The sequence below is a fragment of the Acinetobacter sp. JADD-222 genome, from assembly GCF_049310645.1.
The window spans coordinates 115,343-346,028 of sequence record NZ_JBMOWI010000002.1; the positions used below are offsets into that span (position 1 = coordinate 115,343).

At 39.4% G+C, this 230,686-nt stretch carries 209 protein-coding genes, 2 tRNA genes, 4 pseudogenes and 1 riboswitch (2 of these 216 cut by a window edge); of the genes and pseudogenes, 120 read left to right on the top strand and 95 right to left on the bottom strand.

The features are described 5' to 3' along the window. On the top strand, positions 1–352 hold the end of the coding sequence (hemH, locus tag ACO6UW_RS02525; RefSeq protein ID WP_005065964.1) for a ferrochelatase. 665 nt of this gene lie to the left of the window's left edge; the window shows 352 of its 1,017 coding nt (coding positions 666–1,017); its start codon lies off the left edge, out of view; the stop codon is at positions 350–352. A gap of 23 nt (positions 353–375) precedes the next feature. After that, positions 376–1,020, top strand: coding sequence for an MBL fold metallo-hydrolase (locus tag ACO6UW_RS02530; protein WP_017385667.1), 645 nt, complete (start codon positions 376–378; stop codon positions 1,018–1,020). On the opposite strand, the gene ACO6UW_RS02535 is transcribed toward ACO6UW_RS02530, so the two are convergent. Beyond that, positions 1,017–1,211, bottom strand: coding sequence for a DNA gyrase inhibitor YacG (locus ACO6UW_RS02535; RefSeq protein WP_002114956.1), 195 nt, complete (start codon positions 1,209–1,211; stop codon positions 1,017–1,019). The two genes, ACO6UW_RS02530 and ACO6UW_RS02535, sit on opposite strands and share 4 nt — an antisense overlap. 87 nt (positions 1,212–1,298) lie before the next feature. Here ACO6UW_RS02535 and ACO6UW_RS02540 point away from each other — a divergent pair, with 87 nt between their 5' ends. The 4 genes from ACO6UW_RS02540 (at position 1,299) to crcB (ending at position 4,239) form a co-directional block, all read left to right on the top strand. After that, on the top strand, positions 1,299–1,937 hold the full coding sequence (locus ACO6UW_RS02540) for an SAM-dependent methyltransferase (RefSeq protein ID WP_078210121.1): 639 nt from the start codon (positions 1,299–1,301) through the stop codon (positions 1,935–1,937). Then, complete coding sequence (locus ACO6UW_RS02545) at positions 1,927–3,132, top strand: TIGR03862 family flavoprotein (RefSeq protein ID WP_057077266.1); 1,206 nt, start codon at positions 1,927–1,929, stop codon at positions 3,130–3,132. The genes ACO6UW_RS02540 and ACO6UW_RS02545 overlap by 11 nt, the downstream gene beginning before the upstream one ends. A 78-nt stretch (positions 3,133–3,210) precedes the next feature. After that, the gene (locus ACO6UW_RS02550; protein WP_057077265.1) at positions 3,211–3,621 is read left to right on the top strand and encodes a GFA family protein; all 411 of its coding nucleotides are present in this window, start codon (positions 3,211–3,213) and stop codon (positions 3,619–3,621) included. Positions 3,622–3,666: 45 nt separating this feature from the next. Further along, positions 3,667–3,733, top strand: a riboswitch (Fluoride riboswitch). A 125-nt stretch (positions 3,734–3,858) separates the two neighbouring features. Next, positions 3,859–4,239, top strand: coding sequence for a fluoride efflux transporter CrcB (gene crcB / locus ACO6UW_RS02555; protein ID WP_032056270.1), 381 nt, complete (start codon positions 3,859–3,861; stop codon positions 4,237–4,239). Between the two features lie 418 nt (positions 4,240–4,657). Here the strand turns inward: crcB and ACO6UW_RS02560 are convergent, their stop codons facing one another. The 3 genes from ACO6UW_RS02560 to ACO6UW_RS02570 all read right to left on the bottom strand — a co-directional run bounded on the left by ACO6UW_RS02560 (position 4,658) and on the right by ACO6UW_RS02570 (position 6,897). Next, the gene (locus ACO6UW_RS02560; RefSeq protein WP_057077264.1) at positions 4,658–4,993 is read right to left on the bottom strand and encodes a HopJ type III effector protein; all 336 of its coding nucleotides are present in this window, start codon (positions 4,991–4,993) and stop codon (positions 4,658–4,660) included. Positions 4,994–5,242: 249 nt separating this feature from the next. Further along, complete coding sequence (locus tag ACO6UW_RS02565; protein ID WP_002114896.1) at positions 5,243–5,497, bottom strand: type B 50S ribosomal protein L31; 255 nt, start codon at positions 5,495–5,497, stop codon at positions 5,243–5,245. A 101-nt stretch (positions 5,498–5,598) separates the two neighbouring features. Then, complete coding sequence (locus ACO6UW_RS02570; protein ID WP_002115159.1) at positions 5,599–6,897, bottom strand: ABC1 kinase family protein; 1,299 nt, start codon at positions 6,895–6,897, stop codon at positions 5,599–5,601. Positions 6,898–7,153: 256 nt separating this feature from the next. On the opposite strand from ACO6UW_RS02570, the gene ACO6UW_RS02575 reads away from it, so the two are divergent. Further along, positions 7,154–8,401 carry an SfnB family sulfur acquisition oxidoreductase gene (locus ACO6UW_RS02575; RefSeq protein WP_250733714.1) on the top strand — a complete coding sequence of 416 codons (1,248 nt, stop codon included), beginning with the start codon at positions 7,154–7,156 and terminating at the stop codon, positions 8,399–8,401. Positions 8,402–8,433: 32 nt separating this feature from the next. Further along, on the top strand, positions 8,434–9,684 hold the full coding sequence (locus tag ACO6UW_RS02580) for an acyl-CoA dehydrogenase family protein (protein ID WP_005301987.1): 1,251 nt from the start codon (positions 8,434–8,436) through the stop codon (positions 9,682–9,684). 30 nt (positions 9,685–9,714) lie between these two features. Here ACO6UW_RS02580 and abeM read toward each other — a convergent pair whose 3' ends face one another. Further along, positions 9,715–11,061, bottom strand: a complete 1,347-nt coding sequence (gene abeM, locus ACO6UW_RS02585; protein ID WP_039763408.1) for a multidrug efflux MATE transporter AbeM — start codon at positions 11,059–11,061, stop codon at positions 9,715–9,717. Positions 11,062–11,093: 32 nt separating this feature from the next. Next, complete coding sequence (locus tag ACO6UW_RS02590; RefSeq protein ID WP_031945662.1) at positions 11,094–11,555, bottom strand: DMT family transporter; 462 nt, start codon at positions 11,553–11,555, stop codon at positions 11,094–11,096. A 116-nt stretch (positions 11,556–11,671) separates the two neighbouring features. Here ACO6UW_RS02590 and hemW point away from each other — a divergent pair, with 116 nt between their 5' ends. Beyond that, entirely contained in the window at positions 11,672–12,826 is a 1,155-nt protein-coding gene (gene hemW, locus ACO6UW_RS02595; protein WP_250733716.1) for a radical SAM family heme chaperone HemW, read from the top strand. A 45-nt stretch (positions 12,827–12,871) separates the two neighbouring features. On the opposite strand, the gene ACO6UW_RS02600 is transcribed toward hemW, so the two are convergent. After that, a complete protein-coding gene (locus ACO6UW_RS02600; protein WP_005079248.1) occupies positions 12,872–13,627 on the bottom strand; it encodes an SDR family oxidoreductase in 756 nt (251 codons plus the stop codon). A 112-nt stretch (positions 13,628–13,739) separates the two neighbouring features. On the opposite strand from ACO6UW_RS02600, the gene ACO6UW_RS02605 reads away from it, so the two are divergent. Then, complete coding sequence (locus ACO6UW_RS02605; protein WP_005079244.1) at positions 13,740–14,636, top strand: LysR family transcriptional regulator; 897 nt, start codon at positions 13,740–13,742, stop codon at positions 14,634–14,636. A gap of 63 nt (positions 14,637–14,699) precedes the next feature. Here ACO6UW_RS02605 and ACO6UW_RS02610 read toward each other — a convergent pair. The 4 genes from ACO6UW_RS02610 to ACO6UW_RS02625 form a co-directional block, all read right to left on the bottom strand. After that, positions 14,700–14,775 (bottom strand) — tRNA-Lys (locus ACO6UW_RS02610). A gap of 22 nt (positions 14,776–14,797) precedes the next feature. Then, positions 14,798–14,873: transfer RNA gene (locus ACO6UW_RS02615), tRNA-Lys, on the bottom strand. A gap of 120 nt (positions 14,874–14,993) precedes the next feature. Then, the gene (locus ACO6UW_RS02620) at positions 14,994–16,835 is read right to left on the bottom strand and encodes a long-chain-acyl-CoA synthetase (RefSeq protein WP_250733718.1); all 1,842 of its coding nucleotides are present in this window, start codon (positions 16,833–16,835) and stop codon (positions 14,994–14,996) included. Positions 16,836–17,026: 191 nt separating this feature from the next. Beyond that, complete coding sequence (locus ACO6UW_RS02625) at positions 17,027–20,350, bottom strand: Rne/Rng family ribonuclease (protein ID WP_057077259.1); 3,324 nt, start codon at positions 20,348–20,350, stop codon at positions 17,027–17,029. A gap of 721 nt (positions 20,351–21,071) precedes the next feature. Between ACO6UW_RS02625 and ACO6UW_RS02630 the strand changes: the two genes are divergently transcribed. The 4 genes from ACO6UW_RS02630 to ACO6UW_RS02645 all read left to right on the top strand — a co-directional run bounded on the left by ACO6UW_RS02630 (position 21,072) and on the right by ACO6UW_RS02645 (position 24,100). Continuing rightward, a complete protein-coding gene (locus ACO6UW_RS02630; RefSeq protein WP_005066005.1) occupies positions 21,072–22,004 on the top strand; it encodes an RluA family pseudouridine synthase in 933 nt (310 codons plus the stop codon). Further along, positions 22,001–22,675 carry an HAD-IA family hydrolase gene (locus ACO6UW_RS02635; protein ID WP_057077258.1) on the top strand — a complete coding sequence of 225 codons (675 nt, stop codon included), beginning with the start codon at positions 22,001–22,003 and terminating at the stop codon, positions 22,673–22,675. The genes ACO6UW_RS02630 and ACO6UW_RS02635 overlap by 4 nt, the downstream gene beginning before the upstream one ends. Positions 22,676–22,749: 74 nt before the next feature. Then, entirely contained in the window at positions 22,750–23,445 is a 696-nt protein-coding gene (locus ACO6UW_RS02640) for a helix-turn-helix transcriptional regulator (RefSeq protein ID WP_002114898.1), read from the top strand. A gap of 49 nt (positions 23,446–23,494) precedes the next feature. Next, positions 23,495–24,100, top strand: coding sequence for a glutathione S-transferase family protein (locus tag ACO6UW_RS02645; RefSeq protein ID WP_005079230.1), 606 nt, complete (start codon positions 23,495–23,497; stop codon positions 24,098–24,100). 58 nt (positions 24,101–24,158) lie between these two features. On the opposite strand, the gene ACO6UW_RS02650 is transcribed toward ACO6UW_RS02645, so the two are convergent. Together ACO6UW_RS02650 and hcaR are read right to left on the bottom strand one after the other, a co-directional pair. After that, entirely contained in the window at positions 24,159–24,836 is a 678-nt protein-coding gene (locus tag ACO6UW_RS02650; RefSeq protein WP_002115060.1) for a DUF1345 domain-containing protein, read from the bottom strand. A gap of 265 nt (positions 24,837–25,101) precedes the next feature. Further along, the gene (gene hcaR, locus ACO6UW_RS02655; protein WP_005066014.1) at positions 25,102–26,007 is read right to left on the bottom strand and encodes a DNA-binding transcriptional regulator HcaR; all 906 of its coding nucleotides are present in this window, start codon (positions 26,005–26,007) and stop codon (positions 25,102–25,104) included. A 653-nt stretch (positions 26,008–26,660) separates the two neighbouring features. On the opposite strand from hcaR, the gene ACO6UW_RS02660 reads away from it, so the two are divergent. Continuing rightward, entirely contained in the window at positions 26,661–27,713 is a 1,053-nt protein-coding gene (locus ACO6UW_RS02660) for an MBL fold metallo-hydrolase (protein ID WP_005066015.1), read from the top strand. A gap of 66 nt (positions 27,714–27,779) precedes the next feature. Here the strand turns inward: ACO6UW_RS02660 and katG are convergent, their stop codons facing one another. The 3 genes from katG to ACO6UW_RS02675 all read right to left on the bottom strand — a co-directional run bounded on the left by katG (position 27,780) and on the right by ACO6UW_RS02675 (position 33,326). Continuing rightward, complete coding sequence (katG, locus tag ACO6UW_RS02665; protein WP_057076917.1) at positions 27,780–29,936, bottom strand: catalase/peroxidase HPI; 2,157 nt, start codon at positions 29,934–29,936, stop codon at positions 27,780–27,782. Positions 29,937–30,460: 524 nt separating this feature from the next. Beyond that, positions 30,461–32,755, bottom strand: a complete 2,295-nt coding sequence (ptsP, locus tag ACO6UW_RS02670) for a phosphoenolpyruvate--protein phosphotransferase (RefSeq protein WP_005066019.1) — start codon at positions 32,753–32,755, stop codon at positions 30,461–30,463. An 85-nt stretch (positions 32,756–32,840) separates the two neighbouring features. After that, positions 32,841–33,326 (bottom strand): RNA pyrophosphohydrolase, encoded by a 486-nt coding sequence (locus tag ACO6UW_RS02675; RefSeq protein WP_000567255.1) that lies wholly within the window; start codon positions 33,324–33,326, stop codon positions 32,841–32,843. A 182-nt stretch (positions 33,327–33,508) separates the two neighbouring features. Here ACO6UW_RS02675 and ACO6UW_RS02680 point away from each other — a divergent pair, with 182 nt between their 5' ends. The 3 genes from ACO6UW_RS02680 (at position 33,509) to ACO6UW_RS02690 (ending at position 36,601) form a co-directional block, all read left to right on the top strand. Next, positions 33,509–34,159, top strand: coding sequence for an HAD family hydrolase (locus ACO6UW_RS02680; RefSeq protein WP_002115098.1), 651 nt, complete (start codon positions 33,509–33,511; stop codon positions 34,157–34,159). A 201-nt stretch (positions 34,160–34,360) separates the two neighbouring features. Beyond that, a complete protein-coding gene (locus ACO6UW_RS02685; protein WP_284108807.1) occupies positions 34,361–35,800 on the top strand; it encodes a DUF2252 domain-containing protein in 1,440 nt (479 codons plus the stop codon). A 54-nt stretch (positions 35,801–35,854) separates the two neighbouring features. Then, complete coding sequence (locus ACO6UW_RS02690) at positions 35,855–36,601, top strand: sporulation protein (RefSeq protein WP_250734120.1); 747 nt, start codon at positions 35,855–35,857, stop codon at positions 36,599–36,601. Positions 36,602–36,635: 34 nt separating this feature from the next. On the opposite strand, the gene ACO6UW_RS02695 is transcribed toward ACO6UW_RS02690, so the two are convergent. Next, entirely contained in the window at positions 36,636–37,499 is an 864-nt protein-coding gene (locus tag ACO6UW_RS02695) for a LysR family transcriptional regulator (protein WP_250734118.1), read from the bottom strand. 115 nt (positions 37,500–37,614) lie between these two features. After that, positions 37,615–37,869 carry a DUF2061 domain-containing protein gene (locus ACO6UW_RS02700; RefSeq protein WP_250734116.1) on the bottom strand — a complete coding sequence of 85 codons (255 nt, stop codon included), beginning with the start codon at positions 37,867–37,869 and terminating at the stop codon, positions 37,615–37,617. Positions 37,870–38,106: 237 nt separating this feature from the next. Between ACO6UW_RS02700 and leuC the strand changes: the two genes are divergently transcribed. The 4 genes from leuC to leuB all read left to right on the top strand — a co-directional run bounded on the left by leuC (position 38,107) and on the right by leuB (position 42,007). Then, complete coding sequence (leuC, locus tag ACO6UW_RS02705) at positions 38,107–39,525, top strand: 3-isopropylmalate dehydratase large subunit (protein WP_017482005.1); 1,419 nt, start codon at positions 38,107–38,109, stop codon at positions 39,523–39,525. Positions 39,526–39,543: 18 nt separating this feature from the next. Beyond that, on the top strand, positions 39,544–40,191 hold the full coding sequence (gene leuD, locus ACO6UW_RS02710; protein ID WP_002114814.1) for a 3-isopropylmalate dehydratase small subunit: 648 nt from the start codon (positions 39,544–39,546) through the stop codon (positions 40,189–40,191). Between the two features lie 112 nt (positions 40,192–40,303). Further along, positions 40,304–40,888 (top strand): hypothetical protein, encoded by a 585-nt coding sequence (locus ACO6UW_RS02715; RefSeq protein ID WP_348891790.1) that lies wholly within the window; start codon positions 40,304–40,306, stop codon positions 40,886–40,888. Positions 40,889–40,927: 39 nt separating this feature from the next. Beyond that, complete coding sequence (leuB, locus tag ACO6UW_RS02720; protein ID WP_002114882.1) at positions 40,928–42,007, top strand: 3-isopropylmalate dehydrogenase; 1,080 nt, start codon at positions 40,928–40,930, stop codon at positions 42,005–42,007. Positions 42,008–42,060: 53 nt separating this feature from the next. Here the strand turns inward: leuB and ACO6UW_RS02725 are convergent, their stop codons facing one another. Continuing rightward, positions 42,061–42,468, bottom strand: a complete 408-nt coding sequence (locus ACO6UW_RS02725) for a hypothetical protein (RefSeq protein ID WP_284108808.1) — start codon at positions 42,466–42,468, stop codon at positions 42,061–42,063. A 175-nt stretch (positions 42,469–42,643) separates the two neighbouring features. On the opposite strand from ACO6UW_RS02725, the gene ACO6UW_RS02730 reads away from it, so the two are divergent. Continuing rightward, a complete protein-coding gene (locus tag ACO6UW_RS02730; protein ID WP_057076914.1) occupies positions 42,644–43,015 on the top strand; it encodes a lysozyme inhibitor LprI family protein in 372 nt (123 codons plus the stop codon). A gap of 51 nt (positions 43,016–43,066) precedes the next feature. On the opposite strand, the gene infA is transcribed toward ACO6UW_RS02730, so the two are convergent. Next, on the bottom strand, positions 43,067–43,288 hold the full coding sequence (gene infA / locus ACO6UW_RS02735) for a translation initiation factor IF-1 (RefSeq protein ID WP_001284370.1): 222 nt from the start codon (positions 43,286–43,288) through the stop codon (positions 43,067–43,069). Positions 43,289–43,551: 263 nt separating this feature from the next. On the opposite strand from infA, the gene ACO6UW_RS02740 reads away from it, so the two are divergent. Next, the gene (locus tag ACO6UW_RS02740) at positions 43,552–44,562 is read left to right on the top strand and encodes an AraC family transcriptional regulator (protein ID WP_005066032.1); all 1,011 of its coding nucleotides are present in this window, start codon (positions 43,552–43,554) and stop codon (positions 44,560–44,562) included. A gap of 242 nt (positions 44,563–44,804) precedes the next feature. On the opposite strand, the gene truA is transcribed toward ACO6UW_RS02740, so the two are convergent. The 5 genes from truA to asd all read right to left on the bottom strand — a co-directional run bounded on the left by truA (position 44,805) and on the right by asd (position 50,597). Beyond that, positions 44,805–45,602, bottom strand: coding sequence for a tRNA pseudouridine(38-40) synthase TruA (gene truA, locus ACO6UW_RS02745; protein WP_017385691.1), 798 nt, complete (start codon positions 45,600–45,602; stop codon positions 44,805–44,807). Positions 45,603–45,622: 20 nt separating this feature from the next. Beyond that, a complete protein-coding gene (locus ACO6UW_RS02750; RefSeq protein ID WP_032042089.1) occupies positions 45,623–46,588 on the bottom strand; it encodes an asparaginase in 966 nt (321 codons plus the stop codon). Positions 46,589–46,646: 58 nt separating this feature from the next. Further along, on the bottom strand, positions 46,647–47,909 hold the full coding sequence (locus ACO6UW_RS02755; protein WP_057076913.1) for a hypothetical protein: 1,263 nt from the start codon (positions 47,907–47,909) through the stop codon (positions 46,647–46,649). 59 nt (positions 47,910–47,968) lie between these two features. Then, positions 47,969–49,330 (bottom strand): type IV pilus assembly protein FimV, encoded by a 1,362-nt coding sequence (locus ACO6UW_RS02760; RefSeq protein WP_057076912.1) that lies wholly within the window; start codon positions 49,328–49,330, stop codon positions 47,969–47,971. Between the two features lie 148 nt (positions 49,331–49,478). Beyond that, positions 49,479–50,597, bottom strand: coding sequence for an aspartate-semialdehyde dehydrogenase (gene asd, locus ACO6UW_RS02765; RefSeq protein WP_057076911.1), 1,119 nt, complete (start codon positions 50,595–50,597; stop codon positions 49,479–49,481). A gap of 187 nt (positions 50,598–50,784) precedes the next feature. Here asd and ACO6UW_RS02770 point away from each other — a divergent pair, with 187 nt between their 5' ends. After that, positions 50,785–51,894: an endonuclease/exonuclease/phosphatase family protein gene (locus tag ACO6UW_RS02770; protein WP_250734112.1), complete on the top strand. Its 1,110-nt coding sequence runs from the start codon at positions 50,785–50,787 to the stop codon at positions 51,892–51,894. A gap of 698 nt (positions 51,895–52,592) precedes the next feature. Then, complete coding sequence (gltP, locus tag ACO6UW_RS02775) at positions 52,593–53,879, top strand: glutamate/aspartate:proton symporter GltP (protein ID WP_017385696.1); 1,287 nt, start codon at positions 52,593–52,595, stop codon at positions 53,877–53,879. A gap of 56 nt (positions 53,880–53,935) precedes the next feature. On the opposite strand, the gene ACO6UW_RS02780 is transcribed toward gltP, so the two are convergent. The 4 genes from ACO6UW_RS02780 to abc-f form a co-directional block, all read right to left on the bottom strand. After that, positions 53,936–55,036, bottom strand: a complete 1,101-nt coding sequence (locus ACO6UW_RS02780) for a glycosyltransferase family 4 protein (protein WP_284108751.1) — start codon at positions 55,034–55,036, stop codon at positions 53,936–53,938. 231 nt (positions 55,037–55,267) lie between these two features. After that, a complete protein-coding gene (lpxL, locus tag ACO6UW_RS02785; protein ID WP_284108750.1) occupies positions 55,268–56,203 on the bottom strand; it encodes an LpxL/LpxP family Kdo(2)-lipid IV(A) lauroyl/palmitoleoyl acyltransferase in 936 nt (311 codons plus the stop codon). Between the two features lie 110 nt (positions 56,204–56,313). Continuing rightward, positions 56,314–56,946 (bottom strand): LysE family translocator, encoded by a 633-nt coding sequence (locus tag ACO6UW_RS02790; RefSeq protein ID WP_057070037.1) that lies wholly within the window; start codon positions 56,944–56,946, stop codon positions 56,314–56,316. Between the two features lie 225 nt (positions 56,947–57,171). Beyond that, on the bottom strand, positions 57,172–59,082 hold the full coding sequence (gene abc-f, locus ACO6UW_RS02795) for a ribosomal protection-like ABC-F family protein (RefSeq protein ID WP_284108749.1): 1,911 nt from the start codon (positions 59,080–59,082) through the stop codon (positions 57,172–57,174). Positions 59,083–59,114: 32 nt separating this feature from the next. Here abc-f and ACO6UW_RS02800 point away from each other — a divergent pair, with 32 nt between their 5' ends. Continuing rightward, on the top strand, positions 59,115–59,360 hold the full coding sequence (locus ACO6UW_RS02800; RefSeq protein WP_002115104.1) for a SlyX family protein: 246 nt from the start codon (positions 59,115–59,117) through the stop codon (positions 59,358–59,360). A 54-nt stretch (positions 59,361–59,414) separates the two neighbouring features. Here ACO6UW_RS02800 and ACO6UW_RS02805 read toward each other — a convergent pair whose 3' ends face one another. Next, positions 59,415–60,425, bottom strand: a complete 1,011-nt coding sequence (locus ACO6UW_RS02805; RefSeq protein ID WP_284108748.1) for a zinc-binding alcohol dehydrogenase family protein — start codon at positions 60,423–60,425, stop codon at positions 59,415–59,417. Positions 60,426–60,524: 99 nt separating this feature from the next. On the opposite strand from ACO6UW_RS02805, the gene ACO6UW_RS02810 reads away from it, so the two are divergent. The 10 genes from ACO6UW_RS02810 to ACO6UW_RS02855 all read left to right on the top strand — a co-directional run bounded on the left by ACO6UW_RS02810 (position 60,525) and on the right by ACO6UW_RS02855 (position 69,481). Next, a complete protein-coding gene (locus tag ACO6UW_RS02810; RefSeq protein ID WP_032035382.1) occupies positions 60,525–60,902 on the top strand; it encodes a winged helix-turn-helix transcriptional regulator in 378 nt (125 codons plus the stop codon). Positions 60,903–61,050: 148 nt separating this feature from the next. Next, complete coding sequence (locus ACO6UW_RS02815) at positions 61,051–61,500, top strand: ammonium transporter (protein WP_284108747.1); 450 nt, start codon at positions 61,051–61,053, stop codon at positions 61,498–61,500. A 35-nt stretch (positions 61,501–61,535) separates the two neighbouring features. Then, on the top strand, positions 61,536–64,172 hold the full coding sequence (gene topA, locus ACO6UW_RS02820; protein WP_284108746.1) for a type I DNA topoisomerase: 2,637 nt from the start codon (positions 61,536–61,538) through the stop codon (positions 64,170–64,172). Between the two features lie 88 nt (positions 64,173–64,260). Further along, entirely contained in the window at positions 64,261–65,019 is a 759-nt protein-coding gene (locus tag ACO6UW_RS02825; RefSeq protein WP_284108745.1) for a hypothetical protein, read from the top strand. 126 nt (positions 65,020–65,145) lie between these two features. Continuing rightward, a complete protein-coding gene (locus ACO6UW_RS02830; RefSeq protein ID WP_014208303.1) occupies positions 65,146–65,727 on the top strand; it encodes an HdeD family acid-resistance protein in 582 nt (193 codons plus the stop codon). A 114-nt stretch (positions 65,728–65,841) separates the two neighbouring features. Continuing rightward, entirely contained in the window at positions 65,842–67,821 is a 1,980-nt protein-coding gene (locus ACO6UW_RS02835) for an ATP-dependent helicase (RefSeq protein ID WP_060465244.1), read from the top strand. A gap of 73 nt (positions 67,822–67,894) precedes the next feature. Then, positions 67,895–68,134 (top strand): RNA recognition motif domain-containing protein, encoded by a 240-nt coding sequence (locus tag ACO6UW_RS02840; protein WP_002115113.1) that lies wholly within the window; start codon positions 67,895–67,897, stop codon positions 68,132–68,134. A 9-nt stretch (positions 68,135–68,143) separates the two neighbouring features. Further along, the gene (locus ACO6UW_RS02845) at positions 68,144–68,506 is read left to right on the top strand and encodes an ASCH domain-containing protein (RefSeq protein ID WP_057076903.1); all 363 of its coding nucleotides are present in this window, start codon (positions 68,144–68,146) and stop codon (positions 68,504–68,506) included. An 80-nt stretch (positions 68,507–68,586) separates the two neighbouring features. Next, complete coding sequence (locus ACO6UW_RS02850; RefSeq protein WP_005066079.1) at positions 68,587–69,090, top strand: DUF6586 family protein; 504 nt, start codon at positions 68,587–68,589, stop codon at positions 69,088–69,090. A 112-nt stretch (positions 69,091–69,202) separates the two neighbouring features. Beyond that, positions 69,203–69,481 carry a hypothetical protein gene (locus ACO6UW_RS02855; protein ID WP_002114792.1) on the top strand — a complete coding sequence of 93 codons (279 nt, stop codon included), beginning with the start codon at positions 69,203–69,205 and terminating at the stop codon, positions 69,479–69,481. A 35-nt stretch (positions 69,482–69,516) separates the two neighbouring features. Here the strand turns inward: ACO6UW_RS02855 and ACO6UW_RS02860 are convergent, their stop codons facing one another. The 4 genes from ACO6UW_RS02860 to ACO6UW_RS02875 form a co-directional block, all read right to left on the bottom strand. After that, positions 69,517–71,226: a cation:proton antiporter gene (locus ACO6UW_RS02860; RefSeq protein WP_057076901.1), complete on the bottom strand. Its 1,710-nt coding sequence runs from the start codon at positions 71,224–71,226 to the stop codon at positions 69,517–69,519. Positions 71,227–71,374: 148 nt separating this feature from the next. Continuing rightward, on the bottom strand, positions 71,375–71,530 hold the full coding sequence (gene rpmG / locus ACO6UW_RS02865) for a 50S ribosomal protein L33 (RefSeq protein ID WP_001205031.1): 156 nt from the start codon (positions 71,528–71,530) through the stop codon (positions 71,375–71,377). A 12-nt stretch (positions 71,531–71,542) separates the two neighbouring features. After that, positions 71,543–71,779, bottom strand: coding sequence for a 50S ribosomal protein L28 (gene rpmB / locus ACO6UW_RS02870; protein ID WP_000048256.1), 237 nt, complete (start codon positions 71,777–71,779; stop codon positions 71,543–71,545). Positions 71,780–71,946: 167 nt separating this feature from the next. Next, on the bottom strand, positions 71,947–73,395 hold the full coding sequence (locus tag ACO6UW_RS02875) for a coniferyl aldehyde dehydrogenase (RefSeq protein ID WP_002115149.1): 1,449 nt from the start codon (positions 73,393–73,395) through the stop codon (positions 71,947–71,949). A gap of 112 nt (positions 73,396–73,507) precedes the next feature. Here ACO6UW_RS02875 and ACO6UW_RS02880 point away from each other — a divergent pair, with 112 nt between their 5' ends. From ACO6UW_RS02880 to ACO6UW_RS02900, 5 genes are all read left to right on the top strand, one after another. Then, positions 73,508–74,200: a TetR/AcrR family transcriptional regulator gene (locus ACO6UW_RS02880; protein ID WP_057076900.1), complete on the top strand. Its 693-nt coding sequence runs from the start codon at positions 73,508–73,510 to the stop codon at positions 74,198–74,200. A gap of 74 nt (positions 74,201–74,274) precedes the next feature. After that, entirely contained in the window at positions 74,275–75,138 is an 864-nt protein-coding gene (purU, locus tag ACO6UW_RS02885) for a formyltetrahydrofolate deformylase (protein WP_005066088.1), read from the top strand. 380 nt (positions 75,139–75,518) lie between these two features. Then, the gene (locus ACO6UW_RS02890; RefSeq protein WP_005079167.1) at positions 75,519–76,268 is read left to right on the top strand and encodes an energy transducer TonB; all 750 of its coding nucleotides are present in this window, start codon (positions 75,519–75,521) and stop codon (positions 76,266–76,268) included. A 43-nt stretch (positions 76,269–76,311) separates the two neighbouring features. Continuing rightward, a complete protein-coding gene (locus tag ACO6UW_RS02895; protein WP_001011664.1) occupies positions 76,312–76,932 on the top strand; it encodes a MotA/TolQ/ExbB proton channel family protein in 621 nt (206 codons plus the stop codon). Beyond that, complete coding sequence (locus tag ACO6UW_RS02900; protein WP_000885432.1) at positions 76,932–77,336, top strand: ExbD/TolR family protein; 405 nt, start codon at positions 76,932–76,934, stop codon at positions 77,334–77,336. The genes ACO6UW_RS02895 and ACO6UW_RS02900 overlap by 1 nt, the downstream gene beginning before the upstream one ends. A 57-nt stretch (positions 77,337–77,393) precedes the next feature. Here the strand turns inward: ACO6UW_RS02900 and msrA are convergent, their stop codons facing one another. The 7 genes and pseudogenes from msrA to lgt all read right to left on the bottom strand — a co-directional run bounded on the left by msrA (position 77,394) and on the right by lgt (position 82,237). Next, the gene (gene msrA, locus ACO6UW_RS02905; RefSeq protein WP_057076898.1) at positions 77,394–77,918 is read right to left on the bottom strand and encodes a peptide-methionine (S)-S-oxide reductase MsrA; all 525 of its coding nucleotides are present in this window, start codon (positions 77,916–77,918) and stop codon (positions 77,394–77,396) included. A 100-nt stretch (positions 77,919–78,018) separates the two neighbouring features. Continuing rightward, complete coding sequence (locus ACO6UW_RS02910) at positions 78,019–79,074, bottom strand: DUF4105 domain-containing protein (protein ID WP_057076897.1); 1,056 nt, start codon at positions 79,072–79,074, stop codon at positions 78,019–78,021. 14 nt (positions 79,075–79,088) lie between these two features. Further along, the gene (locus ACO6UW_RS02915) at positions 79,089–79,598 is read right to left on the bottom strand and encodes a dihydrofolate reductase (RefSeq protein ID WP_032035374.1); all 510 of its coding nucleotides are present in this window, start codon (positions 79,596–79,598) and stop codon (positions 79,089–79,091) included. Positions 79,599–79,642: 44 nt separating this feature from the next. Next, complete coding sequence (gene thyA / locus ACO6UW_RS02920) at positions 79,643–80,485, bottom strand: thymidylate synthase (protein WP_250734103.1); 843 nt, start codon at positions 80,483–80,485, stop codon at positions 79,643–79,645. A gap of 18 nt (positions 80,486–80,503) precedes the next feature. After that, a pseudogene (locus ACO6UW_RS02925) lies at positions 80,504–80,969 on the bottom strand (hypothetical protein). A gap of 9 nt (positions 80,970–80,978) precedes the next feature. After that, entirely contained in the window at positions 80,979–81,338 is a 360-nt protein-coding gene (locus tag ACO6UW_RS02930) for a hypothetical protein (RefSeq protein WP_167564142.1), read from the bottom strand. A gap of 80 nt (positions 81,339–81,418) precedes the next feature. Then, positions 81,419–82,237, bottom strand: coding sequence for a prolipoprotein diacylglyceryl transferase (gene lgt / locus ACO6UW_RS02935; RefSeq protein WP_005066098.1), 819 nt, complete (start codon positions 82,235–82,237; stop codon positions 81,419–81,421). A 93-nt stretch (positions 82,238–82,330) separates the two neighbouring features. Between lgt and ACO6UW_RS02940 the strand changes: the two genes are divergently transcribed. Further along, positions 82,331–83,110: an NRDE family protein gene (locus ACO6UW_RS02940; protein ID WP_002114777.1), complete on the top strand. Its 780-nt coding sequence runs from the start codon at positions 82,331–82,333 to the stop codon at positions 83,108–83,110. 47 nt (positions 83,111–83,157) lie between these two features. Here the strand turns inward: ACO6UW_RS02940 and ACO6UW_RS02945 are convergent, their stop codons facing one another. The 5 genes from ACO6UW_RS02945 to ACO6UW_RS02965 all read right to left on the bottom strand — a co-directional run bounded on the left by ACO6UW_RS02945 (position 83,158) and on the right by ACO6UW_RS02965 (position 89,260). Then, positions 83,158–85,491, bottom strand: coding sequence for a PhoX family phosphatase (locus ACO6UW_RS02945; protein ID WP_348891788.1), 2,334 nt, complete (start codon positions 85,489–85,491; stop codon positions 83,158–83,160). Between the two features lie 205 nt (positions 85,492–85,696). Beyond that, positions 85,697–87,649: a PhoX family protein gene (locus ACO6UW_RS02950; RefSeq protein ID WP_032005166.1), complete on the bottom strand. Its 1,953-nt coding sequence runs from the start codon at positions 87,647–87,649 to the stop codon at positions 85,697–85,699. Between the two features lie 175 nt (positions 87,650–87,824). After that, entirely contained in the window at positions 87,825–88,595 is a 771-nt protein-coding gene (tatC, locus tag ACO6UW_RS02955) for a twin-arginine translocase subunit TatC (RefSeq protein WP_033849475.1), read from the bottom strand. Continuing rightward, entirely contained in the window at positions 88,592–89,029 is a 438-nt protein-coding gene (tatB, locus tag ACO6UW_RS02960) for a Sec-independent protein translocase protein TatB (RefSeq protein WP_002114889.1), read from the bottom strand. Before tatB ends, tatC begins: the two co-directional genes overlap by 4 nt. A 12-nt stretch (positions 89,030–89,041) precedes the next feature. After that, positions 89,042–89,260 carry a Sec-independent protein translocase subunit TatA gene (locus ACO6UW_RS02965; protein WP_002114991.1) on the bottom strand — a complete coding sequence of 73 codons (219 nt, stop codon included), beginning with the start codon at positions 89,258–89,260 and terminating at the stop codon, positions 89,042–89,044. 252 nt (positions 89,261–89,512) lie between these two features. On the opposite strand from ACO6UW_RS02965, the gene ACO6UW_RS02970 reads away from it, so the two are divergent. Further along, on the top strand, positions 89,513–90,388 hold the full coding sequence (locus tag ACO6UW_RS02970) for an AEC family transporter (RefSeq protein WP_057076892.1): 876 nt from the start codon (positions 89,513–89,515) through the stop codon (positions 90,386–90,388). A 192-nt stretch (positions 90,389–90,580) separates the two neighbouring features. On the opposite strand, the gene rdgB is transcribed toward ACO6UW_RS02970, so the two are convergent. From rdgB to ACO6UW_RS03005, 7 genes are all read right to left on the bottom strand, one after another. Continuing rightward, entirely contained in the window at positions 90,581–91,207 is a 627-nt protein-coding gene (gene rdgB, locus ACO6UW_RS02975; RefSeq protein ID WP_032005168.1) for an RdgB/HAM1 family non-canonical purine NTP pyrophosphatase, read from the bottom strand. A gap of 174 nt (positions 91,208–91,381) precedes the next feature. Further along, the gene (locus tag ACO6UW_RS02980) at positions 91,382–91,969 is read right to left on the bottom strand and encodes a tetratricopeptide repeat protein (protein ID WP_005804213.1); all 588 of its coding nucleotides are present in this window, start codon (positions 91,967–91,969) and stop codon (positions 91,382–91,384) included. Then, the gene (metW, locus tag ACO6UW_RS02985; RefSeq protein WP_001217230.1) at positions 91,966–92,559 is read right to left on the bottom strand and encodes a methionine biosynthesis protein MetW; all 594 of its coding nucleotides are present in this window, start codon (positions 92,557–92,559) and stop codon (positions 91,966–91,968) included. The genes ACO6UW_RS02980 and metW overlap by 4 nt, the downstream gene beginning before the upstream one ends. Continuing rightward, on the bottom strand, positions 92,559–93,719 hold the full coding sequence (metX, locus tag ACO6UW_RS02990) for a homoserine O-succinyltransferase MetX (RefSeq protein WP_002114709.1): 1,161 nt from the start codon (positions 93,717–93,719) through the stop codon (positions 92,559–92,561). The genes metW and metX overlap by 1 nt, the downstream gene beginning before the upstream one ends. 82 nt (positions 93,720–93,801) lie before the next feature. After that, positions 93,802–95,499 (bottom strand): 2-isopropylmalate synthase, encoded by a 1,698-nt coding sequence (gene leuA / locus ACO6UW_RS02995; RefSeq protein ID WP_005066113.1) that lies wholly within the window; start codon positions 95,497–95,499, stop codon positions 93,802–93,804. 458 nt (positions 95,500–95,957) lie between these two features. After that, positions 95,958–96,641 carry a Fe2+-dependent dioxygenase gene (locus tag ACO6UW_RS03000; RefSeq protein WP_017385720.1) on the bottom strand — a complete coding sequence of 228 codons (684 nt, stop codon included), beginning with the start codon at positions 96,639–96,641 and terminating at the stop codon, positions 95,958–95,960. Positions 96,642–96,746: 105 nt separating this feature from the next. Next, positions 96,747–99,035, bottom strand: a complete 2,289-nt coding sequence (locus tag ACO6UW_RS03005) for a TonB-dependent receptor (protein WP_057076890.1) — start codon at positions 99,033–99,035, stop codon at positions 96,747–96,749. Positions 99,036–99,450: 415 nt separating this feature from the next. On the opposite strand from ACO6UW_RS03005, the gene tig reads away from it, so the two are divergent. From tig to ACO6UW_RS03025, 4 genes are all read left to right on the top strand, one after another. Further along, positions 99,451–100,785: a trigger factor gene (gene tig / locus ACO6UW_RS03010; protein ID WP_002114878.1), complete on the top strand. Its 1,335-nt coding sequence runs from the start codon at positions 99,451–99,453 to the stop codon at positions 100,783–100,785. Between the two features lie 193 nt (positions 100,786–100,978). Then, the gene (gene clpP / locus ACO6UW_RS03015; RefSeq protein ID WP_002114870.1) at positions 100,979–101,584 is read left to right on the top strand and encodes an ATP-dependent Clp endopeptidase proteolytic subunit ClpP; all 606 of its coding nucleotides are present in this window, start codon (positions 100,979–100,981) and stop codon (positions 101,582–101,584) included. 105 nt (positions 101,585–101,689) lie between these two features. Next, a complete protein-coding gene (gene clpX / locus ACO6UW_RS03020; protein WP_002114726.1) occupies positions 101,690–103,003 on the top strand; it encodes an ATP-dependent Clp protease ATP-binding subunit ClpX in 1,314 nt (437 codons plus the stop codon). A 152-nt stretch (positions 103,004–103,155) separates the two neighbouring features. Continuing rightward, positions 103,156–103,872 (top strand): DUF2846 domain-containing protein, encoded by a 717-nt coding sequence (locus ACO6UW_RS03025; protein WP_057076889.1) that lies wholly within the window; start codon positions 103,156–103,158, stop codon positions 103,870–103,872. A gap of 24 nt (positions 103,873–103,896) precedes the next feature. On the opposite strand, the gene ACO6UW_RS03030 is transcribed toward ACO6UW_RS03025, so the two are convergent. The 5 genes from ACO6UW_RS03030 to ACO6UW_RS03050 all read right to left on the bottom strand — a co-directional run bounded on the left by ACO6UW_RS03030 (position 103,897) and on the right by ACO6UW_RS03050 (position 109,842). Next, positions 103,897–104,451: a DUF2059 domain-containing protein gene (locus tag ACO6UW_RS03030; protein ID WP_004794750.1), complete on the bottom strand. Its 555-nt coding sequence runs from the start codon at positions 104,449–104,451 to the stop codon at positions 103,897–103,899. A 141-nt stretch (positions 104,452–104,592) separates the two neighbouring features. Further along, positions 104,593–106,119 (bottom strand): fumarate hydratase, encoded by a 1,527-nt coding sequence (locus ACO6UW_RS03035; RefSeq protein WP_002115045.1) that lies wholly within the window; start codon positions 106,117–106,119, stop codon positions 104,593–104,595. Positions 106,120–106,348: 229 nt separating this feature from the next. Next, positions 106,349–108,493 (bottom strand): phosphate acetyltransferase, encoded by a 2,145-nt coding sequence (pta, locus tag ACO6UW_RS03040; RefSeq protein ID WP_057076888.1) that lies wholly within the window; start codon positions 108,491–108,493, stop codon positions 106,349–106,351. A 45-nt stretch (positions 108,494–108,538) separates the two neighbouring features. After that, complete coding sequence (locus tag ACO6UW_RS03045) at positions 108,539–109,741, bottom strand: acetate/propionate family kinase (protein ID WP_005066132.1); 1,203 nt, start codon at positions 109,739–109,741, stop codon at positions 108,539–108,541. Then, a complete protein-coding gene (locus ACO6UW_RS03050) occupies positions 109,723–109,842 on the bottom strand; it encodes a hypothetical protein (protein ID WP_014208326.1) in 120 nt (39 codons plus the stop codon). The genes ACO6UW_RS03045 and ACO6UW_RS03050 overlap by 19 nt, the downstream gene beginning before the upstream one ends. Positions 109,843–110,501: 659 nt before the next feature. Between ACO6UW_RS03050 and edd the strand changes: the two genes are divergently transcribed. The 5 genes from edd to ACO6UW_RS03075 all read left to right on the top strand — a co-directional run bounded on the left by edd (position 110,502) and on the right by ACO6UW_RS03075 (position 116,875). Next, complete coding sequence (gene edd, locus ACO6UW_RS03055; RefSeq protein ID WP_017398805.1) at positions 110,502–112,355, top strand: phosphogluconate dehydratase; 1,854 nt, start codon at positions 110,502–110,504, stop codon at positions 112,353–112,355. A gap of 20 nt (positions 112,356–112,375) precedes the next feature. Continuing rightward, a complete protein-coding gene (eda, locus tag ACO6UW_RS03060) occupies positions 112,376–113,005 on the top strand; it encodes a bifunctional 4-hydroxy-2-oxoglutarate aldolase/2-dehydro-3-deoxy-phosphogluconate aldolase (protein ID WP_126645017.1) in 630 nt (209 codons plus the stop codon). 185 nt (positions 113,006–113,190) lie between these two features. Then, positions 113,191–114,549: a gluconate:H+ symporter gene (locus tag ACO6UW_RS03065; RefSeq protein ID WP_002115035.1), complete on the top strand. Its 1,359-nt coding sequence runs from the start codon at positions 113,191–113,193 to the stop codon at positions 114,547–114,549. Between the two features lie 17 nt (positions 114,550–114,566). Then, positions 114,567–115,079 (top strand): gluconokinase, encoded by a 513-nt coding sequence (locus ACO6UW_RS03070; RefSeq protein ID WP_014208329.1) that lies wholly within the window; start codon positions 114,567–114,569, stop codon positions 115,077–115,079. A gap of 167 nt (positions 115,080–115,246) precedes the next feature. Beyond that, a complete protein-coding gene (locus tag ACO6UW_RS03075; RefSeq protein ID WP_057077310.1) occupies positions 115,247–116,875 on the top strand; it encodes an NADP-dependent glyceraldehyde-3-phosphate dehydrogenase in 1,629 nt (542 codons plus the stop codon). 67 nt (positions 116,876–116,942) lie between these two features. On the opposite strand, the gene ACO6UW_RS03080 is transcribed toward ACO6UW_RS03075, so the two are convergent. Further along, positions 116,943–118,208 (bottom strand): glutamate-5-semialdehyde dehydrogenase, encoded by a 1,266-nt coding sequence (locus ACO6UW_RS03080; RefSeq protein WP_044101247.1) that lies wholly within the window; start codon positions 118,206–118,208, stop codon positions 116,943–116,945. A gap of 299 nt (positions 118,209–118,507) precedes the next feature. On the opposite strand from ACO6UW_RS03080, the gene ACO6UW_RS03085 reads away from it, so the two are divergent. Further along, positions 118,508–119,821: an alpha/beta fold hydrolase gene (locus ACO6UW_RS03085; RefSeq protein ID WP_057077311.1), complete on the top strand. Its 1,314-nt coding sequence runs from the start codon at positions 118,508–118,510 to the stop codon at positions 119,819–119,821. A 52-nt stretch (positions 119,822–119,873) separates the two neighbouring features. Here ACO6UW_RS03085 and ACO6UW_RS03090 read toward each other — a convergent pair whose 3' ends face one another. Both ACO6UW_RS03090 and nagZ read right to left on the bottom strand, forming a co-directional pair. Beyond that, complete coding sequence (locus ACO6UW_RS03090) at positions 119,874–120,716, bottom strand: class I SAM-dependent methyltransferase (protein ID WP_057077312.1); 843 nt, start codon at positions 120,714–120,716, stop codon at positions 119,874–119,876. A 373-nt stretch (positions 120,717–121,089) separates the two neighbouring features. Further along, positions 121,090–122,109, bottom strand: a complete 1,020-nt coding sequence (gene nagZ, locus ACO6UW_RS03095) for a beta-N-acetylhexosaminidase (protein WP_068550959.1) — start codon at positions 122,107–122,109, stop codon at positions 121,090–121,092. Between the two features lie 192 nt (positions 122,110–122,301). Between nagZ and ACO6UW_RS03100 the strand changes: the two genes are divergently transcribed. The 14 genes from ACO6UW_RS03100 to ACO6UW_RS03165 all read left to right on the top strand — a co-directional run bounded on the left by ACO6UW_RS03100 (position 122,302) and on the right by ACO6UW_RS03165 (position 136,958). Then, a complete protein-coding gene (locus tag ACO6UW_RS03100; RefSeq protein WP_153567604.1) occupies positions 122,302–124,485 on the top strand; it encodes a carboxy terminal-processing peptidase in 2,184 nt (727 codons plus the stop codon). Positions 124,486–124,623: 138 nt separating this feature from the next. Next, positions 124,624–125,913 (top strand): glycosyltransferase family 4 protein, encoded by a 1,290-nt coding sequence (locus ACO6UW_RS03105; RefSeq protein WP_081038253.1) that lies wholly within the window; start codon positions 124,624–124,626, stop codon positions 125,911–125,913. 24 nt (positions 125,914–125,937) lie between these two features. Further along, complete coding sequence (locus ACO6UW_RS03110; protein ID WP_057077315.1) at positions 125,938–126,489, top strand: phosphatase PAP2 family protein; 552 nt, start codon at positions 125,938–125,940, stop codon at positions 126,487–126,489. Between the two features lie 99 nt (positions 126,490–126,588). Next, a complete protein-coding gene (gene iscX / locus ACO6UW_RS03115; RefSeq protein ID WP_004698764.1) occupies positions 126,589–126,789 on the top strand; it encodes a Fe-S cluster assembly protein IscX in 201 nt (66 codons plus the stop codon). Between the two features lie 113 nt (positions 126,790–126,902). Continuing rightward, positions 126,903–127,334, top strand: coding sequence for a nucleoside-diphosphate kinase (gene ndk, locus ACO6UW_RS03120; RefSeq protein ID WP_000963851.1), 432 nt, complete (start codon positions 126,903–126,905; stop codon positions 127,332–127,334). Between the two features lie 123 nt (positions 127,335–127,457). Then, the gene (gene rlmN, locus ACO6UW_RS03125; RefSeq protein WP_002115097.1) at positions 127,458–128,693 is read left to right on the top strand and encodes a 23S rRNA (adenine(2503)-C(2))-methyltransferase RlmN; all 1,236 of its coding nucleotides are present in this window, start codon (positions 127,458–127,460) and stop codon (positions 128,691–128,693) included. Between the two features lie 14 nt (positions 128,694–128,707). After that, entirely contained in the window at positions 128,708–129,508 is an 801-nt protein-coding gene (gene pilW, locus ACO6UW_RS03130) for a type IV pilus biogenesis/stability protein PilW (RefSeq protein ID WP_212808517.1), read from the top strand. After that, positions 129,499–130,290: a helix-turn-helix domain-containing protein gene (locus ACO6UW_RS03135; RefSeq protein ID WP_002114935.1), complete on the top strand. Its 792-nt coding sequence runs from the start codon at positions 129,499–129,501 to the stop codon at positions 130,288–130,290. Before pilW ends, ACO6UW_RS03135 begins: the two co-directional genes overlap by 10 nt. A gap of 21 nt (positions 130,291–130,311) precedes the next feature. After that, positions 130,312–131,427, top strand: coding sequence for a flavodoxin-dependent (E)-4-hydroxy-3-methylbut-2-enyl-diphosphate synthase (gene ispG / locus ACO6UW_RS03140; protein WP_002115078.1), 1,116 nt, complete (start codon positions 130,312–130,314; stop codon positions 131,425–131,427). Beyond that, complete coding sequence (gene hisS / locus ACO6UW_RS03145) at positions 131,424–132,716, top strand: histidine--tRNA ligase (protein WP_057077317.1); 1,293 nt, start codon at positions 131,424–131,426, stop codon at positions 132,714–132,716. Before ispG ends, hisS begins: the two co-directional genes overlap by 4 nt. Positions 132,717–132,744: 28 nt before the next feature. After that, the gene (locus tag ACO6UW_RS03150; protein ID WP_057077318.1) at positions 132,745–133,443 is read left to right on the top strand and encodes a YfgM family protein; all 699 of its coding nucleotides are present in this window, start codon (positions 132,745–132,747) and stop codon (positions 133,441–133,443) included. Next, a complete protein-coding gene (gene bamB, locus ACO6UW_RS03155) occupies positions 133,443–134,588 on the top strand; it encodes an outer membrane protein assembly factor BamB (protein ID WP_057077319.1) in 1,146 nt (381 codons plus the stop codon). The genes ACO6UW_RS03150 and bamB overlap by 1 nt, the downstream gene beginning before the upstream one ends. Positions 134,589–134,777: 189 nt before the next feature. Then, positions 134,778–136,187, top strand: coding sequence for a ribosome biogenesis GTPase Der (gene der, locus ACO6UW_RS03160; RefSeq protein ID WP_005066184.1), 1,410 nt, complete (start codon positions 134,778–134,780; stop codon positions 136,185–136,187). A 114-nt stretch (positions 136,188–136,301) separates the two neighbouring features. Then, the gene (locus ACO6UW_RS03165; RefSeq protein ID WP_057077320.1) at positions 136,302–136,958 is read left to right on the top strand and encodes a 4'-phosphopantetheinyl transferase family protein; all 657 of its coding nucleotides are present in this window, start codon (positions 136,302–136,304) and stop codon (positions 136,956–136,958) included. A gap of 70 nt (positions 136,959–137,028) precedes the next feature. Here the strand turns inward: ACO6UW_RS03165 and secB are convergent, their stop codons facing one another. From secB to rsgA, 4 genes are all read right to left on the bottom strand, one after another. Continuing rightward, the gene (secB, locus tag ACO6UW_RS03170) at positions 137,029–137,487 is read right to left on the bottom strand and encodes a protein-export chaperone SecB (protein WP_002115005.1); all 459 of its coding nucleotides are present in this window, start codon (positions 137,485–137,487) and stop codon (positions 137,029–137,031) included. 27 nt (positions 137,488–137,514) lie between these two features. Continuing rightward, complete coding sequence (gene grxC / locus ACO6UW_RS03175; protein ID WP_002114715.1) at positions 137,515–137,772, bottom strand: glutaredoxin 3; 258 nt, start codon at positions 137,770–137,772, stop codon at positions 137,515–137,517. Positions 137,773–137,783: 11 nt separating this feature from the next. Further along, positions 137,784–138,200 (bottom strand): rhodanese-like domain-containing protein, encoded by a 417-nt coding sequence (locus ACO6UW_RS03180; RefSeq protein ID WP_000443006.1) that lies wholly within the window; start codon positions 138,198–138,200, stop codon positions 137,784–137,786. A gap of 98 nt (positions 138,201–138,298) precedes the next feature. Then, on the bottom strand, positions 138,299–139,360 hold the full coding sequence (rsgA, locus tag ACO6UW_RS03185) for a ribosome small subunit-dependent GTPase A (protein ID WP_005066188.1): 1,062 nt from the start codon (positions 139,358–139,360) through the stop codon (positions 138,299–138,301). Between the two features lie 125 nt (positions 139,361–139,485). On the opposite strand from rsgA, the gene orn reads away from it, so the two are divergent. The 3 genes from orn to ACO6UW_RS03200 all read left to right on the top strand — a co-directional run bounded on the left by orn (position 139,486) and on the right by ACO6UW_RS03200 (position 141,879). Next, on the top strand, positions 139,486–140,052 hold the full coding sequence (gene orn, locus ACO6UW_RS03190; protein WP_000099436.1) for an oligoribonuclease: 567 nt from the start codon (positions 139,486–139,488) through the stop codon (positions 140,050–140,052). 154 nt (positions 140,053–140,206) lie between these two features. Beyond that, positions 140,207–140,938, top strand: a complete 732-nt coding sequence (locus ACO6UW_RS03195) for a Bax inhibitor-1/YccA family protein (protein ID WP_065388066.1) — start codon at positions 140,207–140,209, stop codon at positions 140,936–140,938. A 137-nt stretch (positions 140,939–141,075) separates the two neighbouring features. Next, positions 141,076–141,879, top strand: coding sequence for an enoyl-ACP reductase FabI (locus tag ACO6UW_RS03200; RefSeq protein WP_023274323.1), 804 nt, complete (start codon positions 141,076–141,078; stop codon positions 141,877–141,879). Between the two features lie 68 nt (positions 141,880–141,947). Here ACO6UW_RS03200 and ACO6UW_RS03205 read toward each other — a convergent pair whose 3' ends face one another. From ACO6UW_RS03205 to leuS, 6 genes are all read right to left on the bottom strand, one after another. Continuing rightward, on the bottom strand, positions 141,948–143,342 hold the full coding sequence (locus ACO6UW_RS03205) for an efflux transporter outer membrane subunit (protein WP_080612982.1): 1,395 nt from the start codon (positions 143,340–143,342) through the stop codon (positions 141,948–141,950). A 22-nt stretch (positions 143,343–143,364) separates the two neighbouring features. Then, complete coding sequence (locus ACO6UW_RS03210; protein ID WP_017385757.1) at positions 143,365–145,359, bottom strand: MacB family efflux pump subunit; 1,995 nt, start codon at positions 145,357–145,359, stop codon at positions 143,365–143,367. 2 nt (positions 145,360–145,361) lie between these two features. After that, positions 145,362–146,702, bottom strand: a complete 1,341-nt coding sequence (locus ACO6UW_RS03215; RefSeq protein ID WP_017482042.1) for a MacA family efflux pump subunit — start codon at positions 146,700–146,702, stop codon at positions 145,362–145,364. 107 nt (positions 146,703–146,809) lie between these two features. Next, entirely contained in the window at positions 146,810–147,799 is a 990-nt protein-coding gene (gene holA / locus ACO6UW_RS03220; RefSeq protein ID WP_017398822.1) for a DNA polymerase III subunit delta, read from the bottom strand. 18 nt (positions 147,800–147,817) lie between these two features. Beyond that, complete coding sequence (lptE, locus tag ACO6UW_RS03225) at positions 147,818–148,327, bottom strand: LPS assembly lipoprotein LptE (RefSeq protein WP_002115142.1); 510 nt, start codon at positions 148,325–148,327, stop codon at positions 147,818–147,820. Positions 148,328–148,354: 27 nt separating this feature from the next. After that, on the bottom strand, positions 148,355–150,979 hold the full coding sequence (gene leuS / locus ACO6UW_RS03230; protein WP_065388065.1) for a leucine--tRNA ligase: 2,625 nt from the start codon (positions 150,977–150,979) through the stop codon (positions 148,355–148,357). A gap of 534 nt (positions 150,980–151,513) precedes the next feature. Between leuS and ACO6UW_RS03235 the strand changes: the two genes are divergently transcribed. The 4 genes from ACO6UW_RS03235 to ACO6UW_RS03250 all read left to right on the top strand — a co-directional run bounded on the left by ACO6UW_RS03235 (position 151,514) and on the right by ACO6UW_RS03250 (position 157,159). Then, positions 151,514–153,238 carry an acetolactate synthase 3 large subunit gene (locus ACO6UW_RS03235; RefSeq protein ID WP_017482044.1) on the top strand — a complete coding sequence of 575 codons (1,725 nt, stop codon included), beginning with the start codon at positions 151,514–151,516 and terminating at the stop codon, positions 153,236–153,238. After that, positions 153,238–153,729: an acetolactate synthase small subunit gene (gene ilvN, locus ACO6UW_RS03240; protein ID WP_002114824.1), complete on the top strand. Its 492-nt coding sequence runs from the start codon at positions 153,238–153,240 to the stop codon at positions 153,727–153,729. Before ACO6UW_RS03235 ends, ilvN begins: the two co-directional genes overlap by 1 nt. A gap of 32 nt (positions 153,730–153,761) precedes the next feature. Next, a complete protein-coding gene (gene ilvC / locus ACO6UW_RS03245) occupies positions 153,762–154,778 on the top strand; it encodes a ketol-acid reductoisomerase (protein ID WP_002115094.1) in 1,017 nt (338 codons plus the stop codon). 326 nt (positions 154,779–155,104) lie between these two features. Further along, positions 155,105–157,159, top strand: coding sequence for a bifunctional diguanylate cyclase/phosphodiesterase (locus ACO6UW_RS03250; RefSeq protein ID WP_005066201.1), 2,055 nt, complete (start codon positions 155,105–155,107; stop codon positions 157,157–157,159). 416 nt (positions 157,160–157,575) lie between these two features. Here the strand turns inward: ACO6UW_RS03250 and ACO6UW_RS03255 are convergent, their stop codons facing one another. Continuing rightward, complete coding sequence (locus tag ACO6UW_RS03255; protein WP_057076970.1) at positions 157,576–158,148, bottom strand: TetR/AcrR family transcriptional regulator; 573 nt, start codon at positions 158,146–158,148, stop codon at positions 157,576–157,578. A 326-nt stretch (positions 158,149–158,474) separates the two neighbouring features. Here ACO6UW_RS03255 and ACO6UW_RS03260 point away from each other — a divergent pair, with 326 nt between their 5' ends. From ACO6UW_RS03260 to ACO6UW_RS03270, 3 genes and pseudogenes are all read left to right on the top strand, one after another. Then, positions 158,475–159,338 (top strand): hypothetical protein, encoded by an 864-nt coding sequence (locus tag ACO6UW_RS03260; protein ID WP_057076969.1) that lies wholly within the window; start codon positions 158,475–158,477, stop codon positions 159,336–159,338. Positions 159,339–159,565: 227 nt separating this feature from the next. Then, a pseudogene (locus ACO6UW_RS03265) lies at positions 159,566–159,637 on the top strand (hypothetical protein); the annotation flags it as partial. A gap of 220 nt (positions 159,638–159,857) precedes the next feature. Further along, a complete protein-coding gene (locus ACO6UW_RS03270) occupies positions 159,858–161,057 on the top strand; it encodes a tyrosine-type recombinase/integrase (protein ID WP_002053261.1) in 1,200 nt (399 codons plus the stop codon). On the opposite strand, the gene ACO6UW_RS03275 is transcribed toward ACO6UW_RS03270, so the two are convergent. Next, positions 161,050–161,271, bottom strand: a complete 222-nt coding sequence (locus tag ACO6UW_RS03275; protein WP_000541019.1) for a hypothetical protein — start codon at positions 161,269–161,271, stop codon at positions 161,050–161,052. The two genes, ACO6UW_RS03270 and ACO6UW_RS03275, sit on opposite strands and share 8 nt — an antisense overlap. A gap of 221 nt (positions 161,272–161,492) precedes the next feature. On the opposite strand from ACO6UW_RS03275, the gene ACO6UW_RS03280 reads away from it, so the two are divergent. After that, a complete protein-coding gene (locus ACO6UW_RS03280) occupies positions 161,493–162,389 on the top strand; it encodes a hypothetical protein (protein ID WP_042075174.1) in 897 nt (298 codons plus the stop codon). Between the two features lie 2 nt (positions 162,390–162,391). Here the strand turns inward: ACO6UW_RS03280 and ACO6UW_RS03285 are convergent, their stop codons facing one another. Further along, entirely contained in the window at positions 162,392–163,318 is a 927-nt protein-coding gene (locus tag ACO6UW_RS03285) for a hypothetical protein (protein ID WP_002053248.1), read from the bottom strand. A gap of 165 nt (positions 163,319–163,483) precedes the next feature. Here ACO6UW_RS03285 and ACO6UW_RS03290 point away from each other — a divergent pair, with 165 nt between their 5' ends. Next, the gene (locus ACO6UW_RS03290) at positions 163,484–165,121 is read left to right on the top strand and encodes a hypothetical protein (RefSeq protein WP_042075172.1); all 1,638 of its coding nucleotides are present in this window, start codon (positions 163,484–163,486) and stop codon (positions 165,119–165,121) included. Positions 165,122–165,527: 406 nt separating this feature from the next. After that, entirely contained in the window at positions 165,528–166,463 is a 936-nt protein-coding gene (locus ACO6UW_RS03295) for a YagK/YfjJ domain-containing protein (RefSeq protein ID WP_002053470.1), read from the top strand. Between the two features lie 67 nt (positions 166,464–166,530). Here ACO6UW_RS03295 and ACO6UW_RS03300 read toward each other — a convergent pair whose 3' ends face one another. Genes ACO6UW_RS03300 through ACO6UW_RS03315 form a run of 4 tightly spaced genes read right to left on the bottom strand, consistent with a single transcriptional unit; the run spans position 166,531 to position 167,809 of the window. Then, on the bottom strand, positions 166,531–167,184 hold the full coding sequence (locus ACO6UW_RS03300) for a hypothetical protein (protein ID WP_002053358.1): 654 nt from the start codon (positions 167,182–167,184) through the stop codon (positions 166,531–166,533). A 14-nt stretch (positions 167,185–167,198) separates the two neighbouring features. After that, entirely contained in the window at positions 167,199–167,423 is a 225-nt protein-coding gene (locus ACO6UW_RS03305; protein ID WP_002053356.1) for a hypothetical protein, read from the bottom strand. Then, positions 167,424–167,552: a hypothetical protein gene (locus ACO6UW_RS03310; RefSeq protein ID WP_002053253.1), complete on the bottom strand. Its 129-nt coding sequence runs from the start codon at positions 167,550–167,552 to the stop codon at positions 167,424–167,426. A gap of 2 nt (positions 167,553–167,554) precedes the next feature. Beyond that, on the bottom strand, positions 167,555–167,809 hold the full coding sequence (locus tag ACO6UW_RS03315) for a hypothetical protein (protein WP_002053455.1): 255 nt from the start codon (positions 167,807–167,809) through the stop codon (positions 167,555–167,557). Between the two features lie 517 nt (positions 167,810–168,326). On the opposite strand from ACO6UW_RS03315, the gene ACO6UW_RS03320 reads away from it, so the two are divergent. After that, positions 168,327–169,259 carry an IS5 family transposase gene (locus ACO6UW_RS03320; RefSeq protein ID WP_002122868.1) on the top strand — a complete coding sequence of 311 codons (933 nt, stop codon included), beginning with the start codon at positions 168,327–168,329 and terminating at the stop codon, positions 169,257–169,259. 317 nt (positions 169,260–169,576) lie between these two features. On the opposite strand, the gene ACO6UW_RS03325 is transcribed toward ACO6UW_RS03320, so the two are convergent. After that, the gene (locus ACO6UW_RS03325; protein WP_002053467.1) at positions 169,577–170,338 is read right to left on the bottom strand and encodes a hypothetical protein; all 762 of its coding nucleotides are present in this window, start codon (positions 170,336–170,338) and stop codon (positions 169,577–169,579) included. A gap of 401 nt (positions 170,339–170,739) precedes the next feature. On the opposite strand from ACO6UW_RS03325, the gene ACO6UW_RS03330 reads away from it, so the two are divergent. The 17 genes and pseudogenes from ACO6UW_RS03330 (at position 170,740) to acnA (ending at position 194,298) form a co-directional block, all read left to right on the top strand. Further along, entirely contained in the window at positions 170,740–171,027 is a 288-nt protein-coding gene (locus tag ACO6UW_RS03330; RefSeq protein WP_042077257.1) for a hypothetical protein, read from the top strand. A gap of 57 nt (positions 171,028–171,084) precedes the next feature. Continuing rightward, positions 171,085–172,128, top strand: coding sequence for a DUF932 domain-containing protein (locus ACO6UW_RS03335; protein WP_042077256.1), 1,044 nt, complete (start codon positions 171,085–171,087; stop codon positions 172,126–172,128). Between the two features lie 168 nt (positions 172,129–172,296). Then, a complete protein-coding gene (locus tag ACO6UW_RS03340) occupies positions 172,297–173,337 on the top strand; it encodes a YqaJ viral recombinase family protein (protein ID WP_042077255.1) in 1,041 nt (346 codons plus the stop codon). Positions 173,338–173,517: 180 nt separating this feature from the next. Continuing rightward, positions 173,518–174,459, top strand: a complete 942-nt coding sequence (locus ACO6UW_RS03345) for a hydrolase or metal-binding protein (RefSeq protein ID WP_348891885.1) — start codon at positions 173,518–173,520, stop codon at positions 174,457–174,459. A 132-nt stretch (positions 174,460–174,591) separates the two neighbouring features. Further along, positions 174,592–176,532 (top strand): DUF262 domain-containing protein, encoded by a 1,941-nt coding sequence (locus ACO6UW_RS03350; protein WP_097355196.1) that lies wholly within the window; start codon positions 174,592–174,594, stop codon positions 176,530–176,532. A gap of 238 nt (positions 176,533–176,770) precedes the next feature. After that, positions 176,771–177,364 carry a restriction endonuclease subunit S gene (locus ACO6UW_RS03355; RefSeq protein WP_002050981.1) on the top strand — a complete coding sequence of 198 codons (594 nt, stop codon included), beginning with the start codon at positions 176,771–176,773 and terminating at the stop codon, positions 177,362–177,364. A gap of 27 nt (positions 177,365–177,391) precedes the next feature. Further along, positions 177,392–179,629 (top strand): type I restriction-modification system subunit M, encoded by a 2,238-nt coding sequence (locus ACO6UW_RS03360; RefSeq protein ID WP_002050996.1) that lies wholly within the window; start codon positions 177,392–177,394, stop codon positions 179,627–179,629. After that, positions 179,626–180,966 carry a restriction endonuclease subunit S gene (locus tag ACO6UW_RS03365; protein ID WP_042077254.1) on the top strand — a complete coding sequence of 447 codons (1,341 nt, stop codon included), beginning with the start codon at positions 179,626–179,628 and terminating at the stop codon, positions 180,964–180,966. The genes ACO6UW_RS03360 and ACO6UW_RS03365 overlap by 4 nt, the downstream gene beginning before the upstream one ends. 35 nt (positions 180,967–181,001) lie before the next feature. Next, positions 181,002–184,055, top strand: a complete 3,054-nt coding sequence (locus ACO6UW_RS03370; RefSeq protein ID WP_097355198.1) for a type I restriction endonuclease subunit R — start codon at positions 181,002–181,004, stop codon at positions 184,053–184,055. Between the two features lie 120 nt (positions 184,056–184,175). Beyond that, positions 184,176–185,282, top strand: coding sequence for an ImmA/IrrE family metallo-endopeptidase (locus ACO6UW_RS03375; RefSeq protein ID WP_002050997.1), 1,107 nt, complete (start codon positions 184,176–184,178; stop codon positions 185,280–185,282). After that, the gene (locus tag ACO6UW_RS03380; RefSeq protein WP_002050938.1) at positions 185,275–185,781 is read left to right on the top strand and encodes a DUF4411 family protein; all 507 of its coding nucleotides are present in this window, start codon (positions 185,275–185,277) and stop codon (positions 185,779–185,781) included. The genes ACO6UW_RS03375 and ACO6UW_RS03380 overlap by 8 nt, the downstream gene beginning before the upstream one ends. 104 nt (positions 185,782–185,885) lie before the next feature. Continuing rightward, a pseudogene (locus ACO6UW_RS03385) lies at positions 185,886–186,890 on the top strand (Fic family protein). Between the two features lie 181 nt (positions 186,891–187,071). Then, positions 187,072–188,661, top strand: coding sequence for a peptide chain release factor 3 (locus ACO6UW_RS03390; RefSeq protein WP_348891886.1), 1,590 nt, complete (start codon positions 187,072–187,074; stop codon positions 188,659–188,661). Positions 188,662–188,730: 69 nt separating this feature from the next. Continuing rightward, positions 188,731–189,573 carry a hypothetical protein gene (locus tag ACO6UW_RS03395; protein WP_057077005.1) on the top strand — a complete coding sequence of 281 codons (843 nt, stop codon included), beginning with the start codon at positions 188,731–188,733 and terminating at the stop codon, positions 189,571–189,573. Positions 189,574–189,663: 90 nt separating this feature from the next. Beyond that, complete coding sequence (locus ACO6UW_RS03400) at positions 189,664–190,605, top strand: RsiV family protein (RefSeq protein ID WP_057077006.1); 942 nt, start codon at positions 189,664–189,666, stop codon at positions 190,603–190,605. Beyond that, a complete protein-coding gene (locus ACO6UW_RS03405; protein WP_065388176.1) occupies positions 190,605–191,417 on the top strand; it encodes a TatD family hydrolase in 813 nt (270 codons plus the stop codon). The genes ACO6UW_RS03400 and ACO6UW_RS03405 overlap by 1 nt, the downstream gene beginning before the upstream one ends. A gap of 124 nt (positions 191,418–191,541) precedes the next feature. After that, positions 191,542–194,298, top strand: a complete 2,757-nt coding sequence (acnA, locus tag ACO6UW_RS03410) for an aconitate hydratase AcnA (RefSeq protein WP_065388175.1) — start codon at positions 191,542–191,544, stop codon at positions 194,296–194,298. 46 nt (positions 194,299–194,344) lie between these two features. Here the strand turns inward: acnA and ACO6UW_RS03415 are convergent, their stop codons facing one another. Then, positions 194,345–195,100, bottom strand: coding sequence for a DUF4261 domain-containing protein (locus ACO6UW_RS03415; RefSeq protein ID WP_017399906.1), 756 nt, complete (start codon positions 195,098–195,100; stop codon positions 194,345–194,347). 110 nt (positions 195,101–195,210) lie between these two features. Between ACO6UW_RS03415 and ACO6UW_RS03420 the strand changes: the two genes are divergently transcribed. Continuing rightward, positions 195,211–195,972, top strand: a complete 762-nt coding sequence (locus tag ACO6UW_RS03420) for a tRNA threonylcarbamoyladenosine dehydratase (RefSeq protein ID WP_039764299.1) — start codon at positions 195,211–195,213, stop codon at positions 195,970–195,972. Positions 195,973–196,035: 63 nt separating this feature from the next. Here ACO6UW_RS03420 and ACO6UW_RS03425 read toward each other — a convergent pair whose 3' ends face one another. Continuing rightward, complete coding sequence (locus ACO6UW_RS03425; protein ID WP_080749933.1) at positions 196,036–196,158, bottom strand: hypothetical protein; 123 nt, start codon at positions 196,156–196,158, stop codon at positions 196,036–196,038. 96 nt (positions 196,159–196,254) lie between these two features. On the opposite strand from ACO6UW_RS03425, the gene ACO6UW_RS03430 reads away from it, so the two are divergent. Beyond that, a complete protein-coding gene (locus ACO6UW_RS03430; RefSeq protein WP_081293447.1) occupies positions 196,255–197,154 on the top strand; it encodes a LysR family transcriptional regulator in 900 nt (299 codons plus the stop codon). 10 nt (positions 197,155–197,164) lie between these two features. Here the strand turns inward: ACO6UW_RS03430 and ACO6UW_RS03435 are convergent, their stop codons facing one another. From ACO6UW_RS03435 to ACO6UW_RS03460, 6 genes and pseudogenes are all read right to left on the bottom strand, one after another. Then, positions 197,165–197,560: a hypothetical protein gene (locus tag ACO6UW_RS03435; protein ID WP_081293449.1), complete on the bottom strand. Its 396-nt coding sequence runs from the start codon at positions 197,558–197,560 to the stop codon at positions 197,165–197,167. Positions 197,561–197,738: 178 nt separating this feature from the next. Next, positions 197,739–198,248: a hypothetical protein gene (locus tag ACO6UW_RS03440; protein ID WP_014208378.1), complete on the bottom strand. Its 510-nt coding sequence runs from the start codon at positions 198,246–198,248 to the stop codon at positions 197,739–197,741. 335 nt (positions 198,249–198,583) lie between these two features. Further along, entirely contained in the window at positions 198,584–199,588 is a 1,005-nt protein-coding gene (dusA, locus tag ACO6UW_RS03445) for a tRNA dihydrouridine(20/20a) synthase DusA (protein WP_348891887.1), read from the bottom strand. Positions 199,589–199,730: 142 nt separating this feature from the next. Next, positions 199,731–200,921: an MFS transporter gene (locus ACO6UW_RS03450; protein WP_065388020.1), complete on the bottom strand. Its 1,191-nt coding sequence runs from the start codon at positions 200,919–200,921 to the stop codon at positions 199,731–199,733. 15 nt (positions 200,922–200,936) lie between these two features. Continuing rightward, positions 200,937–201,347 carry a RidA family protein gene (locus ACO6UW_RS03455; RefSeq protein ID WP_017399913.1) on the bottom strand — a complete coding sequence of 137 codons (411 nt, stop codon included), beginning with the start codon at positions 201,345–201,347 and terminating at the stop codon, positions 200,937–200,939. Positions 201,348–201,415: 68 nt separating this feature from the next. Further along, positions 201,416–202,341 (bottom strand): annotated as a pseudogene (locus ACO6UW_RS03460) (DMT family transporter). 238 nt (positions 202,342–202,579) lie between these two features. Between ACO6UW_RS03460 and ACO6UW_RS03465 the strand changes: the two are divergent. The 3 genes from ACO6UW_RS03465 to ACO6UW_RS03475 are packed head-to-tail and all read left to right on the top strand — an operon-like array spanning position 202,580 to position 205,500. Beyond that, entirely contained in the window at positions 202,580–203,707 is a 1,128-nt protein-coding gene (locus ACO6UW_RS03465; protein ID WP_002117245.1) for a Re/Si-specific NAD(P)(+) transhydrogenase subunit alpha, read from the top strand. 11 nt (positions 203,708–203,718) lie between these two features. Further along, complete coding sequence (locus ACO6UW_RS03470; protein WP_000230434.1) at positions 203,719–204,033, top strand: proton-translocating transhydrogenase family protein; 315 nt, start codon at positions 203,719–203,721, stop codon at positions 204,031–204,033. A 12-nt stretch (positions 204,034–204,045) separates the two neighbouring features. Beyond that, on the top strand, positions 204,046–205,500 hold the full coding sequence (locus ACO6UW_RS03475) for an NAD(P)(+) transhydrogenase (Re/Si-specific) subunit beta (protein ID WP_065388021.1): 1,455 nt from the start codon (positions 204,046–204,048) through the stop codon (positions 205,498–205,500). 55 nt (positions 205,501–205,555) lie between these two features. On the opposite strand, the gene ACO6UW_RS03480 is transcribed toward ACO6UW_RS03475, so the two are convergent. From ACO6UW_RS03480 to ACO6UW_RS03505, 6 genes are all read right to left on the bottom strand, one after another. Beyond that, complete coding sequence (locus ACO6UW_RS03480) at positions 205,556–206,377, bottom strand: SDR family NAD(P)-dependent oxidoreductase (protein ID WP_065388022.1); 822 nt, start codon at positions 206,375–206,377, stop codon at positions 205,556–205,558. 215 nt (positions 206,378–206,592) lie between these two features. After that, on the bottom strand, positions 206,593–206,994 hold the full coding sequence (gene rsfS / locus ACO6UW_RS03485) for a ribosome silencing factor (RefSeq protein ID WP_004794586.1): 402 nt from the start codon (positions 206,992–206,994) through the stop codon (positions 206,593–206,595). Between the two features lie 81 nt (positions 206,995–207,075). Further along, complete coding sequence (locus tag ACO6UW_RS03490) at positions 207,076–207,870, bottom strand: hydroxypyruvate isomerase family protein (RefSeq protein ID WP_017387608.1); 795 nt, start codon at positions 207,868–207,870, stop codon at positions 207,076–207,078. A 13-nt stretch (positions 207,871–207,883) separates the two neighbouring features. Beyond that, positions 207,884–208,753, bottom strand: a complete 870-nt coding sequence (locus ACO6UW_RS03495) for an NAD(P)-dependent oxidoreductase (RefSeq protein ID WP_065388023.1) — start codon at positions 208,751–208,753, stop codon at positions 207,884–207,886. Positions 208,754–208,765: 12 nt separating this feature from the next. Beyond that, entirely contained in the window at positions 208,766–209,554 is a 789-nt protein-coding gene (locus tag ACO6UW_RS03500) for a crotonase/enoyl-CoA hydratase family protein (protein ID WP_005066251.1), read from the bottom strand. Positions 209,555–209,648: 94 nt separating this feature from the next. Continuing rightward, a complete protein-coding gene (locus ACO6UW_RS03505; protein WP_065388024.1) occupies positions 209,649–212,456 on the bottom strand; it encodes a GacS-like sensor histidine kinase in 2,808 nt (935 codons plus the stop codon). A 172-nt stretch (positions 212,457–212,628) separates the two neighbouring features. Between ACO6UW_RS03505 and cysM the strand changes: the two genes are divergently transcribed. The 4 genes from cysM to ACO6UW_RS03525 are packed head-to-tail and all read left to right on the top strand — an operon-like array spanning position 212,629 to position 218,130. After that, positions 212,629–213,561: a cysteine synthase CysM gene (gene cysM / locus ACO6UW_RS03510; protein WP_057077550.1), complete on the top strand. Its 933-nt coding sequence runs from the start codon at positions 212,629–212,631 to the stop codon at positions 213,559–213,561. A 12-nt stretch (positions 213,562–213,573) separates the two neighbouring features. After that, positions 213,574–214,392: a 3'-5' exonuclease gene (locus ACO6UW_RS03515; RefSeq protein WP_005066255.1), complete on the top strand. Its 819-nt coding sequence runs from the start codon at positions 213,574–213,576 to the stop codon at positions 214,390–214,392. A 9-nt stretch (positions 214,393–214,401) separates the two neighbouring features. Next, positions 214,402–215,793 carry a 23S rRNA (uracil(1939)-C(5))-methyltransferase RlmD gene (rlmD, locus tag ACO6UW_RS03520; protein WP_057077549.1) on the top strand — a complete coding sequence of 464 codons (1,392 nt, stop codon included), beginning with the start codon at positions 214,402–214,404 and terminating at the stop codon, positions 215,791–215,793. A 30-nt stretch (positions 215,794–215,823) separates the two neighbouring features. Continuing rightward, the gene (locus ACO6UW_RS03525) at positions 215,824–218,130 is read left to right on the top strand and encodes a RelA/SpoT family protein (protein ID WP_002117181.1); all 2,307 of its coding nucleotides are present in this window, start codon (positions 215,824–215,826) and stop codon (positions 218,128–218,130) included. 46 nt (positions 218,131–218,176) lie between these two features. On the opposite strand, the gene ACO6UW_RS03530 is transcribed toward ACO6UW_RS03525, so the two are convergent. Then, positions 218,177–218,950, bottom strand: a complete 774-nt coding sequence (locus tag ACO6UW_RS03530; protein WP_057077548.1) for an SDR family oxidoreductase — start codon at positions 218,948–218,950, stop codon at positions 218,177–218,179. Positions 218,951–219,062: 112 nt separating this feature from the next. Between ACO6UW_RS03530 and mazG the strand changes: the two genes are divergently transcribed. The 9 genes from mazG to yjgA all read left to right on the top strand — a co-directional run bounded on the left by mazG (position 219,063) and on the right by yjgA (position 225,697). Next, positions 219,063–219,869 carry a nucleoside triphosphate pyrophosphohydrolase gene (gene mazG / locus ACO6UW_RS03535; RefSeq protein ID WP_065388025.1) on the top strand — a complete coding sequence of 269 codons (807 nt, stop codon included), beginning with the start codon at positions 219,063–219,065 and terminating at the stop codon, positions 219,867–219,869. Beyond that, complete coding sequence (locus ACO6UW_RS03540; RefSeq protein ID WP_019767972.1) at positions 219,838–220,242, top strand: ComEA family DNA-binding protein; 405 nt, start codon at positions 219,838–219,840, stop codon at positions 220,240–220,242. Before mazG ends, ACO6UW_RS03540 begins: the two co-directional genes overlap by 32 nt. A 125-nt stretch (positions 220,243–220,367) precedes the next feature. After that, entirely contained in the window at positions 220,368–221,831 is a 1,464-nt protein-coding gene (pcnB, locus tag ACO6UW_RS03545) for a polynucleotide adenylyltransferase PcnB (protein ID WP_002117192.1), read from the top strand. Next, positions 221,828–222,310 carry a 2-amino-4-hydroxy-6-hydroxymethyldihydropteridine diphosphokinase gene (folK, locus tag ACO6UW_RS03550; RefSeq protein WP_014208398.1) on the top strand — a complete coding sequence of 161 codons (483 nt, stop codon included), beginning with the start codon at positions 221,828–221,830 and terminating at the stop codon, positions 222,308–222,310. The genes pcnB and folK overlap by 4 nt, the downstream gene beginning before the upstream one ends. Before the next feature lie 45 nt (positions 222,311–222,355). Next, positions 222,356–223,165, top strand: coding sequence for a 3-methyl-2-oxobutanoate hydroxymethyltransferase (gene panB, locus ACO6UW_RS03555; protein WP_002117298.1), 810 nt, complete (start codon positions 222,356–222,358; stop codon positions 223,163–223,165). A gap of 3 nt (positions 223,166–223,168) precedes the next feature. After that, positions 223,169–224,017: a pantoate--beta-alanine ligase gene (gene panC, locus ACO6UW_RS03560; protein ID WP_002117191.1), complete on the top strand. Its 849-nt coding sequence runs from the start codon at positions 223,169–223,171 to the stop codon at positions 224,015–224,017. A gap of 23 nt (positions 224,018–224,040) precedes the next feature. Then, on the top strand, positions 224,041–224,892 hold the full coding sequence (gene rapZ, locus ACO6UW_RS03565; protein WP_002117179.1) for an RNase adapter RapZ: 852 nt from the start codon (positions 224,041–224,043) through the stop codon (positions 224,890–224,892). After that, on the top strand, positions 224,889–225,158 hold the full coding sequence (locus ACO6UW_RS03570; protein WP_000567533.1) for an HPr family phosphocarrier protein: 270 nt from the start codon (positions 224,889–224,891) through the stop codon (positions 225,156–225,158). Before rapZ ends, ACO6UW_RS03570 begins: the two co-directional genes overlap by 4 nt. Positions 225,159–225,160: 2 nt before the next feature. After that, positions 225,161–225,697 carry a ribosome biogenesis factor YjgA gene (yjgA, locus tag ACO6UW_RS03575; RefSeq protein ID WP_032035266.1) on the top strand — a complete coding sequence of 179 codons (537 nt, stop codon included), beginning with the start codon at positions 225,161–225,163 and terminating at the stop codon, positions 225,695–225,697. Between the two features lie 46 nt (positions 225,698–225,743). Here yjgA and ACO6UW_RS03580 read toward each other — a convergent pair whose 3' ends face one another. Then, on the bottom strand, positions 225,744–227,381 hold the full coding sequence (locus tag ACO6UW_RS03580) for an acyl-CoA synthetase (RefSeq protein ID WP_057077544.1): 1,638 nt from the start codon (positions 227,379–227,381) through the stop codon (positions 225,744–225,746). A 391-nt stretch (positions 227,382–227,772) separates the two neighbouring features. Here ACO6UW_RS03580 and thrS point away from each other — a divergent pair, with 391 nt between their 5' ends. From thrS to ACO6UW_RS03595, 3 genes are all read left to right on the top strand, one after another. Further along, entirely contained in the window at positions 227,773–229,695 is a 1,923-nt protein-coding gene (thrS, locus tag ACO6UW_RS03585; RefSeq protein ID WP_002117224.1) for a threonine--tRNA ligase, read from the top strand. 5 nt (positions 229,696–229,700) lie between these two features. Further along, entirely contained in the window at positions 229,701–230,252 is a 552-nt protein-coding gene (gene infC / locus ACO6UW_RS03590) for a translation initiation factor IF-3 (RefSeq protein ID WP_075383312.1), read from the top strand. Positions 230,253–230,481: 229 nt separating this feature from the next. Next, positions 230,482–230,686 carry the 5' portion of a glutathione S-transferase N-terminal domain-containing protein gene (locus tag ACO6UW_RS03595; RefSeq protein ID WP_002117212.1) on the top strand. 416 nt of this gene lie beyond the right edge of the window, so only the first 205 of its 621 coding nucleotides appear in the window; the start codon lies at positions 230,482–230,484; its stop codon lies beyond the right edge, outside the window.

Here is a 230,686-nt window from a genome sequence, read left to right on the forward strand (position 1 = left end):
AGCAAAGTTAGTCGCTGAAGCCTTACATTTGAAAGATGATGAATGGGCGATTAGCTTTCAGTCACGTTTTGGAAAACAAGAGTGGGTTAAACCTTATACAGATCAGCTTTTACAAGATTGGGCGAAGCAAGGTGTTAAGTCAGTACAGGTATTAAGCCCAGCTTTTTCTGCTGATTGCTTGGAAACACTTGAAGAGTTAGCCATTCAAAATGCAGAGTTGTTTCAAGAGGCGGGTGGTGGTAGCTATGCTTATATTCCTGCTTTAAATAGCGATCAAGCTCATATTGATTTGCTTGCAGGGTTAGTTCAGGCTAATCTTGATGCCCTTACTTATACCTTAGCCCACCGTTAATTGCGTTTTAGCCAGAGGTTCTTATGCTGCAAGTCAAAATTGTTCCAGTTACTGCATTTGCCCAAAATTGTTCTCTTGTTTGGGACAGTGAAACCAAAGAAGCAGTTTTGATTGATGCGGGTGGTGACGCTTCGGTTTTGAAAAAAGAAGTAGAAGCCTTAGGTTTAAAAGTGAAAGCTCTTTGGCTCACTCACGGACATTTAGACCATGCTGGAGCGGTGGGTGAACTTGCCAAAGAATGGAGCGTTCCAGTTATTGGTCCCCATAAAGAAGATCAGTTCTGGCTAGATATGATTCAGGAAGTTTCAGCACGTTATGGCTTTCCAATTCCACAGCCTGTTAAAGTCGATCAATGGCTTGAAGGCGGTGAAGTGCTAAAACTGGGTGAAGATGAGTTTGAGGTGCGTTTTGCGCCGGGTCATACACCCGGACATGTTATTTTCTATAATAAAAATCATGGCTTGCTTTGGACTGGTGATGTCTTGTTTAAAGGTTCGATTGGAAGAACAGACTTTCCGCGTGGAAACCATGATCAGTTGATTGAATCGATTAAACGAGAGTGTTTTAGTTTGCCAGATGATACTCAGTTTATTTCGGGACATGGTCCGATGAGTACCATTGGCTATGAAAAACAATTTAACCCGTTTGTCGCGGGTAAAGCAGGTTAATCCTCGTAATCATCTTCATTTTGACTACCCTTGTTATGCTGAGGCGCATCTTGGGTAGGCAGTCTATATTCATCATTTGCCCAAGCACCTAAATCAATTAATTTACAGCGTTCAGAGCAAAATGGACGAAATTCGTTACCTTCCCAAACACTTGGTTCACCACAACGTGGGCAGGGGAATGTACGTGGCATAAAGCGATATCCTCAAAGTGAAGAGAAATAGATTAGGCAAAAGTCAGGTGACTTGTTAGACTTATGCCGATTTTTATTTAGTTTGATGTGATTATGCAGATTCGTCAATTTCAAGCACAACGTATGCAAGCGCCTCGCGATTTTACCCCAATTGAAAATACCCCGATTTGTGTAGAAATTGGAGCGGGCAAGGGTAAACATGCTTTGCTTTTTAGCGGGCAACAGCCGCAGCACACATTGTATGCAATTGAACGAACCCGAGAAAAATTCTTGGCAATGCAAAAACAGCACGGTCTGGAACCAAGAGATAATTTAATTCCTGTACATGCAGATGCTTTGCCGTGGGTGGTACATGCACTACATCCTGCTCAAGTTGAACATTTCTTTATTCTCTATCCAAACCCAGAACCCCATAATCCAGCACAGCGCTGGTTGAATATGCCATTTTTTGAGTTCTTATTGTCACGCCTACACACGGGTGGAACCATTACTTTGGCAAGTAATATTCCTGAATATATTGAAGAAGCAGAACAACAGTTAATTAATGTCTGGAAACTGCCTTATCAAAAAGAAAAAATTGCTCAAACATCTGCACGTACTCATTTTGAAATTAAGTATTTGGAACGTGGAGAACTTTGCCAACAGCTTGTGATCACTAAACCTGAAGGTTACAGCACACGTTTTGATGAGTTTGCCCCATTACAAGGTCAAGTGCATGGCGAATAAGCGGGTTGCCATTATTGGTGCAGGTCCGGCTGGTTTAATGGCAGCTGAGGTACTGAGCCAATATGCTTATGATATTGATGTATACGAGCAAAAGCCTTCAGCTGCGCGTAAGTTTCTCATGGCAGGTAAAACGGGGTTAAATATCTCGCATGCCGAACCTTTAGTTCAGTTTATTGAGCGCTATGACCATGCAGAATGGCTTAAACCATGGGTTGAAAAATGGGATGCAGTCTGGATTCAAAACTGGATGAAAAGTCTGGGAATTGAATCTTATGTGGGTACTTCAGGTCGTATTTTTCCTGTCGAAATGAAAGCGGCACCTTTACTGCGTGCTTGGCTAAAACGTTTAGCAGAACAGCAGGTTAAATTCTTTTATCGTCATCGTTGTATTAATTTGCAAGGCACAACGGTAACTTTAGAAAACCAAAATAATCAAAGCACTGAAACCTTTACCCAGCAATACGATGCAGTAGTATTGGCTTGTGGTGCTGTGTCTTGGTCACAATTAGGTAGTGATGGTGCTTGGCAGCAATGGATGGATCAATCCAATATTGAACCTTTCCAGCCAAGTAATGCAGGTGTACTTCACACTTGGTCAGTTTTTATGGAAAGCTGTTTTGGTGAACCTTTAAAACGTATCAATGCATGGGTTGAACCCAGCCAAGTTACTCATGGTGATATTGTGATTACTCACTATGGGTTAGAAAGTGGTGTTATTTATAAACTCGGACGTGCTTTACGAGAACAACAAAAACAAGGGCAAAGCTTAAATTTGTTTTTAGATTTATTGCCTGATGTAGAGTTGTCACAGTTAGTTAAAAAATTACAGGCTAGCAAAAAACAATCGCTCACCAATATCTGGCGTAAAGCAGGCTTAGACACAGCCAAGATTAACTTAATTCGAGAAGTGGTCGATAAAGCACTATGGAACCAACCAGAGGCTATGGCTCAGCGAATAAAAGCGCTTCAAATTAAGCTAGAAGGGTTTAGACCCATTGAAGAAGCGATTAGCTGTGCTGGTGGTGTTAAGCAGAATGCACTAACTGAAAGCTTAGAGCTTAAACAAACTTCAGGTGTTTTTTGCTGTGGTGAAATGCTAGATTGGGATGCTCCTACAGGCGGATATTTACTTACAGCATGCTTTGCTACAGGGCGAACGGCTGGTGAAGGCGTGCATTCATTCTTAGAGAAATAACAGGATAATTTGGTGCTATGTTTGATATGTGAAAAGTGTTATTTTTGAGCGATCAATAATAATAGGATTTACGAGAACATGTCTCAAGCATCACCAGTTTATGAAGGAAGTTGTTTATGTCAGGGTATTCGCTATGAAATTAAGGGCGATATCGGAGATATTATTCAATGTCACTGTCAACGCTGCCGAAAAGCCAATGGAACAGCATTTGCAACAAATGCTCCTGTTAAAAGTACAGATTTTAAAATTACCCAAGGTGAAGATCTCGTCAAAAAATTTGCTGTGAACGGTGTGTACCGTTGGTTTTGTAGCGAATGTGGTTCACCGCTTATTAGCTCGCGTGATGCTCAGCCTGAACTGTATCGTTTAAGAATTGGGACCCTTGATACACCACTAGACCAAAAGCCGACAATGCATATTTTTGCTGCTTCTAAGGCAGAATGGGAAAGTATTTGTGACGATTTACCACAATTTGCTGAACGCCCATGATTTTAAAAAGTATGTTTAAATCAAATTCAAGATGATCTAATATACTTAAAACAGGGAGATGGCATTCCTCCTTTGAAAAACCGCCATATTGGCTAATGATGCCTACGTTACCCTCATGTATTTATATCGCTGGGTACGTAGGTTATTGCGTACTCTACTTATTTTTTGGAGTACGCTGTGTCATATTTCCCTTCATTATTTTTTGCTCTTTTAGCGTCTATCTAAAGGGGTTGTCCTATGTATTACTCTCTACTTTCAATTGCTTTAGGCTCAGTTCTAGGGGCATGGTTGCGTTGGTTTTTAGGTCTAAAACTCAACCCGATTTACCCGCAAATTCCACTTGGTACAGTGACTGTTAATTTAGTGGGCGGCTTTATTATTGGTTTTGCAATTGCCTATTTTGCTCAAAGTGATTTAAGTCCAAACTATAAGCTCTTTGTGATTACCGGTTTTTGTGGTGCTTTAACTACCTTTTCAACGTTCTCGATTGAGATTGTGACTTTATTGCAAAGTGGTAAGTTGGGAATGGCGATGTTGGGGATTTCCATCCATTTAATTGGATCGTTAATTTTTACGTGTTTGGGTTTGGCGGCTTATCATTGGGTAGCGGGACATTGAGTATTTGTTCTGGCTGAAATGTTTACTGCGGAGTCTTTTCAATAAAGTTTTATGTCTGGATTAGCCGTCGGCTCGACCTACTTTTGTTTTGGCAAAAGTAGGCAAAACCATTTTCATCAACAGAACCTGTTATCTGTTTACAATTATCCAATATGTCGCAAAAACATTATATTGCTGATTTGAGTCAGGCTGTTGATGATTTTCCGAGTATCCAATATAAGAGATAGATCAAATAATTTAATTAATAATTAGTCATTTACTATCGTGACAGACGGCATGGATGCCGTCGTTTCGCTGTGCTACATGGATGTAGCATCAGCGCAACAAAGGGTTTTGTCACTTTTGCCCTCAAAAGTGAGGTGTTGTCTATTAATAGGCTTTAGAAAATCTCATAATTTGAGGCTGTGCTAAAAAATGATTAAGCTTTTTCAGTTAAAGCCTGACCTTCAAACTTCACACCATCCCAACCATTTTGCATAAACTGACGAATATTTTGATGATCAGTTCCTTCTGGTGTAGCTAATACAGATGCGTAGTGTTCTGCAAATAAACTTAAAGTTTGTGCTTGGTCTAAACCTTGTAACTTGGCAAAAGAGAAAACTTTTGCACTGCCTTGATTTTCAGTAGCAGCGTTATGCTGTGCACCATTTTGAAAAGCCGTTGGAGTATGTTGGTAACGTGCTTCAATATGAGCTAAAACGTCTGAAAATTTTGCTGTGCCTGCTTGTAATTGGGCAAGTAACTCTTGTGCCATAATCTTAACTTCCTATCAAATGGGGCTTAAGCATAGCATTGAATACATGCTTTGAAAGCTTAGCAATTATAAAAATTGAGGAGTTATTGAAAAAAAGCAGAAGAGTTTTTAGACAAATTGTGGATAAGTTTTCTTTTATACACAGTTTAGAAAAGACCGAAAAACATACATAAAAAAAGAAGCCTAAGTGGAGGAGATAGTCTTAGGCTTCCAATGATTTAAGTGTATTGATCAAATCTTAACGCAAGATTAACTCTTACGATTAAAGCGAGCGAAGCGTTTATTGAAGCTTGCCACACGGCCTTCGTTACTTGCTTGACGTACTTCACCTGTGTAGAAAGGGTGTGAGGCACTTGAAATATCAAGAGTCACATAAGGATAAACTTTCCCTTGATATTCTTTGGTTTGTTTAGACTGAAGAGTACTACCAATTAAGAAGTACACGTCTGCATTGGTGTCATGAAATAACACTTGTTGATAAGCAGGATGAATATCTTTACGCATGAGAGATTGTCCTAAATTATTTTTGATTAAAGAAATGTTATAACATAACAATTAAAAAGTCAATGTAACCCATAAAAGGCTACACTGATCAGTAAATTAAGTTAGTTAGAAGGTGGAACAAGCTCTTCAAATAGATCGTTTAGATTGTCATGAACTTTTAAGTGAATCAGGTTCCAGTAATGTCCTGAAATGGTTCTGTTGACCATTAAAGTATCTGGTGATGGTTTAAAGACATCCCAATACTTCAAAGATTTTTTCACAAGTAACATGCCATCATGATGTGATGAGTTCTCTGCAAAATTATAAGTGGTGGTAAGCGGACGTAACAATACTTCAATCCAGAGTTTATATAGATCACTCGGGAATTTGCCTTTTTCAGCAAGTGAATGTAGTTCAAATAATTCTGTTTCGATCAAATCGATATTTTCATGGCGAGCTGCATTTACTAAGCGTTTAAAGTGCTGCACGATTTCATTTGAAAGCGTTTTAACACTGCCATAGTCATAAATAATGACACTGCCATCTTGGCGGAAAGCAAAGTTACCCGGATGAGGGTCACAGTGAAAACGTTTTAAAAAGAACATTTCCTGACCTAAAGCACGAATCAAGCGGCGTCCAATGGTATTTCGAATTTCGATAGGCCAAGCGCTGGCAGTTTCAATGCTGTCACCTTGTTCGAGACTCAAGGTTAAAATACGTCTTGAAGAGTAATCTTTATAAACAGTCGGGATGATAATTTTGTCATCTAATTGGCTATGAAATGTTTTGAAAACTTCAAGGTTTTGAGCCTCGATTTCATAGTTAAGCTCTGCTGACAGACTATCTTGAATCTCTGCAAAAAGCTGATCTTGTAGCTTTTTATCAATTTTAAGCACACCCATTAAACGAAGTGCCAAACGTACTTGTTTTAAGTCACTTTCACAGGCTTCATCAACACCCGGATATTGCACTTTAACAACAACTTGCTCGCCACTTGGCAAGACAGCTTTGTGAACTTGTCCAATTGAAGCAGCTGCAAAAGGTTCTTGATCAAAAGATTTAAAGGCAACATTCAGCGGCTTTCCAAGCTCACGTTCAACTTGTTGTTGAATAGCAGCAAAGGGCATAGGTGGAGCTTGGCGCTGTAACTTAGAAATTGCTTTAGCGACCTCGGGTGGGAAAATATCTTTATATTGTGATGCAATTTGGCCGACCTTCATGACGGCACCTTTCATTTCGCCTAAGGTGTCGGCAATTTGCAAACCAATATCCTGAAATAACTTGGTTTTTGAAGCCAGCTTTTGTTCTTCATCTGCGGTCAAGTTTCGAATCGAGTTAGAAACGGTTTTCGTTGCAATGCTCGCGGTCATTCCTGCAAGTTTCATAAATCGTTTGCCGGGTGAACTTGCATTCTTTGCCATATCTTCGATACCTCATTGACTACAACATAATATTGCCTAGTTTTGATCATAGGTGACAAAGCTTAAAAAGCCTATATGAAATTGTTTATCTCATGTAAGAAATTTTTCGAAAAACAAAATGTTATTTTTATAGTAAAAAATATGAAAAGCTTGTGAAAATCCATTTCATAAACAAAGCTTTAATATCTATAAAGTGCCTGTTTTTTTGGTGGTAATGTGAATGACAGGTTAAATAAAAATAGAGATAACAAAAGTTATGACAAGTTTAAGTTCGGCTCATGGGCGGTCTCAGGCGGTTCCTTTATCTGTGTTTGAGCAGTCAAAAGATGCGCATATTATTCGTTCTGATGAAGAGGCAATTGAGCTTGCCAAACAACTTGCTCAAGAGTTTGCACAAGAAGCATCTGAGCGAGACAAAGAGCGCCGTTTACCTCTAAACGAAATTCAACAGTTCTCACAAAGTGGCTTATGGGCTATTACGGTTCCCAAGCAATTTGGTGGTGCCCAAGTTAAATATCGAACCTTGGCTGAGGTCATCAAAACAATTGCGAGTGTTGACCCATCTCTTGCACAGCTTCCTCAAAATCACTTGGCTTTTATTGAACATTTACGCCTTGATGCAGGCCCAGAACAACAACAATTTTTCTTTAACTTAGTGTTGAGAGGGATTCGTTTTGGCAATGCCTTTTCAGAAAAACATAGCAAAACGGTGGCTGACCTCACTACCACATTACGAAAGACCGAGCACGGTTATGAAATTAATGGCAAGAAGTTTTTTGCAACAGGTGCATTGCTTGCGCATTGGGTTCCTATTGTCGCTGTAAATGAAGAGGGGCAACCTTATGCGGCGCTAGTTCCTCGGGAAACTTCAGGGGTGAATATTATTAATGACTGGTCTGGCTTTGGACAACGAACTACGGCCAGTGGTACCGTTGAACTTAATCAAGTTCCAGTACGTGAAGAATATCTAATTCCGATTTATCAGGCTTTCGAACGTCCTACTCCAGCAGGTGCAATTTCACAATTTATTCAAGCTGCTGTCGATGCTGGTATTGCACGTGGCGCAATTGAAGAAACAATTCACTATGTCAAAAATTATAGCCGCGCATGGGTCGACTCAGGTTTGGAAAAAGCGAGTGATGATCCATATACGATTGCAAATATTGGTGATTTAAAAATTAAGCTGCGTGCAGCAGAAGCGGTATTAGATTTAGCAGGAGATGCGATCGATCAAGCAATTGCTGACACGACAGAAGAGCATGTAAACCAAGCGACATTACTGGTTGCTGAAGCAAAAGTACTCACTACAGAAGTTGCAATTTTAGCAGCGAATAAGCTTTTTGAATTGTCGGGAACACGATCGACCTTGTCTGAGCTTAATTTGGACCGTCATTGGCGTAATGCTCGCACTCACACTTTGCATGATCCAGTGCGTTGGAAATATCACATTGTCGGTAATTACTACCTCAATGGCATCCATCCACCTCGTCATGCATGGAGCTAAAGTGAATAAAAAATAAGATTAGGAGAAAAAAGATGACGATTACCCAAATTGAATTAGAAGAACTGTCTGTAGGCGCCGATTATGAAAAGGTCGCAAGTAGATTTCGCCCAGTTTTTGAAAAAATTGCCCAAGGTGCAATTCAGCGAGAAAAAGAACGAATCTTGCCTTTTGAACCGATTCAGTGGTTAAAAGAACTCAAGTTAGGTGCGGTACGTGTTCCGGTTAAATATGGTGGAGATGGGGTGTCATTACCGCAACTTTTCCAACTTTTAGCAGAATTGGCACAAGCAGACTCGAATATTGTGCAAGCTTTGCGTGGACACTTCGCTTTTGTCGAAGACCGCTTAGTTGCCCATAAAGAGCACTCACAAGAGGTCTGGTTTCAGCGTTTTGTGCAGGGTGATTTAGTCGGGAATGCATGGACCGAAGTTGGAAATGTACAGATTGGTGATGTCGTTACACGAGTAACCAAAGATGCTTCGGGTAACTTGGTGGTAAATGGAGAAAAGTACTATTCAACCGGAAGTATCTTTGCCGACTGGATAGATTTATTTGCTTATGATGAAGTAAATGACCGCCACGTGATTGCTGCTATTTATCGCCATGAAACGGGCGTGAGTGTGATTGATGATTGGGATGGCTTTGGTCAAAAGACAACGGGTAGCGGTACTTTAAAAGTGCATCAGGTTCATTTACCAGCTTCGCATCTCATTCCATTTGACCAGCGTTTTAAATATCAAACCGCTTTTTATCAAGTCGTCCATCTTGCAACTTTAACGGGTATTGCACATGCGGCAGTAGAAACTTTTAGTCAGGAGATTCGTGAGCGAAAACGTATTTTTAGTCATGGTAATGGCGACCTTGTTCGTCACGATCCACAAGTTTTACAGGTGGTGGGTAAAGCCTCTGCTCAAGCTTATGGAAGTCTAGCAATTACGATTAAAACAGCTGAAGCATTGCAGAAGGCTTATGAAAGTCACTTTAGTGAGTTAGAGGTAAAAGAACATCAGTTTAACGTAGATGCAGAGCTTGAGTCGGCGCAAGGACAGGTGGTGATTTCTAATTTGGTACTGGATTTAACCAGCCAATTATTTAATGCTTTAGGCGCATCGGCAAGTAGTCAAGTGAAACAACTCGACCGTTTCTGGCGTAATGCTCGGACGGTGTCTTCACATAATCCACTCATCTATAAAGAAAAGGTGATTGGAGATTGGGAAGTTAACCGTACAGATTTGCCCTTTGTCTGGCAAATTGGAGCAAGCCCGCGGGCCAAGTCTGCATAAAATAAAAGCCGATATTTATCGGCTTTTTTATTAGGTTTTGCTTAAACGTTTGGTATTTAAATAAAGCCTTGAAAGTAATAAAACACAAGCAATGCTTAAACCAATAATTAAGCCTAACCAAACGCCAGCTACACCCCAATGGGTATAACGTGCTAAATAAAGTCCGATAGGAAAAGCAATCACCCAATATGCCATGAGTGTAATCCACATCGGTGCTTGAGTATCTTGCATACCTCTTAAACAGCCTGCGGCACTCACTTGCAATGCATCCATCAGCTGATAACCCATTGCAAACCAGAGTAAATACATGGCAACAGGAACTACGTCTATGTCTTGAGTATAAACTGAGACAATTTGTTCACGACCTAGAGCAATAAAAGACATGGTCAATAAAGCAAAAAATATTGCTGTGCTCAGACCAATTTTTTGTACTTGGTACATGGAAGCCCAGTTCTTTTCACCATAATAGGTTCCCACACGAATGGTCAGGGCAATCGCAAGTGAAAGCGGGATCATAAACAGCACAGAGGTAACTGAAATTGCAACTTGATGCGCTGCAATAAAGACTTCACCTAGTGGGCTAAGTACCAATGCACCTGTACTAAAAATACTGACTTCAAAGAACACGGCTAAACCGATGGGTAGGCCAAGCTGTAAGATTCTTTTTACCCAAGTCAGGTTAATTTTATCGAATCTGCTAAAAATAGACGTGTTTCTATAAGCCGAAGCTTTATAAATATAGCCAGCTAAAGTAATTAGCATGAGCCACTGTAAAATGGAGGTTGCAAAACCACAGCCTGCGCTACCTAATGCAGGTATTGGCCCTAATCCATGCATAAAAATCATATTAAGAGGAATCAAAACCACTAAGGCCAATAAGCTAATGACCGTTACAGGACGTGGATGGCCTAAAGCCTCTGAATAACCGCGTAGGGCTGCGTACATGGTCACAGCAGGCATACCTAAACCAATCGCATGTAAGAACAAACTTGCTTTAGGCTGTAAGCTTTCTGGTACGCCAAACACATGCAAGAAAAACGGCATGAGCTGCAAAATGAGCATAGCCATTACGCCTAAAATGATGGCGACCCATAAGGATTGACGGACAATGACAGGAATTTGTTCTGTATTTCTTGCACCTTTTGCTTCAGCGACCAAAGGTGTAGTTGCAATCATAATGCCACTGAACAGGAGCATGACTGGGATCCATAAGCCCACACCTACCGCAATTGCTGCTAAATCGGTTGCAGACAAATGCCCAGCCATAATAGTGTCAATTAACCCAAATCCCGCTTGAGCAAACTGGGTAATTAAAATCGGTAGCATTAAGTGGAAGAGTTGTTTTAATTCAGACCGAAAAGATGTGACATTCGACACAAAAGGTACTCTTTTTAAATATAAAAATGAAGCTAACGTTGCAAAGTGAGTAATACACCGACAAAGATGATCACGCCACCCAGAAACCGTTGCCATGTAACAGGTGTCTTTTCTGTACCTAACCAACCAAAATGGTCAAGCAACATTGAAATGAGCAATTGCCCAAAAACGACTAGCCCTGTAAAGGTTAAAAAACCAAGTTTAGGTGCAGTATAAATGCTCATGCTAATTGCATAAACCCCAAGGAATCCTCCTGTCCAAAGAAGCCATGGAATATTTGATATTTCACTTAAAGTGGGCTTCTCGGCACTTTGAAAGAAAACCATAACGGCTAAAACAATAGTACCTATGAAAAATGATAATAAAGCTGCCTGCAAGGGTGAGTGTAGTTGCTCGCGCAGTTGAGCATTGATTGCAGTCTGAAAAGCCATGGCAACACCGATTCCCATAGCTAGAGGTAAGATCAGGAAAAGTTGACTAGAGAATTTCATCATTTTTATCAATATTTAAGTATGTTTAAAAACAGTCTAAAGCAATTAAGGTATGTTTTCATAAGCCCATTGATGCAGTCATGTTAAAATAGAAATATTGTGTAAATTGGACCTGCTCCTTGGCCGTATTAAATCCTGCTTCTGTTCCTTTATCTTTATATATCCATATGCCTTGGTGCGTGCGTAAATGTCCATATTGTGACTTTAACTCGCATGCCGTACCAGATGGAGCGCTTTCGGCAGAACTCGAGCAAACCTATTTAAAAGCATTGGTGGCCGACTTTGAGACTCAAGTTGAGATGGCTCAGGGACGTTCAATTCATAGTGTATTTATTGGTGGCGGAACGCCTTCACTTATTTCTGCTAAAGGCTATGCCTGGCTGTTTGAACAGCTTAAGTCATTGCTCAAATTTGAAGATGGCTGTGAAATCACCCTAGAGGCAAATCCCGGAACACTAGAACATGACCCGTTTGCAGGCTATTTAGACGCAGGTATTAACCGTTTATCGATTGGTGTGCAGACTTTTAATACAGAGCACTTGCAAAAACTGGGGCGTATTCATTCAGCCAACAATGCTATGGATGCAATTGAGCAGGCACGACAAGCAGGCTTTAAGCGAGTTAATGTCGATTTAATGCATGGCCTACCTGAGCAAACCCTAGAACAAGCGCTTTATGATTTAAAGGTCGCTGTAGAGCATGGTGCGACACATATCAGTTGGTATCAACTTACTATTGAGCCAAATACCGTATTTTTCCGAACTCAGCCTGTTTTACCTCAAGATGACGTGTTAGAAGATATTCAAGAGCAAGGCGAAGCATATTTAAAAGCAAATGGCTTTGTAAACTATGAAGTGTCGGCTTGGCGTAAAGAACAACCTTCAGCCCATAATTTAAATTACTGGGAATTTGGTGATTACCTTGCAATTGGTGCAGGAGCACATGGCAAAGTAACCCGACCAGATGGCGTGTATCGTTTCCAAAAGACTCGTTTACCGAAAGACTATTTGGCTAAGGTTCCAGCCGAACATTTGCAAATGAAAAAGATTGAAGTAGAAGAGCTACCTTTTGAATTTATGATGAATGCTTTACGTCTAAATGACGGGGTAAAAGCTGAATTATATGAACAGCGTACAGGCTTAAGCTTAGATCATTTAAATGAGGTACTCACTTCACTTCGAGCTAGAAAGCTACTGGTAGAGGATAGTTCTCGTTTGGCTTGTACAGAGCAGGGGCATATTTTCTTGAACTCAGTACTAGAAGAGTTCTTGTGATAAAGCAAAGTCAAAGCCGCATTATCAAATGCGGCTTTTTTGATTTTAGCGAGTGGTGTAGCCACCATTTGCAAAAATTGTTTGACCGGTAATCCACCAACCATCGGTCACTAAAAATCGAACTAGAGGTTCAATATCTTCAATTTTGGTAAGCCCACCTAAAGCTGAGGCTGATTTGTGGTAAGCCACTGCCTCGGCAGATTCCTGCCCATAAAAGAATGGTGTATCCATTGGTCCGGGTGCAACAGCAGTCACAGAAATCTGACGATCACCAAATTCTTTTGATGCAGCGCGAGTGTAATGCTCAACAGGTGCTTTTAAGCCTTCATAAGTTGAATAGAGTCCAGTGTAGGCTGCAAGAAGAGAAGTCACGATTGAACAAATCTTGCCGCCGTCATTTAAATGACGACCTGCCGATTGAATAAAGAAATAGGCAATTTTTGAGTTGATATCGCTCATGCTATCAAACTCTTGTTCTGTGGTATCTAAAAAAGATTTCTTTAAAACCTTTCCAACTGTATTAATGGCAATATCAATTCCGCCAAAATGCTGCTTAGTGTCTAAGAATAGCTTTTCGATATTATCAATATCCGTTAGGTCTGCCTGAATTAAAACGGCATCTACACCGAATGCTGTTACATCTGCAAGTGTCTGTTCTGCATCTGCTTGAGTTTCAGCGCTATTGTAGTGAATTGCAATTTTTGCGCCTTGTTCTGCAAACCTGCGGCTAATCAGTCCACCTAAGTTTTTTGCACCGCCCGTAATCAGTACAACTTTATCTTTCAGAGTATGAGTTGTCATGATGGTTGTTTCTATGATGACTTGTTTTAATGTGTTTTTAGTCTAGATTGGCGGTAATTTTTGATCAATTATGCTAGTTTGGTTTAACTATTCAAAAAATACGAACAATTAAATGGATCGGTTGCAGCAATTTTTTATTTTTACAGAAGTCGCTAAACGACAAAGCTTTAGTGAAGTGGCAAATCAGCTTGATTTACCTCGCTCGACAGTAACGAGTGCTATTCAACAGTTAGAAACTCACTATGGAGTACGCTTATTTCATCGTACTACGCGTAAAGTAAGTCTCACTCAAGATGGACAACGAATATTACCTGAGTGTCAAAATCTATTATTTGATTATGAACAGCTCGAACAGCTTATACAGGCACAAAAGCAGCATTACCGTGGCACGCTAAAAATTTCAATGCCCAGCCGAATCGTACACCAAGTGATTATTCCTGAACTTCCCGATTTTTATAGTCGCTATCCAGATATCCATTTACAACTTCATAGCTCTGATGACATCACTGACTTAATCGAGAAAGGAATCGATTGTGTTGTTCGGGTGGGGCAGCTAGATAATAGTAGTTTAATTGCGAAGTTCGTTGGTAACTTGATTATGGTGAACTGTGCAAGTGCTGACTATTTAGAACAGTACGGTATTCCTGAACAATTAGAAGATCTATCTCAACACAAACTCATTAACTATGCGGGAGCCGTAGGAGAAAAACAGGGCGTATTTTCATATCAAGATGGAGCTGTGATGATGGATAGTGCTTTAAGCGTGAATAATACGGAAGCCTATATTGCAGCGGCTATTGCAGGTTTGGGAATTATTCAACTTCCATACTACGATGTTCAGGATAAAATCGAGCAGGGAACTTTAGTTGAAGTACTAAGCGCCTATACTGCTCAATCGCTTCCACTTAATATTTTATATCCGAACCGGAGTTATATTCCTAAACGTTTGGAAATCTTTATGGAATGGGCTAGGGATGTTCTATATAAGAAGTGCATCGTCATCTTTTAGTCATAAAACTAAAATACATTAACAATAAAAAAAGCCTCTCGAACTGAGAGGCTTTTTAGAATTTGGTGGGTCGTCCGCGACTCGAACGCGGGACCAACGGATTAAAAGTCCGCTGCTCTACCAACTGAGCTAACGACCCAAATAGGTTCAAAACAGATAAGTGGTGGGTCGTCCGCGACTCGAACGCGGGACCAACGGATTAAAAGTCCGCTGCTCTACCAACTGAGCTAACGACCCGTATCGTTTTGATGTCGCGTATTTTAGCAAGTTATTCAACTAACACAAGAGGAAATTTAAAAACATTTGCATGATTGCCTATAAAAAGCACGATTTCCTCTTGTTTAGCTAAAAAATGAACTAAAAACGGTATTTATATGCCTGAATGTTGTCAAAAATTTCAGTTGTGATGTCACAGTAACTGCTTTCACCAGGCAATAAAGCGAGTAAACGTTCAGAAGTTTTGCTTGGATTAAACGCATCTTCCTTCAATTTATTCTTTTGGTACTTAAAAGTACCTGTAGTTTCAACTTTAGCTTGTATACGTAAAAACACTGGTACCGCATAAGCAGGTAAGCATTTTTTAAATACAGTCACCATTTCTGTTAAATCAGCGTCATTTAACTCGGCACCATCAGCAAGTGTGATTGCTGCCATACCTGCACGACCATTGGTATTTGGAATTTCTACACCATAAACGACAGCTTCAGCGATCTTGTCATATTCACACACCATGTTTTCAACTTCGGTGGTAGATACATTTTCGCCTTTCCAGCGGAAGGTATCACCTAAGCGGTCAACAAACTGAGCGTGACGGAAACCAATATTACGAACAAGATCACCTGTGTTGAAATATGAATCACCTTTTTTGAAGACATCTTGCATAATCACAGATTTATTCTTTTCTGGGTCAGTATAGCCATCAAATGGAGAGCGAGTGGTAATTTTACCTACCAATAAACCGACTTCACCCGCTTTAACTTTTTTACACCAGCCATTTTTATCGCGTATCGGTTCGTTTTTCTCTTTATCAAATTCAATAATTGCGTATGGCGTAGGGGAGAAGCCTACTGTGTTGTCAAAGTTGAAAATATTACTAAAGCCGACATTGCCTTCACTTGAGGCATAAAGCTCTAGAACTTCTTGCACACCAAAACGCTGTTTGAATTTATCCCAGATGTTTGGACGCATGCCGTTACCAATCATTTTGGTTACACGGTGAGCACGGTCAAGCTCTGTAGTTGGAGCATCCATTAAGTAACGGCAAAGTTCACCTACATAACCGATTGCAGACGCATTAAACTTCTGAACATCTTTCCAGAAAGCACTGGTTGAATATTTACGTCGAATGGCAAGCGTAGAGCTTCCTGCAATCACTCCACACCAGCACACCACCACACCTGTTGCATGGTACAGCGGTAAAGTGACATACATCACATCATTTGGGCCAAGGTTTAAAATGTGGCCGTAAGTGCCGTAGGCAAGTGTCCAGCGGCTATGTTTAAAAATAACTGCTTTTGGTAAGCCCGTTGTACCCGAAGTATAAATATAAAACAGGCCGTCATTTCCATGAACGGAATGTGTGGTTGATGGATTGAATTTCGGGAATTGATCAATTTCTATTGCAAGATTGGCATAACCTTGAGGTGCTGTTCCTGCATCTTGACGAGTAGCCTGATCTGCAAACCAGTGGAAACGGTCTTTAGGAACGTTTAAGTCTTGACGAATTTCATCAATTGCAGCACGAACTTCTTCACCCGCAATGACTGCAATTGGTTTTACAAGATTGATACTATGAGCGAGAACTTTACCGACTTGAGATGTATTTACAAGCGCAATCGTTACCCCAATTTTAGCTAAGCCCACAATAGTGGCAATAAGCTCAGAACGGTTCTCAACCATTACGGCAATCACATCACCTTTACGTGCGCCGAGAGATAAATAATAGTGAGAAATCTGGTTAGCCCATTCATTTAAAGCTTCATATGAGTAACTTTGATCTTCAAATAATAAAGCAATACCTTTCGGATTTCGCTTAACAGCTTTCTCAAAAGCTACACCTAATCCAGTTGGTGTATTTGCTGTTCTTAAATAAGCCTGTTTAAGACCATTCAGGATATGGGGTACTTTGGGAATGAAGCTAGGAAGTCTAGTGGCAACATCCCCAAGCGTAATGATATCGGTCTGTGTTGTCTGGCTCATATCAATCCTATTTATTTTTCGATCAATCCAAAAAAGGTTGCGTTGGCAAAAGTACAGTATTTTTCATGGTTCACCATGCTTTTAAAACTTTTCTTCTAGTGCAATCAACCTAATTGGTTAAAAATAACAAAAAAAACCTAGTCATCGAAATGACTAGGTTTGTTTAAATTAGCTGCAATTGAGCAAATGATTTACTCAGCTACAGGATTTGCTTTCTTTGGTGGACGGCCGCGAGGGCGACGAGGACGACTTGGTTTGTCCTTATCAGCTTTAGAATCTTCTGATTCACTCTCGGCAGAAGCTTCAGTTGGCTCTACAGCTTGTTCTGTAACTGCTTTGGCTTTTGCAGCTGCTTTTGGCTGTTTTGCAACCGGAGCTTCTACTACAGGTTCAGCTGGTGTCTCTTCTACATTAGCTACTACTTCAACTTGCTGATCAAGCTCAAGCGGTTGTTGTTTTGATTCAACAGGTGCTTGTGTTTCAGCAGTAGGAGCAACAACGGCTTCTTCTACAGTCTCAGCTACAGGGGCAGCTTCTTCTGGTGCAGAATGTTGTTGTTTAACTTGCTCAAAAGCTTGTTCAGCTGCAAGTTTCGCTAAACGACGGCGTTCACGCGGATCATTAGCAACACGTGGTGTCGCTTCTTTCGGTGGCGTCAACGGAAGTACTGGCGCAGGTTCTGCTTCTTGTGAAGGCTTATTACTTGGAAGCTCAGCATCACGAGTAACAGGCTTTTTGTCTTCAGCTTCAGCTGCGACTTCAGTCACTAGCGTACTTGCGTATTGCTCTGCAAATTTCTGCAATGCACGATTGAATGTTGGAACTAAACCAAACTGTTCAATCAGTACTGTGCAGTCTTCACCGTAAACATGACGGATCAAGCTGCCAATTGTATATTGCGCCAACGTTGGAATTTGCGATGGGGCAATTGATGGTGCAGCAGCTTTAGCACGTTTTGCATTGCGTTGTTCACGGCGACGCATACGAGGATCATTACTTGCACGTTGAACTTGCGGTTGAGTTTTCTCAGCTTTTGGTTGAGGAGCTTCTGCTTCAGCAGTTACAGTCTCTTCCACTGCCACAACTGGTACTGGAGCTGATTCTTGAGTAGCTTCAACAACAGGTGCTTTTTCAGTGCGTTCAACAGGTTGCTCAGGCGTTAAAGCAATAATTTCGCTTTGTGCTTGATCAACATTGATGACTAAGGCTGTATTCATGACTTCATGCTGTGGAGCATCAATCAAATCAACCTTAATTTGTTTTTCATCAACAACTGCTGGTGCTGGCGTATTTTGATTTTCATTTAATACGCTTGGATCGCGGTGGCGATTCGGGCGGTTTGGACGTTGTTGATTATTACGGTCACGACGCGGTACAGCATGTTCAGCTTGTTGCCCATCATTTTGATGTTGCGCATGCGGCTGATCTTGTTGTTGACGCTTTTGTTGACGTTTTAATTCACGTTGCTCTTGGCGTGATAACTGTACAACCTCTTCATGAACCTGTTGTTGCTGTGGTTCTTGATTGTGGTGGTGCTGATGTTGTTCACGTTGCTCTTTGTGCTTACGTTTTTTGTTGTTTGGACGTTGCTGTTGTACTTTATCGTCTTTTTCAACATTCTCACGTGCTTCCTGCTTAACAGGAGATTGAGAAATATAAGCATTGTTAGATGGAGCTGAAGTAACTTCAGCAACAGCTGGTGCTACAACTTGTCCAAACTGCCCACGGCTAACAGCGCCTGTATTCACCATTTGTTCAATTGCGGCAGCAGCATTTTGTGCTGAGCGAGATTGATCAACTGTTTGAGCTTGTTTTTGCACAAAAAGGTTTTCTAACCATGCACAAGGGCTTGCTGCTTTTTGAGCGCTTGCCTGAGCAGCAGGTTGAGCTGCTTGATTTGCTTTCTTTTGGTTGGCTGCGTTATTGGCAGCAGGGGCTGCATGAGTATGGCCATGATCAGCTTCTTCTAAATGCCATTCAGAAGATTCATAACCTAACTCTTTTTCACTTGAACGAGTTGCTTCAGTACGTTCGTAGCTAGATGGGGCAAATCCATCTGGATTGTACTGAATTTCGTAGTGAGGTGTTTCTAAGTGCGGGTGAGGCAAAACAGTCACACGAACACTAGAAGTTTGTTCTAAATAAACAAGACTATGACGTTTTTCATTGAGCAAGAATGCTGCAATTTCAACAGGTACTTCTACTTGTACTTCACCATGACGTTCACGAAGCGCGATCTCTTCTACTTTACGCATAATTGAAAGCGAAAGTGAGCGTAAGTCACGAACCATGCCTGTACCATGACAGCGTGGGCACACATAACCTGTTGCTTCTTCAAGAGATGGACGTAAGCGTTGACGGCTCATTTCCATTAAGCCAAAACGAGAAAGTTGGCCAAACTGAATACGTGCGCGATCGCTTTGAGTTGCTTCACGAAGTTTTGCCTCAACCATGCGTTGGTTGCGCTCTTTAGTCATATCGATGAAGTCGATTACAACTAAACCACCAATGTCACGAAGACGAAGTTGGCGAGCAATTTCTTCTGCTGCTTCTAAATTAGTATTAAGCGCAGTTTCTTCAACGTCATGTCCACGAGTCGATTTCGCAGAGTTAATATCGATTGAAACTAAAGCTTCGGTCTGGTCAATCACGATTGAACCGCCAGAAGGAAGTTTTACTTCACGTTCATAAGCAGTTTGAATTTGGCTTTCAATACCAAAATGAGCAAATAATGGCTCGTTTAAAGTATAAGTTTTGAGCTTGTCTAATTGACGAGGCATCACTGCTTTAACAAAGTTGTAAGCTTCGTTATAAGCCTGTTCGCTATCAATTAAAATTTCTGCAACATCATCACGTAAATAATCGCGGATAGCACGAGTAACAACACCAGCTTCTTGATGAACTAGCATTGGAGAAGGGCCAGAGCTCGCTGTGCCTTGGATTTGAGCCCAAAGGTCAAGCAAATGCTGTAAGTCTAACTGTAATTCTTCTTGGGTACGGCCAATACCAGCGGTACGTACAATAACGCTCATACCACGTGGTAAATTTAAAGAAGCTAAAATTTCTTTTAATTCTTCACGTACAGAACCTGAAATTTGACGACTAATACCGCCACCTTTCGGATTGTTTGGCATAAGAACCAAATAACGTCCTGCAAGTGAAATAAATGTAGAAAGGGCTGCACCTTTATTGCCACGTTCTTCTTTTTCGACTTGAACAAGTAATTCAGTACCTTCGGTGATAAGTTCACGAATGTTTGAAGTTTGTCGTGGGTCTGCTTGGAAATAACTGTTAGCAATTTCGCGCATAGACAAGAAGCCTTGACGGCCTGCGCCGTATTCAACAAAAACAGCTTCTAAAGAGGGTTCTACGCGGGTTACATGGCCTTTATAGATATTGGATTTTTTCTGTTCTCGGGTACGATTCTCTAAATCAAAATCGTAAAGACGATTACCAGTGATAAGTGCAACGCGGACTTCTTCTGCGTGAGTTGCATTAATCAACATACGTTTCATGGGTGTGACACCTAATAGTGACCCACACAAACATATCGCACAAACTTAAAGGTTCTGAACGAACATCGAACATGACGGATCATTTCCCAGATCTCAAAATATTTGTGGTCTGAGTCATCTGTTACCGGCTACATTTAGCCTTAGCTTCGATTCTCGTCTGTGATGTAGGCAATACTGCTTCAACCTTTAAATCGGACTTCCTTAGTGCTTCACTGGCGGGTGAGCGGTGCATTGGTTAATGACTTTCACTGTCATTGGGCGCGAAGTGACTTCTTTTTGGAAGTTTGATACGGAATGCTCATCGTATCGGTGCTTTCGGCAGTTCCAATGCATCAACGCTTTAGCCTGAAGGCAACATTAAGGAGCGATTTGTCTGATGTGTATCAGTTTACGTTCCATAACCAACTAGAGTTGGTAACATATTTTTTTGAACAAACTGAATTAAACGCAACAGTTTGTCATTTTGCCGATATAATAAGCCTTCGGCGTCGGCATAATTCTTTAGGACCAATCCGAGCTGGTGATGAAAGCATCATTTTGATTGAGGTTTCAATCAGGGAAATTCCCTATTAGATGTTCACTTACGGCGGTATCCGTGCGCTGACTATATCAAACCTTGCAGCATCTGCCTATGGGCTAAGCTTAGATTTCTTGTGAAAAAACTAAGCTAATCGGTCATTTATTAATCAAATTTAGCAAAATTTCAGGTTTAAATATTAGTATGAATTCTACACAGCAATGGCAAAGTGTCACTTGGTTTGAGGTGGATGAACATCAAGCAGGACAGCGAATTGATAATTTCCTGTTTTCGCGTTTAAAGGGTGTACCTAAGAGTCGTATTTATCGTTTGATTCGTGAAGGTCAGGTTCGAGTAAACAAAAAACGTATTAAAGCTGAGACCAAATTAGAGATTGGAGATCAGATTCGTGTTGCACCTATTCGCTATGAACAAAAGGATGAAACCGCTGCTCCTGTGAGTGATAGTGTAGCACAGAGCCTACTCAGCCGTGTGGTTTATGAAGATGAAGGCTTATTAGTCATTAATAAACCATCAGGTATTGCTGTACATGGCGGTAGTGGTGTGGCGTATGGTTTGATTGAGGCTTTACGCGCAGCGACAGGTAAAAAATATTTAGAACTGATTCACCGCATTGACCGTGATACCTCTGGTCTGGTCATGATTAGCAAAAAACGTAGTACTTTAAAGCTGCTACAAGATATGTTGCGTGAGCACAAAATTCGTAAGACTTATGCGGCAATTGTAAAAGGTCAGGTGAGTCTCGATAAACAACTCATTGATGCCCCTTTATTTCGTTATGAGTTAGCCAATGGCGAGCGTCGTGTACGTGTGTCTAAAGAAGGTAAACCGAGTAAAACCGAATGGGTTGTTGCAGAGCGTTTTAAAAATGCCACTTTGGTTCATGCATCGCCGTTATCAGGTCGTACCCATCAAATTCGTGTACATGGTTTAAGTATTGGACATCCGTTGTTGGGTGATGATAAATATGGACATACCACTGAGTACGCAGGTCCGCAGGCACGACGTTTATGTTTACACGCGATGCGTTTAGATATTCCGGGTTATCCACCGATTGAAGCGCCGTTACCGGAAGACATGACCCAGTTATTAAAGGCTTTGAGAGTAGCAAAATGAGTCTGAAAACCGAATTAGTAATTTTTGACTGGGACGGAACTTTATATAACTCTGTTGGCCAGATTGTTGCGAGCCTACAACATGCAGCAGAGCAACATGAACTGCCTCTAAGCGATGAAGCCGCAAAAAGTATTATTGGGTTAGGCTTGCCTGAGGTGATGCAGACCTTATTTCCAGAAGCGCCAGAATTGCATGACTCGATCTTAAAGGCATATGGCGATCACTATATTGCGAACTCGACTAGTGATGCATGGTTTGAGGGTATTTCTGAACTACTCCATGATTTAAAAGCCCAAGGTTTAAAACTTGCAGTTGCGACGGGTAAAAATCGCCGTGGGTTAGACCGTGTAATCGCAAAAACACAAAGTACTCATCTTTTTGATGTGACTCGGGCAGCCAACGAAACACGTTCAAAACCAGATCCGCTCATGCTGCAAGAAATCTTAACAGCCACTGGAGTGAGTGTTGAGCAAGCAGTCATGATTGGTGACAGCAGCTATGATCTTGAGATGGCACAGCGTTTAGGGATGCCGCGTATTGGAGTAGGCTATGGCGTACATTCGGTTGAAGTTCTGCAAAAGTTTCAACCTTTAACGATTGCTAAAAATGTACAAGAGCTTCACAGCTTTTTGAGAGGGTATGCTCAGTTATCTACTGTAGATGTCGCTTAAATTGAAATAGTATTAAAGAGGGAATACGTTCCCTCTTTCTTTAAGCTGAATAACAAAACAATAAGAAGAGAAAAATGAGCCGTTCAATTCGTCTATTAAATCTTTTACAACAGCTCCGTGAAGCCCGTTACCCAATCACAGCACAAGTCTTAGCTGAAAGCTTAAACATTAGTGTTCGAAGTGTCTATCGAGATATTGATAGCTTACGTGAGCAAGGTGTAAGAATTGATGCCTCAGCAGGCTTAGGTTTTCAGCTTAAAGAAGACATTTTATTACCACCGGTTACTTTTAATGAGAATGAAGCCGAAGCTCTATTTTTAGCTTTAGAGTGGTTGAAAGACGTTCCAGATCAGGCAATGAAATCGGCAGCCGTTTCAATCTATTCTAAACTTTATGCAGTTCTACCTGAGCACCGGAAATATTTGATCGATGACATGACGCTAGGCGTTACACATTACTGGCATCCGGTTGATGAAGCTTTAGTAGAACAAGTACGTTTAGCGATTCGTAAACAAGTAAAAATAAAAGTCGATTATTGCGATGAACAAAAACGGTTAAGTGAACGTTCACTTTGGCCTTTTGCTTTAGGATATTTACATGACAAAGTTGTACTTGCTGCTTGGTGTGAATTACGGCAGGCATTTCGCCATTTTCGGATAGATCGTATCCATGACTTGCAAATGAGTGAGGAAATATATCCTGAATTTAAAAAACATCTGTTTCAAAGATGGTGGAAACAAGAAATGCAAAGGACTACTGACAAAAACTGACAAAAGTTATTTGTAAACTAGGAACTACGATAAACAAGGAGCAATAAGAATGAGCCTTAAACTTTATACTAACAAAGAGTCGCGTGGTGTAGTTATTGACTGGCTTTTGGTCGAGTTAGGTGTTGAATGTGAACGAATTGAAGTCGCATATAAGACTGAAATGAAGTCACCTGAATATCTAAAACTTAATCCTTTTGGAAAAGTACCGGTATTGGTAGATGGCGATGTGGTTATTTATGAGTTGGGTGCAATCTGTGCTTATTTGGCTGATAAGTTTAGTGATAAAGGTTTGGCACCAGCCTTGAATGATCCGAAACGTGGTTTGTACTATCGTTGGTTATTTGTGATGGCGGGCCCTTGGGAAGCTGCGGGTGTTGATAAAGCTTTAGGCATAGAAGTATCACCTGAGCAAAAAATGTTTGTTGGCTATGGCGATTACAACGATGCTTATCAAGCTTTAGTTCAGGGATTGAGTGAAGCGAATCCGTATGTATGTGGTGAGCAATTTACCGCAGCAGATGTAAGTGTCGGAGCAATGCTTTTATGGCAGTTAAAAATGAATGCGATTGAATCACATCCTGCTATTACCCGTTATGTTGAAACGATCAAACAGCGTGAAGGCTTAAAACAAAGTACTATGGGGCAACTGCTGTAAACCTAATATTCTTAAAAGTCACCCAAAAGGGTGGCTTTTTTGTTTTCAAATAAAGGTTTTAATTGGTAAGAAAGCCAGCAGCAACGTTAATGCAGATCGCTAAAATGGTGGTATTAAATCCAAAAGACAACACCGCGTGAAATAAGTTTAAAAGACGCATGTGCTTGGTGGTAATTGACACATCCGCAGTTTGAGCAGAAGTACCAATAATATAACTAAAATATAGAAAATCAGGATAAGTTGGCTGTTTTGTGCCAGGGAAATCTAACCCTCCATTTTCCTCATTTCTAGATAAAGCCATATAAAAATCATGGGCATAATGTAGAGCAAAAACGGTATGCATAAAAAGCCATGCAGAAACAATGGTGAGTAAAGCTAAAGCCACATGGCCTAACTTTGCAGAACTATCAGAAGGAAGCTGTGACAGTTGAATTAGAATAGCAACCAGACACATGATTAATGCCAATAAAACAATTAGCATAATGACCCATTTGCTTTCATCTTGTTTTTTAGCTTGCTGTTGCATTTGTGAATGGTCGGCACTTTTCATGAGTTGCCAAACATGTAGTAAATATATGCTAACGGAAGCATTCCAGCTGACTAATAAAATAGTTGACCACTTCCATGATGTTAACCATGTCAAAATACCGGCTGTGACAATACCTATGAATAAAGCAATAAAGAAATGTGGGCGGTTTTGTACACTACGTCCTAGATGTTGAAATACGCCAACCATTTTCCTAGTCTCCTTTATTACACGGGAAATATATTATTTTTTATTAAATGGTGAAAATAATATATGGTTTTATATAGATTTTATTTCAATTCTTTTCATTTATATTCATGAGATATTTAATTTTACCTATTAGGTAAAATAGGACATTACCGTGGATTAAACTGTTTATAAAAAGTATAAAATAAATAAAAGGAATATTTATTTATACTTTTTATAAAGATGATCTTATTAATCATGCGCTTAATAATAAAATTATTCGTAATAATTAAGCGTGGTTTAAGTTTTTATCTAAATGAAATACTTTAGTGAGCTGGTCAATGAATTTTTGAACGCCTAAAGACTGTGAGTTTTTACGGTAATTTACGAATAAATCAAGTGTTGGTAAGTCGACATCAAGTGGACGAACTATCGTGTTTTTGATGCCTAAAGGCGCAACATAGGCAGGTAAAATTGTACAGCCTAATCCAGAACCAAGAGAGTTAATATTGAATAATATGCTGTCTGCTTTTTGAACAATATTCAGTTCGATGTTATGAGTTTTAGCGAAATCTAAAATGGTGTTATGTAAGGTTTGTGATTGTTCGGCTGCTGGGATAATAAAGTCAATACCTTGTAAAGCATGGACTGGGATTCGATCATATTGAGCAAGTGGATGATTTTTAGGAAGTAAGAAAATCAGGGGTTCAGTTAAAACAAATTGGCTTTGTATTTCATCACTATCTGTATTTTCACGGGTAAACGTAATGTCCAGCTCTCCTTTTTTTAAGGCTTTAAGCTGTTCAGTATTGTTTAAATTAGATAATTCAATGGTGAGGTCGGGGTGTTGTAGTCGAAGATTAGGAAGTACATAAGGGAAAATTTTCATTTCTGCGATGGGAACGAAACCGATACGTAACAATTGCTGTTTAGCCTTAGAAACTTGTCGTGCCATAGCGACCGCTTTTTCAGCCTGAGCGAGAGTGAGTCGAGCATGTTCTAAAAATACTTCGCCTTCTTCTGTTAACTCAACTTTGCGTTTTGTGCGGTTTAAAAGTCGTACACCAACGTCTTCTTCTAAATCTTTAATTTGTTGGCTAAGAGAGGGCTGTGCGGTAAAAAGTTTAAGAGCGGCTTTACTAAAATTTAATTCTTCAGCAACGGTGATGAAATATCGGAGATGGCGTAGTTCCATAAGACTAATCCAAAAAATGTCTTACTATGATTTAAGTGAAGTATAAAGCATAAATAGATATAGCGTGAAGGTGATTTAGGTATTTATAAAATAAATGGAATTTTAATTTTCATTAAAGATTTAATATGGGAATATAAGCTCAAATAATTCATAAAATATATTAATAATTAAATAATAAATACATTATTTTTAATTAATCAAAGAATTTTCTAAAGGATTTAAATATTCATTTAAGAAATTCTCATATTATGCAAAAACTAGAATAATAAAATAAATTTATAACTTATAGGTCATTAAGATCTACCCAAATGTAATTGTTACTAAATATATTGTTTTCATTGCACAGAAGAATCTTAAGTTAAAAATTACGGGTGACAAAGATGAAATAGACAGGTTCTATGGCGGCTTTCGGCATCTTCTAATTGTTATGTTATACAAGAAGTCTTAGTAAGAATGGTAATTACTGACGCATAAACTCAACACATCTAAGTGTTTTTTATGGCACTCTAATTTAACTTAGGTTGGCTATGACCACGATAAAATGGATATTTATATGATAAATAAGTGTAAGTGCCATAGCTTAATTTGTTTTAATCGTTAAGATAGAAACCTGATCACATCCATTCTGCTGATGCTAAAACATAGAAAAGCCCATGAAAGACAAGCCGACATTAACATATCAATTGCCGACTCAGTCCTGTTGGACGCATACATGGATAAAACCTCCTTTTTGTCATCCCGAGTCTGGGCATGAAACGGATACACGTTTTTATAATCAACAGCCTAAGTCACCTGCTCGTGGCTCAAAAGAGTTATTGCGTTGGTTGGTTACGCGTGAGTCTTTTACATGGAAAGTGGATATTCAAAATGAATATGAAACTCGTGTAAATACGGCTGTAGCTTTGCCGCAAAATCGACCTCAGGCAGATCTGGATGATTGGCAAGTCTGGTTCGTTGGGCATGCAACGGTATTGGTTCAGATTGGCCCTTATAACTTTATTACCGACCCAGTGTGGTGTGATTATGCAAGTCCTTCACAAGGGCGTGGCCCACGCCGTGTATGCCCGGCAGGTTTTGCACTAGAACAATTACCGACGATTCATGGAGTTTTGCTCAGCCATAATCATTATGATCATATGGACTTGGCGACACTTGAATGGCTACATAAAAAATTCGCAATGCCAATTTACACTGGACTCGGGAATGGTTTTTATCTACCTAAAGAGTTTCATGTCATTGAGATGGATTGGTGGCAAGAAATTCCCTATCACGAATTAAGAATAATCTATACACCTGCACAGCATGGTTCAGGTCGTGGTTTACGCGACCAGAATAAGGCACTTTGGGGCGGCTTTTCGGTCGTGGCTAAAACAGGTCATTGTTTCTTTGCGGGTGATACCGGTTATGCGGGTCATTTTAAGCAAATACATGCCCGTTATGGCGCACCGCGAGTTGCCTTACTTCCAATAGGTGCGTATGAGCCACGTGAACTGATGAGCTATGTTCATATGAACCCGCAAGATGCGCTACATGCGCACTTCGATTTACAAGCTCATCGTTCTATTGCGATTCATTATCGAACTTTCCAGTTGACTGATGAAGACCGAGAAGACCCAGAGCATGCTCTAGCGCAGGCAATTAAAGCTTCTTCAAAGCTTGCAAATCCTTTTTATTGCATTCGGGAAGGACACAAACTGACTGTTTAAAAAACGATGTTTGATATTAAAAAAGCCAGTTCAAATTGAACTGGCTTTTTACTATTTTGACTTAAATTAAGCTAAGTCAAAACGGTCAAGATTCATGACTTTAGTCCATGCAGCAACAAAGTCTTGAACAAATTTTTCTTTACCATCTACCTGAGCATAAACTTCGGCTAATGCACGTAAGATTGAGTTTGAACCGAAGACTAAATCATTACGTGTTGCGGTAAATTTTACTGCGCCTGTTTTACGATCTTTACCTTCAAATACTTCGCTTGTTGAGTCAACAGGTGCCCATACAGTAGACATGTCGAGTAAGTTCGTAAAGAAGTCTGTGCTAAGTACACCAACTTGCTGAGTAAATACACCGTGTTGTGAGCCATCCCAGTTGGTGCCCAGTACACGTAAGCCACCAATCAATGCAGTTAACTCTGGTGCAGTCAAAGTCAGTTGTTGTGCTTTATCAATTAATAATGCCTCAGTTGTTGCGCTGACACCCTCTTTTTTCCAGTTTCTAAAACCATCGGCAAGGCCAAGGAGTAATTGGAAAGATTCGACATCAGTTTGACTTTGTAATGCATCAACACGACCAGGAGCAAATGGAACGCTAATATTGAAACCAGCCGCTTGAGCAGCTTGCTCTACACCAACGTTACCTGCAAGCACGATTAAATCAGCTAATGATAAGTGAGTAGAAGCTTTGAGTTCTTCAATTTTAGTTAAAGTCTCAACTGCTTTTTTATTTACGTCCCATTCACGTTGTGGTGATAAAGCAATACGTGCTCCGTTTGCACCGCCACGCTTGTCTCCACCACGGAACGTGGATGCCGAAGCCCAACCAAGGGAAACTAGCTCACCAGCAGATAATCCCAATGCAACAATTTTTGCTTTTGCATCATCTATGCTAGCAGCAGATGGTATAGCGCTGGCAGCAGGTAATGGGTCTTGCCAGATTAAATCTTCAGCCGGAACCTCAGGACCTAAGTAACGTGCTTTAGGCCCCATATCACGGTGAGTTAATTTGAACCAAGCTCGAGCAAAAGCATTGGCAAATGCTTGTGGATCGTTAAGGAAACGACGAGAGATCTTTTCAAAATCAGGATCAAAACGTAAGGTCAAATCTGTAGTAAGCATTGTTGGCTTACGTTTAACTGATGGGTCGAATGGATCTGGAATGATCGCCTCAGCATCTGCTGCTACCCATTGAATTGCACCAGCAGGTGAGCGCTCTTGTACCCACTCGTATTTGAAGAGGTTTTCAAAGAAGTAGTTGCTCCATTGTGTTGGTGTTTGTGACCAAATCACTTCTAAACCTGAAGTGATCGCATCTTTACCAACACCAGTGCCAAAACTGTTTGACCAGCCAAAGCCCATTTGTTCAATTGAAGCTCCCTCAGGATCAGCCTGAACATGGTCAGCAGAGGCAGCGCCGTGAGTTTTACCTAAAGTATGACCGCCTGCGATTAAGGCAACAATTTCTTCATCATCCATTGCCATATTGCCGAAAGTCGCGCGAATAAATGGTGCAGCCGATTTTGGATCACCGCTGGCTTGCGGGCCTTCAGGGTTTACATAAATTAGACCCATTTCGGTTGCAGCTAGATTGCTGCCTTCCAATGCTTCAGAGTTGCGATGAGCTAACCATTCTTTTTCATCGCCCCAGTTTACATCGTTGTCTGGTTCCCAAACATCTTCACGACCTGCACCAAAACCGAAGGTGCGGAAACCTGAAGATTCAAGTGCGATGTTTCCAGCAAGAATAAATAAATCTGCCCAAGATATTTTTTGACCGTATTTTTGTTTAACTGGCCATAATAAGCGGCGCGCTTTATCTAAGCTTGCATTGTCAGGCCAACTATTTAATGGCGCAAAACGTTGCTGACCACGACCAGCACCACCACGGCCATCGCCCATGCGATATGTACCGGCAGCATGCCATGCTAATCGAATAAATAAGCCTGTATAATTTCCCCAATCGGCTGGCCACCAATCTTGAGAATCGGTTAATACATTTTTGATATCAGCTTTGAGGGTGTAGTAGTCGAGTTTTTTAAATTCTTGACGGTAATTAAATTCTTTACCGAGTGGATTAGAGCGTTCTGAATGTTGGTTGAGTAGGTCGACGCGTAGTTGTTTTGGCCACCAGTGTAAACTAGGCGTGCCACCACCGACCGTTACCTCTGATTTTGATTTATGGCCTGAAAAAGGGCATTTTGATTCGTCTGACATGGTTATATTCTCTCTGGGTAATAATTATTGAGCTCTTCGTAAAATGTTAGGGCTCATTTTCCTGGACTTCTGGTTTAAAAACTCATGTTTACTAAATAAAGAAATGGGAGAACAAATGGTGAGAGAAACCGTTTAAAAGTCTTTTCACTGAGATGTCGGCCATTATTTTTTATTTAATAATGCATCAGATTCGTTTAGTTGTTATTCCTCCAATTTACTGCATGAAGGTTAAAAAACAAGAGGAAAAATAAGATGAAACTTGTAAATAACGATGCATAGAATTACCTCTTCAATTGTTGGAACAACGTAAGATCTTTTAATAACGCTCTGTAAATATACTAGGAGTAGGAGTCTTATTTTTCAAATGGATTAAACTGTCAATATTGATTTAAAAAACCGATTATATGTTTATTTAATAGATTAAGATGGCGGCAATAGTGAGATGAAATTTTTTATATTGAGTTGTAGTAGAAGCGATCTCAAATGAATAAAGGAGAGCATTGCTCTCCTTTATTGTTTATATATTAAACATTTACGATTCGATTCGATTTCACCATATCAGCTAAACCGTGAGTTTTAAAATAGTACTCAAGCCAACTTTTCACGATGAGTGGATTATTCATTTTCATGACATCATCCAGCAATTTTTGTGCATCTGTCATAGGGACATGACAAATTGCTTTTCTTACTCGCAAAATGTTACTCGAACTCATCGAAAGGGTATTGAAGCCCATCGCCATGAGCAGAATTGCTGATAATGGATCACCTGCCATCTCACCACAAATACTGATAGGTTTTTTGTATTCATGACATTCTTTAACCAAGCGGGTTAGCGCACGTAGAATGGATGGGTGAAAGTGTGAGTAAACGTTTGCCACATGTGGATTATTACGGTCAACTGCAAGTAAATACTGGGTTAAGTCATTTGAACCGACCGAGAAGAAATCGACGAGTTCGGCAAACTCATCAATTTGTAGCAGTACGCTCGGCACCTCAACCATAATCCCAATTTTTGGTTTGGTAATTTTAACTTGCTCTTCTTCTTGCACTGCAATCCAGTCACGCTCAAGTAAATAAAGTACTTCTTCTACTTCACTGACTGTAGTGACCATTGGCAATAAAATATGCAAATTATTTAAACCAATACTGGCTTTGAGCATGGCGCGAATTTGCGAAGAAAAAATCTCGGGATGATCAAGCGTGAAACGAATGCCACGCCAGCCTAATGCCGAGTTTTCTTCTTCAATACTGAAATACGGCAAGTCTTTATCGGCACCAATATCCAGAGTTCGCATCACCACAGGTTTGTTGGCGAAATGGCTCAACTGTTGACGGTAGATTGCGCGTTGTTCTTCTTCACCCGGGAAACGTTCCCGTAACATGAATGGAATTTCACTTCGGTATAGACCGACACCTTGAGCGCCACGTTGTACTCCGCGTACTACGTCAATCATGAGGCCCGTATTCACATAGAGCTGAACAGACACACCATCTGGAGTAATCGCTTCTTTGGTCTCGTATTGTTTGAGATCTTTTGCGATTTGTTCATCTTCTTTTTGGATTTCTTTATAGCGTTGACGTAAACGACGTGGAGGGTTTACAAAAACACGGCCTTGATAGGCATCCACAATCATTTCTGCATCATCAAGTGTGTTAACTGGCAGTTCAGTTACACCAACTACAGTGGGAATACCTAATGCACGAGCCACAATTACCATATGTGAGTTGGCTGCACCTTCGGATGTCACAATCGCTGCAATATTGTCTACTGGCAACTCAACGAGAGCAGCAGTACTAATTTCTTCACCAATTAAAATACTGTCTGGACTCAGGTCACGATGGCTAGAGTCTTCTTCTTGCAAAGAAGCTAAAATACGTCGCCCTAAATCTTTAAGATCAGAAACTCGCTCACGAAGATAGTCGTCTTCCATTTGTGCAAAAAGGGCAGTGTGTTTTTCAATGACACGACGTACTGCACCTTGTGCCCAATGTCCATCACGAATGAGTTCTTTAATTTCTGCTGGCAATGCATTTTCATCTAGCATTCTTAAGAAAACACTAAATAAAGCGCGCTCTTCGGCCATGAGTGAATCATGCATTTTTTCATCCAGAGAACGAATCTCTGAACGTACTGATGAAATGGCTTGATCTAAAATTCGAAGTTCATCGCTAATATCTTCTGCTTCACGATCAGGCACAGAACCCAAATCGGCAGGTGGATATAAAATAATAGCGCGACCTAAGGCAACACCGCCTGCACCTGAAGCGCCTTGAAAGGTTTTGTAGGCAGGTCCATTACTCGGCTTACGGAATACGTCAATATTACCTACTGCATGAGCATGAGCAATAACGCCAGAAAGCTGAGCACACAGTGTAACTAAAAAGGACTCGGCAGCTTCACTAAAATCTTGAGGAAGTTTGTTTTGGACAACCAAAACACCCATAACCTTACGACGATACATGACCGGTACGCCGAGGAAAGAGTTATAAATTTCTTCGCCTGTTTCAGGTAAATACAAGAAACGCTCATGTTTTGGCGCATTGTCAAGGTTAACGATTTCTTCACGTTGCCCGACCAGACCAACCAAGCCTTCACCGAGTTGCAAAGAAACATGGCCTACAGATTCTGGATTTAAGCCTTTAGAGGCCATCAATACATAGCGCTGATTGCGTTCGTCGAGTAAATAAATAGAGCAAACATCCACTTTCATGGCCTCAGCAACCTGATTAACCATGATGTCTAATGATTCATGCAAACTGACGGACGCATTAACCTCTTGGACAATGCGCCGTAGAGTGTCGAGTTGCATGTTTGACATGGATGTATACTCCAGTATTTTTTTAGACTATGAATGTATTTATAACAGCACTTTTAATAAAAATCATTTGCTAGATAAATGATTTTTAGGGTAATTGTTGCATCGGCAACTGTGTACACAACTCCACCATGGCTTTACGATAAACATCACGCTTGAAGTTCACCACTTGTCCAAGAGGATACCAATAGCTAACCCACTGCCATTCATCGAATTCGGGCGGGTCGGAGAGGTTTAACTGAATATTTTTTGCAGGCGCAGTTAACTTCAGTAAAAACCATTTTTGTTTCTGTCCGATACATACGGGGTCAGAGTCTGACCGAATGTACCGATGTGGCAAACGATAACGCAGCCATCCTTTGGTTTGCGCAATAATCTGGACATGTTCGGGCAATAAGCCGATTTCTTCTCTCAGTTCTCGAAAAAGTGCCTGTTCAGGGGTTTCTCCAAACTGGATGCCTCCTTGTGGAAATTGCCAAGCATTGTGACCAATGCGCTTTGCCCATAAAACCTGTCCATCATCGTTTGCCAAAATGATCCCGACATTCGGTCGGAAACCTTCTGAATCGATCATTTGGCTACCTAAATATTGTCTATATCGTTGACTTTAATCGCGGGGACAAACACTTTTTTATGTCCAGCTCGAAAAGATCAAAGTAAAATGTTTAAATTGCTACGATCTTAACGAATTTCTATCGACTAGCGGAGATAGATTTACATTTTTTTTCTTAAATTTCAGTTTAAACGAGAATTTTCATGAAACTGGCGTTGTTTGATTTAGACCATACCTTGTTAAATACCGATTCAGACCATTCTTGGGGTGAATTTTTAGTCAATGAGGGTTTGGTTGATCCGGTTCATCATCGTCAGATGAATGATAAATTTTATGAAGATTACAAAGCAGGGCAACTTGACCCATATGCTTATAATGAATTTGTTTTTGGATTTTTAACGCAGCATGACAACGACTACTTAACTGAGCTCCACCAATTGTTCATGCAAAAAGTCATTCGTCCGCAAATGCGTCCAAAAGGTTTTGATGCAATCAAAAAACATCAAGATTTAGGCCATACTATTGTGGGTATTACGGCAACGAGTGATTTTATTACTGCGCCCATTTTCCGTGAATTTGGGATTACCGAAATTTTAGCAACCAATGCTGAAGTGGCTGACGGAAAATATACGGGTAAAGTTGCTGGTTTAGCGTGTTATCAAAAAGGCAAACTTGCACGTCTAGATGCATGGTTGGAAGGCCGTAACGTGTCTGAGTCTTGGGCGTATTCCGATTCAATTAATGACCGTTTTTTACTTGAATATGCAACGCATGCAATTGCAGTAAACCCTGATGATCGTCTTGAAAAACTGGCTCAAGAACATAACTGGGACATTCAGGACTGGTCGATTTAAAATTGTGGAGTTGGAAGAACAGTTTAAAACAGTTTAAAAAGTTTTGAGGTCTTCCAACTCTTAACTATATTTAAAATAATTTTTTAATATTTCTTATAAATCTTAGCTAAAAAAACAGATATTGCTATGATTAATAAAATAAATTCTATCTTGGCAAAGATTTCAGAATATAAAAAAATTTAATTTAAAAATGAGGAAATAATGTCAAAAACAGCACAAATTAAATTACCAAAACAACTTTGGAATGATGAAAGTATTGATTTAACACGTCATAGCTATGAGGGGAAACTACTAAATAAAAGCGAAGGCTTCAAATTAGGTAAGGCTCAACGTAAAAAAGTTCCACGTGAACACCTATCAAAACTTTCTGAACGACCAAAAGGTACAACTGCTTTAACGATCTATGATTGGAGTAACCAAGGTCGTTTAGAAAAACTCAAACCGATTCGTGCAAAACGGATGAGTGTTTCTCCATTTACATTTTATCGTGGCATGCCTTCTTTGATGCTATTTGATCAAGCGTGGGAGCCGGTAAACTCAGGCTTATTTCAACAGATTTGTGGGGATTGTCATTTAAGTAATTTTGGCGGTTTTGCAAGTCCCGAACGTAACCTGTTATTTGGAATTAATGATTTTGACGAAACTTTAGTTGCCCCATTTGAATGGGATGTAAAGCGCTTAGCAACCAGTTTTGTAATCGCGGCACGTGATATTCATCTTGCAGAGAAAGTCGGGTTAAAAGCAATTAAAATAATGCTGAATAGTTATCGTCAGCACTTATTAGAAATTACAGAACTTTCACCACTCCAAGTTTGGTATGAAAAAGTTGATGCCAGTACGTTATTAGAAAATACTGAGTGTCGAAAACTAAAAAAGAAACGCGAGAAGCATCTTGATTCAGCACAGAAAAGAACGGCGTACTCTGTTTTGCCGAAGCTTACGCAGCAAGATCAAGATACAGGATTTCGTCATTTTGTGGATGATGCGCCGTTATTATGGCATCCAAGTGCAAATGAGCCATTTGGTAAAGATGTTGATGTATTCTTTCAACAATACCGTGATTCTTTAAAATATGATCGCCAAGTACTTTTTGATCGTTATCAACGTACAGATGTAGCTTTGAAAGTGGTGGGTGTCGGAAGTGTTGGTACACGATCAGCGATTGCATTATTTCAGGATGCAGATCGGGAACCGTTAATTTTACAAATGAAAGAAGCGAATCCATCAATTCTTAGCCCGTTATTTGTAGACAAGGTAAATCACGAAGGTGAGCGCGTAGTGCATGGTCAGCAGCTTATGCAGGCCGCAAGTGATATATTTCTTGGATTCTCTTCAATATCAAATCAACATTTTCATGTACGTCAGTTACGTGATATGAAAATCTCGGTTGATCTTAGTGACATGGATGATGAGTATTTCTATGAGTATGCCGAAAGTTGTGGTTTAGCCTTAGCTCATGCCCACGCTAAATCTGGAAATGCAGATGTACTTATGGGATATCTTGGCGAAGGTAATACGATAGTAGAAATATTACAAACGTATGCAGAAGAATATGCAGAACGTAATCTAAATGACTATGACCAATTTATGAATGAAGTTGCAGATGGTAAGATTCAACTCGCTGGAGATGAAGCACTTTAATAATAAGTATGCTGCTACAGATGACAGGAAATAATTCGAAAGGTTAGAGAAAAAATGTTTAGTAAAATTATGTCTGGTTTGGGCCTTCAAGGTGTGACGGTAGAAACTGTTTTACAGAACTCAAGCTTGCAAGCAGGCAGCACATTGCATGGGGAAATTAGCTTTAAAGGTGGATCGTCTGATAAAGAGATTAATGGTCTTTATTTGCAATTGGTGACGATGGCAGAAGTCGAATCTGGTGATCATGAGTTTAACCAACCTTTAGTTTTACAAGAGTGGTTAGTGAACTCTCGATTCCTCTTGCCGGCACATCAAGCGCATTCTTTCCCTTTTAGTATTCAACTACCATTTGAGACACCGATTACAGAGGTTGCATGTCGACGAAATGGTGCACGTGTTTGGATTCAAACCCATATGGATGTTGATTGGGGGCTAGATGCAACTGATCGTGATTATCTAAAGGTTCTGCCAACTCCAGCCATGCAAATATTTCTACAGGCTATGCAGCGATGTGGCTTCGTTTTATCGACAGTAGATGTAGAAAAAGGGCAGCTGACTGCGCGAAATTTTAGATCAACCATTGGTTGTTACCAAGAGCTTGAATTTGTCTCTTCACATATGTTTAGCGGATTTAATGAGGTTGAAGTTTCTTTCGTTGCTGAACCTAACCAAACTCACGTTATGCTTGAAGTAGACCGCCATTTTCGATCAGATCAGCTATTAACGATGACGATTCCACATCATATACTTGATGAAAACCAAATGGTGCAACAAATTCGAAGCCTCTTAAAGCTTGGATAAATTAAATTAGAGTAGATGCTTAAATAAGAGCCTTTTATGCATCCTGCATCATTTTAATTAACTCCTGCATGGCTCTAGATTGAGTACGTGCAGGATGCCATACCATGCCTAATTGACGATTCATCTCAACATTTAAATCAAGCTGCTGCATATCCTGATTCAACAGAGTTTTTGGTAAAACTGACCAACCCAAACCAATTGACACCAACATACGAATAGACTCAAGAGGGTTATTGCTCATGGTGATTTTTGGTTTAAGTCCTTGTTTTTCAAACTCAGCTAAAGTGATTTGAGCAGTATAAGTTTGTGCAGCGGGTAATAAGCTTGGATATTCAATTAAATCTTGTAAGGTGAGATTCTTTTTTTGCGCCAACGGATGAAAAGGGGCAGCAACAAAAACTAAAGGATCATTCCAAATTGTAATGTAGTTAAGACGCTCATCTCCTAAAGGAGGAAGCGTTAAAAATGCGAGTTCTAGATCACCAGCCAATACTTGTTCATGGGCTTGCTCTGAGTCAACAAAATGCACATCTAAGGTGACTTGAGGAAATTGCTGAACAAAATGCTTAAGTGGTGCGGGTAAATGATGTAAACCAATATGGTGACTCGTACCGATTTTTAAGCGGCCTTGTACCTGAGTTTGTTCATGGCTCAGCGTATGGTGAATATCACCTAGCTCATTTAACCAGTTTTTAACTTTAGGAAGTAAGGAATGTGCAGCATGAGTTGCCTGAACACCTCGACCTGCAGATTCGAATAGTTTTACGCCAAAATATTCTTCTAAGCTGTGAATTCGTTTGGTAACAGCAGGTTGAGTAATAAATAACTGATCTGCTGCCACAGAGATAGACCCTGTTTCCATAACTTTTACAAAAGCTTCAAAGGCTGCAAGATTCATAATACAACTCAACTTGGAATAAAAAAATCGAGGGGCTAAAGTTGCCGAGCCAAAATCGTATCATGCTTGCAGCAAAACGAGTGAGAAAGTTGTGAATTACCGCACTAATCTTAGCCTAAGCCGTTGTTTCATTTTCAGCTAAGGCTGATATGCGGCGATCTTTAGCAGCCCAAACTTTTTCATGGAAGAAAAAAGCAAAAGCTTGTACGGTTGGTTCAAGCATACTTAATGTTAAAGCCATCCAGATATTACCTGTTACAAAGTATGCGACTAGCATTGCGACAGTAATATGCATAATGTAATAGCTTAAGGTTTTCTTTAAGGTACGTTGATTATTTATAACGAATTTTTGAATGTTAGCCATGATCATTCTCTTTAGCCACTTTAGATATTTTTAGTATAGGCATTAGAGTATAAGATTAAAAATTGATTATGCAAATGATAATCATTAACAAAAACGATTTATTAAATTTGATGTACCTTGCGGAAATCACAATTTATTCCAAAAAGTTTTCTAATTTATAAAAATGATAAATTAGATTTATGCGAAACTCTGGCTATAATCGAAGAAAGATCAGAATTACCCAGTCCAATGGAGCAAGACGACATGGCAGGCAAAACTTTATATGACAAATTGTGGGATGACCACGTTGTTTCACAGCGTGATGATGGCTCATGTTTACTATACATTGACCGTCATTTATTGCATGAAGTGACAAGTCCACAAGCATTTGAAGGGTTGCAACTTGCGGATCGTCAACCATGGCGTTTAAGTGCAAACGTTGCTACACCGGACCACAATGTTCCAACGTCTAAAAAGGAACGTGACCAAGGCATCGCTGGTATTGAAGATGATACGTCTCGTATTCAAGTTCAAACCTTAGATGACAACTGTAAAGCCTTTAATATTGTTGAATTTAGTATTAATGATATCCGTCAGGGTATTGTGCATGTGGTTGGACCTGAACAAGGTTTAACTTTGCCGGGCATGACGGTCGTATGTGGTGATTCACATACAGCGACTCACGGTGCTTTTGGCTGCTTGGCGCATGGTATTGGGACATCTGAAGTTGAACATGTGTTAGCAACACAATGCTTGATTCAGAAAAAATCTAAAAATATGTTAGTTCGTGTAGATGGCGTATTGGGTAAAGGCGTAACACCAAAAGATGTGGTGTTGGCGATTATCGGTAAAATTGGTACCGCTGGCGGTACGGGCTATGCAATCGAGTTCGGTGGTCAAGTTTTCCGTGATATGTCGATTGAAGGGCGTATGACGGTATGTAACATGGCGATTGAAGCCGGTGCTCGTGTCGGTATGGTTGCTGTTGATGACAAAACTATTGAATACGTGAAAGGCCGTAGCTACGCACCAAAAGGCGAGCAATGGGATCAAGCAGTTGCTTACTGGAACACCTTGCATTCAGACGAAGATGCTGTGTTTGATGCTGTAGTTGAGTTAAATGGCGCAGAAATCGAACCACAAGTATCTTGGGGAACTTCACCTGAGATGGTTATTCCTGTTACTGAAGCTGTGCCAACTTTAGAACAAGCGAAAGATGACGTTCAACGCAATGACTGGACACGTGCTTATCAATATATGGGTTTAAATGCAGGTCAAGCATTAGCTGATATTCAGCTTGATCGTGTGTTTATTGGCTCTTGTACGAATTCCCGTATTGAAGATATTCGTGCTGCTGCTGAGGTGGTTAAGGGTCGTAAAGTGGCATCTACCATTAAACAAGCCATGATTGTTCCGGGTTCTGGTTTAGTTAAGCAACAGGCTGAAAAAGAAGGCTTGGATAAAATCTTCTTGGAAGCTGGCTTTGAATGGCGTGAGCCGGGTTGTTCAATGTGTTTAGCAATGAATGCTGATAAGTTACAACCAGGTGAACACTGTGCATCGACGTCTAATCGTAACTTTGAAGGCCGTCAAGGCAATGGTGGTCGTACTCACTTGGTGAGCCCAGCAATGGCGGCAGCGGCTGCAATCGCTGGTCACTTCGTTGATGTTCGTTCATTTTAATTCGGTCTGGAGCAAACCATGAAAGCTTATACAGTTGAACAAGGTATCGTTGCACCATTAGATCGTGCCAATGTTGATACAGATTTAATTATTCCAAAACAGTTTTTAAAGTCGATTAAGCGCACTGGTTTTGGCGACAACTTATTTGATGAACTTCGTTATTTAGATGAAGGTTATCCGGGGCAAGACAATTCAGTACGTCCAAAAAATCCGGACTTTGTTTTAAACCAGCCTCGTTATCAAGGAGCAACTGTTTTAATTGCTCGTACTAACTTTGGTTGTGGTTCAAGTCGTGAGCATGCGCCTTGGGCATTAAATGAATATGGATTCCGTACCGTTATTGCACCAAGCTTTGCTGATATTTTCTTTAATAACTGTTTTAAAAATGGCATGTTACCTGTCATTTTGCCAGAAGAAACAGTTGAGCAGTTATTTAAAGAATGTGCTGCTAATGAGGGATATCAATTAACAATTGATTTAGCAGCTCAAGAAGTACGTACGCCAACAGGTGAAGCGTTTAAATTTGAAGTTGATCCGTTTCGTAAGCACTGCTTGTTAAATGGATTGGATGATATTGGTTTAACTCTTCAAAATGCGGACGCAATTCGCGCTTATGAAGAAAAAACTAAACAAGTTCGTCCTTGGGTATTCCAAGAGTTGAATTAACCTTTCGGTACATTTTAAACATAGCCATGGCGTAGCGTTCAAACTCTTGCTAACATGCTAAAGCATAAAAACACCTTAGAATTATGCACTAGATGAGGATTGGGCTTGAACAATGAAGAGGAACGTTACTCATAGCTTTTTGTTGAGCCTGTGCGCAATAACACTCAGTGCTTGTCAAAGCACTTACAATGTAGTGGATACTGTCCGCATTAAGCAGGCTGAACAAGAAAATTTGGGGCAGAATGCAGCAATATATTGTTCGGGCGCGAAGAGTTGTGAATTTGAACGACTAAATGATATTACTGTAGTGGATGCGCAAACACGAAGAATTAGTAATCAGGCAATTCATCAAGGGATTGTGAGATTACAAGGTTCAGTGCTTAGCCAAACTAACAGCTTATATTTATCTGTGCCTGCTAAACAATATGAAATGGTGATCCGTTTCTATCCGATCTCTCCGGATCGTGCAGAAACATTTCATGTGATTCACCAGTTTAATGCTAACCATCGTTATACATTTAAAATGTACCGAGACAAATCTAACCGTTCGGGTAGTTTGCTGAATGTTTCTGTACCAGATCCATTATGTGTCGATTTAGAACAAGATGGGCATGTCATTCGCCGTTTTTGTCGACCATTTGATGTTACAACAGGACTAGGTGAATTCCTTGAGCAGAAAAAACTAACACCGCGGTAGTTGTAGCACTGCTTGTCTTTGGAAAATGGAAAAAAGTTCATGTCTAAACAGATTTTAATTTTAGCTGGTGATGGTATTGGTCCTGAAATTGTTGGGGCAGCAGAAAAAGTATTAAATACAGTAAATGAAAAATTTAATTTATCGTTAACTTGGGAACATGGTTTATTAGGCGGTGCGGCAATTGATGCGCATGGTGAACCGTACCCAGCAGTAACAAGTGAACAAGCAAAAAAAGCTGATGCAATTTTATTAGGTGCGGTAGGCGGACCAAAATGGGACACTATTGAGCGCTCTATTCGCCCTGAACGTGGTCTTTTAAAAATTCGTAGTGAACTTAACTTGTTTGCTAACTTGCGCCCAGCGATTTTATATCCGCAATTAGCAGATGCTTCTAGCTTAAAACCTGAAATTGTTGCTGGCTTAGATATTTTAATTGTTCGTGAATTGACTGGCGGTATCTATTTCGGTCAGCCACGTGGTATCCGTGAACTTGAAAACGGTGAAAAACAAGGTTATAACACCGACGTTTACTCTGAAAGCGAAATTAAGCGTATTGCAAAAGTAGCTTTTGAACTTGCAGGCTTACGTGGTGGAAAGGTTTGTTCCGTAGATAAAGCTAACGTTTTGGAAGTTACAGAACTTTGGAAGCAAACAGTTACTGATTTACAGCAAGCAAATTATTCAAATATTCAGCTTTCACATATGTATGTTGATAACGCTGCAATGCAACTTGTACGTGCACCGAAACAGTTTGACGTGATCGTAACGGGTAACTTGTTTGGCGACATCTTATCTGATGAAGCAGCAATGCTTACAGGTTCAATCGGCATGTTGCCATCGGCTTCGTTAGATGAAAATGGCAAAGGTATGTATGAGCCTTGCCATGGTTCTGCACCTGATATCGCGGGTCAAAATGTGGCAAACCCATTAGCAACTATTCTTTCAGTTGCAATGATGCTTCGCTACACATTCCGTGAAGAAGCTGCTGCAAAAGCAATTGAAGATGCAGTAGGTCAAGTGCTTGATCAAGGTTTGCGTACAGCAGATATTATGTCTGAAGGTATGACAAAAGTAGGTACGGCTGAAATGGGTGAGGCTGTTGTAGCTGCTCTTGCTTAAAAGCTTATTATAAAAAAACGCAGCGTTGAGCTGCGTTTTTTTATGCCTATGTTTTAACAGGCTTTACCTTCATATTGAATTGACTCGGCAATGTCATTTTTAAGCTGGAAAATCACTTTGCAATTGAAATTAATATCATAAGAATTGCCGCTCAGATTTCCTGATTGGACAGGAATAGAGCTTCCTCTCATATCAACATTACTCACCATCGGAATAGGAATGCTTAAAGGACGCAAAATCGTATAGATGAGCTGATTGGGTGTTTTTTGCGGTGTATCGGCGACTTGAAAACCAAGACTACGTAGATTTATATCTTGTTGAATGGTCGCCGATGATTTTCCTAAAAAGCCTTTTAAATATTCCTGTAAATCTACGGATTGACGTGGGTGGCTAGCACAACCGTTAAGACAAATAATGGTGAAAGATAATAAGCCAATTTGGCAGCGGGTATATATGTTCATTTTTCTCACTATATGAAATTATATTTATTATTAAAGAACAATAGGTTGTATTTACAAGCTTGTAAAGTAAAAAAGGAGGATTATGATAAATAGAAGGTTAATTTGTCTTTCGATTTATCAATTACATTCGAATCACTTTAATAATAATTTCATAGAAAACTTAAGGAAGAATAGTATGAGAAAAATAGTTTTTGCTTTTTTATGCAGCTTTGGCATGACTGTAGTGTATGCAGATAACTGTGATAGTGCCCGCAATACTTACGATGATATTTACTGTACAAATAAAATTTATGCGAGTGCTGATGCTGATCTGAATAAGAATTATCAAGCACTGCGAGTAAAGTTAAACACCGCGCAGAAAAATATTCTTAAGAAGTCTCAGCTTGCATGGATACGTCAACGTGATGCCGAGTGTACAGATTCAAATAGGAATAGTGTAGACGTGCAATGTCGTTTACAGACAACGCAAGAAAGAAACCATTGGCTGCAAGAAAGATTGCGTGAATGCCAAACGGTGGGATGTAAAACCAGTCGCTTAAGTGAATAAATAACGCAATAAAAAAGCCACATCATAAAGTGGCTTTTTTGCATTCACTAATTAGCGAGCACGGTACGTAATACGACCTTTAGTTAAGTCATATGGAGTCATTTCGACTTTTACACTGTCGCCAGTAAGAATACGAATATAGTGTTTACGCATTTTACCAGAAATGTGTGCAATAACTTCGTGACCGTTTTCAAGACGTACACGGAACATCGTATTAGGAAGCGTTTCGGTGACAACGCCTTCGAACTCAATGAGTTCCTCTTTATTGGCCATAGCCTACCTGATGATCAAATTGGAAAGGCGCAAATTATAGTCAATTTTTTTAAAAAAAACAAGATAGACACACTTCTGCTAAAGCATCTGGTTAAAGTATGACTAATCAAAAAAGATGTAATTTTTTTCACAAAAGAAGTGTAATTCTGTTGTCAGTTTGGTCAATCAACGCTAATCTAAAATCATAGTTATTAGGGACTGTTAATTGCATAAAGGTCAACAGCCCTAAATATCAATGAAGTATCTACATGGAAGGGCACTGCGTGGGTCAGCTAACAGATGCATCAGTTGTATTACGCTTTGGCTACCAAGCGATTCGTCGTGCGGGTTTGCCAACAGAAGAAATATTAACCAAAGCGGGAGTTGCTTTAAATCAGGTCGATACCAATGCACGTACACCGTTAAGTGCACAATACGCCTTTTGGACTGCCGCTCAGGAAGTCAGTAAAGATCCAGACATCGGTCTGCATTTAGGTGAACATTTGCCTTTATATCGAGGGCAAGTGATTGAACATCTATTTATTAGTAGTGAAACCTTTGGTGAAGGCTTAAAACGAGCCTTAGCTTATCAACGACTGATTAGTGATGCATTTGATGCAAAACTAGTTGTTGAAGAAGGACGTTGTTATTTAACCAATGGCGAACAGATTGGTGCTGACAATCTCGTCAATCGTCATTTCTCTGAATGTGCGATTTCGGGCGTGCTTAGATTTTTTAAGTTCATTACTGAAGGACAATTTCATCCTATCTTCATCGATTTTAATTTTAGCGAAGGAGCTTCTGAGGATGAATATTTCCGTGTATTTGGCTGTCCAGTTAGCTTAGGTCAGAAAGAGACACGTTTATATTTTGACCCAGCTATTTTAGATTTCCAGCTTTGGCAAGCAGAGCCTGAGTTATTGCAATTGCATGAGCAGCTCGCAATTGAAAAATTGCAGGAACTGGCCCGTTATGATTTGGTGGGTGAGGTTCGTCGTGCGATTGGTTCGACACTTGAAAGTGGAGAAACAACTTTAGAGACGGTTGCTGCTCAGTTGAATATTACGCCGCGTCGTTTACGTACTCAGCTCAGTGAGGCAAATACCAGTTTTCAACAAATACTTTCTGACTATCGTTGCCGTTTGGCTAAAAAGCTTTTGGCAAATACCAACGAGAGTGTTGAGCGTATTGTATATTTAACTGGTTTCTCTGAACCAAGTACGTTCTATCGTGCATTTAAGCGTTGGACGAATGAAACACCTGTGGAGTACCGTAAGCGTAAACAACACCGTTAATTTATTCTATGTCATGACGGAGTCGTGCCATTGAGGCTTTAATAATTGGATTGGCTTTCAGCTAGAGTTACTTTTCTTTCGGGAAAAGTAACCAAAACCATTGTCATACGCAAAACCTGTTAGATAATTATCAATATCTAATGCATCGCAAAAACATATAATTATATATTTAGGGCAGGTTGCGTATGACTTTGTCGCGTATCTTATTTAATGCTTAATTTTGATACTGAGTTTTAAATATTTTAATCTGGTAAGTTTAGCCAATGTGGTCCAAGTGGTGGCTGCGGCAAATCAAACTGCTCAGGATAATTACACTGAATGAAATAAAGTCCATCGGGTGGGGCGGTTACCCCAGCTGCCTTACGATCCTGCGCCGCAAACATTGCATCGATATGATCAATCTCATACATACCTTGACCAATTTCGAGTAAGCAACCGACAATATTACGCACCATATGGTGTAAAAAACCATCTGCTTGAATATCTAAAACTAAATAGCGTCCATGTTCAAATAAACGGCAATGTTTTACATGTCGAACAGGCTGGTTTGATTGGCATGCTGCTGCGCGGAAAGTTTCAAAGTTATGCGTTCCTTCGAACTTACTAGCAGCTTTAATCATCTTTTGTACGTCTAGCTTTTGGTAAATGTGCGTAACTTGCTTGTGTAATAGTGCTGGGCGATGCGGTGCGTTATAGATGATATAGCGGTAACGTCGAGCAGTCGCTTTAAAGCGGGCATGAAAATTTTCATCCATCAGTTTAATCCACTGAATGGAAATATCTTTAGGTAGTTGACTATTTGCCCCTCTTAACCACCCCGTTTCTGGACGAATAGCATTCGTGTCGAAGTGCGCCACCATATTCGTTGCATGTACTCCCGCATCAGTACGACCCGCACCGTGAAGTGCAATGGGCTCATCTGCAATTTTACTCAGTACACGCTCGATCGTTTCCTGAACGCTGGCAACGCCTGGCTGTTGTGTTTGCCAACCTCGGTATTGAACTCCGCTAAATTCAATACCGACTGCATAACGTTGCATAGCTTCACCTCTATTTAATGCTAATTTTCATTCCAATGGCTGAGCCATTGTTCTGGGGTTGGGTATTTTAAATAGATTTGAAGGGCTTTTGCATAGAGATCTGCATGGCTATGAGCATCACTGATGACAATTTTTGCAGTTTTGGTCCAGGCACTAATCGCATAACGTTGATCAATACCACCGAATGTCACCTGAGTGGTAAGAATTGGAACACAGCCACGTGCGTAAAGCTCATCTAATGTTGCGAGTAATTCTTGGTTTACTGCAATATTGCCAGTACCAAAACCTTGTAACACTAAAAAGTGTGGTGGGGCTGAAAGTAAGTGACGTAATTGTTGTACTAAGTGCTGTGTCGCAATGGGTTGCATCATCCAGTTTAAAATCTGGAAGGAAGCAGCTCGTTCAATTTGGGCATCTTGTACGATCAATTCATTTTGCTGAGGCGTAAACTCAGCTTCACTACTTAGCCCTGAGAATGCATCGAGTTCAGTCGTATGCGTTTTTAATGCAGTTTGCGCATGGCATACTTGATGGTGGAATGCGAGATAAGCACCCACAGGTAAAGCAATCACTTGTTCTAATGCAAGATATAAGTTTTCAATTGCATCAGTAAATTCACGGGTATTATCGCCTTGAATATTGAGTAATGGGTATTGGCTACCAGTAATCACAATATGACAGCTTTGGCCCAAAAAGCGGGCTAGGGTCGCAGCCGCATAACTGAGTGTGTCTGTACCATGAATAACAACGAAATGCTGATAACCTTCAAGTTGTAGTTGTTGTATACGTTGAATCAGGCGTAACCAGTCAGGTGCCGTGCATGCACTGCTATCAACAATATTGGGTGCAGCAAAGCAGTCAACTGTTAAATGTGGGGGAATCACTTTTTCAAGTTGAGGCAAGAATTGCTCATAAGGCATAGGAGCTAGAGGTTCACCAATGCAACCAAAAGTACCACCCATATAAAATAAGGCTATTTTTTTCATATTTTTGCAGGCATAAAAAAGCAGTCATCTCTGACTGCTTATGGTAAATCGAACAGTTCTAAGAAGCTATGCGATTAAGTAAGTTTTTCGCGCGTTGTTGTTGTTCTGTGTTGAATTTTTGCTCATTGCTTGCCAATAAGGCTTGAGCTGCTGGGTAAGCTCCTAACTTGATGTATTGCTCAGCTAGTTTTAAATCAAGTTCATTTTCATCTAACTGTTTTAATTCTGGAAAAGCTTCTACAAGGGGATCTTTAGTTTGATCTGGGGTAGTTTCTTCGCCTACTAGGTCTACAAGGTTCTGAGTTTCAATCTCTGGTGCTATAACTAATGTAGGTTCGTCTAGCGAAAACTCAAGAGGTGCTATTGAATTCGACTCTAATGGAACTTGTTCTAAGAGTTGAAGCTCATCTAATGATGAGATCTGTTCATTAGGTTTTACTTCTGGATTTTCATGGGTTAATTCAAGATTAAAATCCAAAGCATTGGTGTTCTCTTGAGCTGCTGGTGCCGCTATTGTCTGGTTTTTTTCCTCAGATTCATGCAGAGGTGCCAAGTCAAAAGAAAACTCTAGGTCAGCTAGCTCATTTGTTTCTTGAGATGGCGATAACTCTGATTTCTGTGTTGGTTGGCTGGTACTTTCGGTAGTCGTAGTTTGCTCAAATGAAAAGTTAAACTCTAAAGGTTCAACTTCAACAGCAGGTTCTTGCTTTACAGGGGTATAGTCTTGCTGCAATTCATCAAAAGAAGTTTCAGAAGAACTTGTTGTTAATTGGTCAAACTGAGCTGTTGCATCAGATGTATTTTTTGGCTCTTGGTATGTTTGAGCTTGAGGAAAATCGATCGCATCTGGTTGTCTTGATGACTCATATTCTTTTTGTCTGGCTTCTGCTTGAATGGCTATTTCATTGAGCGCTAAGCTACGAATATGGCTAATCAGTTGAGTTATTGCAAACTCATCTTTTTGTGCAATATGAATCTCAAGTAGCAATAAATAAAGTTCATGTTGCGTATTATCTTTTTTGAGCGCCTGATTGACTTGAGCTTCAGCGGCTGAGAATTGTTTTTCTTGAATAAGTAGCTGAATCTTCTGACGAACAGCCTCTGGAACAGGACTGCTTTGTGGAGTAGAGGGAATAGATTCTTCAACTACATTTACTTTAGTTTTTTCACGCGAGTTTTTACTTGATTTAGAGTTCGCTTTTTTATTGGTTTTTCTATTTATTGTTTTAGGGGAATTCGACTCTTGCTTTTGGCTATTTTCGCGTTTTTTTAAAATGACAGCGACCACGAGCAATATGATGAATGGAATCACATATAACATTACTTTCCCCTTAAAAAATAAATATTTGCAATATAAAGCGAGCTGACTCTGGTTTTAACTTAATGCTTTTGCTTATGAGTCTGTTGCTGTGCTTGTAACTGCTGTTGTAACTCTGCCAAACGTGCATTCAGAAGTTGAATACGTTGGTCTTTTAAACGTAAAGTTTGATTTAGTTTGGTTACATTCCTTTGTAATGTAACGGTTTTTTCTCTTGTTGTCATAACTTTTACTGCTAACTCAGTATTGTTTTGACTTTGTTGTGTGCTCTTTTTAGCACTTCCATGCGTAGAATTTTGACTGTTTTCAGCCACAATACTCATTTCGGCTTGTTGTAAACGGTATTTTGCTTTGCCAGAAGTTGATTTTGCAGTATGTGCGATATCTGTTTTTGACTTGTTTTGCTGAGGTTTAGCTGCAGGAGAGTGAGCTAGGTTAAGTGCGATTCCCTGACGCAAACGATTTACATCACCTTGAATAAAAGCATGTCGGTTTTGTGTTTGAATATCATGCATGACTTTCGCAACAGGTTGTTTTGTTTCCGCGGCAATACGATTAGCAATGCTCCATAAAGACTCATTTCGCTGTACCACATATTTACCTGATGATGCTGGTCCTTTGTAGGAACTTAACGATTGTTTCTTTGCAGGATTTTGGTTGAGCATTTTTTGAGGTGCAGATTTCTTTTGCGCTGTTAGTTTGTTGACCATGTTTTTTGGTGAACTGTTTGTGGCTGTTTTGACACTGCTTGGTTTACTTTGATTTTTTGCTGCTACCTGATCAGAAGTAGCACTAGCTGCAACTTGTTGAGCAACCTGACTAGAAGAGCTTTCGCTAGATGTATTGGGTGAGTTTGTGTTTATAGCAGGAGCATTTCCAGAGCTAATATTAATGCTATGTTCACCATTCGAATCAGTTGGAGTTGAGGCGGAAGTTGGTGATACATATCGAGTACTTTCTGGCAGATTTAGAGCAATGTCTTTTTCATTGACAATAAACTGAGGTGACAAAGTACTTTCGTTATTTTCAGTCTTTTTTATAGAAGAAGGCTTAATTACGGTTTTGATATGCTGCAAACGTGTAGCAGAACCTTCACTAATTTTTACTACAATATTTAGTTCAGGATCAATCACAGGGCGAGATGAGGTAATCACAATAACCCCTGAGCCTTGACCGTTTTGGCGTGTATAAAAATTAAGATTTCCGGGCGGCTGATGAGTTACGCCTAACGCGCTTAAATCTTCAGGAGTCGCTAGACTGACTTGTAGGGTAGCGTTGGGGTCAGCTTGTTGAAAATTCATTTCGGCATATAACAAATCGCCAGGTGCGGACTGAATTTGTATAGGGTCTAATGTAATCGCATAAATAGAAGGCGAAGACATAATGGTGAAAATGGCAATTTTTAATTTGTTATAAACAGTCATCTCAATCCATGACCTAATAAGTCGTAAAGTCATTCAAAATTATACAATAATGAAATGTAAATAAATTGTAAAATTTTCACAAACCAGTTACGAAAAAGCCGATCTAATGTGATCGGCTTTTTATTTTGACTGAATAATTCAAATCAAATTATGAGCTTTTGTATTCAACTAAAATACGTAACATACGACGTAAAGGCTCAGCAGCACCCCAGAGTAACTGGTCACCCACTGTAAATGCACCTAGATATTCTTTACCCATGTTGAGTTTACGTAGACGACCTACAGGCACAGTTAAGGTACCAGTTACAGCAACAGGTGTAAGGTCAGTCATAGACGCTTCACGAGTGTTTGGTACAACTTTCGCCCATTGGCTTGAAGTACGAATCATATCTTCGATTTCATCAAGCGGTACATCTTTTTTCAACTTGATTGTAAGTGCTTGTGAGTGGCAACGCATTGCACCAATACGGACACAGTGACCGTCAATAGGAACAATTTGTGAGTTACCCAAGATCTTGTTGGTTTCAACTTGACCTTTCCACTCTTCTTTTGATTGACCGTTTTCAAGTTGCTTATCAATGTAAGGAATTAATGAACCCGCTAATGGCACACCAAAGTTAGCAGATGGGAAACCTTCACCACGTTGTAACTCAGCAACTTGACGATCAATATCCAAAATTGCAGATTTAGGATCATCTAACAATATTTTGGTATTGTTATATAAGTAGCCCATACCAGTAATTAGCTCACGCATGTTTTGTGCGCCAGCACCTGATGCTGCTTGATAAGTCATAGCAGTCATCCACTCCACCAAATTATTTTGGAAAAGTGAACCTACACCCATCAACATAAGTGATACTGTACAGTTACCACCTACGAAAGTTTTGGTGCCGTTAACCAATCCGTCTTTGATGACGTTAAGGTTTACTGGGTCAAGAACGATGATTGCATCATCTGACATACGTAAAGTTGAAGCTGCGTCAATCCAGTAGCCATCCCAACCAGTCGCTTTTAACTGTGGGAAAACTTCAGACGTATAGTCACCACCTTGACAGGTAATAATGACATCCATTTGCTTCAGACTATTAATGTCTGTAGCTTCCATAAGTGCTGGGGCAGTCTTACCACCAAATGAAGGAGCTTCACCACCTGCATTACTGGTAGAGAAATAAAATGGCTCAATATGAGCAAAATCATTCTCTTCAACCATACGTTGCATAAGGACGGAACCGACCATCCCGCGCCAACCGACCAGACCTACTTTCATGTCATTTTGCCTCGGTGCGTTAAAATTGTTAGGGGGAGTTGAGTGTATCAAAAGTGTCCACAACTGCAAGCGTTACAGAAACAAAACACCATCTTTATTGAGTAGAATATCTTGTTTATGTTACATACAAAATTGATAAAGATGACAAAAACTTTAAAAAACAAATCATCTTAAAAGAGAAAATTCAATGATTTATATCGAAGTTCTAGCTGGTCTGGTGATTTGGTTAAGTTTCTGGTCACTTATTCCTCGTGATGAGTGGTGGTTTCGTGGTGCCGATTTCCCTCGGTTGCAGATTCTATTTGTTGGTCTTTTAGCCTTTATAGGAATACTGTTTTGGCCCAACGAATGGAATCTCTGGCGTGAAGTCGTGTTGGCTGCGCTCATTGCTGCCATTGCCTATCAGCTTAAAATGATTTTGCCTTATACCTTGTTTTGGAAAAAACAGGTTAAACAGGTGAAGACATCTCAATTAGATCCACAAAAGCAGATTTCATTAATCGTATCGAATGTCCTTACTCCTAATGATAAGTATCATTTATTGCTTGAACAGATCAGGACATTAAAACCAGATTTACTACTTACATTAGAAAGCGATACGACATGGGAAAATGCTTTAAGGGAGATCGAAGGTGACTATCCTTATCGTGTTCCTGTACCTTTAGATAATCTCTACGGCATGCATTTATATAGCCGTCTACCTTTATCAAATACTGAAGTTAAATTTATTCTCAGTGATGAAATTCCCTCTATTCATACCACTGTGACTTTACGGTCTGGTATGCCAGTTCAACTCTATTGTTTGCATCCTAAGCCCCCTAGTCCAACTGAGGCGAAGGATTCGACTTTACGCGATGCTGAACTTTTAATTGTGGGCGACCAAATTAAAGATCTAGATGAAAGCTGTATTGTGATGGGTGATTTAAACGATGTAGCGTGGTCACGTACTACACGGTTATTTCAACGGATTAGTGGATTGCTTGACCCGCGTGTTGGGCGACATTTCATTAATACTTTTCATGCAGATTATCCATTGTTGCGTTGGTCTTTAGACCATATTTTCCATAGTACCGATTTCGGTTTGGTGAAGATGCAGCGTTTACCTCATGTTGGATCTGATCATTTTCCTGTCTATGTGGTTTTGCAGACTGGTCGAATATTTGAGCATATTCAAGAGGAATTGGAACAAACTCAAGATGATGAAGAAGAGGCACAAAGAGCTATCCAAGAAGGAATTGCAAAGGCTGAAGCCGAAGAAAAAGTGGTGACTGATAAAATTGCACAGCCTTATAAATAAAAAGAATATAAAAAGTGATGTAAGCAATATCGTACAAAGATTTGAGTCTAGGGCGAATAGGCAGAGGGTTATAAAAACCTTATTCTACATTCATCGGCACACGGAACCGGGAATGGATAGTCCCAAGTAAGGATACACAACGCTGATATGGAATAGCATCACGGATCAGATGTTGGAACGGAAACGATAAAAATAATTATTAACCTGAAAGCACAACCTCATTTACCCGAGTTTTGCAGGACGCAGAACTCGGGTTGATATTTTTATATACCTTATAAAACTTATTGCAAATCACATAAATATTTCCAAGATTATCTTATTTTTAAAATCTATTTAATTCGCGTTAAGCCTCCATACGTTTTCATATACATCTGCGCAATTTTTAGTGAAAAAAGATATAAAAATTTTTTTATCTAAGTTTTTGTTTTTATAGATTATTAAGGGATAAATATAGGCTTTGATTTATTTAAAGATAAATTGGGGTTGTTTAATTAATAAATCTCAATAGAATGTGCCGATCGTTGACATGTTGGATCGTCAACAGGCATTGTTTTTTACTTCGCCGGATCGGCGGGTTGTGATTTGTTTGTACATTTAAATTTCTGTTTGGGAATTAGTGTGCATGTTGAGGTTTCACTCTTAGTTAGTGGTCTTCTCCCTCTCATATTTGATACTTTGCGGTGCATAAGGATTGTCTTATGAAGAATTTTAAATTTAGCCTTGCTTGGCAAATTTTAATTGCTTTAATCCTAGGGATAGTTGTCGGGGCTGTTTTACATAACCAGCCTGAAATCAGAGACAGTATTGTGAATAATGTTCTTGCCCCACTCGGTAAGATCTTTATTAGCCTGATTAAAATGATTGTTATTCCAATCGTTTTCTCTACCTTGATTTTAGGTATTGCAGGTGTTGGCAGTACGAAAAGTTTAGGGCGACTTGGTTTTAAAACCATTCTCTATTTTGAAATTATTACGACTATCGCTATTTTAGTTGGTTTGTTTGCAGCAAATATCTTCCATCCAGGCTCAGGCATTGATATGTCTCAGCTGGTTCAAACAGATATTTCTCAATATAAGCATACAACTGAAGAAGTTCAGTCTCAGTCACATGGTTTAATTCAAACAATATTATCGCTTATTCCAACGAACATTATTAGTTCAATGGCTCATGGCGAAATGTTACCTGTGATTTTCTTTGCTGTACTATTTGGTATTGGTTTATCTTCTTTACCAGCAACCACTAAAGACCCATTGTTAAATGTATTTCATGCAGTTTCAGAAACGATGTTCCGCGTAACGCATATCATCATGAAATATGCACCAGTGGGTGTATTTGGTTTAATCGCTGTAACTGTTGCAAACTTCGGTTTTGCTTCACTCATTCCATTAGGTAAATTAGTTGTATTAGTTTACGGTGCAATCTTCTTCTTTGCATTTGTTGTGCTTGGTTTGACTGCAAAAATGTTTGGAATCAATATTTTTATCTTATTTAAGATTTTAAAAGATGAATTGATTTTGGCATTTTCAACGGCAAGCTCGGAAACAGTATTACCGCGTATTATGCAAAAAATGGAAGCTTACGGTGCGCCAAAAGCAATTTCCAGCTTTGTGATTCCAACTGGTTATTCATTTAACCTTGATGGTTCTACGCTTTACCAAAGTATCGCGGCAATCTTTATTGCACAGCTTTACGGTATTGAAATGTCAATCAGCCAACAAGTTATTTTGGTTGTAACATTAATGATTACTTCTAAGGGTATTGCTGGTGTTCCTGGTGTATCATTTGTTGTGTTGTTAGCGACATTAGGTAGTGTTGGTATTCCTGTAGAAGGCTTAGCATTTATTGCTGGTGTTGACCGTATTATGGATATGGCTCGTACTGCGTTGAACGTTGTTGGTAACGCACTTGCTGTACTTGTAATCAGTAAATGGGAAAAACAATACGACTCTGAAAAAGCTGCTGCTTATGAAGCAACATTTAAATAAGATGGCTTTCTTTTAGTTGTAAAAAACCCGCGAATATTGCGGGTTTTTTATTGGGGTTATTTCAAAACGCGTTGGTATAGTTCTAGTGTTTGATCACACATATCTTTTAAGCTAAACATAGTGACAGGAGCAACGATTTGAGGTTGTTCAATATGATTTTTTACAGTCTCGATTAAGGCTTTTTCATTTTCTGCTTCAACAAGACCTTGTGGGTATACATTCGATAAAATCTCGGCAACACCGCCACGGTTCCAGCCAATGACTGGTGTACTCACTGAAAGCGCTTCTAAGGCTGTTCTACCGAATGTTTCGGCTTGATTGGATAGGGAGAGCACAATATCGCTAAAAGCGAGCCATTCCCGAATATCTGAGCGATGACCTACGAAGGTAATTTTATTTGCGAGCCCTTTGCTTTGAATAGTACTTTGCAATTCACTTAAGTAGGCTTGCTTTTTGGCATCAGCACCGCCGACAACAACCACATGTAGCTGAGGATATTGCGTCTGAAGTTGCTGCATCAGTTCAATTAAACTTTCATGCCCCTTTAAGCGTGTAATACGACCAGGTAAGCAAAGTAAAAACTTATTTTCAAGCTCAGGAAAGTCATTAAAAACTTGGTTAAACCATTGTGCTGAGGGCTGGTAATTATGTGGAAAAGCCGTTGGGTCAATGCCCCGATAAATTCGCACAATATCTTGCGGTGGACAGTTTTTATAATGGTCAGTGATATATTTAACCACGCTGTCAGAAACAGCAATCACTTTTTCAGCTTGAGTCATAATCGCACTATAACGATTAACTGAATAGAAACCATGTACAGTGCTAATGAGGTGAGGGCGTTTGTTTGCAGGTATTTTTCTTAAGGCAAAGTGAGTAAGCCAAGCTGGTACACGAGAGCGCACATGAACAATATCAGGTTGATGCTGTTCAATCAGCCGGCGTAAAGGACGAATTTGCCACAAGCTTGAAAGTGATTTTTTATGAATTGGTAGCGTTAAGTGAATAGAACCTTCAGCTTCAAGTTGAGACACTAATCGTCCGCCATTAGACACAACCAGAGATTGATGGCCCTGTGCAACAAGTGCGCGTGCAATTTCTAGCGTGCCGCGTTCTACGCCACCGCTATTAAGTTCTGGGAGAAGTTGCATCACTTTCATTGTTTTTGCCTTTAGGTTGTAGCAAAGTGGGGGCTTGCGGTTTATTCATTCAATAGATGGAGTTTACTCCTTACTTTTGTTTTGGCAAAAGTAACAAAACCAATTGTTGGACTAACGACCCATCCCTGATGTCGTAGTCCAACAGGCGACATCCATGTCGCCTTCGCACGATAGTACATACTGGAGTTTATTTAGATATTTATAACTATAGTGCGGTAATTATTGAAGGTTTCAGTAAATCTCTTCATATCCCTCAGGACGTGTCTTAAAACGACGATGGAACCACATATATTGAGTCGGTGCGATACGAAGCTGATTTTCAATAATTTTATTAACTCGAGTTGCATCATCGACTTCATCTTCACTTGGCATATTTTCGACCGCAGGTTCAATCAAAATATGATATTTAGGGTCCTGTACATCACCGTGACGATAAAAATATAAAGGAACGGCAACTGCCTTAGAGATTTTTAGTAAACGACGATGAGCAGTTACTGTAGCAGCTGGCACACCAAAAAATGGTGCCATAACGCCTTGCTTGAGTCCGAAGTCTTGATCAGGGCTATACCAAATTGCATCACCATCTTTAAGGTGGCGAATTAAACCACGCATATCATCATGGTCGATTTGTGCTTTATAAATGGTGCCACGGCAACGATAAATCAGCATATCGAGCAATGGATTATTTTGAGGGCGGTACACAACATCTGGTTCGAAATATTGAGCACAAACATAGCCACCCGCATCAAGAAGCGTACTATGAGTACCCAATAATAAAACCCCTTTGCCTTGAGCTTGGGCATTGGTAATGTGTTCTAAGCCTTCAATGGTGACACGGTTTTTAAACCAGTAAGGCTTATACCATGCGTTTAATGTCTCAAAAATACCCAGCATCATATCTACAAAAACTTGCTTAGCTTGTTGCTGTACTTTTTCGGCTGACCATTCGGGAAAGCAGACTTCTAAATTACGAATAGTCGTTTTTCGGCGAGATTTTAAATATTTCCAAGCCAGATTTGCTAAGCCATGAGCCAGACGCCACTGAATTGCCCACGGCAAAATAGCCAAAAGCATTAAAAAAACAATGGCAATCCAAATACCCCAATATTTAGGCAATAAAAAGGACCATTGAAATTCACCGGGCGTATAATTCTGCTTTTGGCTCATAACGATATAAAGAATTCAAAATTAAAACTGGCAAAAGTGTATCACGAACTGAATTTATCGTCGTAATACACTGTTGAATTGAGCGGTTAATATGAAGAAGTAAAGCGCGGTTATCGACGATTTTCTAAAAGAATACGAACAGCAAGCCCAGCTAGTACCGTTCCCATAAGCCAACGTTGTATATTTGCCCAAAGGGGTTTTTGTTGAAGAAAAAGGGCAATGCTACCCGCAGAAAGCACAATCAGAGCATTTACCGAGACGCTAACAAAAATTTGAATAGTACCGAGCTGAATGGATTGCCATAAAATACTGCCTTGTTGTGGGTGAATAAACTGTGGCAATAACGATAAATACATAATCGCAATTTTAGGATTAAGTAGATTTGTAGCGAAACCCATTAAAAATAGTTTAGCTGGAGAGTCTACTGATAATTGTTTTACATCAAAAATAGGGGATGCATTGGGACGTAGTGCTTTCCATGCTAGCCAGAGTAAATAAATTGCCCCTGCAATGCGTATAGTGTCATAAGCATAAGGGACTGCGATAATAAGCGCTGTAATCCCGAAAGAAGCACAAAGCATATAAAATACGAAGCCAACGCCAACACCAGCGAGTGAAATAAATCCCGCCGTTTTTCCTTGGCAAATTGAACGAGAAATAAGGTAAATCATGTTTGGGCCAGGGGTAAGCACCATCGCCAAGCAGATTAATCCGAATGCTAAAATTTGAGAAAGATCTAGCATGAAAAATACTCGAATATTATTATATTGGTAGATATAACATAATTATTTTTATAAGTCTTATATTCAATTAGAGCTATATTTTAAGCTATTAAGGCTGACTACATTTAATCACTCATCATGTATTTTTCATAGATTTTTAGCTTTCAAATTTATAGATATTCTATAAAAAGCCCCCTTAATTTAAGGAGGCTTTTTTGTTATTTAAATTGTAGGAAAGAACGCGAATTAATTTCCTTTGCTCATTTGTTCAAGTTCATCCCAACGTTCTAATTTTTCAAGTAATACCTCTTCAATTTTTGCGAGGCGTTGACTTGCTTTGGTTGCTTCATCGGCATTACTGACAAACCATGAACCATCTGCAAGTTTGTCAGAAAGCTCTGCTTGTTCAACTTCCAGTTTCTCGATTTCGGCAGGCAGTTGTTCAAGTTCACGTTGGTCTTTATAGCTTAGTTTGACCTTTTTCACGTTACTTTGAGCTGCGGCTTTTTCAGCTTCGGCTTTTGCCTGAGCTTTTTTAACGTCAGACTTTTGGTCTACAACTTTATCATCTGGACGCTGCAGCAAATAGTCTTGGTAGCCACCAATGTACTCTGCAATATTGCCTTTACCATCAAAGACCCAAGTCGATGTTACAACGTTGTCCATAAATGCACGGTCATGCGAAATGAGTAATAGGGTACCTTTGTATTCAGAAAGCATCTCTTCAAGTAGCTCAAGAGTTACCATATCCAAGTCATTGGTTGGTTCGTCCATCACAATCAGGTTCGATGGTTTAAGTAGTAATTTAGCAAGCAAAATACGGTTACGCTCACCGCCAGAAAGGGCTTTTACTGGTGTACGTGCACGTTCAGGTGAAAACAAGAAATCTTGTAAATAGCTATAGATATGACGGCGGTTACCATTTACATCAACAAAGTCAGAACCTTCTGAAACGTTTGCCATCACTGTCTTTTCAAGGTCTAAGGCATTACGTAATTGATCAAAATAAGCAACTTCTAACTGTGTACCAGTCTTAACAGAACCACCGTGCTCAATTTCACCTAAAATGGCTTTAATTAACGTTGTTTTACCAACACCGTTATCGCCGACTAGACCAATACGGTCGCCACGCATGACTAGTGTAGAGAAATCTTTAATCAGTGGTTTGTCGTCATAAGATACGCTTAAGTGCTCGATATCAAATACTAATTTACCAGAGCGATTTGCTTCTTGAGTCGCCATACTCACTTTGCCTTGTTGTGATCGGCGAGCTTTCGATTCTTCACGTAAAGCTTTTAAGGCGCGCACACGACCTTCATTACGCGTACGACGAGCTTTAATCCCTTGGCGAATCCAAGCCTCTTCTTCAGCTAATTTTTTATCAAATAAAGCATTTTGTTTCTCTTCTGCTTCCATTTGCTGAGCTTTAAGCTCTAAATAGCGTGAATAGTTGCCTTCGTAGCCGCGTAAAATGCCGCGATCAAGTTCAATAATTCGAGTCGCAATGCTGTCTACAAAAGAACGGTCATGCGAAATAAATAGAAGCGTTAAATTATTTTGATCGAGTAGGAATTTTTCTAGCCACTCAATACTTTCAACATCTAGATGGTTGGTCGGTTCGTCTAGAAGTAATACGTCTGGTTGTGTTAAAAGAGCACGAGCGAGTAAAACACGGCGTTTACGTCCACCTGAAAGATCTGCCAAATCTGCATTTGGATCGAGTCCCATTTTACTTAACAGGGCATTGACCTTATTTTCGAGTGCCCAGCCGTCGAGTTGGTCGAGCTTATGCTGTAGGTTGCCCATACGGTCACAAGCTTCCATATCTCCCAGCATACAAGCATCAGTTGCTTCATGATAAGCTCTGAGTACTTCGGCAGCTTCGCCTGCGCCATCAGCCACAATGTCAGCAACCTTACCTGAATCCATTGGAACGTCTTGGGCTAACATTGAAACAGTTAAACCATTTTGAATAGAAACTTCACCAGAATCCGGTAATAGGCTTCCCTCGATCAGTTTAAGTAAAGTAGACTTACCTTCACCATTACGACCAATTAAACAGACTCGTTCGCCACGTTCTAGATTAAAGTTCGCGCCATCGAGCAGGGCAGGTCCGCCAAAAGCAAGTTGGACATCCCTTAGGGTAATATAGGCCATAATGTTTTCCAGAATCTCAAATGAGGATTTAAATGACTAAACCACCATATCATGATGATCAAGCGTCATTTTCCGCACCCATTGAAGATTTGCAAGTGCGAATTACATTTTTGGATGATTTAGTTGAACAATTAAATCAACAACTCGCTATTCAAACTCAAGAAATAGCTGATTTGAAAAAACAAATGCAATTTCTTTATCAACGTGTTGAATCGTCGGATTTATCAGAAGGCATTGCACCTTTTGATCCATTAACGAATAAACCTCCCCACTATTAATAAAAAGGCAAGTTCAATACTTGCCTTTTTATTTAGGAATATTGACAATTTTGTTTAAAAACCTTGTAAGACAATCTTACCCTTTGTTGTCCCACTTTCAATTTGCTGATGAACTCGTTTTAAATTTTCAGCATTTATTGGACTTATAACTTCTGTCACAGTCGTCTTAATTTTTCCTTCATCAACCAGCTTGCTGACTTCATTTAATAGTTCACTTTGTTTTTGCATATCTTCGGTCTGGAACATTGAACGTGTAAACATAAATTCCCAATGTACAGATACAGACTTCGATTTAAACGGTTTGATATCTAACTGTTCAGGATCATCAATAAGTCCGAAACGGCCTTGCGGTGCAATCAACTCTACAATATCTGCTAAATGCTGATCTGTTTGAGTAGTCGAGAACACATATAAAGGTGCAGTTAAACCTAATTGCTTGATTTGGGCTGCTAAAGGTTGACGGTGATCTAACACATAATCTGCTCCAAGTTGCTTAACCCAGTCTTGAGTTTCTGCTCGTGAAGCTGTTGCAATAATTGTTAGGTTAGTCAGCTGTTTAAGAAGTTGAATGGTGATTGAGCCAACACCACCAGCTCCACCAATCACTAATATTGTTGTGTTTTCTGGCGCGTTCTTTGGAACTTGCAGGCGATCGAATAACATCTCCCAAGCCGTGATTGCAGTTAAAGGGAGAGCTGCAGCCTCGGTTGCTTCTAAAGTTTTTGGTTTATGGCCAACGATGCGTTCATCAACGAGTTGTAATTCGCTATTACTACCTTGACGATTAAGAGCACCTGCATACCAAACGATATCGCCAATCTTAAATTGAGTAACTTTATCTCCAATCGCTTCAACGATACCTACTGCGTCCCAGCCAAGCGTTTTCCACTGATTATTCTCAGGGTTTACATTCTTTCGAATTTTAGTATCTACCGGATTTACTGAGACAGCTTGTACACGAACAAGTAAATCGTGTCCTTCAGCAATAGGTGCATCGAGTTCAATATCAACGAGTGCTTCTGGCGATGTAATGGGACCAGCTTTTTGATATGCCACAGCTTTCATAATTATCATTCCTCTTGTTGAGAGTTTGATCATAACGTAAGCTTAAAATAAGTGACTACAGACAAATAACGCTCATAGTGTCAAAAAGGATACTGTAAAATGGCAAAAGCAAGACACTCAAGTTTTGATTGCTCTCCGGGTTGTTCAGTGGAGGCTGCGATTAGCTTGATTGATGGGAAATGGAAATGCGTCATTCTTTGGCATTTATTTAATGAAGGCACCTTGAGGTTTAACGAAATTCGAAAGCGTGTTCCGAGTATTACCCAAAGAATGCTGACAAATCAGCTACGTGAATTGGAACAAGATGGAATTATTCATCGGGAAGTCTATCCTCAGGTACCACCTAAAGTAGAATACTGCCTGACTGATTTGGGACAAAGTCTTGAGAAAATTCTGTTTGCTTTAAAACAGTGGGGGGATGCTCATATTGACCAGTTTGGAAAGTTGACACTTGTTGATGGACATCCGAATCCTTAATGATATTTGTGTCAGCTCATCGCAATTTGCACTGTGAAATCTGACTATTTTGAAGCTTGCCCCTGTATCGGGCATTATTTTAATGATGAAACTTGCGTTTTCTGGTCAGCTTATGCAACTCTAATAAAAGAGATTAATAGGTTTTGCTATGGACAATATGGGAATTTGGGTTACCGTTATCATTGTTCTTTTCGTACTAGGCTCCATTTTTGGTTTAAGAGTGAGCCCACGTGAAAAGGCACTTGGTATTATGCGTGATAAAGCTCGTAAAATGGGTTTACACCCGCGTGTAATCGCTGCACCTGAATGGACACATGTCCCAATGGCGACTGAAAAGCGTGCCAGCATGGTTGCTTATTATAGTGTATTGATTCCCGATGCCCGTTTATCTTTAATGCGTGCTCGTGTTGTAGACGGCAAATTAAAAGTGGTTCAGGGTGATGAGAAATTTAATGATTCTCCCATTGCATTAAAAGGGATTTATGCTATTGATATGCAGGCAAACTGTGTAGGGCTTTATTGGGATGAGGAATCAGACCTGAGAGCAACACAATTAGATGAGATGAAGGCTTATCTGTTGAACTTGGCTAAAGCCTGATTTTTAAATTTATTGGTATAGGAATAACATTTTATATGGCGAATACCTCGCGCTCTGCATCTCAAAGCACAGCATCTACTGCACCTGCTGCACATAAACGTGCCTTAGTGATTGTGGAGTCGCCTGCCAAAGCGAAAACCATCAATAAATATCTGGGTTCGCAATACATTGTAAAGTCTTCTGTAGGTCACGTGCGTGATTTGCCAACAGGTGGCAGTAAATCAACTGAGAAAAAGCCGGCTGCCCGGACGAAACTCACTGAAGCAGAAAAAGAACAAAAAGCCAGTCAGGCTTTAGTTAATCGTATGGGGGTCGATCCTGAACATGGTTGGGAAGCTCATTACGAAGTTCTGCCAGGTAAGGAAAATGTTGTTGCTGAACTAAAGAAACTTGCCAAAGATGCTGATGCAATCTATCTCGCAACGGACTTGGATAGAGAAGGGGAAGCCATTGCTTGGCACCTAAGAGAAGTTATTGGTGGTGACGACAGCCGTTATCATCGCGTGGTATTTAACGAAATTACTAAAAATGCCATTCAAGAAGCATTTAAACAACCTACGCGCCTAGATTTAAACCGAGTTAATGCTCAGCAAGCACGCCGTTTCTTAGACCGTGTTGTTGGCTTTATGGTTTCACCATTACTTTGGGAAAAGATTGCCCGTGGTTTATCGGCAGGTCGTGTACAGTCTGTAGCGGTGAAACTGGTTGTAGAGCGTGAAAGAGAAATTCGTGCTTTTATTCCAGAAGAATACTGGCAAGTTTTTGCAGACACGCAAGCCAAGAAAGATGACATTCGTCTTGAAGCAGTTAAGCAAGCTGGTAAAACCCTTAAACTGAAAAATAAAGCTGAAACTGATGCTTTATTGGATGTTTTAAGAGGTGCTGAATATAAAGTTGCACAGCGTGAAGATAAACCGACTAAGGTAAATCCAAGTGCACCGTATATCACTTCAACGCTGCAACAGGCTGCAAGTACACGTCTAGGTTTTTCTGTAAAGAAAACTATGATGCTGGCACAGCGTCTATATGAAGCAGGTTTTATTACCTATATGCGTACTGACTCAACGTTCTTGAGTGATGATGCAGTAAGCATGGTACGTGCTCATATTGAAAGCCAATTTGGTGAGAAATATTTACCTGCAAAGCCAAACCGCTATGGGAACAAAGCAGGTGCTCAAGAAGCCCATGAAGCGATTCGTCCTTCAAATGTTGCACTTACAGGTGATCAACTTGCGGGTGTAGAGCGTGATGCTCAGCGTTTATATGATTTGATCTGGCGCCAGTTTGTTGCATGTCAAATGACTCCAGCAGAATATTTATCTTCAACTTTAACGGTTGAAGCTGCAAATGTTGAATTGAAGGCAAAAGGCCGTACGCTTGTATTTGATGGTTTTACACGAGTGCGTGGTGCTAACAAGTCTGATGACGATATTATTTTGCCTGCAATTAAAGTAGGTGAAATTTTAAAATTAGAGAAGTTAGACCCAAGTCAGCACTTTACTAAACCACCTGCACGTTTTACTGAAGCTTCTTTGGTTAAAGAACTCGAAAAACGTAGTATTGGTCGTCCTTCGACTTATGCAGCGATTATTTCTACAATTCAAGAACGTGGCTACGTTAAGTTGGAAAACCGCCGTCTTTTCGCCGAAAAAATGGGTGAAATCGTGACAGATCGACTTGATGAAAGTTTCAATAACTTGATGAACTATGCCTTTACAGCAGACCTTGAAGGGCAGCTCGATAAAGTTGCAACAGGTGAGCGTAACTGGAAAGAGTTACTTGATACTTTCTACGGTGACTTCAAAAAACGTCTTACCAATGCTCAAGGCGAGCACGGCATGCGCCGTAACCAACCGGTTGAAGTGCCAGCAGTACATTGTCCTGAATGTTCACGTCCAATGCAGATTCGTACAGGTACAACAGGCGTGTTCTTAGGTTGTTCTGGGTATAACTTACCACCTAAAGAGCGTTGTAAAGGTACTTTGAACTTAACACCTGTTGAGTCCTTAGCTGCTCTTTCTGATGATGATGGTGCTGAAACCGCAGACTTGATGTCAAAACATCGTTGTGCAAAATGTGGCACAGCCATGGACAGCTATGTAATTGATGGTGGTCGTAAACTACATGTATGTGGTAACAACCCTGATTGTGACGGTTTTGAGCTTGAAGAAGGCGAGTTCAAGATTAAAGGCTACGATGGACCAACCATTCCGTGTGATAAATGTGATGGTGAAATGCAGCTTAAGACTGGCCGTTTTGGTCCGTATTTCGCTTGTACAAGCTGTGACAATACTCGTAAGGTCTTGAAAAGCGGTCAGCCTGCACCTCCACGTGTAGAACCGATCAAGATGGAACATTTGCGCTCAACAAAGCATGATGACTATTTCGTGTTGCGTGATGGTGCTGCTGGTCTGTTTTTGGCCGCAAGTAAATTCCCGAAAATTCGTGAAACACGTGCGCCAAAAGTTGCAGAGCTTCGTAGCGTAGCTGATCAGCTTGATCCCAAATACCAGTTTATTTTACAAGCTCCAGATGTAGATCCTGAAGGTAATCCAACCATTGTGAAATTCAGTCGTAAGAATCAATCACAATATGTAGGTTCGGAAACTCCAGAAGGCAAACAAACCAAATGGAGCCTAATTTATCAAAATGGTAAATGGGTTGAGGGCTAATTAAGTCCACAATAAAAAATGCTAGCTCAGCTAGCATTTTTTATATCTAAAACAATAAAAGAAAATTTTAAATGCATGGGGAAAAAGAATGTGGAAAAACATTCGAGTTTTATGTTTGTTAATTATTTTATTGATTGTTGCTGTTCAGGCATGGCGAGATCAAAACCAAGACTGGAATCAACCTATTGTTGTCGTTTTACATCCTATTAATGCAGACGGTTTGCAGACAACGCAGAGCTATATCCATCAGTTAAAATACACTGATTTTGATAAAATAAAAAATTATTTAGGAGAATGGTCGCAGCATTATCGTGGTCAATCAGGAAACTTTGTAATTCGTTTAGGTCAGCCATTACAGCAACGACCTCCTGAGGTTCCTCAAAATGCCAATATCTTTCATGTGATGTGGTGGAGTTTAAAGTTCCGTTTTTATGCATGGCGACATCAACAATCTGAAGACAATGGGGCATCACTTAAACTTTATTTAAATTATTACGATCCCCATTATCAAAAAGTTTTGATCCATTCGACTGCTTTGGAAAAAGGTCGTATTGGTAGTGTGAATTTATTTGCGACCAACACACAAGCTTCCCAAAATCAGGTCGTGATTGTTCATGAGCTATTACATGGCTTTGGGGCACAAGACAAATATGATTTAAAAACTGGTCAACCGCTTTATCCTCTAGGTTATGCGTACCCTGAAAAAGTGCCTTTATATCCGCAGACTGACGCTGAAATCATGGGGGGTCGAACACCATTATCCGAGCAGAGCAGTAAAATGCCGAATGGTTTACATGAAACGATAATAGGTTTACCTACAGCTCAAGAAATTGGTTGGGTGAAATAAAATTGTGGATAAATACTGCTTTATCCACATTAATTGATAAGAAACGATGCAGATCTTATACAGACAAAAAATGTGAAGTGGATCACTATTATTAGGTAGATGAAATTCTAATACCTGATAATAAGAGTGGCCATGATGAAAACTGTCGGTAATGATTTGGTGCGTAATCAGTTACATGCTGATCGTAAGTGGTATTTGATATTAGGCTTTGTGCTTATTGGCTTCGGTCTGATTTTGTTTAGTTCATTACCATTTGCGACCTTTTCTGTGGTTTTTTTATTTGGAATACTCATGATGGTCGGAGGTGTTTTACATCTTGTCGCGGCCATTAGTGTTTTTAAAGGTGCAAGCCGTTGGTTATGGGCACTTTTTGGTGTGCTTTATCTAATGGCGGGCTACTATGCTTTTTCTACTCCCGTAACAACAGCCGTAGTTTTGACGAGTTTATTATCAATAGCACTGATTATTGCCGGAGCTATACGTACAGTAAACGCGATTTTACTTAAACCAATTACTGGGTGGGGTTGGACCTTATTTTCAGGATTATTAACACTCGCTACAGGTATTTTGATTTTGGTTTCTAAAGATTCACCTTTTTGGGTGTTAGGCATGTTCCTTGCCATAGATATCTTATTTCAAGGAATTAATTTTCTAGGTTTGGCTTCTGCGATTAAGCATCTGCCATCTAGTTCAAAAACAGTATCTTAAATAATATTTTTAAATCAAAGAGCACTTTAGGTGCTCTTTTTGTTTTTAGGACGAGCAGACGCATCAGTGGTTGGGTCTGTTAAACTATGTCTTGGTGTTTTAGCGATATGTGTTATGAGTCTTGCAAAATTAATTAATGAACTAAATGCTCAGCAAAAAAAAGCAGCCACGACGTCTGCGCAGAACTGTTTAGTTTTAGCAGGTGCTGGCTGTGGCAAGACTAAGACGATTGTTGCCCGTGCTGCTTATTTAATTGATCAAGGCTTACCAGCAAACCAAATTCAGATTTTAACGTTTACTCGACGTGCTGCGAGTGAAATTGTTGCAAGAGTAGAGCAGCATGTAGGAGCACAGGCAAAGGGTCTAAGAGCTTCAACTTTTCATACTTTTTGTATGTATTTACTGCGCCGTAATCCACAAGCTTTTGGCTTAAATCAATTTAGTATTATTGATCGTGATGATCAGTTGCTGATGTTCCGTTTATTAAGAGGTAAAGACAAAGATAATGTTTTACCTAAAGCGGCAGAGCTGTGTGATCTATATTCCTATGCAAGAAATACTCAAACAAAGCTTTCTGAAGCATTAATCAAACAGCTTCCAGATGCATATGAGCATAAAACTCAAATTGCGGAGCTAATGAAAACCTATGAGCAACGCAAAAGAGAGCGTAATTTTTTAGATTATGACGATATCTTGTCGATTGTGGCTGTTCATTTACAAAACTCAGAAGCGTTGACCAATTGGGTTGCAGGTTTTTGTCAGGCATTGCTAGTTGATGAAATGCAAGATACAAACCCTTTGCAATGGGCTTTGTTGCAGCCCTTAATTGGTAAAGTGAAGTTATTTTGCGTGGGTGATGACGCTCAGTCCATTTATGGCTTTCGTGGCGCAGACTTTGAAAATATCCATTCTTTTAAAGAACGAATACCTGATGCAGAAGTACTTACACTGGCTTTAAATTATCGCTCGACTCAAGAAATCTTAGATTTATCGAACTGGCTGTTGGCACATAGCCCAATTGATTATCAAAAACAGCTACAAGCACATCGTGGCCAAGGGCAAAAGCCACAGCTACATTTGTTTGGTAATGAGTTTGAAGAAGCAAACTGGATTGCACAAGATTTAATAACGCGCCATCAACAAGGTGCAAACTGGCATGACCATATGGTGTTAGTTCGTTCTGGCTATAGTGCCCGATACCTAGAAGGGGCTTTTATTGCGGCTGAAATACCTTATCGTTTTATTGGTGGGGTAAAGCTTCTTGAGTCGGCCCATGTAAAGGATGTGCTCAGTCTCTTACGTATTGTGAGTAACCCTCACGATGATTTGGCATGGATGCGCTTTTTAACTTTGTGGGATGGGATTGGCGATGTTGGAGCGAGTAAGTTAGCCCAAGAACTGATGGGAATTGTTGATGTCGAGGAGCGCTGTCAGCGACTTGAACGCCATGGCAAAGTACCTTTACAAGCGATTTTGATTTTGAAACAGCTAGATGTATTACAGCAGCATGTCGAGGCAAGTATTGGCTTGGCTCTCGATGCTTTAGGTGAGCAGCTAGAGCAAAATTATAAAACTAAAGATTGGTCGCGCCGTTTAAAAGACTTTGATTTGGTTAAGCAACTTGCACGCAAACATGCGTCGTTAGGTGAATTCCTTGAAGAATATGTGCTTGAACCGATTTCAGTTTCTGAAATTGAAAAAGCTGCTGATCAAGATTTGGTAACTTTAATTACGATTCATTCAGCTAAGGGTGCCGAACAGAAAGTTTGTTATGTACCTCACGTATCGCCAAATCAATATCCTTATGCAAGGGCACAGGGTGATTTTGATGATGTTGAGGAAGAGCGCCGTGTGCTATATGTCGCCTTAACGCGTGCTGAAAATGAATTAATCTTGACTAAGCAAAATCTTAATACGTGGTCGCAAGACACTTATGATGAGCAAGGTCGTAAAGTTGAGAGTTATTTCTTAAATGATCTGCCTGCACACTTGGTTCAAGCAAAAATTCATAGGCAAGTACCTCAGCAATTTACTAAAAAACAATGGAACAGATCTCCTGCAGTAAATTTAGGTTTTGGTATCGATCTGGACTAAACTACTGTATAAGACGCTGTGATTACTTAAATGTATATTGGCCCTCCCTTTTATTGCCAATTAAGGTTAGAAAATGAAGATATTAGTTCGTAATTTAGATCGTGCTGTAAGTGAAGCTGAAGTTTTAGAGTTATTCAAGGCATATGGTAAAGTTGATACATGTGTTCTGGTGACTGATAAAGACACAGGTAAATCGAAGGGCTTTGGTTTTGTTGAAATGCCTAATCCCCGTGAAGCGATTAAGGCAATTAAAGGCTTAAATACGCTTAAAGTTAAAGGCTATGGAATTCGAGTTAAAGCAGCCGAAGAATAAGTTTTCCTGGTGAAAAGACAATTTTTAGCTCTCTCGATTGTAACGCCGAATGGTACTCGTATTGCTGAAGGTATAAAAACACTTGAAGTGCGTTCATGGATACCTACGCAGTTACCAGTGAAAGATCTATTAATTGTCGAAAACCAGAACTTTCTGATTAAAGATACTGATGAAGAGGAAGGAGTTGCCGTCGCTTTAGTTGATGTCGACTCAGTTCATACTTGGCGAAATGACGAGGTCAATTTAGCCTGTGCATCTGCTTGGAGTGAAGGCTATTTTGCTTGGGTTTTAAGTAATATTCGCCCTTTAAGGCAGCCAGTAAAAGTTTTAGCTAAACGTAAAATTTATCAAGTTGAGCTGGATTTACCATAAATAACGTTGATTTTATCAATGGAGTCGTTAAGCTAAGAATAGCTATTGCAATGGCGATTTTAGAACAGGAAAGTTTAGTTATGTCACGTGTTGCTCGTTATCATGCCGATCGTACCAATCAGAAGCTCTATTTTGCACGTCTAGCGTGTCAACAGGCAGAGCAGACCGATCATGTGCAGCAGGTACAAGCTTACCGTGAAGCAGCTGTATTTCATTTACATGGCGCAATGTTAGCGTTCTTACAAGAATTGGTACGTTATTACCGTTTAAATGATTTGCAACCCACCTTAAAATCTATAGAGGAACATATGGCGGCAAAAGGACAGGTTTCCCCTGAAGTGTCCGTTTTGCAGCAATTGGCAAAAGATGGTTTTGTTGCAGAGTTAAAACGAGCTTATCGTATGTGCCAATATGCCCCAGAACCCAAAGAACCGACTCCAGAAGAAGAAACTTCTTCTAACCTTATTATTAAAGTGACACAAGGGCCTCAGTCTTGGTTGCCAGATGTTAAAATCTTGCGTGAATGGCACCGAGAGTTAAGTCATTTAATTGATGGTTTTCGTAACGAAATGGTCGAGTTCTAAAATTAAACTGCCTAGATGCTTGAAATTTAGACTAGGTGTGCCTATATAAATAAGACAAGAGATGCAAAGTGCAAGGGTGCTTTGCCACCATGTTGAAACATGGAGGAAGTATATGTCTATACAGCAATTGAAAGAATTATTTGGAAATCAAGAAGCAGTGTTGGAATTAGTTCAACTCGAAGGTGGTGAACTCGCCTTGCGTAATGCAGGTTCTGAGAATGAACCCTTGGTTAAAATTCAATTTAGCGATGAAGTCAAAGCAATCTTGGGTGAGCAGACTCCAGTTGTTGCTCAGCATATGATTCAGGCTGCATTGTTTGGACTGCTGGAAAAGCAGGTAAACGAGTGGCAGGCTGAGGTATTAGACGAACAGCCTAAATTCTTGAGTTAAAAAAAGCGTACTCTTGAGTACGCTTTTTATATGGGTTAATGAATTGTTGACTGATGAGCAAGCTCGATCTGACTTAAGATGTGGTGACTCATATTCTTTGCCATTTCTTCTTTTGCATAGAATACTTCGCCAATATTTTCATCACGGATAACCGCTGCTTCTTCTTTGCTTTCTGCGCAAATTAATACCTGAATCTGAGGATTTAATTGCTTGGCAATGGTCACGATACGGTGAATATCTAAAATATCCATAGGTGAGATTACTAAGAGTCGTGCATGCATGATATGTGCTTGAATTAAAACACTCGGTTCAGTAGCAACACCACTCACAGCAGCAATATTTGCATTACGCAGTTTTTCTACGATTTCACGATTCTCTTCTGCAATAACGACTTTAATATTCTCATTAATTAAATTTTCAGTAATGCGTCGTCCTACACCGCCATATCCCACAATCACGACCTGATCACGTAAGTAAGCTTGATCAACTTCATCGGGTAACATTGCTAATGGGTCGCCACTACGTTCAAGCAGTCGAGCTAAGTGAGAGCGTTCACGAATCCAACGTTGTACAGGTTCAATCGCTGAGAAGATGAAAGAGTTAAGCGTAATTGAAAATAAAGCGCCAGCTAGAATTAAATTCTGAGCTTCTAAGCTTAGTAGGCCTAAAGAAACACCAAGGGTCGCCAAAATAAATGAAAACTCACCAATCTGTGCAAGGCTTGCCCCGACTGTTAACGCTGTATTGATTGGATAGCGGAAGAATAAAACCAATGCCATAGCAGCAAGAGTCTTACCAACCATAATAATCGCGATAACAGCTAAAATATGGAGCGGGCTCTCCACAAGAATATGTGGATCAAATAGCATCCCCACAGAAACGAAAAATAAAATCGAGAAAATTTCACGTAGTGGAAGAGTTTCTTCTTCTGCACGATGGCTAAAGTCTGATTCTTTAACGACCATACCCGCAAAGAATGCCCCTAAAGCCATTGAAACCCCAAAGATGGCATAAGAACCATAAGCAATCGAAACAGCAGCAGCGACGACAGTCAGCGTAAATAGCTCTCTGGACCCTAAACGAGCAACAAATTGCATAATAATAGGCACAACGCGCTTGCCTACAATGAGCATAAAGGCAATAAAGCCAATCACCTTTAATAAGGTTATCCCAAGGGTTAACCAGATATTACCGTCTGCACCTGCTGGTGCTTTTCCACCGAGTAAAACAGCTGTAGCCGGAAGAAGTACTAAAACCAGTACCATCACTAAATCTTCGACTAACAACCAACCCACAGCAATTTTGCCGTTAACTGAGTCTAATAGACCTCGGTCTCCTAATGCTTTTAATAATACAACTGTACTCGCACACGATAGACTTAAGCCAAAAACGAGTGCAGACCCGAAACTCCATCCCCATAGCATTGAAACGCCAATACCAAGTAAGGTTGCCACAGCGATTTGTAAAATTGCGCCAGGCAAGGCAATACGACGAACCAGTAATAAGTCTTTTAATGAAAAGTGCATCCCTACACCAAACATCAGGAACATGACCCCGAGTTCTGCAAGCTGGTTGGCGAGGTGGATATCTGCTTCTATACCGGGTGTATTTGGGCTAATAATAATTCCGGCAATTAAATAGCCGATAAGAGGGGGGAGTCGTAATCGGGCTGCAATATAGCCAAAAATGAGAGCAACGCCGAAACCAACAGCAAGTAAAATAATTAAATCTACGTCATGCGGCACTAAAAACTCCTTTTACGTGAGTTAGGCTAAAAACAAGCATAAAAAATGCCAAGGCGGAATGTAGAGAAAGTTTAACAAAAAGGTAGGTATAAAAAAAATGCAAAAAAAAAACGACTTCATAAAGAAGTCGTTTTTTTCGAAGCTAAAATTATTTGATTTTAGCTTCTTTGAAAATCACGTGTTGACGGATTTTTGGATCAAATTTTTTGATTTCCATTTTTTCCGGCATAGTACGTTTGTTTTTAGTCGTGGTATAGAAGTAACCTGTACCAGCTGAAGAAACGAGGCGAATCTTATCACGCATTGCTCAGACTCCTTAGATCTTTTGACCTTGAGCACGAAGGTCTGCAACAACCTTTTCGATACCCAATTTGTCAATAATACGCATACCTTTAGTGGTTAAACGAAGACGTACAAAACGTTTTTCGCTTTCTAACCAGAAACGGTGGTGGTGCAGGTTCGGCTCGAACCGGCGCTTGGTTTTGTTGTTGGCGTGTGAGACGTTGTTACCAACGACTGGACGCTTGCCGGTAACTTGGCAAACCTTAGACATGGTGTAACTCCATTGATTCAGCCAACAGCAAATCTGTGGCCAGTCATACTAAATGTAAACGGATGAATTCATTCAAGGGGCGTTTTATACCAAAAATACGATTAAAAGACAAGCGAAATTGGTAAAAACGAGGCATGATTTAGTATAACAGATCATGCCTTGATCAGTTAGCGCAACAAGGTTTTCGAAATGAATCGATGAATCGGCTTATTGAACGGTGGAAGAATGTATTTAAGGCTATAAAGTTTTGGATTTGACATCACCGAACGCTCATGAGAAAGGCTAAAAAAGCCCTCTGGTCCGTGATATTTACCCATACCTGATGCGCCAATTCCGCCAAACGGTAAATCATCTTGTGCAACATGGGTAATCACCATGTTAATTCCAAAATGCCCTGAATGGGTGTGCTGTGCAATATAGTCAGCACGCGCTTGATCATAGTCAAAATAATACATCGCTAAAGGACGTGGACGACTATTAATGAATTCGATGACTTCTTCTATTTGATCATATTCTAAAATCGGTAGAATAGGCCCGAAGATTTCATTTTGCATAATATCCATTGCAGTTGTCACACCAGTGACCAAAGTCGGTGCAATTTTACGGACATCATCTAAAATTTCATTTTGCGGATTAATTTCAACAATACGTGCGCCTTGATCACGGGCATTTTCAAGATAACCCTGAATGCGGTTGTACTGTTTATCATTAATAATAGAAGTGTAGTCTTGGTTGTTTCGGAAATGAGGGTACATTCCAGCTACAATCAATTTAAAGTTTTCGATGAACTCGGCAGTTTTGCCGCGTGGTAAGAAAATATGATCAGGTGCAACACAAGTTTGTCCTGCATTCCATAATTTTCCTACAGCAATACGTTGAGCCACATCTTTCATATCCATAGATGCATGCACAAGGGCAGGAGATTTTCCGCCTAACTCGAGAATTACTGGAACTAGGTTTTGAGCTGCGGCTGCCATCACTGTTTTACCAACAGAAGTTGAGCCTGTGAAAATCATTTTGTCAAAAGGCAAATGACTAAACGCATCTGAAATAACGCCACCACCATTTACCACAGCAACTAATTCTTGTGGAAATGCTTCTGCCAATGCACTTTCAAGGACACGTCCAAAGTTTGGTGAGGCGCTAGAAATTTTGATCATGGCATGGTTGCCCGCAGCTAGTGCGCAGATTAGTGGCCCCACTGAAAGCAATAATGGGTAATTCCATGGTGTAATAATACCAATGACGCCCATAGGTTGATATTGTACCCAACCTTTTGCTGGCTGATGTAATACACTGATGTGGCGTTTTGATGGTTTCATCCACGCAGTCAGATGTTTACTGTAATACTTGATTTGTTCCAAACTCGTGAGTAGTTCACCAATTTTTGTTTCCATAACTGCACGATTGCCATAATCAAGGTTAATTGCTTCGGCAATCTGATCTTGATATTTTACCAAGACTCTTTTAAGACGAGCTAAACGATCAATACGCTCTTTAGCAGTGGGTACCGGATGACGTAAATAAGCGAGCTTTTGTTGTTCAAGTAAGTCATGTAAATGCTTAACATCATAAGGAAGCTGAGTCTCTGGATTTGTTTTTGTTTGACTGTTCATCGGTACTTACCAAATATATTGATATACTTATTTTTTAGAGTAAATACTCTAAATAGTCAAGTCGGTTTATGTGTTTAAGTCTTAACCATGTGAATTATTAAAGGTTATTAAAATGTCTCTACCTAAAGCTCTGAAGACAAAAGACCGGATTTTACAAATCAGTTTGCAGCTTTTTAACGAGCGAGGTGAACGGTCGGTTACAACCAATCATATTGCTGCGGAGCTAGGTATTAGTCCTGGAAACTTGTATTACCATTTTCGGAATAAGCATGAAATTATTAAAGAATTAATGTACCAATATCAGGTTGAGACTTTGGAAATGCTTTCTTTACCTGAAGACAGACCACTAACGACCAATGATAAAATCAACTATTTTCAAGTATTAAGTGGTCAACTCTGGAGTTACCGTTTTATCCATCGTGATGTCTATCATTTAGTTGAAAGTAACGAAGACTTTAAAAAGATTTATCCGCGTTTTGCGGGGCAGGTCATGCAGCAAGGGCAAAAAATTTATCAAGCCTTTGTCGATGCTGGTCTTATGAAAATGACGCCATCTGAAATTGAAGCGCTCATTATTAACTTATGGATTGTATTAACAAACTGGACAAACTTTTTATATATGTCTGGTCACATTAGTGACAATAACCATTTAGAAGAAAAATGGGTTTGGCAGGCATTACGTCAAATGGTTTTCCTTGAAGGTCCTTATCTTATGGGGGAAAGTCGAGCAACTTACGAGCAGTTGCTTGATTCACTGGGGCCCTCTGATCTATTCGCCAGCTTGTCGTCGTTAAGAGATGAATAGTTGTACTTGCCTATTTAGAGCGCTAGAATACTCGGCTTATTAAAAATTTGACTCAATTAAGTGATATTAACCAAATGAATATGACCACTGCCAATACAGCCCGTTTACTGATTACTTGTGAAGACAAGCCTGGGATCGTACAGGCTGTATCGAGCTTTTTGTACCACCAAGGTGCAAACATTACCGCGCTTGATCAGTATGCGACGGAAGCTCAGGGTGGACGTTATTTCATGCGTGTTGAGTTTGAACTTGACCATTTACAGTCACGTAAAGATGCATTAATTCAAACATTTGCTGCCAACGTTGCTGAGCGTTATGGCATGCAATGGCGTCTTGCTTTCGTAAACGAAATTAAAAAAGTTGGTATTTTAGTTTCTAAAGTCGACCATGCTTTACTTGAGTTATTGTGGCGTCATGCACGTGGGTCGTTACCTTGTGAAATTACACACGTGATTTCTAACCACGAAGATTTACGTGAATCTGTTGAGAACTTCGGTATTCCATTTACTGTAATTAAAGTAACTAAAGACAATAAAGCTGAAGCTTATGCACAAATTGATGAAATGATGCAGGGCAATGACTTATTAGTTCTTGCACGCTACATGCAGATTTTAAGCGAAGATTTTGTTGCGAAATGGGAAATGAAAATCATCAATATCCACCATTCTTTCTTGCCAGCTTTCGTGGGTGCCAACCCATATAAACAAGCTTATGAAAAAGGTGTAAAGTTGATTGGTGCGACAGCTCACTATGTGACGGCTGATTTAGACCAAGGTCCAATTATTGAGCAAGACGTTGAGCGTGTAAGCCATGACTATAATGTTGAGCAACTTCGTGAGCTAGGTGAAGATGTTGAGCGTAATGTATTGGCTCGAGCAGTAAAATGGCATTTAGAAGACCGTATTATTGTTGATGGTAATAAGACGGTTGTTTTTTAAATAACGCTTATTTTAAAAAAGCACGCTTCATGCGTGTTTTTTTATATCAAAAAGAATATTGAAATGATATAACATAACAAAATTGAATGAATTTATGGTAGGATTCGATCTCTTCATAGTGAAATTAGCCTAACTATATAAGTTAGATTAAACATTTTGTGAACAAGAGATATGTGTTCATGTAACTATGAGAAAACAAAAGCAAAGACACTCAACTGATACAAATTAGTGATATTGAGCAAATGTTTTTCTCAAAAAATAGTTGCAAATGAAAACACTTCTCATTTATTATTGTGGCACTTTATTGTTCTATCCGATGTTTGAAATCGTTTCTACAAATAGAAATCTGAAATCATCATCCATTAGGTAATTAGATTCTTATGAGTCAATCTTCCGCAGCCTTAAACTCTCCCAATCCGATGAAAAAGAAAGTCATCACGGCACTAATTGCGGTTGCAATTGGTCATATCGGGGTCTTATGGGCGGTCAGCCATATTAAGCCTGCTGAATTAAAGCCAATCGAGAAGAAGCCTTTACAGGTACGTTTCGTAAAAATTCAAGAGCAACCAAAACCACTACCTCCTAAGCCAAAGGAACAGCCTAAAAAGCCGGAACCTAAGAAAGAGGTAAAAGAAGTTAAAGTTGTTGAAAAACCTGTGACACCACCTAAAAAAGTGGAAAAAATTCAACAGGTGAAAAAAGCTGAAACACCAAAAGAAACAGTAAAGACAGAACCTAAAGTTGAAACCAAAGTGGTAACGACAACTGTTACTGAAAAAGTTATCGAAAAACCAAAACCAGTGGTACAAGAAGCGCCTAAAGCTCAACCTGCCCCAGATCCATCACCGAAACGCGTTTCAATTGGTGGTTCGGGTGTACAGTGGAGCCGCTCGCCACGTTTAACTGTTTCTTCAAAGGATTTACAAGGCGAAGCACGCTCTGTCATGGTACTCATTGAAGCCGATGAAAAAGGCAAAATTATTAATGTACGAGTGACTAGAAGTAGTGGTATTTCAAGTCTAGATGACAAAGTAGTCCGTGCTGTTCGTGGTGCGAAATTTAAACCTTATATGGAAAATGGTGTTGCTTATCCAATTAAAGCAGAGCAACCCTTTGATTTAACCCCTTAAATGAATTTGAGTCCCAACGGCTAACCTTAATCAGGAGTTCAATATGAACTTTTCAATCTATTGGCAACATGCAGATGCAGTGAGTAAAACCCTGTATTTCATCTTATTGGCAATGTCGATTGCTACCTGGACAGTTTTCATCTTACGTTTGATGGGGACTCGCCAGCTAAAACAACAAGCTTATGCTCAACTTTCTCAGGCTATCACTTCGCTAAAAGCAAAGTTACAACCGTTGAGTTTTGAACAGCGTAAAGCGGTTGCAGAGCAGGCATTACTTCGTCAGATTTCTGCTGAAAAAGCCAATGCTGATAAAGGTATTTCTGTTTTAGGAACAATTGCTTCAATTGCACCATTCGTAGGTTTGTTTGGTACTGTTTGGGGTATTTTCCATGCACTTGTTGCGGTAGGTAAAAGCGGACAAGCAGGTTTGGCTCAAGTGGCTACACCAGTAGGTGAAGCACTTATTATGACTGGTCTTGGTCTTGCAGTTGCGATTCCAGCGGTATTGGCTTATAACATTTGTGTACGTGCAAACCGTGGTCTTGCTCACGACTTACAAGACCAAGCGCACAGCTTGTTAATTGACACGATGTTGCAGCAAGACTCAACTGTAAAGTCTGATGTTAAAACTGCACAGCAAAGTTACGTTGGAGGTCAAGCTTAATGGCTTTTCAATTGGGTGAAGACCACGATAGTGGCATGAATGAGATGAATCTCATTCCGCTAATCGACATTATGTTGGTGTTAATGATCATCTTTTTGGTCACAGCAACAGTTGCCAACCCATCGATTCCATTAACGCTTCCTAAAACAACTGCTGAAATTATTGATCCACCACCAAAAGCAATTACGATTAGTATCAATGCAAATGGTGAAGTGGCTTGGGATACTCAAGTAATTAGCCTAGATGAGCTTCAAAAACGTTTTCAAGAAGCAGGTCAAGGTGATGTTAAACCAACAGTTCAACTTCGTGCTGATAAAGAGTCGAAGTACGATACTGTTGCTCAGGTAATGTCTCGCGCCAGTGAAGCCGGACTGAGCGATATTGCCTTTGTAAGTGAAAACTAAAATTTAGTTTACTCAATAAAAAAGCAACCAAACTGGTTGCTTTTTTATTGCTCTGATTTATTGATCTTTCATCAGATGCTGGAATTTACTATATAGCTTGAGCAGCTTTGGTGGAATCGCAAAGTTGCAATAACCTTGTGAAGGATTCTTTGCATAGTAATTCTGATGATATTCTTCTGCTGGATAGAATGTCGGAACAGGAGAAAGCTCAGTCACAATATCAAGATCGTCATTTTTTAGAGTCTGAATCGTGTGTTCCGCTGCCTGCTTTTGCTCTTCATTATAATAGTAAATAACAGAGCGGTATTGCGTGCCGATATCATTACCTTGGCGATTTAAAGTCGTTGGATCGTGAGTGGCAAAGAACACGTCGAGTAACTGGGAGTAAGTTACTTGCTCTTCATCAAAGTCGACTAAGATCACCTCAGCGTGCTGGGTGTCTCCTTCACATACTTGCTCGTAAGTAGGGTTAGTGGTGTGCCCACCTGCATAACCACTAGTTACTTTTTCTACACCGCGTATTTGTAAAAATACAGCTTCGACGCACCAAAAACAGCCGCCGCCAAATAATGCCTGTTGCATTGTTTTTCCCTCTATTTCCTGCCTATTACAATAGGGTTTATGTATTTAAAATACAAAGTAAAGCATGTATAAAAAAGTAAAGAAAAGTGCATTACTTATTTCATTTAGCTTTAGGTAAACCTTGTCGAACGATTTGAGAGAAGTGTTGACTACTCTGATCTGAAAGCTGTTCAAAATTTTCAGTACGTGGGTTGATATGCGCAATTTGATACCACTGTTTTAAACTGATATTTTGATTAAGTGCTTTAAGGTCATATAAATAATTAGGTAAGTAACCCGAAGCGATTAGACGATAATCTTTAGGAAGTTCATAGGGGTTAATTGCTTGAACCATATCAAAAATTAAAGTTGTACAGTTACTCGTAAGGGTGTTGTACCACTTCGGTTCTGCACGTAGCTCATCCGATTTCTTAAGATATTCTAAAAATAGCGCTTTTTGCTCGCTACGCGGCATATTGACTGGAAAATTATAAACTTGCTCTTTACGGATGTTACTGCGCGTGTAAACAATATCTTTCTCATCAGAAGCAATTAAGCTCAGTTCATATTTTCTAAAAAAACCACCAATTGCCGAAAACTCTTCGGTTTTTTCTTTGCGAATCTCGATTGAGAAGACCAAAGGTTGCTGATTCTTAAATTCGAAGCTTACCAGTGTATGAGCAATTTGTGGTCCCATCCAGTAAGAGGCAATGATGTTTATGCCATTCAACTGCTTAAGATCAAATGTTCGGGTTTCCCATCGCACATCATAGGTTCCATCAGGATGCCAGTTGAAGTTACGAACATTGTGTAAAGTGATTACATCGCCGTGCTTTTCATAGCTCAGCATATTGGCGACTTCAGGGTTCCAGTCTCGATCTTGACGTGCAGTAATCGAAAAATACCAGACTAGCGAACAAGCAAATGCAAGAAGATAAATCAGGATATCGGTACGGCGGCTAATAATATGACCTTCAACATATAAGCCAACCATGCTGAGTGCAAAAGCAATCCAGATGCCAATAAGTATGCGACTACCTAACCAGCCAAAAGGTTGTTGGACCCAAAGCGCTACGCATACCCAAATGCTAGAGAACACAATAAACAGCGTGAATAAACTATGTAACAGTCCAAAAATTAGAGCAATAATAAATTCACGTGTTCCGATATTGTGCATAGGCATCCATAAAATTATTTTTTATAAGTAGCAAACTCGAATGAAGTACCTGATTTTTCATCAACTTGCTGTTCACTCGCAATTTTATGAAATTCACTCGGTATTGTTGGATAATGTGCATCACCTTGTACATCTAAGTCAACATGAGTAAGTTCAAGACGGTCTGCAATCGATAAGGTTTGCTTGAATATCTCGCCGCCACCAATAATGAACAAAGCTTGTTTTTCGGTATTCTTTACATCTTCTAAAGCTGCATTTAAAGCATCTTCAATTGAATACGCAACTTTAACGCCGTCAAATTGCCAGTTAATGTCACGGGTAATTACCCAGTTCACACGGTTTGGTAGAGCACGGCCCATAGACTCAAGGGTTTTACGACCCATCACTACCACGCCACCTTGTGTGATTTCTTTAAAATGTTTTAAGTCGGCAGAAATATGCCATGGCAACGCATTGCCTTTACCAATACAGTGGTTTTTGTCCATTGCCACAACGTGGACAACTTCTACATTTTGCCATGCCATAATCTTATTCTCTAAACCGTAATCTAATGAAATTTAAGTCGTCGTTATACTGCAACTGGTGCTTTAATTGCCGGATGTGACTCGTAACCTACAATCTCGATATCTTCAAATTTGAAATCAAATAAGTCAGTTATTGCTGGATTTAGTTTCAATTGGCATAGCGGTAAAGGCTCACGTGTCAATTGAAGTTTAGCTTGTTCAAAATGGTTGGCATAAAGATGCGTATCACCACCAGTCCAGACAAAATCACCTACACCTAAACCGCACACTTGAGCAATCATATGGGTGAGTAGAGCATAACTCGCAATATTAAAAGGTACGCCTAAAAAAACGTCGGCACTACGTTGATAAAGCTGGCATGACAACTTGTTGTCTTGTACGAAAAATTGGAAGAGCGTATGGCAAGGCGGTAAGGCAACTTGTCCAGCTTCATTTGGGTTCCAGCCAGAAACAATTAAACGGCGTGAATTTGGATTGGTTTTAATTTCATTAATTAACCATTTAATCTGGTCAAAACCATCTTGGTTATAAGAGCCGTCTGCATTTTTAGTTGCGCCGAAATTACGCCATTGATGACCATAGACTGGTCCAAGTTCATGCTCTGGACGGCCAAAGCGAGCAGTTTGTTCTGCTGTTGCCCATTCGTCCCAAATTGAAACTTTATTGTCTTTTAGGTATTGGACGTTAGTGTCGCCTTTTAAAAACCAAAGTAACTCAATCACGATAGAACGGAAATGAACTTTTTTTGTGGTGAGTAAAGGAAAACCTTTAGAGAGATCAAAACGCATTTGATGACCAAATACAGAACGGGTTCCTGTGCCTGTACGGTCGCCTTTGTCACCGCCATTATCAAGGATATGTTGTAGTAGGTCTAAATATGCACGCATAACACTCTCGAGTTCGGATTAATTCCATAAAATAGAAGGGGAGATGGTTTCTGGATCAATAAACCGTGGAAGATAATAACATGGTTTAATGACAGGTAGGAAAGCGAGCAATAGTTTGTAATTAAAATCGTTTAGCGCGATTTTGATAAATCGAGACAAGGAAAAAGCCAATCAGTACAAAGCCTAAAGCTTGTATGAGATGAATCCATTTATGCTGAACAGGAAGCAAATACATCAAAATAATAATGATCAAAATAGGATAGATTTTGATTAAAAGTCCCAAGCTCGATTTGCCTGATGTGTTGTTTGAAAGTTTGGTATTTAAGTAATGCCCAATATGTAAACCAAACCCAAAAATAAGGCTGAGTATTGTATAAATAGGTGATAAGGGCTGAACTTGATTAGCAGCATAAACTGCAACACAAACAACAATAATGAAGATAAGTTTGATGTGACGTGGTGCGTTGTACCAATAAGCCAACATATATTGAGCCTATTTATTAAAAAGTGATTGAGGTGAAAAAATAAAAGCGGCAAGCGCCATAAAAGCGATTCCTTGCACACCCCAGATCAGCAAGTTGGGCATTGTTTTAACAAAAATAAGTGCAAATAAAAGAGCGATAGGTATCCACGTCAGCAGGCGATAAAGTAGGCCAGTTGGTTTTTTTTGAGCAAAATGCAATTTAAAATAGCGACAGATTAAAAAAATAACCCCAGTTCCTGTAAACATTAGAATGGTATCTAAAGGCAGTGGTTGGTATTGATATAATCCGATACAAATCAACAGTGTAATAATTAAAATTACTAATTTTTTAAATGTCGGGACTTGTGTGTCAAACCAGAATTCCAGCATGTCGTATCTTCATTTTTAGGAGAGTAAAAACTGTAGCATAAAAAAGAAAAGAGGAGCCGAAACTCCTCTGATTTATCATATTAACTGTTCTTTTGTGGGCCCCAGTCATAGATTTTCTTTTGGTAGGCATACCACATCATCCAAAGGCCAATTAATAGCATTGGAACGGTGAGGATCTGACCTTTAGTCATCCAGCCAAACAGAATAAAGCCTTGGTCGGCATCTGGTTGACGGAAGAATTCCATTACAAAGCGCGCAACACCGTAGCCCATTAAAAATAGGGCAGAAACCGCCATGCGTGGACGTGGTTTTGAACTAAACCACCACAAGACAATAAATAGGATTAAGCCTTCACAAATTGCTTGATAAATTTGTGATGGATGGCGTACCAGTTGTAATGGATCGGTCGGGAAGATCATACCGAATGGATAATTTGGGTCAGTTACTGCACGACCATATAACTCCCCACCAATGAAGTTACCAAAGCGCCCAAACATTAAGCCAGTCGGTACACATGGGGCAATAAAGTCGAGTGTTTGGAACCATGTTTTTTGATATTTTTTACACCAAAATAACATTGCAATCATGACGCCTAAGAAGCCGCCATGGAAACTCATACCGCCTGTCCAGACTTGGAATAGCCAAATCGGATTTTCAAGGAATTTATCAAACTCATAGAAAAGGACGTAGCCGACACGACCGCCCAGAACGACACCTAAAGCACCGTAAAACACCAGATCGGAAACCATTTCTGATGTCCAGCCATCACGCTGTTTGGCACGGTAGGAAGCAAGCCCCCAAGCACATAAAAATGCCAATAAATACATGAGTCCATACCAATGGACTTGAAGAGGTCCTAGATGTATTGCGACCGGATCGATATTAGGATAGGTCAGCATTGCTGCTCCTTGATCTTACGTTTTGACAGATTGTAGCGGAATGATGTGAAAAATGTTGTACATTCAATGTGTAAAGATAGGGAATAAGAAAAGATGTGTATTGTGGCTTTAGCATGGCATGTTCTGGATGATATGCCCTTATGTCTTATGTCAAATCGGGATGAGTTCTATCATCGACCAACAGCATTGTTACATCAGTGGCAACATACACCGATTATTGCTGGGCAAGATTTACAGTCGGGTGGTACTTGGATGGGCGTTACACCTCAAGGCCGATGGGCTGTCTTGACCAATTTTCGTGATGGACGAGATCAGAAATCATATGAAACCTCTCGGGGGCATTTAGTTCAGGCTTTTTTAGAGTCAGATTTATTGCCGATTCGATTTGCTCAACAATTAGAACAGCAGCAACAGAACTTCGCTGGCTTTAACCTGTTTATGGGAAATGCTGATCAAGCGGTTTATATGAGTAACCGTGGTGAAGCCCCGCAAGTATTAGCCAATGGTGTTTATGTGGTTTCAAATGGTTTGATGTCTGAACATTGGGAAAAAACCAGACATTTAAGAACACGTTTTACGCAAGAGTTTTTGCCTATGCTTCAGCACCAGACGGAAGAGTTAACTTTGCAACATGCTGCATGGGATATTCTTGAAGATGAACGTAAGGTCACAACGGCATTATTACCCAATACGGGCATTCAGCCAGAAATGGAAGAGTTATTATCATCGACTTTTATTCAAAGCCCTGTGTATGGCACACGTTGTTCAAATTTTTTAAGAATGACCAATAACGAATGGCTTTGGTTGGAAAAGACCCAACAAGGCGAGCATAGTGGGCAAATTGTTCAGCAACAGGTTCTCTTAAATCGATGATAATAAAAATGCCGATCAATTGACCGGCATTTTTAATCATCTAAGAATTAACCCACGATCACACCGCCATCTTTACGGGTAATCACAACAGTTGCTGAGCGTGGACGCGCAGTTTTGTTGCTTGGATCTTTCTGGGTTGCTGGCCAGTTACTTTCTGGTGTCGAGTAACTTGCAGAATCTTCGCCAGGGTGTTGAACATTAATGAAAATTGCTTTGTAGTCAGGTGTCATCGCAATACCTGTAATCTCACATTGCTTAGGTCCCACCAAGAAACGGCGCAAAGTTGAGTCTGTAACTTTAGCACCGACTAAAGTTTGCTGACCATTTGAGGTAGTTGCAGGAGCACCATCTCCAATCTGGCCTGGTAGCGCAGCAAGCATCATACAGTTAGTGACATCAGTATATGCGCCATCATCTGTTTGAATCCAAAGTACGCCACGTGGGTCGAACCACATACCATCTGGAGATGACAAATCATTGTTGTCTGTTAAACCAGATAGGTTGATTTTTGAAGCCATAGATGCTTCTGCACCAAATAGGTAAATATCCCATTTGAAGGTTTCAGCAGTCGTTTTGTCATCAGTTTCTTTAAAACGGATAATATGACCGTTAACGTTACCCTTTTGCTCTTTAGTGCCGTTGTAGAGGTCTGTGTAGTTACGTGGGTTTGCAGCATCGGTCGCGTAATCTTTACCACGATTTGAGTTATTGGTTAGGGTGACATAGACCTCGCCGTTTACTGGGTTGACCGTACACCATTCTGGGCGGTCCATTTTTGTAGCACCGACTGCATCGGCGGCTAAACGTGCAAATGTGACAACGTCAGCTTGAGATTTAAATGGGTAGGTCGTGTTGCTTTCATTTAAGCCATTTTTGCCATAAGCAAGTTCAATCCATTGACCTGAACCATCGTTATTAAACTTGGCAACATACAATTTACCTGCGTTCATGTATTTGTCGCCAACTGCATAACCGCCATTTATATCTTTAGCATCCCACACTGCGGTAGAGACGAATTTATAGATGTACTCACCGCGAGAATCATCGCCCATATAAAATGCTAATGGTTGACCTACAACGGCACGGCAAGCACTGTCTTCATGTGCAAAACGACCAAGTGAAGTACGTTTAACTGGGTTTTGACGTCTATCAAATGGATCAATCTCGACCATCCATCCGAATGTATTTGGACCGTTGCGGTAGTCTTGGGTAGCTTGTGCAGCTTTTACGTCGGCATTCCAGCGGTCATATAAGTCTTGTGACTCTACTTGACCAATCGCAGTTTCCCAACCGTAACGAGAACTTGCACCTAAATAAATTTGTCGTCCTTGTTCATCAACGTTAGGGATTAACTCACCATTTTTATCTTTTTCATAAATGATTTTGCCCTCGGTATCTTTTTTAGGGGCACCTTTCTCATCTTTCTCATAACGATAGAGCTCATCTTTTTTAACACCTAACCCATAACGCTTTAATGCAATTTTTTCTGCATCTGTACGTGCATATTCATCGCTACCTGAACGTTGGAAATAACCAATAAAGTTTTCTTCCGTGGTTAAGTATGTGCCCCAAGGTGTATAACCATTACCGCAGTTATTATGGGTACCGCGAGTTTTACGTGCATTAGGGGAGAAGCGAGTTGCGAGTAAGCCAGAACCAGCTGCTGCACCTTCAAAATCCATCTCTGTTGATGCTGTAATACGACGGTTAAAAGCAGAACTTTTATCAATTGTTACTTGTTGAGTTGTTGGGTCTTTTTTAATGTGAACAATAGAAACGCCATGCGCATTGGTTTCACGAATGACTTCATCTTCAGGACGACGTCCATCAACTCTTGTTGGACCTTTTGGGTGAAGGAAGGTCTGGTTGATATATTCGTGATTCATGACTAACAAACCTTCAGCTGAAACACTTTCGTCAAAGCGGTTTGTTGAAGTATTTAAGCCAAAATAATGCATACCATCATGGCAGTCGCCAGAGCGAAACTGGAAGCTTGGACCAGATGGAATATTATTGTCGTCCCAGTCGCCAAAAGCACGGTTGATTGAATCACCCAAAGCAAAAATGACATTTGCTTCATAGCCTTCAGGTACAGTCACAATATCATTATGGTTTTTCGCAACTGCGGTAAAAGTTAATTTTTCTGGTTTTTTATTTGGATCTACAGGTGTGGTTCCACCGTTGTTTGAACCTGAGTCATCATCACTATCATTACAGCCTGTTAAGGTAGAGGCTAAAGTTAGCGCTACAGCACCACTTGCTGCTTTAGTAATTAAACTACGGCGACTGATGTGTTGTTCTAAAATGTCGCGGAAGTGGATATTGTCAGAAGTATTATTGTCCAGTTCTTGATCTTCATGATATGGCGTCAGCTCTGTCATGGGGAATTCCTAAGTAAATAAAGAGATTGTTCTAAAATTCTTCATGAGCTTAGTTTGTGAATGTGACGAGGCGTTGACGTTTTGATGATAAGTTAATGAAAAGTTCTGTAATTTTTCATTTAATTTTCATAAAAAGTAAAAGTTGAATGTAAAAATATTAAAGCTGACCTTAGCCAGCTTTAATATTTAGAGAGGCTATGAAAAATTATTTAGTTGTGACTGAAGGGGCAATTGGGTCTGCTGTAATATAGCCGACGTTAGCACTATAACCATTGTTGTAATTTTGGTTAATTAATGCCTTAACATCCTCAGGTACACTACTACTATCGCCTGGATGTTGGAAGTTGCTCATGATGTAAGTCCAACCGTTGATTGAATCTACAGCATGTAAACCTGTTGACTCTGCACCTGCCGGTGTAGAAAGTAAACGTGTTAACTCTTTGGTATCTACATTGTATGCCCATAAGAAGTTGTTCACGTGGTTACCTGAGTCTTCACCAATGAATAATGTGCGTAAAGTTTCAGAGAACTTCAGATTGTCTGGGCTAGCAATTTTATCTGGGTTCGCTGTATTACCTAGACTATCTTTCGCAGCAAGATCTTCACCCATGAGCAGCATATATGAGTAAAGAGGAACCCACTCACTATTAATTGCGCTGCCTTCATTGTCTGTAAAGCTATTACCTAACTTGTGTGCAAGCACGCCACCAGCAGTAATCTTTTTAGAGAACGCGACATTATGTCCAGCGACATAACCTTTACCGCCAATGACCATTGAATCTTGAATATTAGCTAAAGCAGAGTAAGCAACTTTATCTTTAATATTTACGTTAGTACCTTCCATCTTGGTGAATGCCATACTTGCACCTTTTAATGCTGCATAACGATGTGTTTCCAAGAAAGCTGCTGCTTTTTCCATACCTGGTTTAAGTTTGACCCAAAGCTGTTTCTTTGCCAAAGTGATTTCAGTATAGCTGGCATCATTTGGATTGGTTGTTAAACTTTCCATGATGTCAGTTGACTTAATCCCACCAGCAACTAAATCCTCAATTTCTTTACTAGTCGCATGGCCAAGTTTGATCCATTGAATGCTAGCAGTTGAGGTTTCAGTTAGCGTATTGATGTATTTAGCAACGTATAGTGTCCCTGCCGATAAATCTTTTTCTTTATCAGCAACGAACATGAAGAAACCACCGTTGGTGTAGTCATCTCCCATAAGCGCTGTACGGTTGTCTGGCATAACATGGATAAGTTCGTGAGAAATACGCCCTAAACAATAGTGCTTTTTAATGCTACCTGTACCATCAAGGTTAACCGTTACTTCTGGCAAATGACCATAGTTATATGGATTTGCTTTAGTTTCGTCACCAAAGAAGTATTTCCCAAGATATTTTGGATCTGTACCGCCAATGCCTTGATTGAATGCATCTGGTTCGTATTCTTCACTTGATAAGTGAGTGTTCCAAGGCGATAAGCTAGCACCGCAAGTAATCCATAAACCGTGTACTGGTGCAGTATCAACGTTGAAGTATTTTTTAAGTTCTAGGTGACCTGTTTTTTGGTCTTGATCTAAAGTCAAAATTGCGATTGGTGAAGGTAATTGACCGTAAGTATCACCACCTGCTTGGTCTTTAGAGTTGTATTCAAATTGAACAACATGGAACACAGGATTTGCTACACCATCAACTTTCGCACCTTCTAATTGAATTAGAGATGAACCATCTGGACAGTCTGAAAAGAATTGACGTTCTTTACCAGCAACTGACTTATCCATAATAGGATTGCCATTAACATCAAAATAACCACCCGCGATAATCGTCCCACCACCAAGTTTTGGTACGCTATCACCAGTTTTAAAGAAAGGTTTATAAGCGAGTTGGTATTCAGTACTGGTTGAATTTTCCCAATCAATTTTTAATTTAGAATTCACTACAGTTGTTGCACGGTCTGCCGCAGTTGTTGGCGCTGGCATTGCTGTGAATTTTGCATTTTTAAATTTGCTTGGTTGTGGTGTTGGAGTGACTACTGAGCTGTCATCACTATCATTACAACCTGCTAATGTTGCTGCCGTAGCCATCGCTCCTAATGGTAGAAAAGGAATCCCCGAAAACCATTTTAAAATTTCGCGACGCGTTGGTTGAGTAGAAGCAGTTGTCATAAGAAATCCGTAAATTTTGTGGGTATATTTGTTGAGTTGATTCTATGGACTGAAAATGACACTTTTCTTACATTTTTAAGTCACTTTGAAGACAGTTTATTGCTTTGTAGATTAAAAAGTGTTCTATATAAAAAAGCCTGAACTTGTAGGCTCAGGCTTTTTCTTAGAAATCATTTTATTCAGCAGAATGGACTTTTCTTTTCTCAAGGATTTTACCAAAGAGCAAGCCGAGCTCAAAAAGTAACCACATCGGGATGGCTAACATCACCATTGAAATTGCATCTGGCGGTGTAATAAACATCGCTACAAAAAAACATCCAACAATAATAAAACGTCGCTTTTCAGCAAGGCTTTTTGTATTTACCACACCGATTAAAATAAGGAGTAGCGTCGCGATTGGAATTTCAAAAGTCAGTCCAAATACTAAAAATAGTTTTAAGCAAAAGCTTAGGTAGCTATTAATATCCGTCATTGGTGCGACAGTTTCAGGCGATACACTAATAAAGAAATGCAAAATTGCCGGAAGGGTAATGTAATATGCAAAAGCAACGCCCGCATAAAATAAGACAATACTACCGATGAGTAATGGTAGTGCTAAATGACGTTCTTTTTGATACAGCGCTGGACGAACAAATGACCAGATTTCATACAGAATAAATGGCATTGCCAGCACAAGTGCGACAAATAAATTGAGTTTAAAAGGCGCCATGAATGTTGCAGTGACATCGGTTGCAATCATTGACGAGGAAGTTGGAAGTTGCAGCCTCAAAGGTTCAGATAGTAATTGGTAAGTATTATTTCTAAATGGTAATAAGCAAAAAAATAAAAATAAGGTTACTCCGACAATCCTAAATAAATGACGTCGTAAAACGACCAAATGGCTCATGATTGGCATTTGGTCTAAATTTTCCTGATTATTTACAGTGGTTGAAGGCAGTTGGTTCATACGGCAATCTTCAATTTAACAGGTGATGTCTCTGAAATATCAGTTGATGATGCTAAAGGCATAAATTTTCTAATGTATGGGACTTTATAATGGCCTGATATAGGAAGACATATCCGAATAGGTTGGGGCACTGATTTGGTTGCCTCAGCCTTATCTATATTTTCAGAAATATTCTGCTTTTGAATTTCTTCAAGCTGTTGTTGTACTTTACGTTCTAGTGCTTCAATGCGGTTGAGTTCTTCTTGCATTTCTTTTCGAAACTCAGAAAGACGCAACTCTTGATCAATCTCATTTTGCAAATTGGTAATATAACGTTTTAGACGAACATACCAACGACCAGCAAAGCGTGCAGCTTCTGGAAGTTTATCCGGACCTAAAACTAAAATTGCAATAATTGCAAAACAGAGTAGCTCTGTCATTCCTACATCAAGCATGGTCGAAAACCTTTAGCTTTTTACTGATGTGCTGTCAGGTGTTTTGACTTGGGCATCAATTGTACGTGGAGTATTAAGAGCAGTAGTCTCATCTTCTTCACGAACTGATTTTTTAAAGTCTTTTACCGCACCGCCTACGTCTTTACCGATATTTTTTAATTTCGACGTACCAAATAATAAAATAACGACAATTGCAAAAATAACGACATGCCAAATAGATAAACCGGCCATGATCTTATACCTCTTTTCAGTTTGCTTTATATCAACAGGTTGCCATGACAGGAATGTGACATTTATATGTCATTTTTAAGACAATGAATGGCTGCCAAAATCTAAAAAGTTAATTTTATAAACTGCATATCTCCTTTTTTTATTTATACATAGTTTGAAAAGAGTCACTTAAATTACTTGAAATGGAGAATACATTTCATTTTGAAAAGGTGTAGCATAGCAAGCTGGTTTTGATGAGCAAGAGGAGAGAGCGTGGCGCTACTACTGCCTATATTGGCATTTATCACAGGACTTCTACTTGCTCAGACTTCTCTTTCAGAAACGTTAAAACCTGTTCTTTCAGCTTGGCTTTCCCGTTTATTGATTCCAATTGTTATTATTTACAACATGGTATTTTATCAGCCGGGTAGTTTGAGTTTAATGCTGTTTAGCTCCGGTTCAGCATTTCTTATTTTCTTTGCTTATTTAGCTTTATTTAAAGACAGATTATTAGCACTATGCGTGAGTTATACCAACATGGGGTGGCTTGGCTTTCCCTTTGCTATGGCCTTATTTGGACCTAATGCTACAGCTCCTATTGTTGCGCTATATATTGGAGTATCTCTTTTTGGCAATGCGTGGGCTGTTACGGCAGTCACCACTGCACCACAAAGTAAGCTCAACATATTAAAAAAGGTTTTAACTTCTCCACCGTGTATTTCAATATTTTGTGCACTTTTACTTAGGTCGTTAGGTGCTCAACATATCGAGCATCCTGCTATACATTGGGTATATGAAGTTGCCAAGTTTGTCATGACTTTTGCTGGTATGTGTGTGCTGGGAATGTGGCTACGCCGTACCCGAGTGCATTTAAAAGACTTAATTTACAGTACAAAAGCTCAAGCATTTAAAGTAGTGTGCGGGTTTATTCTTTGTGGCTTAGCTTATAGATTTTTACCCATTCCAAATATAAACCAGCAAATTGGAGTGATGTTTTTAATGTTCTGTCTGCCGCCAGCAGCCAATATCGTAGCGCTAGAAACACATTATCAAGGGACCGGAAGATCAGCGGCTTATATTGCCTCAGGGACGATTGTGAGTTGTATTTTTATTGCGATTTATGCGGTATTTTTGCATTTCCCACTATAATTAATTTAAAAATTTTTCCCCTACACCTGCTTGTGCGAAGGCGGCATGGATGCCGCCAGTTAGACTGTGGTACATGAACGTACCATCAGTCTAACAAAAGATTTTTGCTTACTTTTCATCTTTGAAAAGTAAGGTCTGCCTATACAAAGTTTAATATATTCTAACGCTGCATATTGTGGCCATGTGATCAGCTTACTTCTGTAAGCTCTCTTTAAATAACTGCATCGCTTGCCCACGATGACTAATCTTATTCTTGTCTTCTTTAGAAAGTTCAGCGCTAGAAACTTGTAGCTCAGGCAACCAGAACAGCGGGTCATAACCAAAGCCATTTTCACCACGTGCAGCTTCTAAAATTTCGCCGTGCCAGATGCCTTGGAAAATTTGTGGTAACGGATCTTCAGCGTGAGTGACTAAAGCAAGTACGCACACAAACATACCTTCAATTACTTCACCATTTTTACGAAATGGTAAAAGGTCATTTAATAATTTGGCATTGTTCGCTGCATCGTCACCATGTTCTCCAGCATAGCGTGCTGAATAAATGCCAGGTGCACCGCCTAAGACAGGAACACAAATACCAGAGTCGTCAGCCATAGCAGGTTTACCTGAAATTTTAGAGGCATGACGAGCTTTAATAATGGCATTTTCAATAAAGCTTAAGCCGTCTTCGATTGCATCAGGAATATTAAGGCGACCTTGAGGAATAATTTCTACTGGTAACTTCAGCTGTTCAAAAAGTTTTTCAAACTCTGCGACTTTACCTTTGTTATTGCTGGCAAGAACTAAACTGCCCTGATCAAACCAATGTGGGGTAGACATAATAAAACCAAACTTTATAGCTAATATCGAACGTGAGTTATGTTACGTGTTTTTTAAGAGGGGATATAGAGGGAAATAAATAGAATATAAAATGGGACAACCTAAACTAAAGCCACCTTGTAGAGCATACAAGGTGGCTTTAGTCGAGTAAGGTTTTTTACGGATGAACCGTTATTATTGTGCTTGAATCCATTTGTCTGCACGGTCACGCGCTGTACGGATTTGTTCTTGAGTTAAGTTCGCCGCTAGAGCAGTTTTCTTACCTTCAGATAGGCTAATCACTTTATTATCGAGCATGCCATCACGAGTTGAAAGCTCATACCACTGGTAAGCACCTACGTAGTTTTTCTTTTGCTCTTCCATCATCGCGAGGTTGTAGCTTGCACGGTTATCGCCATTGCTTGCTGCTTTTTCAAAGTATTTACGAGCCATAGACTCATCTTTTTTAACACCAATACCGTCGGCATACATGCGGCCTACGTTTAATTGTGCTGGCGATAAACCTTGATCCGCTGCTGCTTTAAACCATGCGAAGGCCTGTTTGTCATCTTTTGCTACATCTTTACCATATTGATAATGTGTACCAAGATAAAACTGTGCGCCTGCTTGACCAGCTTTTGCTGCTTTCTGAAGATCGTTAATCCCCATTGTTGAAAAACGTGCAGCCTGACTCGCAACCGATTGTGGCTGGGCGATATAATCTGCATGAGCCTGCATACTTAGCAGTCCTGCAAATAGTGTGCTAAATAATGTCTTTTTCATAGTGCACTCACTCGATAAATAGCGACTTCACCAAACAAATTCGGAACATGTTTGCTTAACAGGCTTCCCTGCTGATTTCCATTGACGGCGAGTCGATTAATAATTTGTATCTGATTTTCAGCACATAGTGCTTCGAAATCTTTAAATGTACATAAATGAATGTTGGGGGTGTTATACCACATATATGGTAGAGCATCCGATACAGGCATCATTCCTTTTAATGCAAGAAAAGAGCGAGTCTTCCAATGCGCAAAGTTTGGAAAAGTAATAATTGCCTGTTTACCCACACGCACCATGTCTCTTAATAAAACATCGGGTGCATCTACGGCTTGCAAAGCTTGTGCCATAACCACATAGTCAAAGGACTGGTCTGCAAAGCGGCTTAAGCCGAGATTCAAATCTTGTTGAATAATATTTAACCCGCGACTGACGGCAATTGCAATCTTTTCTTGATCAATTTCTAAGCCATAAGCACGAATTTGATGCTTTTGGCTCATATGAGCGAGTAATTCACCGTCACCACACCCTAAATCGAGTACGCTTGAGCCGGGTTTAATCCACTTTTCTGCCAGTTGTTGATCAATACGCATTAGCTTGCCTCCAGTGATGTCGATTTTAAGTGTTCTTCACCGCCTAAGAAAGCGCGCATGGTTTTGACATACAGTGGAATCGGGAATAAGAACGAGTCATGGCCTTGTTCAGCATCAATGTCGAGATAACTTACGGGCTTATGATTGGTAATAAGTGCATCTACAATTTCTTGTGAGCGGCTTGGTGCAAAACGCCAGTCAGTTGTGAACGAGACAATAAGGAACTGGCATTTAGTTTTACCCATCGCTTCAGTTAAAGAATGACCGTACTCACGTGATGGGTCAAAGTAATCTAAAGCTTTAGTCATGATGAGATAAGTATTGGCATCAAAGTTACGGCTGAACTGTTCACCTTGATAACGTAGATAGCTTTCGACCTGAAACTCGACATCAAAACCGTACATAAATTTGCCAGATTTTAAATCACGGCCAAATTTTTGTTTCATAGCTTCTTCTGAAAGATAGGTGATATGACCTACCATGCGAGCCAAAATTAGTCCGCGTTTCGGATAACTATCATTTTCTAAGTAACGGCCATGATGGAAGTCTGGATCAGACAAGATTGACTGACGAGCAACCTCATTAAATGCAATATTCTGTGCTGAAAGCTTTGGTGCACTGGCAATAATCACACATTTTTGTAGGCGGTCAGGGTAGTCTACGGACCATTGTAGTGCTTGCATGCCTCCTAATGATCCACCGACTACTGCATACCAAACATCTACACCCAAACGGTCAGAAAGCATGGCCTGAGTTTTAACCCAGTCACGTACCGTTACTAATGGAAAATCAGGTCCATAAGGGCGATTGTCATTTTCAGGATTTGGTGAGGTCGGGCCAGTTGAGCCATTACAACCACCAATATTATTTAGCGAAACTACAAAAAACTTATTTGTATCGATTGCCTTACCCGGGCCAATACAACTATCCCACCATCCAGCTTTTTTATCATCTTCGTGGTGATAACCCGCTGCATGATGATGTCCGGAAAGAGCATGACAGATTAAAATTGCATTTGATTTATCAGCATTTAAAGTGCCGTAAGTTTCGACCATTAGTTCAAAACGTGGCAAAACACGATCACATTCAAGGTGTAATGGTTCTTCAAATTGGAACTTTTGCGGAGTGACTAACCCCACTGAATCAGCTGGAAAAGACACGGGAACATTTCGCCTTTTAAATCTTTCAGGAATAAAAAGAAAGGATACCAAGCTAGGTATCCTTTCCAAAGTCTTTTTTTAATTAAACAGCGGCGGCAACAACCTGATCTGTACTTAAAACACCTTGATCAATCAAACGGTTGGTACACGCAATAATTGCTTCGATTGACGAGGTGACTGTATTGTCATGAACACCAGCACCAAATGAGCCTTTACCTGTACCTTTTACTTGAAGTTCAATTAAAGTTAAGGCTTTCGCATTTGCACCTGAACTAATACTACGTTCTTCATAGTTCAATACGTCAATTGGTAATTGAAGAGCATTTAAGAATGCAGAAATCGGTCCATTACCTTCACCACGAAGTTGTTGTGTTTCACCTTCGACATCAATATCAAGTTCGATAATTTGAGTACCATTAATGTCAGATAACTTGTAGTGTTTGACTGTGTAGTGATGATTCTTCACATCAACATACGCGTCTTTAAATAATGTCCAGATTTCTTTAGCGTTAATTTCTGTACCGTTCTCATCAGCATATTGTTGAACAACCTGACTGAATTCGATTTGCAAACGACGTGGTAATACAACGTTGTAGTTTGATTCTAATAAATAAGCGATACCACCTTTACCAGACTGACTATTTACACGAATTACAGCATCGTAGTCACGGCCCAAATCTTTCGGGTCGATTGGTAAGTAAGGCATATCCCAGATTTCTTCGTTTTTCTGGTACTCGAAGCCTTTTTTGATCGCATCCTGATGTGAACCAGAGAATGCAGTAAATACCAAGTCACCTGCATATGGATGACGAGGGTGTACAGGTAAACCAGTACATTCTTCAACCGTTGCAATCACTTCATTAATATTAGAAAAATCTAACTCTGGTGCTACACCTTGGGTATACATGTTCAATGCAATTGCTGCAACGTCAACGTTACCTGTACGTTCACCATTACCGAACACACAGCCTTCAACACGGTCAGCACCCGCCATAATGGCAAGTTCTGATGCAGCAATACCACAGCCGCGGTCATTGTGGCAGTGAACAGAAATGATTACGCCATCACGACGTGCCAAATTACGATGCATCCATTCAATTTGGTCTGCATAAACATTTGGTGTAGAAACCTCGACAGTCGCTGGCAAGTTTAAAATAACTTTATGATCTGGACGTGCATCCCAGATTTCTGTGACGGCATCACAGACATCTTTAGCCACTTCTAATTCAGTTGCAGAGAAGCATTCTGGGCTGTATTGGAAAATCCAATCTGTTTGAGGATATTGAGCCGCATATTCTTTAACTTTTTGAGCTGCATTAATTGCTAATTGTTTTGCGCCATCAACATCTACATTCAACACCTTTTGACGGAAGGTTGGAGAGTTAGAGTTATAAATATGCACAATTGCGCGTTTAGCACCAGCCAAAGATTCAAAAGTACGTTCAATTAAATGGTCACGTGCTTGAACCAAAACCTCAATGTATACGTCATCAGGAATATGATTTTCTTCGATCAACATGCGAGTAAAGTCGAAGTCAATCTGAGACGCAGAAGGGAAACCGATTTCAATATGCTTAAAACCAATTTTCACAAGCATTTTGAACATTTTGAATTTTTGTTCCATGTTCATTGGTTCAAAAATTGCTTGGTTACCGTCACGTAAATCCGTACTCATCCAGATTGGCGCTTTTGTAATTTCGTTATTTGGCCATTGGCGATCTGGTAAATCCACACGCTGGTACATACGGCGGTATTTTTTGCTAGGGTCAGCCAACATCATGAGAAAACTCCTTGTCTCGTAGCGCGGTTGCTCTGGATATATTTAAAAGGCAACGTCTCTACTTAATATATGGTATCTAATTCAAAAAAATTAAAGGGAATTTCAAAGTGCTGCTTTAAAAAGCAGACAAAATTTTTATACGCGCGCTTGGCGCAGCATCAGGAGTTGCAGATGATGTCTTGCTTGAGTAGGCGGGGCAAACAAGTAATTCGTTTTCATCTCTAGACCGTGAAATAATAAGTTTGGTGGTTTACAGGTAATCTTGTTATTTAGATATATCACATCTAAACAATGATTACACCTTGTGCAAAATTCTTATCATAATTTTAGTTAAATAGTTTAGAAAATAATTTTCTAATTTTGCGCTGTTTTATTTTTTATGGAAAATTATTTTCATATTCTTGCCTTATTAAGGTAAAAAAGATTATCTGGTCTTAAAAAGGCAAAAATAAATATAGTTACAGTTCTGACCACATACGGATTAAATTATGATAAATGTTGGTCAGCTTCATGACTTCTGAATAGTTATCGCCGTGTGATTTACGTAGTTCTCGAATGCTCTCATCAAGATTAAATAAAAGATGACGTTTACTATCGTCACGGACCAAACTTTGTACCCAGAAAAAAGAAGCAAAACGAGTACCTGTGGTAATGCTACTGACTTCGTGCAGGCTAGTAGACGGGTAGAGCACGACATCACCTGCCGGTAATTTAACTTCGTGATAACCATAAGTGTCTTCAATCACTAGGTCACCACCTTCATATTCATCTGGTTCACTTAAAAATAATGTGCAAGATAAATCAGTGCGTAGCTGTTCAGAAGTTCCACGGATAAGGCGAATCGAGTTATCTACATGGAAACCAAAGCTTTCATGTTCATCATAACGATTAAAAAGTGGTGGAATAATTTTGTGGGGTAGGGCTGCGGCCTGAAACACTGGATTTTGCCAAATTGCTTTGATGACAAGATCACTTAAATGATGAGTAAGTGGGTCCTGTTCGGAGAGTTGCTGATTTCTTTTCACTGAAGCAGACAAGGTGCCGGCAGTCACTTTGCCACCTACCCAATCGGCATCTTCCATGAGCTTACGAAACTCGGCAACTTGCTCTTTGCTTAAAACACTGGGGATATGATGAATCACGGCAAACACCTTTTAAGATATATTCTATTTGTAAAAATAGCCTCATGATGAGGCTATTTTATAGGAAACTAAATGAAATCCATAAAAATATTATGGGATTTAGGATTAATATTTAAAGTTAATTGCTAACACTGCGTTACGACCTTCACCCTCATTTGCATAATGAGCTGCATGGGCACTAGTAAAGTAACGTTTGTCAGAAATATTATTAACATTTAATTGTAGATCTACATTTTCATCAACTTTGTACTGAACCATTGCATTGTAAATAGTGAATGCAGGTAAGATTTTGGTTGAAGTCAATGCGGTATTTGGATTTGTGTTTGCATACACTTGGTCACGGTATTGTGCGCCTGCACCTACGGTTAGTTTTGGTAGAACTTTATAAGTGGTCCATAAGCTTGCACTATTTTTTGCAACGAATGGTAGAGGTTTGCCTTCTTGAGCAACAGCATTGTAGGCAGCTTTTTCAACTTCACTATCAAGATAGCTATAACCTACAGCCATTTCCCATTTATCGGTAATATGACCAGTTAAACCAAGCTCAAAACCATCAACTTTACTTTCACCAGCATTAGTTGTGGTGTTTGCATCAACTGCAATACGCGTATTTTGCTTTTCGGTACGGAAAATTGCGGCTGTAACATTCGCGCGATTTTCCCAAAGGCTCCATTTTGTTCCCACTTCGTAAGTACGAGCTTTTTCTGGATCTAAAGCCTGATTCGATGCAGACAGGCCATCAATATCAGCATCCATACCTACTGGGTTAGCAGCGGTAGCATAGCTTGCATAAATACTGCCATGTTCAGTTGGACGGAATACTACGCCAGCTTGATACGAGAAGAAATCAGAGTCATTGGTATACAAAGTTCCAGCAGGCGTAGTAGTGCTGCCACTTACGTAGTCCTTATTGAACTTTAACTCTGAATCGAATTTATCCCAACGCGCACCTAAATTGAGCAACCAGTATTTATTGAATTCAATGCTATCTAAAGCATAAATTGATACTGTTTCATTGGTTGATGTTCTTTGTTTTGGATTCGTTGTTAATGAACCTAACCATGGGGCATTCCCAGATGGATTTGTTAAACTGGTACACCACCCATCATTATTTTTACATGTATTATCAAAGCCAGTTGTCGTTGTTCCCTTATAACCAGGGTAGATGATGTTATATGAGCCACGTTCAGTCTCTTCACGACTATATTCAGCACCTACATTAAAACTATGTGTAAGCTGACCAGTTTGAAGTTTCCCGGCTAAAGATAGTTGATCTGTGAACGCTTCTGTTTCACGAATAGATTGTGTAACACGGCGCCAAACTTGATTTTTATAAATGTTGCTCTTAGAGTCATCTGGGTTAGTGTAGATATAGTCTGCTTTAGAGCGGCTATAGCTTGCTGTGTTACTAAGTGTTAGATCATCATTAAAGTCATGTTCTAACTTCAATGAGCCAATATGGTTTTCGCGTTTGTCGAAATCACGCGCTTTCCAACCATAATATGCTCCTTGCTTAACAGCGACAGGCTTACCATCTCCTTTTTCTGCACCAGCAGGAACATTTGATTTCGGTGTACCATCATTATTAACAAGGTTTGGGTTATTGAATGGAATACCTGAATCAGGTTCATCATTACTTTTTAAGAAGTAATAGCTTAATGTAGCTCGGTTTGCAGAACCTAAGCCGAGCGCTAGGCTCGGTGCAATACCAACACGAGCGTATTCGGCTCCATTACTTTGACCAGGTTTGTCATTTTCATGGCCCATAACAACAACACGGCCAGCAACACCATTGCCAAAGTCTTTGTTGGCATCAAGCTGAATATGACGGTAGTTGTCTGTACCACCCGCAACAGATCCTTGATAAACATTACCTTCATGGGCAATTTTTGGAATAAGGTTAATGCTGCCACCAATCCCGCTTCCCCCAGTTAAAGCAGAGCTTGAGCCCTTGATGACTTCAACTTGTTCAATCGCAAACATGTCACGAGTTTGAGCTGTTGCATTACGAACACCATCAACATAAATAGAAGATTGGCCGTTATAACCACGAATATAAGGAATATCTGTATATGGAACGCCGCCTTCACCAGCACCAAGTGTAATACCTGGTTCATTGCGTAGAGCTTCGAGTAGGGTATTTGAATTCGTTTCTTGAAGTAGCTTTTGGGAAAGAATTGACACCGATTTTGGCGTATCTTTTAGCGGAGCTACAAATTTCGCGTTCGCAGACTGATCTATTTTCAATGATTCTGCTTGATTTGCTTCAGCATGCACATTAATAGTTTTTAATACTTCAACTTGTTCTTGTGCGATAGCAGCGGTTGCTATCACAGAGAGAGAAGAAGCAATTGCAGACGATACAATTTTCTTGCGGGTTTTGATGAAAGACATAATTTCAGGACTTTAAATCATAAAGGTTATGCGAATAATAATAATTCTTATTTATATGTACAGTTTGTGTTAATTGGATTTGTCGATAGAATTGTGAAGGAAATGTGAAAGGTTGGATGGGTTTTAGTATTAAAAAATAGCTAATTATTTGATTGTGTTTAATTGTTTTAAAAAGCGATAAATTTATGAAAAATGATTGTAAATTTAGATTTATAAAGAATAACTAAAAAATTAGTTTTACTTAAGTGCTTATGAAAAATATTTAAAAAATCATAAAATTACTGTGAAATTTACTAGAATAATGTTCTTCACTTACATGAAGTGATCGGTTAATTTTGTATATCTTGAAAGTTGTCATATAATACAGCACTTTTTTAAAAACTGTTCCTACTAACTAATTTTTATCGAGGAAGCCATGCAAGTAACGACTGAAGCGGTTTCGGGCGTTGCCCGTCGTTTAAATGTGTCTGTACCGACGAGCCGTATTAACGAGCAATTTGAAGCTCGTTTGAAGCGCACTGCCAAAACTGTGAAGATCAACGGCTTCCGTCCAGGTAAAGTACCTGAAAACGTTGTTCGTCGCGAATACGGTGCAAGCATTTATCAAGAAGTTGTAAATGACATCATTCGTGATAGCGTTTTTGAAGCAATTCAACAAGAAAAAATCAATGCGGTAGGTATGCCGAACATTGAGAAAGTTGAACATAAAGAAGACGCTTTAGTTTTTGAAGCAACTGTAGAAGTTTATCCAGAAGTTGAAGTAAAAGCATTTGACGGCTTAGAAGTTGAACGTAAATCAGCTGAAATCAAAGACGCTGACGTTGACGCTATGATCGAAAACTTGCAAAAACAACGTCAAACTTGGGCTGTAACCAAGGGTATGGCGAAAAAAGACATGCAAGTGACTTTTGACTTTGAAGGCACTATCGATGGTGAGAAGTTTGAAGGCGGTTCTGCTGAAGACTTTAAACTTGTGTTAGGTTCAGGTCGTATGATCCCTGGCTTCGAAGATGGCATCATTGGCATGAAAGCTGGTGAAGAGAAAGTAATTGATGTTACTTTCCCTGAAGATTACCAAGCTGAAAACTTGGCTGGTAAAGCAGCTCAGTTCAAAATCACTGTGAAGCAAGTTGAAAAATCTAAACTTCCAGAAATTGATGCTGAATTCTTAAAAATCTTCGGTGTAACTGAAGAAGAAGGCGTTGAAAAGTTAAAAGCTGACGTTCGTAAGAATATGGAACGTGAAGTTCGCAATGGTTTACGTAACCAAGTTAAACAAGCTGCTTTTGATGCTCTTGTTGCTGCGAACGAAGTTGAAGTTCCAACTGCAATGGTTGCTCAAGAAATTGACCGTCAACGTCAACAAATGGTTCAACAGTTCACTCAACAATTTGGTGGTGCAGGCGCGCAATCTTTTGACAAGAGCATGCTTCCTGACGAATTGTTCAAAGAACAAGCAGAGCGTTCTGTTAAGCTTGGCGTATTGGTAAGCAAAGTTTTAGCTGATGCTAAACTTGAAGTTGACCAAGCTCGCGTTGATGCTTACATTGACGACATGGCTTCTTCTTACGAAGATCCAACTGAAGTGATTGAATACTTCAAAAATGATGCTCAACAACGTGCTCAAATCGAAGCAGTTGTATTAGAAGATCAAGTTGTTGATCACATCTTAGCTGGTGCTAAAGTGACTGACAAAGCTGTATCTTATGATGACTTATTGAAAGAACAACAAGCTCGCCGTATGGGCTAATCTTTTAAGAAGTCAGAAAAAGGCGCCTGAGGCGCCTTTTTTGTTTTTCTTTATGTGGTCAATTAGAGTGCGGCATTAAGTACTTAGGTATAAATAATATAATATTTCAGTGCGAACCTTTTGCAATTTGAGAAATTATCCCGCATATTGTTGCCATAGGTTAAGTCACAAAAAATTTAGGAATAAATAACGTATGTATGTTCCAACAATTGAAAATGCTTTAGTTCCTGTTGTGGTTGAACAATCTTCTCGCGGCGAACGTTCTTTTGATATTTATTCACGACTTTTACGTGAGCGCGTCATTTTTTTGACAGGTGAAGTTGAAGATAACATGGCAAATCTGATTGTTGCCCAAATGTTGTTTTTAGAAGCTGAAAATCCTGATAAAGATATCCACCTTTATATCAACTCTCCAGGTGGATCTGTGACAGCGGGCATGGCCATTTATGACACGATGCAGTTTATTAAGCCTGATGTCGTGACATATTGTATGGGTCAAGCTGCTTCAATGGGGGCATTCTTGTTAAATGCGGGCGCTAAAGGCAAACGCTATTGTTTAGAAAATGCCCGTGTCATGATTCATCAACCATTAGGTGGTTTCCGTGGTCAAGCATCGGATATTGAAATCCATGCGCGTGAAATTCTCTTTATTAAAGAGCGCTTGAACCGCTTAATGGCAGAGCACAGTGGTCAAGACTATGAAACCGTTGCTCGTGATACTGACCGTGATAACTTTATGACAGCCCAAGCTGCTAAAGAATATGGTCTGGTTGATCAGGTGTTAAGTAAGCGTCCATAAGGACCTTCTTATATAAATAACTTGAGATGTTGAAAAAGATCTCCATTTAGTTATTTATGCAGTGCATCTTGCCCTAATATTTAAGATTCTATTTGTGGAGTGAATATGTCCGAACATCCTCAAGGACAAAAACATTGTTCATTTTGCGGTAAAACGCAGTCTGAAGTCGGGAAACTGATTGCAGGTGAGGACGCATATATTTGTAATGAGTGTGTGGATGTCTGCTTAGACCTTGTACAAACCAGCCAACAGGTTGAAGCAGGGGACTGGGCGAGTAAGGCATTGCCAAAACCACATGAAATACGTGCTGCGCTTGATCAATACGTTATTGGTCAAGATCTTGCCAAAAAGACATTATCTGTTGCGGTTTATAACCATTATAAACGCTTGAAAGTTGGTCATAATGGCCATGTGTCTAAAGAAGTAGAAATTGCTAAAAGTAACATTCTACTGATTGGACCAACTGGTTCAGGTAAAACTTTACTTGCGCAAACATTAGCTCGCCTTTTAGATGTTCCATTTGCGATGGCAGATGCAACAACATTAACCGAAGCGGGTTATGTGGGTGAAGATGTTGAAAATATTGTACAAAAGCTTTTGCAAAAAGCAGACTACGATGTAGAGAAGGCTCAGAAGGGCATTATCTATATCGACGAGATTGATAAGATTACTCGTAAATCTGAAAATCCATCAATTACACGTGATGTGTCTGGTGAAGGTGTACAACAAGCATTATTAAAAATGATTGAAGGTACAGTTGCTTCGATTCCTCCGCAAGGTGGCCGTAAGCATCCACAGCAAGAGTTTATCCAAATTGATACCTCAAATATCTTATTTATTTGTGGTGGTGCATTTTCTGGTTTGGAAAAAATTGTACAACAGCGTCAAGAGAAAGGCGGTATTGGTTTTACAGCTGACGTTAAAAACAAAGATGAAACCAAAAAGCTTGCTGAATTGTTCCGTCAGGTTGAGCCAACTGACTTAGTGAAATTTGGTTTGATTCCAGAATTCATTGGTCGTTTACCAGTGATTGCTACACTTGAAGAGCTAGACGAAGAAGCTTTAATGCAAATTTTGACTGAGCCAAAAAATGCATTAACACGCCAGTATCAATATCTTTTCACTATGGAAAATGTTGATCTGATCTTTGAAGATTCTGCATTACGTGCTGTTGCTAAAAAAGCGCTTGAACGTAATACGGGGGCGCGTGGTCTACGTTCTATTATGGAAAACGTACTGCTTGAAACTATGTATGATTTACCAAGTCGTACAGATGTTGGAACAGTCATTATTAATGAAGCAGTCATTAATGGTGAAGCAGAACCTGTTTATCAGGCTGAACGCCAACCTAAAGAAGCTGCAACGCATGAAAGTGTTGCTAAGGCAGATTTAAAGGTTATTGATTCGAAGTCTGCATAGATTTCATTCATCTAAAAAGCATGAATCGCGTTAGTGATTCATGCTTTTTTTGTTTTCAATTTATATGGGTAGTGTTAATCTTAAAAATACAAAATACGCATAGTTTTGCGGTGTAAAAAATAAATCAAAAACAAAACGCTTTGAGGGATGCCATGCGTTATTTAATCGTATCTTTGTGCTGTGCAGGACTATTTGTGGGCTGTCAAAGTTCATCTCATTTAGAAAAAAATCCGAGTGAATTGACCGCGACTCTACCTAAAGTTGATGTTGAAAAAGAACCTGGTTTATTAGATCAATATCATTTAGGCGGTTTTACTGTGGGAGGGTGGGTCAACCAAAAATTGGGTCAGACTTTTGCGCCAATCAAAGCACAAAATGAACAGGCAGCTGTAGTTTATCTATATCGACCAGACACAAAATGGAATCGTCAGGAAATTGCAGCGATTAATCTCTTTGTGAATGGTAAGCGCATTCCGAGTCTATTACATAATCATTATTACTGGATTGAGCTACCAGCAGGAACGTATCGTCTTTCTGCGAGCCGCCCTTTACTTGGTATCCATTTTCAAGAACCAAAATATATTGATATCACTGTTGAGGCGGGAACGTCTTATTATTTGAAATATGATGAAGAAAATAAAATGGACCGAAGTGAACATACTGGTCCATTTATGTTAATGCAAGACAATATTGGACGTAGAGAGATAGCATTTACCGAGCTTAAATCTTCTAGCTATAATTTTGTTGCTGAAGATGCTTCAGGAAAGATCCGCCATAAACCACAAGAATTAAAGCCAGCTAAATATGATGAAAAATCAGATGTACATCTGATTAAACCATTTAAATTATGGAATCCTTTAACTTGGTAATAGCCTAAAAAAGATAAAGAAAAGTTAAGACTTTTCTTTATCTTTCATCAACGGTGCAAGAATTTTAAGCATCTCTTCTTGCATATGATCTCGTGCTTTAGGGTCATTAAATGTTTGCTGTCCCAACTCCATCATATATTCTGAAATTTGCCCCATAATCTGTACATTTTTGCGCGTAATTGATTGGCCTTCTGGGGTTTTTAAAAATTTCAGATTAGCCTGAATTTCCTCTTCAGTATAAGTCTTAAGATAAATATCCTGTAAGGCTTGGGCGGTTTTTGGATTGCTAATGAGCTGATTGCTCGAATCTTTTAGGAGTAAACCTAACTTCTTCGCGGCCTCTTTTTCTTTTGGACCTAAAGTTTTGATACCCGTGATATTACTAACGATCTGTTCTGCCTGTTGATCATAGTAAGGTGTTAATTCATTAATTGATTCTTTAAGCAGGTAATCAATTTGGCTCATTTGCATGAGTTCTTTAACTGAACTTAATTTGGCAGGAGAGGCAAATAAGCTTGTGGTAATACAGCTTAGGCAGAGGCTGATTGAGAGATTTTTAAGAATAGGGCGAATAGTCATGAAATGACCTATATTCAATATTTGGCGAGAGGGTGCTTTCATTAATAGCACAGATTGACGAAGTAATTGTTACAATTCTTTTCAGATTTTAAAATAAAAAAAGAATGCATAAAAAAGCACCGAATTCGGTGCTTTTCTTGATTAGCCAGCTGCTGCATCGACTACTGGAATTTTTCCAATTTTCGCTTGCCAGATTTTTGGAGCTACTGCGTGAATTGAAGTACCGTTTACATCAACTGCAACAGAAACTGGCATATCTTCAACTACGAATTTGTAGATTGCTTCCATACCTAAGTCTGCAAACGCAACAACTTCAGCTTCACGAACAGCTTTAGATACGAGGTAAGCCGCACCACCAACTGCCATTAAGTAAGTTGCTTTGTTGTCTTTGATTGCTTCAATTGCTGTAGGACCACGGTCAGCTTTACCGATCATACCGAATAGACCAGTATGCTCTAATACTTTACGTGTGAATTTATCCATACGTGTTGCAGTTGTAGGACCAGCAGGACCAACGACTTCATCACCCACTGGATCAACAGGGCCAACGTAGTAAATAAACTTACCTTTAAGATCAACTGGTAATTCTTCACCATTGTCGATCATTTCAACCATACGTTTGTGCGCAGCATCACGACCTGTGTACATTGTTCCGCTAAGAAGTAATGTGTCACCTGGTTTCCAAGAATCCATTTCTTCTTGAGTAATGGTATCAAGGTTTACACGTTTAGACTGTGAAGAATCCCAAGTTACAGAAGGGTAGTCTTCAAGTTTTGGTGCTTGGATATGAGCTACACCTGTACCATCAAGCTGGAAGTGAGCATGACGAGTAGCAGCACAGTTAGGAATCATACCTACTGGTTTACCAGCAGCATGACATGGGTAATCTTTAATTTTAATATCAAGAACAGTCGTTAAACCGCCAAGTCCTTGTGCGCCAATACCAAGTGCGTTTACTTTTTCAAAGATTTCGATACGAAGTTCTTCGATTTTGTTCTCTGGCCCACGGCGAAGTAATTCGTCCATGTTGATTTCTTCCATGAGTGCTTCTTTAGCAAGCATCATGGCTTTTTCAGCAGTACCACCAATACCGATACCGAGCATGCCAGGAGGACACCAGCCTGCACCCATAGTTGGAACAGTTTTAAGTACCCAGTCAACAATTGAGTCAGATGGGTTAAGCATCGCAAGTTTAGATTTGTTTTCTGAACCGCCACCTTTAGCAGCAACAGTAATATCTACTTTGTTACCCGGAACGAGTTTGTAGTGAATTACAGCAGGGGTATTATCTTTTGTATTTTTACGACCAAATGCAGGGTCAGCAAGTACAGAAGCACGAAGAACGTTGCTGTTTTCAAGGTAACCTTGGCGAACCCCTTCATTTACTGCATCGTCTAAGCTCATCGTTAAATCAAATTTAACATCTAAGCCCACTTCAAGGAAAACGTTAACAATACCAGTATCTTGGCAAATTGGACGATGACCTTCCGCACACATGCGAGAGTTAATTAGAATCTGTGCAATTGCATCCTTTGCGGCTTTGTTTTCTTCGCGATCATAAGCACGGCTCATCGCTTGGATAAAGTCTTGCGGGTGATAGTACGAAATAAACTGTAGGGCGTCCTTGATCGATGTAATCAAGTCATCTTGTTTGATAATCGTTGTCATACCAGAAAATCTCTTGAGCGGGCTGTTAGCTAGCGGGCTAAATTATATGACAAAAAGACAGTGTTGTGGGAGATTGGTTGATCTTTTGACCGAAAGTCGCATAAGAAGATATTGATGTGATTTAAAAGAGAGAAATCGGAAAATTATTTATTTTTGAATGACTAAAATAAAAAAAAGCCATTTGAGCGGATATCAAATGGCGAGAGGTAGTAAAGGTGAATTATATTAATTATTTGGCAGCGGCTTGCTGTTCTGCCTGAATTGCTGTTAATGCAATGGTAAAGACGATGTCATCTACCAATGCTCCACGAGACAAGTCATTGACTGGTTTGTTTAGACCTTGCAGCATTGGTCCAACGCTCACAACATTTGCAGCACGCTGTACTGCTTTGTAAGTGGTATTACCCGTATTTAAATCTGGGAAGATAAATACATTCGCACGGCCAGCAACGCGTGAGTCTGGTGCTTTTTGTCGTCCCACACTTTCAACTGAAGCTGCGTCGTATTGAAGTGGGCCATCAATGAGTAAATCAGGGCGACGTTGCTGAGCAATTTGAGTTGCTTGCTGTACTTTTTCAACATCAGCACCTGTTCCAGAAGTACCAGTTGAGTAGCTGATCATGGCAATACGCGGATCAATTCCAAAAGCTTTTGCAGAGTCAGCAGACTGAATTGCAATTTCAGCAAGTTGTTCTGCTGTCGGGTCTGGATTAATCGCACAGTCGCCATATACATAAACTTCATCTGGTAAAAGCATAAAGAATATTGATGAAACCAGTGAATATTCAGGGGCTGTCTTGATGAGCTGGAATGCTGGGCGGACCGTATTTGCTGTGGTGTGTACCGCACCTGAAACTAAGCCATCGACTTGATCTAAGGCTAACATCATGGTGCCAAGCACAACAGTATCTTGAAGTTGTTCTTTCGCTTGAAGCTCGTTGAGTTTACCTTTACGTAGCTCAACCATTGGTGCAACGTATTGGTCACGAATACTATCAGGGTCAACAATTGCCAATTCGGCCGGTAATTCAATACCGCGTGCTTTTGCAACATCGTGCACAGCATCTGGTTTAGCCAGCAAAATACAATCGGCAATGCCACGTGCCTGACAAATTGCTGCAGCTTGAATGGTGCGCGGTTCATCACCTTCAGGTAGCACAATCCGCTTTTTCGCTGCAATTGATTTTTGCACCAGTTCATGACGGAAAGCTGATGGCGAAAGGCGAGGGGTAGCAGCATTGTTGCTATGCTGCTTAAGCCATTCAACATCAATATGACTTGAAACAAATCGAGTCACTTGCTCAGCACGTTCAGTATCGTCAGTTGGAATTTCATTACCAAAATTAGATAGGCGCTGTGCGGTTTCAAGTGTATTTAAACGGGTATGTAAAATTGGCAAACCTTGTTTAATTGCACTTTGGCAAAACTCTAAAAGCTCTGGTGCTGGTGCTTCTCTTTCGGTAAGTACCAAACCTGCAAGAGGAATACCATTGCTGGTTGCCAAACTACTTGCAAGTAAAACGTCGGTACGCTCAGATGCGCTAATAATCAACTCGCCTGCAATAAACTTATTCAGTTCATATTCAATGCTTGAAGCAATTAAACTCGAATGCAAAATACGACGTGCTTTAGCTTCACCTTGATGTACCCATTGTCCATCAATGATATTTGCAATATCGAGTGTTCTAGGTACGCTTAACGTGTTACTAAATGGGACTAAACCAATAATCGGTAAATCGCTAGAACCAAAATAACGATTATATTTTTGCAGTTCGGTCGTAAATTTCGCGATTTCTTCAGTTGGTCGTAATGATGGATCAAACGCAACAGGAATTTGTGCTGTTTCTTCAGTTAATCCACGGGTACGCATAAACAGTACGCCAGCAGTACGATTTGACGCTGCTCCACCAAACTGGCGTAAATGAGCATCTACTTTTTCTGCTGCTTTTTTCGGGTTTTGAATATCTGCTGTACTGACCAACACGACTTCTGCATCAAGTGCTTGTGCAAGACTTGCATTGAGCTCACTGGCAAAATGGTCTTGTCCGTTTGGTAATAAGCCTTCCACAATAATGACATCATGGTCTGCTGCAACACTACGATGAAGGCTAACCGCTTCTTCAAGTAATTCATCTACTTCCCCAGCGGCAATAAGCTGAGTTAATTTTTCATGCGAAATAGATTGAACAGTTTTACTTTGAAATAAATGACCAAATAATGAAGTGGTTCGGTCAAGATGCTCTTGGTCTTCTTGAGAAAATGGTTTTAAAAAGCCTGCTTTAATTCCGTTGCAATCAAGTGCGTAAATCATACCTAAGCAGGCAGAGGTTAAGCCAACCCCTTCACCTGTAGGAATCAATAAAATTGTATTCATATAAACCTATAAATAAACGAATATCGAGTTTTCGCTAAGCTCTAATTAAGCAAGGCTTGCTACAGATGCTGTATTTTCTGCCGCTTCAACAACTTGACGAGTTTCTTTGGCAATACGGCCTTCTTCATCTGTAGGAATGACCCAAATTTGAGGTCCTGTTCCGTTGTCGATTCGGCCTTCAGTGCCACGTTTTAGGTTGTTGTTTTGATCTTTATCAAGCTGCAAACCAAAATGAGGTAAATACGCTAAGGTTTTTTCACGAATATAAGCTGAGTTCTCGCCAATACCGCCCGTGAAGATTAAGCCGTCTAAAGTTGGCAAACCACAGCTTAATGCAGCAAGTGATTTTGCTAGGCGATAGCTAAACACTTCAATTGCAAGACTAGCATCTTCGTTGCCATTTTCAGCAGCTTCAATGACTGTACGCATGTCGTTAGAGAGTTGTGATAAGCCTAGTAAGCCACTTTCGTTATTTAAAACTTTATCAATTTTAGCCAAGTCCCAACCGAGATTTTTCGCAAGGAAGCTATGTAAGCTTGGATCAACGTCACCACTACGCGTTCCCATCACTACACCTTCAAGTGGAGTAAGACCCATAGAGGTATCAACACTTTGTCCATTCCACACTGCGCAAGTTGAACTGCCGTTTCCTAGATGCGCTGTTAACCATCCACCTTTTTTAAGGTTACCTGCTAGCTCACTCGCTTTGTCAGACACATAAGCATGGCTTGTACCATGGAAGCCATAACGACGAACGTTGTGATCAGTATATAAAAACTTAGGAATTGCATAACGGTATGCATGCGGTGGCATGGTTTGATGGAATGCAGTGTCGAATACGGCAACTTGAGGTAATTCAGGAAATAGACGTACGGTTGCGTCAATACCAATTAAATGTGCTGGGTTATGAAGTGGGGCTAAAGGTGTCGCAGCACGAATACGTTCAATAATTTCAGGAGTGAGTAATTCTGCTTTGGTTAAACTACCCCCGTGTACAACACGATGTCCGATTGCTTGCGGTTTGTAGTTGGCAAGACGTGCAAGTAAAGTTTCTAAAGCTTTGGCATGATCAGCATAAGGGATTGAAAGTTCAAGTGGTTCACCACCTACTGTAATTCCCTTAATACGAGCATCAGCTGCCCCCAAGTTTTCTGCTAAACCGTAAATACGATCTTCACGACGCTCTGAAACCAGTGCGTATTTAATAGATGAAGAGCCGCAATTGATAACTAATACTGATGTAGCCACGTTGAAATACCCAAGTCCTGATTTAAAATAGTTTTCCTAACTTCCTGTTCAAGATGTATTATTTTTCGATACAGATTGAACGGGTTGTCATGTTTTAACATGTGTTGTTTTTCTGTCCAAGATAGACTTTAGCCCATTAGACTTAAGCACTATCGACCATCAAATTATTTGTAACTAATATTTGTCCAGTATAAAGCTTAACCACTGTATTCCTTGTTTTTTTATACGCATAGAAACGAGTTTTTTGTATATATTTATGAAAGGTAAATTTCTATTTAATGTATTTTTCAAATATTTGGTATAAATTTTTTAAGAAAAAAGAAGTGCTGTTATTTTAATCAAACTATAGGGGAGTATTACAAATAATATACGTAAATGAAATTAAATTTTAATCGTTTATATATAGGTTAAAATATATAAATCATAAACATTTTTAATATAAAACTTAGTATAAAAAAGCCGGTATAAATACATTTATAAGAATATTTTATTGCTTTGATATTATGAGAATTTTCTCGTAGTTATTAGAAGCTAATATACCAGTAAATATAGTCAAAAATAAAACCAGCTTCTTGTTTAAAACTTAAACATAATTTGTATTTAATACCCATGCTCCGGTATCACCGTAAAATTTACTAGGGCTTGCATGTCGCTTTTTGCCTTAATAATATTGTTCCTTCCCCTTATCAAATGATGATGAAATATATCATTTGGTCTATTTTTATGTTCCGGCTTATCCGGTTGTACAGGAGCGTCCAGCATGGACTTGCCGAATCCAGTATTGGCAAAAGTGACCGAGCGTGTAATCGCACGTAGTCAAAAAACTCGTTCTGCATATTTACAACGTATTGAACATGCACAAGGCAAATTTCCTGCTCGTGGAGCACTTTCATGTGCCAATCTGGCTCATGGTTTTGCCAGTATGGACGATAATGAAAAATTAATTATTAAAGTAGGCCGTGAACCAAATATTGGCATCGTATCTTCATATAACGAAATGCTGTCGGCTCACGCACCGTATAAAACATTTCCAGATTTAATTAAAACAGCCGCTCGTGAGAATGGCGGCGTGGCACAGTTTGCAGGTGGTGTTCCTGCGATGTGTGACGGTATTACCCAAGGTAATGCTGGCATGGAACTGTCATTGTTCTCTCGTGAAACCATTGCGATGAGTACAGCGATTGCATTGTCTCATAACATGTTTGACGCAGCTTTATGTCTTGGTGTTTGTGACAAGATCGTGCCAGGCTTGCTCATTGGTGCTTTGCAGTTTGGCTATTTACCTACTATTTTTGTGCCAGCTGGCCCAATGACCAGTGGTCTATCTAACGATGAGAAAGCCAAAATTCGTCAGCAATTTGCAACGGGTCAGGTTGGACGAGATGCTTTGTTAGAAGCTGAGTCAGCTGCTTATCATGGACAAGGGACTTGTACTTTTTATGGTACAGCCAACAGTAATCAGATGCTGATGGAAGTAATGGGCTTACATTTGCCAAGTGCCGCATTTGTTCATCCTCATACACCATTACGTGATGCACTCACCGCAGAAGCGGCGATTCGTGTACTTGATTTAACAGTTGAGCGTGGAAACTACACGCCGATTGGTCATGTTGTCGATGAAAAAGCAATTATAAACGGTATTGTGGCATTACTCGCTACCGGTGGTTCAACCAACCATACTTTGCATTTGATTGCGATTGCTCGTGCCGCTGGAATCTTGATTGACTGGGATGACTTCGATGAGTTATCGGCTGTTGTTCCATTACTCGCAAAAATCTATCCAAATGGTAAGGCTGATGTAAACCATTTCCAAGCTGCGGGTGGGGTTGCTTTCCTCATCCGTAACTTACTTGAAGCTGGCTTGTTGCATAACGACGTAACGACTGTGGCTGGTAAAGGTTTACAGCATTACACCAAAGAACCAAAACTGATTGACGGTAAGCTCACTTGGGTTGACGGTGTGGTTCAAAGTCTTGATGACAAAGTTTTACGTAGCATTGATGCGCCGTTTCAACCAGATGGTGGCTTGCGCTTAATGCAAGGTCGCCTTGGCCGTGGTGTAATCAAGATTTCTGCTGTTGCGCCAGAACATCGTAAAGTTAAAGCTCCAGCAATTGTGTTTGATTCTCAAGAAGCAGTGCAAGCTGCATTTGATCGTGGTGAATTACACCGAGACTTTATTGCAGTTGTTCGTTTCCAAGGTGCGCGTGCTAACGGTATGCCTGAATTGCATCGTTTAACGCCTGTGTTGGGTGTTTTACAAGATCAAGGTTTCCACGTTGCTTTAGTCACTGATGGGCGTATGTCTGGCGCTTCAGGCAAAGTTCCTGCGGTGATTCATTTATCTCCAGAGGCCTTACTAAATGGGCCGATTGCTAAAGTTCAAACAGGCGATATGTTGGTTATTGATGCTGAGGCTGGCGTACTCGATGTTGAAATAGATGAACAGACTTGGCAGTCGCGTCCTGTTGCTCAGCCAGAACATCAGGCAGAAAACGAGGTTGGCTTTGGCCGTGAATTATTTGGTGTTTTCCGTGCTGCTGCTGCGCCAGCTGAACATGGAGCATCTGTATTTGGTGCATTGGTTGGTGAAAATTCACCAGAGCAGATTTGAATCAAAGGAACTGAAAAATAATGATTAAAATTGAAGATATCGTCGAATTAGGCCCAGTCATCCCTGTATTGGCATTTGATTCTGCTGAGCAAGGTGAAGATGTATCACGTGCTTTACATGCAGGTGGCGTAAAAGTCCTTGAGATTACATTGCGTACCGCTGCGGGTCTTGCTGCTATTGAGCGTGCTAGCCAATTAGCTGATGACATTGTGGTAGGTGTAGGTACGATTACCAAGCCAGAACACTGTGCTCAAGCCAAAAAAGCAGGCGCTCAATTTGGGGTATCTCCTGGTTTAACTAAAGATTTGCATTTGGCTGCGCAAGATGCTGGCTTACCTCTATTGCCGGGTGTGATGACACCAAGTGACCTGATTCAAGCGATTGAATTGGGTTATGACATTGTGAAGTTCTTCCCAGCTCAACAGGCAGGTGGCGTTGAGATGCTAAAAGCATTTTATGGTCCATTTCCAAACCTACGTTTTTGCCCTACAGGTGGAATTACTGCAGAGTCAGCACCGGATTTCTTAAAGCAACCTAACGTGGTTTGTGTAGGTGGTTCATGGTTAACACCTAAAGCTACTGTAGCTGCCCAAGACTGGGCTGAAATTACTCGCTTGGCACAAATTGCGAGTCAGTTGAGAGCACCGTAGATGTAGTCGATATTTATAAAAAATGAAGTGCATTTTATGTGCTTTAAAGGCTGTATTGATGTGACCAGTTTGTGCTGGTCACACCTAAATATAAAAATTTAATGTCTTAACAGTAGGAATTACTGTGGTTGAAGACCTTTGTTTAGGCAGTGTGCCTAAATAATTATTCCAAGGAGAAGTGTCCCATGGAGACGGTTCAGGGTGGCATGTTACTGATCTACACTGTAATCGCGATTATTGCTTTAGTGGTCATGATCGCGAAGTTTAGAATTTATCCATTTTTAGTTCTCATTATTGTTTCACTCGGTTTAGCCTTGGCTGTTGGCATGCCAATGGGTGATATTGTTAAGTCTTATGAAGCTGGTACTGGTAAAACCTTAGGTCACCTCGCGATTGTAATCGCACTAGGAACGATGCTCGGTAAAATGATGGCCGAGTCTGGTGGCGCAGAGCGAATAGCAATTACTTTAATTAAGTGGTTTGGTGAGAAAAATATTCACTGGGCCATGATGTTTATTGCCCTTATTGTTGGTCTTCCCGTATTTTTCGAAGTAGGTTTCGTTCTACTCATTCCAATTGCATTCAATATCGCAAAAAGAACAGGTAAATCCTTACTGGTTGTGGGTTTGCCAATGGTTGCAGGTTTGTCAGTTGTGCATGGCTTAATTCCACCACATCCAGCAGCACTGTTGGCAGTACAGGCTTACCATGCTGATATTGGTAAAACGATTGCTTATAGTCTGATAGTGGGTGTGCCAACGGCAATTGTTGCTGGACCACTGTATGCACTGTGGATCAACAAATACGTCAAATTGCCTGAGAATAACCCGTTAGCGAAGCAGTTTATTGAAGCAGATACGAATAGAACTCGTGAGCTACCAAGTTTTGGGATTACCTTATTCACAATTATGCTGCCTGTAGTATTAATGTTGGTTGGAAGCTGGGCTGATCTGTTCTTTGCACCACAAACTTTCGCAAACGATTTGCTACGTTTTATTGGTACTTCTGATATCGCATTACTCATTGCCGTGCTGGTCAGTTTTATTACTTTCGGTACGATGCAGGGCTTTAACCGTGAACAAATTGAAAAATTCTGTGGCGGGTGTTTAGCTTCTATTGCTGGGATTATGTTGATTGTAGGTGCTGGTGGTGGTTTTGGCGGCATTTTGCGTGACACCGGTATTTCTAATGAGATTGTTTCTACAGCTTTAAAGGCAAATTTATCGCCGTTATTGTTGGGCTGGTTTGTTGCAGCACTGATTCGTTTAGCAACAGGATCGGCTACGGTTGCCATGGCTACGGCGTGTAGCATTGTGGCTCCCATTGCAGCAACAGCAGGTGTTGCAGTTAGGCCGGAACTTTTAGTACTTGCCACAGGTTCGGGTTCATTAGTTTTCTCACATGTAAATGACGCAGGATTCTGGTTAATCAAAGAATATTTCGGTATGACAGTAGGGCAGACACTCAAAACTTGGTCGGTATTGGAAACGATCATTTCAGTGTTGGGTTTATCTTTCACGCTACTGCTTAGCACTATTTTATAATTAAAGGTGAGTAATCCATGATTGTGATTGCAATGGGTGTCTGTGGAACAGGTAAAACCCTAATTGGTGAATTGTTATCAGAGCGTTTGGCTTGTGAGTTCCTTGATGGCGATACGCTTCATTCAGCTGCAAATAAAAGTAAGATGAGTCAAGGTATTCCCTTAACTGATGAAGACCGCTTGCCATGGTTACAAGCAATTCGTCAGGCCATTGAAACCAAACAGAGAGATGGTGAAACGGCTGTATTTACATGCTCATCTTTAAAACGCATGTATCGCGATATTTTAAGAGGGCAGGACCAGAATGTTAAGTTTGTCTACTTAAAAGGTTCTTATGAGTTATTACAGCAACGACTTGCAGAAAGATCAGGTCATTTTTTTGACCCAGCGTTGCTACAAACCCAGCTAGATACATTAGAAGAACCTGATGTGAATGAAGCAATTGCTATTGATATTGCTCTCACACCAGAACAGATTATTGAACAAGTCATCCAGAAGCTAGGGGTGACGGATAGTGTGTGTCGGGGGTAAATTCATCTAGAAAGATTATCAACGCTTTAAGATATTCACCTTGTGGTTTACGGTTCAAGCAAGGTGAGTACGGATAATAATAGTGATATTGACCCGAATAAAACCTGATTACAGTGGCGAGTTCGGGAATATATAAAAGACATACGAATAATAAGGTATTAAGAAGAATGAATCAGTTAAATAATTTACAGTATAAATTCCCAGTAGTGGACGGTATTCCTGAAAGTGTGCGTCTGCCATCTCAAATTCATCAGCGTGTTTCACTCGTGGATGGTGAGTTGAAGTTATGGGCTGGTGCAACCAAGAAAACATTATCTCCAATCTGGATTCAGCAGCCTGACGGTAGCCTAGAGCAAGTTGAACTTGGTAGTTATCCGGTCATGGGTGAAAAAGAAAGCGATGAAGCACTAGAAGCAGCGGTACGGGCTTACAATAATGGTCGTGGCGAATGGCCAATGATGAAGGTTGGTGAGCGCATTGCCTGTATGCAAAATTTTATTCAGCGTATGGTGGAGCAGCGAGATCTGATTATTAAGCTGATCATGTGGGAAATTGGCAAAAGCTTGGCGGATTCAGAGAAAGAATTTGACCGTACAATTACCTACATGCGTCAAACGATTGATGCCCTAAAAGATTTGGATAATGCTAACTCTCGCTTTGTAATTGCCGAAGGTACGATTGGTCAAATCCGTCGAACTCCACTAGGTGTCGTGTTGTGTATGGGGCCATACAATTACCCACTGAACGAAACCTTTGCGACTCTGATCCCAGCCATGCTGATGGGTAATACCATTATTTTTAAACCACCTCAATTTGGGACTTTGTTGTTTGAACCGTTACTAGAAGCGTTCCGTTATTCATTTCCAAAAGGCGTGATCAATACTATTTATGCACCAGGTTCTCTAGTGGTACCCCATCTATTGGCATCTGGGCAAATTAATGTGCTGGCACTGATTGGCTCTAGTAAAGTGGCCGACCACTTGAAAAAACAACATCCAAAATCTCATCGTCTGCGTGCGATTCTAGGATTAGATGCAAAGAACGCAGCTATTATTCTGCCAGATGCTGACTTGGATTTGACAGTGAAAGAGTGTCTGCTGGGTGCATTGTCGTTTAATGGTCAGCGTTGTACTGCGCTCAAAATGCTAATGGTACATCGCTCGATAGCCGATGAATTTGTTAACCGCTTAACGGCTGAACTGGCCAAACTTAAAGTGGGTATGCCGTGGGAAAAAGGTGTATTTATTACCCCATTACCAGGTATGCACCGTACGACCTACATGACTGAAGTCATTGAAGATGCTGTGGCTAAAGGGGCAAAAGTGGTTAATCCGGAAGGTGGTGAGTTCTGCAAAACCATGTTCTATCCAGCCGTAGTTTATCCAGTGACTGAAGGTATGAGGCTGTATCGCGAAGAACAGTTCGGTCCAGTGATTCCAGTCTCTGTTTATGATGATATTGAAACTGTGCTGGAATATGTCACTACTTCTGATCATGGGCAGCAGGTGAGTATTTTTGGTAGTGACCCTGAGCAAATTGGTCATTTAGTTGATCCGTTGGTCCATCAGGTCTGTCGTGTAAACATCAATTGTCAATGTCAGCGTGGCCCTGATGTATTCCCGTTCGGTGGTCGTAAAGATTCTGCGGAAGGTACATTGTCTGTGCATGATGCTCTGCGAGCGTTCTCTATCCGTTCTATGATTGCTGCTAAACAGACAGATGATAGCAAAGGCATGTTGGCCTCTATGGTGTCTGAGCACTATTCTAAATTCGTGAATACTGACTTTATTTTCTAGTTAATAACTTGAATAATAAAAAACGCCTGATATTGATCAGGCGTTTTTGTTTGAACCAATAGATTAATTATTGGCGAATTTGTCCGTCACCTAACACAATCCATTTTTGTGAAGTTAAGCCTTCTAAACCAACTGGGCCGCGGGCATGGATTTTATCGGTGGAGATACCAATTTCAGCGCCTAAACCATATTCGAAACCATCCGCAAAACGAGTTGAAGCATTGATTACGACTGAACTTGAATCTACACGAGCCAAGAACTGACGAGCCAAAGTATAGTTTTCAGTCACAATTGCATCGGTATGATGTGAACCATATTTGTTGATATGGTCAATTGCTTCATCAATCCCGCTCACCACTTTAACTGCAAGAATTGGCCCTAAATATTCGGTGTACCAATCTTCTTCTGTTGCAGGTTTTACAGAGGCACCCAAAATACGGCGTGTTTCTGGGCAGCCACGTAATTCAACTTGTTTTTCAGCATACAGTTCGGCAATGCGTGGTAAGAAAACGTCTGCAATTTTTTCATCAACAAGCAGTGTTTCCATCGCATTACAAACACCGTAACGATGTGTTTTTGCATTTAATGTAATTGGTAAAGCTTTTTGCAAGTCGGCCTGTGCTTCAACAAATACATGGCAGTTACCATCAAGATGTTTAATGACAGGAATACGCGCTTCGTTGGTTACGCGCTCAATTAAGCTTTTACCGCCACGTGGAACGATTACATCTACATATTCAGCCATGGTGATGAGATGACCAACAGCTGCACGGTCAGAAGTTTCAATGACTTGTACCGAATGCTCAGGTAAACCAGCAACTTTTAAACCATGCTTAATTGCTTCTGCGATTGCTTTATTTGACTCGAGTGCTTCTGAACCACCACGTAAAATAATAGCATTGCCTGATTTAATCGCTAAAGATGCAGCTTCAAGTGTTACGTTTGGACGTGATTCGTAAATCATACCAACCACACCTAAAGGTACACGCATTTTTCCAATTTGAATGCCTGTGGGGCGATATGCAAGATCAGTAATTTCCCCAATTGGATCGACAAGCGCGATCACATCTTTTAAACCTTGCAACATCCCTTTAAAGCGTGCGGGCGTAAGCTCAAGACGATCAAGTAAGGCACTGTCGAGCTGGTTGCTACGACCTTTATCCATGTCGATTTGATTCGCCGCCAAGATTGCTGCTTGATTATTTTCCAAAGCAGTATAAATAGCAGAGAGTGCATGATTTTTTAGTGAGGTAGAAGCACTTGTTAAGACGCGTGAGGCCTCGCGTGCTTGTTGCCCAACTTTTTGCATATATTGTTCAATTGAATCTTGCATAGCATTTTTTAATCATTTACCAATGAGTAAGATAGTAGCAGTCAAATGCGGAACAATGAATGGCTTTTTTTGAAAAATGTGACCGCCATAAAAAAACATTTAAATATTTTGCAAACTATTAGCGACTTAAACAAGATGAGCGGTCATTTCAGCGATTGCGTATATTTCAGACAATTGTTTAGAATGTTATTGTGCAATACAAACTAATACAAATTTTAAAGTTTTGTGCATAAAAGATTACGTGTTCAAGAAGGAACTCTTGCAGCATAAAAAAATTACAGCAAGGAGGAAGCAAGGATATGAATTCCATTATTCAAATGGATTCGGAGATCAACCAAGCTTATGCCGGTTTTGGCTTTTTCGATATCTACCATAGAGATCATTTTAAACAACCTGCTCGTACAACATGGATTGACGGTTGGAAAATTGAATATATGGCAATTGCCGATCCTAAAACGATTCACAAAACGCCGATTGTGATTGTTGGTGGTGCTTTCCAGAATTTTAATTCTTATAAATATTGTGTTGAACAATTGTTCGAAAGTGGTCCGGTTATTTTAATTGACTTACCTTCGATGGGTGCAAATCAGCAAATTACCAATCGCGACACAGGAGTATCTGCTGGTACTTTAGAACTTCCTGATTTATCTGAAATGTTAGGACGTTGGTTAGATATCGTTGGAATACAAAAAGTTTCTGTAATGGGAATGTCTTTAGGTTCCGTGATTGCGTCTTGTTTTGCTCATCACCATCCTGACCTGATGGATCGTATGATCTTGATGGGAGTTATGCAAAAGACTCGTAAAAGTTGGCGAATGATTTTGGAAGAGTCTCTCAAACTCATGCAAGAAAACCGCATGGAAGAGTTTGGGCAAGCTGTAATTTTATATTTAGTTAATCATGCAAAATTAGATAAAACTCGTATGTCACCAACCGCTAAAAAGTTATTTTTTAGACAAATGGCCGAGTTTACGGGGACTGAGCGGGAACGTTATGAAATTAACTGTAACCGCCTTTTGCGGTTAACAGATGTACCTATTCCAGAGTGCAAAACGTTGGTTGCAGCAGGGCAATACGACAGTTTTACTTTGCCTCATGAAAATGCGAACTTTGCTTTACAATGTCCTGATATGGAATTTGCCCTTATTGCAAATGCTGATCATGTGCCACAGCTCCAGCGTCGTAAAGAAACCATGAGTTTGTTCACTTCATTCTTGAAGGGTGAATCTATCCACAATCTGGATGGGATTATTCCAATGACGCGTGACCAGATGCAAAAGATGGAACGTCGTGGTGAAGAGCGGGTTCCAGTTTTGCAACCGAACACTCAACTGAGCCACCGTGAATGTAAAACAGAAGTGCCAGTGACGATTGTTGATGTGACTTTCTTTGGGATGTATTTAAAAATGGATGATGTTTCGCAGCTTGATTTTGTGAATGATCATCCACGTGATTTGGCACTGCATTTAGAAGATGAAGAAGGTCCTTTCTCGATTGAGTGTTTAATCTTTGAAGCTACTGAACAAGGAATACGTGCTTTATTTAAACATGGCAGTTTTGAGCTTGCTGACCGTTTAAGTCGTTTTATCGCTCGCCAAAAGCTAGCCGTATAAAGTTTAATTTTTTCATAAGTGGAAGTCTCAAAAATTATGAGACTTCCATTTTTTATTTCAATTGAGCATGAATAGTCCAGACTAAGTCACCTAAATGTTCTTCATCGCTCTCTTTAGAAATTTCCCCAAAGAATATTTGTGGTTGCTCAATACTCACCTGACTAAATCCTGCATCTTCAAAAAAGTTTTTCACCTCACGTGGGGTTTTAAAATGAAAACTAAATGAGCTGCGAGACATGAGTTTAAGTAATTTACTACTGTTCCAGATAATGCTGGCAAGTTTATTTTTAACAGGTTCAGGGTAGAGGTCTGTTAAATAGTGAAACTTTTTAAAAGAAGCACCATAGTGGGCAATCGATTGGATCAGTTGTTTTAATAAATTTTTATCAAAATAATTAATTAAACCTTCACTAATCACAACCAGTGGGCGGTTCGGGTCAAATACTTCAAATGCTTGTGCAAAAGCTTCTGTAAATAAATCAACTGATAAGATTTCAGGTGCATTTTTTTCAATTTGCTGTAACGCATTTTGTTTGGTTTGTGCCATATCGGGCAAATCAAGCTCCCGATAGGTAATAGAAGGGTAATGTTGTCTAAACCACCAGCCACGTGGCGACAAGCCACATGCTATTTCAAGCACCTGTAAATCAGGATTTTCTTGAATGAGGTGTTCTAAATGGTGATCAAGCATGGTGTGGCGTTGTTTGAGCGTCGTACGCATGCTACCGCCCACATATTTCTCTGCCCATGATTCTATCGGGTGAACTAAATATGCCAATGATTTGCCTTTGGTTGTGGCAAGTGCTTCATGAGAGATTCCCATTTGATACCAGATATAACCCGTATAGTGGGCTGTAAAAGAGATATGGCGGTGTTTTGAAAGTTGTTGTGTCATTCGTCCTGAACTCGATTTATTGTTTTTGTGTGATCTTCATTATTTATAAAAATGAAGAATTTTTACTGCATTGATGTTGAATGAACCTGCATGACGGAGTCCTGTGAATTAGGTTAGCATTTTGGGATGAACTTTCAGTTGGAGTTACTTTTCTTTCGGGAAAAGTAACCAAAACCTGAGGTACGAAAAGCAAAGATTGATTATCTTTGCCGTACCGTAAAACGAAAGCTATGCTTGAGTAAAATACTACGCACTTCGTTTGTCTTGCGCAATGCGAAAGCGCTAACGCTTTTGCATTGCTCAGGTTGCGTATGACTTAACCCCGTATCAGATAGTGAATAGGTTTTTGTAGCCAATTAAAATTTTTACTAACTTAAATCGAATTTTTAAACTCTTCAATGGCTGTTTTGACAGCTCGCCACTCATTTCCAAGCGATAAAGTTTCACCAATCTGAATTTGTGGAATTTTTCCGCGCATGCGTTCTAAACGCTCTTGGTTTGGTAGTTCTAAGTTTATAATACCTTCGAGCGCTGTACAGGCTGCACTTCGGTCATTACACACCAGCCCCATGTCACACCCAGCCGCTAGAGCAGCCTGAATACGAGCATCTGCGCCACCTGCTACACATGCAGCCTGCATGCTTAAGTCATCAGAGAAAAGTACACCATCAAACTTCAAACGCTTGCGTAGAACTTCTTGAATCCAGAAAGGTGAAAAACCTGCTGGATTTGGATCAACTTGATCATAAATCACATGTGCAGGCATGAGCGCATCTAGCTGAGGCATAAGCTTAATGAAGCTTTGCATATCATGGTTGTAAATTTCGTCATAGCTACGACTGTCGATTGCAGCAGCAACATGAGAGTCGGCTTTCACAGAACCGTGGCCTGGGAAATGTTTGCCCGTATTTGCCATTCCAGCTTTTTTCATGCCTTGCATAAATGCGCCTGCAAGTGGGGCAATATCTTCAATATTTTTAGAGAAGCCACGGTCGCCAATCACGTCACTAATTGCATTAAGATCTAAAACTGGTGCAAAACTAAAATCGATGCCGACTGCAAGAACTTCTGTTGCCATTAACCAACCGCACTGTTCAGCCAGCTCAAGTGCTTTTTGAGGTTGAGTTAAATATAAATCCCCAAAACGGCCCATGGCTGGTAATAAGGTAAAACCTGATCTTAAGCGTTGAACTCGGCCACCTTCTTGGTCAACAGCAATCAAAATATCTGGGCGAATTTGACGCATATGGTCGGTTAAAGCACGTACTTGTTGTGGAGATTCAATATTTCGTGCAAATAAAATCATGCCACCGACTTGCGGAGCGCGTAATAGTTCAATATCTTCTTGAGTAAGTTCTGTGCCGGCGATGTCCAGCATCAATGCGCCAATCATATTGGTTCCATTTGAATTTTGATTGAAAAACAATAAGCGAATTTTGCAATGTTTTGCTACATTTTGTCAGTACAGAATATGATAAAACTACACGGTATAAACAATTTAGTTGGTTAAGATTTTGAATCTGCTTAGTTCATATCGAAAACAGAGCGTGTAAGATAGGAACACCCAAGGAAGTATTAAAAATTTATGAAACTTCAAACTATAGCTTGTGCAGTAGCGATCGCGACTGGCGGTTTATTCTTCTCTCATACGATGAATGAAGCGAGAGCGGCAACCAATACTGCTGCAGTTTCTCAATCAATCCAGCCAACGCAAGAACAGGCTTTGGTGGCTCGCCAACTGGCAACTTTAGTTGATCGTCAACATTATTTAAATATGCGTCTGGATGCGACCACATCAAATCGTATTCTGGATATGTATTTAGATAGTCTTGATCCAGATCACTCATTATTTCTAGATTCTGAAGTTCAAAATTATAAAAAACTATATGGTTCAAATTTTGGTGCTTCATTAAAAGCGGGGAATTTAACTGGACCGTTTGCAATTCATCAGCAATATCGTGAACGCTTAAAACAATTTTATGAGTTCATGTTAGCTGAGTTAAAACAACAGCAAAATTTAAAGCAGCCGAATAGTTATATTGAAGTTGATCGTGAAAAAGCACCGTATTTTAAAACGACTGCTGAGCAACAAAATCATTGGCGGAAAATGTTGGTTTCACAGTTAATCAACTTAACCATTAGCCGTGAAGAAGAGCAGGCGAAACAAAAAGCGCTTAAAGAAAATCCTTCACTTGCTGATGGTCAAGACTTAACTGGCCCAGAAGATTTAACGCCAGCTCAAACGTTAACTAAACGTTATACGCGTCAGCTTGAAAGAATTAGTCGTGTGAAAAGCGATGACGTCTTGGACAAAACATTAAATGCAATGTTGGCGACCTATGATCCACATAGTAACTATTACCCGCCAATTGATGCGATCGAACTTAATCGCCAAACGACTTTGCAACTCGAAGGTATTGGTGTGTCGATTCGTCCAGAACGTGGCAACGAAGATTACACCAAGATTGAAACCATTGTAGAAGGTGGTCCTGCAAGTAAGTCTGGCCAAGTGAAATCAGGAGATCGAATCATTGGTGTCGCCCAAGAAGGCGAGAAAATGGTTGATGTGATTGGCTGGACAAGTTCTGAAATTGTTGGACTCATTCGTGGTAAACGCGGAACAAAAGTCACATTAAAACTTCTTGGTGCTGGTGCATCAATGAGTCAGGCACGTAATGTGACCCTAGTACGTGATGTGATTCAAGAAGAAGATGCTGGTGTTCGTTCACGCACAGTTGAAGTGACACGTGATGGTAAAAAGCATGTGTTGGGTGTAATTGAAATTCCATCATTCTATTTTGACTATCGTTCACGTCGTGCGGGTCAACAATACCGTTCAGTTTCTGAAGATACTGCAAATGCTTTCGAAGCACTAAAAGCGAAGAAAGTAGAAGGTATTATTATTGACTTACGTAATGACCCAGGTGGCTCATTAGAAGAAGTTGCACGTATGTTGGGTCAGGTGATTAAGTCCGGTCCGGTAGTACAAATCCGTGATGGCAATGGCAACGTAAGCGTGTTTGAAGATAACGATGGCGGCCAGCAAATCTATACAGGCCCACTCGCGGTATTGGTGAACTTGGCATCTGCATCGGCAAGTGAAATTTACTCTGCTGCAATTCAAGATTATGAGCGCGGTATTATTATTGGTAGTACAACAACTGGTAAGGGTACAGCTCAGGTACAACTTGATACTCTGGCATATGGTCAAGCAACTTTAACTCAGCGTAAGTTCTATCGCATTACTGGCGGTAGTACACAAAATAAAGGTGTAGTGCCAGACATTAAACTCGTCGATATCTATAACGAAGAGTTTGGTGAGCGTAAATCGAAGAATGCATTGAAGTGGGATACAATTCCTACAGCACCATTTAAACGTGAAGGCTCTGTGCAACCTTATGTGGCAAAGTTGTCTCAATTCTCTGAACAACGTGTTGCTAATGATGCCCAGTTTAAATATCTAAATAAACGTACCGCGATTGCCAAAGTTACGAGTGATCAGAAACAAGTGGTGCTTGATATTGATAAACGCCGTGCAGAATTACTTGGTCTAGAGAAACAAACTTTAGATGCAGAGAATGAACGCCGTGCTGCAACTGGTCAAAAGCCTTTTGCAAACTGGGAAAGCTATCAGGCTTCATTAGATGCTCTAGCTGAATCTCGCGCTAAAATGAAAGCATCTCAACGCCCTGCATTACCAGAAGAAGAAACTTTTGTGACTGAAGCTGCAAATGTACTTATGGACTATGCAAAATTGCAAAATCGCTAAGTATTACTACGTCTTAAGAGAAAAGCATGCTGTTATTAGTGTGCTTTTTTTATTTTTCATGTCAGTAAACTGTCACGCATTTATCATCAAAATGTCAAAAAAGCTGCTTAATCTTTAAGCATGAAAATAAATACATTGATGGATGGCGCTATGCAAAGCTCATACGCGACAGCACTATTAAAACAACAGCAACTTCCTGAAAGCTTCCAATTCTTTTTTAAACAAAAGCAGCAGCTATCTAATACGCATTCACTGCATGATTTGGTGCGCCCACGTTTAAAAATTGCGATTGTGACGGAAACTTGGCCACCTGAAATTAATGGTGTGGCACTTTCATTATTACAACTATGCCAAGGTTTACAAAAACAGGGGCATAAGATTTTACTGATTCGTCCAGAGCAAAAGGCAAAATGTCATGACTTTACGCCAGAGCAAGAATGTCTGGTGATGTCGCAGGCGATTCCAAAATATCCGACTTTGCAATTTGGTTGGCCACAATATTTAAAAGTATCGAAAGCTTTTGAAAAGTTTGTACCGGATGTGGTGCACATTGTGACCGAAGGACCGTTAGGTTTAACTGCCATGCAAGCTGCTAAGGCAAAAGCTATTCCAGTTTCTAGCGGCTTTCATTCGCCATTTCAAGATTTTAGTCGATTCTTCGATTTGGCTTTTTTGGTTAAACCGATTCAAAAATACCTATGCTGGTTTCACAATAATACTCAAGTGACTTGTGTGCCAAGTAAAGATACACAAGAAGCATTACGCGGTTTTGGTATTACTTGTCCGCTAGTTGTGGTTGGACGCGGCGTAGATACAACCAGATTTTCACCAAAGCATCGCTCTGAAAATTTGCGAAAGCAATGGGATGCCGATGAGAATACTCGCGTTATGCTTTATGTGGGGCGTTTGTCTCCTGAAAAAGAAGTGCAAGTGCTCATTGATAGTTATGCGAGCCTACAAAGCATTCAGCCACATAAAACGAAATTAGTTATTGTGGGAGATGGCCCAGATTTTGCTCGTTTAAAGTCACTACCTGAAGCGAAGGGTGTTATCTTTACCGGAAGTCTGAGAGGTCAAGATTTGGCTGCTGCATATGCGAGTGCAGACGTATTCGTATTTGCGAGTCAAGTTGAAACGTTTGGTAACGTAGTTTTAGAGGCAATGGCAAGCGGTTTACCAGTTATAGCGTATGATTATGCATGTGCACATCAATACTTAACACATGGTGTGAATGGCTGGTTAAGCCCACTTGGACAAAAAAGCCACTTTATACAACAAATTTATCAGCTTCCTTCAGTACAACAACTTAGAGAAATGGGCGTGCAAGCCTGTCATAAAGTACAGCAAAGCGGTTGGCAACTTCCGGTTCAGCAATTGGAGCAGGCATTTTATCAGGTAGTGAAGGAGCCCTCTGTGGACTTCACCTAAGTATCCTAAAATAGGAGAATGACCATGAAATTTAAGAATGCAAAAATAAAAATACTCGATTTAGATTTAAGAGGCTGTTTATATCTTAACAATTTCTCTCACTCACAGCGTGTTGCCCTTTTCTTCAAAATCATCAGTCGTGTGGGTGACGGCCCATTTTGGTACCTCATGCTGGCAATCGTGTGGGGGATGCAAGGCATCACCTATAGCATACAAATCATCTACTTGTTATTAGGTGGTTCTATTGGCACGGCAATCTATAAATTTTTAAAACACAAAACAACGCGACCTCGTCCTTATCAAGTGCATCAGGTGATTGTGCTCGGTGAAAGACCACTTGATCATTTTAGCTTTCCATCGGGTCATACGCTTCATGCGGTCATGGTGACAATTGTATTGGGTTATATCCAGCCAGTTCTACTTGCAGCAATGTTCCCATTTATGGTGCTTGTCGCTTTGTCTCGGATGGTACTGGGCCTTCATTACCCAAGTGATGTGATTGTTGGTGCGCTAATTGGTGCAGCGGTCGCGGCTACGATTATTTTTGTGGCGCCATTATTGAACATCGCTTTATAAGCATCGGTAATTTTTATCAGCTTAAGCTATCGATTAGGTTTGTGGATTTGCTAAAGTACACAGTTCGTGATTTAGCAGATTAAACAGATAGGAGCCGCTATGGGCTTACGTTGGACAGATACGATTGATATTGCTATTGAATTGTCAGAAGCACATCCAGAAGTTGATCCGCAATGGATCCGTTTTACCGATTTACATGCATGGGTGTGTGCATTGCCAGACTTCAGTGATGACCCAAATAAATCGACAGAAGGATTGCTAGAAGGCATTCAGATGGCCTGGATAGACGAAGTTCGCTAAAAACAGTAGAAAAAATCGCAACTTTTACACATTCAAAGCTGATTATTGCCTATGACATCGGTATAATGCGGCAAATTTTTTAAAGTTTAAATCTTAAAATAAAGGAGCCACTCATGGCTATTGAACGTACTTTGTCTATCGTAAAACCTGATGCAGTGTCTAAAAACCACATCGGTGAAATTTTTGCTCGTTTTGAAAAAGCGGGTTTAAAAATTGTTGCGACTAAAATGAAACACCTTTCTCAAGCTGATGCTGAAGGTTTCTATGCTGAGCATAAAGAACGTGGTTTCTTTGGTGACTTAGTTGCATTCATGACTTCTGGTCCAGTTGTAGTATCTGTTCTTGAAGGCGAAAATGCAGTTCTTGCACACCGTGAAATCTTAGGCGCTACAAACCCTAAAGAAGCTGCTCCTGGCACTATCCGTGCTGACTTCGCTGTAAGCATCGACGAAAACGCTGCTCACGGTTCTGACTCAGTTGCTTCTGCAGAGCGTGAAATTGCTTACTTCTTTGCTGACAACGAGATCTGCCCACGCACTCGTTAATCGAAAGCATTCAAACCAGATAAGTGGTATACTACTTATCTGGTTTTTTTATTCTCTTAAGAGAATATTGTTTGATTCTTGAACAATATCTTCAGTTTTTTGACATGGTTTAGGTAAATACACATGAGTTCTGCAGTGGTCGTTTCATCTGAAAATCTTGATGGACAGCAGCAATCTTCGTCCACGCCGGTAATCCCTGCTGCCGAAAATAAAGTGAATTTACTCGGCATGTCTCGTCCTGAGTTAGAAAAATTCTTTGAAGATATTGGTGAGAAGAAGTTTCGTGCCGGACAGGTCATGAAATGGATACATCAATACTTTGTTACTGACTTTGCTGAAATGACCAATATTTCAGGCAAACTACGTGCGAAGCTTGAACAGATTTGTGAAATTAAAGCTCCTGAAGTGGTTCACCGTCATTACTCAAAAGATGGTACACGTAAGTGGGTGTTTCGCGTAGGTGAGGGTGCAGGTTCTTTAGTTGAAACTGTATTAATTCCTGCCGAAGATAAAACTGGATTACGTAAAACGCTTTGTATTTCCTCTCAAGTGGGCTGCGCATTAGATTGCTCATTTTGTTCAACAGGTAAACAAGGTTTCCAACGTGATTTAACGCCAGATGAAATTATTGGGCAACTCTGGATGGCAAACTATTCTTATATGGAAGAAGTGCCTGTTGCTGAGCGCGAACGTTCAGTGACAAATGTTGTGATGATGGGCATGGGTGAGCCATTGCTCAACTATGATGCTGTATTAAGCTCAATGCAGATTATGCTTGATGACTTTGCTTATGGCATGTCAAAACGTCGTGTGACTTTATCGACATCAGGTGTTGTACCGAAAATTGACCAGCTTGCAAAAGACATTGATGTGGCTTTAGCCATTTCTTTACATGCGCCAAACGATGAATTACGTAACGAATTAGTACCTATTAATAAAAAATATCCATTGGCTCAGTTAATTGCAGCATGTCAGCGTTATATTGCCAAAGATGGTAATGAAAGTACGCGTAAACATGTGACTATTGAATATGTGATGTTAGAAGGCGTAAATGATCAGCCTGAACATGCACAGCAAATGATTAAATTATTAAAAAATTTACCAAGTAAAATTAACTTGATTCCGTTTAACCCGTTCCCGCATGCGCCATATGGTCGCTCAAGCCGAAATCGTATTATCTCGTTCCAAAAAACTTTGTCTGATGCGGGATTTGTGTGTACGATTCGTCAAACACGTGGTGATGATATTGACGCTGCATGTGGGCAGTTAGTGGGTCAAGTGGCTGACAGAACCCGTCGTGCTGAACAGTGGCAGAAAAAAGTCACACAGCGTCAAGAGATTTTGCGTACACAAGGATAAATTGAGGGCAGGCTTTGAGTATTCCAAAGTTAAAAACGGTCTTATGTATGGGGATTGCAGTTGCATTTCTGGTAAGTGGTTGCCAGACAACGCATACGCAAAAAAAAGATCCAGAGAAAGCGGTAAAGGTGCGTACACAACTTGCTGCTGAACATATCCGTTCGGGTGACTTGGACTCAGCAAAGCGAGCTCTTGATCAAGCTTTAAATGTAGATAGCCGCGATGCTACTGCAAATATGATGATGGGTATTTTGCTACAGCAAGAAGGTAGCAAACCCAATTTAGAAAAAGCAGAACATTATTTTAAACGAGCAATTTCATCTGAACCGGATAATGCTCAAGCACATAATAATTATGGTACTTATTTATATCAAATGGAGCGTTATAATGATGCGGTTGAGCAATTTCGTATTGCTGGCGCAACATTAGGTTATGACCAACGCTATCAGGCATTAGAAAATCTGGGGCGTATTTATTTAAAATTGGGTGATGTTGCGAATGCTGAAAAAACATTCAAACAAGCACTCCTTGCTAACCGCGACTCTTATATTTCAATGTTAGAGTTAGCGGAAATTTTTTATTTGCAGCAGCAGATTCCGGCTGCTACACAAATGTATGAGCAATATGTTCGTACAGTGGGGCAGAAAAATCAGGGTGCAAGAGCACTTTGGATTGGTGTAAGAGTGGCTCGAGCCAATGCGGATAAAATGGGAATGCAAGTGTTAGTAAACCAGTTACGTGCTTTGTTCCCAGAAAGTCCAGAATATCAACGTTATTTGCAATTACAGTATAGTACTGAGGCCGTATGGAAATAAATCCTAATTCACAGCAGCCAACTGGCTCAAGCTTACCGACTTCTGCTTTAGGAAATATTCAACGTCCTGGTGAGTATTTACGTCAAATTCGAGTTGCTCAGAATAAAGAGTTAGGGCAAGTTTCTTCAGATTTAAATATGCCGGTTAAGACCTTGACCGCTTTAGAGCAAGATGACTATAAATCATTGCCGGAAGCGACTTTCATTAAGGGTTATTACCGTTCATATGCAAAATATTTGAATACGGACGCGACGGCAATTATTCAGCGTTTCGATGAGATTTATGCAAATGATACTGGGCTGTTACCAAATCATGCCTTAAATAATTCACCAATTAAAATCATGGGTAAACTCCCGGGTTCTAATAGTGATCGTAATAAGAAATGGTTAAAGCGCGCACTTCTTGCTGTTGTAATTCTTGCTGTTGTGTCATTGCTTGTTATGGGTGTCCAAAAATGGACTTCAAAGAAAGAAGATGCTGATTTACCTAAAGTAAATCAATCGAATGTTGAAGTTTTACCTATGCAAGGGGCTACCACCTCAACAGTGGGTGATCAATTGGTGTTAAACTTTAACCGACCAACTTCTGTTCATATTGTTGATGCAACAGGTAAAGTTTTGGCGACAGGTCGTCAGTCATCAACTTTAAACTTAACTGGTGAGTCTCCATTCCAGATTCGTCTTGATGATGCAACCGCTGTGTCATTAAGTCTAAACCAAGAACAGATTTCATTGTCTCCATATACGGTAAACGGTAAAGCAGAATTCCGTTTATCCCGCTAATACCATGAGTTGAGCGATACAATGATAGAGAACCCAATTAAACGTCGACCAACACGTAAAATCCGTGTTGGTTCGGTGTATGTCGGTGGCGATGCACCTATTAGTGTGCAAAGTATGACAAATACCGAAACTTGCGATGTCGATGCAACCGTTGCTCAAATCGAGCGTTGCGTTGATGCAGGTGCTGATATTATGCGTGTTTCGGTCCCATCTATGGAGGCTGCTGAGGCATTTGGTGCGATCCGTAAACGTGTTTCAGTTCCATTGGTGGCTGATATTCATTTTGACCATAGAATTGCTCTGGCAGTTGCAGACTATGGTGCAGACTGTTTACGTATTAACCCAGGTAATATCGGCTCAGATCAGAAAGTGCGTGAAGTTGTTGCTGCGGCACGTCATCATGGCATTTCTATGCGTATTGGGGTCAATGCGGGTTCTTTAGAAAAAGATTTACAAAAGAAATATGGCGAGCCTACAGGTGAGGCGTTGCTTGAGTCAGCACTACGTCATATTGATATTTTAGATCGTCTCAACTTCCATGAATTTAAAGTCAGCGTAAAAGCCTCAAATGTGTTTTTAACCATGGATGCTTATCGTTTACTTTCAAAGCAAATTGATAACCCATTACATCTTGGTGTGACTGAAGCTGGTATTTACCGTACAGGTACTGTGAAGTCAGCGATTGCTCTTGGTGGATTGTTGATGGAAGGTATTGGCGATACGATGCGTATTTCGCTTGCCGCCGAACCGGAAGATGAAATCAAGATTGGTTTTGATATCTTAAAATCACTAGGGCTTCGCTCTAACGGGATTAACTTTATTGCTTGCCCAAGTTGCTCTCGCCAAGAATTTAATGTTATTCAGGTAATGCAAGCATTGGAAGAGCGTTTAGAAGATATTCGTACTCCAATGGATGTGTCGGTAATTGGTTGTAAAGTAAACGGCCCGGGTGAAGCAAAAGAAGCTGACATCGGGGTTGTTGGGGCTGCGCCTCGCTCATTGGTTTATCGTAATGGTGAAAAAAGCCATTTAATCGATACCGATCAATTGGTTGATGAAATCGAAACTATGGTTCGTCAACGTGTCCAAGAGCTTGAAGAAGCTAAATCTAAAGAAATTATTCGTAGTTCATCATGAGTTCAATCGTCGCAATCAAAGGTTTTAATGACATCTTGCCAACGCAAACAGTAGCGTGGAGACGTCTCGAGCAACATTTGGCATCTTTAATGGATGCTTATGGATATCAACAAATTCGTTTGCCGATCGTTGAACAAACGGGCTTGTTTAAACGTGCTATTGGTGATGCTACCGATATTGTTGAAAAAGAAATGTATACCTTTTTTGACAAAGGCAATCCACCTGAGTCATTAACCTTACGTCCGGAAGGTACAGCAGGTTGTGTTCGTGCTTTGGTTGAACATAATTTGTTGCGCGGTGCTACGCCACGCGTGTGGTATATGGGACCTATGTTCCGTTATGAAAAACCACAAAAAGGACGTTACCGTCAGTTCCACCAATTTGGTGTGGAAACTTTCGGTGTTGCGACTCCTGATATTGAAGCTGAAGTTATCTTGATGACCGCTCGTTTATGGAAACGTATGGGCGTTGATCACATGGTTCAACTTGAGTTAAATACTTTGGGTGAAAAAGATGAGCGTACAGAATACCGTAATGCTTTAGTTGCGTTTTTAAACGAGCATAAAGATGCGTTGGATGAAGACTCACAGCGTCGTTTAACAACAAATCCATTACGTATTTTAGATTCTAAAATTGAATCGACTCAGAAAATTCTAGAAAATGCGCCGAAATTGTATGACTTTTTAAAAGAAGATAGTTTAAGTCACTTCCAACAATTGCAAGATTATTTGACTGCTGCGGGTGTTAAATTTGTCATTAATCAAAAATTGGTGCGTGGTCTGGACTATTACAACAAAACCGTTTTTGAATGGACAACAACTGCACTTGGTTCGCAAGGTACTGTGTGCGGCGGTGGTCGTTATGATGGTCTTGTTGGTCAGCTAAAAGGTAAGGCCGATCAATCTGTACCAGCTGTTGGCTTTGGGATGGGGATGGAGCGCTTATTGCTTCTGGTTGAGCAAGTTGAACAGGCTCAAGTTATACGTGATTGTGAAGTCTTCTTGGTTGCAGAACCTGCTTATCAAACCAAAGCTTTGATTTTAGCAGAACAATTACGTGACCAGTTAGAAGCTGCAAATAGCAGTATTCGAATCAAAACAGGTTCACAAGGCAGCATGAAGAGTCAGATGAAAAAAGCTGATCAGGCTGGGGCTGTTTACGCCATGATTTTAGGTGAGCGTGAATGGGAAGCGCAGCAACTTGCTATCAAAGAGTTAGCAACAGCTGAGCAGTCTCAAGTTGCGTTGGCTGAGCTTGTACCATTCTTAATCGAAAAATTTACAAAATAAACTGAAACATCTGGAAAAGGACAATCACATGAGCTTAAGTGATGAAGAACAATTCGACAGCTTAAAGTCGTTCGCCAAAAAATATGGTTCTGCCATGATTAGCGGGATTCTCATTGCATTGATTACCTTTTTTGGGTGGGAATATTGGCAAAAAAGAAATCTTGCGAGCAGCCAGACAGAAACTGCAAAAGTACAGCAGTTAATGGATGAAGCAAATGCAAGTGCTGATAATCCTAATGCTTTAACTTCGTTAACTGCATCGGCAGATAAAATCGTAAAAGATGATATCGATTCTGTTCAGGCGATACAGACTCAGTTCGTATTAGCAAAATTAGCTTATGAAAAACAAGACTATGCTGTTGCTGAAAAAGCATTGAAGAAAGTCGAAAATTCAAAAGTAAAAGATGAAGGTTTGATTCAGGTTGTAAAATTGCGTTTAGCAGATGCACAATTGGCGCAAAACAAATATGATGAAGCATTAAAAACCTTGTCTGGTAACGTCGATCCTGCGTTTAAAGCAACAGTAGAAGAGTTACGTGGTGATATCTTTGTTGCTAAGAAAGATGTTGATTCTGCTAAAAAAGCGTATCAAGCTGCATGGGATTCGTTACTGGAACGTAAACAAGAACGACAAATTTTACAAATTAAACTCGAAAGTGTTGGCGTTTTAGTTGAAGATCCACAGATTGAGCGCCCAATTTTGGAAACACAGGTGGAAGAGTCTTAATGAATCAGAAATTCAAACTGCCTTTGGCAATTGCAATCGCATCAGCTGTACTGGTGGGATGTTCTAGCAACAAAGTAAAAGAAGCAAAACCAAATCCACTACCGAAATTGACTGAGTCGAAAAAGACTCTAGTACCCGTGTTTTCGCGCAGTGTTTCTTCTACTGATAAGGCAGATCCGTTACGTTTGCAGCTTGATGCAAGTGAGGGCGTGGTCTTTACACTTGATCCAAAAGGTGAAGTCGCTGCATATCGTGGTAAGCAACGTCTTTGGGAGAAAAAAGTCAGCAAATTAGGCTTGAGCTCTGGTGTTGAAGCTGCTGAAGGAATTGTCGTTATTGGTAATAGTAAAGGTCAGCTTTTTGCTTTAGATCAGGTAACAGGTGAACAAAAGTGGACTGCGCAGTTATCTGGTGCACTATTAAGTCCTTCTTTAGTTCAGTCTGGACGCGTTATTACCATTGCTAATGATGGTACTGTATTTGCCCATGATGCTGCTTCAGGCCAACAAGTTTGGGCTTATAAATTACCAAATGTCCAATTTAGTTTACGTGGTCAGGCGTCACCGGTGAGTCTTGACCCGCGTACTGTATTAATCGCATCTGCGAATGCGTATGTTTATGCAATTGATACGATTAGTGGTATTCCACGTTTCCAACGCCGTGTTGCGGTAAGTGAAGGTCGTTCTGATATTCAACGTTTGATTGATATCGATGGTGATCCTACTGTTGCTGGACAGTTTATGGTAACTACAAGTTTCCAAGGGCAAGTGACTGTAACTGATCTAGCTTCGCAACGTGTAGTTTGGAGTGAAGACTCAAGCAGTACGAAGCGTCCAGAAGTTTATGACAATAAAGTATTTGTTTCATCAACTGATGGTAAGTTAACTGCTTATGATTTAACGACAGGCGAACAAGTTTGGCAAAATGATAGTTTATTAAACCGTCATTTAAGTAACCCTGTTGTGTTGGGATCGGACCTTATTGTTGGTGATTTAGATGGCGTATTACATCTTGTTGATCCTGCAACAGGTAAGTTGATTGGTCGTTCAAAAACAAGTGGTGAGGTCAATACATTACGTGTTATTGAGAACCAACTTTTTGTTTCGACCAGAAAAGGCGATTTAAGTATTTGGCAGAATCGTTAATTTCGTTTGCTTGTGCTAAAATAGCCGCTTAACAAATTACGCTGTTAAAAAAATATCGGGGTGTTTGAATTAAATCAGTTCAAAGCCCCGTCTTTTATTATGGTCATATCTGACCTTAAAATATATCTCCTGTATTGTTTCTAATGCTCATGCCATGAGATATGGCTGGTCTTGAATTAAGGTTATTGTATGAAACCCGTTATTGCGCTCATTGGTCGTCCGAATGTCGGAAAATCAACGTTATTTAACCAGATTACCAAGAGTCGTGATGCACTTGTAGCCGACTTCGCGGGTCTGACTCGTGACCGTAAATATGGTGATGCGACTTATCAAAATAAGTCTTTCATTGTTGTTGATACTGGTGGTATCGGTGAGAGCGAAGGCGGTATTGATAACTACATGGCCGAGCAGTCAAAAACAGCGATCAACGAAGCAGATATTATTATTTTTGTGGTTGACGCTCGTGCGGGATTGTTAGCTTCTGATGAGCAAATTGCTCGTGAACTACGTACTTTAGGTAAGAAAATTTATCTTGTTGCGAACAAGGTAGATGGTGTTCATGCCGAAGCAGCTTTGGTTGAGTTCTACAAACTTGGTATGGGTGAACCATTACAAGTTGCCGCTAGCCATGGTCGTGGTGTACAGCAAATGCTGGAAGATGTACTTGCGGAAGTTCCAGAAGATGAAAATCCTGAAGAACATGACAAAGATACTGGCTTACGTTTAGCAATTATTGGTCGTCCTAACGTTGGTAAGTCAACACTGGTCAACCGTTTGCTTGGTGAAGACCGTGTGGTGGCATTTGACCAACCAGGTACAACGCGTGACTCGATTTACATTCCTTTTGAGCGTGAAGGCCGTAAATACACTTTAATTGATACAGCAGGTGTGCGTCGTAAAGGTAAGGTTGATGAAATGATTGAGAAGTTCTCAATTGTTAAAACTTTGCAAGCAATGAAAGATGCACATGTTGTCGTAGTTGTAGTCGATGCGCGTGAAGGTATTGTTGAGCAAGACTTGCATTTAATTGGCTATGCGCTTGAAGCTGGTCGTGCCATGGTTATTGCCATCAACAAATGGGATAACATGTCTGAATATGACCGCAAGCAATGTAAGCTTGATGTTGAGCGTCGTTTTGACTTTATTCCATGGGCAAAAATCCATTTAATTTCTGCTTTACATGGAACTGGGGTAGGTGATTTATATCCTTCTATCCACCGTGCTTATGAGTCTGCGAACTTAAAAGTATCACCAGCTAAATTGACTCAAATTTTGAGTGATGCGACAGAAGCCCATCAACCACCAATGATTAGCGGACGTCGTATTAAAATGCGTTATGCGCATATGGGTGGTCAGAACCCGCCGACTATCGTCATCCATGGTAATAAGGTTGATAAGACACCTGCCGATTATCGTCGTTACTTAGAAAATGTGTTCCGTAAAGTATATAAACTTGAAGGTACGCCAGTTCGTATTGACTTTAAAACTTCTGAAAACCCGTTTGAAGGTCGTAAGAGTCAGGTTGATGAACGTACTGCTGCACGTCGCCGTCGCTATATTCAGAAATTTAAGAAAGCAGAGAAAAAATTTAACCGTTAAGTTTTTTACTGTTCAAAAACCCAAAGTCTTCTTTGGGTTTTTTATTACATGGTTTAATAAGTTATTGGTATTTTTTATATTAGCTTTAGTCCCTCATGGGATGGATTTAGAAAGATGAATGATAGGAAAATTGAAGTTTATATAGGAAAGCTCAATGAGTTTTTAAAACAAGAACAACAAAACTTTCCAGACTTCCGTTCATTTAATCATTATAAAAAACAACAAATACAGAGTGTCAGAAATAGACTGATTGCAGAGAAACTACAAATCAATTCAATGGAATTGGAGTTTGCCAAGCATGAACATGGTAAACCTTATTTGTTGAATCACACTTTGCATTTTAATCACTCACATAGCCAACAATACTACGCTTTAGCCATGAGCGAACATGTTAAAGATATTGGGGTAGACGTTGAGGAACTGGATCGAAATGTACGCTTAGACGCTTTAGCAAAACATGCATTTCATCCAGATGAATATGAAACATGGCTAAGCTTAGAACAAAATAGAGAATATTGGTTCAAAGTCTGGACCACTAAAGAAGCCGTTTTAAAAGCTTCAGGACTAGGCATACGCCTAGATTTAAATACATTAAATACTCAGGCACATTCTACTGATCATGGTGGAGTCTGTTCTCACCCACTTAATGGGACATTTGCCTATCAAAATTTTATTATTGGCAATATGATATTAACCGTTGCATGGCGTTCAGAGTTATCTTGCCGTGGCTTTCAGTTTCCATCTATTCAGCTTCACTCACTTGATCTTTAATAATTTTAATAGCACACATAAAAAAACCGCGTATTACGCGGTTTTTTTATTAAAAGGAGAAGCTAAAATATTAAGCTTGACCTTCAACAGCAGCAGCTTGAGCACGTTGCATGTTAGCTTCAAACTCTGCATCAAAGTTGATTGGAGTAAGAAGTAACTGTGGGAAGCTACCTTTAGTTACTAAATCATTTACAGCTTCACGTAAGAACGGAAACAAAATATTCGGGCAGTATGCGCCTAAAATATAAGGTAAACGCTCTTCTTCAATGTTGTCGATCAAGAAAATACCTGATTGAGTTACATCTACAATGAACGCTGTTTCGTTGTCGTTATCAGCTTGTACCACAACTTTTAAAGAAACTTCAAAGTGAGTTGGGTCAATCTTTTCTGCAGCAGAAGACAGATTGATATTAAGTTCAGGTTGCCATTGTTTAGTAAAAACCTGCGCCCCAGGAACCTCAAAAGAAATATCTTTTGTATAAATACGCTCTAAAGCTAATTGTGGTTGAACTTGTTGTTCTTCGCTCATTGTTTTTTCCTTAATATGGATGCGATGTTAAGCCAATAATTCGTCGAGTTTACCTTCGCGCTCTAAAGCATAAAGTTGGTCAAAACCACCGATAAACTGATCGTTAATGAAAATTTGTGGGACAGTACGATGATTTGTGCGTTGCATTAATTCAACACGTACTTCTGGCGCTTCAACAGAAAGATTTACTTCTTTATAAGCAACACCTTTACGCTCAAGTAACTGTTTAGCTCGAACACAATACGGGCATACAGAAGTTGAGTAAACAATGACATTTGCAGCCATGATAATTCTCCTTAAGCTTTTGGTTTGCTTTTAACAAGAGGTAAGCCTTGTGCTTTCCAGTTACTAATACCACCATCAAGACGATAGCTATCGTGGTGAGCAACTTTTTGCAAAGCACTTCCCGCAACTTGCCCCAAGTTGCAAATAAATACCAGTGGACGGTCACTTGCTTTTAATTCGTCAGCATGACTTGCGATTTGGCTATACGGAATATTGCGACTGCCACTAATGTGACCTTCTCGGAAATCTTTGCTATCGCGTAAGTCAATCAAAAGAGCATTTTTCGCTTTCACTAAAATACCAAGCGACTGTGGAGAAATTTTACGACCATTACGTTGACCTTCAAAAATGAAGAACAACACGATCAAGACTCCGAGCGTACCAAACAAAATGGGGTGATTCCCCATAAACTCTAACCAGCGTTCCACAAGTCACCTAAAAAAATTAAAAAACAAAATTGACCTAGAGTATAGCGTATATAGATGGTGATCAAAATCACCACTTCAAGGGCAAATAGGGCAGAAAATCAGTTTTTTTGCTGCGCTTCTTGAATCTCATCGATTAAACGCAAAAAGCTATCTAAACGTCGTGGCAAAATTTCACCCGCTTCAACGGCCTGTTTTAGCCCACAATTCTTTTCATGAGTATGTGTGCAATTACGGAATTGGCAAGATCCTAGATGTGCGGCAATGTCAGGAAAGCCCATACGAATTTTTTCTAAATCGAGATGCCAAAGCCCAAACTCACGAATTCCCGGAGAATCAATTAAGGCACCATTTTTACCGAAGTTGATTAAGCGCGTAGAGGTTGTCGTATGTTGTCCAAGTGCAGAGTTTTCAGAAATAACATTGGTTTTTTGCTCTGCATCTGGAATGAGCACATTAATTAAAGAGCTTTTCCCTACGCCTGACTGGCCTACAAATGCTACGGTTTCACCATCTAAACGCTCAGATAAAGCAGAGATATCTCCCTTCTTCGACTGACAAATCATCACCTCATAACCCAAGGTTTTATATTCTTCTAATAGGGTAAGAATTGGGTCATTTTCAGTGAGTAAATCAGACTTGTTGAGGACCAAAAGAGCAGGAATATTTGCATCTGCACAAGCAACTAAATATCGATCAATTAACGTTGGAGCTGGTTCAGGAAGCGGTGAAAATACAATCACAATCAAACTGATATTCGCAGCCACTGGTTTAACTTTGTGATAGCGGTCAGGGCGGGTAAGTAAAGATGTACGTGGGTGAATGGCTGTAATAATGCCTAAACCCGTATTTGGATCTGCCTGCCATTTAACACGATCACCAGTTACAAGTAACTCAAGATTAGTTCGAGTATGGCAACGCCAAACGCTATTGAGTTCGATCGGCTTCCAGAATGGTTCTGGTTCTCCTTCGGCAACTTGTGGTTTTTCTGGGTGATGCTCAGGTACAGAGAGGGCTTGTACTTCAAGTTGACGGCCATAATGTTGTACAACGAGTCCATCTAGATCCTGTGAAGTATCGATCTCTTCTTGGCGAGTTTTATGCTGTTTTTCAATACGACGTTGCTGTTGTTCAGTTAAACGACGCTTACGAATTAAAGCCATTCATATCCCAAAAAAACCATTGTTTGAAGACCGCAAAAATAGCATGAAGCAGCTATAGAATTACAGCGCGGAAGCAAGAAATTTGCTACTATTGATGTTTTTACGGCATTTTAGAACGTACATTCATGAGCAGTACTTTAAATACACGATTAATTTGGATTGATCTGGAAATGACCGGATTAGATACCGATAATGACCAAATTATTGAAATCGCAACAATTATTACAGATGATCATTTAAATGTACTTGCCGAAGGTCCAGTTTTGGCGATTCATCAACCTGATCGTATTTTAAATGCAATGGATGAATGGAACACTCGTCAACATGGGCAGTCTGGTCTGATTGAACGAGTTCGTCGCAGTAAATTAACAGCCCGTGATGCTGAGTTACAAACTTTAGAATTCCTAAAAAAATGGGTGAATCCAAAAGTTTCACCAATGTGCGGTAACTCAATTTGTCAGGATCGCCGTTTCTTACACCGTCTTATGCCTGAACTTGAGCAGTATTTCCATTATCGTAATCTTGATGTATCTACGGTAAAAGAACTTTCAAAACGCTGGCGCCCTGAAATTATGAGTGGCCTGAAAAAGAATGCATCACATTTGGCAATGGATGATATTCGTGACTCAATTTCAGAGTTGAAATATTACCGCGAATATTTCTTTATCATGAATACAGATGGTAAAGATTGATTACGTTGTAGACGTGATATGAAAGGGAGGCTATTGCCTCCTTTTTTATTACTTAAAGGACCTTGTTACAATAATGCCAATTGCTTAATTTGGCTTTCATATTCATTTTGCTTAAAATGATGTTTTAAATTTTTATTATAAAAAGAGAGCATTTATGCAAAGTAATAACCCGATACTGACTCGTGTTGAAACGGTCAGTGACTATAGTCAACCGATGACTGTGCAAGGTGCGATTCAAAAATCTGTTATGTTGACGGTCATTGCAGCTGCGGTGGGTGTCGCTTTATTTTTCTATGCAGCCTTTACTGCAAATGTTGGTATTGCTTACGCAGCTTCAATTGTGGGTGCAATCGGTGGCTTGGTTTTAGCTTTAATTACAACGTTTAAACCAACGACTGCGCCAACATTGGCAATTCCGTATGCCTTATTTGAAGGGGCTTTTTTAGGTGGTATTTCGTTTACTTTCCAGTTGAAATACCCAGGTGTTCCACTTCAGGCTTTATTAGCAACCTTTGTCACCACTTTGGTGATGTTTGGTTTATATAAATTCCAAATTATCCGCGCAACTGAAAAGTTTAAGTCAGTTGTAATCTCTGCATCTTTGGCAATCTTTATTGTATTTATCGTGCAGCTGGTCATGCGTTTAGCTTTTGGTTCAAGCGTTCCTTATATTTTTGAAAGTAACTGGTTAGGTATTGGTTTTGCTGCATTTGTCGCTGTCATTGCTTCACTTAACCTGATTTTAGATTTTGATTTAATTGAAACTAATGCAGCTTATCGTGCACCAAAATTCATGGAATGGTTGTGTGGTATCGCATTACTTGCAACTTTAGTATGGATGTATATTTCTTTCTTACGTTTACTAGGCTTACTGTCTGACGACTAAGATTGAATTCATCTAGAAGTCGCTCCTTATCAGGAGCGATTTTTTTTCGTGCGATTTTTGAAAAAAGATGCATTATGCAATTTCGAAAACCGCCGAATATTGGCATTATGCTTGAAATTGTTTTGAGTGAGATCGGCATGACACAAGGACTTTTAGCAGGTAAGCGCTTTTTGATTGCAGGCGTTGCTAGTAAATTATCAATTGCTTTTGGTATTGCCCAAGCATTACACCGTGAAGGTGCAGAGCTTGCGTTTACTTATCCAAACGAAAAATTAAAAAAGCGTGTGGATGAATTTGCTGAGCAATTCGGTTCTAAGCTTGTGTTTCCATGTGATGTTGCTGTTGATGCTGAAATTGATAATGCATTTGCAGAACTTGCAAAACATTGGGATGGTGTAGACGGTGTTGTGCACTCAATTGGCTTTGCACCTGCACACACGCTTGATGGTGACTTCACTGACGTGACTGACCGTGACGGTTTTAAAGTTGCTCATGACATCAGTGCATACAGCTTTATTGCAATGGCTCGTGCTGCAAAACCTTTATTACAAGCTCGCCAAGGTTGTTTATTGACTTTGACTTACCAAGGTTCTGAGCGCGTTATGCCTAACTATAACGTTATGGGTATGGCAAAAGCTTCTTTAGAAGCTGGTGTTCGCTATTTAGCATCAAGCCTTGGTGTTGATGGTATCCGTGTAAACGCGATTTCTGCGGGCCCAATCCGTACTTTAGCTGCTTCTGGTATTAAATCTTTCCGTAAAATGTTAGATGCCAATGAAAAAGTTGCGCCATTAAAACGTAACGTAACGATTGAAGAAGTTGGTAACGCCGCATTATTCCTATGCTCACCTTGGGCTTCAGGTATTACTGGTGAAATTCTATATGTAGATGCTGGTTTCAATACTGTAGGTATGAGCCAATCTATGATGGATGATGAATAAGTTTTAAAATTTATTCAGCCATAAAAAAGCCGTAGTTGAAGGACTACGGCTTTTTTAATTGGTACAAGTTATTGCTGCAGTTCTTTTACAGGGGAACCACCTAAAGCTTGCATGAGGGTGACATACGCGTTGTATTGGCTTTGCTTGGTTTCAACGAGGCTTAAGCGAGCAGTACGTGTGGTTTGCTGTGCATCGAGAAGAGCCTTTAATGCAACAGCACCATAGCGATAACGGACTTCGGTTAAACGTTCAGTTTTTTCTGCAAGTTCAACATTACGTTCTTGTAACGCTACTTGTTTGTCGAGTTCGGTACGACTCGATAAAGCATTTTCGACATCAGCAAAAGCCTGATAAAGCGTTTGACGATATTGAATAATCGCTTTTTCATAATCCAGATTACTAATCGCGATATCTTTCTTCATATCGTTATATTGCAAAAATGGTAAGCTTAAACTTGCACCAAGCGTGAGAGCAGGGTTACGTAATAACTCCGTTAACGATGTGCTGCTTGAGCCTAGACTGCTGGTTAAGCTAATCGAAGGGTAGTAGCTCGCCTTAGTAGCATCTTTAGTTGCTAATGCTTTTCTTAAGCGGAGCTCACTTGCTTGCAAATCAGGTCGGCGCGATAAAATGTCGGCAGGTAAGCCAGCACCAATTGCAGGTAGAGCAGTGCGTGGTAAACGCTTTGGCTCTTGAATGTTTAATTGCTGCAATGGTTCATGCAATAGCACTGCAATAGCCGTACGTGTTTCAACCAGTTGTTGTTCAATCTGGCTTAAACTCGCTTTCTGGCTTTGTACTGATTGTTCTGCTTGAGTCAGATCTACACCTGAAACGGCACCAGCTTTATATTGAATCTGTACTAAGTCATAAAGCTTTTGAGAGGTTGCTAGACTTTGCTGGGCAGTTGTGTAGCGCTCATTTAAATAACCGAGTTGCCAATAGAGTTTGGCAGTGGTTGCAATTAAACTTTGCCCCGTGGCTTGTAAGTCTTGTTCTGTCGCTAAAGCTTCCCATTTACTTGCTTCGGTTTGGCGGGCAAGCTTGCCAAACAAATCAAGCTCATAGCTTACCCCAGCACTCATGGAAAGACCTTTAGCACTGTCATCTCCCGAATTTAAATCGAAAGAATGTCCTGTAGAAACACTAGAGCTCGTTCGCAAGCCTTGTTTGTTAGCGGTTAAGTCAGCTTGTAGACGGGCTTGCTTTAAGGTAATACCAGCAACAGCCAAATCGCTATTACGTTCTAATACGTTGTTTACGAGTTGGTTGAGCTGTGCGTCGTTAAAAAGCGTCCACCAACGATCAGAGTATTGATCGGCAGACATGGTTTTTGTTTTTGTTGTGTCATACTGAAAACTACCCGGAACTTGTACCGCAGGCGTTTCATAAGGTGTTTTTACTACAGCTGCACATCCTACAAGAGAACCTGTGAGAAGAAGTGCTGTGCTGAGTTTAGTCATAGAGAAAGACATGCAATTTTCCTTATTCTCGAGATAGTGCGGCAACAGGGTCAAGCTTCGCGGCATTCTTGGCTGGTAAGAAACCAAAAACGACCCCAATCAGTGTTGAACAGACAAAGGCTGCAATAATTGAGGTGCTTGAATAAGCCACACTAAAGTTACCACCAGCAAATTTATTAATAAGTTGCCCAAGGCCAAGCGATAGTAAGACGCCAAGCACACCACCAATTAAACACACCAAAATTGCTTCAATCAGGAATTGCTGCAAAATATCACTTTGACGCGCACCTACGGCCATACGTACACCAATTTCTTGAGTACGTTCAGTCACCGAAACCAACATAATATTCATTACCCCGATACCACCAACGACCAATGAAATTACGGCAATTGCTGAAACCAGAAGGGTCATTGTGCTAGTTGTTTTCTCAATGGTTTGACGGATACTGTCACTGTTCATAGTGAAAATATCTTGTGCACCATGGCGCTGTGTTAATAAATTTACAATCGCATTTTCTGCGGCAGCAGTTGAATATTTGTCATTAATACGAACCACGATATTACGGACATGGGTTTGCCCCAGCATACGGCTCATCACGGTTGTATAAGGCATATAGACATTTAAAGTGTCATCTGAGCCCATGCCACTCGTTTGCGGTTCTACAATGCCAATAATACGAGCTGGTACACTACCGAGTAACACTACTTGACCGATAGGGTTGGTACCGTCACTAAAGAACTGTTTTTGAGTATTGGTATCAATGACTACATCCTGTGAGCGATCACGAACACTACGTTGATCAAAAGTTTGTCCATCTTTAAAGACCAAACCTTTCACATCGAAATAATCGTTACTCACACCATTAATGGTCGCGTTAGCTTCATTTTGTTGATAACGCATGGTTTTGGATGTGCTGACGATTGGGCTTACTGCACTGACATACGGTTGAGTCATTAACGCATCGGCATCGGCAGGGACCAAGGTTTTAAAACTTGCAGTTTTAGAGTTGTCACCAAAACCACGGCCCTGAAACACGGTAATTGTATTTGTTCCCAGACTGCTAATATTGCTTAAAATTTGCTGTTGAGAGCCTTTACCTAGCGCGACAACCGTAACAACCGATGCAATACCAATAATGATCCCAAGCATGGTTAAAAAAGTACGCATGCGGTGGGCATTCATAGACAGTAAAGCCATTTGAAAGGCTTCAGATAAACGGTCTAAAGTAGAACGCCATGCAGAAATACTTTTGCCTTTCTTCTGTTTACCTTGCAAAGCAGGCGCCGCATCAGGATCAGTCTTGATTGGTTCGGCTGCTTGATCTGGGACATTAGGACGGTCACTAATAATTTCTCCATCACTAATCTCGATAATACGAGTCGCATTTTTTGCAACTTGCATATCATGGGTGACTAAAATAATAGTGTGACCTGCAGCATTGAGTTCACGCAAGATACGCATCACCTCAACACCACTATGAGAGTCGAGTGCCCCCGTCGGTTCATCTGCCAGAATAACGTCACCGCCATTCATCAGCGCACGGGCAATAGAAACACGTTGCTGCTGACCACCAGAGAGCTGGCTTGGTCTATTAAGTGTTTTAGTGCCTAACCCTAATTCGGTCAGTAAAGCCGTTGCACGTTGTTTACGCTCAGAAGGCGTAACACCTGCATAAACAGCTGGAACTTCTACGTTACCTTCGGCAGATAAGTCGCCCAGTAAATGGTAGCGCTGGAAAATAAAACCAAAATATTCACGACGTAGTCGAGCGAGTTGATCTGGCTCAAGTTTACCTGTTTCTTGTCCATTGACTTTGTAACTACCACTCGTAGGTCGGTCCAAACAACCCAGAATATTCATGAGGGTCGATTTACCAGAACCCGACTGGCCGACAATGGCAACCAGTTCACCTTCATAAATGGTCAGATCAATGCCTTTTAAAATTTGTATCGTGCTTTCGCCAGCAGGGAATTCCCGGACTAGATTGCTGACTTCAAGCAAAGCTTGTTTTGTCATGCTTACATTCCCATTGGGCCACTACGGCGACGGTTATTACTACTATTTGCTGATGCAGCAGAAGTATCGGCACTATCGGCAATGACAACTTGATCACCTTGTTTTAAGCCCGCAAGAACTTGCGCATTTACACGGTTGTTAATGCCAACCAAAATTTGAGTTGGTTTAGTTGTGCCATCAGCTTGTAATACGCGTACAACACTTAACGTCAATTTACCTTGTTCAACCAGTTGTTTTTGTTCAGCAGTCAAGTTTAGGCGTTGTAGACGAGCTCCGTTTCCTTGAGATTTTTTAGCTGCTTCAGGTGAAGAACTTGATTTATCAGAGGATTGACCTGATTTTCTTTGACCTGAAAATTGTTTAGAACTCAGTGCTGATGATGGAACGAGTAGAGCATTTTTAGCTGAATTTAATACGATATAAACTTGTGCAGTCATATCAATACGCAATTTACCATCGGTATTTGGCACATCGAATAAGGCATTGTAGTAAACAGCCGAACTGGTTGTTGAGCTTGTTGTACTTGTTGATTCGCTAGAAATTGAGTCAGGAGCAGGCTCAATTTGACGTAAAGTTGCGTAGCGTTTAGTTTCATCACCTAAGGTTGTAAAGTAAACTTGTTGTCCTTTTTCAACTTTCATAATGTCAGCTTCACTGACTTGTGCCTTAATCGTCATGTTTTGTAATTTTGCAATTTTGACGATTGTTGGTGCGCTTTGGTTTGCGTTTACGGTTTGGCCTTCTTCAGTCACAATCGCGACAACCGTTCCATCAGTTGGAGCAACAATACGTGTGTAACCAATGTTGGTTTGTGCCGTAGATTTTGTCACTTTTGCAGATTCAATCTGTGCATCTAATGCTTTAATTTGCGCCTGAGCTGTTTTATAGCTTGCCTCAGCCGATTCTAAATCTGCACGAGGCGTTGCATCTTGCGCATACATTTGTTGCTGACGGCGGTATTCAAGTTGTTTTTCGTTTAAAGAAGCAACTTGTTGAAGGCGCTGCGCTTCTAAATTTTTAATATTCGCATCAGAAGTTTTTAAACTATTTTCTTGGGTGGTTGAGTCAATTTGTGCGATAAGTTGACCTTGTTTCACTTGATCGCCCAACTGTACATACATCTTTTTGACCTGACCAGATACCTGTGCACCCACACTAATCAGTTTGGTTGCATCAAGTGTACCTGTTGCAAGGACATTATTTTCAATATCTCCGCGTGTTACCTCAGCTGTAATATATTGAGGCTGCTGCTCTTTAGGCTTTAAAAATTTCCAAGCTAATACAGCAATAACTGCTATACAGAGGATAATAATAACAAGTTTGATTGGCTTTATTTTTGGCATGGTGAGAGGTCGAAAAGTTTAAAATTTAATTTAGTATAAAAGCGAAATGAGGATAAAACGTGAATTTTTATTATATTTCAAGAATGAAGAAAAATGATTCCGCCGAATTATTGTATAAATAGCGTTTTACCACATAATTCAGCAATGGCCTGCTGCATCAAATGTTGGGCATTTTCATTCGACATTCCTTTAATTGCCGCATCAACTTGCAATAGAAGGGTAGACCAGCCTAAAAACTGTTGAGGATTTAATCTTCTTAAAGCTTGTTGATATAAACCAACCTTTGTTTTCCAGATACCAAGTTGTAATGCATTATGAGGCTGCTCAAATAATTGCATCAATAAACGCATTTCTTTACTTAAAGTCCATAAAATTAGACTTTCTGGTTCGCCAGCAGCAATTAAATATTGAAAAATTTTAATGGATTGAGCGAGATTACCTTCTAATAGCGCGTCGCTTAAATCGTAAGTGGTATAACGAGATTGATCTTGTAGACAAGCATATAACTGTTCAATTTGAATCAGTTGTTGGTCTGGAAAAGTATCTCTTACACGCATCAAGCTATTCTTAGCTGCGAGCAAATTATGTTCATGATGCTGCATGAGCCATTGCCAGGCATCATTATCGAGTTGAATTTCAAGTTTCTCTGCTTCGGCAGATAAAATTCTTTGGCGGTCTTGCGGATAGTTTGCCGTTAGGGCAACAACAACACCATTTGCTTCCACAACTTGGAAAAAAGCAGACTTTAAGCTACTACTATCTTGCTTAGGTAAAACAATTAAAAGCAGGTTAGTTTCATTATGTTGAATATAGCTTTTAAGCTGTTTTAGTCCATTTGCGTCAGGCTTTATATTGCCATGCACTTCAATGGCAAGCTGCTGAGAAAATAAAGATAAGCTGTTAAGAGCGTTAAAAACATTCTTCCAGTCGCTCACGCTACTAATATCATAGCGCTGTCTTTCAACTTCTTGTTGTTGCCAACTTTTACGAAAAGCATCTAATAAATTTTGTTCCAGTAAAGGTTCTTGGCCATGTAAAATCCACGCACCCCGTGCTTCCGGAATGCGTTTTAAGGCTTGTAAATAGTCAATTTTCATTGCTGGTAAAAATAAAGATTAAGGCTGAGCTTTTGGTAAACGGTTTGCTGAAATCTGACGAGTAATTTGCTGTGCAATGTCATCGATCACAATACGTTGCAAATAAGATTCTTGCTGATTTTCGGTGTTAACCGTTGCAAGATCATATTGGTAACTACGAGATGCAGTTAATGAACGTGGTTCAGTAATTTTATTACCCTGACGGTCTTCAATCTGGAAGGTTACGGTTAAGCGTAATAATACTTCCGTTAGTTTTCCATTTAAAAGCTGACGACGTGGTGTGTACTCTAAAACACGGAGTACGTAGGCATCATTATCATTGCTGAATTGAACACCATTTGCAGCTAAATAAACTTTTAACTGGGTTTCTAAATCATCAGTTTTAGCTGGTAACTCAAGGCTTAATTTTTTATAAACAAGCGGAGTTGCAGTCGGGTTGGTTCCTTTTAAATGAAATCCACACCCGACTAAGCCTGCACTAAGGCCTAAGGTCAAAACAACAGCGGCTAAACGTTTGGCAAAGTGCATGCTTGATCCTCTCATTAATAACTTTAATTAAACCACGAGGTTAACTAATTTATTTGGAACCACAATTTCTTTCTTTGTTGGTCCTGTTAAGAATTGTTGAACTTCTGGAAGAGCTTTAGCTTGAGCTAATAGATCTTCTTTAGAAATATCAACCGAAACTTCAAGTTTACCGCGAAGTTTACCGTTAACCTGTACAACAATCGTTTGTGTATTACGAGTTAATGCAGAAGCATCGACTTCAGGGAATGTCGCTTCTGTTACATCTGTACCAAACTGAGCCAATAATGTTTGACTTAAATGTGGTGCAAATGGAGCAAGTAAAGTTAACAGTGTGGTGATCGCTTCACGTTCTACAGCAACGTCATTATCATCTTTTGCTTCAAACTTGTTGCTCGCATTTAACAATTCCATCAAAGCAGCAATCGCAGTATTGAATGCATGACGACGTTCGATATCATCACTTACTTTTTGAATAGTTTCGTGTGTTTTGCGACGTAAATCTTGAGCGTCTTTAGACAAGTTAGCTGCATCAATCGTAGAAGCTTGGGTGCCCTTTTCAAGGAAGCTCGCTACAAGGCGCCACACACGTTTTAAGAAACGGTTTGCACCTTCAACACCTGCATCAGACCATTCTAAAGATTGATCTGGTGGAGCAGCGAACATCATAAATACACGTGCTGTATCTGCGCCGTATTGATCAATAATCGCTTGTGGGTCGATACCGTTGTTTTTCGACTTAGACATTTTTTCTTGTCCGCCGATCACAACTTCTTGACCGTCACCTGAATATTTTGCAGAAAGAATACGACCTTTTTCATCGCGTTCTAATTCGATATCAGCAGGGTTAAACCAAGTCTTCTTACCATTTTCTGCTTCACGATAGAATGTATCCGCAAGCACCATGCCTTGAGTTAACAAGTTGGTAAATGGTTCATTACCTTGTACTACACCTTCATCACGCATTAATTTGTGGAAGAAACGTGCATAAAGTAAGTGAAGAATCGCGTGTTCAACACCACCAATATATTGGTTTACAGGAAGCCAGTTTTGAGCAGCTTCAGGTTTCACCATTCCGCCAGTGAAGTCTGGAGACGCATAGCGTGCGTAGTACCAAGATGACTCTACAAATGTATCCAATGTATCTGTTTCACGGCGTGCATCGCCACCACAACAAGGACATTTCGTTTCATAGAATTCAGGCATTTTATTAAGCGGGTTACCTGAACCATCTGGAACAACGTCAGTTGGTAATACAACTGGAAGCTGGTCTTCTGGAACTGTGACTTGACCACAAGTATCACAGTTAATCATTGGAATTGGACAACCCCAGTAACGTTGACGAGAAACACCCCAGTCACGTAAACGGAATTGAACTTTAGAATTTGCTAAACCTTGTGGTTCTAATTTTGCAAGGAATGCATCAAATGCAGCTTGGAATTCTAAACCATCAAACTCACCAGAGTTAACAAGTTTACCTTCTTTAGAACCGTACCATTCTTGCCACTCAATTGCAGAGTAGTCTGCATCGTCACCGCCTTTGGCATCAATTACTTGCTTAATAGGCAAGTTGAACTTGTTGGCAAATTCGAAGTCACGTTCGTCATGCGCTGGTACAGCCATCACTGCGCCAGAACCGTAAGACATTAATACGTAGTTTGCGATCCAGACAGGAAGCTCTTCACCAGTTACAGGATGCTTTACAAACAAACCTGTCGCCATGCCTTTTTTCTCGGCTGTTGCCAAGTCCGCTTCTGCAACTGAACCCATGCGGCACTCTTCAATGAATGCAGCCAATTCAGGGTTCTTTTCAGCCGCTTTAAGCGCAAGAGGGTGTTCTGCTGCAACGGCAACATATGTCACGCCCATAAGCGTGTCAGCACGTGTTGTATAAACAGTTAAGCCATCAGCATAAATTTCGGTATTGGCAGATGGGAAAGTAATTTCCATGCCTGTAGAGCGACCAATCCAGTTACGTTGCATGGTCAACACTTGTTGAGGCCAGCCGTCTTGTAGGGTGTCTAGGTCGTCTAATAATTCTTGTGCATAGTCAGTAATACGGAAGTAGTACATTGGAATATCGCGTTTTTCAACCAATGCACCAGAACGCCATCCGCGACCATTTTCAACTTGTTCGTTTGCTAAAACAGTTTGGTCAACTGGATCCCAGTTTACTGTTGAAAGTTTACGGTAGATCAGGCCTTTTTTATAAAGCTGAACAAATAACCATTGTTCCCAGTGATAATACTCTGGTGTACAAGTTGCAAATTCACGATCCCAATCTACAGATAGACCTAATTTTTTTAATTGGTCACGCATGTACGCAATGTTTTCAAATGTCCATTTTGCCGGAGCAACTTTATGGGCAATTGCTGCGTTTTCTGCAGGTAAACCGAATGCATCCCAACCCATAGGTTGTAATACAGTTTCACCTTTTAAACGATAGAAACGGCTAATCACATCGCCAATTGTATAGTTACGCACATGCCCCATATGCAGCTTGCCGCTTGGGTAAGGAAACATTGACAGGATGTAACGATGTTTACCTTCGACAGTGTCGGCAACTTTAAAGACTTTACGATTTTCCCAATCTTGTTGAACTGATGGTTCAATCGTGTTTGCTTGATATTCGGGGTCAATGTGAGAAATAGTCATAGACGTAAGCTATACAACAAAAATTGATATTAAAGATTGTTGCACAGCATAGCGCAAAATCGACAAAAATGCAGTTTTGGGATGGATTTATTTTCCGTTAAAAATTAAACAAGAATAAACCTAAAAAAAGCGGGGTAATCATAAAAAAAGAAAAGTGGAAAAATCAAATAAGATGAAAAAATAGCCAGTTAAAAAATAATCATAGAAAAGTGTTTCTTTAATCTTGACTTTAGTGAATTAAACAACAAAAATGCTTCCTTTAGTTTTATATGCGATTATTTGATCACCCTTCGAATAACCGTCATGTTTTGTAATAGACATTCTCTCTAGCCGAGAGATTGATTTTACTTAAAGTATGTATATCCAGACATGCTTTATTAATGTTAAAAAAGCTTATACGGCTGAAAAACAGAAATTTTTCTATTGCAACGAAAACTAGACAATATGTGTGCTATAACAGTGCAGACAATTCAATGAATGAAACACTATTTGTGCCTTCCATAAATAGTGATAAAGATTTTAGGGTGAATCACGTTGGAACTTTTATCTGGTGGTGAAATGCTCGTTCGTGCTCTTGCGGACGAAGGCGTTGAACATGTTTTTGGTTATCCAGGCGGCGCTGTATTACATATTTATGATGCGCTATTTCAACAAGACAAAATCAATCATTACCTCGTACGTCATGAACAAGCTGCTGGTCATATGGCAGATGCTTACTCGCGTGCTACAGGTAAGACTGGCGTAGTACTGGTCACTTCTGGACCTGGCGCAACTAATACTGTGACTCCAATTGCAACAGCTTATATGGACTCAATCCCAATGGTGATTTTGTCTGGCCAGGTTGCATCACATCTTATTGGTGAAGACGCTTTCCAAGAAACTGATATGGTAGGTATTTCACGTCCTATCGTGAAACACAGCTTCCAAGTTCGTCATGCAAGCGAAATTCCTGCAATTATCAAAAAAGCATTTTATATCGCAGCAAGTGGTCGCCCTGGTCCAGTTGTAGTCGATATTCCTAAAGATGCGACAAATCCTGCAGAAAAATTTGCGTACGAATATCCTGAAAAAGTGAAGATGCGTTCTTATCAGCCACCTTCACGTGGTCATTCTGGCCAAATTCGTAAAGCAATTGATGAGCTTTTAAGTGCAAAACGCCCTGTAATTTATACGGGTGGTGGTGTTGTTCAAGGTAATGCATCAGCATTATTGACTGAACTCGCACATTTACTAGGTTATCCAGTAACTAACACACTTATGGGCCTTGGTGGCTTCCCTGGTGATGATCCACAATTCGTGGGTATGTTAGGTATGCACGGTACTTATGAAGCAAATATGGCGATGCATAATGCTGACGTCATTCTTGCAATTGGTGCGCGTTTTGATGACCGAGTAACCAATAACCCAGCAAAATTCTGTGTGAATGCTAAAGTTATTCATATTGATATTGATCCGGCGAGCATTTCAAAAACAATTATGGCGCACATTCCAATTGTAGGGGCAGTTGAGCCTGTACTTCAGGAAATGTTGACGCAATTGAAACAATTAAATGTGTCTAAGCCAAACCCTGAAGCAATTGCTGCGTGGTGGGATCAAATTAATGAATGGCGTAAAGTTCATGGTTTAAAGTTTGAAACCCCGACCGATGGCACAATGAAGCCACAGCAAGTTGTTGAAGCTTTATATAAAGTCACTAACGGTGACGCCATCATCACTTCAGATGTGGGCCAACACCAAATGTTTGGTGCGTTGTATTACAAATACAAACGTCCACGTCAATGGATTAACTCAGGCGGATTGGGCACCATGGGCGTAGGTTTACCTTATGCAATGGCTGCGAAGCTCGCTTTCCCAGATCAACAAGTTGTTTGTATTACTGGTGAAGCTTCAATTCAAATGTGTATTCAAGAGCTTTCAACGTGTAAGCAATATGGCATGAATGTGAAGATCTTGTGCTTGAATAACCGTGCTTTAGGTATGGTGAAGCAGTGGCAAGATATGAACTATGAGGGCCGTCACTCAAGCTCATACGTTGAATCATTGCCTGATTTTGGCAAGTTAATGGAAGCTTATGGTCACGTTGGTATCCAGATTGATCATGCTAATGAACTAGAGTCGAAGCTTGCTGAAGCAATGGCGATTAATGATAAATGTGTATTCATTAATGTCATGGTTGATCGCACGGAACATGTTTATCCAATGCTGATCGCAGGTCAGTCTATGAAGGATATGTGGTTAGGTAAAGGGGAGCGTACATAATGAGACATATTATTTCTGTACTCGTTGAAAACGAAGCTGGTGCGCTTTCTCGCCTTGTTGGTTTATTTAGCCAACGTGGATATAACATTGAAACACTGAATGTTGCGCCAACCGAAGACCCAACTTTGTCACGCTTAACATTAACAACTTATGGTGATGACCATAAGATTGAACAGATTACAAAGCAGCTCAATAAACTTGTTGAAGTTGTAAAAGTAGTTGATTTATCAGAAGGTTCACACATTGAGCGTGAACTGATGCTGATTAAAGTAAAAGCGTTAGGTGCTTCACGTGCTGAAATTAAGCGAACGGCGGATATTTTCCGTGCGCAGATTGTAGACGTGACACCAACTACCTATACCATTCAAATAGCAGGGACAACTGAAAAATTAGATGGTTTTATCGATGCGCTTGCAGAAAACACTATTCTAGAAGTCGTTCGTTCAGGTGTATCTGGTATCGCCCGTGGCGAAAAAGTATTAGCCATTTAATTTTTTAAAAAGTATTTTAGCGGAGAACACAAATGCAAATTTTTTACGATAAAGACTGTGACTTATCAATCATCCAAGGCAAGAAAGTAGCGATTATTGGTTACGGTTCTCAAGGTCATGCTCATGCACTTAACCTTAAAGACTCAGGCGTAGACGTAACTGTAGGTTTACGTGCAGATTCAGCTTCTTGGAAGAAAGCTGAAAATGCAGGTCTTAAAGTTGCAGAAGTTCCTGCTGCTGTTAAGCAAGCTGACCTCGTAATGATTTTGACTCCAGATGAATTCCAATCACAACTTTACCGTGACGTGATTGAGCCAAACATCAAAGAAGGCGCGACTCTTGCATTTGCTCATGGTTTCTCTGTTCTTTACAACCAAGTTGTTCCACGTAAAGATTTAGACGTAATCATGGTTGCTCCAAAAGCACCTGGTCACACTGTACGTTCAGAGTTCCAACGTGGTTCAGGTGTTCCTGACCTAATCGCAATTCACCAAGATGCTTCTGGTAATGCACGTAACGTTGCTCTTTCTTATGCTTCTGGCGTAGGCGGCGGCCGTACAGGTATTATCGAAACTTCATTCCGTGAAGAAACTGAAACTGACTTATTCGGTGAGCAAGCAGTTCTTTGTGGTGGTGCGGTTGAATTAGTGAAAATGGGCTTCGAAACTTTAGTTGAAGCTGGTTATGCACCAGAAATGGCTTACTTCGAATGTTTACACGAACTTAAATTGATCGTTGACTTAATGTTCGAGGGTGGTATCGCTGACATGAACTACTCAGTATCTAACAATGCTGAGTACGGCGAATATGTAACTGGTGTTGAAGTAATCAACGAACAATCTCGTGAAGCAATGCGTAATGCATTGAAACGTATTCAATCTGGTGAGTACGCTAAGATGTTCATTCAAGAAGGTGCGTTAAACTACCCATCTATGACTGCTCGTCGTCGTCAAAATGCTGCACATGGTATTGAAGTAACTGGTAATAAGTTGCGTGCAATGATGCCATGGATTCAAGCAAACAAAATCGTAGACAAAGAAAAGAACTAATTTTCTTTATCTAACGCTTTAAAAGAACCCTGCTTTAAGCAGGGTTCTTTATTTATACTATTTTATTTGAATGCGAAAATTGCGATTAGGTCAACTTGACTAGATTAAATAAATTCTATATTTTTCATATAATTGGCTGCTTAATTTTTATTTACTTTATTGATTTATAAAGTAAAAAATACTTGACCAAAAGATAGATAATGTTATTGTTTATAACTGACTGAATAAGTCAAATTTACTAAAATTTCTTTAACATGTTTAATTGTATTTTGGGCAATGAGTTGAACAAAATAAAAAAAAGTATTGAATAATCATGGAAGTCCAATATGGGTCATGTTGATTACGATAGCACATTGATCGTCGGCTCTTTTATTGCAGCTGGCTTCATTTGTTATATTGTAATTTCCATGGAGCAGCTAATATTCAAGCAAGTCTATAAGAAATTTGAGTCCTTAATTTTATTTATTAATGGATTGCTACTCGCCTTAGCAATTAGCATCGTCCATATTGTTGGTATACAAGCTTATCATCTGTTTGATACTGCTCACTCTAATATTCCTTTAATTGCAATTTCTTATGCCATTAGTGCATTGTTATCTTGCATTGCGATGTGGTTGACTTCGCGTTTTACGCTCCCTTTATTTAGACTCATTTTGAGCTCGATTATTATGGGAATCGGAATTTCAGCTTCATATTACATTAGCATGTTGGGCTGGAATATTAATGTTTATAAAAAAGATTACACTTCGTTTTTACTTTTATTTTCTGTATTAATTGCAATGAGTGGTTCAGGGCTAGCGTTTTTACTCGCCTATAAATTAAAAGACACTGAACGATATCGCTTAACTTTAAAAATCGCATTTTCGGTTATGATGACCTTAAGTATTATGGGGATGCACTACACAGCGCTTATTGCGACGAATATTACTGATAAATTTATTAGCCAATATCAGGCTGAGCATGACTTATTATTATTTACAATTATTCTAGTCACCTGTTTGGTACTCGTAGCAAGTTTTATTGTTGCAATGTTAGAGCAACGCCTTACTCAACAGAATTTAGAGCTGCGTAAGGCAAATAAAGAATTAGCTAACTTATCTATACAAGACAATTTAACCAAATTACCTAACCGCCTTTATTTAGTGGATTATGCTGAAGTATTACTTTCAGATCATCGATACAAAGACCAGAAAATTGCTTTCTTATATATTGATTTAGACCGATTTAAATCGGTGAATGATGCATTTGGACATCATGTGGGTGATCAATTACTTATTCAGATGGCGAACCGCTTACATTGGCAACTCAATGAGAAGTGCAAACTACTTAGAATTGGCGGTGATGAGTTTTTACTTATTGCTGAAAATACAAATGCCGATGAAGCAGTTATTTTGGCTGAGAAAGTTTTACAGCTGATTCAAGAGAGTTATCAGATTTCTGGTAAAGAAATTAATATCTCTGCAAGCTTAGGAGTGGCACTATTTCCTGAGCATGGACAAAATGTTCAGGACTTACTCATGAATGCTGATGCCGCGATGCTCATGTCTAAAGAACAAGGCCGAAATACTTACACCATCTTTAGTTATTCAACCCATCAACAAGAAACGAGAAGTCAGTCAAAACTGATCAATGATCTTTATAAGGCCGTAGAAGAAAAGCAGTTCATCCTATATTACCAACCAAAATTTAATACGAACCTTGAGGTCTGTGGCGTTGAAGCATTAATCCGTTGGAATCATCCAGCTTTAGGAATACTCACACCGCATATGTTCATAGAAGGTGCAGAAAAAACGGGTTTGATCATTCCCATGGGATATTGGGCACTTGAGCAAGCTTGCCTGCAAATTCAAGAGTGGGAACGCAGTAACACCCCATTTTATCCAGTCGCAGTAAACCTATCTGCACTACAGTTCGAAAATAAAAAATTATTTAGTACACTCGAAGCATTATTGAAAAAATATCAAATTCAACCTCATCACTTAATTGTTGAGATTACTGAATCAACTGCAATGCGACATATCGATTTAAGTATTCGTGCTTGTGAGCGACTACGTGATATGGGCATTCGAGTCGCAATTGATGATTTTGGAACAGGCCATTCAAGCTTTTTATATTTAAAAGATTTACCTGTAGATGAATTGAAAATTGATCGTGGTTTTATCGTTGACTTAAAACCAGGCTCAAAAGAAGAAGTTATATTAGAAAGTATAATACATTTAGCTAAAAAGTTAGGTTTAACCGTAACAGCGGAAGGGGTGGAAACTCAACAGCAAGTTGAGATTTTAACCCGTTTGGGTTGTCAGCAATTTCAGGGTTATTTATTAGGAATGCCTGTTCACGTCGATCAACTGATTGAATCTCAAGGCGCTCACTTCGCTTAATCTTTTCTATATCGATTTTTTAAACTTAACATTTCCTTTTAATTTTATCTTTAAAGAACAATTAATTAAAATAAATTTATCTGCTAAAACACACCTATATATTTGTAGTAGTGAATAGTATTAGCTTCTCAGTTAGTTGAGTATTTTACATATAATAATTTATAAATATATACTGTAAGTATAAAGTAATTCTAATAAATTTATGTTTATATTTTATAAAATATAAGGGGTTAAAAGGGTTGTTATAAAATATTGTGAAGTTTATATAATAATTAGAATTAATGAAGATAGAACTAAATAAAAATATTAATTTTTAGGGAGTGAATAGATTTTGGGTGGAGTTAGAGAGTAGACTCCACCGAACAAAAAATAACTTCTATCTTTATTAAAATATAAAAACTTAATTAATTTATAAATTAAATAGTTGCATACTCTTGAACTGTTTCTAATTCAATAATTTTGTTTATATAAGACCACGTTTGTTCTGGGTTAATCTTTCCTTTATTTATAGTGCCATCAATAATGATTCCATCTACAATGTTAAGAAAGAGGCCTGTTAGGATTTTTGTGTTTTCTACTTCTAACTCTGAAAGAGCTGAGAAAACTAATGAGTAAATCCACTCCCGATACTCATTAATTTGATGCTTAATAGAAGGGTACAATTGCATGACTTCGATGGTCGCTTTTTTAAATAAGCAGCCATTAAAGTCATCTGTATTAATCCAGTCGATATACCAATGAAATATCTTTTTTAATTTAATCAATGGGTTGTTGATGTTTTTTATTTTTTCCAATATTGAATATTGGATCTCTAAATTTCTTTTATAAAGACATTCTTCAATTAAGGCTTCTTTAGAAGAAAAGTATTTATAAAAAGTCATTTTTGCAACATTTGACTCAGCAATAATGCGATCAACACCAATAGAAGTATAGCTTTTTTGGTTAAAGAGGGATGTTGCAGTTGTTATAATAGTTTCTCTTTTTGTCATCGGGTTCCCCGTTGCGGATATTTTTTGATTAACTTTGCTATTGTAAAGTGTATAAGCTTAAATAAAACTTATTTTATAGTATTTAAAAAATTATATTTATTCAATAGCTTGGTTAATTTAAAAAACAACATATTATATATTTAATTGGCAATAGTTTACTTTTTTAAATATTATTAATTAATCCGTTGATTTGTTGAGATAATACACATAGTATCAACTTGTTAAGTATGGGTGTGCGGAATTTATTTTAGCAATTGAATGCAAAATTGTAATAAAGAGAGAGCCTGTAACTTAACTATAAGAAAAACTTTTTACAGAGAATGATTATGTTAAAAAAATTTGAAGACTTTAATAATCCAAGAGAAAAAGCATTGCAGGGGATGAGAAATAGTATTCCTGCAAAACAATGGGATGAAAATTTACAATTTCTTAAACAGTTAAGAAACACGATTGCAGAGTTACCAGTTTGCAACCATCCTGCTATTGAACTGTTAAACGGTGGATATCTTGATAAACAACGTTTGACTCTTATTCATTTAGAATATCGTCATGCGATTGTACAAATTTTTACTGATGCTTTATTAAAGGCTCAATTTTTAACAAAACAATTGGAACCTAAACTCCACTCTGGGGCAAAGATGTATCCACGGGTATTATTAAGTTTAAATATACTTGATGAGTTTGGTTTTCGCCCTGGTTTAGATAAAGATAATTACTATCTGGGTAATCCTGAATATGCTCATTATCCTTTATATGAAGATTTACTTAATGATTATGGTTTAACGGAGCTTGACCGTCGTAATTATAAACCATCAAAATTTGCAGATCAGGTTAAATCATTTTTAGAATCTTCTTATGATAGTTATATTAACGTCGTGGCATTATTAGCTGTTGCAGAGGAGGAAGTCATTCTTTTTAGTCCTCCATTACGTCAAGCAACCAAATTCGTAAATATCGATGTTGAAGGTGGTGGTTACTACCATGTACATGGTGTATCTACGGATGAAACGGCTGAAGCTGCTGATGATGACCATCAAGACGACTTGTGGTTTGCATTAGCACAAGCGATTACTCCAAGTGACTATGAAAGTTTAACCAAATTATGTCTTGATTATTGTGCATTGTGGACTGAATTTTGGGATGCCCAAATTGCCGATGTTCAATTTATTGATGAAAAGAAATTGGCATAAGTTTCTAAGTTTATTCATAAAAAGCCTGTTTATGTTGAACAGGCTTTTTTAATGGTGAATGCTATGAGTTCTTTAGGGCTTCACGAAAAATATTCCCGACATGAAAACACGGGCAGACAACTCAACAATCTCTAAACAGTACCTATAAATCTGCTACAATTACGCCAATTTTTATTTTGATCGACTTTAGATCTTTGGCACTGCAATCTCCGCAGTAGGTGTATTTCATGAGTTTTAAAGATGAGTTAGCGGCACAGGTCGCTCAACGACGCACATTTGCTATTATTTCCCACCCAAATATTTGATATCTATTCAAGCCCATTCAACCTATTTCAAATATAATAATAAAATCATTGTAAGTACTGTAAAAATATAAAAATATTGCTATTCTTTATCTGATATATCTTTCAACCCCGTTCAATGGATTTCAAGTCTAGTCAGTATGTTTGTGTACATATGTGTGTACATATTTTCTAGAATTAGCTACTTGAAAAAAAATATGTACACAGGTGGAGTAAAATGCCTTTAACAGATACTTGGCTTAAGAAGAATCTAGATCGTGAACGTTCAGCTATACATACAGAGCCTGATCAAGATGGATTGAGCGTTCGTGTATCGCAAAAAGGAAAGCTCACTTTTCAGATGCGTTTTCGATATAACGATAAGCAAGCTCGTTTAGACTTGGGAACCTATCCAAATATGAGCCTTAAAGAAGCTCGTATTGAATTGCAGAAAATGAAAGCAATTTTAGAAAAGGGACATGACCCACGTATTCATAAAAAAGTAGAACTTCACAAGATCACAGAGGCTATAACTTTTGAAGCGTTATTTCGTGAGTGGCATGCGAAATATAGTATTCCTAATAAAAAGAATGCAGATCAATATTTGAGATCATTTGAACTTTATGTTTTCCCAAAGTTAGGTGGCATACCTGCTGAGCAAATCACATTACATATGTGGTTAGATTTACTAGAAGAGCAATTTAAACAGTCGCCATCGATAACTGATCGCATTCTTACGAATACAAAGCAGTGTTTGGATTGGGGGATCAATCGAAAATTAATTGAGCAAAACCCTATAAGACATATCACTGGAAAACGTGACTTGAATATTAAGAAAAATAAAACTGTTCGAGTATTACAAGATGATGAGTTGTCTTTAATTTTTAAAATTTGTGATGAGTCTAGAACATCATTAAGGAATGTTTTATTTCTCAAGTTATGTTTGTTTTATGGTAATCGATATAGTGAGTTGAGGCTTGCACGGAAATCAGATTTTGATTTTAGTAAAAATACATGGACAGTACCGTATGAAAATCATAAGACAGGAGAAAGTAAAGGGGACATTGTTCGACCTATTATTGATGAGATCAAACCGTGGCTTCAGTCTGCAATGGATTTGAGTAATTCTGAATACATTTTCCCACATGAAAATGGCAAAGAGCCAATGGGGCGTAGTGGGCCAACAGATACCCCTTATAACTTCATGCAATTTGCAAGGAAGAATTATAAATTTGAAATGGATCATTGGTCTATGCATGATTTACGGCGTACAGCAAGGACAAATTTCAGTGCGTTTACGAGTAGGGATGTTGCGGAACTGATGGTTGGTCATGTGATGCCTGGGGAACAGGGGACATATGACTATTATGATTATCAAAAAGAGATGTCGAAAGCTTATAAAAAATGGTGGAAAAAGTTAAGTAATCTGTCTAGCTAGACAGATTACTCATTTGGTTGTTATTGAAATATTTGAGTAGCCATTCATTAAACATTTCTTCATCCCAAAGACTAGAAGAGCCAGCACATTTTTTAATAGGTTGTGGCATCGGTTGTTCGAACATTTTTTGATTAGGTTGTTGGTAACGCCATAATGTTGAAGGAGAGCAATTTTTAAGTTTGTGGCGAATTTCTTTAGATGTTAAGTAGCCCATACCTTTGATCCTTTTGTAGTAATAACAATTAGATGAAAGAACTAATTTCCAGCTTTAAATACAGGTCAGAGAGCAACGCGTATTTTTAAGTCATTAGTTCTGTTTGTTGATGAGGTCACTATAAAATTTAGAAAAGGATTAAAGTAGATCAGTACTCATGTATAAAAAAAATTTAGCATTATCAGGTTATAATGTTTTGTTAAATAAAGGATTAAAAAATTATGGAATCAAAAATAACTTCAGATTTAGCATTACTTGAACAAAACATTGTTGAAAATTTCTGTTACTACTATCAGTGTGATTTGGTGGCAGAGTTTGGGAATCCATTATATGCAGCTATGAAAGAAAAAATTATGCTTCGAATGAAAGATAATGATTTTTCACTCAGTGAGCAAGCCTTAAGTCTGATAGAGGCGAGTGGCGATCTTAAATCAATTCCTTTTAAGCCTACTCAAATTTTTGAACTTCTTACTCAGATCAATAGCTTAAGACAAGGGATGGATCAGTTAAAAAAGACGCTCCAAAAAAATCATTATTCAAACATTTTAATGGCGTATGTGGATGCATTGGGTGGAGAGCTATATTTAATCTATAACTCGACGCTTGAAAGACAAGCCAAAGCAGTAAGGGCAGCGATGGCAAGTCACACTAAAAATTTATACCCAAGACGTGAAATAATACTTAGCGTTTTACGTGAGCAACTTGCTCAACGTGGGCATAAATGGGATAGCCTGAATCAGGCGGTCACTTCAATAATTCCTATATTAATAAAAGAGTTTGAAAAATATGATCTCATTTGGATCAAATCTCAAATGAACTTGATGCAAGCGGAGCTTCAAAAACTTGAACAAGAAGATACGCTCAAGTCTGAACCACTTTTAGATAATTCAATAAAACGTAAAAAAGTAACATCTGCTGTAAGAGCTAAAAAGATCGATAAAATTCAAACTGAAATTAAAAAATTAGACAGTATTCTTCATTCAAAAAATCCTTCATTCATGCTTAAGCATTTGAATTACAAAATACCATATAACAACACCGTGTATTTGGATGAAACGATCATTCATTGGCTGAGGGAACAGCCTGAAATATTGAAGGAAATATTGAATCCAATTTAAGCTTATTTGTTGGTGAATAGTTTTATTGGGTTTGTAAGGTACTCTGGCACAGCTCTCTGTTTGTTATCAGTTTTTTCTTCTATGCCATCATGAATAATTTCTCCTTGTTTAGTAAATCCTGAAGGTCGTGGATAAATAGGTGGGTAATCGTTTTCAGAAATAGGCGCAAGAGTTGTATGAAGGGGATTTGTGGTTTCTGATTTGAGTTCCAGTGTCGCTTTTATGCGGAGAAGGTTGTTATTAAAATCAGATTGTAAATTCGATTTTATTATCCTACGAGAGTTCTCCTTTTCTTCGTCACTTTGAGAAGCATAAATTTGGTCAAGGTCATCTTCATTCGGAAATTGGTTTTCTAGGACTTCCAATTTTTGCTGGGTTGAAACCCATTGGCTGAATAAGTAATCCTGAATTTTCTGATTGAGTGCATGTGCTGTCTCAAGCTCTAATTTGTGCTTACTATTTAGATACGCTTCAAAATCTCGCAGTTTTTGAATTTGTTCCTGTAATTTATTAATTTGAATTTGTTGCTTTAATTTGTCTTCATCAAAACTATTAATGACATGTTCAAGTGTCCCTGAAGCACTGCTATGTTCAAGCTTTTTTTTGATTTGTTCAAGCTTGGATGTTGAGCTTTTACTTATTCTTGCCTGAATACGGCTTTTGTGCTGTTTAGAGGTTTGGTGCTTGTGCTCCCTAAATTTTTTACGAATGGTTTCATAGAAATCTTTAGATGCGGCGACAAATTCTTTTGTCGAAAGTATGGCTTGTTCTTGATCATAACCGAATAGGATTTGGGGTTGGGATATAGACACTGTAAATTGTTTTGGGATTAATTTGCTCCATGCATCTTTATTTTTTTGGATGAAATCTTCCTTAGCTTTACTGTCTTTCTTCATCCAATTTTCAAAATGTTCGTATGGTCTTGTCATGATGAGCATTTCTTATGAAATTAATAACAGGAATAATATTAACTTATTAGTAAGTTAATGTTAACTATAATGTTAAATTAATATTTACTAAATTTTAATGGTTGCGTATATGAGTTTTATCATCCATATTTGTGAAATTACAAGTGGGTAGTGTTCGATAGCTTCATGGAAGATAGATTTTTACTTTTTTTACTTGCTCATGAATTTTCTCCTATTACTTTGAGCCCAACAGCACGATGGTTGTTACTCCAAATAATTCAAATGTATGGAGGGCAAGAATTTTGTTTAACATCTGCAATGAGTGCAAAGAAGTTTGTATTTCATGATAAAAAATTGCAGACAACGCTGAATGAGTTACAAGAGCATCAAATAATTGTTAGAGGAATTGATGAAAAATCTTGCAAAGAATTTGTAAGAATAGATATTGAAATGTTTGGTCTTTGGGGGAGTGTAAAAACGATAGGTGATTTTGAGAAAGAGCGATGGTTCTCTAAGATGATGAATCATGAACTTCCGCTGAAGGCTCTTTTTTTTCACCTTGTCGATACCAAATTAAATGACTTTTATGTACATCACTTACAACATACTAAACCGATATTATTTGGAAAAATAGATTTCAAAACGGCATTGGTATTAATGGTATTGGTTAGACATAGTAATCAATTTGGAATTACCAATAAATGCGGAATTCATAAATTAAAGCATAAAACAGGACTGTCTAAAGATGCGATCTTTCGGTGTATCAAAAAATTAAAGCAACAGGGACTCATTCGTACACGAGTCGATGGGACTCAATCAAGCAAGATTATCAGTCGAATGAATCCATTTTACGCACTCAACTTATCGCATGAGCTTTGGGGGGATAAAGCTCGATATGGTCGATTTTATATTGAGAAAAGTAAACCCACTCAGCTTTTTGAAGTACAACGGGTAGGTCGTTTACTTCAGTTGTTTGAAACCTTTAATAGAGAATTGGACTATTATTTAAATTTTAGACAAGATCCACATTCAGCATATATCAGTTTGATACAGCATGAACCTAGAATCTTGAGTGATCGCTTATGCCAGCGAACGGTATTCAATTTTGAAAATTCATCCAGAATGGCTCAGGATGATTTAGAAAAGAAGCTTGTTCTTAATTTATTGAGTGGTTACTTTGAATTAAAAAAGCACCCTGTAGCTAAGAAGTGGTTGAAAGAAGTCATAAGTTATAATGAGTTGGACACCAAGTCGAATAATTTTGCTAACGCTTTAATGGCTTGCGCATTATTTCAGTGTTATTTGGAGCAGTGGAGTTTAGAGTTATATTCCTCCTCAACTAGATTGAAGCAATTATTACTAAATTTTGATGTTGTAGAAGTATATGATCTCAAGAGGCTTGAAAAAAACCTTAAGCTAAGTTCTTTGCTTCAGATAAATGATCGCGATTTGAGTAGATTCTTCGAACAAGAAATTCAAAGTGTTACCTTCTTAATTAGTTTTTTACTGACATTGATTGCAAACAATAAGCTTTATCCGTTCCTTGCTAAGCAAAGTAATATTAAGCAGTTGAAGCCTTTCAGTATTATGCCTCGTTCATATCATCAACAAATATATAGCTGCATTTTTATGATTGATCCAACCCTACGAGCAAATGAGTTTTACTTATTGGATGAAACAGATGAGGACTTTTCCGAGAGTCAACAACACAAAAATCGTGATTCAAATTTCAGTTCTTTTGACTCACCAAGTTTACAGCAATTACAAGATTTTGGTTTGCTTCCTGTGGAATGTAGGGAGGTAGATTGCTTAGTTAATATTTAACTATATTGGCGTAACTTTAGCCTAAGCAAATTTCGATGTATATTAGGATACATCGATGGTTAGCATCATATGGTTCAATGATCTTACCGAGGCAATAGCTTAAGGTACTTAACAGGTATCTTATATAATTATCTATAAGTAATATATTAATAATATAAACAATATCTTATCTAGTTGAGTAAGTACAATGAGTTGCTTAGTTCAGTATAGCCCATACTCAAATGGGCTATACAACGTATAGATTCCAATGAGTTAAAACATTCTGAATTAACCCTATAGTATGTTCCAAAGTCTTAAAGCATATTCAGCTGAGCAGGATGACCACAACATCCTGCTTTAGAATCATTGTCAGTAAAATTTTACATCTCACTCTTAGATATGAAGCTTATATTTCAAGAGAAAACCAATGTCCCCAAATATTCCATTAGCCAATGAATCTTCCATTCTTATCTCAATCGAAGATTTTATGATTAGTACATGCCATGAGCAATTCATTGATGATCATGATGAGTTCAAACGAGAATTATTAGAAGCGGTAGTGCTGTTTAAGCAGATTTATAGATTTGATCTGAGCTATTCCAAAATCATACAAGTTTTTACAAGGGTGATTATCCTTGTCGATTACATCATGGAAAAACTGGATTTTCAGATTTATGAAGATATTCTACGGTTTGAACTCAATCATATCTTTCATATCCAAGGTATGATTCAGTATGAAATGAAAAGTTCTTTTCTAGATATTCATAAATTTAAATATCAAGAACGAAAAAATCAAATTGAATTAGAACGCTATTTGAACAAAATACTCAATCATTATGCTAGGTTGGTTTTTGTACGAGTAGATGTAGGAATCTTTCAAGAACATCAAGCGAATTGGGATGTTGAGGATTTTCATAGGGCTTTGGAAATATTACGGAATAGGATGTCAAATAAAGATTCCTGCTTTCGTCATTTACAAGGGTGTGTTTGGGCATTTGAGCAAGGTGCTAAGAAGGGCTATCACTGCCATTTATTACTTATTTATGATGGCAATATGCGTGACGGCGATGAATGGTTAGGAGAGGAAGTAGGGAAGTACTGGCAACAATACATTACTAATAATCAAGGGTGTTATTTCAACTGTAACCGAAAAGAGAATAAAGAAAAGTTTGAGGTCAATGGTTTGCTTGGTATAGGAATGATTCATAGAAATCAGCAAAAACAAGTCGAGAATGCTATTCGTGCTGGTCTATATTTAGTGAATCCCAAAAAAGTAGAACAACGCTTACGTGCCAAGACATCCCCTAAAATGAGGTCATTTGGGATTAGTCAGTTTGATCTGGATTGGCGAAGAGGCATATAAAGAATAGGTCATTTTGAGAATAGAGAACACTGGTAATGCTATGTTCTCTATTTCATATTTACTGACATCAAAAAGATAAACTGACATTGCCTTGGTCGGTTGTCAACTCAGCTTCAAGCACTTGATCACCACGACATTTCAACAAGTACGATACCGTTGAGCTATAACTCATTTGCACAGGCATCTTGCTATGGAAATCTGCGGTGTAATAACCACAACGACCACGATTAATGCTCATACCTTGAAGAACAAAAGGTTGATCGTTTGTGGACTGAATCTCTAAAATATATTCAATCGCTCCTTGTACATTAAATGCAGATTGAGACTCACGACTGGTAATTTGAGCACGAACAGATAATGCAGGCTGTTCCATTTCCATGGGAATATGATTGCTATATTCAGCATTGTTTGGATTAAGATCAGACTCCATCATGGATTTGAGTGCTTCGGGATATTTATCCCAACTCTCAAGAAATGACTGAGCTTGTTTGACCGCAGCAGGCAGATACTCAGTATCATTTTCCACAATCTGAGTTAAAGCTTGTACTTTGGCTTCAACCTCATCCTTGCTATATGGGGCGTATTTGGATTGTTCATTCTGAGCAGAAGCATTGGGTGAACTAGATGCTTGATCCGTTGTACTATTCTGAGTTGGCTGATTATTCTGATTACATGCCATCAGTAAACTAGATAACATCACAGTGGAAAGTATTTTTTTCATATCTAGCTACGCCTTTACTTAGAACGCATGGTCAGAAAGCCGACCAAACATAGAATCAAAATTCCACCAACGATTTTCCCCACTGTTGGAAACATTACCGCAGGCCAAACTAAGCCTTGACCAATGTTGTAGGCAAAAGACTTGTAGTTATACTGCCCCCAAAAGTGTTGATAGATGGCAAAGAAGAAACCAATTATCAAATAGACACTAATCAAACCTGTTTTAATATTTGAATTCATTTACTTTCCCCCCATTGCATATTTTGCTAATGCAATAAAAATTCCCATTACGATCATGAAGCCAATAAATGGCAAACCTAAAAAGCAAATCACTGCAATGATGCAGATGATGCCAGCAAGTGTTCTCATGGTTATTCCTTCATGCACTGATAGGAAATATTGACCATATCTTTTTGGAAGGATTCAGTTTGCTGCAAGGTGTAGAGGTTTTCTTTAAGCCCATCTTCCCCATATTTATTTTCAAGTTTGTCGTAAATACATGAACAGGTACTGCCATCAATGCCACCTGTTTTACAACCACTAATAAACTGACGTTCGGTTTTACTGGCACAACCTGAAGCCATTAATGCAACAGAGATGAGTACAAGTGAAGTTTGAATTTTCATCATTTCCCCTAATTTTTTATTGTGTTATTTGATGTGTAATAAATTTTGCTGAATGGACTAAAGTGTAGATGCGACAAAGCTTTCCAAGGCTAGACAGCGTTTAGATTAGTCAAATAAGCAAAAATTTATGAATGCTGTTAATGCAACAGAGGAATATAAAATTGTTTCAGGGAATACAATATAGATAGGAAAAACTTAGTCATGGGTATGACTCCTTTGGCTATGAAAGAAGCTTCACCACGTTACTGCTAAATAATGGTGGCGAAACGAAAGAGGGTTAGCAGACTGATAGCCAAAGGATCAGCACACCCGAAGGTGTCCCCCTCCCGTTCCGCCGCAGAGGGGGCACGCAGGGTCGCCCACCAAAAAGATATACTTTTTAGTGTGCTTTGGCTGAACGGTCTGCTAAAACCGACTGACGATGTAGGTCAGCAGTTGAATGATAAAATTAAGGTTTCGCTGAGGCTTTGTTGCACAAACCTAGCATCAAAAGCTTATTCAGCAATATAATTTCAAAATGAATAAGCCTGCCTCTAAAATCTACCGTACAACCAATTGGTCATCCTATAACCGAGCCTTAATTAACCGAGGTAATATTTCCATTTGGCTTGATCCAAAGACTCAGTGGTATGCACAATCACAAGGCAAGCAAGGTCGAAATCAAACCTACTCCGATACAGCGATTCAATGCTGCTTAATGATCAAATTACTATTCCGACTCTCTTTACGTATGGTCACAGGTTTTGTTCAAAGTCTGATTAAACTCTCTGGATTAGATTGGACAGCTCCGGATTATTCCACCCTTTGTCGTAGACAAAAGCATATTGATATTGCGATTAGCTATCAAAAAAGTAGTGATGGACTGCATCTACTCGTAGACTCTACTGGTTTGAAGTTTCTTGGTGAAGGTGAATGGAAACGCAAGAAACATGGGGCTGAATATCGTCGCCAATGGCGTAAGCTTCACATTGCTATAGATGCTAAAACCCTGCAAATACGTGCAGTACAACTCACCACAAATAATGTCAGTGATTCTCAAGTACTCGAAGATTTACTTGCTCAAATTCCCTTGGATGAACCAATTGATTCTGTTTATACAGATGGTGCTTATGACACAAAGCACTGCCGACAAGTCATTTTAGATCGAGATGCACATGCGATCATTCCACCTAGAAAGAATGCAAAGCCTTGGAAGGATCAGCAAGCGAGGTCTATAGAGCGGAACGAATTATTAAAGACAGTCAAACGGCTAGGCAGATCGCTTTGGAAAAAGTGGTCTGGTTATCACCGTCGAAGTTTGGTTGAAACCAAGATGCATTGCATCAAATTATTAGGCGATAAATTAACAGCGCGGAGTTTTCCAAGTCAGGTGAATGAGATCCATGCACGCATGGCAGTCTTGAATAAATTCACAGAATTAGGTCGCCCTCATACCCAAGTTGTCTCTTAAATTTGAGTAGCTTAAGGGAACTCAGCCTTTCAAACCTTTATGCAACAAAGCCTTTCGCTGAGTCAATCAAGTGATATGAAAAAACAAATAAAATCAAAGGTAGAAAATGCATTTTATGTGAGGTTAGGGGTTTATTTAACAATGACAATAAATGATCGATTTATATTGAATGCTTGTGCAGGCTTGAGGTTGGTCATTGCTGGAGACATTTATATCATTGATTATGGAAGTAAAGCAGAATCCAAGAGCGCTGATTGAATTTGTATATTTCCACTTCATCATGAAGTGGAAATATATCTTGATGATGCTAAGAGGGATTAGCAGTCTATAATTTCAATTTTTTCAGGGTCATTTTGAGCTGTAATAATAAATAAATTATGATCAAACTCTGATCTGTCATTTTTAAATTTTTGTTTATATTTTAACCCCTTAGTCGTCTTAAATACCATTTCAAAACTAAAGATAGCGTCTTTATTTGCAGAAATTGTAATTGTGACTTCTCGTGTTGTGGTATTCGTTTTCAGTACAGGAATGTAAGAGGTCATATGCTCAATGTTTTGGCCTTTAATTAAAGAAATATCAATAACGGGAGAGCCGATATTAATGACTTCAAAATAGTTGTAATTTCCTGCGAATTTAAACTGGATAACAGGCATTGAATTCAGCTCATCTTTTAACTCTTGATCGCTACGTTGATTAGCTAAATTACTTTGGTTTTGATTATATTGGGTGATCAGCAAATCATACTCATTTTTAGCTGTTTCAACTAATGCTTGCTGTTCTTGTACGCTATTTCTAAGTTCTTGGGCTTGAATTTTCAAGGCGCTTGTATTGAGCATATAACCTAGAATTAATAAAATGAATCCTAATGGGGCAAATGTTCCCGCTAGAAAATCCCCAAGGGCATTGGGTTCAAGTGCTTTTATTTTATTAAAATCAACCCCAAAAAAATGATAGATACCAAAAAAGTAAGTGCCAGTGATGATAATAAAAATGACAAATTGAACTATGGGTATTTCAAGAAACTTAGTCTCTGCTGTTGAGGTATTGCTTCCTGTAGGGCTATTGCTGGTATTCATGGGAATTTTCCATCTTATTTGAAAGTTATAACTATAAATAAAAACGAGGTTGTTCAGCTTTTTTGAGTAAAGCTTGTCCTCTTGTAAGTGATGATCTCAGATCAAGTTTTGTTCGTCTGCATACAGTCATTAGAGACCATCAAAATGAGAATCTTTTGCAGTAAATTAAAGCAGTGAAAACTAGACCGACGGCTCTTTAAAAGAGCGGGAAATGACGGTAAGAGCATCAACTCTTTGAGATCATTAAAATAATAGCTTGGTCAGGGCTATATTCCAAATAATTTCATATACATAACATACTAATGAGAATCATGAAACTCTTTTGAGAGGACATGAAAATATGAAAACAGAGCCTGCCATCGAGCAGGCTTTTTTATGCCCAAAATTTAAGGAGTCGAGCCATGAGCTTGAACTGTCCCTTTTGTCATTCAACGAATGTGATATTGGTTGAAGCAAGTACACAACAATCAAATACAACCTTAACCAATTTGGTCACACCGACCACATTGGGTGCATTGGGAACCACGGTCGCAAAGTCTTTCAATCTGCCACCGATTGTCGGTGGAATTGCAGGAACAGTATTGGGTAGTGTGTTGAATTCATTCACTGAACAAAGCACACCATCACAGCAGAATTTGTGCTTTTGCCACAACTGCTACCAAAAATTTCCAACTCATTTTTTGCACTAAAGAATATTCATATCCACACAGATTCAAATTTCAGTTTAATTTAAAAGGAATACAACTATGGCACATCAACTTGAACAAATGGCTTATGTCGGTGATACCCCTTGGCATGGTCTAGGTAATCAACTAAGTCAAAACCAACCCATAGAAATCTGGGCACAGCAGGCAGGCATGGACTGGCGCATTGAATCTTCCAATGTCAGTTATATGGCGCAGAATGAACGAGGGCAAAGCATCATCATGCCTTATGAAGAACAACGTGTTTTATATCGCTCTGACACCCATGCACCGTTATCAGTCGTCAGCCAACGCTTTCAAGAAGTCCAACCACGAGAGATTTTAGAATTCTATCGTGACTTGACTGAACAATCAGGCTTTGAGCTTGAAACCGCAGGCGTGCTTAAAGGTGGTAAGAAATTCTGGGCACTAGCACGTACAGGGCAAACATCCATGTTAAAGGGCAAAGATGTCAGTAATGGCTATATGCTCTTGGCAACAGCATGTGACGGAACCCTTGCCACCACCGCACAATTTACCTCGATCCGAGTGGTGTGTAACAACACTTTAGCGATTGCATTAAAAGGACAGAACAGCAGTGCAGGTGTGATCAAAGTTCCACACAGTACTAAATTTGATGCAGATAAAGTCAAACAGCAATTGGGTATTTCAGTACGTGCATGGGATGAACACATGTATGAAATGAAGCAGCTGACACAGCGTAAGGTTAGTCAGATGGAAGCCTTTGCTTACTTTGATGCAGTATTCAATAACAGCACCATGAGCAACGTATTAGATCAGGAGGACAACATCATTCAGTTCTACCGTGATGTAGCCTTGCAAGCCCAAGCCAATGGCAAGGACAAAGCTGAACCAAATGCGAAATCGATGAGTCGAGCTATGGAAATGTTTAATGGTCAAGGACGAGGTGCGGAGCTAAGTTCAGCCAAAGGAACAGCCTATGGATTGCTGTGTTCAATCACAGAATTTATAGACCACGAACGTCGTGCCATGAGTACCGATCACCGACTTGATTCAGCTTGGTTTGGTGCTGGCGCATCGATCAAACAACGAGGATTGGAACAGGCACTTAACATGCTTGCATAGTGTGAAATATACATTTTTCAATAATGGAAAGTTAGACCTAACTAATTATTTTTAAATTAAATATTAGATTTTTAAAATTATTAAAACCATAGCTTCGGCTGTGGTTTTTTTATGCCCAATTTTTGTGATCCCCATCATTTTACATAGCAAAATAATCAGGACTTCAATATGAATACCGCAATTTTAAATCCATCTATGCAACAGGTAAGTACTCCATTTATTGCCCCAAAATTATTCACAGCTAAACGCTTGGTCAATACAAAGAATATGACTCAATCTGACTGGCTTGAAGTTCGTCGCCAAGGTATTGGCAGTAGTGATTGTGCAGCAGCCTGTGGATTGAATCCCTATATGTCGATGCTCGAACTTTGGATGATCAAGACAGGACGAGTCAAACAATCGATTGAAGATGAAAGTTCAGGTATCGCGCCACTCTATTGGGGTAAGCAGCTAGAACCATTGGTGGCTGAGTACTACAGCATGCATACCAATAACAAGGTACGCAGAATCAATGCAGTGCTTCAGCATCCAGATCCTGATAAGCATTTTATGCTTGCCAATCTGGATTACTCCGTTGTGGGTAGCAATGAAGTCCAAATTCTGGAATGCAAAACAGCAGGTGAGTACGGCGCAAAACTTTGGCGAGATGGAGTACCTTTATACGTACTGTGTCAGGTGCAGCATCAACTTGCAGTGACAGGCAAACGAGCAGCACATGTTTGTGTGCTGATCTGTGGGCATGAAACCAAAATTTTCAAAGTGACGCGCTCCGAATCCGTGATCAAACATATCATCAATGCCGAACGTTACTTCTGGGAGTGTGTGGAAAAAGATACACCACCTGATGTAGATGCCAGTGAATCGGCAGCTAAAGCCATACAGCAGCTCTATCCACAACATATTCCGTTGACTGTTGAAGACTTGAGTCATAACGAACAAGCCAATCAATTGTTTGCTCAACTGATCCAGGAAAAACTTCAGATTGAAAAACATCAAAACAACTTTGATGAAACTAAGCATCAAATCCAGATGTTGATGAGGGATGCTGAACGAGCAACCTTTGCCACTGGTTCAGTGACGTGGAAGAAATCCAAAGATTCAATCAGTTTAGACAGCAAAGCCTTACTCAAACTTCATCCTGAAATGCTTGAGCAGTTTCCACAAAGTAAAGCTGGGACGCGACGTTTTCAGATTTATACCGATGACTGAATCCATCACATCGATATTTCCAATCTTCCAAAAAGCGCAAAAACCACCCCGATCCACCGACTCCCGAAGGAGCGGTGGACTAAATGGCGGTCTTTGCATTTCATCTGATCTTTAAACGGTTTTGTATTTGCTTACATAACAAAGGGTCAACAGTAAAATTTTATTTAGAGGAAAATTATCATGATTAAAGGTTTAGCAATCACACCACCGATCCTTGGACGTATCAGTATTGGTAAAGTTGTTGAAAAGAACGGTAAACGACTGCCTGAAAAGGATGACCAATTTACCATTACCAGTCAAATCCAAAGCAAAGAGGGGTGGATCAAACATCCGCTTGATGAGCAATTACGCAGTAAAGCACCGAATCAAAAACTCCGTACCATTCCAGTACGGATGATCTTCAATGATCCTGAACTGAATCTGAGAGCTGAGTACACTTTATTTGACCGACAAACAGGACGGCCTGTCTGTGTAGGTAATGGTGAAACCTGCCAGCGACTCACCAATCAGGGTGTTGAGCAGCACCCATGCCCTTCACCAGACTTATGCTCATTGGCACAAGGAGGAAACTGCAAGCCCTATGGACGTTTACATGTCAATTTGGATGAAAGTGATGAACTCGGTACATTCATTTTTAGAACCACAGGTTTTAATAGTATTCGGACCTTGGCGGCTAGACTGAGTTATTACCATGCTGCATCCTATGGTTTACTTTCTTGCCTGCCACTACAACTGACACTTCGAGGTAAGTCCACCACACAAAGCTATCGTACCCCTGTGTATTACGTGGACTTAACACTCAGGGAGGGAGTTAATCTTCAACAAGCGATTCAGATGGCGAAAGACATTGATCAACAGAGTAAGCAGAGCGGCTTTAATCAATCAGCGTTAGATCATACAGCAAGGCAGGGTTTTGCCAATGCACAGTTTGAAGTCAACAGCGAAGAAGGGTTGGATTTAGTGGAGGAGTTTTATAGTGATGAAAATCAAAAGGGAGACGTTGAACAAGCACAGTCTGTAACCACAGCGAGAACCAAGGCAATGTCTAAGCCGAATCAAGGTGAGGGTTTTGTGCAGGATATGCAGAAGGGCTTGCAGGGGAGTGTGAGGGCGGTGAATTGAGGGTTACTGGATAGCAAGGGGTGCAAGCCCCTTATTTTTAATAAATTGATTAAATTGAGATTGTTATAAATGAATTTGAAATATAATTGGTCACTCTAGTTCATAATCAAAAAATCATTTATTGGGCACCTAATGAAAAATAACTTTGTACATCAGCTTCGGACATTACCAGAGATTTTTGAGGGGAATTTTTTTTGTATCCCAGACTATCAGCGAGGGTATGCATGGGATGAAAAGCAGATTGATGAATTATTGAAAGATATTGATCATCTTCTTTTAGATACTTCAGCCGTTAGGCACTATACAGGTACACTTGTTTTATCACTGAATAAAGATCAGTCTAATCAATATCATATTGTAGATGGTCAACAGCGGTTAACTACCTTGGTTATTTTTTTAAAATGTATTTCTCTATTTGCTGATAGAGAGGACAAAGAGAGTATTGGCACCAAATATTTAAAGCGTGGTGATATTGGTAATGATCAGTTTGTTTTGAAGTTGAATTTAGATACTAATAAATTTTTTGAGAAAGTTATTTTATCTGATCGTAATTTAGAAAATTGCCCTATTACATTAGAGTCACACGAACGACTATTGAATGCTCATGATTTGATCCATAAATGGTTGACTCAAAAAACTTCTTCAGGAGTTCTTATTACGCAGATTTTAAATGTTTTAGAAGAGCGTTTAGGGTTTTTAGTTTATTCGCCAGTTGAAGATGCTGAAACTGGTATCATGTTTGAAGTGATTAACAATCGAGGTAAACAACTCAGTGAATTGGAAAAAGTCAAAAACTATTTAATTTATTGTTCAATTAAGCTATCTGCTTTTTCATTGCGGGATGATATTACTGAACATTGGTCTGATATTTTACAATCACTAAATAAAGCGAAAAAAACATCACCAAATGAAGAGAGTTCATTTTTAAGATATTGTTTGGTTGTATTTTTTAAAATGAATAAAACGGATAGCCAGTATGGGTATGATGTTCTTAAGGAAAGAATAAAAATAGATCAATGTTTGCAGTCCAGTGAAAAGAAAAATCAAACAATAACCAAACTACAAGATTTTATTCAATTTTTAAAATTATCTGCAAAATGGTACGAACATCTTTATGCCCCTAATTATGTTGGGCTTGATAAAGCTATTCAACCACTAATTGAAAACATTCGTGCTCAGAATGTTCATGCTTCAATTATGCCCTTGTTTTTAGCATTGGTACTCAAAAATAAAGGTAAGGGTGAGATGCTTGAACGGCATTTACAATTATTAGAAACGTTAAATTTTAGAGTTTATATCGCTAACGGCATGACATTTAGAAAAGATACAGGTCAGGGTGACTTATACCAGTATGCGAGTAGGTACTACTATGGGAGTTTGTTAAACAGTTTTATTGCAGAGGAGAATAGAGTAGTTGGAAAAACAACACTAACAAATGATGACCAAGCATTGGAATATTTACTGGTTAGTTTTACTCAAAATCTTGCGCATGATGGTTGGTTCGAAGCCTCATTTTATTTGGATGGTAAGAGTTCTTTTGATTTTTATGGGTGGAGAGGACTTCGCTACTTCTTAATGAACTATGAATCTTCTTTACAACCTAATAAGACTATTAATATAGATAAGATTTTAAAGAGTAGATCATCTGGTAAAACCAATGATTATTTGTCGGTAGAGCATTTGTGGGCGACAGAGAATAGAAATTTTGAGGGACAAAATTGTAGAGAAGTTGATCGTTATCAAAAAAGAAGACTTGGAAATTTCGTTTTACTTGAACTCCGTTTAAATATTCAAGGTACTAATGATGATGCATGGATTAAAGCAGATCGATATCTTGAAGGGTTTGAACAAGAAGCTCCAACAGATTTATATCATGTACGACTAGCAGGAAAAAGTGTTCGGAAAACCTTTAACACTATGAGTGATGTCAAGAAAACCATTAATTATTATTCTGATTTTTATAGTGAAATTATTGGTGAACAGGAAGAGCGTTACATTAAGTTTGCGATGAAAAGATGGTCATTAAAGGGGTATATTGGTTATAAAAAACATCACGAAGAATTGGAAAATTAAATATTTTTTTGCAGTACGATAAAAAGTGCAAAATATATTTGCATTAATAAAAGAAGCATCGTATAGTGATTTCATGCAGTAAAAAGCTCAGTACGAGCTCTACTGCATGATTTGAAAAGTTGAGATTTGGCGATCAGATAACTTTTCAAAACAAAACTCGCTAATCACAGGAGACTTTGTTAAACAGATTATATCTGAAAAATAACAAAGTACTCCAAGTTTATTAAAAGGAAAGACTATGGAGACAAAACTAAAAAATATTGCTGAGATATATACAGGGTTTACGCAACGCCCCCCTGAAAAATCAGTAAATGCTTTTGATTTAAAAACGATTCAAATTAAAGATTTAACCAAAGATCAAGTGGTGATTTCAAAAGATCAATGGTCGGAACTTGAATGGGCTTACGACTCAAAACCTCAATATTTGAAATACAACTCAATTATTGTGGTCGCTCGTGGGGAACCAAGAGCCTACGTTTTTAAAGGACAAGAGTCTGATCGAGTTGCTGTGAGTAATCAATTTATCGTTGTAAATTTAAAGGTTGATGAAATTAAACCCGAATTTTTAGCTTGGTACTTTAATCATTCACAAGCAATGCGATCTTATTTTGAAATGAATAGTCGAGGATCATTGCTCATGATGCTCAGTATTTCGACCTTAAAAGAAGCTGAAATAGTTATTCCCTCTATGTTTCAACAAGAAGAGATTCTTCGACTTGTCGAAAAAGCACACAATGAAGCTTTAATATTCAAACAATTGACAGCTTTAAGAGCTGAATACAATCAAGCGAAGAGCGAACAAATTTTAATGCAAGCCAAAGTGGCGCAATAAACCGAATTTTTGAATCGGAGAATTGAAATGACAAATGAAGTAAATCAACACCCACAGCATTCTAAACTTGTTGGACTAGTTTGGAGTATTGCCAATATTATTCGTGGACCTTACCGCCCACCGCAGTACCGTCGTGTGATGTTGCCATTAATTGTATTAGGGCGTTTTGATGCGATTCTTGCACCTTATGCAGATGAAATGAAAGCATGCTATGAAAAAGCTGTGGCGAATTTGCAAGATAAAACCCCGAATGTCTTTTTACAAAAGCAGTTGAGCCAAATTGCGGATAAAGATCGTAAGCAAAATCTTTATAACATCAGTGGTTTTAATCTACAAAAACTGTTGGATGATCCAGATCAATTTACGGCAAATTTAACAAAATACATTGATGGTTTTTCACCTAAAGCGAAGGATATCTTTGCCAAGTTTGAATTTGCTAAAGAAATTGAAAAACTTGATGATGCAAACCGTTTATATAAAGTCTTCCAAGAGTTCCGTAATGGTTTGGTTGAATCAGGTTTAAGCCTTGCGCCTAGTAGCGTGAGTAATCTACAAATGGGCTACCTATTTGAAGAGTTAGTACGTAAGTTTAATGAACAGGCAAATGAGGAAGCAGGGGATCACTTTACGCCTCGTGAAGTGATTGAGTTGATGGTGAACTTAATCTTTGAAGAAGATCAGGATGAGCTTGTTAAGGCAGGGGTACATCGTAGTATTTATGACCCAACGGCGGGTACGGGCGGGATGTTGTCTGAGTCTGAAAAATTTCTCAAGAAATACAATGACAAGATTAGCCTTGATATGTATGGACAGGAGTACAATCCTGAATCATATGCTATCTGTTGTTCTGACTTATTGATTAAAGATGAACCTGCTGAAAACATTGTGTATGGCGATACGCTTGGTGTGAAAAATGCCAAGGAAAAAGATGGTTATGTTCCGCGTGATGGTCATGCAGATAAAGACTTCCACTATATGTTCTCAAATCCTCCTTTTGGTGTGGAATGGAAAAACCAAAAAGAATTTATTGATGAGGAAGAGAAACAGGGCTTTTCAGGTCGCTTTGGTGCAGGCTTGCCACGTATCAATGATGGATCATTGTTGTTCGCTCAACACATGATTTCTAAAATGAAGCCTTCGCCTGAAAATGGTGGGGAAGGTTCACGTATTGCCGTAGTATTTAATGGTTCACCATTATTTACAGGTGATGCAGGCAGTGGTGAAAGTAATATTCGTCGTTGGATTATCGAAAATGATTGGCTTGAAGCGATTATCGCTTTACCTGATCAGATGTTCTATAACACAGGTATTTATACTTATATCTGGATTATTTCGAACAAAAAATCTGAACAGCGTAAAGGCAAAGTGCAGTTGATAGATGGTACAGCACATTATCAGAAAATGGCGAAGAGCTTAGGCAACAAGCGTCATGAATTGTCTAAAGATCATATTGCTGAACTGACTAAGTTTTATTCGAAATTTAAAGATCAAGACACGAGTGCATTGATTCAAACCAAAGCTGGTGAAGCGAAGGTGTGTTCGAAGATTTTCAATAATCAAGATTTTGGTTATTTGAAGCTGACTGTAGAACGTCCTTTACGTTTAAACTTTAAAATTTCTGCTGACCGTATTGCTTTGTTGGATGATCAATCTGCCTTTGCAAGCTTAGCCAAGAGTAAGAAAGTAAAAGATACTGCTGAAATCTCGAAAGAAGAGCAAGCAGGTCGTTTACAACAGGACGCGATTAAAGAGGTTCTTACTGAAAAAATTTCTGATCAAGTCTGGAAGAACCGTGATGCATTCTTAAAAGTACTTGATCCAATTTTAAAAGGATTAACCTTTAAGCTTGGCGCACCTGTGAAGAAAGCGATTTTGGAAGCATTGTCTGAACGTGACCAAACTGCGGATGTGTGTAAAGACAGCAAAGGGAATATTGAACCAGATACGCAATTGCGTGATACGGAACTTGTTTCATTCCCTGACAATTTGACTTTACCTTTGCCTGTGAATTATGACAAAGAGCCTGACTTGTCTAAGTTATTGCCATTGGTTACAGCGCATTGCGAAGCTTATTTAAAAGCGGAAGTTTTACCGCATGTGGCTGATGCGTGGATTGACTATAGTAAAACTAAAGTCGGTTATGAAATTCCAATTAACCGTCATTTCTACGTATATGAGCCACCACGTCCTTTAGAGGAGATTAAGTCTGAGATTGTTCAGCTTGAGCAGGAGATTATGCAGATGTTAGGAGGTTTGTCTGCATGAGTCAGTTACCACGTTACGAAAGTTATAAGGATAGTGGCGTGCAATGGTTAGGGGAAATCCCTAGCCATTGGGCTATTGTACGATTAGATCAAGGTTGTGAAATTGTTAGAGGTAATACAGGATTTTCTAAAGCTGATTTATTAGAAGAGGGGCAATACGTAGCATTGCAATATGGTAAAACTTATAAAGTAGATGAAATAAATAATACTTTTTCTTCTTATGTAAATGAAGAGTTTTATAAGTTGAGTCAAATCGCAATGTATGGTGATACGGTTCTTATCTCAACTTCGGAAACGATAGAGGATTTAGGTCATTCATGTTTTTATGCCCGTCAAGATATTGGTCTAATAGGTGGTGAACAGTTTTTACTAAAAGTTAATCAGGAAGAACAGTTAGGCAAGTATCTGTATTATTTATCAAAAGCATTTTCTGGTTATCTGCGTAAATATGCTACGGGCACAAAAGTTTATAGATTTAATACAGATCATCTTAAAAAAATTTATATTCCACAAATACCATTTAACGAGCAAAAAGTTATTGCAGATTTTTTAGATAAACGCCTTGCCCAAGTTGATGCTTTAATCGCTAAGCAAGAAACTCTATTGGAAAAATTGGCTGAACAACGTGTGGCTTTGATTTCTCATGCGGTGACTAAGGGTTTAAATCCTGATGTGGAGATGAAAGAGAGTGGTATTAGTTGGTTTAAGCAAATACCTAAATCTTGGGATGTAAAACAATTAAAGTTTGTTATTACTAAAATTCAAACGGGGTCTACTCCTCCTAGTGCTGTGCCTGAATATTATAGTAGTGATGATATTGTTTGGTATGGACCTGCTGATTTTACAGATGAAAATTATATTTTAAATGAATCAGTTAAAAAGATTAGCGCATTAGCATTAGAAGATAAAGTCGTAAAACCAATGCCGAAAGGATCGATTATGATGATTGGTATTGGCGCTACTTTAGGAAAAGTCGCGATTACTAATGTTGATTGTACAACCAATCAGCAAATTAACTCTTTGATTCCTATCGAAGATGTTAATGCTAAGTATTTGATGTATCAATTAAATTCTTTGAGAGATATAGTCAAATTATTATCTAGTGCTTCAACTTTAGGCATTATTAATCAGGAAAAAACGAAATGTTTGAAAATCATTGTGCCAAGTCTAAATGATCAAAATGAAATTGTTGAATTTTTGGATAAAGAGCTTAATGAAATTTCAGCGGTTAAAAAATCAGTTGAACAAACCATTAATAAGTTAAAAGAATATCGCTCGACTCTAATCACCCAAGTGGTGACAGGGAAAATCGATGTTCGAAATCTTAAAGTAAACTAAAAAACATTGGGTCATATTTTTTTTGGGGAAATGCCATGCATAGCGAATATTATTTTGAACAAGCTATTGAACAAAGTTTAACAACGGATGGCGGTTATGTAAAAGGTAACCCAAAAGATTATGACCCAAGAATTGCTTTATTTCCCAAAGATGTCGTTGCCTTTATTCAAGCAACACAACCCAAGACTTGGGAAAAAATCTATAACTCATGTAAAGAAGAAACAGCAAATCGTATTGTTAATGATTTAGCACATGCCTTAGATACTGAAGGCGCATTATCGGTTTTACGCCAAGGCTTTAAATGCTTCGGTAAAAAAATCAAAATGGCATATTTTGCACCCAATACCAGCATCAATAAAACCACTCAAGAACAATATGATGCAAATGTACTTAAATGTACACGTCAGCTCCATACAGAATTTAATGAAATCCCAGATATGGTGCTTTCACTCAATGGTATTCCATTGATCACGCTTGAACTTAAAAATGAGTTTTCAGCATCAGGCTGGAATGTGGAAGATGCCAAAATTCAATTTAAAAAAGATCGCAATGCCAAAGGACGTTTATTTGAATTTAAAAAACGTACCTTAGTTCATTTTGCCGTGGATACTTGTGAAGTGTATATGACCACGAAGTTGGATGGAGACAATACGTTTTTTCTACCCTTCAACAAAGGTTATTTAAATGGTAAGGGTAATCCACCTGTAGAAGGTGATGTACGCACGCATTATCTGTGGACTGAAACTTTAGCGCGTCATAGCTTTATGGAAATTTTTGCGCGCTACATGCATTTGAGTGTAGAAAGCAAAAAAATTAAAACTGAGAATGGTTTTCGATATATCGAAAAAGAAACCATGATTTTCCCACGTTACCACCAATTAGATGCTGTGCGTAAACTCACAAAACACAGTAAAGCCAATGGTTCAGGTCATAACTACTTAATTCAGCATTCAGCAGGTTCAGGCAAATCAAACACCATTGCTTGGCTCGCACATCAATTGGCATCCATGCACAATGCAGATGATCAGAAAATTTTTAATTCTATTATTGTGATTACTGACCGTATTGTACTTGATCGTCAGTTACAAGAAACCATTGCACAGTTTGAGCATAAAGATGGTGTGGTACAAAAGATTGATGAGAATACCCTACAGCTCACCAATGCCTTAGCTTCGAATGTACCTATCATTATTACCACAATTCAAAAATTTCCCTACATCATGCAATCTATTCGTACCCAAGCGAAAAAGGGAATTAAGGTTGATTTGAGTACAGAAGGCAAGAACTTCGCTGTTATTGTCGATGAAGCTCATAGCTCGCAAGGTGGGGAGACAGCACAGCAACTGAAGCAGATTCTAAATAAAGATGGGATTGAATCTGCAATTGCTCAAGAGTTTTTAGATGATGGCGATGAGGATGAAAGCGAACTCACTGATGACGTGAAAAAGCATTTATTTGCAGAAGCGTCAAAACGTAGTCGCCAACCTAATTTAAGTTTCTTTGCCTTTACCGCTACACCGAAATGGAAAACGCTCGCTTGCTTTGATGAAGCAGGTGATAACGGCGAAGCTCCGTTTCATCATTACAGTATGAAACAGGCAATTCAGGAAGGCTTCATTTTAGATGTATTGGCAAACTACACGACTTATGAACAGTACTTTAAATTAATCAAAATCGCTGACAATGATCCAGAACTTGCAAAAAATAAAACCAAAGCTTTAATGGCTCGTTTTGTTTCCATGCATCCAAGTGTGATCGCTCAGAAAGTAGAAATCATTGTCGAGCATTTTAGAACTGTGACGATGCATCGAATTGGTGGTCGTGCCAAAGCTATGGTTGTTACCAATTCTCGTGAGCAAGCGGTACGTTATAAACTTGCATTTGATGAATACATTAAAGAAAAAAAATATACAGGAATAAAGTCTTTAGTGGCTTTCTCTGGAAAACTAGAGGTTGATGGTACTGAATATACAGAACCTAAAATGAATGGTTTTAAAGAAACTGAATTACCTGATCAATTTGATACAGATGATTATCAAGTACTCTTGGTTGCTGAAAAATACCAAACAGGCTTTGATCAGCCTTTACTACACACCATGTTTGTAGATAAGAAGTTATCTGGAATCCAAGCAGTACAAACCTTATCGCGTTTGAACCGTTGTGCTTATGGTAAAGAAGATACTTTTGTATTGGACTTTGTGAATACCCATGAAGATATTTATAAAGCATTTAAGCCATTCTACGAGCTGACCAAACTTGGTGATATTCCAAATGAGCAAAAGTTAAATGAGCTTGGTCATACATTGGATCAATGGAAGTTTTACTTTGAAGTTGATTTAAATGAGTTTGCCAATATTTGGTTTAAGGATAGAAGCAAGCTAACAGGGCATGAACATAAGCAGTTGAATAGTATTATTGATCGTGCTGTTGATAAATATAAGAAAATTCATCCTGATGACCTTGTACATCAACAAGAGCAACAAAAGTTATTTAAGAGCCAATTGCAAAGCTATTTAAATCTATATCTATTTGTCTCACAAATCATGGACTTTACAGACTCAGAGCATGAGCAACGCTATGCCTATTTAAAAGCATTGTTGCAAAAATTGCCTAAAGGCTCTAAGGAAAATGAAGTTGATTTATCCAAAATTGTTGAACTCCAATTCTATCGATTGCAAAAGTTAAGTGAAAATAGTATTGATTTGGGGCATGGTGAAGCGAATGCTTTAAAAGGTTCAACGGATGTTGGAACAGGGCAGGCAGAATCTACGGATACTGTATCGCATCTGATTGATGAATTGAATGAGGCATTTGGTACTGATTTTACGGTAGCTGATCAATTGTTCTTTGATCAGGTTGAACAAGCAGCTATTGAAAATGAAGAGATAGTACAAGCGGTGAACGCAAATTCTCTAGACAGTTTTACAGAGTATTTATCTGGAAAGTTAATAGACCTTTTCCTTACGCGACTTGCAGGAAATGAGGAAGTTTGTAATAAAGTAATGAGTACGGAAGAATTACGCAAAAAAGTCGCTAAGCGATTGGCGAAGCATATTTATACGCGGACAAAAAAGAAAGCTTCAAAATAATTCTTATTAAAATTTCACGTCAAATTGTGCCGTGCTGTTATGAATGTTTATAGACAGTATTGCACAGTTAATTTATGTTAGCATAAGACAAGGTCAAATGGGCATAGAGGAGGGAATGTAATGTCAATGCGTATCGACACTAACACATTGAATTATTATGTTCAAAATGCCCAAATTTCTTTGAGTGTTTTAAGAACAAAAATTAATAATTTAGATCAATTTTTAAGTGGAGAAAAGCAGCCAACTTTTAATCAGTTATCTGAAATAGCAAAAAAAATTAATGTTCCGACAGGTCTTTTATTACTGAATAAAACTATTGATATTGACATCAAACGATTGGACTTCAGGACACTTGAGTCAGATTCAATCGATGAAGCAAGTGAAGAGTTAAGAGATACCATTGCAGAAATGGAGGTCAAACAGGAATTTTTGAAGAATGAAATTACTGAAACTTTAGATTTTGTGGGTCAATTCTCTATTGATTCCAATTTTCTAGAGGTAGCTAAACAAATACGTAATAAGCTAGAAATTCCTTTGTTTTTCCATAATCAAGCGGATAATCCATTAAATTATCTACGTGATAAGATTAATGGTATAGGCGTATTTGTTTTTTTTAATGGTAAAGTGAAAGACAATACACATCGTCCTCTAAGTGTGAAAGAATTTCGAGGGTTTGTATTACTTGACCATAAAGCACCTATAATTTTTATTAATCAGAAAGATACTAAGAATGGTCAACTCTTTACATTAGTGCATGAGTTAGTGCATATTTTTGTAGGTACTGAAGAAATATTTAACATTGTAGAGGCTGGCGATTACCAATTTGATCGAACTGAAGCATTTATAAATAAAGTAACAGCAGAAATTTTAGTTCCTCAAGAGATTTTCTTACAGCTTAATTCAACCGATAGTAATTTTTTAGCTAGAAAATTTAAAGTCAGTGAATTTGTAATTGTAAGAAGACTATTAGACTTAAATAAGATTACACGTGAAGAATACCTGAATCGTACTAGAGACCTAAAGGAAAACCTTGAACGTTTTTTACCGAATGAATCTAATGGTGGAAGTTATACTAATAATATTAGATTTAGAGTTGATAATAGATTTTTCAAATATGTAATGAATGCAGTAAATCATGATCGTATTTCATATACAGATGCATTTAATATTGTAGGTGTCGGTTTTAAAGGATATAAAATTTTGATGAATAGAGGTGGCAATGACTAAGTATTTATTGGACACTAATATTTATATCAATTTTTATGAAAGATATTATCAATTTGATTTTTTTCCAAGTTTTTGGGAGAAAATTAAAGTCATCATCAATTCACAAGTGGTACTTCCAGATATTGTTGTTAATGAACATTATCAAGATGAAAGTTTTAAAAAATGGCTTGAAGAAAACTTTACAGGAGCATCTTGTAAATACAAAGATTATGCTGATTTATGGGCTGAAGTTATCCAACATATTGCAACTCATGACTGTTATAGTGAGAAAGCCTTAACAAATGACAAAAGTTGGACACATGAAAAAATAGCAGATGGATGGTTGATCGCAATTGCAAAGAAAGATAATTTAGTGATTGTAACAAGTGAAACGAAAAATATTAGTTTAAATAAAAATCAACCTTCACAAAGCCCAAAAGTTCCTGATATTGCTAATGATCTTGGTATTCGCTGTATCAATATGAATACTTTTTTTCAAGAGATTGGCTTAAAAATTTAGAGATAATATTTCTATAATTTATTTATAAGTTAATTGAATGTGCTGGTTTAAAAATAGTTTTAGATTAAGTCAGAACTAATACAGTTTAGTTGAGTAAACTAATAATGAAATACCAACCGCCTTATACTATTACCTCAAAAATCATTCATCTGGTTGCGGAGATTAGTGAAAATATAGGGCGCTTGACTGTTTTAGAGGAAATCCAAAATAGTCTGAAACTACGCAAAGCTAATCGTATCCGTACCATTCAAGGCTCACTTGCGATTGAAGGGAACACTCTAAGTACCGAGCAGATCACGGCGATCTTAAATGGTAAGACAGTGATTGCACCTCCAAAAGAAGTACAGGAAGTGCGTAATGCCATTAAAGCCTATGAAGCCTTTCAGCAGTGGCAACCAAGCCAAGAAAAAGACCTATTACAAGCGCACCAAATTTTAATGACAGGCTTGATTGATGAGGTTGGTCAATATCGTCATGGTGGTGTCGGTGTGATGTCAGGTGATCGAGTGGTGCATATGGCTCCACCTGCGAATTAGATTAACCGTTTGATGGCTGATTTACTTGATTGGTTGAATGACAGCGATATATATCCACTGATTCAAAGCTCAGTCTTCCACTATGAGTTTGAGTTTATCCATCCATTTGCAGATGGTAATGGCCGAATGGGAAGGCTATGGCAAACTTTAATATTAAACAGATGGAATCCAATCTTTGCAAATATTCCCGTTGAAAGCCTGATTTACCAAAATCAAAAAGCTTATTACGAAGCATTGCAAGTAAGTACAGTTCGTACTGATTCAGCCCCTTTTATAGAATTCATCTTACAGATGATTTTAGATGCAATCCTGAGTTCAAATGAGACCGCTCAAGCTAACGATCATGCTACCGCTCAAGCTGGCGTACAAGTGAGCGATCAAGTACAACGTTTAATTTCGGCAATGATGCAAGAAGACTACACTTTGGCTGAATTGATGCAATTGGTTGGATTAACTCATCGAGCAACGTTCCAAAAGAATTACTTGAATCCTGCTATAGAAGCACATTTGATTGAGCGTACAATCCCAAATAAGCCGAAAAGTCCGAAGCAAAGGTATAGATTGAGTTTATAAAACTAAGTGGCTCCGTAGGTGCCCAAACGATGGCTCAATTCCCCAAGCCACTGGATTACCAACTATGCCTATATAACTCTAAATCTGCTACAATTACGCCAATTTTGAATTCCCACTTTTTCAGTTTTAGTACATATTTAGAAATGTGTACATAACTGTGTACATATTGTAGATTTTTCTCATGTTTAAAGATGAATTAGCTAATCAGGTAAAGGTTCGTAGAACCTTTGCCATCATTTCCCACCCCGATGCCGGTAAAACGACCATGACAGAGAAATTACTGTTATGGGGTAAAGCAATTCAGGTTGCAGGGATGGTAAAAAGCCGTAAATCTGACCGCGCAGCTACATCTGACTGGATGGAAATGGAAAAAGAGCGTGGAATTTCGATTACCACTTCTGTTATGCAGTTTCCTTATAAAGGTCACACCATTAACTTACTTGATACACCGGGACATGAAGACTTCTCTGAAGATACTTATCGTACCCTAACTGCAGTTGACTCTGCATTAATGGTGATTGATGGTGCAAAAGGTGTCGAAGAACGTACCATCAAATTGATGGAAGTTTGTCGTATGCGTGACACTCCGATCATTTCATTTGTAAACAAAATGGACCGTGAGATTCGTGAACCACTTGAGTTGCTTGATGAAATTGAGAATGTCCTTAATATCCGCTGTGTACCTATTACATGGCCATTAGGGATGGGGCGTGATTTTGCTGGTGTATACAACATTCTTGAAAACAAATTGTATGTCTACAAAGCAGGTTTTGGTTCAACTATTACAGATATTGAAGTACGCGATGGCTATGACCATGCAGATATCCGTGAAAAAGTAGGTGAGCTGGCTTGGGCGTCTTTTGAAGAGTCACTTGAGCTCGTACAAATGGCGAATGAGCCTTTGGACCGCGAATTATTTTTACAAGGTAAACAAACTCCAGTTCTATTTGGTACAGCATTAGGTAACTTTGGTGTTGACCACGTGTTAGACGCATTTATGAATTGGGCACCAGAACCTAAAGCGCATCCAACACAAGAGCGTGTTGTCGATGCTAAAGAAGAAGGTTTTTCTGGTTTCGTCTTTAAGATTCAAGCAAACATGGATCCGAAACACCGTGACCGTATTGCCTTTATGCGTATTTGCTCAGGTAAATATGAAAAAGGTTTGAAGATGAATCATGTACGTATTGGTAAAGATGTTCGTATTAGTGATGCATTGACATTCCTTGCGGGTGAGCGTGAACATCTAGAAGAAGCGTGGCCAGGTGATATTATTGGTTTGCATAACCACGGCACAATTCAAATTGGTGATACTTTCACAAGTGGTGAAAATCTACATTTCACAGGTATTCCTCACTTCGCACCAGAGATGTTCCGTCGTGTGCGTTTGAAAGATCCATTAAAGTCAAAACAATTGCAAAAAGGTTTGAAAGAGTTGTCTGAAGAAGGCGCAACTCAGGTATTTATGCCACAAATTAGCAATGATTTGATTGTGGGTGCAGTGGGTGTGCTTCAGTTTGACGTTGTTGCTTACCGTCTGAAAGAAGAATATAAAGTTGACTGCGTGTATGAGCCTGTAAGTGTTAATACGGTTCGTTGGATTCATTGTGATGATGACAAGATTCTCAATGAATTTAAGAAAAAAGCACATGATCAGCTTTCTATCGATGGTGGCGGTCACTTAACTTATCTTGCACCAAGTCGTGTCAACTTGCAGATTATGCAAGAGCGTTGGCCTGATATTCAGTTCCGTAACACGCGTGAACACTAATCTTTAAGATTTGACAGACAGCTTCGAACAGAAGCTGTTTTGTTTTGAAAAATAAGAAAGGATGATGAAATGAATTTGAATAGAAAGACAATTATTGCACTTTTAGTTGCGGTAATCATATTACTTTTAGCTATTTGCCTTTTTGTCTGGAAAAGCTTTCAACCTTCATCATCTTCTCAAATGAAATCAGCTTCTACCCAAAATCAAAATATAGAGAAAGCTGAAGTACTCCCATTTCTAAACTTACAACAAGTAAAAGCTGATTATGCTTTGCCATTTTGTGAGAAGAAAAATTGTATTGATGTCGATATTCAAACGATAAAGACTCAAGATGCATGGCTAAATGAATGGATCGCGAAAAGTCAGGCTAAAGTGATCCAAGACCAAATTGATTTGAAAAAAGACTTAAGTTTGCAGCAAGCCATTAATGCTTATGTTAAAAAGTCTGATGAATGGCAAGATAAATATTCAAAGAATCGGGCCTATGAATTGCATCTTCATACACGTATTGCATCGCAGCGTAACCAATATATTTTATTGCAATTAGGACTTGATACCAAGCAGGAAGAGCTCACGATTAAAGACCGTTATTACTTTTTTGTGGCCGACCGAAAACAGCATAAGAGCTTAACTTTGTTAGATGTTTTACAAAAAGATCAACAAACTACTGTGCATCAAATGGTGCAGGTGGCCTATCAAGACTGGTTAAAAAAGCAGACTGCTGACATAAAGAAAGAAGCACCAAAAACTTTATATTGGGGGCAGGCAGATTGGTTCTTTGATGGTGAAGGCGTTGGTTTACATTATCAGGCCAACCAGATTACTAAAGAAGCGCCACAGCTCGATATTTATTTATCTAAAGAACAGACCAAAAAAATATTACAACCCGAGGTTTATGAACAAATGTTTTAAGATGGTAGCAGAATTTGCAACCTCTATTTATATGCGCTAATTTCTTAGAAAGGTATAGCGTAATCTCCTTAGAATAAAAGGCAAAATATGATGTTATCTTCTAAAGCTTCACTGCGATTAACTTTGCTTGCTTCTGCTATATTTCTGGCAGCATGCCAACCTAAAGCTGATCCTAAGGATTCTCAAGAGCAGCAGAAATCAACTGTTCAAGAACAAAAGCCAGTAGAGTTGACTTTGAAGGGTGAAACAATTCCTAGTAAGGTGGTTTTACCTGATTGTGATGGTAAAACTTGTCCAGAATTTACGGTAGAGCGCTTACAGAGTAATTTTCCTTTTATTGACAAAATTATAGATCAACAAATCTTAAGTACACTAAATCAAATTTTAGAAATTGCTGAACCTGATGCTAAGGGCACGCAAACGGAACAAAAGTCAGAAGCTTCAGCGGTAGTGGGTGCAGAGCAAAAAAATAGCTTTGATGCACAGGTGCAACGCTATGCAAATTCATTTATTGATCTAGATAATGAGTTAAAAGCTTTAAGTAGTAATCATCAGATTAATCTTTTAGTTAAACCTAAGATTTTGCAGGCTCAAGGTAAAGTTGTAACTGTAGTGCTTAATAGTAGTAGCTATTTAGGAGGGGCTCATGGCTCTGCTGCACAGCATTATTATAATTTTGATTTAAAAGAGCAAAAGCAAATTAAGCTTGAAGATTTATTACGTCCTCAGCAAAAAGCAGCTTTAGAGAAGTTAGCCCATGAAGCCTTTAAGACATGGGTGACGGACTCTAAATTGGCTGATAATGTTGCTGACTATGAACAAGCATGGCCGTTTAAATTATCTAATAACTTCTTATTGGGTGAGCAAGGTTTAATCCTTCAATACGGTGAATATGAAATTGGACCATACGTGGTTGGACTCCCTCGATTAGTCATTCCTTATGACCAATTGCAAGATGTGTTGAAAGAAGAGTATTTGCCACAGCCTAAAGCCAAACCTGCTTCGGCACCAGTTGCAAAAAGTGCTGGCTAATGCATTTGTTTGATACCCATACCCATTTCGATGTTGCCGATTTTGATGAAGATCGGCAGCAGTTAGCATTTAATGCTAAAAAAGCTGGAGTTGATGCATTAGTCTTAATTGGGTTTGTGCAGTCACGTTTTGATGAGTTGGTGCAGACTCATCATCAGCTAAAAAGTTGGGAAAATGTGCCTACTTCTTATTTAGCACCAGGCTTACACCCGTTTTATATTGAACAGCATCAACCAGAGCATTTGGTTCATCTTGAACATATCTTGCAGCAAGAAAACTGCGTGGCTGTAGGTGAAATTGGCTTAGATACTTTCTTGAAAGAACATAAGCAGCCAGATGTATATGCAAAGCAAAAACAATATTTTGCAGCTCAGTTAGAGCTTGCAACCCAATACCAAAAACCAGTGTTACTCCACATTCGAAAAGCGCACGGTGATGTGCTTGCTATATTAAAAGCTCAAAAATTTAAATTTGGCGGAATTGCTCATGCCTTTAGTGGTGGAGTAGAAGAGGCAAAGGGTCTTATTAAGCTTGGTTTTAAAATTGGTGTGACGGGGCAGATTACCAATCCAAATGCAAAAAAACTTCATACGGTTGTGCAGGCTATAGGTGCAGAGCACTTGGTGATTGAAACAGATTGTCCAGATATGACACCGCTTTGCTGTCAAACCTCAACAGAACAGCGGACTCGTAATACTCCTGTTAATTTGCCCTATGTTTTACAAAGTCTGGCTGAAAATTTAAATATGCCAGAGCCAGATTTGGCTAAGTTGCTGTGGAAAAACTCTCTTACTGCATTGAAATTATCGTAATAAAAATCAAAGATTAGAAATAGTAACTAAAACAAAACACAGCGATTAAAAAAGAAGCTTAAAGTAAGAAAACAACATGTAAAAACGTGAAAAATAACATTGCCAGACGTGGGAGGATAACCCAATGGCTAAGTATAGCAATATCAATAGTTTTAATGCTTTACAGACGCTAACAGTAGGTTCCAGCAATTATCAGATTTTTAGCTTAGCCCAAGCAGAGAAAACGCTAGGGGATATTGCCAAACTGCCGAAATCTTTAAAAGTATTATTGGAAAACTTATTACGGTTTGAAGATCAGCATAGCGTTAAAACGGAACACATCCATGCTTTAGCAGAATGGCTAAAAACCCGCACCTCAGATCAAGAAATTCAATATCGACCTGCACGGGTTTTAATGCAAGATTTTACGGGTGTGCCTGCAGTGGTTGATTTAGCTGCAATGCGAGCAGCGATGGCGCAAGCGGGTGGCGACCCTGAAAAAATTAATCCCTTATCTCCTGTAGACTTAGTCATTGATCACTCTGTCATGGTCGACTATTTTGCCGATGATCAAGCTTTCGAAGAAAACGTACAAATCGAGATGCAGCGTAATGGTGAGCGATATCAATTTTTACGTTGGGGACAGTCTGCATTTAATAACTTTAGTGTAGTGCCACCGGGTACGGGAATTTGTCATCAGGTTAATTTAGAATATTTGGCTCAAGCGGTGTGGCTAGGCGAAGATAATGGTCAGACTTTTGCTTTCCCTGACACCTTAGTTGGTACAGACTCACATACCACCATGATTAATGGTTTAGGTGTTTTAGGTTGGGGTGTAGGGGGGATTGAGGCCGAAGCGGCTATGTTAGGTCAACCCATTTCTATGCTGATTCCTGAAGTCATTGGTTTTAAATTGACAGGAAAACTACCAGAAGGAATTACTGCAACTGACTTGGTGTTGACCATTACTCAAATGCTCCGTCAAAAAGGAGTGGTGGGGAAATTTGTAGAGTTCTATGGAGATGGTTTAGCCGATTTGCCACTGGCTGACCGAGCGACCATTGCCAACATGGCACCAGAGTATGGTGCGACTTGTGGTTTCTTCCCGATTGATGAAGTGACTTTGGGTTATTTGAAATTAACTGGCCGTCAAAGTGATCGTATTGAACTAGTCGAAGCGTATAGCAAAGCGCAAGGTTTATGGCGTAATGCGGGTGATGAACCTGTTTTCACCGATACTTTAAGCCTTGATATGAGTACTGTTCAGGCAAGTCTAGCTGGCCCAAAACGTCCACAAGATCGAGTGCTTTTATCAGAGGTGCCGAAAACCTTTAATGCGCTGATGGAGTTAACTTTAAAACCAGCCAAAGAAGCTAAAGAGCGTTTAGAAAATGAAGGTGGTGGCGGTACTGCTGTCGAGGCAAAAAAAGCAAATATCCAACATGAAAGTCCTTCTTGCGTGATTGAAGGAAAAACTTATCCATTAAATCATGGTGATGTTGTTATTTCGGCAATCACCTCTTGTACCAATACTTCTAACCCAAGTGTAATGCTAGCAGCAGGTTTACTTGCTAAAAAAGCGATTGAAAAAGGTTTGCAGCGTAAACCGTGGGTGAAAAGCTCTCTTGCACCAGGTTCTAAAGTCGTGACTGAATATTTGCTGGCTGCTGGACTTACGCCGTATTTAGATGAGTTGGGCTATAACTTGGTGGGATATGGTTGTACAACTTGTATTGGTAACTCAGGTCCACTACCGGAGCCAGTGGAAGATGCAATTCAATGCCATGACTTGAATGTTGCATCAGTACTTTCTGGTAACCGTAACTTTGAAGGACGCGTACATCCATTAGTTAAAACAAACTGGCTTGCTTCGCCACCTTTGGTAGTGGCATATGGTTTAGTTGGTAATATTCGTACCGATTTGACTACGCAACCTATTGGGCAAGGTAAAGATGGACAACCTGTCTATTTAAAAGATATCTGGCCAAGTCAGGCAGAGATTGATGCTGTCTTACACAAAGTAAATACAGAGATGTTCCATAAAGAATATGCTGCGGTGTTTGATGGTGATGAAAGCTGGCAATCTATCCAGATTCCAAAAAGTAAAACTTATGAATGGGCTGATGATTCGACTTATATCCGTCATCCGCCATTCTTTGAAGGCATTGGTGAACCACCAAAACCAATTAAAAATATTGAACAAGCAAATATCTTGGCAGTGCTTGGTGACTCAGTAACGACTGACCACATTTCACCAGCAGGTAATATCAAAAAAGACAGTCCGGCAGGTCGATATTTACAAGAGCAAGGCGTTGAGCCAAAAGACTTTAACTCCTATGGTTCTCGACGTGGTAATCATGAAGTCATGATGCGCGGGACCTTTGCCAACATTCGTATTAAAAACGAAATGTTGGGTGGCGAAGAAGGCGGTAATACCATTCATGTGCCAAGTGGTGAAAAGCTAGCTATTTATGATGCGGCAATGCTTTACCAACAAGAACATACACCACTTGTGATTATTGCTGGTAAAGAATACGGAACAGGTTCTTCACGTGACTGGGCTGCCAAAGGAACGAATTTGCTAGGTGTTAAAGCTGTCATTGCCGAAAGTTTTGAACGTATTCACCGTTCAAACTTGGTGGGTATGGGCGTGTTGCCATTACAGTTTGTTGATGGTCAAACTCGACAATCTCTCAACTTAACTGGTCATGAGGTGATATCAATTCGAGGTTTGTCTGATGGCGTTCAGCCTCATCAAATTCTTGAAGTTGATGTAAAAGGGCCGAATGGAGTCGCCAGCCACTTTAATGTATTGTGCCGAATTGATACGTTAAATGAGGTTGAGTACTTTAAGGCAGGTGGTATTTTGCATTATGTACTTCGGAATTTGATTGCTGGTTAGTTAAAAAAGAAACCCCGTAAAATATGGGGTTTCTTCTTATGAAAATCTAACTAAATTTAAATAATTTCTTCCAGCTAAATGATGACGTCAGTACCCAAACATCGAATGGATTAAAATATAGTGAATCTACATCAAAAAAATCGCTAGATGCTTTTAGGGAAAGCTTTAGTAGTTCTGATTCTTCATCAGCCGAAAAAGTTTGATTTTCTAATAACTCTGGGTTTTCTATAAGAAGATATAACAAGAAGTTATTCAAAATATAGGATGCTTGATCTACTTTTTGGTTTATACATCCATCTGGTTTGCCGAATTGCTGCATTCCACAAGAGTAGAGTAAATTATCATCAGAAATAATAGGGATAAAGGCTTTAAATAGATCTAATATATTTTCAGCGTTATAGCTAAGCCAATCGCTTTTAAGGTGTGTAAGACCCGAAGTCTCAACTTTAATTGCTAAGCCACCTGCTTTCATGAGGGCCTGACCTAATAACAGAGCTTGTTGTGCTAACTCTATTGATCCGCCATCACAAACAATATAAATAACCATATTATGTTGTTCAATTTTTTTTAATTCGCTTTCAGAAAAACGACCTAGACTAAATGATCTAAAAACCTCACTGACATTTGGATCATTTCCATATTCTTCAACTTCAGCGTAATATTCGTTTGTTAAAGATTTAATAATTGAGCCCGCATAAATATATCCAGTTTCATTAACAAGTAGGGCATGTAATAGAGCTTGATGATTTTCCCAAATACCAGGAATACATAAGATAATTTTTTGATTAAATTCTTGATTCATTATTAATAAGTTCTAAGGAGCTTTTCCCACTCATAATATCGTAAAAGATATGCGATACCAATTGATTGAGGTAAAATACCTCCCGTGTTTTATATCCCCAAAGAGTAGCAATGACCGATCTCCAACAAGATGAATATGACCGCCGTTTTGCAGGTGTAGCCAAAGTTTATGGTGATTCATCGTTCCAGCACTATGAAAAAAGTCATGTGATGGTGATTGGTATTGGTGGTGTCGGCAGTTGGGCGGTAGAAGCTTTAGCACGCACAGGTATTGGTGAGATTACATTAGTCGATATGGATGTGGTTGCAGCATCAAATGTAAACCGTCAGCTACCTGCCATGACATCAACTCTAGGTTGTGAAAAAGTTGAGATTATGGCGGAGCGTTGTCGCCAAATTAACCCACGTATTAAAGTTAATATTATTGATGACTTTTTAACACCAGAAAATGTCACAGAACTTTTAAATCCTGTACCTGATATTATCTTGGACTGCATTGATGACGTTAAAGCAAAATTGGCTTTGATGCTTCATTGCCGTTTTAATAAAATTCCTTTGATTGTTTCAGGCGGAGCAGGTGGTAAGCTTGATCCCCTTAAAATCCGCGTAGCTGATTTATCAAAAACAGAACAAGATCCGATGTTAGCGAAGCTACGGAGTCAACTTCGTGCTCGCGGCATCTGTAAAAAGCCAAAGGAGAAATTTGGTATTACCTGTATTTACTCAATCGATAATCCATTTTCTAGTGCAGATGTTTGCCCATCAGCGGGCTTACGTTGTGGTGGCTATGGGTCAGCGGTAGTGGTGACTTCAAGCTTTGCTATGATTGCTGTGGCTGAAGTTTTGAAAAAGCTTGATTTAAAGAAAGCCTAATTTAAATATTGAAAAGGCATGTGCTTATGTGAGTGCATGCCTTTTTATTTTTGAGAGAAACTATTAATCATACAGCCCTATGTTGTCTTGCTGGGGGTGTGTGGGTAACTGCTGATCATAAAATTTAAAGCACCATAAAATTAGAACAACAACGGTGAAAATGACAAACCCTTTTAAATACTTCATGAATAATTCAATCAATTGAATGGTCTTGATAAAATTCTAGCGAAGGCTATCTATCTAATCTAATATAGAAAATAGACCTAATAATCTAATTTTGAGATGGTTATGCTCACATTAAAACAATTTCAATATTTTATAAAAATTGTTGAAGAAGGGAGTTTTACTGCTGCTTCAGAGAAACTATTCATTGCTCAGTCTGCTTTAAGTCGGCAAATGAAGTTATTAGAGGAAGAAATTGATTTTCAGCTATTTGATCGTACTGATAAGAAAGTAAAACTCACGGCGGCAGGAGAGGTCTTCTATAAAAAAATTAAAGATAATATGCATTATTTAAATGAGATCATTGGAGTTTCTAAGAATATTGCAGAAGGAAAAAATCGTCAGATTAAAATTGCTCATTCGAGCAGTATTATTATGGATGATAAAAAGGTTCAGATATTAAAAGAAATTAGCTTAACGCAAGAAATAAATTTTGAGATAAATACCTTGTCATCTGAGCAACAGATTTTGGCTTTACTGAATGGGGAAATTGATATTGGTTTGATTAGACCACCAGTTCTGCATAGCCTTGAAGAAATAACGACCTTGAAACTATATGAGCAGCCATTATTTGCAGCTGTTTATATTGATCACCCTAAATTTAAAGAAACACAAAGTATCCAGATAAAAGATTTAAAAGATGAATATTTTGTTTCGACTCCACATCCTAAGCGGGGAGGTTTGAGTTATTTAGTTTCAAACTTGTGTATAGGGGCTGGCTTCTGGCCTAAAGCAGCGACGATCCAATCACGTAAGCTAAACCAATTACAGTTAGTTGCTGCAAATTTGGGTATTAGCATTGTTCCCCAAGAGTTTGAGCAAATATTACCCCAAAATGTAAAGTTGATTCCTCTAGAAAATAGGAATCTTTTATCTGAAGTGGTTTTAGCTTACAGAACTAACCAGAGTGATCTGATTCAACCTTATGTTGAGCAGATCTACCATCTGCTGGAAGTGTGAGCTGAAATAATTATTGTGGCCCAATATGTTCACTAATAGAAAATGTATATTCCGTTTCACCTTTTAATTGGCGTTCCTGAGATAGGATGTCCATTTTGGGGCGCTTAAGTTGGTAAAATTCCAAATTGATACAACCACTATTGTTAATCTCATAGCGAATATAGTAACGATCTGGCTCTAGAAAAAATGTCGCCTCTTCAAATGAGTGCAAAGATAGAATTTTCTTCTTGTCGTGATAAATCACAGAAGGACAGTCTAATATTCCATTTAAATATTGTTTTCGTATCACATGGATTCGAGCTTGAGGAGTCGTCCCTTTTAATAAATATTGAGGTTGGTAAATCCGTTTTTCGGGTACTTTTTTAAAAACCTCTATAATGTTTGTATCAGAGGCAGCATAAGTCATGTTAAACGATGTCAGTAAGCAAAAGCTCAGCAGTATTCTTTTCATAAAGTTCCATCATTATTTTTGATAATTACAATATGAAAATAAAGCAAAAAAGAAGCCAAGCTGGGTTTAAAACACTCGTTTGATCAGTTGTTTGAAACAATTAAAGCAATTGAACATCTAGTTCTTAGGTAGATTACCCTAATCTATAGTAAGTATAAGTTACGCTGTCATCTTTATAGACGTCATAGCTATTTTGTTTGAAGTCAGAGACCCATTCACTTCCAGTATATCCTGCGATGTGTCCATAAACATGGTTGCGGGTTCTGTGAATGATGTAAATGTCACCTTCTTGAGGTTCGTCGAAGGCTGGATCAATTTGTTTATAGCCAATCTTTTTGAGAGTGTCGCCCCAATCTGAAGCTGCGATTGGGTGGTTTTCAACATTAGCACCAGCAGATTCGAGTGCAAGACGGATACTACGTGCGCATCTAGCTTTACTGCGTCTAGAAGTAACGCTTTCTAATTTTTCTACAAACTTTTCTACATCGATCGGTGGGTTGGTTGAAGTTTGAGTTTGATGATTATTGGGTTTCATGGTGAAAGGATAAGGAAGGCTTGGTGCGCTGTGCGATACAACAATGGCTGCCTGATTTGAATCCTGATACATGTAATTATCAGCTACTTGTCCGTCATAAATAATCATCGTGAAATCTCTACCGTGCTACCCATATCCATATTAAAAAAATCACCACCTACCTGTGGCGTTCAGAGATACTAATAGGCGTATCTTAAAAGTTTTGTGTATGTTATGTAATAACGTATCTTTTTTCCAGAGGTGTCTGCCTTGGAGCGAAAAGCTACTTAGTAAAAGAGGTGGTCAAAAATAGTGAAATTTAAATTATTGATATCATTGTAAATAAATAACTAATCAGAGCTTAAATTTGAATATTTTGTTCCAACATTTGTGAATATACTCAAAATCTAAGTCTCTGATTTAAAATGCCACATTTTCTTACAATTTAAGAAGTCGTTGTCAACTTAAACCTGCTGCTCTTTTACATACTCTTCAGTGCGAATCATAGCTGCTCGCATGTTCTGAATTGCATTTTCAACATCAGCTAAAGTTTTTGCGTTTCCGCCACTTAGCGCCTGACGCCATTTACGAGCACCCGGTAAGTTTTGGAATAAACCTAAAATATGACGTGTAATGATTGAAAGGGGAGCACTTTCAGCCATGCGTTGCTCAATATAAGGCAGCATTTGTTCCATAATATTGAATCGATCTGGTGCTTCTAAATTCCAAAGTTGGCCGAGCTCAGCAAGTAGGTAAGGGTTATGGTAGGCTTCACGGCCAATCATGACACCATCAACATGTTGTAAATGAGCTTGAGTTTCGGCAAAAGTTTTAATTCCGCCGTTAATTTCAATGGTTAGGTGCGGACGTTCTTGCTTTAAGCGGTATACATCTTCGTAGCGTAAAGGAGGAACTTCTCGATTTTCTTTTGGAGACAAACCTTTCAAAATAGCAATACGGGCATGCACAACGAAATACGTACAACCTGTTGCAGCGACAGTATCTACGAAATGTAGCATTTCTTCGTAAGATTGCATGTCATCAATACCGATACGGTGCTTTACCGTTACGGGAATACTCACTGCCTTTTGCATGGTATGAATGCACTCAGCAACCAAGTCTGGTTCTGCCATTAAACATGCACCGATTTTATTGTTCTGTACACGGTCACTTGGGCAGCCTACATTCAGGTTGACTTCGTCGTAGCCCCAGTCTTCAGCCATTTTTGTGCAAGTGGCAAGCTCTTGTGGGTTTGAACCGCCAAGTTGTAATACGATTGGGTGTTCTTGAGCGTTATAGTCTAAATGACGTTTTGCATCGCCAAATAAAATCGCGCCTGTAGTCACCATTTCGGTGTATAGCACAACGTTTGGGTTAAACAAGCGTGCAAAGAATCGGTAGTCCTTTGTAGTCCAGTCCATCATAGGTGCGACAGAAATACGAGGTTGTAACGATTGAAGTGATTGCATAGCCAATAGACCCAAAAGTCGCTAAATTAATGAAAGGGCAGCATTATACGGGGTTTAGCCCTGAATCGACAGTGGCATTTAACCGAGTAATTTATAACCACCCTTATGTTGAATATAGAAAGATGATTTATAACAATTTACTTTATGAGTGAGCGAGCTGCTTTTTTTGTAAGAAAGCATCAATGACACTAAATAAAATACAAAGCAGAACAAGAGCTACACCTGCAACACATGTCATAGTCCACCCGCCATGATTCCAAGCAAAAATCCCTAAGGCAGAGCCACCAGCTCCTCCAATAAAATAAGTTGTCATATAGATGGCATTAATACGAGATTTAGCATCTGGACGTAAACGGAAAATAATGCTCTGGTTGCTGGTATGAACGAGTGCGAGTGCTAATTGAATTAAAGCAAAGCCAATAACATAACTAGAAAGGAGGGTTTGTCCGAAATAGAAACAAAGCCAGCTCACCAAAAACAGTCCACAACCCATCCAAGTGAGTAATCGTGTGTAGCCTTGGTCGGCATATTTACCAATATAGCGTGTTGATAATGCCCCAAAGATACCGACTAGTGGGACCAGTCCGATAATTAGATCGGGCAAATGATGTGCCGAAGTCAAAAGTAAGGCGATGGTGGAATACAAAATACTTACTGCGGCAAAGGCGAAAGCACCTGTAAGCGCTCTTAATAATAGTCGCTTTTCCTCTTTTAAGAGTTGAGCCATGGAAACAAATATTTGTCCATAGTTCATTTTCATACGCAAGACATAAGGTAAGCGACTTTTTAAGGTAAATGCCAACAGAAGCATTAATACGCCGCTGACGACATACACTACTTTCCAGTGGAAAAGGTTGGAAAATAAGCCAGCTAAACTGGTAGAGAGTAAAATTCCGACCAATAAGCCACTCATTAAAAAACCAATGATCTCGCCAGTTTTCTCGGGTTTTACGGTCATTGTGGCAAGTGGGATGAGGACTTGGGCAGCAACAGAAAATAATCCCGCTAAAATTGTACCAATCCACAACATGGGTAAGTTCACAGCAAAAGCAGATGTAAATAGACCAACTGCGCAAAGCACCATCAAAAACGGAATAGCTTTGGCTTTATTGACAATATCACCCAACGGGACAATAAAGAGTAAACCGAGGGCATAAGACACCTGAGCAAATGTCACTGTTAAAGCGGCTTGTGCTTGAGTTACAGCAAACTCTTGCTGAATAGAGTGAATTAGAGGCTGACAATAATAATTCACACCTGCACATAAACCGCATGCTGCTGCCATCAACCAAAGCAAAGGTTTATTTTGACTGATATCTTCAGGGGTAGACATGACGTTCTCTCAGTTTTATTGGGTGTATGCCGTTGCTTCAACTTCAATAAGCATGTGTTCTAGCGCAAGGCGCGGCACAGGAATAAGTGTACAGGCAGGAAAAGGATGATTTTTCCATAAATTTTGCATAATTTTAATCAAAATTTGATGTTTTTCGACCGAGTGGTCAACAACTAAAACTCTCAATACAGCAATATTGCTAAGCTCTGCATTGGCCGCTTTTAAAGCATGTTGAATATTATCAAAAACTTGATTCGCTTGTTCTTCAAAACTTGGGCTTAATTCACCTTGGGAATTTTCGCCTCCTTGACCTGCCACATGAATAATATTCTTAAAGCTTTCCACTACAGCAACATGACTATAAGCGTTTGGCGTTGGGTTATATAAAGTTGATGGATTTATGATTTTAAAAGTTTCTTGACTCATTGGAACTCAACCATTCATTAAAATTTAGATGAGTATCCAACCTCAACTTAAGTTGAGGTCAAGAGAATTTAATGTTTTAGTCTTTTCTTTCTGAGTGTAATCATCATGACACCGACAATATTAAGAAGGCAGCCGACCCATTGCCACATATTGAGACGTTCATTTAAAAAAGCAACAGCAAGCAAAATCGTTAAAACTGGTCCAATTGAAGCAATCATTGCAGATTGAGAGGCACCTAGTCGTTCAATGCTTTGCATGAGCATAACGGTGGGTAACACGGTAACTAAAAAGCCTAAGCCAATGCCATACCAAATTACACTAGAGGGGAGTTGTAATAGGAGTTGAATTGGATGAGGTGTGCTTAATGCGTAATGAGTTAATGTGCCGATACAAGCCACAGTTAAGGCTAACCCTGTGAAATTCCAAGAGCCAAATTTCTTAATGAGAGGTGGCGTCAGCAATAAATAGCCTGCGAAAGCCACGGCACTTGCAAATACGAAACTTGTCCCTAACCAGAAGTTGCCCTGAATTGGTGCGTTGTTGTGCTCCTGAAGCATAACCAGCACGGTTCCACCATAACTAAGAAAAATGGCAAAGAAACTTTTTACATCTAATTTTTGTTTGTAGAGTAAGCTTGATACGATGACTGTAAGCGTGGGATATAAAAATAGAATAATTCGTTCTAAAGAGGCACTAATAAACATAAGGCCCATGAAATCGAGCCAACTTGCAAAGTAGTAGCCTAATAGACCGGCAAAAATTAAAATTAGCCAATCCTTCTTTTTATGCCCTGATTATGATGCCTGTTAAACCAGCAAATTAATAGAAAGAACGGTAAAGCGCTTAACATACGTAAAGCCATCAGGACCGTACCGTCTACTAATGGAGAAAGGGCATAAGTCTGTTTAATAAAGATTGCTTTGGTACTGAATAGAAACGCAGAGCAAAGAGCAAAAAAAGACCCGATTTGAAACGAAGATAAAGAAATTTTCATATACAGGACTGTATAAGAGAGACTATTGTCTGCAAAAAAAGAAAAACCTTCCCATATTACACCTCTAAACAAATATCGTGAATCATCAGTTCAAAATATGGGTATTTATTAAATAAATAGTGGGTGGTATTTTAAAAAAGTTCAATTAGAATCCAAATTCTGTACAAAGAATACACATGGGGGAAACATTGCAGCTTGCAATGTTTTTGACAATGAGAAATTAGCTTGAGGAACGCTCATGCAGATCGGAATCCCAACCGAAACTGTCGTCGGTGAAAATCGTGTAGCTGCTACGCCAGAGACAGTAAAGAAGTTGATTAGCGCTGGTCATAGCGTTGTGATTGAACGTGGTGCTGGTGTAAAGGCTGCGTACATTGACAGTGCTTATGAACAGGTCGGTGCAACCATTACGGATGATGCCTATACAGGTAGTCAAATTATTTTGAAAGTTCGCGCACCACAGGGCGGGGAAATTCAGAAACTTGCAGCAAATACCGCTGTTGTAGCAATGTTTGATCCTTATCGTAATACCGAGCTAGATCAGTTTGCGAATCAACAAGTGTCTGCTTTTGCTTTAGAACTGCTTCCTCGTACGCTTTCTCGTGCACAAAACATGGATGTGTTGTCTTCTCAAGCAAACTTAGCTGGTTATAAGTCAGTTTTACTTGCTGCTGCTGAATATCAACGCATGTTCCCAATGCTTATGACTGCTGCGGGTACTGTAAAGCCTGCGCGTGTTGTGATCATGGGTGTTGGGGTTGCTGGTCTTCAAGCGATTGCAACTGCAAAACGTTTAGGTGCAATTGTTGAAGCGACAGACTTACGTCCTACAGCAAAAGATCAAGTTGAGTCTTTAGGTGGTAAGTGGTTAGACGTACCAATGTCTGAAGAAGAGCAGCAACGTGCAGCAGATGCCGCTAAAAATGGTTATGGATGGATGCCGGGTGAGCAATACATCAAAGACCAAGCTGCGATTGTAGATAAAGCTGTTTCTAATGCTGATATCGTGATTACTACTGCATTGTTACCGGGTCGTGATGCGCCGCGTCTGATTAAAGCTGAAACTGTTGCCAAGATGAAACCGGGCTCTGTCATTTTAGATATGGCTGTTGAAACTGGTGGTAACGTTGAAGGCTCTAAAGTTGGTGAGACTGTGTTTACAGAAAATGGCGTGAAAATTTTGGGTGTTCCAAATATTCCGGCAACTGTAGCAACAGAAGCTTCTGCATTGTATGCGCGTAACGTTTTTAATTTCGTAGAGACCCTATTCGACAAAGAGAAAAACTTTGCGATTAATCAGGAAGACGAAATCCAAAAAGCCCTATTGGTCACTCATGGCGGTCAAGTACTGCTTAAGCGTGGTTAAGGAGATTTCTCATGGTTGAAACTATTACAATTTTCGTCCTTGCCATCTTCGTAGGTTATTACGTGGTTTGGGGTGTTACGCCAGCTTTGCATACACCACTTATGGCAGTAACTAATGCGTTGTCATCTATTATTGTGGTAGGTGCGATGTTGCAAACTGTAGGTCTGCCAGTTTTAGGTGTAGATGCTAACGTTGCATTTCAAAGTGTGAATGTGGTGAGCGTACTCGGTGCGATTGCAGTATTTTTGGCAAGCATTAATATTTTCGGTGGCTTTGCAGTAACTGCACGCATGCTGGAAATGTTCAAGCCTAAGCAAAAGAAATAAGAGGGCTTTGACATGGAATTTATTCAAGCAAATGCAAACTGGTTGTACCTTGTTGGCGCAATCCTCTTTATCTTGACGCTTCGTGGCTTATCTGGTCCTAAAACAGCAATTCAAGGTAACCGTTACGGTATGATCGCGATGGCGATTGCAGTTGTAACGACCTTCTTTGTTGCGAATAACCCAGTCATCTGGATGATCGTTGGGGCGATGGTGTTAGGTGCAATCGTGGGTGTTGCGCGTGCACGTACAGTGCCTATGACGCAAATGCCGGAAACTGTTGCGCTTATGCACTCATTAGTGGGTTTGGCTGCGGTATTAATTGCGATTGCTGCAATTTTACATAATAACCAACTTACTGAACTATTTGCTCAAAATGAGGCGGCTTTAACCGCAGCTGGCGTGCAGCATGCACACATGAGTAAGGTTCACTTATTTGAATTGTTTGTTGGTTGTTTCGTTGGTGCGATTACCTTTACCGCATCTGTGTTTGCGTACGGTAAATTGGCTGCGAAAAAATGGGCTAAAACAATTTCTGGTGCATGGGTTAAACCTGTTCAAGCACTTATCTTTGTTGCGATGTTGGCTTGTGGTTTCTACTTCTTTACAACTGGCAACATGACTGCTTTCTGGGCAATGACAGCACTTGCACTTGCATTTGGCTGGGTGTGGATTGCACCAGTCGGTGGTGGTGATATGCCTGTAGTGGTATCGCTTCTTAACTCATTCTCTGGTTGGGCTGCGGCAGGTATTGGTTTTACACTTGAAAACAACATGTTGATCGTTGCGGGTTCTCTTGTAGGTTCATCTGGTGCGATTCTGTCGTACATCATGTGTAAAGCAATGAACCGTTCGATCATCAATGTATTGTTTGGTGGAGCAATGGGTGGTGCAGCAGTTGCATCTGCAGATAAAGGTGAACAAGTTCAACGTAACTACCGTTCAGGTTCTGCTGATGATGCTGGCTTCTTAATGTCAAATGCGGACAGCGTTGTGATTGTACCGGGTTATGGTATGGCGCAAGGTCGTGCTCAAAATGCTGTAAAAGAGTTGTGTGAAATTCTAAAAGAGCAAGGTGTACGCGTTCGTTTTGCAATTCATCCGGTTGCGGGTCGTATGCCTGGTCATATGAACGTACTACTTGCTGAGGCAGACGTAGCATATGAAGACATTTTGGAAATGGATGAGATCAACTCAGATTTCCCTGCAACTGACGTAGTACTTGTAATTGGTGCAAACGACGTTGTAAACCCAGCTGCGAAAGATGACCCAAGCTCACCGATTTATGGTATGCCGATTCTTGAGGCTCATAAAGCGCGTACAATTATGGTAATTAAGCGTTCTATGGCAACTGGTTATGCTGGTCTAGACAATGACTTGTTCTATAACGAAAAAACAATGATGATCTTTGGTGATGCTAAGAAAGTTGTTGAAGATATGACAAAAGCAATTAACGGTACAGGCCACTAATTTGCTTTGAAGTAAAAAAACCACCTTCGGGTGGTTTTTTTATTTGAGCTGTTTTTTAAAGAAATTTTTCTACAAGATCCATCGACTGTTGATAGAGGTCGCGTGCTAGTTGCTGGTTTTTAGCATGTGATGATTTCCAGTCTGGCATATGTGCACTGACATATTCACCGTTGCGGTTTTGCCATGCATCTCCGATTGCCATTTCTGTAATGAGCTTTGCTGGAACTGAGGTTGGAACCAAGCCTAATTTCATCGCTGCATAAACTGGTTTTGGTAATTCACGATAAATATCAGAAGCAACCCCACCCGGGTGTAATGCATTATTGGTAATTGAACTTCCAGCTAGCTGTTCTGCTAATGCATTACTAAATAATAAATTTGCAAGCTTCGATTGCCCATAATAGAACAGGGGATTGTAAAAACCTTCTGCACGAAACTTGTTGGGTTTAATTGAGCCCACCCAGTGGGCAATAGATGCAAGATGGATAATGCGCGCTTTAGGAGATTGTTGTAAAACTGGGAGTAGTTTTTGAGTTAATAAAAAATGGCCTAAATAATTAACCCCAAATTGTTGCTCAAAGCCTTCACTGGTCAACTGTTTGGTTTTGGCAAATAAACCTGCATTATTAATAAGTACATCAAGGTTGCCATAGCGATCAGCAATTTCATCGGCGGTTTTTCTAGTTAATTCAAGACTATTTAAGTCGAGAGAAACGACATCGACTTGTCCTTGGTTAAGTGAGCTTAGTTTGTTTTGTGCCTCTTGCGCTTTCTGAGGATTTCGACATGCCAAAATCACATGTTGCCCTTGTTTAACGAGTTGTTCTGCTGTGGCGAAACCTATGCCCGTATTAGCACCTGTAATTAATATCTTCACTTTCTGTACTCCGGTTATGCTATTTATTGGTGAGAACTTTCAGAAAATATATAGTGCTGCAAATCTGACAATTTGTCATGTCAAATTTGGTTGTAAGTGATGATTGGTATTTGTGGGGGCTGGAAAGATGATGGGATATTTGAAAATGGTTAAAATCTTTGTTTAGTAAATAAAAAAAGCGGCTCAAAAGAGCCGCTTTTTTTAAAAGCAAAATTTTAAGCAACCGACTCTGGAGCGGTACGCCATAAGCTTTCTAAATCATAGAATTTACGAGCTGTTGGTAGCATCACATGTACTACAACAAAGCCGAGATCAATTAAGATCCATTCTGCATCTCGTTCACCTTCAACGCCAATCGGGCGGAAACCGGCTTTTCGAGCTTCTTCTGCAACATTGTCTGCAAGTGCTTTCACATGACGAGTAGAAGTACCGCTCGCAATTACAATAGCATCAGCGACATTGCTAATTGAGCTAACATCTAACTGGAGAATATCTTTTGCTTTTACATCAACTAAAGCGTCGTGGACGACTTTGAGACAAGTTTGTACGTCTTTATTTGAGGTGTTCATTGCGAAATCGTGAGAATTAGACACGCTGGGCGATGGTTCTAAATTCATATAGGGTATATTTTCCTGACAATTACTCACTATCTAATATAGTGGTTTTCGCACTAAATTTCAAACAGAAGTCGTAACAGTTTATATATTTACATCATCAGAAAAGTATTTTTTCTTCCATGTAAACGACTGATTTGAACCATTCTCAGGTTTATATTCCGCTGCAATATAGTTCTGATATGAACTTTGCTTTAACCAAGAAAAAATTTGTTCATAAGGAATTTGAGCTGTATCAGGCTCATGGCGGCCCGGACAGTCTGCAAATTGAATATGTCCAATTAAGTTAATATTCTCTTGCAAACCCTCAAGTACATCTTCACCCATCATGGCCATGTGATAGCAGTCATATTGCATTTTGAGGGCAGGGTGATTGACTGCTTCTAGCATTTCTTGGCCCTGCGCAATGTTCTGCACCAAAAAGCGAGGCATATCCGTGCCATTAATCATTTCAAAAACGGGTTCTATATCATGTTCACTGAGTAAGTTGCAGGCAAGTTTTAAATTGGCTGCTAGTGTTTTTAAACAAGGAAGTAAGTCAGCATCTAGTGGTTGCTTACCCGCCAAAATATTAACACGAGGAACGTTTAAAGCCGTGGCATAGCTAATAGCCAATTCTAATGCCTCATGGAAAGCTGTTTCTTGGCCGGGAATGCCTGCTAAACCGTTTCCGCCTTGCATAAGATCACCTGCAGGCACATTAATTAAACAAAGGCTGAGGTTGTAGCGTTCGAGTTGAGTTTGAATATCTGCAATAGACAATTCATAAGGAAATTGAATTTCGACATATTCAAAGCCCTGAGCATGGGCCAGAGCAAAGCGTTCAATTAAAGGAACTTCGGTAAAAATCATGGATAAATTGATTGCAAGACGACCCATACTCAAACTCCGTTTATTTTTGCTCTATTAATTGAATCATAGTAGCTAAATCTTTCTCGGCAAAGCCATTTTTTTGGTGAGTTTGTAGCTGTAATAGAGCTTTTTGTGCAACTGGGATATCTAAATTAACATTGTTAGCCAATGTTACTGCGTTGTTAAGATCCTTTGATAATGTTTGAACTTTCCACTGAACAGGTTCAAAGGTATGAGTTGCCATACGTGGGGTGAGAATTTGAAAAGGTTTTGAATCTGCAAATCCACCCGCTAAAGCTGGAGCGAGCAAAGTCGTATCTACACCCGCTCGATCTGCAAGAGCAACAGCTTCTGCAATAAGAGCACTGTTGGCTGCAACAATGAGTTGATTGCAGATTTTGGTGGCTTGGCCAGTTCCTGTATCTCCCATCCGTGTTACACGTTGAGATAAAACATTATAAACAGGCGTTAATTCTGTAATGGTTTGAGCATCACCACCTGCAAAAATAACAAGCGTGCCTTGTTCTGCTCCAGCTGTTCCACCTGATACAGGTGAATCAATCCATGTAACATCATGCGCGGCAGCAGTTTGAGCAAGCGTTTTTGTTGCAGTAACAGATAAGCTTGAGAAATCAACAATTACCTGTTTAGCTTTTAAGTTCGGCTGAATTTGTTTAAATACTGCCTCTACGGCTTTGTCATCTGCTAGACAGATTAAAATAACAGGATATTCGCCAATATTTATAAGATCTAGAGGCTGTGCGCCGATATCAATCAGTTCTTCACATGCAGAAAAGGTTCGATTCCAAACCGCAACTTGAAAGCCAGCTTGAATAAGGCGGGTTGCCATGCGGCTCCCCATAAGCCCTATACCTAAAAAAGCAATAGAGGTGTTGCGATCAAAATTCATAATCTAAGCTCTTTATTTATATTGGCGTGGTAAAAAATTAACTTCTGGATGTTTGTCTTTTTTACGAGCAAGTTTGCTATTTTTACCAAGTAATAATTTAAGTTGCCAGATTTTTTCTAGACGCAATGACTTTTCAGGTTGGTGTTCCATTGCATCAAGTACACGTTTTGCAGCAGTGAGAGCATCAGGTGAGCGTTGTAACATTTCAGTGGCAATTTCATTTGCTTTTTCTAGCGGAGAGTCGCTTAAATGAGTTACAAGACCAATTTCTTTTGCATAATCTCCATCAAAAACGCGGGCCGTTAAGGTGAGTTCTTTTGCAAGATCAACGCCAATTAAGCCTTTTAATGAACGAGTAAGTCCCATATCTGGAACTAAGCCCCAACGGCTTTCCATAATCGACATTTTTGTGTCTGGATGAGAAATGCGAATATCAGCTGCTAAGGCAAGTTGCATCCCCGCGCCAAAACAATATCCTTCAAGAGCTGCAATCACAGGTACAGGTAAATTTTGCCAAATCAGGAATGCTTTTTGGAACAAGCTTTGTCCAGGCTTCACAAGCTCCCAAATGGCAAAAGCGGAGTTTTTCGGATTATTCAGGTCAGATAAATCAATTCCGGCACTAAAAACTTGTGCTTCACCTGTCAAAATCACACAGCGGATATCTCTATCTTTTTTAATGGCTTTTGCTGTTGAAACGAGTTCTTTTAATAAGGCAAAACTCATGGCGTTACGTTTATCAGGACGGTTTAGATAAACTGTTGCAATGCCATTATTCTTTTCAATACGTAAAAGTGCCATGAAATTCCCGCTTATTTTTTTATCGATAAGCGGAGCATAACATGGCTGTAATTTGGAAACATGACAGCTCAGTCATGCCTATTTAGTCGGTCTGTTAGTCAGGGATTACTAAGATTTGATGAGCAGCACTTTCAACTTCTTTAACAACAAGTCCTAACTCATCAAAGCGTCTCATAACTTCTTCAATAAAGCCTTCATCGGCTATACGGCGTTCTTTGCGTAGTGTTGAAATAAATTGTTCAAAGTCACCTGTCACTTGTTGTAGCTTTGGAGTCCCTACATAGCGAGTAGCACCATAAAGACGATGTAAAACATGCTCAAGTTGAGGGAAGTCTTCAAGCTCAATAAGCTGCTGCATTTCGTTTAGCTCAGTTGGGAAGCTATCAACTAACATTTTAAGTAAATCTTGAGCAAGATCTTCTTTGTTTGCTGCAAGCTGCAAGCTTTGTTGCCAGTTTAGAATTTCTGGGTCTAATGCTTCTGTAACGACATGATGGTCTTTATCTGGAGCTTTTGCTGTAAAGTTGTTTTTAGTCCATTGCGTTAAAATCTGAATAATTTGTTCCATTTGAATTGGCTTAGTGACGTAGTCATTCATGCCGACTTTGAGAAGTTTTTGTTTTTCATCGGCAAGGGCATGGGCTGTTAATGCAATAATTGGAAGTTGCATTTCACCATCTAAAGTCGACTCTAATGAACGAATAGCACGCGTGGTATCAATACCTGACATAACAGGCATTTGAATATCCATAAACACTAAATCAAATGGTTTGAGTTTCTGATCGATTCGCTCTTGAATCAGATTAAGCGCTTCTTGACCACTGATTGCTTTAGTTGTTCTAACGTTAAGTTCACCCAGTAGAGCTTCTAAAACAATTAAGTTAGGTAAATGGTCATCCACTGCCAGAATGTGTAAACCCTGACCATTGAAATCTTGTTGTTCCTCTTCAAAAATAGGTTGATCATTTAATAATTGAATGAGTCCGCTTCGGCTAAGCGGTTGATAGAGAGGGCGAGCACGATATTCAGTGAGCATGTTTGGCTCAAGCGTCATTTGATAGCCATAAACTGCCAAATTACCTTGATAACGACTACGAATTTCTTTTAATAACGCCTCAGTATCACCACTATGGTCAACAATGAGCCATGTATTATCTTTCTGATCAAGATGTTTTAAACGACTAAATAAGTCCAGAATCGATTGTGTCTCGATGTGAGGAACATGATAGTTTTCAAGGTAGTAACGTAAAACACTCGCTGTAGCAGGGTGCGCAAGATAAGACACCACTTGTAAATGTTCAAAGTGTGGGTGTTCGATCTCGTAATCTTCATCTACTACAAATTGTGCGGTAAACCAGAAGGTTGAGCCTTTTTCTGTTGGAGCACGTTCCTGATTATCTTCAAAGCCAATTTGGCCATGCATGAGATGGACAAGCTGTTTAGAGATCGCAAGACCTAAACCTGTACCGCCAAATTGACGTGTAACGGATGCATCACCTTGCGAGAATGATTCAAATAATTTTTTACGATCTGTACCGCTTAAACCAATACCACTGTCTTGAACACTAAAATGAAGTAGGCATTGTCCGATATCATCATGTTCCATACGAACACGAACAATAATTTCGCCATCTGGAGTGAACTTAATCGCATTCGAAATCAAGTTAGTCAGAATTTGTTTGAAGCGTAAAGCATCACCAATCACTTGTTGTGGAATATTGTCGGCATAGTAAAAAGCCATAGCGATATGCTTTTGGGCAGCCAGTGGAGACAGCATATCCATGACATCAAAGACGGCTTCTTCTAAATCAAACGGCGCTGTTTCGAGCTCTAATTTACCAGCATCAATTTTTGAGAAATCTAATACATCATTAATTAATGCCAATAAATGGGCTGATGACTTGCGAATAGTTTGCAGGTAAAGATTTTGTTCGTTATTTAGGTTTTGTTGACGAAGTAATAAATGAATAAAGCCATCAATACTGTTTAAAGGCGTTCGAAGCTCATGACTAATATTAGCAAGGAAAACTGATTTGGCTTGGTTCGATGAAATCGCTTGGTCACGTGCTTGACGATAGGTAATGTTTTGAACTTCTAAGGTATCTAAAGTTCTACGTAAGTCTTCTTCGGTTTGTTCGGTGTGTTCTTTTAACTCTAAAAAGCTAAAGTGCAATCGTTTAACAACGTTTGCAATATCACGCTGTAATAAGCGCAATTCACCCGTACTGTTAATGACCATATGCTGGTCCAACGTGTCTGCATTTAAACGTTGCAACTGCATGCGAATTTCGTACATCGGTGCAATCCACCGACGCGAATAAAAATTCAAGCAAAGTAAAAGTAACAGTAAGGTCATTAAGCCAGTAATGACGAGGGCAATCAAAATACGGTAACGTGCCAATTCTAGTGGCTGATTATCCATTTCAATCACAAGCCAGACAGGTGCTTTTCCGGGTGTGTCGCTAATCCGCTGTCCATAAATATTGTTGTGGTTATAAGAGATTGGACCAAAAAAATTATTTTTTTCAGTAAAGTTTGGCCAGTAACGATTGTCTCGATAACCGATACTTAAATAAGTCTGACCATTACTATCAATTAAAGCAGCACGCTTTAGATTTTTTTCATTAAACATGCTTTGCATGATGTGCTGAGCATGGTCATATTCATCGGGCTGTAGTTCAACTAGGTGGTATAAATCTAGTGCGATTTGATTATAGCGAGCTAAAATTGCTGAGGCATGATGTAGCTGTTGTTGTTTTACTGAATGCGAGGTTTCAGTTAAAACCAGAAAAGCACCAACACACGTTAAAATCATAATGGGCACAAAAATAAGAGCAATCAATTGCCCATATGCATGATTCAGACGTAAGCGTTTCGATAAGGTTTTATTGAAATTAGACATGGCTACATCAGATTTATCTCTCTGTACGGCATCTTATCACGCTTTATTTTAAAACAGACGGCATTTTATAAATGACCGAGCTTTAATCGCTTTCATGAAAAAGCATATTGAAATGGGTGCAGTACCGAGTATTTTTTCATACAATAGGCCCACCTCGATATAGGTGTTGATCATGAGTAATACACAACCTGATTTTTTAGCTGACGAATTTTTGTTAGATCACTATGTAGGTAAGACACCTCTAGTTCGTTTGCAGCGATTAGCTTCTCATACGCAAGCGTTAGTTTTAGCAAAATTGGAAGGTAATAATCCGGCAGGTTCTGTAAAAGACCGTCCTGCATATAACATGATTATGCAGGCAGAAAAACGTGGTCAAATTAAACCGGGTGATACATTAATTGAAGCAACCAGCGGTAATACAGGTATTGCGTTGGCTATGGTTGCGGCAATGCGCGGCTATAAAATGAAACTTATTATGCCGAACAATATGAGCCAAGAGCGTAAAGATGCGATGCTGGCTTATGGCGCAGAGCTGATTGAAGTAACACCGCAGCAAGGAATGGAAGGTGCACGTGATTTAGCCTTACAAATGGAAAAAGAGGGTAAAGGTCACGTTTTAAATCAGTTTGGCAATCCTGATAATGTTGAAGCTCATTATTTAACGACTGGTCCTGAAATCTGGAAACAAACAGGTGGGAAAATTACCCATTTTGTGAGTTCAATGGGCACAACCGGTACCATTATGGGTGTTTCTAAATATTTAAAAGAACAAAACCCAGATATTCAAATTGTTGGTTTACAGCCTGCAGACGGATCAAGTATTGCCGGTATTCGCCGTTGGCCAAAAGAATACTTGCCTACTATTTTTGATAGTAGCCGTGTGGATCGTATTATTGATATTCCACAAATTGAAGCTGAAAAAACTATGCGTAAATTAGCTCGTATGGAAGGTGTTAGTGCTGGTACATCTTCAGGCGGTGCAGTTTGGGCATCAATCAAAATTGCAGAAGAAAATCCGGATGCTGTTATTGTTTGCATTATCTGTGACCGTGGCGATCGCTACTTGTCTACAGGTCTGTTTTCAGTACAGGACGATAACTCATAATTGAGAGAAATAATGCGTTTCCCTACCTTAGTTTTTGATATTGAAACTTTAACTGATTTAAAAGCGGGTGCGCATTTATATCATCTTGATTTACCTGAGGCCGATGTAGAGCAAGCATTGACGAAAATCCGTCGCCAAGAATCTGGTATGGACTTTCAGCGTTTGCCTTTACATGAAATTGTTTGTATTTCTGGCTTATGGATCGATGAGTCTGGTTTTCGATTATTTTCTTTTAGTCGAGAACAATATTCTGAAGCAGAAATTTTACAGAAATTTTTATCTATTTTTGATAAGCGCCATCCGACTCTAGTAAGTTGGAATGGTTCGCAATTTGATTTACCAGTTATCCTATTTCGCGCTATGTATCATGGGCTATCTGCCCCCGGTCTGTTTGATCAAGGCGAGATTGATAGCCAGAAGCGTTTTAATAATTACCAAAACCGTTATCACCATCGCCATATAGACTTAATGGACGTTATGGCAATGTTTAATGGCCGTAATTTTCAAAAGCTTGACGATATTGCCTGTATTTTAGGTTTGCCGGGTAAGCGTGGTGAGTCGGGTTATCATGTGCCTGAATATGTTCGTAATCAACAGTGGTTAAAATTAACGAGCTATTGTGAAGGAGATGTGCTCAATACGTGGTTTATTTATTTGCGTTGGTTAGTACTAAAAGGCCAATTAAATGCAGATGAACATAACCATTGGATTAGTTCGAGTATTGAATATTTACAGACCATGCCACAGCAGGCTGATTTTCTTGAAGTATGGGAACGCACTTCAAAACATACTGAATTTACTTCTCACTATTTTAATTCTTCAGATTTTTAGGTTCATTCTTTGAAACAACAAGCCAAATCTCGCAACCTTCAACAACCAGAATATATTTTTCAGGTTGAAACACTTTCTCATGAGGGGCGGGGAATTGCGCATTATGGTTCTCATCCAGATCATCCGGCAGATAAGCATGGCAAAAAAGTTTTTATTCGTTATGCATTGCCAGGAGAAACTGTAAAAGCTCGGATTACCCATCAAGCGAAGCGTCTTGAAGAAGCTGAAATGTTGCATTTGTTAGGAGAACCGTCATCACATCGTATCGAGGCAATTTGTCCTCATTATGGTATCTGTGGTGGATGTAGCATGCAGCATATTCACCCTGATGAACAAATCCGTTTAAAACAAAGTGTACTTCAGTCACATTTACAGCATTTTGCAGGTATTCAGCCTGAACAGTGGCTAGAGCCGATTCGATCTTTACAAAGCGATTATCGTCGTCGTGCTCGAATCGGTGTGCGCTATTTGCCAAAACCAGATCGCTTAATTATGGGTTTTCGCGAACATCATAGTAATCGTCTAACTTCGATTCATAGCTGTAGTGTTTTGGATAAAAACTTATCAAATAGTCTGCCTGAGTTACGCACTTTACTCCAAAGTCTAAAAGGCAAAGCACATATTGGTCATGTAGAATTAGCAAAAGGTGATCATGAAGTTTCTTTATTGGTTCGTCATGTAGAAAAATTAAACAATTCTGATGTCAACCAATTAAAGCAATTTGCGTTACACAAAGGGTGGCAATTGTATTTGCAACCTAAAGGTCCGGAAAGTATTCATCGTATTGATGATGAACAAGGTGCTTTACGTTTACATTATGCCTTGGAGAGGTTTAATGTAAATTTTGCTTTTTCGCCATTGGATTTTACTCAGGTCAATGCCACAGTAAATGAACAGATGGTTCAATTGGCATGTGAATTGCTTCAGTTGCAACCAGGTGAAAAGGTACTTGATCTATTTTGTGGTTTGGGCAATTTCTCACTCCCGTTAGCACGATGTGTTGGTGAGAGTGGTCAGGTTGTCGGTGTTGAAGGGAGTGAAGAAATGGTGCAGCGAGCAACAGCTAATGCGAAATGCAATAGTTTGGTGCAAGCAACCTTCTTTTCACAAGATTTAACAAAAGATTTTTCGCATCATTCTTGGGCAAATCAAGGATTTGATGCATTATTGATTGATCCTCCTCGTGCTGGTGCATATGAAATTATGCAGTATGTATCAAATTTTGGAGCAAAAAGAATCGTTTATGTATCATGTAATCCAGCTACACTGTCAAGGGATGCGGGTGTTTTGGTCCAATATGGTTACCAGTTAAAAAAAGCAGCAGTGATGGACATGTTTACGCATACCGAACATGTTGAATCCATTGCACTATTTGAAAAAATTCAAGAGATAAACGATTAAAAACATGAGTTACATATTGAGGAGAATGGTATGGTCACAGTACGTGAACAGTTACCTGAACAACTAACCGAGTTGTCAGAGGAAACGACTGTAGAGCATGCCGCCGAAACGCAAATCGGTTTAGCCTCATGGTTGGATCGGGTGCGTGAAATATTAGATGGGGCGGAGCTTGAACAACTTGAAAAAGTCGCTCATTTAACCCTGCAAAAAGAGTTAGATTCAACGGTTAATCATCGTTCCAATACTTTTGCTACAGGCGTTGGAATGGCCGACATTCTGGCACATCTTCACGTAGATGAAGATACTTTATCAGCAGCAATGCTTTATCGTAGTGTGCGTGAAGGCATTACCGATATAGAAGAAGTAAAACAGAAATTCGGGGAGCAAGTGTATAACCTTGTCAAAGGTACTTTGGCAATGGGTAAACTTTCAGAACTTATTGAAAAAAATAAACGGTTAGAAGATCACTTTAATAATAATCAACGAGAACATCTAAGCGGCATTTATAAAATGCTGATTTCGGTGACAGAAGATGTTCGTGTTGTTTTAATTAAACTTGCTGAACGTACTTATTCTTTGCGAGAGCTTGCAAATTCCTCTCGTGAACGCCAAGAACGTGTAGCGCGTGAAATTCTTACTATTTATTCGCCGTTGGCACATCGACTTGGTATTGCTCAGCTTAAATGGGAGCTCGAAGATCTAGCATTTCGCTATTTGGCTCCAGATCGCTATAAAGAGATTGCTTCATTACTCAACGAAAAGCGTTTAGAGCGTGAGCATTATATTCAGTTCGTCATTGACCGTTTGAAAAATGAGTTAGCGTCTTACGGTATTGAAGCTGAAATTACAGGTCGTGCAAAACACATTTATTCGATTTATCGAAAAATGAAGAGCAAAAACCTGAGCTTCGACCAACTTTATGACATTCGTGCTTTGCGTGTGTTGGTCAATAGTGTGCCAGAATGCTATCACTCTTTAGGTATCGTACATCAAATCTGGCGTCATATTCCGCATCAGTTTGATGACTATATTACAAACCCGAAAGCCAATGGTTATCGTTCTTTGCATACGGCTGTAATTGCTGAAAACAAATCTCTTGAAGTGCAAATTCGTACTCACGAGATGCATGATGAAGCAGAGTTAGGCGTATGTTCACACTTTAACTATAAAGAAGGTTCAAAGAATACCGACCATTCTTTTAACCATCGTTTGCATTCATTACGTGCCGTTTTAGAACATTATCAAGAGCGTAATGAAACGACGGTACATCAAAACGAAGATGAAACAGAAGGCTTTGAACAGTTACAAGACTTTGAAGGCTTTGAGAAGATTTATGTTTTCAGTCGTGATGGTGATATTAAGGAATTGCCGCGTGGCTCAACAGTTTTAGATTTTGCCTATCATGTGCATACAGAAGTAGGGAATAAGTGTTATGCAGCGCGGGTCAACCAGCGTTATGTGCCACTTACCTATACTTTAAAAACGGGTGAGCAGGTTGAAATTTTAACTAAAAAAGATCGTGAACCAAACCGTGACTGGTTGGTGAACTCTCTGGGTTATATCAAAACCTCTCGTGCACGTGACAAGTTGCGTCATTGGTTTAGACAACAAGACCGTAGTAAGAATCTTGAAGTAGGCCGAGAACTGCTTAATAAAGAGTTGGCTCGTCTTGCGATTCACCCAAAAAGTATCGACCTAAACGATTATTCATCACATTTTAATGTGAAGACCGGCGACGACATTTTGGTGAATTTGGTCAGTGGCGATATTAGCTTACATGCCCTGATTAATCAGGTGAACCGCCAAATGCATCTAGATCAGGATGAGCCTGAACTAGTACTTAAACCAACGTTAAATCCGCGTGCTAGCCATACGCTATCAGCACATGGCATTTTAATTGATGGTTTAGATAATGTAGAGCTGCACATCGCTCAGTGCTGTCAGCCGGTACATGGTGAATCAATCGCTGGATATATTACTTTGAACCGTGGTGTCAGCATCCATAAAGTCATTTGTTCTGACTATCAGCGTATGATTAAGCAAGAGCCAGAGCGTGCTGTTGAAGCTGATTGGGAAATGCAGCCAACACGTGGTCAAAGCGTTCAGATTGTGGTGGAAGCATATGATCGTCGTGGTCTGCTTAAAGACTTAACTCAAGTGATTTTCTCAGACCAAATCAATATTCGTCAGGTTAATACAATTTCTGAGGCAGATGGTATTGCTAATATGAAGTTGCTCATTGAGGTTAAAGGTTTAGCGCAGCTTTCTCGTTTATTGGCTCGCCTAGAGCAGCAACCTGGAATTATTAGTGCTCGACGCATGATTCAAGGCGTTTAATAAATTAAGTAAAAAGGCTGTCAAATGACAGCCTTTTTACTGCAAATTATTTTCTAGATAAATAAATATTGGTGAGTCGATTTAGAAACTGAGGGCTCAACGTTGAGAGCTGATAAAGCAGTTTGGTTTTTATACCCACTGGAATATGGGTAGGCGTCCAGAAATGAGCCTTTTTCTCTACAAGCGTAAGCACCTGCTGAGCAATATCATTTGGGGTTAAATCTATCCCCATATTCTGAATGGTGCCTGCATCCATATTGTTAACCATTGCAGTTTGTACAAATAGCGGCATCACATCTAAAACGCGAATACCATATTTTTTCCATTCCACATCTAAACCTTCAGTAATTCCACGAACTGCAAATTTACTAGCAGAATAAGAAATCAAATCAGCTTGCCCATAAATTGCAGAGGCTGAAGAGAGGTTGATAACGCGTGCAAAAGACGCTTGCTTTAAGTAGGGTAGAGCAGCGTGACAGCCATTGATTACGCCGTTTACATTAATATTTATTGTTCTTTGATGAGCTTTAATATCAGTCGTTTCAAACGCGCCAGAATATAAAATACCTGCATTATTTACCAAAATATTAAGTTCACCAGCCCATTCGGTAAATTCTTTTAATATGTGTTGCCACTGGCTGTAGTCACTTACATCTAGATAGCCGGCACGGGCATTTGGCCCTAAGTCATTTGCTAGTTCCTGAGCAAGCGATTCATTAATATCATAAATGCCTACTTTATATCCTTGTTTGTAGAATACGCGTGCAATTTCAGCCCCAATACCTTGAGCGGCGCCACTAATCAGAATACTGTATCTCATCTTTTTTCTCTTTGTCAGTACAATAGTGCGACTGATTTAATCGCTTTGATTTTGATCATAACAAATTAAAATCTTAGTTTGACTGACCGACTTTTTAAACTTGAGGGTTACCATGGATAAATTGCTTAAAATCATGCAAGAGTTACGTGAAAAATGTCCGTGGGATCAACAACAAACTCCAATGTCACTGACTAAATATGCGATTGAAGAAGCATATGAGGTCGAGGCGGCCATCCGCCATGGCGATATTAATGAAATTAGAAATGAACTAGGCGATTTGTTATTACAGGTTGTGTTTCAATCACAAATGTTTAGTGAGCAAGGCGCTTTTAACTTTCAAGATGTTGTTGAGGCAGTAAGTGAAAAGTTAATACGCCGTCATCCCCATGTTTTTCAGGCAGATCAATTTAATAATTTAACACCAGAACAAGTAAGTGAGCTTTGGAAACAAATAAAACAACAAGAAAAACAAGGCAAGCCGCAATCAAGATTAGATGAAATTAAACATGGGCCAGCCCTGTTACAGGCACAAGAAATTCAAGCAAATGTAGCTAAGGTTGGGTTTGATTTCGAAACGGTAGAAGATGCTTATGAAAAACTAGAAGAAGAGTTGGATGAGTTTAAACAGGCCCTAAAAAATCAAAATATTGATGAAATTCAAGACGAATTTGGAGATTGCCTGTTTTCATTAGTCAATGTTGGACGTAAACTTGCGATTTCAAGTGAAACATCACTTTTATCGACAATACATAAATTTAGAAGCCGTTTTGCTTTTATTGAAGATCAAGCGCAAAAACAGCAAAGAACATTAGAGGACATGACTCTGTCTGAAATGGATGAATTGTGGAATCAGGCAAAGCGGCAGTTAAAGTTAGGGGAAAAAACACATGCAGCTCAGCATGAATCTTTGGAAGAATAAACACAATATTTTCATTGTTTTATTTTGGAGCCTGATCTCATCAGCCCTAGTTCAGGCTCAATCTTTTGATCAAAATTTTAAGGAGTGGAAAGCGAAACAGCAGATGTATGATCAGAAGTTGAGCGTGCAGCGGCCCTCTCATTCTAATAGTCCAAAAAGTTCAGTTATGACTGATTCGTCAGGGCAAATTCACTTAAATCAAGCCAATATTGATGAGCTCCAAAAGCTAAAAGGTATTGGTGAGAAAAAGGCTCAGGCGATTGTGGAATACCGTCAAAAGAATGGTGGCTTTAAAAATATTGATGAATTTAAAAACGTAAAGGGTATTGGTCCAGCCATTTTTGAAAAGAATAAAACGCGTTTGACTTTATAAAGCATCTATCTGTCAATTATCATTTCATGCGCAAACTACAGAGAATCAAATTGCCCTTTGTGTGCGTTAGAGCTATGATTAGCGACAACTTGTTATTTACGTCCTGACGTAGGAGACAGCGTCTTTTGCAAACCTTGCGAGCGTCAAAATGTGGTTTGTCCACAGCCCAACTTCCTTCTTCGATTTTAGATGTGATCGATAGCCTGACTAAAGCTGGCTATGAAGCTTATATTGTTGGGGGTGGTGTCCGTGATTTAATGCTAGGGCTTAATCCTAAAGATTTCGATGCAGTCACTAATGCAACACCTTCCCAGATTAAAGAAGTTTTTGGTCGACGTTGTCGAATCATTGGCCGTCGATTTGAATTAGCACATGTCTATTCAGGGCGTGAGCTTATTGAAGTCGCAACTTTCCGTGCTCCTCCTAAAAAAGCAGTCACCAGTGCTTCAGGCATGATTTTACGTGACAATAACTGGGGAACCATCGAACAAGACTTTGCTCGCCGTGACTTTTCAATCAATACGCTATATTACCAACCGCGTAAGAGTATTGTGCTTGATTTCTGCAAAGCAATTGACGATGTAAAAAATAAAACCCTACGTTTATTGGGCGATCCAGCACAGCGCTTCGAAGAAGACCCAGTGCGTATGCTGCGAACTCTACGTTTTGCAGCCAAGTTAAATTTCAAAATTGATTCAGATATTCTCGATATCTTTGATGCAGAGATGACGCAACTATTGCGTGATGTTTCTCCGCATCGTTTATATGATGAATCTCAGAAGCTCTTTACAATGGGACATTTGGCGCGTGTTTTGCCAATGTTGATTGAGTTTGGAGTTTGGAAGCAGCTCTTTGCCGATATTCAGCCTAACCTCACTCCATTTATTCTAAGAGCAGCAAAGAATACAGATCAGCGTATTCAAGTGGGTAAAACAATTAACCCTGCATTTTTCTATGCGGTCTTGTTGTGGCAACCATTTTTAGAGCGTTGTGAATTTTATTTATCTAAAGGTGTGGTACCAGCTGAAGCTCGTGCACAAGCTGGTTTAGATGTCTTAAAACGTCAGGCAACCCGCACTGTGATTCCTCGTTTTGCAGAAACTTTTATTCGTGAAGTTTGGGAAATGCAGACCCGTTTGCTTAATCCGAAACCACAGCAAATTGAAGCATTGGCTGGACATGCGCGTTTCCGTGCTGGTTTTGACTTCTTGTTACTTCGTGAAAAGTCAGGTGATGACACAACACAAGGAATGGGAAGCTGGTGGGAAGCCTACCAAGAAATGTCGAATGACGAAAAAGAAGCTGCAATTAGCCAGTACAATCGTCAGAAAGCTAGAAACCGTCGTAAAGCCGTTGCTGAACCTGTTGAAAACAATAAAGTTGAGACGGAAATCGAACCTTTGGTTGATATTCCTGAACCACGCAGCCGTCGTGGGAAAAAAGAACGTGCTCGACAAGAACAATCGATGGGTCGTTTCGTTGAAAAAGCCTCTGCTTCAGAAGCTGGGGTGATGAGCGACCATCCGATTTTGAAGCGTAAGCGAGTACAACGCGATTTAAGCCAAGTTATTTTTGGGCCAACGCAATGACAACGAAGACCTATATTGGTTTAGGAAGTAATTTGGGTGATTCGCGCCAAATATTATCTGAAGCCATTGCTAAGCTTAAAACTTTAGGTGGAGTGAAAGTTTCTAAACTTTATCAAAGTCCACCTATGGGGCCTCAAGATCAACCAAATTATTTAAATGCAGTTGCAGAACTAAATACAGATCTCATGCCTTTAGATTTGTTAGACCAGTTACAGCGATTTGAGCAAGAAGCTGGTCGTGTACGCCTTCGTCGTTGGGGAGAGCGTACCTTAGATCTAGATTTGCTTATATATGGTGATGAAAAAATTCAAAATGAGCGCTTAACTGTGCCACACATTGGAATTCTAGAGCGAGATTTCGTTGTAATTCCTTTATTAGATTTAGACGCTGATTTACATATTAACGATCAGCCACTTAAAAATTTAGAACTCATACAGCAGCCCACGCTGACTGTACTTGCTGATGAGTCTTGGGCTTAAAGCCTGACTTATTACGTTCTGCAAACTCCTGTAGAGGATACCATCATGATTAGTCTAAGTGACTTAAGAAAATTTAAAGCCGAAGGACGTAAGTTCTCTTGTCTAACTTGTTACGATGCGAGTATGGCAAAAGCAATGGAACTTGCTGAAATTGATACAATCTTAATTGGTGATTCTCTTGGAATGGCAATTCAAGGTCGTGACTCAACTTTACCTGTAACTGTTGAGGACATGGCTTATCATACGGCGGCGGTGCGTCGCGGTAACCAGCATGCTTTGATTATGACTGACTTACCATTTATGAGTTATGCCACCTTAAATGATGCTTTGCAAAATGCAAGAACAGTTATGCAAGCTGGTGCCCAGATGATCAAAATTGAAGGCGGCGCTTGGCTAAGTGAAACTGTACAAGTGTTAACTCGTAATGGTGTACCTGTATGTGTACATTTAGGTTTAACTCCTCAATCTGTACACGTATTTGGTGGTTACAAATTACAAGCTAAAACACGTGAAGCAGCTGATCAACTTATTGCTGACTGTACGGCAGTGGTTGAAGCAGGTGCGGCAGTTCTATTGCTTGAATGTGTTCCTGCTCAGTTGGGACAAGAAATTGCTGAACTATTTCCAAATACACCTGTGATTGGTATTGGTGCGGGTAATGCGACTGATGGTCAGGTACTTGTAGTACAGGATATGTTGGGTTTAACTTTTGGTCGAGTTGCGCGTTTTGTCCGTAACTTTATGAAAGAACAATCTGGCGAAACTGCGATCCTAGATGCTTTTAAAGCTTTTCATGCTGCTGTGCAGGACCAGTCATTTCCAGCCAAAGAACATACTTTCCACGTTGAGCTGTAATTCATGAAAACAGAAACCACCATACAAGGTCTTGCAGCTTCTTTAAATCCTGCTAGAGCTGCGCGTAAAATTATTGGTTTTGTCCCAACAATGGGAAATCTACATGAAGGACATCTCACACTTGTTCGTGAAGCGAAAAAGTTATGTGATGTTGTGGTTGTTAGTATCTTCGTAAATCCAACTCAATTTGGACCGGGTGAAGATTTTGACAACTATCCTCGTACTTTAGAACAAGATAGTCGTCTATTAGCCGATGTTGGTTGTGACATTATTTTTGCACCATCAGTTGAGCAAATGTACGGTACTCAGCCGCGTTTAACCAATATAAGTGTTAGCCAAATTACTGATGCTTTATGTGGTAGTTCACGTCCTGGGCATTTTGATGGCGTAGCTTTGGTGGTCACCAAACTCTTTAATATTGTGCAACCTAACTATGCTTTCTTTGGTCAAAAAGATTACCAACAGTTAGCAGTGATTCGCCAGTTTGTACAAGATTTAAATATCCCGCTAGAAGTAATTGGTGTGCCAATTGTTCGTGCAGCAGATGGCTTAGCTCTTAGTTCAAGAAATGGTTATTTAAGTCCAGAGCAACGTCAGGTCGCTCCGGTTATTTATCAAAGTTTAAAGCAAGCTGAGCAGCAGTTACATCAAGGCAAAGATCTACAACAAGTTTTAGAAGATATCAAAACTCAGTTGACAGATAATGGGTTTGTTGTGGATTATGTCGAAGCTCGTCAGTCAAATCTGTTACCTGCTACTCAGTTTGATCGTGATATTGTGTTGTTCATCGCGGCAAAATTGGGTGCAACTCGTTTGATTGATAATTTAGAAGTTGCCTTTACACCCCAATAAACAGATCAAAGGACAGCCATGCCATGAAGCGTATACTTATCGTGACAGGACAGTCTGGTTCAGGAAAATCTTCGGCTCTCCAAGTGTTAGAAGATTTGGGCTATTACTGTATTGATAATTTGCCTTTGGCATTGCTGCCCGAAATTGTGGCAAAGCTAGATCATGAAAATAATCTAGAGCAGTTGGCATTAGGTGTGGATGTTCGAAGCACTCGTGCAGATATGCAAGAGTTCGATCATGTTTTTGAGCAACTACAAAAACATGGCACAGTTGATGTGATTTATCTGACTACGCAAGATCAGGATTTGATCGCACGTTTTAGTGCATCACGTCGTCCGCATCCATTGGCCAATCGTTTTAAAAGTCTGTTGCAATGTATTCATGAAGAAAAGCAATTGCTGCTCCCAATTCAGTTCCGTGCTACGGTTCATATTGATACAACGGATAAAAGTGTTCATGATTTAAAGCATATTTTACTGTCTAAATTGGGGCAGTCAGATAAGCTTATCGTGATATTGCAGTCATTTGGATATAAACATGGCATTCCTTTAGATGCTGATTATGTTTTTGATGTACGGCATTTACCAAATCCGCATTGGGATTTAGAATTGAGACGTTTTTCTGGTTTGGATGAGCCAGTAAGACTATTTTTAGAAGCAAGTCCGCAAGCAAACGAAATGTTTGATGATATCCTTCACTTCTTAAAAAAATGGCTTCCAGCATTTGCTGAAGGACATCGTCACTATATGACGATTTCTATTGGTTGTACGGGTGGTCAACATCGTTCCGTTTATATCGTAGATAGACTAAAACAAGCACTTGAGGCAGAATGGTCTGTTCAGGTCTTACACAGAGAAATGAAGCACTGGTCATGATAGACACAACTGTTGATGTAATTAATAAACTCGGTTTACATGCTCGTGCATCAGGAAAACTGATAGAGGTCACTACAAAATTTCGTTCGTCGATCCAAATTGGAAAAGGCGATCATTTAGTAGATGCAAAAAATATTATGTCTTTGCTGATGTTAGGTGCAGGTAAAGGGACCACTTTACGATTGGTCATTGATGGTACCGACGAAGAGCAGGCATTAAATGAAGTACAGGCGTTATTCGCCGCAAAATTTTATGAGGCAGATTAATCGTGGCACGTCGTCCCCAACGTTATACTGAAGAAGATTTTGGCTCTTTAGAAGGACGTGCAAGTAAGACAGAGCAGAAAAAAGCAGTTCAACGTATGGCTGCTTTAGGTGAGCAATTAGCACAACTTTCTGTTAAACAGATTCAAAAACTCCCAGTTGATGAACGTTTAATTGATGCGTTAATGGAAGTACAGAACATTAGTTCTTTTGAAGCTCGTCGTCGTCAGTTTCAACGTATTGGTAAATTATTGCGTAATGAAGATGAGACCGTTATTTTGTCTTATCTAACTCCGCAGCAAGGCGCAAAAAAGCAGGCTCAATTGATGCGTTGGGTTGATCGTATGATCGAACAAGGCGACCCTGCAATTAATGAATTTAGTAAAATTTATAATGCTTCGGAACGTCACACCTTGCGTCAGCATGTGTTGAGAATCAACCGTGATAAGAGTCAGCAAGTGAGTGAAGCAGAGCTTGAGGTATCAAAAGGTAAATTTGTAAACTATGTACAGCAAATTGCCCTATTGTCTGATCAAGGCTAAATGCTCTTCTATAAAAAAGCGACGCTCAAGGCGTCGCTTTTTTTATTTATACATTTTCAGCCCGTTCTCTTGCCCATTCACGCAAGATAAATTTCTGTAATTTACCTGTCGATGTTTTCGGAATTTCTGTAATAACCACATCTTTAGGCACTTTAAAGCGCGCTAATTCTTTTTGGCAGTGTGCAATAATTTCTTCAGGTGTTGCTGTAGCACCCATCTTTAGCTCAATAAATGCGCATGGTACTTCTTGCCAACGTGCATCGGGTTTGGCGACTACCGCAGCGGTTAATACAGCAGGATGTTTATATAAAACATCCTCTACTTCTAAAGATGAAATATTTTCTCCACCGGAAATAATGATGTCCTTCGAGCGATCAGTAATTTTTGCATAACCATCTGGGTGACAAACGGCTAGGTCGCCTGTGTGAAACCATCCGCCAGCAAAGGCTTCTTGAGTCGCTTTAGGGTTCTTTAAATAGCCTTTCATGACAATATTACCACGGAACATGATTTCTCCCATGGTTTGACCATCATTAGGCACAGGTTCCATAGTCTCGGGATCTAACACACGCATGCTGTCTTGCAACGGGTAGGGTACACCTTGACGGGAATGAAGTTGGGCTTGTTCAGCAATTGATAGCTCATTCCATCCAGATTGAGAAGCGCATAGAGCAGAAGGTCCATAAGTTTCTGTTAAGCCATATACATGGTTTACGTTAATCCCCATGTTTCGCATCCCTTCAATAATGGCAACAGGGGGAGCTGCCCCAGCAACCATGACTTCAACATGGTGATCAAAGTTCGCTTGTTTTTCTTTAGGTAAGTTAAGAATCATTGAAAGAACAATAGGTGCACCACAGAAATAATCAACTTTATGGGCTGCAATCAATTGCATGACTAATTCTGGATCGACTTTGCGTAAACAAATATTGGTTCCACCACTTGCTGCTATGCTCCACGCAAAACACCAGCCATTACAATGAAAGAGGGGTAGTGTCCATAAATACACAGCACGTGGTTTCATTCCACAAGCCAAGATATTGCTTGCAGCATTAAGATAAGCCCCGCGATGATGATAGACCACACCTTTAGGATTACCTGTAGTTCCAGATGTGTAATTTAAGCTAATCGCATCCCACTCATCTTCTGGTAAATGCCAAGAGAAGTTAATGTCGCCCTGAGCGATCCATTCTTCATATTCAAAGGAACCTAAAAACTGATTTTCACCTTCGTATTCCGTATCGGCTACATCAATTACAATAATGTGTTGATTCGGAATAAGTGAGAGAGCCTCTCTTGCCAAATTCACAAATTCAGGGTCAACCAACAGTACTTTACTTTCAGCATGTTCCAGCATGAAAGCGATTGTTTTTGCATCTAAACGTGTATTGAGGGTATTAAGTACCGCACCCGCCATAGGAACTGCAAAATGCGCTTCAATCATGGCTGGAATATTTGGCAATAAAACGGATACCGTATCATTTTTCTCAATTCCCAGTTGCTTGAGCTGAGATGCAAATTGGCAACAGCGTTGGTAAGTTTCTTTCCATGAAATTTGGCGCTTACCATGAATAATTGAAGCTTGATCTGGGTAAATATAAGCCGCACGCTCTAGGTAGCGTAGAGGTGATAACGCAACAAAGTTTGCGGGTGTGCGTGGTAACTCATCATAAGCACTAACCATGTGAAACAACTCCGTGTTCTATTTTTAATTCATTCTTTGAACATATGATTTAATATTAATCAAAGCATCTATGCTTTAGTCTTAAAGAGCGATACCCTCCAGTCAAAAAATGAGCAGAAATGCTATTTTCTTCATCTTAAACCACTTGTGTTAAACATGTTTAAAAATCATCTCAATATATTTTTAAGTCATTTATTGCTGTTTACGCGATAAGCAAAATGTATTTATGATTTTATGGACTCAAAGGTTTTCACATTGCTTGAACAAGTGTAAAATCTTTCAGGTTTTTAACTTTGATTTACACCGTTTTTATATTTTGAGGTTCGCCTCGATCATAATCTCGCGGTGAAATGCTCCTTCGTATAGGGCATCACTCCTTAAGGATTTTTTTATGCCAATTATCACATTGCCAAATGGCGATCAAAAGAGTTTTGATCACGCTGTATCTGTTATGGAAGTTGCCCAAAGTATTGGGCCTGGTCTAGCAAAAAATACTGTTGCTGGCCGTGTAAATGATCGCTTAGTTGATGCATGTGACTTAATTACCGAAGATTCGACCTTACAAATTATCACTCCAAAAGATGAGGAAGGTCTTGAAATTATTCGCCATTCTTGTGCACACCTTGTAGGGCATGCTGTTAAACAGCTTTTCCCGGAAGCCAAGATGGTGATTGGTCCAGTCATTGAAGAAGGTTTTTACTACGACATCTGGATGCCACGTCCTTTTACCTTGGATGATATGGCAGCTATCGAAGAGCGTATGAAAAAGCTCATCGATCAAGATTACGATGTCGTTAAAAAAATGACACCGCGTGATGAAGTTATTGCTGAATTTACTGCGCGTGGCGAAGAATATAAATTACGCTTGATTGCAGACATGCCTGAAGAAACACAAATGGGCTTGTACTACCATCAAGATTATTTGGATATGTGTCGTGGTCCACACGTACCGAATACCAAATTCTTAAAATCGTTCAAGCTCACTAAAATCTCTGGTGCATACTGGCGTGGTGATGCGAAGAACGAACAGCTTCAACGTATTTATGGTACAGCTTGGGCAGACAAAAAACAGCTCGCTGCATACATCAAACGTATCGAAGAAGCTGAAAAGCGTGACCATCGTAAAATTGGTAAAGCTTTAGACTTGTTCCATATGCAAGAAGAAGCACCGGGTATGGTGTTCTGGCATCCAAATGGCTGGACTATTTACCAAGTACTTGAACAATACATGCGTAAAGTTCAGCAAGACAACGGTTACCTTGAGATTAAAACACCACAAATTGTAGATTTTACACTGTGGGAAAAATCAGGTCATGCGGCGAACTATGCTGACAACATGTTTACGACTCATTCTGAAAATCGTAACTATGCCGTTAAGCCAATGAACTGCCCATGTCACGTGCAAGTGTTCAACCAAGGTTTGAAGTCTTACCGTGATTTACCGATTCGTTTAGCAGAGTTTGGTTCTTGTCATCGTAACGAACCATCAGGTTCTTTACACGGCATTATGCGTGTACGTGGCTTTACACAAGATGACGCGCACATCTTCTGTACTAAAGAACAGATCGGTCAAGAAGTTGCTGACTTTATTAAGCTGACTTTAGAAGTTTATAAAGATTTTGGTTTTGAAGAAGTGCAAATGAAACTTTCTACACGTCCAGAAAAACGTGTGGGTGATGATGCACTTTGGGATATGGCTGAAAAATCTTTAGCAGATGCTCTAGATGCAGCGGGTCTCGAATGGGAATTACAACCTGGTGAAGGCGCGTTCTACGGTCCGAAAATTGAATTCTCATTGAAAGACTGTCTCGGACGTGTATGGCAGTGTGGTACTATTCAGTGTGACTTCAACTTGCCAGAACGCTTAGATGCGTCTTATGTGACTGAAGACAATGATCGTGATCAGCCTGTGATGTTGCATCGTGCAATTCTTGGCAGTTTTGAGCGTTTTATTGGTATACTAATTGAACACTACGCTGGTTTCATGCCACCTTGGTTGTCGCCGTTACAAGCATGTGTCATGAATATTACGGACTCTCAAGCTGAAGCTTGTGAGAAAGTCGTAGCAAAACTCAAAGAAAATGGCCTTCGTGCTATTTCTGACTTGAGAAATGAAAAAATCGGATTTAAGATTCGTGAGCGTACTCTAGAGCGTATTCCTTACCTATTAGTTCTTGGTGATCGAGAAGTTGAAGAAGGTACAGTGAATGTGCGTACCCGCTCAGGAAAAAATTTAGGTACTATGTCAGTAGATGCATTCATTGACTTAGTGAAGTCTGCCGTCGCCGAACGTGGCCGGTATATTGTGGAGTAAGAAAGATTAAACAGCCTGACCGTAACCAACAACAAGGTGCAAAAAGCAACCGTCCAGCAATTAACGACGAGATCCGTGCAAAAGAAGTACGCCTCGTTGGTGCTGACGGTGAGCAAAAAGGAATTGTTTCATTAAATGAAGCACTGCGCGCTGCTGAAGAGGCAGATCTTGACCTGGTTGAGATCGTTGCAAACGCCGAGCCGCCTGTTTGTAAAATTATGGATTACAACAAGCACTTGTTTGACCTTAAGCAGAAGCAAAAAGATGCGAAGAAAAAACAGCATCAAGTGCAAGTGAAGGAAATCAAACTGCGCCCTGCAACTGATGTTGGTGATTATCAAGTTAAGCTTCGTGCTATTTTGAAATTCCTTGAAGAAGGAAACAAAGTGAAAATCACTTTACGTTTCCGTGGTCGTGAAATGGCTCACCAACAACTTGGCTTAGCTCAATTACAAAAAATTGAAGCTGATGTTGCTGAGTTTGGGGTTGTGGAACAAGCACCTAAAATGGAAGGCCGTCAAATGGGTATGTTACTTGGACCTAAAAAGAAAAAGTAATACTCAAAAAAAGCACTGCAAAAGCAGTGCTTTTTTATATCCTTATCATAATAAAAAAAGATGATTTAATTTTCTCTGTTCAGTTTTATTTAAGACAATTGCTATATCTTTTAAAAGAAATTCAATTCTTGAATTTTATGTATTTTTTAGTGTTGGAAATCTCATCGTCTCTCTTAAAACATGCTATAACGCAAGACGCAGTCATGATAACGATGAATAGGAAAATAGAATGATTGATCTATATTATTGGGGAACTCCCAATGGACATAAAATCACAATTGCCTTAGAAGAAATGGGACTGGACTACACTCTTTACCCAATCAATATTTTAGAAAATGACCAATTTCAACCAGACTTTCTGAGAATTTCTCCAAATAATAAAATTCCGGCGATTGTTGACCAAGATGGACCTCGTGGTGAGCCAATTTCAATAT

Excerpts from the sequence above, each read along its gene's own strand:
- ACO6UW_RS02530 (WP_017385667.1), top strand. The coding sequence starts at position 376 with ATGCTGCAAGTCAAAATTGTTCCAGTTACTGCATTTGCCCAAAATTGT.
- ACO6UW_RS02535 (WP_002114956.1), bottom strand. The coding sequence starts at position 1,211 with ATGCCACGTACATTCCCCTGCCCACGTTGTGGTGAACCAAGTGTTTGG.
- ACO6UW_RS02545 (WP_057077266.1), top strand. The coding sequence starts at position 1,927 with ATGGCGAATAAGCGGGTTGCCATTATTGGTGCAGGTCCGGCTGGTTTA.
- ACO6UW_RS02550 (WP_057077265.1), top strand. The coding sequence starts at position 3,211 with ATGTCTCAAGCATCACCAGTTTATGAAGGAAGTTGTTTATGTCAGGGT.
- crcB (WP_032056270.1), top strand. The coding sequence starts at position 3,859 with ATGTATTACTCTCTACTTTCAATTGCTTTAGGCTCAGTTCTAGGGGCA.
- ACO6UW_RS02560 (WP_057077264.1), bottom strand. The coding sequence starts at position 4,993 with ATGGCACAAGAGTTACTTGCCCAATTACAAGCAGGCACAGCAAAATTT.
- ACO6UW_RS02565 (WP_002114896.1), bottom strand. The coding sequence starts at position 5,497 with ATGCGTAAAGATATTCATCCTGCTTATCAACAAGTGTTATTTCATGAC.
- ACO6UW_RS02570 (WP_002115159.1), bottom strand. The coding sequence starts at position 6,897 with ATGGCAAAGAATGCAAGTTCACCCGGCAAACGATTTATGAAACTTGCA.
- ACO6UW_RS02575 (WP_250733714.1), top strand. The coding sequence starts at position 7,154 with ATGACAAGTTTAAGTTCGGCTCATGGGCGGTCTCAGGCGGTTCCTTTA.
- ACO6UW_RS02580 (WP_005301987.1), top strand. The coding sequence starts at position 8,434 with ATGACGATTACCCAAATTGAATTAGAAGAACTGTCTGTAGGCGCCGAT.
- ACO6UW_RS02590 (WP_031945662.1), bottom strand. The coding sequence starts at position 11,555 with ATGATGAAATTCTCTAGTCAACTTTTCCTGATCTTACCTCTAGCTATG.
- ACO6UW_RS02600 (WP_005079248.1), bottom strand. The coding sequence starts at position 13,627 with ATGACAACTCATACTCTGAAAGATAAAGTTGTACTGATTACGGGCGGT.
- ACO6UW_RS02605 (WP_005079244.1), top strand. The coding sequence starts at position 13,740 with ATGGATCGGTTGCAGCAATTTTTTATTTTTACAGAAGTCGCTAAACGA.
- ACO6UW_RS02620 (WP_250733718.1), bottom strand. The coding sequence starts at position 16,835 with ATGAGCCAGACAACACAGACCGATATCATTACGCTTGGGGATGTTGCC.
- ACO6UW_RS02625 (WP_057077259.1), bottom strand. The coding sequence starts at position 20,350 with ATGAAACGTATGTTGATTAATGCAACTCACGCAGAAGAAGTCCGCGTT.
- ACO6UW_RS02630 (WP_005066005.1), top strand. The coding sequence starts at position 21,072 with ATGAATTCTACACAGCAATGGCAAAGTGTCACTTGGTTTGAGGTGGAT.
- ACO6UW_RS02635 (WP_057077258.1), top strand. The coding sequence starts at position 22,001 with ATGAGTCTGAAAACCGAATTAGTAATTTTTGACTGGGACGGAACTTTA.
- ACO6UW_RS02640 (WP_002114898.1), top strand. The coding sequence starts at position 22,750 with ATGAGCCGTTCAATTCGTCTATTAAATCTTTTACAACAGCTCCGTGAA.
- ACO6UW_RS02645 (WP_005079230.1), top strand. The coding sequence starts at position 23,495 with ATGAGCCTTAAACTTTATACTAACAAAGAGTCGCGTGGTGTAGTTATT.
- ACO6UW_RS02650 (WP_002115060.1), bottom strand. The coding sequence starts at position 24,836 with ATGGTTGGCGTATTTCAACATCTAGGACGTAGTGTACAAAACCGCCCA.
- hcaR (WP_005066014.1), bottom strand. The coding sequence starts at position 26,007 with ATGGAACTACGCCATCTCCGATATTTCATCACCGTTGCTGAAGAATTA.
- ACO6UW_RS02660 (WP_005066015.1), top strand. The coding sequence starts at position 26,661 with ATGAAAGACAAGCCGACATTAACATATCAATTGCCGACTCAGTCCTGT.
- katG (WP_057076917.1), bottom strand. The coding sequence starts at position 29,936 with ATGTCAGACGAATCAAAATGCCCTTTTTCAGGCCATAAATCAAAATCA.
- ptsP (WP_005066019.1), bottom strand. The coding sequence starts at position 32,755 with ATGTCAAACATGCAACTCGACACTCTACGGCGCATTGTCCAAGAGGTT.
- ACO6UW_RS02675 (WP_000567255.1), bottom strand. The coding sequence starts at position 33,326 with ATGATCGATTCAGAAGGTTTCCGACCGAATGTCGGGATCATTTTGGCA.
- ACO6UW_RS02680 (WP_002115098.1), top strand. The coding sequence starts at position 33,509 with ATGAAACTGGCGTTGTTTGATTTAGACCATACCTTGTTAAATACCGAT.
- ACO6UW_RS02685 (WP_284108807.1), top strand. The coding sequence starts at position 34,361 with ATGTCAAAAACAGCACAAATTAAATTACCAAAACAACTTTGGAATGAT.
- ACO6UW_RS02690 (WP_250734120.1), top strand. The coding sequence starts at position 35,855 with ATGTTTAGTAAAATTATGTCTGGTTTGGGCCTTCAAGGTGTGACGGTA.
- ACO6UW_RS02695 (WP_250734118.1), bottom strand. The coding sequence starts at position 37,499 with ATGAATCTTGCAGCCTTTGAAGCTTTTGTAAAAGTTATGGAAACAGGG.
- ACO6UW_RS02700 (WP_250734116.1), bottom strand. The coding sequence starts at position 37,869 with ATGATCATGGCTAACATTCAAAAATTCGTTATAAATAATCAACGTACC.
- leuC (WP_017482005.1), top strand. The coding sequence starts at position 38,107 with ATGGCAGGCAAAACTTTATATGACAAATTGTGGGATGACCACGTTGTT.
- leuD (WP_002114814.1), top strand. The coding sequence starts at position 39,544 with ATGAAAGCTTATACAGTTGAACAAGGTATCGTTGCACCATTAGATCGT.
- ACO6UW_RS02715 (WP_348891790.1), top strand. The coding sequence starts at position 40,304 with ATGAAGAGGAACGTTACTCATAGCTTTTTGTTGAGCCTGTGCGCAATA.
- leuB (WP_002114882.1), top strand. The coding sequence starts at position 40,928 with ATGTCTAAACAGATTTTAATTTTAGCTGGTGATGGTATTGGTCCTGAA.
- ACO6UW_RS02725 (WP_284108808.1), bottom strand. The coding sequence starts at position 42,468 with ATGAACATATATACCCGCTGCCAAATTGGCTTATTATCTTTCACCATT.
- ACO6UW_RS02730 (WP_057076914.1), top strand. The coding sequence starts at position 42,644 with ATGAGAAAAATAGTTTTTGCTTTTTTATGCAGCTTTGGCATGACTGTA.
- infA (WP_001284370.1), bottom strand. The coding sequence starts at position 43,288 with ATGGCCAATAAAGAGGAACTCATTGAGTTCGAAGGCGTTGTCACCGAA.
- truA (WP_017385691.1), bottom strand. The coding sequence starts at position 45,602 with ATGCAACGTTATGCAGTCGGTATTGAATTTAGCGGAGTTCAATACCGA.
- ACO6UW_RS02750 (WP_032042089.1), bottom strand. The coding sequence starts at position 46,588 with ATGAAAAAAATAGCCTTATTTTATATGGGTGGTACTTTTGGTTGCATT.
- ACO6UW_RS02755 (WP_057076913.1), bottom strand. The coding sequence starts at position 47,909 with ATGTTATATGTGATTCCATTCATCATATTGCTCGTGGTCGCTGTCATT.
- ACO6UW_RS02760 (WP_057076912.1), bottom strand. The coding sequence starts at position 49,330 with ATGACTGTTTATAACAAATTAAAAATTGCCATTTTCACCATTATGTCT.
- asd (WP_057076911.1), bottom strand. The coding sequence starts at position 50,597 with ATGAAAGTAGGTCTGGTCGGTTGGCGCGGGATGGTCGGTTCCGTCCTT.
- ACO6UW_RS02770 (WP_250734112.1), top strand. The coding sequence starts at position 50,785 with ATGATTTATATCGAAGTTCTAGCTGGTCTGGTGATTTGGTTAAGTTTC.
- gltP (WP_017385696.1), top strand. The coding sequence starts at position 52,593 with ATGAAGAATTTTAAATTTAGCCTTGCTTGGCAAATTTTAATTGCTTTA.
- ACO6UW_RS02780 (WP_284108751.1), bottom strand. The coding sequence starts at position 55,036 with ATGAAAGTGATGCAACTTCTCCCAGAACTTAATAGCGGTGGCGTAGAA.
- lpxL (WP_284108750.1), bottom strand. The coding sequence starts at position 56,203 with ATGAGCCAAAAGCAGAATTATACGCCCGGTGAATTTCAATGGTCCTTT.
- ACO6UW_RS02790 (WP_057070037.1), bottom strand. The coding sequence starts at position 56,946 with ATGCTAGATCTTTCTCAAATTTTAGCATTCGGATTAATCTGCTTGGCG.
- abc-f (WP_284108749.1), bottom strand. The coding sequence starts at position 59,082 with ATGGCCTATATTACCCTAAGGGATGTCCAACTTGCTTTTGGCGGACCT.
- ACO6UW_RS02800 (WP_002115104.1), top strand. The coding sequence starts at position 59,115 with ATGACTAAACCACCATATCATGATGATCAAGCGTCATTTTCCGCACCC.
- ACO6UW_RS02805 (WP_284108748.1), bottom strand. The coding sequence starts at position 60,425 with ATGAAAGCTGTGGCATATCAAAAAGCTGGTCCCATTACATCGCCAGAA.
- ACO6UW_RS02810 (WP_032035382.1), top strand. The coding sequence starts at position 60,525 with ATGGCAAAAGCAAGACACTCAAGTTTTGATTGCTCTCCGGGTTGTTCA.
- ACO6UW_RS02815 (WP_284108747.1), top strand. The coding sequence starts at position 61,051 with ATGGACAATATGGGAATTTGGGTTACCGTTATCATTGTTCTTTTCGTA.
- topA (WP_284108746.1), top strand. The coding sequence starts at position 61,536 with ATGGCGAATACCTCGCGCTCTGCATCTCAAAGCACAGCATCTACTGCA.
- ACO6UW_RS02825 (WP_284108745.1), top strand. The coding sequence starts at position 64,261 with ATGTGGAAAAACATTCGAGTTTTATGTTTGTTAATTATTTTATTGATT.
- ACO6UW_RS02835 (WP_060465244.1), top strand. The coding sequence starts at position 65,842 with ATGAGTCTTGCAAAATTAATTAATGAACTAAATGCTCAGCAAAAAAAA.
- ACO6UW_RS02840 (WP_002115113.1), top strand. The coding sequence starts at position 67,895 with ATGAAGATATTAGTTCGTAATTTAGATCGTGCTGTAAGTGAAGCTGAA.
- ACO6UW_RS02850 (WP_005066079.1), top strand. The coding sequence starts at position 68,587 with ATGTCACGTGTTGCTCGTTATCATGCCGATCGTACCAATCAGAAGCTC.
- ACO6UW_RS02855 (WP_002114792.1), top strand. The coding sequence starts at position 69,203 with ATGTCTATACAGCAATTGAAAGAATTATTTGGAAATCAAGAAGCAGTG.
- rpmG (WP_001205031.1), bottom strand. The coding sequence starts at position 71,530 with ATGCGTGATAAGATTCGCCTCGTTTCTTCAGCTGGTACAGGTTACTTC.
- rpmB (WP_000048256.1), bottom strand. The coding sequence starts at position 71,779 with ATGTCTAAGGTTTGCCAAGTTACCGGCAAGCGTCCAGTCGTTGGTAAC.
- ACO6UW_RS02875 (WP_002115149.1), bottom strand. The coding sequence starts at position 73,395 with ATGAACAGTCAAACAAAAACAAATCCAGAGACTCAGCTTCCTTATGAT.
- ACO6UW_RS02880 (WP_057076900.1), top strand. The coding sequence starts at position 73,508 with ATGTCTCTACCTAAAGCTCTGAAGACAAAAGACCGGATTTTACAAATC.
- purU (WP_005066088.1), top strand. The coding sequence starts at position 74,275 with ATGAATATGACCACTGCCAATACAGCCCGTTTACTGATTACTTGTGAA.
- ACO6UW_RS02890 (WP_005079167.1), top strand. The coding sequence starts at position 75,519 with ATGAGTCAATCTTCCGCAGCCTTAAACTCTCCCAATCCGATGAAAAAG.
- ACO6UW_RS02895 (WP_001011664.1), top strand. The coding sequence starts at position 76,312 with ATGAACTTTTCAATCTATTGGCAACATGCAGATGCAGTGAGTAAAACC.
- ACO6UW_RS02900 (WP_000885432.1), top strand. The coding sequence starts at position 76,932 with ATGGCTTTTCAATTGGGTGAAGACCACGATAGTGGCATGAATGAGATG.
- msrA (WP_057076898.1), bottom strand. The coding sequence starts at position 77,918 with ATGCAACAGGCATTATTTGGCGGCGGCTGTTTTTGGTGCGTCGAAGCT.
- ACO6UW_RS02910 (WP_057076897.1), bottom strand. The coding sequence starts at position 79,074 with ATGCACAATATCGGAACACGTGAATTTATTATTGCTCTAATTTTTGGA.
- ACO6UW_RS02915 (WP_032035374.1), bottom strand. The coding sequence starts at position 79,598 with ATGGCATGGCAAAATGTAGAAGTTGTCCACGTTGTGGCAATGGACAAA.
- thyA (WP_250734103.1), bottom strand. The coding sequence starts at position 80,485 with ATGCGTGCATATTTAGACCTACTACAACATATCCTTGATAATGGCGGT.
- ACO6UW_RS02930 (WP_167564142.1), bottom strand. The coding sequence starts at position 81,338 with ATGCTGGAATTCTGGTTTGACACACAAGTCCCGACATTTAAAAAATTA.
- lgt (WP_005066098.1), bottom strand. The coding sequence starts at position 82,237 with ATGCTGACCTATCCTAATATCGATCCGGTCGCAATACATCTAGGACCT.
- ACO6UW_RS02940 (WP_002114777.1), top strand. The coding sequence starts at position 82,331 with ATGTGTATTGTGGCTTTAGCATGGCATGTTCTGGATGATATGCCCTTA.
- ACO6UW_RS02945 (WP_348891788.1), bottom strand. The coding sequence starts at position 85,491 with ATGACAGAGCTGACGCCATATCATGAAGATCAAGAACTGGACAATAAT.
- ACO6UW_RS02950 (WP_032005166.1), bottom strand. The coding sequence starts at position 87,649 with ATGACAACTGCTTCTACTCAACCAACGCGTCGCGAAATTTTAAAATGG.
- tatC (WP_033849475.1), bottom strand. The coding sequence starts at position 88,595 with ATGAACCAACTGCCTTCAACCACTGTAAATAATCAGGAAAATTTAGAC.
- tatB (WP_002114889.1), bottom strand. The coding sequence starts at position 89,029 with ATGCTTGATGTAGGAATGACAGAGCTACTCTGTTTTGCAATTATTGCA.
- ACO6UW_RS02965 (WP_002114991.1), bottom strand. The coding sequence starts at position 89,260 with ATGGCCGGTTTATCTATTTGGCATGTCGTTATTTTTGCAATTGTCGTT.
- rdgB (WP_032005168.1), bottom strand. The coding sequence starts at position 91,207 with ATGTCTACCCCACATTGGTTTGATCAGGGCAGTTTAGTTCTTGCCAGC.
- ACO6UW_RS02980 (WP_005804213.1), bottom strand. The coding sequence starts at position 91,969 with ATGAAAAAGACATTATTTAGCACACTATTTGCAGGACTGCTAAGTATG.
- metW (WP_001217230.1), bottom strand. The coding sequence starts at position 92,559 with ATGCGTATTGATCAACAACTGGCAGAAAAGTGGATTAAACCCGGCTCA.
- leuA (WP_005066113.1), bottom strand. The coding sequence starts at position 95,499 with ATGATGTTGGCTGACCCTAGCAAAAAATACCGCCGTATGTACCAGCGT.
- ACO6UW_RS03005 (WP_057076890.1), bottom strand. The coding sequence starts at position 99,035 with ATGTCTTTCATCAAAACCCGCAAGAAAATTGTATCGTCTGCAATTGCT.
- tig (WP_002114878.1), top strand. The coding sequence starts at position 99,451 with ATGCAAGTAACGACTGAAGCGGTTTCGGGCGTTGCCCGTCGTTTAAAT.
- clpP (WP_002114870.1), top strand. The coding sequence starts at position 100,979 with ATGTATGTTCCAACAATTGAAAATGCTTTAGTTCCTGTTGTGGTTGAA.
- clpX (WP_002114726.1), top strand. The coding sequence starts at position 101,690 with ATGTCCGAACATCCTCAAGGACAAAAACATTGTTCATTTTGCGGTAAA.
- ACO6UW_RS03025 (WP_057076889.1), top strand. The coding sequence starts at position 103,156 with ATGCGTTATTTAATCGTATCTTTGTGCTGTGCAGGACTATTTGTGGGC.
- ACO6UW_RS03030 (WP_004794750.1), bottom strand. The coding sequence starts at position 104,451 with ATGACTATTCGCCCTATTCTTAAAAATCTCTCAATCAGCCTCTGCCTA.
- ACO6UW_RS03035 (WP_002115045.1), bottom strand. The coding sequence starts at position 106,119 with ATGACAACGATTATCAAACAAGATGACTTGATTACATCGATCAAGGAC.
- pta (WP_057076888.1), bottom strand. The coding sequence starts at position 108,493 with ATGAATACAATTTTATTGATTCCTACAGGTGAAGGGGTTGGCTTAACC.
- ACO6UW_RS03050 (WP_014208326.1), bottom strand. The coding sequence starts at position 109,842 with ATGTTAAAACATGACAACCCGTTCAATCTGTATCGAAAAATAATACAT.
- edd (WP_017398805.1), top strand. The coding sequence starts at position 110,502 with ATGGACTTGCCGAATCCAGTATTGGCAAAAGTGACCGAGCGTGTAATC.
- eda (WP_126645017.1), top strand. The coding sequence starts at position 112,376 with ATGATTAAAATTGAAGATATCGTCGAATTAGGCCCAGTCATCCCTGTA.
- ACO6UW_RS03065 (WP_002115035.1), top strand. The coding sequence starts at position 113,191 with ATGGAGACGGTTCAGGGTGGCATGTTACTGATCTACACTGTAATCGCG.
- ACO6UW_RS03070 (WP_014208329.1), top strand. The coding sequence starts at position 114,567 with ATGATTGTGATTGCAATGGGTGTCTGTGGAACAGGTAAAACCCTAATT.
- ACO6UW_RS03075 (WP_057077310.1), top strand. The coding sequence starts at position 115,247 with ATGAATCAGTTAAATAATTTACAGTATAAATTCCCAGTAGTGGACGGT.
- ACO6UW_RS03080 (WP_044101247.1), bottom strand. The coding sequence starts at position 118,208 with ATGCAAGATTCAATTGAACAATATATGCAAAAAGTTGGGCAACAAGCA.
- ACO6UW_RS03085 (WP_057077311.1), top strand. The coding sequence starts at position 118,508 with ATGAATTCCATTATTCAAATGGATTCGGAGATCAACCAAGCTTATGCC.
- ACO6UW_RS03090 (WP_057077312.1), bottom strand. The coding sequence starts at position 120,716 with ATGACACAACAACTTTCAAAACACCGCCATATCTCTTTTACAGCCCAC.
- nagZ (WP_068550959.1), bottom strand. The coding sequence starts at position 122,109 with ATGATTGGCGCATTGATGCTGGACATCGCCGGCACAGAACTTACTCAA.
- ACO6UW_RS03100 (WP_153567604.1), top strand. The coding sequence starts at position 122,302 with ATGAAACTTCAAACTATAGCTTGTGCAGTAGCGATCGCGACTGGCGGT.
- ACO6UW_RS03105 (WP_081038253.1), top strand. The coding sequence starts at position 124,624 with ATGGATGGCGCTATGCAAAGCTCATACGCGACAGCACTATTAAAACAA.
- ACO6UW_RS03110 (WP_057077315.1), top strand. The coding sequence starts at position 125,938 with ATGAAATTTAAGAATGCAAAAATAAAAATACTCGATTTAGATTTAAGA.
- iscX (WP_004698764.1), top strand. The coding sequence starts at position 126,589 with ATGGGCTTACGTTGGACAGATACGATTGATATTGCTATTGAATTGTCA.
- ndk (WP_000963851.1), top strand. The coding sequence starts at position 126,903 with ATGGCTATTGAACGTACTTTGTCTATCGTAAAACCTGATGCAGTGTCT.
- rlmN (WP_002115097.1), top strand. The coding sequence starts at position 127,458 with ATGAGTTCTGCAGTGGTCGTTTCATCTGAAAATCTTGATGGACAGCAG.
- ACO6UW_RS03135 (WP_002114935.1), top strand. The coding sequence starts at position 129,499 with ATGGAAATAAATCCTAATTCACAGCAGCCAACTGGCTCAAGCTTACCG.
- ispG (WP_002115078.1), top strand. The coding sequence starts at position 130,312 with ATGATAGAGAACCCAATTAAACGTCGACCAACACGTAAAATCCGTGTT.
- hisS (WP_057077317.1), top strand. The coding sequence starts at position 131,424 with ATGAGTTCAATCGTCGCAATCAAAGGTTTTAATGACATCTTGCCAACG.
- ACO6UW_RS03150 (WP_057077318.1), top strand. The coding sequence starts at position 132,745 with ATGAGCTTAAGTGATGAAGAACAATTCGACAGCTTAAAGTCGTTCGCC.
- bamB (WP_057077319.1), top strand. The coding sequence starts at position 133,443 with ATGAATCAGAAATTCAAACTGCCTTTGGCAATTGCAATCGCATCAGCT.
- der (WP_005066184.1), top strand. The coding sequence starts at position 134,778 with ATGAAACCCGTTATTGCGCTCATTGGTCGTCCGAATGTCGGAAAATCA.
- ACO6UW_RS03165 (WP_057077320.1), top strand. The coding sequence starts at position 136,302 with ATGAATGATAGGAAAATTGAAGTTTATATAGGAAAGCTCAATGAGTTT.
- secB (WP_002115005.1), bottom strand. The coding sequence starts at position 137,487 with ATGAGCGAAGAACAACAAGTTCAACCACAATTAGCTTTAGAGCGTATT.
- grxC (WP_002114715.1), bottom strand. The coding sequence starts at position 137,772 with ATGGCTGCAAATGTCATTGTTTACTCAACTTCTGTATGCCCGTATTGT.
- rsgA (WP_005066188.1), bottom strand. The coding sequence starts at position 139,360 with ATGGCTTTAATTCGTAAGCGTCGTTTAACTGAACAACAGCAACGTCGT.
- orn (WP_000099436.1), top strand. The coding sequence starts at position 139,486 with ATGAGCAGTACTTTAAATACACGATTAATTTGGATTGATCTGGAAATG.
- ACO6UW_RS03195 (WP_065388066.1), top strand. The coding sequence starts at position 140,207 with ATGCAAAGTAATAACCCGATACTGACTCGTGTTGAAACGGTCAGTGAC.
- ACO6UW_RS03200 (WP_023274323.1), top strand. The coding sequence starts at position 141,076 with ATGACACAAGGACTTTTAGCAGGTAAGCGCTTTTTGATTGCAGGCGTT.
- ACO6UW_RS03205 (WP_080612982.1), bottom strand. The coding sequence starts at position 143,342 with ATGACTAAACTCAGCACAGCACTTCTTCTCACAGGTTCTCTTGTAGGA.
- ACO6UW_RS03210 (WP_017385757.1), bottom strand. The coding sequence starts at position 145,359 with ATGACAAAACAAGCTTTGCTTGAAGTCAGCAATCTAGTCCGGGAATTC.
- ACO6UW_RS03215 (WP_017482042.1), bottom strand. The coding sequence starts at position 146,702 with ATGCCAAAAATAAAGCCAATCAAACTTGTTATTATTATCCTCTGTATA.
- holA (WP_017398822.1), bottom strand. The coding sequence starts at position 147,799 with ATGAAAATTGACTATTTACAAGCCTTAAAACGCATTCCGGAAGCACGG.
- lptE (WP_002115142.1), bottom strand. The coding sequence starts at position 148,327 with ATGCACTTTGCCAAACGTTTAGCCGCTGTTGTTTTGACCTTAGGCCTT.
- leuS (WP_065388065.1), bottom strand. The coding sequence starts at position 150,979 with ATGACTATTTCTCACATTGACCCCGAATATCAAGCAAACACGATTGAA.
- ilvN (WP_002114824.1), top strand. The coding sequence starts at position 153,238 with ATGAGACATATTATTTCTGTACTCGTTGAAAACGAAGCTGGTGCGCTT.
- ilvC (WP_002115094.1), top strand. The coding sequence starts at position 153,762 with ATGCAAATTTTTTACGATAAAGACTGTGACTTATCAATCATCCAAGGC.
- ACO6UW_RS03250 (WP_005066201.1), top strand. The coding sequence starts at position 155,105 with ATGGGTCATGTTGATTACGATAGCACATTGATCGTCGGCTCTTTTATT.
- ACO6UW_RS03255 (WP_057076970.1), bottom strand. The coding sequence starts at position 158,148 with ATGACAAAAAGAGAAACTATTATAACAACTGCAACATCCCTCTTTAAC.
- ACO6UW_RS03260 (WP_057076969.1), top strand. The coding sequence starts at position 158,475 with ATGTTAAAAAAATTTGAAGACTTTAATAATCCAAGAGAAAAAGCATTG.
- ACO6UW_RS03270 (WP_002053261.1), top strand. The coding sequence starts at position 159,858 with ATGCCTTTAACAGATACTTGGCTTAAGAAGAATCTAGATCGTGAACGT.
- ACO6UW_RS03275 (WP_000541019.1), bottom strand. The coding sequence starts at position 161,271 with ATGGGCTACTTAACATCTAAAGAAATTCGCCACAAACTTAAAAATTGC.
- ACO6UW_RS03280 (WP_042075174.1), top strand. The coding sequence starts at position 161,493 with ATGGAATCAAAAATAACTTCAGATTTAGCATTACTTGAACAAAACATT.
- ACO6UW_RS03285 (WP_002053248.1), bottom strand. The coding sequence starts at position 163,318 with ATGACAAGACCATACGAACATTTTGAAAATTGGATGAAGAAAGACAGT.
- ACO6UW_RS03290 (WP_042075172.1), top strand. The coding sequence starts at position 163,484 with ATGGAAGATAGATTTTTACTTTTTTTACTTGCTCATGAATTTTCTCCT.
- ACO6UW_RS03295 (WP_002053470.1), top strand. The coding sequence starts at position 165,528 with ATGTCCCCAAATATTCCATTAGCCAATGAATCTTCCATTCTTATCTCA.
- ACO6UW_RS03300 (WP_002053358.1), bottom strand. The coding sequence starts at position 167,184 with ATGAAAAAAATACTTTCCACTGTGATGTTATCTAGTTTACTGATGGCA.
- ACO6UW_RS03305 (WP_002053356.1), bottom strand. The coding sequence starts at position 167,423 with ATGAATTCAAATATTAAAACAGGTTTGATTAGTGTCTATTTGATAATT.
- ACO6UW_RS03310 (WP_002053253.1), bottom strand. The coding sequence starts at position 167,552 with ATGAGAACACTTGCTGGCATCATCTGCATCATTGCAGTGATTTGCTTT.
- ACO6UW_RS03315 (WP_002053455.1), bottom strand. The coding sequence starts at position 167,809 with ATGAAAATTCAAACTTCACTTGTACTCATCTCTGTTGCATTAATGGCT.
- ACO6UW_RS03320 (WP_002122868.1), top strand. The coding sequence starts at position 168,327 with ATGAATAAGCCTGCCTCTAAAATCTACCGTACAACCAATTGGTCATCC.
- ACO6UW_RS03325 (WP_002053467.1), bottom strand. The coding sequence starts at position 170,338 with ATGAATACCAGCAATAGCCCTACAGGAAGCAATACCTCAACAGCAGAG.
- ACO6UW_RS03330 (WP_042077257.1), top strand. The coding sequence starts at position 170,740 with ATGAGCTTGAACTGTCCCTTTTGTCATTCAACGAATGTGATATTGGTT.
- ACO6UW_RS03335 (WP_042077256.1), top strand. The coding sequence starts at position 171,085 with ATGGCACATCAACTTGAACAAATGGCTTATGTCGGTGATACCCCTTGG.
- ACO6UW_RS03340 (WP_042077255.1), top strand. The coding sequence starts at position 172,297 with ATGAATACCGCAATTTTAAATCCATCTATGCAACAGGTAAGTACTCCA.
- ACO6UW_RS03345 (WP_348891885.1), top strand. The coding sequence starts at position 173,518 with ATGATTAAAGGTTTAGCAATCACACCACCGATCCTTGGACGTATCAGT.
- ACO6UW_RS03350 (WP_097355196.1), top strand. The coding sequence starts at position 174,592 with ATGAAAAATAACTTTGTACATCAGCTTCGGACATTACCAGAGATTTTT.
- ACO6UW_RS03355 (WP_002050981.1), top strand. The coding sequence starts at position 176,771 with ATGGAGACAAAACTAAAAAATATTGCTGAGATATATACAGGGTTTACG.
- ACO6UW_RS03360 (WP_002050996.1), top strand. The coding sequence starts at position 177,392 with ATGACAAATGAAGTAAATCAACACCCACAGCATTCTAAACTTGTTGGA.
- ACO6UW_RS03365 (WP_042077254.1), top strand. The coding sequence starts at position 179,626 with ATGAGTCAGTTACCACGTTACGAAAGTTATAAGGATAGTGGCGTGCAA.
- ACO6UW_RS03370 (WP_097355198.1), top strand. The coding sequence starts at position 181,002 with ATGCATAGCGAATATTATTTTGAACAAGCTATTGAACAAAGTTTAACA.
- ACO6UW_RS03375 (WP_002050997.1), top strand. The coding sequence starts at position 184,176 with ATGTCAATGCGTATCGACACTAACACATTGAATTATTATGTTCAAAAT.
- ACO6UW_RS03380 (WP_002050938.1), top strand. The coding sequence starts at position 185,275 with ATGACTAAGTATTTATTGGACACTAATATTTATATCAATTTTTATGAA.
- ACO6UW_RS03390 (WP_348891886.1), top strand. The coding sequence starts at position 187,072 with ATGTTTAAAGATGAATTAGCTAATCAGGTAAAGGTTCGTAGAACCTTT.
- ACO6UW_RS03395 (WP_057077005.1), top strand. The coding sequence starts at position 188,731 with ATGAATTTGAATAGAAAGACAATTATTGCACTTTTAGTTGCGGTAATC.
- ACO6UW_RS03400 (WP_057077006.1), top strand. The coding sequence starts at position 189,664 with ATGTTATCTTCTAAAGCTTCACTGCGATTAACTTTGCTTGCTTCTGCT.
- ACO6UW_RS03405 (WP_065388176.1), top strand. The coding sequence starts at position 190,605 with ATGCATTTGTTTGATACCCATACCCATTTCGATGTTGCCGATTTTGAT.
- acnA (WP_065388175.1), top strand. The coding sequence starts at position 191,542 with ATGGCTAAGTATAGCAATATCAATAGTTTTAATGCTTTACAGACGCTA.
- ACO6UW_RS03415 (WP_017399906.1), bottom strand. The coding sequence starts at position 195,100 with ATGAATCAAGAATTTAATCAAAAAATTATCTTATGTATTCCTGGTATT.
- ACO6UW_RS03420 (WP_039764299.1), top strand. The coding sequence starts at position 195,211 with ATGACCGATCTCCAACAAGATGAATATGACCGCCGTTTTGCAGGTGTA.
- ACO6UW_RS03425 (WP_080749933.1), bottom strand. The coding sequence starts at position 196,158 with ATGAAGTATTTAAAAGGGTTTGTCATTTTCACCGTTGTTGTTCTAATT.
- ACO6UW_RS03430 (WP_081293447.1), top strand. The coding sequence starts at position 196,255 with ATGGTTATGCTCACATTAAAACAATTTCAATATTTTATAAAAATTGTT.
- ACO6UW_RS03435 (WP_081293449.1), bottom strand. The coding sequence starts at position 197,560 with ATGACTTATGCTGCCTCTGATACAAACATTATAGAGGTTTTTAAAAAA.
- ACO6UW_RS03440 (WP_014208378.1), bottom strand. The coding sequence starts at position 198,248 with ATGATTATTTATGACGGACAAGTAGCTGATAATTACATGTATCAGGAT.
- dusA (WP_348891887.1), bottom strand. The coding sequence starts at position 199,588 with ATGCAATCACTTCAATCGTTACAACCTCGTATTTCTGTCGCACCTATG.
- ACO6UW_RS03450 (WP_065388020.1), bottom strand. The coding sequence starts at position 200,921 with ATGTCTACCCCTGAAGATATCAGTCAAAATAAACCTTTGCTTTGGTTG.
- ACO6UW_RS03455 (WP_017399913.1), bottom strand. The coding sequence starts at position 201,347 with ATGAGTCAAGAAACTTTTAAAATCATAAATCCATCAACTTTATATAAC.
- ACO6UW_RS03465 (WP_002117245.1), top strand. The coding sequence starts at position 202,580 with ATGCAGATCGGAATCCCAACCGAAACTGTCGTCGGTGAAAATCGTGTA.
- ACO6UW_RS03470 (WP_000230434.1), top strand. The coding sequence starts at position 203,719 with ATGGTTGAAACTATTACAATTTTCGTCCTTGCCATCTTCGTAGGTTAT.
- ACO6UW_RS03475 (WP_065388021.1), top strand. The coding sequence starts at position 204,046 with ATGGAATTTATTCAAGCAAATGCAAACTGGTTGTACCTTGTTGGCGCA.
- rsfS (WP_004794586.1), bottom strand. The coding sequence starts at position 206,994 with ATGAATTTAGAACCATCGCCCAGCGTGTCTAATTCTCACGATTTCGCA.
- ACO6UW_RS03490 (WP_017387608.1), bottom strand. The coding sequence starts at position 207,870 with ATGGGTCGTCTTGCAATCAATTTATCCATGATTTTTACCGAAGTTCCT.
- ACO6UW_RS03495 (WP_065388023.1), bottom strand. The coding sequence starts at position 208,753 with ATGAATTTTGATCGCAACACCTCTATTGCTTTTTTAGGTATAGGGCTT.
- ACO6UW_RS03500 (WP_005066251.1), bottom strand. The coding sequence starts at position 209,554 with ATGGCACTTTTACGTATTGAAAAGAATAATGGCATTGCAACAGTTTAT.
- ACO6UW_RS03505 (WP_065388024.1), bottom strand. The coding sequence starts at position 212,456 with ATGTCTAATTTCAATAAAACCTTATCGAAACGCTTACGTCTGAATCAT.
- cysM (WP_057077550.1), top strand. The coding sequence starts at position 212,629 with ATGAGTAATACACAACCTGATTTTTTAGCTGACGAATTTTTGTTAGAT.
- ACO6UW_RS03515 (WP_005066255.1), top strand. The coding sequence starts at position 213,574 with ATGCGTTTCCCTACCTTAGTTTTTGATATTGAAACTTTAACTGATTTA.
- ACO6UW_RS03525 (WP_002117181.1), top strand. The coding sequence starts at position 215,824 with ATGGTCACAGTACGTGAACAGTTACCTGAACAACTAACCGAGTTGTCA.
- ACO6UW_RS03530 (WP_057077548.1), bottom strand. The coding sequence starts at position 218,950 with ATGAGATACAGTATTCTGATTAGTGGCGCCGCTCAAGGTATTGGGGCT.
- mazG (WP_065388025.1), top strand. The coding sequence starts at position 219,063 with ATGGATAAATTGCTTAAAATCATGCAAGAGTTACGTGAAAAATGTCCG.
- ACO6UW_RS03540 (WP_019767972.1), top strand. The coding sequence starts at position 219,838 with ATGCAGCTCAGCATGAATCTTTGGAAGAATAAACACAATATTTTCATT.
- folK (WP_014208398.1), top strand. The coding sequence starts at position 221,828 with ATGACAACGAAGACCTATATTGGTTTAGGAAGTAATTTGGGTGATTCG.
- panB (WP_002117298.1), top strand. The coding sequence starts at position 222,356 with ATGATTAGTCTAAGTGACTTAAGAAAATTTAAAGCCGAAGGACGTAAG.
- panC (WP_002117191.1), top strand. The coding sequence starts at position 223,169 with ATGAAAACAGAAACCACCATACAAGGTCTTGCAGCTTCTTTAAATCCT.
- rapZ (WP_002117179.1), top strand. The coding sequence starts at position 224,041 with ATGAAGCGTATACTTATCGTGACAGGACAGTCTGGTTCAGGAAAATCT.
- ACO6UW_RS03570 (WP_000567533.1), top strand. The coding sequence starts at position 224,889 with ATGATAGACACAACTGTTGATGTAATTAATAAACTCGGTTTACATGCT.
- ACO6UW_RS03580 (WP_057077544.1), bottom strand. The coding sequence starts at position 227,381 with ATGGTTAGTGCTTATGATGAGTTACCACGCACACCCGCAAACTTTGTT.
- thrS (WP_002117224.1), top strand. The coding sequence starts at position 227,773 with ATGCCAATTATCACATTGCCAAATGGCGATCAAAAGAGTTTTGATCAC.